The sequence below is a fragment of the Actinomadura sp. 9N215 genome, from assembly GCF_044326345.1.
Taxonomy (GTDB): Bacteria; Actinomycetota; Actinomycetes; order Streptosporangiales; family Streptosporangiaceae; genus Spirillospora.
The window spans coordinates 110,196-311,575 of sequence record NZ_JBIRBA010000007.1 but is presented as its reverse complement, the minus strand read 5'-3'; the positions used below and the strand labels follow the sequence as shown (position 1 = coordinate 311,575).

199 protein-coding genes, 1 tRNA gene and 1 pseudogene (1 of these 201 only partly in view) are annotated in these 201,380 nt (G+C 70.7%); 121 read left to right on the top strand and 80 right to left on the bottom strand.

Going from position 1 to position 201,380, the window contains the following annotated elements; all coding sequences use genetic code 11:
* On the bottom strand, positions 1 to 139 hold a 139-nt coding region (locus ACH34T_RS15270), incomplete at its 3' end, for a transposase (RefSeq protein ID WP_395992756.1).
* A gap of 136 nt (positions 140 to 275) precedes the next feature.
* Here ACH34T_RS15270 and ACH34T_RS15265 point away from each other — a divergent pair.
* The 3 genes from ACH34T_RS15265 (at position 276) to ACH34T_RS15255 (ending at position 2,035) form a co-directional block, all read left to right on the top strand.
* Positions 276 to 518: a hypothetical protein gene (locus ACH34T_RS15265; RefSeq protein ID WP_395992746.1), complete on the top strand. Its 243-nt coding sequence runs from the start codon at positions 276 to 278 to the stop codon at positions 516 to 518.
* A gap of 462 nt (positions 519 to 980) precedes the next feature.
* Positions 981 to 1,517, top strand: a complete 537-nt coding sequence (locus ACH34T_RS15260) for a hypothetical protein (RefSeq protein ID WP_395992745.1) — start codon at positions 981 to 983, stop codon at positions 1,515 to 1,517.
* Positions 1,518 to 1,852: 335 nt separating this feature from the next.
* Positions 1,853 to 2,035, top strand: coding sequence for a hypothetical protein (locus tag ACH34T_RS15255; protein ID WP_395992744.1), 183 nt, complete (start codon positions 1,853 to 1,855; stop codon positions 2,033 to 2,035).
* A 327-nt stretch (positions 2,036 to 2,362) separates the two neighbouring features.
* On the opposite strand, the gene ACH34T_RS15250 is transcribed toward ACH34T_RS15255, so the two are convergent.
* A complete protein-coding gene (locus ACH34T_RS15250) occupies positions 2,363 to 3,640 on the bottom strand; it encodes an ABC transporter permease (protein WP_395992743.1) in 1,278 nt (425 codons plus the stop codon).
* Entirely contained in the window at positions 3,633 to 4,196 is a 564-nt protein-coding gene (locus ACH34T_RS15245) for an ABC transporter ATP-binding protein (protein ID WP_395992742.1), read from the bottom strand. The genes ACH34T_RS15250 and ACH34T_RS15245 overlap by 8 nt, the downstream gene beginning before the upstream one ends.
* Here ACH34T_RS15245 and ACH34T_RS15240 point away from each other — a divergent pair.
* The 3 genes and pseudogenes from ACH34T_RS15240 to ACH34T_RS15230 all read left to right on the top strand — a co-directional run.
* Positions 4,195 to 4,410: pseudogene (locus ACH34T_RS15240) on the top strand (site-specific integrase); the annotation flags it as partial. The gene ACH34T_RS15245 and the pseudogene ACH34T_RS15240 sit on opposite strands and share 2 nt — an antisense overlap.
* Before the next feature lie 48 nt (positions 4,411 to 4,458).
* Complete coding sequence (locus ACH34T_RS15235; protein ID WP_395992757.1) at positions 4,459 to 4,971, top strand: hypothetical protein; 513 nt, start codon at positions 4,459 to 4,461, stop codon at positions 4,969 to 4,971.
* A 733-nt stretch (positions 4,972 to 5,704) separates the two neighbouring features.
* Positions 5,705 to 6,085: a hypothetical protein gene (locus ACH34T_RS15230; RefSeq protein WP_395992741.1), complete on the top strand. Its 381-nt coding sequence runs from the start codon at positions 5,705 to 5,707 to the stop codon at positions 6,083 to 6,085.
* Positions 6,086 to 6,138: 53 nt separating this feature from the next.
* Here the strand turns inward: ACH34T_RS15230 and ACH34T_RS15225 are convergent, their stop codons facing one another.
* Complete coding sequence (locus ACH34T_RS15225) at positions 6,139 to 6,486, bottom strand: hypothetical protein (RefSeq protein WP_395992740.1); 348 nt, start codon at positions 6,484 to 6,486, stop codon at positions 6,139 to 6,141.
* Positions 6,487 to 7,176: 690 nt separating this feature from the next.
* Entirely contained in the window at positions 7,177 to 8,142 is a 966-nt protein-coding gene (locus ACH34T_RS15220) for a hypothetical protein (RefSeq protein ID WP_395992739.1), read from the bottom strand.
* A 180-nt stretch (positions 8,143 to 8,322) separates the two neighbouring features.
* Here ACH34T_RS15220 and ACH34T_RS15215 point away from each other — a divergent pair, with 180 nt between their 5' ends.
* Positions 8,323 to 8,589 carry a hypothetical protein gene (locus ACH34T_RS15215; protein ID WP_395992738.1) on the top strand — a complete coding sequence of 89 codons (267 nt, stop codon included), beginning with the start codon at positions 8,323 to 8,325 and terminating at the stop codon, positions 8,587 to 8,589.
* A 91-nt stretch (positions 8,590 to 8,680) separates the two neighbouring features.
* On the opposite strand, the gene ACH34T_RS15210 is transcribed toward ACH34T_RS15215, so the two are convergent.
* The gene (locus ACH34T_RS15210) at positions 8,681 to 9,247 is read right to left on the bottom strand and encodes a 2Fe-2S iron-sulfur cluster-binding protein (protein ID WP_395992737.1); all 567 of its coding nucleotides are present in this window, start codon (positions 9,245 to 9,247) and stop codon (positions 8,681 to 8,683) included.
* 503 nt (positions 9,248 to 9,750) lie between these two features.
* Between ACH34T_RS15210 and ACH34T_RS15205 the strand changes: the two genes are divergently transcribed.
* From ACH34T_RS15205 to ACH34T_RS15195, 3 genes are all read left to right on the top strand, one after another.
* Positions 9,751 to 9,873, top strand: a complete 123-nt coding sequence (locus ACH34T_RS15205; protein ID WP_395992736.1) for a hypothetical protein — start codon at positions 9,751 to 9,753, stop codon at positions 9,871 to 9,873.
* A 218-nt stretch (positions 9,874 to 10,091) separates the two neighbouring features.
* Positions 10,092 to 10,337, top strand: coding sequence for a hypothetical protein (locus ACH34T_RS15200; RefSeq protein ID WP_395992735.1), 246 nt, complete (start codon positions 10,092 to 10,094; stop codon positions 10,335 to 10,337).
* On the top strand, positions 10,338 to 11,441 hold the full coding sequence (locus ACH34T_RS15195; protein WP_395992734.1) for a tyrosine-type recombinase/integrase: 1,104 nt from the start codon (positions 10,338 to 10,340) through the stop codon (positions 11,439 to 11,441).
* Positions 11,442 to 11,678: 237 nt separating this feature from the next.
* Here the strand turns inward: ACH34T_RS15195 and ACH34T_RS15190 are convergent.
* Both ACH34T_RS15190 and ACH34T_RS15185 read right to left on the bottom strand, forming a co-directional pair.
* Positions 11,679 to 11,754 (bottom strand) — tRNA-Lys (locus ACH34T_RS15190).
* Positions 11,755 to 11,797: 43 nt separating this feature from the next.
* Entirely contained in the window at positions 11,798 to 13,081 is a 1,284-nt protein-coding gene (locus ACH34T_RS15185; protein ID WP_395992733.1) for a cytochrome P450, read from the bottom strand.
* 25 nt (positions 13,082 to 13,106) lie between these two features.
* Between ACH34T_RS15185 and ACH34T_RS15180 the strand changes: the two genes are divergently transcribed.
* Both ACH34T_RS15180 and ACH34T_RS15175 read left to right on the top strand, forming a co-directional pair.
* Positions 13,107 to 13,505 (top strand): PaaI family thioesterase, encoded by a 399-nt coding sequence (locus ACH34T_RS15180; protein WP_395992732.1) that lies wholly within the window; start codon positions 13,107 to 13,109, stop codon positions 13,503 to 13,505.
* Position 13,506: 1 nt separating this feature from the next.
* The gene (locus ACH34T_RS15175; RefSeq protein WP_395992731.1) at positions 13,507 to 14,199 is read left to right on the top strand and encodes a dienelactone hydrolase family protein; all 693 of its coding nucleotides are present in this window, start codon (positions 13,507 to 13,509) and stop codon (positions 14,197 to 14,199) included.
* Here ACH34T_RS15175 and ACH34T_RS15170 read toward each other — a convergent pair.
* Positions 14,156 to 17,065 carry an ATP-binding protein gene (locus tag ACH34T_RS15170; RefSeq protein ID WP_395992730.1) on the bottom strand — a complete coding sequence of 970 codons (2,910 nt, stop codon included), beginning with the start codon at positions 17,063 to 17,065 and terminating at the stop codon, positions 14,156 to 14,158. The two genes, ACH34T_RS15175 and ACH34T_RS15170, sit on opposite strands and share 44 nt — an antisense overlap.
* Positions 17,066 to 17,166: 101 nt before the next feature.
* Between ACH34T_RS15170 and ACH34T_RS15165 the strand changes: the two genes are divergently transcribed.
* From ACH34T_RS15165 to ACH34T_RS15145, 5 genes are all read left to right on the top strand, one after another.
* A complete protein-coding gene (locus ACH34T_RS15165) occupies positions 17,167 to 18,240 on the top strand; it encodes an alkene reductase (protein ID WP_395992729.1) in 1,074 nt (357 codons plus the stop codon).
* Between the two features lie 87 nt (positions 18,241 to 18,327).
* Positions 18,328 to 19,101: an SDR family NAD(P)-dependent oxidoreductase gene (locus ACH34T_RS15160; protein WP_395992728.1), complete on the top strand. Its 774-nt coding sequence runs from the start codon at positions 18,328 to 18,330 to the stop codon at positions 19,099 to 19,101.
* A gap of 8 nt (positions 19,102 to 19,109) precedes the next feature.
* A complete protein-coding gene (locus ACH34T_RS15155; RefSeq protein WP_395992727.1) occupies positions 19,110 to 19,874 on the top strand; it encodes a crotonase/enoyl-CoA hydratase family protein in 765 nt (254 codons plus the stop codon).
* Positions 19,875 to 20,187: 313 nt separating this feature from the next.
* Complete coding sequence (locus ACH34T_RS15150; RefSeq protein WP_395992726.1) at positions 20,188 to 23,049, top strand: AAA family ATPase; 2,862 nt, start codon at positions 20,188 to 20,190, stop codon at positions 23,047 to 23,049.
* Between the two features lie 273 nt (positions 23,050 to 23,322).
* Positions 23,323 to 25,140: a M4 family metallopeptidase gene (locus ACH34T_RS15145; RefSeq protein ID WP_395992725.1), complete on the top strand. Its 1,818-nt coding sequence runs from the start codon at positions 23,323 to 23,325 to the stop codon at positions 25,138 to 25,140.
* A 108-nt stretch (positions 25,141 to 25,248) separates the two neighbouring features.
* Here ACH34T_RS15145 and ACH34T_RS15140 read toward each other — a convergent pair whose 3' ends face one another.
* Positions 25,249 to 27,534 carry a hypothetical protein gene (locus ACH34T_RS15140; protein WP_395992724.1) on the bottom strand — a complete coding sequence of 762 codons (2,286 nt, stop codon included), beginning with the start codon at positions 27,532 to 27,534 and terminating at the stop codon, positions 25,249 to 25,251.
* On the bottom strand, positions 27,534 to 29,378 hold the full coding sequence (locus tag ACH34T_RS15135) for an HSP90 family protein (protein ID WP_395992723.1): 1,845 nt from the start codon (positions 29,376 to 29,378) through the stop codon (positions 27,534 to 27,536). The genes ACH34T_RS15140 and ACH34T_RS15135 overlap by 1 nt, the downstream gene beginning before the upstream one ends.
* Positions 29,379 to 29,463: 85 nt before the next feature.
* On the opposite strand from ACH34T_RS15135, the gene ACH34T_RS15130 reads away from it, so the two are divergent.
* Positions 29,464 to 30,267: an SAM-dependent methyltransferase gene (locus ACH34T_RS15130; RefSeq protein ID WP_395992722.1), complete on the top strand. Its 804-nt coding sequence runs from the start codon at positions 29,464 to 29,466 to the stop codon at positions 30,265 to 30,267.
* 219 nt (positions 30,268 to 30,486) lie between these two features.
* Here ACH34T_RS15130 and ACH34T_RS15125 read toward each other — a convergent pair whose 3' ends face one another.
* Positions 30,487 to 31,065 carry a dihydrofolate reductase family protein gene (locus tag ACH34T_RS15125; RefSeq protein WP_395992721.1) on the bottom strand — a complete coding sequence of 193 codons (579 nt, stop codon included), beginning with the start codon at positions 31,063 to 31,065 and terminating at the stop codon, positions 30,487 to 30,489.
* Positions 31,066 to 31,185: 120 nt separating this feature from the next.
* Between ACH34T_RS15125 and ACH34T_RS15120 the strand changes: the two genes are divergently transcribed.
* Both ACH34T_RS15120 and ACH34T_RS15115 read left to right on the top strand, forming a co-directional pair.
* Positions 31,186 to 32,076, top strand: a complete 891-nt coding sequence (locus ACH34T_RS15120; RefSeq protein WP_395992720.1) for a LysR family transcriptional regulator — start codon at positions 31,186 to 31,188, stop codon at positions 32,074 to 32,076.
* A complete protein-coding gene (locus ACH34T_RS15115; protein ID WP_395992719.1) occupies positions 32,057 to 32,305 on the top strand; it encodes a hypothetical protein in 249 nt (82 codons plus the stop codon). Before ACH34T_RS15120 ends, ACH34T_RS15115 begins: the two co-directional genes overlap by 20 nt.
* Positions 32,306 to 32,381: 76 nt before the next feature.
* Here ACH34T_RS15115 and ACH34T_RS15110 read toward each other — a convergent pair whose 3' ends face one another.
* A complete protein-coding gene (locus ACH34T_RS15110; protein WP_395992718.1) occupies positions 32,382 to 32,750 on the bottom strand; it encodes a nuclear transport factor 2 family protein in 369 nt (122 codons plus the stop codon).
* Positions 32,751 to 32,848: 98 nt separating this feature from the next.
* Here ACH34T_RS15110 and ACH34T_RS15105 point away from each other — a divergent pair, with 98 nt between their 5' ends.
* Complete coding sequence (locus ACH34T_RS15105) at positions 32,849 to 33,352, top strand: winged helix-turn-helix transcriptional regulator (RefSeq protein WP_395992717.1); 504 nt, start codon at positions 32,849 to 32,851, stop codon at positions 33,350 to 33,352.
* Between the two features lie 392 nt (positions 33,353 to 33,744).
* Here the strand turns inward: ACH34T_RS15105 and ACH34T_RS15100 are convergent, their stop codons facing one another.
* Complete coding sequence (locus tag ACH34T_RS15100; protein WP_395992716.1) at positions 33,745 to 34,101, bottom strand: winged helix-turn-helix transcriptional regulator; 357 nt, start codon at positions 34,099 to 34,101, stop codon at positions 33,745 to 33,747.
* 32 nt (positions 34,102 to 34,133) lie between these two features.
* On the opposite strand from ACH34T_RS15100, the gene ACH34T_RS15095 reads away from it, so the two are divergent.
* Positions 34,134 to 35,021: an NAD(P)-dependent oxidoreductase gene (locus ACH34T_RS15095; RefSeq protein ID WP_395992715.1), complete on the top strand. Its 888-nt coding sequence runs from the start codon at positions 34,134 to 34,136 to the stop codon at positions 35,019 to 35,021.
* A gap of 9 nt (positions 35,022 to 35,030) precedes the next feature.
* On the opposite strand, the gene ACH34T_RS15090 is transcribed toward ACH34T_RS15095, so the two are convergent.
* Entirely contained in the window at positions 35,031 to 36,500 is a 1,470-nt protein-coding gene (locus tag ACH34T_RS15090) for an FAD-binding protein (RefSeq protein ID WP_395992714.1), read from the bottom strand.
* Between the two features lie 137 nt (positions 36,501 to 36,637).
* On the opposite strand from ACH34T_RS15090, the gene ACH34T_RS15085 reads away from it, so the two are divergent.
* Positions 36,638 to 37,261, top strand: coding sequence for a TetR/AcrR family transcriptional regulator (locus ACH34T_RS15085; RefSeq protein WP_395992713.1), 624 nt, complete (start codon positions 36,638 to 36,640; stop codon positions 37,259 to 37,261).
* A gap of 79 nt (positions 37,262 to 37,340) precedes the next feature.
* Here the strand turns inward: ACH34T_RS15085 and ACH34T_RS15080 are convergent, their stop codons facing one another.
* The 5 genes from ACH34T_RS15080 to ACH34T_RS15060 all read right to left on the bottom strand — a co-directional run bounded on the left by ACH34T_RS15080 (position 37,341) and on the right by ACH34T_RS15060 (position 39,520).
* Positions 37,341 to 37,574 carry a hypothetical protein gene (locus ACH34T_RS15080; RefSeq protein ID WP_395992712.1) on the bottom strand — a complete coding sequence of 78 codons (234 nt, stop codon included), beginning with the start codon at positions 37,572 to 37,574 and terminating at the stop codon, positions 37,341 to 37,343.
* Positions 37,575 to 37,693: 119 nt separating this feature from the next.
* On the bottom strand, positions 37,694 to 37,906 hold the full coding sequence (locus tag ACH34T_RS15075; protein ID WP_395992711.1) for a hypothetical protein: 213 nt from the start codon (positions 37,904 to 37,906) through the stop codon (positions 37,694 to 37,696).
* A gap of 413 nt (positions 37,907 to 38,319) precedes the next feature.
* Complete coding sequence (locus ACH34T_RS15070) at positions 38,320 to 38,511, bottom strand: DUF397 domain-containing protein (protein WP_395992710.1); 192 nt, start codon at positions 38,509 to 38,511, stop codon at positions 38,320 to 38,322.
* On the bottom strand, positions 38,511 to 38,693 hold the full coding sequence (locus ACH34T_RS15065) for a DUF397 domain-containing protein (protein WP_395992709.1): 183 nt from the start codon (positions 38,691 to 38,693) through the stop codon (positions 38,511 to 38,513). Before ACH34T_RS15065 ends, ACH34T_RS15070 begins: the two co-directional genes overlap by 1 nt.
* Positions 38,690 to 39,520, bottom strand: a complete 831-nt coding sequence (locus tag ACH34T_RS15060; RefSeq protein WP_395992708.1) for a helix-turn-helix domain-containing protein — start codon at positions 39,518 to 39,520, stop codon at positions 38,690 to 38,692. Before ACH34T_RS15060 ends, ACH34T_RS15065 begins: the two co-directional genes overlap by 4 nt.
* Before the next feature lie 111 nt (positions 39,521 to 39,631).
* On the opposite strand from ACH34T_RS15060, the gene ACH34T_RS15055 reads away from it, so the two are divergent.
* Genes ACH34T_RS15055 through ACH34T_RS15045 form a run of 3 tightly spaced genes read left to right on the top strand, consistent with a single transcriptional unit; the run spans position 39,632 to position 40,556 of the window.
* Entirely contained in the window at positions 39,632 to 40,075 is a 444-nt protein-coding gene (locus tag ACH34T_RS15055; protein ID WP_395992707.1) for an ATP-binding protein, read from the top strand.
* Positions 40,072 to 40,212: a hypothetical protein gene (locus ACH34T_RS15050; RefSeq protein ID WP_395992706.1), complete on the top strand. Its 141-nt coding sequence runs from the start codon at positions 40,072 to 40,074 to the stop codon at positions 40,210 to 40,212. Before ACH34T_RS15055 ends, ACH34T_RS15050 begins: the two co-directional genes overlap by 4 nt.
* Positions 40,206 to 40,556 (top strand): hypothetical protein, encoded by a 351-nt coding sequence (locus tag ACH34T_RS15045; RefSeq protein ID WP_395992705.1) that lies wholly within the window; start codon positions 40,206 to 40,208, stop codon positions 40,554 to 40,556. The genes ACH34T_RS15050 and ACH34T_RS15045 overlap by 7 nt, the downstream gene beginning before the upstream one ends.
* 1 nt (position 40,557) lies before the next feature.
* Here the strand turns inward: ACH34T_RS15045 and ACH34T_RS15040 are convergent, their stop codons facing one another.
* The 3 genes from ACH34T_RS15040 to arfB all read right to left on the bottom strand — a co-directional run bounded on the left by ACH34T_RS15040 (position 40,558) and on the right by arfB (position 42,518).
* A complete protein-coding gene (locus ACH34T_RS15040; RefSeq protein WP_395992704.1) occupies positions 40,558 to 41,352 on the bottom strand; it encodes an aminoglycoside phosphotransferase family protein in 795 nt (264 codons plus the stop codon).
* Between the two features lie 58 nt (positions 41,353 to 41,410).
* On the bottom strand, positions 41,411 to 41,935 hold the full coding sequence (locus tag ACH34T_RS15035; RefSeq protein WP_395992755.1) for a Uma2 family endonuclease: 525 nt from the start codon (positions 41,933 to 41,935) through the stop codon (positions 41,411 to 41,413).
* Positions 41,936 to 42,092: 157 nt separating this feature from the next.
* The gene (arfB, locus tag ACH34T_RS15030; RefSeq protein WP_395992703.1) at positions 42,093 to 42,518 is read right to left on the bottom strand and encodes an alternative ribosome rescue aminoacyl-tRNA hydrolase ArfB; all 426 of its coding nucleotides are present in this window, start codon (positions 42,516 to 42,518) and stop codon (positions 42,093 to 42,095) included.
* A gap of 88 nt (positions 42,519 to 42,606) precedes the next feature.
* On the opposite strand from arfB, the gene ACH34T_RS15025 reads away from it, so the two are divergent.
* Entirely contained in the window at positions 42,607 to 43,449 is an 843-nt protein-coding gene (locus ACH34T_RS15025; protein ID WP_395992702.1) for an oxygenase MpaB family protein, read from the top strand.
* Between the two features lie 179 nt (positions 43,450 to 43,628).
* Here ACH34T_RS15025 and ACH34T_RS15020 read toward each other — a convergent pair whose 3' ends face one another.
* The 5 genes from ACH34T_RS15020 to ACH34T_RS15000 all read right to left on the bottom strand — a co-directional run bounded on the left by ACH34T_RS15020 (position 43,629) and on the right by ACH34T_RS15000 (position 49,435).
* Entirely contained in the window at positions 43,629 to 44,492 is an 864-nt protein-coding gene (locus ACH34T_RS15020; protein WP_395992701.1) for a S1C family serine protease, read from the bottom strand.
* 746 nt (positions 44,493 to 45,238) lie between these two features.
* Complete coding sequence (locus ACH34T_RS15015) at positions 45,239 to 46,744, bottom strand: ATP-binding protein (RefSeq protein WP_395992700.1); 1,506 nt, start codon at positions 46,742 to 46,744, stop codon at positions 45,239 to 45,241.
* 80 nt (positions 46,745 to 46,824) lie between these two features.
* The gene (locus ACH34T_RS15010; RefSeq protein ID WP_395992754.1) at positions 46,825 to 47,508 is read right to left on the bottom strand and encodes a response regulator transcription factor; all 684 of its coding nucleotides are present in this window, start codon (positions 47,506 to 47,508) and stop codon (positions 46,825 to 46,827) included.
* Positions 47,509 to 47,725: 217 nt separating this feature from the next.
* Complete coding sequence (def, locus tag ACH34T_RS15005) at positions 47,726 to 48,256, bottom strand: peptide deformylase (protein WP_395992699.1); 531 nt, start codon at positions 48,254 to 48,256, stop codon at positions 47,726 to 47,728.
* 123 nt (positions 48,257 to 48,379) lie between these two features.
* Complete coding sequence (locus tag ACH34T_RS15000; RefSeq protein WP_395992698.1) at positions 48,380 to 49,435, bottom strand: hypothetical protein; 1,056 nt, start codon at positions 49,433 to 49,435, stop codon at positions 48,380 to 48,382.
* Positions 49,436 to 49,676: 241 nt separating this feature from the next.
* Between ACH34T_RS15000 and ACH34T_RS14995 the strand changes: the two genes are divergently transcribed.
* The 5 genes from ACH34T_RS14995 to ACH34T_RS14975 all read left to right on the top strand — a co-directional run bounded on the left by ACH34T_RS14995 (position 49,677) and on the right by ACH34T_RS14975 (position 57,060).
* Positions 49,677 to 50,198 carry a gamma carbonic anhydrase family protein gene (locus tag ACH34T_RS14995; RefSeq protein ID WP_395992697.1) on the top strand — a complete coding sequence of 174 codons (522 nt, stop codon included), beginning with the start codon at positions 49,677 to 49,679 and terminating at the stop codon, positions 50,196 to 50,198.
* Between the two features lie 161 nt (positions 50,199 to 50,359).
* Positions 50,360 to 54,403, top strand: a complete 4,044-nt coding sequence (locus ACH34T_RS14990) for an AAA family ATPase (RefSeq protein ID WP_395992696.1) — start codon at positions 50,360 to 50,362, stop codon at positions 54,401 to 54,403.
* Between the two features lie 219 nt (positions 54,404 to 54,622).
* On the top strand, positions 54,623 to 54,814 hold the full coding sequence (locus ACH34T_RS14985; RefSeq protein ID WP_395978491.1) for a hypothetical protein: 192 nt from the start codon (positions 54,623 to 54,625) through the stop codon (positions 54,812 to 54,814).
* Between the two features lie 411 nt (positions 54,815 to 55,225).
* Positions 55,226 to 55,843 (top strand): DUF47 domain-containing protein, encoded by a 618-nt coding sequence (locus ACH34T_RS14980; RefSeq protein ID WP_395992695.1) that lies wholly within the window; start codon positions 55,226 to 55,228, stop codon positions 55,841 to 55,843.
* A complete protein-coding gene (locus ACH34T_RS14975; protein WP_395992694.1) occupies positions 55,840 to 57,060 on the top strand; it encodes an anion permease in 1,221 nt (406 codons plus the stop codon). The genes ACH34T_RS14980 and ACH34T_RS14975 overlap by 4 nt, the downstream gene beginning before the upstream one ends.
* A 213-nt stretch (positions 57,061 to 57,273) precedes the next feature.
* Here the strand turns inward: ACH34T_RS14975 and ACH34T_RS14970 are convergent, their stop codons facing one another.
* Entirely contained in the window at positions 57,274 to 58,953 is a 1,680-nt protein-coding gene (locus ACH34T_RS14970) for a bifunctional metallophosphatase/5'-nucleotidase (protein ID WP_395992693.1), read from the bottom strand.
* Between the two features lie 106 nt (positions 58,954 to 59,059).
* Here ACH34T_RS14970 and mshD point away from each other — a divergent pair, with 106 nt between their 5' ends.
* The 6 genes from mshD (at position 59,060) to ACH34T_RS14940 (ending at position 64,876) form a co-directional block, all read left to right on the top strand.
* On the top strand, positions 59,060 to 59,944 hold the full coding sequence (gene mshD / locus ACH34T_RS14965) for a mycothiol synthase (RefSeq protein ID WP_395992692.1): 885 nt from the start codon (positions 59,060 to 59,062) through the stop codon (positions 59,942 to 59,944).
* A 260-nt stretch (positions 59,945 to 60,204) separates the two neighbouring features.
* Positions 60,205 to 61,308, top strand: coding sequence for a phosphate ABC transporter substrate-binding protein PstS (gene pstS, locus ACH34T_RS14960; protein WP_395992691.1), 1,104 nt, complete (start codon positions 60,205 to 60,207; stop codon positions 61,306 to 61,308).
* Between the two features lie 92 nt (positions 61,309 to 61,400).
* A complete protein-coding gene (gene pstC / locus ACH34T_RS14955; protein ID WP_395992690.1) occupies positions 61,401 to 62,402 on the top strand; it encodes a phosphate ABC transporter permease subunit PstC in 1,002 nt (333 codons plus the stop codon).
* The gene (pstA, locus tag ACH34T_RS14950; protein WP_395992689.1) at positions 62,399 to 63,304 is read left to right on the top strand and encodes a phosphate ABC transporter permease PstA; all 906 of its coding nucleotides are present in this window, start codon (positions 62,399 to 62,401) and stop codon (positions 63,302 to 63,304) included. Before pstC ends, pstA begins: the two co-directional genes overlap by 4 nt.
* A 24-nt stretch (positions 63,305 to 63,328) precedes the next feature.
* Positions 63,329 to 64,105: a phosphate ABC transporter ATP-binding protein PstB gene (pstB, locus tag ACH34T_RS14945; RefSeq protein ID WP_395992688.1), complete on the top strand. Its 777-nt coding sequence runs from the start codon at positions 63,329 to 63,331 to the stop codon at positions 64,103 to 64,105.
* 222 nt (positions 64,106 to 64,327) lie between these two features.
* On the top strand, positions 64,328 to 64,876 hold the full coding sequence (locus ACH34T_RS14940; RefSeq protein ID WP_395992687.1) for an RICIN domain-containing protein: 549 nt from the start codon (positions 64,328 to 64,330) through the stop codon (positions 64,874 to 64,876).
* A gap of 107 nt (positions 64,877 to 64,983) precedes the next feature.
* Here the strand turns inward: ACH34T_RS14940 and ACH34T_RS14935 are convergent, their stop codons facing one another.
* Positions 64,984 to 65,697, bottom strand: coding sequence for a winged-helix domain-containing protein (locus ACH34T_RS14935; protein WP_395992686.1), 714 nt, complete (start codon positions 65,695 to 65,697; stop codon positions 64,984 to 64,986).
* A gap of 224 nt (positions 65,698 to 65,921) precedes the next feature.
* Entirely contained in the window at positions 65,922 to 66,182 is a 261-nt protein-coding gene (locus ACH34T_RS14930) for a MoaD/ThiS family protein (protein WP_395992753.1), read from the bottom strand.
* Positions 66,183 to 66,497: 315 nt separating this feature from the next.
* Between ACH34T_RS14930 and ACH34T_RS14925 the strand changes: the two genes are divergently transcribed.
* From ACH34T_RS14925 to ACH34T_RS14885, 9 genes are all read left to right on the top strand, one after another.
* Entirely contained in the window at positions 66,498 to 67,205 is a 708-nt protein-coding gene (locus ACH34T_RS14925; protein WP_395992685.1) for a DUF2993 domain-containing protein, read from the top strand.
* 72 nt (positions 67,206 to 67,277) lie between these two features.
* Positions 67,278 to 67,766 carry a sigma-70 family RNA polymerase sigma factor gene (locus ACH34T_RS14920; RefSeq protein ID WP_395978858.1) on the top strand — a complete coding sequence of 163 codons (489 nt, stop codon included), beginning with the start codon at positions 67,278 to 67,280 and terminating at the stop codon, positions 67,764 to 67,766.
* On the top strand, positions 67,763 to 68,515 hold the full coding sequence (locus ACH34T_RS14915; RefSeq protein WP_395992684.1) for an anti-sigma factor family protein: 753 nt from the start codon (positions 67,763 to 67,765) through the stop codon (positions 68,513 to 68,515). The genes ACH34T_RS14920 and ACH34T_RS14915 overlap by 4 nt, the downstream gene beginning before the upstream one ends.
* Before the next feature lie 73 nt (positions 68,516 to 68,588).
* The gene (locus tag ACH34T_RS14910; protein WP_395992683.1) at positions 68,589 to 69,059 is read left to right on the top strand and encodes a thioredoxin family protein; all 471 of its coding nucleotides are present in this window, start codon (positions 68,589 to 68,591) and stop codon (positions 69,057 to 69,059) included.
* A 117-nt stretch (positions 69,060 to 69,176) separates the two neighbouring features.
* Positions 69,177 to 69,290, top strand: coding sequence for a putative leader peptide (locus ACH34T_RS14905; protein WP_395992682.1), 114 nt, complete (start codon positions 69,177 to 69,179; stop codon positions 69,288 to 69,290).
* 77 nt (positions 69,291 to 69,367) lie between these two features.
* Positions 69,368 to 69,805, top strand: coding sequence for a DUF4395 domain-containing protein (locus ACH34T_RS14900; RefSeq protein WP_395992681.1), 438 nt, complete (start codon positions 69,368 to 69,370; stop codon positions 69,803 to 69,805).
* Positions 69,802 to 70,641 carry a sulfurtransferase gene (locus ACH34T_RS14895; RefSeq protein ID WP_395992680.1) on the top strand — a complete coding sequence of 280 codons (840 nt, stop codon included), beginning with the start codon at positions 69,802 to 69,804 and terminating at the stop codon, positions 70,639 to 70,641. The genes ACH34T_RS14900 and ACH34T_RS14895 overlap by 4 nt, the downstream gene beginning before the upstream one ends.
* A gap of 35 nt (positions 70,642 to 70,676) precedes the next feature.
* On the top strand, positions 70,677 to 70,991 hold the full coding sequence (locus ACH34T_RS14890; protein ID WP_395992679.1) for a DUF1416 domain-containing protein: 315 nt from the start codon (positions 70,677 to 70,679) through the stop codon (positions 70,989 to 70,991).
* A gap of 236 nt (positions 70,992 to 71,227) precedes the next feature.
* Entirely contained in the window at positions 71,228 to 72,532 is a 1,305-nt protein-coding gene (locus ACH34T_RS14885; RefSeq protein WP_395992678.1) for a hypothetical protein, read from the top strand.
* Here ACH34T_RS14885 and ACH34T_RS14880 read toward each other — a convergent pair.
* The 4 genes from ACH34T_RS14880 to ACH34T_RS14865 all read right to left on the bottom strand — a co-directional run bounded on the left by ACH34T_RS14880 (position 72,417) and on the right by ACH34T_RS14865 (position 75,752).
* A complete protein-coding gene (locus ACH34T_RS14880) occupies positions 72,417 to 73,028 on the bottom strand; it encodes a hypothetical protein (RefSeq protein WP_395992677.1) in 612 nt (203 codons plus the stop codon). The genes ACH34T_RS14885 and ACH34T_RS14880 overlap by 116 nt on opposite strands.
* A complete protein-coding gene (locus ACH34T_RS14875; RefSeq protein WP_395992676.1) occupies positions 73,025 to 73,630 on the bottom strand; it encodes a hypothetical protein in 606 nt (201 codons plus the stop codon). Before ACH34T_RS14875 ends, ACH34T_RS14880 begins: the two co-directional genes overlap by 4 nt.
* Entirely contained in the window at positions 73,627 to 74,436 is an 810-nt protein-coding gene (locus ACH34T_RS14870) for a hypothetical protein (protein WP_395992675.1), read from the bottom strand. The genes ACH34T_RS14875 and ACH34T_RS14870 overlap by 4 nt, the downstream gene beginning before the upstream one ends.
* Before the next feature lie 86 nt (positions 74,437 to 74,522).
* Positions 74,523 to 75,752 (bottom strand): S8 family serine peptidase, encoded by a 1,230-nt coding sequence (locus tag ACH34T_RS14865; protein ID WP_395992674.1) that lies wholly within the window; start codon positions 75,750 to 75,752, stop codon positions 74,523 to 74,525.
* 191 nt (positions 75,753 to 75,943) lie between these two features.
* Here ACH34T_RS14865 and ACH34T_RS14860 point away from each other — a divergent pair, with 191 nt between their 5' ends.
* The 11 genes from ACH34T_RS14860 (at position 75,944) to ACH34T_RS14810 (ending at position 84,989) form a co-directional block, all read left to right on the top strand.
* Positions 75,944 to 76,243 (top strand): hypothetical protein, encoded by a 300-nt coding sequence (locus ACH34T_RS14860; protein ID WP_395992673.1) that lies wholly within the window; start codon positions 75,944 to 75,946, stop codon positions 76,241 to 76,243.
* A gap of 20 nt (positions 76,244 to 76,263) precedes the next feature.
* Positions 76,264 to 77,544, top strand: coding sequence for a hypothetical protein (locus tag ACH34T_RS14855; RefSeq protein ID WP_395992672.1), 1,281 nt, complete (start codon positions 76,264 to 76,266; stop codon positions 77,542 to 77,544).
* A 121-nt stretch (positions 77,545 to 77,665) separates the two neighbouring features.
* The gene (locus ACH34T_RS14850; protein WP_395992671.1) at positions 77,666 to 77,968 is read left to right on the top strand and encodes a hypothetical protein; all 303 of its coding nucleotides are present in this window, start codon (positions 77,666 to 77,668) and stop codon (positions 77,966 to 77,968) included.
* Between the two features lie 53 nt (positions 77,969 to 78,021).
* Positions 78,022 to 79,392: a hypothetical protein gene (locus ACH34T_RS14845; protein WP_395992670.1), complete on the top strand. Its 1,371-nt coding sequence runs from the start codon at positions 78,022 to 78,024 to the stop codon at positions 79,390 to 79,392.
* A complete protein-coding gene (locus ACH34T_RS14840) occupies positions 79,392 to 80,267 on the top strand; it encodes a hypothetical protein (protein WP_395992669.1) in 876 nt (291 codons plus the stop codon). The genes ACH34T_RS14845 and ACH34T_RS14840 overlap by 1 nt, the downstream gene beginning before the upstream one ends.
* 77 nt (positions 80,268 to 80,344) lie before the next feature.
* The gene (locus tag ACH34T_RS14835; RefSeq protein WP_395992668.1) at positions 80,345 to 80,626 is read left to right on the top strand and encodes a hypothetical protein; all 282 of its coding nucleotides are present in this window, start codon (positions 80,345 to 80,347) and stop codon (positions 80,624 to 80,626) included.
* A 798-nt stretch (positions 80,627 to 81,424) separates the two neighbouring features.
* Positions 81,425 to 81,646, top strand: coding sequence for a hypothetical protein (locus tag ACH34T_RS14830; RefSeq protein WP_395992667.1), 222 nt, complete (start codon positions 81,425 to 81,427; stop codon positions 81,644 to 81,646).
* A 251-nt stretch (positions 81,647 to 81,897) separates the two neighbouring features.
* Positions 81,898 to 82,395: a hypothetical protein gene (locus ACH34T_RS14825; RefSeq protein WP_395992666.1), complete on the top strand. Its 498-nt coding sequence runs from the start codon at positions 81,898 to 81,900 to the stop codon at positions 82,393 to 82,395.
* Between the two features lie 211 nt (positions 82,396 to 82,606).
* Positions 82,607 to 82,915 (top strand): hypothetical protein, encoded by a 309-nt coding sequence (locus tag ACH34T_RS14820; RefSeq protein ID WP_395992665.1) that lies wholly within the window; start codon positions 82,607 to 82,609, stop codon positions 82,913 to 82,915.
* A 34-nt stretch (positions 82,916 to 82,949) separates the two neighbouring features.
* Positions 82,950 to 84,245: a hypothetical protein gene (locus tag ACH34T_RS14815; protein WP_395992664.1), complete on the top strand. Its 1,296-nt coding sequence runs from the start codon at positions 82,950 to 82,952 to the stop codon at positions 84,243 to 84,245.
* A 63-nt stretch (positions 84,246 to 84,308) separates the two neighbouring features.
* Positions 84,309 to 84,989, top strand: coding sequence for a hypothetical protein (locus tag ACH34T_RS14810; RefSeq protein ID WP_395992663.1), 681 nt, complete (start codon positions 84,309 to 84,311; stop codon positions 84,987 to 84,989).
* A gap of 92 nt (positions 84,990 to 85,081) precedes the next feature.
* Here ACH34T_RS14810 and ACH34T_RS14805 read toward each other — a convergent pair whose 3' ends face one another.
* Complete coding sequence (locus ACH34T_RS14805; protein ID WP_395992662.1) at positions 85,082 to 85,564, bottom strand: YbaB/EbfC family nucleoid-associated protein; 483 nt, start codon at positions 85,562 to 85,564, stop codon at positions 85,082 to 85,084.
* Between the two features lie 9 nt (positions 85,565 to 85,573).
* On the bottom strand, positions 85,574 to 89,527 hold the full coding sequence (gene eccCa, locus ACH34T_RS14800; protein ID WP_395992661.1) for a type VII secretion protein EccCa: 3,954 nt from the start codon (positions 89,525 to 89,527) through the stop codon (positions 85,574 to 85,576).
* Between the two features lie 417 nt (positions 89,528 to 89,944).
* On the opposite strand from eccCa, the gene eccD reads away from it, so the two are divergent.
* The 15 genes from eccD to ACH34T_RS14725 all read left to right on the top strand — a co-directional run bounded on the left by eccD (position 89,945) and on the right by ACH34T_RS14725 (position 105,640).
* Entirely contained in the window at positions 89,945 to 91,357 is a 1,413-nt protein-coding gene (eccD, locus tag ACH34T_RS14795; RefSeq protein WP_395992660.1) for a type VII secretion integral membrane protein EccD, read from the top strand.
* 13 nt (positions 91,358 to 91,370) lie between these two features.
* Positions 91,371 to 92,810: a type VII secretion protein EccB gene (gene eccB / locus ACH34T_RS14790; protein WP_395992659.1), complete on the top strand. Its 1,440-nt coding sequence runs from the start codon at positions 91,371 to 91,373 to the stop codon at positions 92,808 to 92,810.
* A gap of 105 nt (positions 92,811 to 92,915) precedes the next feature.
* Entirely contained in the window at positions 92,916 to 93,206 is a 291-nt protein-coding gene (locus ACH34T_RS14785; protein ID WP_395992658.1) for a WXG100 family type VII secretion target, read from the top strand.
* Positions 93,207 to 93,430: 224 nt separating this feature from the next.
* Entirely contained in the window at positions 93,431 to 93,745 is a 315-nt protein-coding gene (locus ACH34T_RS14780) for a WXG100 family type VII secretion target (protein ID WP_395992653.1), read from the top strand.
* Positions 93,746 to 93,782: 37 nt separating this feature from the next.
* Entirely contained in the window at positions 93,783 to 94,073 is a 291-nt protein-coding gene (locus tag ACH34T_RS14775) for a WXG100 family type VII secretion target (RefSeq protein ID WP_395992652.1), read from the top strand.
* A gap of 128 nt (positions 94,074 to 94,201) precedes the next feature.
* Positions 94,202 to 94,579 carry a hypothetical protein gene (locus ACH34T_RS14770; protein ID WP_395992657.1) on the top strand — a complete coding sequence of 126 codons (378 nt, stop codon included), beginning with the start codon at positions 94,202 to 94,204 and terminating at the stop codon, positions 94,577 to 94,579.
* A 29-nt stretch (positions 94,580 to 94,608) separates the two neighbouring features.
* Positions 94,609 to 95,832 carry a WXG100 family type VII secretion target gene (locus ACH34T_RS14765; protein ID WP_395992656.1) on the top strand — a complete coding sequence of 408 codons (1,224 nt, stop codon included), beginning with the start codon at positions 94,609 to 94,611 and terminating at the stop codon, positions 95,830 to 95,832.
* A gap of 103 nt (positions 95,833 to 95,935) precedes the next feature.
* The gene (locus ACH34T_RS14760; RefSeq protein WP_395992655.1) at positions 95,936 to 97,330 is read left to right on the top strand and encodes a S8 family serine peptidase; all 1,395 of its coding nucleotides are present in this window, start codon (positions 95,936 to 95,938) and stop codon (positions 97,328 to 97,330) included.
* A gap of 100 nt (positions 97,331 to 97,430) precedes the next feature.
* A complete protein-coding gene (locus ACH34T_RS14755; protein WP_395992654.1) occupies positions 97,431 to 97,817 on the top strand; it encodes a hypothetical protein in 387 nt (128 codons plus the stop codon).
* Between the two features lie 1,750 nt (positions 97,818 to 99,567).
* The gene (locus ACH34T_RS14750; RefSeq protein ID WP_395992653.1) at positions 99,568 to 99,882 is read left to right on the top strand and encodes a WXG100 family type VII secretion target; all 315 of its coding nucleotides are present in this window, start codon (positions 99,568 to 99,570) and stop codon (positions 99,880 to 99,882) included.
* A gap of 37 nt (positions 99,883 to 99,919) precedes the next feature.
* Positions 99,920 to 100,210, top strand: a complete 291-nt coding sequence (locus tag ACH34T_RS14745) for a WXG100 family type VII secretion target (RefSeq protein ID WP_395992652.1) — start codon at positions 99,920 to 99,922, stop codon at positions 100,208 to 100,210.
* Between the two features lie 127 nt (positions 100,211 to 100,337).
* Positions 100,338 to 100,712: a hypothetical protein gene (locus tag ACH34T_RS14740; protein ID WP_395992651.1), complete on the top strand. Its 375-nt coding sequence runs from the start codon at positions 100,338 to 100,340 to the stop codon at positions 100,710 to 100,712.
* An 82-nt stretch (positions 100,713 to 100,794) separates the two neighbouring features.
* The gene (locus ACH34T_RS14735) at positions 100,795 to 101,907 is read left to right on the top strand and encodes a WXG100 family type VII secretion target (protein ID WP_395992650.1); all 1,113 of its coding nucleotides are present in this window, start codon (positions 100,795 to 100,797) and stop codon (positions 101,905 to 101,907) included.
* Positions 101,908 to 102,011: 104 nt separating this feature from the next.
* Positions 102,012 to 103,370, top strand: coding sequence for a S8 family serine peptidase (locus ACH34T_RS14730; RefSeq protein ID WP_395992649.1), 1,359 nt, complete (start codon positions 102,012 to 102,014; stop codon positions 103,368 to 103,370).
* A gap of 626 nt (positions 103,371 to 103,996) precedes the next feature.
* The gene (locus ACH34T_RS14725; RefSeq protein WP_395992648.1) at positions 103,997 to 105,640 is read left to right on the top strand and encodes a MinD/ParA family protein; all 1,644 of its coding nucleotides are present in this window, start codon (positions 103,997 to 103,999) and stop codon (positions 105,638 to 105,640) included.
* Positions 105,641 to 105,886: 246 nt separating this feature from the next.
* On the opposite strand, the gene ACH34T_RS14720 is transcribed toward ACH34T_RS14725, so the two are convergent.
* Positions 105,887 to 106,693 (bottom strand): hypothetical protein, encoded by an 807-nt coding sequence (locus ACH34T_RS14720; RefSeq protein ID WP_395992647.1) that lies wholly within the window; start codon positions 106,691 to 106,693, stop codon positions 105,887 to 105,889.
* Between the two features lie 248 nt (positions 106,694 to 106,941).
* On the opposite strand from ACH34T_RS14720, the gene ACH34T_RS14715 reads away from it, so the two are divergent.
* On the top strand, positions 106,942 to 107,406 hold the full coding sequence (locus ACH34T_RS14715) for a hypothetical protein (RefSeq protein ID WP_395992646.1): 465 nt from the start codon (positions 106,942 to 106,944) through the stop codon (positions 107,404 to 107,406).
* A 142-nt stretch (positions 107,407 to 107,548) separates the two neighbouring features.
* On the opposite strand, the gene ACH34T_RS14710 is transcribed toward ACH34T_RS14715, so the two are convergent.
* Together ACH34T_RS14710 and ACH34T_RS14705 are read right to left on the bottom strand one after the other, a co-directional pair.
* Entirely contained in the window at positions 107,549 to 108,976 is a 1,428-nt protein-coding gene (locus tag ACH34T_RS14710; RefSeq protein WP_395992645.1) for a DUF1266 domain-containing protein, read from the bottom strand.
* Between the two features lie 124 nt (positions 108,977 to 109,100).
* Positions 109,101 to 110,042, bottom strand: coding sequence for a DUF6177 family protein (locus ACH34T_RS14705; RefSeq protein ID WP_395992644.1), 942 nt, complete (start codon positions 110,040 to 110,042; stop codon positions 109,101 to 109,103).
* A 128-nt stretch (positions 110,043 to 110,170) separates the two neighbouring features.
* On the opposite strand from ACH34T_RS14705, the gene ACH34T_RS14700 reads away from it, so the two are divergent.
* A complete protein-coding gene (locus ACH34T_RS14700; protein ID WP_395992643.1) occupies positions 110,171 to 111,652 on the top strand; it encodes an LCP family protein in 1,482 nt (493 codons plus the stop codon).
* A gap of 316 nt (positions 111,653 to 111,968) precedes the next feature.
* Positions 111,969 to 112,991, top strand: coding sequence for a glycosyltransferase (locus ACH34T_RS14695; RefSeq protein ID WP_395992642.1), 1,023 nt, complete (start codon positions 111,969 to 111,971; stop codon positions 112,989 to 112,991).
* A 101-nt stretch (positions 112,992 to 113,092) separates the two neighbouring features.
* On the opposite strand, the gene ACH34T_RS14690 is transcribed toward ACH34T_RS14695, so the two are convergent.
* On the bottom strand, positions 113,093 to 116,314 hold the full coding sequence (locus ACH34T_RS14690; RefSeq protein WP_395992641.1) for a hypothetical protein: 3,222 nt from the start codon (positions 116,312 to 116,314) through the stop codon (positions 113,093 to 113,095).
* A gap of 92 nt (positions 116,315 to 116,406) precedes the next feature.
* Positions 116,407 to 117,912 carry a sulfatase gene (locus ACH34T_RS14685; protein WP_395992640.1) on the bottom strand — a complete coding sequence of 502 codons (1,506 nt, stop codon included), beginning with the start codon at positions 117,910 to 117,912 and terminating at the stop codon, positions 116,407 to 116,409.
* Positions 117,913 to 118,047: 135 nt separating this feature from the next.
* Between ACH34T_RS14685 and ACH34T_RS14680 the strand changes: the two genes are divergently transcribed.
* Positions 118,048 to 119,559: a family 43 glycosylhydrolase gene (locus tag ACH34T_RS14680; RefSeq protein WP_395992639.1), complete on the top strand. Its 1,512-nt coding sequence runs from the start codon at positions 118,048 to 118,050 to the stop codon at positions 119,557 to 119,559.
* Here the strand turns inward: ACH34T_RS14680 and ACH34T_RS14675 are convergent.
* Genes ACH34T_RS14675 through ACH34T_RS14660 form a run of 4 tightly spaced genes read right to left on the bottom strand, consistent with a single transcriptional unit; the run spans position 119,541 to position 124,730 of the window.
* Positions 119,541 to 121,139, bottom strand: a complete 1,599-nt coding sequence (locus tag ACH34T_RS14675) for a glycosyltransferase family 39 protein (RefSeq protein WP_395992638.1) — start codon at positions 121,137 to 121,139, stop codon at positions 119,541 to 119,543. The two genes, ACH34T_RS14680 and ACH34T_RS14675, sit on opposite strands and share 19 nt — an antisense overlap.
* Positions 121,139 to 122,179, bottom strand: a complete 1,041-nt coding sequence (locus ACH34T_RS14670; protein ID WP_395992637.1) for a glycosyltransferase — start codon at positions 122,177 to 122,179, stop codon at positions 121,139 to 121,141. The genes ACH34T_RS14675 and ACH34T_RS14670 overlap by 1 nt, the downstream gene beginning before the upstream one ends.
* Positions 122,176 to 123,366, bottom strand: coding sequence for a hypothetical protein (locus tag ACH34T_RS14665; protein WP_395992636.1), 1,191 nt, complete (start codon positions 123,364 to 123,366; stop codon positions 122,176 to 122,178). Before ACH34T_RS14665 ends, ACH34T_RS14670 begins: the two co-directional genes overlap by 4 nt.
* A gap of 8 nt (positions 123,367 to 123,374) precedes the next feature.
* Positions 123,375 to 124,730: a hypothetical protein gene (locus tag ACH34T_RS14660; protein ID WP_395992635.1), complete on the bottom strand. Its 1,356-nt coding sequence runs from the start codon at positions 124,728 to 124,730 to the stop codon at positions 123,375 to 123,377.
* 139 nt (positions 124,731 to 124,869) lie between these two features.
* On the opposite strand from ACH34T_RS14660, the gene glf reads away from it, so the two are divergent.
* From glf to ACH34T_RS14630, 6 genes are all read left to right on the top strand, one after another.
* Positions 124,870 to 126,066: a UDP-galactopyranose mutase gene (gene glf, locus ACH34T_RS14655; RefSeq protein ID WP_395992634.1), complete on the top strand. Its 1,197-nt coding sequence runs from the start codon at positions 124,870 to 124,872 to the stop codon at positions 126,064 to 126,066.
* Positions 126,063 to 128,087 (top strand): glycosyltransferase, encoded by a 2,025-nt coding sequence (locus ACH34T_RS14650; RefSeq protein WP_395992633.1) that lies wholly within the window; start codon positions 126,063 to 126,065, stop codon positions 128,085 to 128,087. Before glf ends, ACH34T_RS14650 begins: the two co-directional genes overlap by 4 nt.
* Positions 128,088 to 128,106: 19 nt before the next feature.
* Positions 128,107 to 129,003 (top strand): ABC transporter permease, encoded by an 897-nt coding sequence (locus ACH34T_RS14645; protein WP_395992632.1) that lies wholly within the window; start codon positions 128,107 to 128,109, stop codon positions 129,001 to 129,003.
* Positions 129,004 to 129,006: 3 nt separating this feature from the next.
* Entirely contained in the window at positions 129,007 to 129,837 is an 831-nt protein-coding gene (locus tag ACH34T_RS14640; RefSeq protein ID WP_395992631.1) for an ABC transporter ATP-binding protein, read from the top strand.
* A gap of 244 nt (positions 129,838 to 130,081) precedes the next feature.
* A complete protein-coding gene (locus tag ACH34T_RS14635; RefSeq protein WP_395992752.1) occupies positions 130,082 to 132,184 on the top strand; it encodes a hypothetical protein in 2,103 nt (700 codons plus the stop codon).
* A 43-nt stretch (positions 132,185 to 132,227) separates the two neighbouring features.
* On the top strand, positions 132,228 to 135,305 hold the full coding sequence (locus tag ACH34T_RS14630) for an ATP-binding protein (protein ID WP_395992630.1): 3,078 nt from the start codon (positions 132,228 to 132,230) through the stop codon (positions 135,303 to 135,305).
* A gap of 31 nt (positions 135,306 to 135,336) precedes the next feature.
* On the opposite strand, the gene ACH34T_RS14625 is transcribed toward ACH34T_RS14630, so the two are convergent.
* The gene (locus ACH34T_RS14625) at positions 135,337 to 136,305 is read right to left on the bottom strand and encodes a hypothetical protein (protein WP_395992629.1); all 969 of its coding nucleotides are present in this window, start codon (positions 136,303 to 136,305) and stop codon (positions 135,337 to 135,339) included.
* A 144-nt stretch (positions 136,306 to 136,449) separates the two neighbouring features.
* On the bottom strand, positions 136,450 to 138,177 hold the full coding sequence (locus tag ACH34T_RS14620) for a hypothetical protein (RefSeq protein WP_395992628.1): 1,728 nt from the start codon (positions 138,175 to 138,177) through the stop codon (positions 136,450 to 136,452).
* Between the two features lie 354 nt (positions 138,178 to 138,531).
* On the opposite strand from ACH34T_RS14620, the gene ACH34T_RS14615 reads away from it, so the two are divergent.
* Both ACH34T_RS14615 and ACH34T_RS14610 read left to right on the top strand, forming a co-directional pair.
* Entirely contained in the window at positions 138,532 to 139,782 is a 1,251-nt protein-coding gene (locus ACH34T_RS14615) for a MurT ligase domain-containing protein (RefSeq protein ID WP_395992627.1), read from the top strand.
* Positions 139,772 to 140,485 carry a type 1 glutamine amidotransferase gene (locus tag ACH34T_RS14610; protein ID WP_395992626.1) on the top strand — a complete coding sequence of 238 codons (714 nt, stop codon included), beginning with the start codon at positions 139,772 to 139,774 and terminating at the stop codon, positions 140,483 to 140,485. The genes ACH34T_RS14615 and ACH34T_RS14610 overlap by 11 nt, the downstream gene beginning before the upstream one ends.
* Positions 140,486 to 140,520: 35 nt before the next feature.
* Here the strand turns inward: ACH34T_RS14610 and ACH34T_RS14605 are convergent, their stop codons facing one another.
* Positions 140,521 to 141,576: a Gfo/Idh/MocA family protein gene (locus ACH34T_RS14605; RefSeq protein ID WP_395992625.1), complete on the bottom strand. Its 1,056-nt coding sequence runs from the start codon at positions 141,574 to 141,576 to the stop codon at positions 140,521 to 140,523.
* Between the two features lie 137 nt (positions 141,577 to 141,713).
* On the opposite strand from ACH34T_RS14605, the gene ACH34T_RS14600 reads away from it, so the two are divergent.
* On the top strand, positions 141,714 to 142,208 hold the full coding sequence (locus ACH34T_RS14600; RefSeq protein WP_395992624.1) for a pyridoxamine 5'-phosphate oxidase: 495 nt from the start codon (positions 141,714 to 141,716) through the stop codon (positions 142,206 to 142,208).
* Between the two features lie 36 nt (positions 142,209 to 142,244).
* On the opposite strand, the gene ACH34T_RS14595 is transcribed toward ACH34T_RS14600, so the two are convergent.
* Complete coding sequence (locus ACH34T_RS14595) at positions 142,245 to 142,535, bottom strand: hypothetical protein (protein ID WP_395992623.1); 291 nt, start codon at positions 142,533 to 142,535, stop codon at positions 142,245 to 142,247.
* Between the two features lie 288 nt (positions 142,536 to 142,823).
* Between ACH34T_RS14595 and ACH34T_RS14590 the strand changes: the two genes are divergently transcribed.
* From ACH34T_RS14590 to ACH34T_RS14580, 3 genes are all read left to right on the top strand, one after another.
* A complete protein-coding gene (locus tag ACH34T_RS14590; protein ID WP_395992622.1) occupies positions 142,824 to 143,105 on the top strand; it encodes a DUF485 domain-containing protein in 282 nt (93 codons plus the stop codon).
* The gene (locus ACH34T_RS14585; RefSeq protein ID WP_395992621.1) at positions 143,102 to 144,637 is read left to right on the top strand and encodes a cation acetate symporter; all 1,536 of its coding nucleotides are present in this window, start codon (positions 143,102 to 143,104) and stop codon (positions 144,635 to 144,637) included. Before ACH34T_RS14590 ends, ACH34T_RS14585 begins: the two co-directional genes overlap by 4 nt.
* Positions 144,638 to 144,741: 104 nt before the next feature.
* Positions 144,742 to 145,083 carry a VOC family protein gene (locus tag ACH34T_RS14580; RefSeq protein ID WP_395992620.1) on the top strand — a complete coding sequence of 114 codons (342 nt, stop codon included), beginning with the start codon at positions 144,742 to 144,744 and terminating at the stop codon, positions 145,081 to 145,083.
* Between the two features lies 1 nt (position 145,084).
* On the opposite strand, the gene ACH34T_RS14575 is transcribed toward ACH34T_RS14580, so the two are convergent.
* Positions 145,085 to 146,440, bottom strand: a complete 1,356-nt coding sequence (locus tag ACH34T_RS14575; RefSeq protein WP_395992619.1) for a flavin-dependent oxidoreductase — start codon at positions 146,438 to 146,440, stop codon at positions 145,085 to 145,087.
* A 300-nt stretch (positions 146,441 to 146,740) separates the two neighbouring features.
* Here ACH34T_RS14575 and ACH34T_RS14570 point away from each other — a divergent pair, with 300 nt between their 5' ends.
* The 5 genes from ACH34T_RS14570 to ACH34T_RS14550 all read left to right on the top strand — a co-directional run bounded on the left by ACH34T_RS14570 (position 146,741) and on the right by ACH34T_RS14550 (position 152,296).
* Positions 146,741 to 147,331 carry a snapalysin family zinc-dependent metalloprotease gene (locus ACH34T_RS14570; RefSeq protein WP_395992618.1) on the top strand — a complete coding sequence of 197 codons (591 nt, stop codon included), beginning with the start codon at positions 146,741 to 146,743 and terminating at the stop codon, positions 147,329 to 147,331.
* A 98-nt stretch (positions 147,332 to 147,429) separates the two neighbouring features.
* Entirely contained in the window at positions 147,430 to 148,278 is an 849-nt protein-coding gene (locus tag ACH34T_RS14565; RefSeq protein WP_395992617.1) for a helix-turn-helix domain-containing protein, read from the top strand.
* A 10-nt stretch (positions 148,279 to 148,288) separates the two neighbouring features.
* Positions 148,289 to 149,008 (top strand): SDR family oxidoreductase, encoded by a 720-nt coding sequence (locus ACH34T_RS14560; protein ID WP_395992616.1) that lies wholly within the window; start codon positions 148,289 to 148,291, stop codon positions 149,006 to 149,008.
* Between the two features lie 113 nt (positions 149,009 to 149,121).
* Positions 149,122 to 150,006: an RNA polymerase sigma factor SigJ gene (sigJ, locus tag ACH34T_RS14555; protein WP_395992615.1), complete on the top strand. Its 885-nt coding sequence runs from the start codon at positions 149,122 to 149,124 to the stop codon at positions 150,004 to 150,006.
* Between the two features lie 118 nt (positions 150,007 to 150,124).
* Positions 150,125 to 152,296: an MMPL family transporter gene (locus ACH34T_RS14550; protein ID WP_395992614.1), complete on the top strand. Its 2,172-nt coding sequence runs from the start codon at positions 150,125 to 150,127 to the stop codon at positions 152,294 to 152,296.
* A gap of 30 nt (positions 152,297 to 152,326) precedes the next feature.
* Here ACH34T_RS14550 and ACH34T_RS14545 read toward each other — a convergent pair whose 3' ends face one another.
* Both ACH34T_RS14545 and ACH34T_RS14540 read right to left on the bottom strand, forming a co-directional pair.
* Positions 152,327 to 153,346: a TerC family protein gene (locus ACH34T_RS14545; RefSeq protein ID WP_395992613.1), complete on the bottom strand. Its 1,020-nt coding sequence runs from the start codon at positions 153,344 to 153,346 to the stop codon at positions 152,327 to 152,329.
* A gap of 734 nt (positions 153,347 to 154,080) precedes the next feature.
* On the bottom strand, positions 154,081 to 154,443 hold the full coding sequence (locus ACH34T_RS14540; protein ID WP_395992612.1) for a DsrE family protein: 363 nt from the start codon (positions 154,441 to 154,443) through the stop codon (positions 154,081 to 154,083).
* Positions 154,444 to 154,645: 202 nt separating this feature from the next.
* Here ACH34T_RS14540 and ACH34T_RS14535 point away from each other — a divergent pair, with 202 nt between their 5' ends.
* The 4 genes from ACH34T_RS14535 (at position 154,646) to ACH34T_RS14520 (ending at position 157,604) form a co-directional block, all read left to right on the top strand.
* Positions 154,646 to 155,131, top strand: coding sequence for an FABP family protein (locus tag ACH34T_RS14535; protein ID WP_395992611.1), 486 nt, complete (start codon positions 154,646 to 154,648; stop codon positions 155,129 to 155,131).
* A gap of 364 nt (positions 155,132 to 155,495) precedes the next feature.
* Positions 155,496 to 155,912, top strand: a complete 417-nt coding sequence (locus tag ACH34T_RS14530; protein ID WP_395992610.1) for a Fur family transcriptional regulator — start codon at positions 155,496 to 155,498, stop codon at positions 155,910 to 155,912.
* A 10-nt stretch (positions 155,913 to 155,922) separates the two neighbouring features.
* A complete protein-coding gene (locus tag ACH34T_RS14525; RefSeq protein WP_395992609.1) occupies positions 155,923 to 157,035 on the top strand; it encodes a YgfZ/GcvT domain-containing protein in 1,113 nt (370 codons plus the stop codon).
* Positions 157,036 to 157,115: 80 nt separating this feature from the next.
* A complete protein-coding gene (locus tag ACH34T_RS14520) occupies positions 157,116 to 157,604 on the top strand; it encodes a hypothetical protein (RefSeq protein WP_395992608.1) in 489 nt (162 codons plus the stop codon).
* Positions 157,605 to 157,652: 48 nt separating this feature from the next.
* Here ACH34T_RS14520 and dtd read toward each other — a convergent pair whose 3' ends face one another.
* Positions 157,653 to 158,078, bottom strand: a complete 426-nt coding sequence (gene dtd / locus ACH34T_RS14515) for a D-aminoacyl-tRNA deacylase (RefSeq protein ID WP_395992607.1) — start codon at positions 158,076 to 158,078, stop codon at positions 157,653 to 157,655.
* Between the two features lie 19 nt (positions 158,079 to 158,097).
* Between dtd and ACH34T_RS14510 the strand changes: the two genes are divergently transcribed.
* Positions 158,098 to 158,925 (top strand): 3-keto-5-aminohexanoate cleavage protein, encoded by an 828-nt coding sequence (locus ACH34T_RS14510; protein ID WP_395992606.1) that lies wholly within the window; start codon positions 158,098 to 158,100, stop codon positions 158,923 to 158,925.
* Between the two features lie 21 nt (positions 158,926 to 158,946).
* Here ACH34T_RS14510 and ACH34T_RS14505 read toward each other — a convergent pair whose 3' ends face one another.
* Together ACH34T_RS14505 and ACH34T_RS14500 are read right to left on the bottom strand one after the other, a co-directional pair.
* Complete coding sequence (locus ACH34T_RS14505) at positions 158,947 to 159,600, bottom strand: response regulator (RefSeq protein ID WP_395992605.1); 654 nt, start codon at positions 159,598 to 159,600, stop codon at positions 158,947 to 158,949.
* A gap of 16 nt (positions 159,601 to 159,616) precedes the next feature.
* A complete protein-coding gene (locus ACH34T_RS14500; protein WP_395992604.1) occupies positions 159,617 to 160,741 on the bottom strand; it encodes a histidine kinase in 1,125 nt (374 codons plus the stop codon).
* A gap of 138 nt (positions 160,742 to 160,879) precedes the next feature.
* Between ACH34T_RS14500 and ACH34T_RS14495 the strand changes: the two genes are divergently transcribed.
* Positions 160,880 to 162,391 carry an alpha/beta hydrolase gene (locus tag ACH34T_RS14495; protein WP_395992603.1) on the top strand — a complete coding sequence of 504 codons (1,512 nt, stop codon included), beginning with the start codon at positions 160,880 to 160,882 and terminating at the stop codon, positions 162,389 to 162,391.
* Between the two features lie 42 nt (positions 162,392 to 162,433).
* Here the strand turns inward: ACH34T_RS14495 and ACH34T_RS14490 are convergent, their stop codons facing one another.
* Genes ACH34T_RS14490 through ACH34T_RS14480 form a run of 3 tightly spaced genes read right to left on the bottom strand, consistent with a single transcriptional unit; the run spans position 162,434 to position 163,271 of the window.
* Complete coding sequence (locus ACH34T_RS14490; RefSeq protein WP_395992602.1) at positions 162,434 to 162,670, bottom strand: helix-turn-helix domain-containing protein; 237 nt, start codon at positions 162,668 to 162,670, stop codon at positions 162,434 to 162,436.
* Positions 162,667 to 162,897: a hypothetical protein gene (locus ACH34T_RS14485; RefSeq protein ID WP_395992601.1), complete on the bottom strand. Its 231-nt coding sequence runs from the start codon at positions 162,895 to 162,897 to the stop codon at positions 162,667 to 162,669. Before ACH34T_RS14485 ends, ACH34T_RS14490 begins: the two co-directional genes overlap by 4 nt.
* Entirely contained in the window at positions 162,894 to 163,271 is a 378-nt protein-coding gene (locus ACH34T_RS14480) for an ATP-binding protein (RefSeq protein WP_395992600.1), read from the bottom strand. The genes ACH34T_RS14485 and ACH34T_RS14480 overlap by 4 nt, the downstream gene beginning before the upstream one ends.
* A gap of 142 nt (positions 163,272 to 163,413) precedes the next feature.
* Here ACH34T_RS14480 and ACH34T_RS14475 point away from each other — a divergent pair, with 142 nt between their 5' ends.
* The 4 genes from ACH34T_RS14475 to ACH34T_RS14460 all read left to right on the top strand — a co-directional run bounded on the left by ACH34T_RS14475 (position 163,414) and on the right by ACH34T_RS14460 (position 168,446).
* On the top strand, positions 163,414 to 164,241 hold the full coding sequence (locus ACH34T_RS14475; RefSeq protein WP_395992599.1) for a Scr1 family TA system antitoxin-like transcriptional regulator: 828 nt from the start codon (positions 163,414 to 163,416) through the stop codon (positions 164,239 to 164,241).
* The gene (locus ACH34T_RS14470; protein ID WP_395992598.1) at positions 164,229 to 164,423 is read left to right on the top strand and encodes a DUF397 domain-containing protein; all 195 of its coding nucleotides are present in this window, start codon (positions 164,229 to 164,231) and stop codon (positions 164,421 to 164,423) included. The genes ACH34T_RS14475 and ACH34T_RS14470 overlap by 13 nt, the downstream gene beginning before the upstream one ends.
* A gap of 108 nt (positions 164,424 to 164,531) precedes the next feature.
* Positions 164,532 to 164,726: a DUF397 domain-containing protein gene (locus ACH34T_RS14465; protein ID WP_395992597.1), complete on the top strand. Its 195-nt coding sequence runs from the start codon at positions 164,532 to 164,534 to the stop codon at positions 164,724 to 164,726.
* Between the two features lie 258 nt (positions 164,727 to 164,984).
* Positions 164,985 to 168,446 (top strand): hypothetical protein, encoded by a 3,462-nt coding sequence (locus tag ACH34T_RS14460; protein WP_395992596.1) that lies wholly within the window; start codon positions 164,985 to 164,987, stop codon positions 168,444 to 168,446.
* Here ACH34T_RS14460 and ACH34T_RS14455 read toward each other — a convergent pair.
* Entirely contained in the window at positions 168,430 to 169,179 is a 750-nt protein-coding gene (locus tag ACH34T_RS14455; RefSeq protein WP_395992595.1) for an FkbM family methyltransferase, read from the bottom strand. The two genes, ACH34T_RS14460 and ACH34T_RS14455, sit on opposite strands and share 17 nt — an antisense overlap.
* Before the next feature lie 355 nt (positions 169,180 to 169,534).
* On the opposite strand from ACH34T_RS14455, the gene ACH34T_RS14450 reads away from it, so the two are divergent.
* The gene (locus ACH34T_RS14450; protein ID WP_395992594.1) at positions 169,535 to 169,915 is read left to right on the top strand and encodes a ricin-type beta-trefoil lectin domain protein; all 381 of its coding nucleotides are present in this window, start codon (positions 169,535 to 169,537) and stop codon (positions 169,913 to 169,915) included.
* Between the two features lie 152 nt (positions 169,916 to 170,067).
* Here ACH34T_RS14450 and ACH34T_RS14445 read toward each other — a convergent pair whose 3' ends face one another.
* Positions 170,068 to 171,012 carry a helix-turn-helix transcriptional regulator gene (locus ACH34T_RS14445; RefSeq protein WP_395992593.1) on the bottom strand — a complete coding sequence of 315 codons (945 nt, stop codon included), beginning with the start codon at positions 171,010 to 171,012 and terminating at the stop codon, positions 170,068 to 170,070.
* A 326-nt stretch (positions 171,013 to 171,338) separates the two neighbouring features.
* Here ACH34T_RS14445 and ACH34T_RS14440 point away from each other — a divergent pair, with 326 nt between their 5' ends.
* Entirely contained in the window at positions 171,339 to 172,310 is a 972-nt protein-coding gene (locus tag ACH34T_RS14440) for an asparaginase (RefSeq protein ID WP_395992751.1), read from the top strand.
* A 79-nt stretch (positions 172,311 to 172,389) separates the two neighbouring features.
* On the opposite strand, the gene ACH34T_RS14435 is transcribed toward ACH34T_RS14440, so the two are convergent.
* From ACH34T_RS14435 to ACH34T_RS14415, 5 genes are all read right to left on the bottom strand, one after another.
* Positions 172,390 to 172,821, bottom strand: coding sequence for a hypothetical protein (locus ACH34T_RS14435; protein WP_395992592.1), 432 nt, complete (start codon positions 172,819 to 172,821; stop codon positions 172,390 to 172,392).
* A 41-nt stretch (positions 172,822 to 172,862) separates the two neighbouring features.
* Positions 172,863 to 174,152, bottom strand: coding sequence for a CynX/NimT family MFS transporter (locus ACH34T_RS14430; RefSeq protein WP_395992591.1), 1,290 nt, complete (start codon positions 174,150 to 174,152; stop codon positions 172,863 to 172,865).
* The gene (locus ACH34T_RS14425) at positions 174,149 to 174,874 is read right to left on the bottom strand and encodes a FadR/GntR family transcriptional regulator (RefSeq protein WP_395992590.1); all 726 of its coding nucleotides are present in this window, start codon (positions 174,872 to 174,874) and stop codon (positions 174,149 to 174,151) included. Before ACH34T_RS14425 ends, ACH34T_RS14430 begins: the two co-directional genes overlap by 4 nt.
* Positions 174,875 to 175,093: 219 nt before the next feature.
* Positions 175,094 to 175,555, bottom strand: coding sequence for a hypothetical protein (locus ACH34T_RS14420; RefSeq protein WP_395992589.1), 462 nt, complete (start codon positions 175,553 to 175,555; stop codon positions 175,094 to 175,096).
* Between the two features lie 69 nt (positions 175,556 to 175,624).
* Complete coding sequence (locus ACH34T_RS14415; protein ID WP_395992750.1) at positions 175,625 to 177,313, bottom strand: DUF2207 domain-containing protein; 1,689 nt, start codon at positions 177,311 to 177,313, stop codon at positions 175,625 to 175,627.
* 120 nt (positions 177,314 to 177,433) lie between these two features.
* On the opposite strand from ACH34T_RS14415, the gene ACH34T_RS14410 reads away from it, so the two are divergent.
* Positions 177,434 to 178,516: a neutral zinc metallopeptidase gene (locus tag ACH34T_RS14410; RefSeq protein ID WP_395992588.1), complete on the top strand. Its 1,083-nt coding sequence runs from the start codon at positions 177,434 to 177,436 to the stop codon at positions 178,514 to 178,516.
* Between the two features lie 82 nt (positions 178,517 to 178,598).
* On the opposite strand, the gene ACH34T_RS14405 is transcribed toward ACH34T_RS14410, so the two are convergent.
* Positions 178,599 to 180,269, bottom strand: coding sequence for a carboxylesterase/lipase family protein (locus ACH34T_RS14405; RefSeq protein ID WP_395992587.1), 1,671 nt, complete (start codon positions 180,267 to 180,269; stop codon positions 178,599 to 178,601).
* Between the two features lie 124 nt (positions 180,270 to 180,393).
* Here ACH34T_RS14405 and ACH34T_RS14400 point away from each other — a divergent pair, with 124 nt between their 5' ends.
* From ACH34T_RS14400 to ACH34T_RS14375, 6 genes are all read left to right on the top strand, one after another.
* Positions 180,394 to 181,164 carry a TetR/AcrR family transcriptional regulator gene (locus tag ACH34T_RS14400; RefSeq protein ID WP_395992586.1) on the top strand — a complete coding sequence of 257 codons (771 nt, stop codon included), beginning with the start codon at positions 180,394 to 180,396 and terminating at the stop codon, positions 181,162 to 181,164.
* 76 nt (positions 181,165 to 181,240) lie between these two features.
* The gene (locus ACH34T_RS14395; RefSeq protein WP_395992585.1) at positions 181,241 to 181,753 is read left to right on the top strand and encodes a helix-turn-helix domain-containing protein; all 513 of its coding nucleotides are present in this window, start codon (positions 181,241 to 181,243) and stop codon (positions 181,751 to 181,753) included.
* Positions 181,750 to 182,256 carry a hypothetical protein gene (locus ACH34T_RS14390; RefSeq protein ID WP_395992584.1) on the top strand — a complete coding sequence of 169 codons (507 nt, stop codon included), beginning with the start codon at positions 181,750 to 181,752 and terminating at the stop codon, positions 182,254 to 182,256. The genes ACH34T_RS14395 and ACH34T_RS14390 overlap by 4 nt, the downstream gene beginning before the upstream one ends.
* 191 nt (positions 182,257 to 182,447) lie before the next feature.
* Positions 182,448 to 182,807 (top strand): DUF2516 family protein, encoded by a 360-nt coding sequence (locus tag ACH34T_RS14385; protein ID WP_205717850.1) that lies wholly within the window; start codon positions 182,448 to 182,450, stop codon positions 182,805 to 182,807.
* An 11-nt stretch (positions 182,808 to 182,818) separates the two neighbouring features.
* Positions 182,819 to 182,989, top strand: a complete 171-nt coding sequence (locus ACH34T_RS14380) for a hypothetical protein (RefSeq protein ID WP_395992583.1) — start codon at positions 182,819 to 182,821, stop codon at positions 182,987 to 182,989.
* A 36-nt stretch (positions 182,990 to 183,025) separates the two neighbouring features.
* Positions 183,026 to 183,760 (top strand): alanyl-tRNA editing protein, encoded by a 735-nt coding sequence (locus ACH34T_RS14375; protein ID WP_395992582.1) that lies wholly within the window; start codon positions 183,026 to 183,028, stop codon positions 183,758 to 183,760.
* Here ACH34T_RS14375 and ACH34T_RS14370 read toward each other — a convergent pair.
* Positions 183,744 to 184,046: a hypothetical protein gene (locus ACH34T_RS14370; protein WP_395992581.1), complete on the bottom strand. Its 303-nt coding sequence runs from the start codon at positions 184,044 to 184,046 to the stop codon at positions 183,744 to 183,746. The genes ACH34T_RS14375 and ACH34T_RS14370 overlap by 17 nt on opposite strands.
* Positions 184,047 to 184,105: 59 nt before the next feature.
* Between ACH34T_RS14370 and ACH34T_RS14365 the strand changes: the two genes are divergently transcribed.
* Entirely contained in the window at positions 184,106 to 185,212 is a 1,107-nt protein-coding gene (locus ACH34T_RS14365; protein ID WP_395992580.1) for a WD40/YVTN/BNR-like repeat-containing protein, read from the top strand.
* A gap of 17 nt (positions 185,213 to 185,229) precedes the next feature.
* Here ACH34T_RS14365 and ACH34T_RS14360 read toward each other — a convergent pair whose 3' ends face one another.
* The 5 genes from ACH34T_RS14360 to mshA all read right to left on the bottom strand — a co-directional run bounded on the left by ACH34T_RS14360 (position 185,230) and on the right by mshA (position 189,624).
* Positions 185,230 to 186,156, bottom strand: coding sequence for a hypothetical protein (locus ACH34T_RS14360; RefSeq protein ID WP_395992579.1), 927 nt, complete (start codon positions 186,154 to 186,156; stop codon positions 185,230 to 185,232).
* Entirely contained in the window at positions 186,131 to 186,355 is a 225-nt protein-coding gene (locus tag ACH34T_RS14355; RefSeq protein ID WP_395992578.1) for a hypothetical protein, read from the bottom strand. The genes ACH34T_RS14360 and ACH34T_RS14355 overlap by 26 nt, the downstream gene beginning before the upstream one ends.
* A 616-nt stretch (positions 186,356 to 186,971) precedes the next feature.
* Positions 186,972 to 187,769: a phosphoglyceromutase gene (locus ACH34T_RS14350; protein ID WP_395992577.1), complete on the bottom strand. Its 798-nt coding sequence runs from the start codon at positions 187,767 to 187,769 to the stop codon at positions 186,972 to 186,974.
* A 29-nt stretch (positions 187,770 to 187,798) separates the two neighbouring features.
* Positions 187,799 to 188,299, bottom strand: a complete 501-nt coding sequence (locus ACH34T_RS14345; protein ID WP_395992576.1) for a YbjN domain-containing protein — start codon at positions 188,297 to 188,299, stop codon at positions 187,799 to 187,801.
* Entirely contained in the window at positions 188,296 to 189,624 is a 1,329-nt protein-coding gene (gene mshA / locus ACH34T_RS14340; RefSeq protein ID WP_395992575.1) for a D-inositol-3-phosphate glycosyltransferase, read from the bottom strand. Before mshA ends, ACH34T_RS14345 begins: the two co-directional genes overlap by 4 nt.
* 155 nt (positions 189,625 to 189,779) lie before the next feature.
* Here mshA and ACH34T_RS14335 point away from each other — a divergent pair, with 155 nt between their 5' ends.
* Complete coding sequence (locus ACH34T_RS14335; RefSeq protein WP_395992574.1) at positions 189,780 to 190,553, top strand: SDR family NAD(P)-dependent oxidoreductase; 774 nt, start codon at positions 189,780 to 189,782, stop codon at positions 190,551 to 190,553.
* Between the two features lie 3 nt (positions 190,554 to 190,556).
* On the opposite strand, the gene ACH34T_RS14330 is transcribed toward ACH34T_RS14335, so the two are convergent.
* Positions 190,557 to 191,387 carry a class I SAM-dependent methyltransferase gene (locus tag ACH34T_RS14330; protein WP_395992573.1) on the bottom strand — a complete coding sequence of 277 codons (831 nt, stop codon included), beginning with the start codon at positions 191,385 to 191,387 and terminating at the stop codon, positions 190,557 to 190,559.
* A 113-nt stretch (positions 191,388 to 191,500) separates the two neighbouring features.
* Between ACH34T_RS14330 and ACH34T_RS14325 the strand changes: the two genes are divergently transcribed.
* Together ACH34T_RS14325 and ACH34T_RS14320 are read left to right on the top strand one after the other, a co-directional pair.
* Complete coding sequence (locus ACH34T_RS14325) at positions 191,501 to 192,349, top strand: TIGR03084 family metal-binding protein (RefSeq protein WP_395992572.1); 849 nt, start codon at positions 191,501 to 191,503, stop codon at positions 192,347 to 192,349.
* A 104-nt stretch (positions 192,350 to 192,453) separates the two neighbouring features.
* On the top strand, positions 192,454 to 192,921 hold the full coding sequence (locus ACH34T_RS14320; protein ID WP_395992571.1) for a universal stress protein: 468 nt from the start codon (positions 192,454 to 192,456) through the stop codon (positions 192,919 to 192,921).
* A gap of 37 nt (positions 192,922 to 192,958) precedes the next feature.
* Here the strand turns inward: ACH34T_RS14320 and ACH34T_RS14315 are convergent, their stop codons facing one another.
* Positions 192,959 to 193,471, bottom strand: a complete 513-nt coding sequence (locus ACH34T_RS14315; RefSeq protein ID WP_395992570.1) for an O-acetyl-ADP-ribose deacetylase — start codon at positions 193,469 to 193,471, stop codon at positions 192,959 to 192,961.
* Between the two features lie 262 nt (positions 193,472 to 193,733).
* Here ACH34T_RS14315 and ACH34T_RS14310 point away from each other — a divergent pair, with 262 nt between their 5' ends.
* Positions 193,734 to 194,624 (top strand): NAD-dependent epimerase/dehydratase family protein, encoded by an 891-nt coding sequence (locus ACH34T_RS14310; protein ID WP_395992569.1) that lies wholly within the window; start codon positions 193,734 to 193,736, stop codon positions 194,622 to 194,624.
* Between the two features lie 40 nt (positions 194,625 to 194,664).
* On the opposite strand, the gene ACH34T_RS14305 is transcribed toward ACH34T_RS14310, so the two are convergent.
* The gene (locus ACH34T_RS14305; protein ID WP_395992568.1) at positions 194,665 to 195,438 is read right to left on the bottom strand and encodes a dioxygenase; all 774 of its coding nucleotides are present in this window, start codon (positions 195,436 to 195,438) and stop codon (positions 194,665 to 194,667) included.
* A gap of 96 nt (positions 195,439 to 195,534) precedes the next feature.
* Here ACH34T_RS14305 and ACH34T_RS14300 point away from each other — a divergent pair, with 96 nt between their 5' ends.
* Positions 195,535 to 196,023 carry a MarR family winged helix-turn-helix transcriptional regulator gene (locus ACH34T_RS14300; protein WP_395992567.1) on the top strand — a complete coding sequence of 163 codons (489 nt, stop codon included), beginning with the start codon at positions 195,535 to 195,537 and terminating at the stop codon, positions 196,021 to 196,023.
* An 86-nt stretch (positions 196,024 to 196,109) separates the two neighbouring features.
* Here ACH34T_RS14300 and ACH34T_RS14295 read toward each other — a convergent pair whose 3' ends face one another.
* From ACH34T_RS14295 to ACH34T_RS14285, 3 genes are read right to left on the bottom strand one after another with little or no spacing between them, the layout of a single operon-like run.
* Entirely contained in the window at positions 196,110 to 197,216 is a 1,107-nt protein-coding gene (locus ACH34T_RS14295) for a winged helix DNA-binding domain-containing protein (protein WP_395992566.1), read from the bottom strand.
* On the bottom strand, positions 197,206 to 197,844 hold the full coding sequence (locus ACH34T_RS14290) for a TetR/AcrR family transcriptional regulator (RefSeq protein WP_395992565.1): 639 nt from the start codon (positions 197,842 to 197,844) through the stop codon (positions 197,206 to 197,208). Before ACH34T_RS14290 ends, ACH34T_RS14295 begins: the two co-directional genes overlap by 11 nt.
* Before the next feature lie 32 nt (positions 197,845 to 197,876).
* A complete protein-coding gene (locus tag ACH34T_RS14285) occupies positions 197,877 to 198,629 on the bottom strand; it encodes a hypothetical protein (protein ID WP_395992564.1) in 753 nt (250 codons plus the stop codon).
* Positions 198,630 to 198,703: 74 nt separating this feature from the next.
* On the opposite strand from ACH34T_RS14285, the gene ACH34T_RS14280 reads away from it, so the two are divergent.
* Positions 198,704 to 199,585, top strand: a complete 882-nt coding sequence (locus ACH34T_RS14280; protein WP_395992563.1) for a LysR family transcriptional regulator — start codon at positions 198,704 to 198,706, stop codon at positions 199,583 to 199,585.
* Here ACH34T_RS14280 and trpS read toward each other — a convergent pair.
* Positions 199,582 to 200,706, bottom strand: coding sequence for a tryptophan--tRNA ligase (gene trpS, locus ACH34T_RS14275; protein WP_395992562.1), 1,125 nt, complete (start codon positions 200,704 to 200,706; stop codon positions 199,582 to 199,584). The genes ACH34T_RS14280 and trpS overlap by 4 nt on opposite strands.
* 222 nt (positions 200,707 to 200,928) lie before the next feature.
* Here trpS and ACH34T_RS14270 point away from each other — a divergent pair, with 222 nt between their 5' ends.
* A protein-coding gene (locus ACH34T_RS14270) for a MarR family winged helix-turn-helix transcriptional regulator (protein ID WP_395992561.1) crosses the window boundary here: on the top strand, positions 200,929 to 201,380 show its 5' portion. 37 nt of this gene lie beyond the right edge of the window; only the first 452 of its 489 coding nucleotides appear in the window; its start codon is at positions 200,929 to 200,931; its stop codon lies off the right edge, out of view.

The window sequence follows — 201,380 nt, the reverse complement described above, 5'->3', positions numbered from 1 at the left end:
GCAACCGCCACAGAATGCCGTTGACCACCTGCCGGTGATCACGCCACCGACGACCGGGCCCGGCATCCCGCGGCAGCAACGGCTCGATCTGCGCCCAGGCAGCATCGGTCAGCTCGCCTCGCCTCACTACAGCGATCATCCAACCGGACCAGCCCCAAACCCGGGATGACCTTTATCAGACAGGCCCTAGCCCAGGGCTAGTTGCGGGCAAATGCAGCAGCAGGTGGCGGGCGGAGCGGGCCAGCCGGGCCAGGACGTTGACGAGGTAGGCGAGGATGGTGGCGGTGGTGGCTTTGGCGTGGAAGGCCGAGACCAGCGCGCCCGGCGGCGCGCAGCAGGTTGAACGAGATCGCCCACAGCACCAGCCAGGTGGCGTTGGCGTTGAAGTGCCCGGAGGGCAGGTGTGCCAGGGGCCCGGCCCTGCCGTCGGCGATGACCTGCTCGATCACAGCGTGGTGGCGGTGCTGGCCCTCGGCCTGCAGAGCGCGACCTGGACGCCCTCACGGCCGAAGCCGTAGGCTGTTACCGGTGTCCGCGACGTCGCCAGCCTCGGCTCGCCCCCGGAGGACAACCACCGTCCCCCGGTGCTCAGCGCTAGCTCGTCAGCCTTCCCGTTCGCTACAGGTAGTGTGCGGGATGTGCGTGCGCGTCAGCCGTCTGCGACCCCGATGGGGGAACGCACCCACTTTCCACGTCCTGATCCTCCCGCTCCCGCTGGGCGGCCGTCGCTAAAGTCGTTGTTGCCCTCTCGCCTGCATTGCTGGACCACCGTCCGGAGAGGCACCACGACCCTACCCAGCGGTCACAGGTGACCTCCGAGATCAGATCGATTGATAATTCTCAATGATCCTCGGTCCTGACTGCGCTGGTGCGCTTCCTGAGAAGTTGTGACTTCAGGAGAGATACCCTGCGGACGGCGGCCGTCGGAACGCCCAGCGCAGCACCCCGGTCAGCAGGGCCGGACACGATCAGGTGACTTGATGGTGAAAAAGTTCCTGTTCGAGGGGCCGTTGGACGAGGACGATTCACAGATGGCTTGGGAATGGGTCGCGCCTGTCGTCACCGGCCTCACCGGCGCCATTGGAGTGGGCTTCACCTGGCTCGCCGGCGCCCAGAGTCGCGTCCACGCCGAACGCATGGTCGAGCAGAGCCACCTGGCCGAGGAACGGGCACGCCTGTTCGAAGATCGCAGGGACGCCTACTTCGCCCTCCTGCGCTGGATCGACCTGGTGAACAAGCGGGCCGACCATGAGGCGCGGGGCGAGCAGGACAAGGTTCAACAGTTCGACGAGCAGTGGCCCTGGGCCAAGCGCATCGACTGGACGATAGACGTGCTGATCGGGGTCCAGGCATTCGGAAGCGAACGCGTGTCACAACTCTGCGAGGACTGGAACATCGCCTTCGGCACCGGACTCCACGACACCGCCGCCGAACTCCGCGAACAGCTCCGGGCAGTAGTCCGAGACGAGCTCCAGGGCATCGAATCGCAACGTGAGTCCGGCCGGAACCGACGCTAGCCCCGTCTTTGATCCGGACATCAACGAGCCCCTTCAGCACCATGCCGAGACACTGACGCCCGCTCGCATCCGGCCGAATACGACACGGTCGAATACGACAGGTGCCGGTCGTCATCCCGCTCCGCCCTGGGTGTCAGCCCGGTTCCCGACCACGTCGACTCGCAACAGCTCGCCAACCGGCTCGCCGAACTCCTCAACACACCGCCAGACCTCGCCGGGGCGACTTGGACGACCTCACGTGACGAGGTCCCTAACGCCCCCCGCTCAGCGACATCCTCGCCTGGACGGCAGAACCGCGTCTGCCACGCGGCTGGCCCTGGCGCTACGCCCTCATCATGGCCTGGCAGCCCGACCATCCAGAGACCGACTGGACCCCCGCCTCCGACGCCCTTCTTGCCGACCTCGCCTACCCGCTCCACCATGCCTGGCCCTGCCCCTCCGCGCCACCCAGGACCGGCCCCACCGACACCAACGGCGTCATGGTCGGCAACCAAAACGGCGCCTGGGCGTCGATGTAGTGCTGCCGGAACCGCTTCGGACGGCGAGCGGCCTGGTCCCGGGACATTGCGACTGCCCTCCCGCCCACCCGCAACTCTTCGTCGTACTCGCCACCCGATCCAGGGCGTGGGCGAGGCCGCGAAGGGCACGGGCGAGCTCGGGCCGGTGGGCGGGACTGCCGACGACCAGATCCTGGGACAGCAGCCGCAACACCAGCCACTGCCGGGCGTCCGCCGTACCGCATGGTGGTCGTTCCCCGTACAGCCCGTCGATGAGCCGGCTTGCCTGCCGTCGACGAATCCATCGCGGTATGGGCCACCCCGCCAACAGCGCGAGCAGGTCCAGTCTCAGGTCGCCAACGCGGCTACCGGTTCCATTCGCGCCGCCTTGGCGGCCGGATACACGCCAGCCGCCAGGCCAACGGCCAGACCCAGGGGCGGGCCCACCGAAATGATCCATGGCGGGACCGCGGCGACCCAGCCCTTGAGCAGTGCAACGGCGATGCTGATATCCAGGCCGACGATCGTACCCGCCAATCCGCCAAGAAGACCGAGAATTCCGCTCTCCATTAAGAACTGCGAGAGAATCGACCGGCGAGATGCGCCGACCGCCCGGCGCAATCCGATTTCGTGCCGTCGGTCCAGAGCCGATATCAGTGTGGTGTTTCCGATGCCGATGGTCCCGATCAACAGTGAAACCGCAGCCATCATGATGAACAGAGCGCGCGTGTCGGCCTCAACACCGGCGCGTAGGCTCCTGGGGTCTGGAGGTACCTGTGCGACGAGCAGTTCCGGCTCCTCCGGGCTTAAAGCGACCTTGGACTCGATGCCGACTTTCTGGGCCGCACCGAGGCGCGTCTGAATAACTACCCGTGGATCTCCGAACGACATGCGGGCGGTGGGATCCCTCGATACCCACTCGGGCACGATGGCCGCGAGCGGAGCCTGGGATTCAAAATTTGGACTGGTCATCACACCGATGAGCAGATAGGGGCGCCCGGCAATAAACACATTGGTGCGGCCGTCGACGACATCCGGGTCCTTTACATTGAAGCCCAGGTTGCGTGCGGCGATATCGCCGAGCACCACAACGCGGTGATGTTGCTCCTCGTGCGCCGAGTCGAACAGCCGTCCTCGGAGAATATCGACACGCAGTGCCTTCAATGCGCGCGGGTCGGCCGCGAGCACCGGAGTTTCCACGGCCGCCGATGACACACGTTCGTCCATGCGGCTGGCCGGTGGCAGCGGATCCTGTGTGATCGCCGTCACCCCGGCCGCGACGAATCCGTTCAACGTGGAGGCCCGCTGGAGTGCCTCGCTCGCGATGACGGGTGTCCGCAACCCGGTGGCCGGGTCCACCGGCGCCTTGTCCACGTCCGGGAACCCTCCCACCGAGACGGTGGTGGCCTTGAGCGCGTCGAACCTCGACGACACCTGCGTCGCGGCCGACTGAGTGAGTCCCACGGTGGCGACCAGAGTCAGGATTCCGAAGGCGACACCGGCCAGGGTGAGGGAACTCCGAACGGCATGTCCGCGGATGGCCTCGAACGCCTCGGCGACGACATCCCTTCCAAGACCGTGTCGCGGAGGGCGGCTAACTCCCGACCGACGATACCGCTCAAGCATCCTGACTCTGCAGACCGAACGCATTCGACCTGTCTAGTTCCGTCAATTTTCCGTCCCGTACCTGCAGCAGGCGGTCGGCTTTCTTAGCGATATCCACGTCGTGCGGGACCAGGAAAATGGCCAGTCCCGTGCAGGTAAGTTCTCTGAGCATTCTCACGAGTGTGTTGGAGGTGGCCGTATCCAAGTTCCCGCTCGGCTCATCGCACAGTAGTAAAGTGGGTGAGTAGCAGGTCGCGCGGGCGATCGCCACTCTCTGCTTCTCTCCTCCTGACAATGTTCTGGGCATCGCGTGCACTCGATGAGCCAAACCCACTTTGGTCAGGGCCTCGGTGGCCGCCCGACGTCGAGATCGACGCGGTGCCGGCTTATAGATCAAAGGCAAAATGACATTGGAAAGTGCGGTCTTGTGCGCGACGAGATGAAAAGCCTGAAAGACGAAACCAATTTGCTCTGATCGTAGGCGAGTGCGTCTAGCTCCTGGTAGGGCCGTTCTGATTTGGGCGTGCGGCAGAAAGCTCGCCACTGTGCGGTTCGGGCTGGTGTACGAAGCGTGCATGGCGATTACCAAGAGTGCTGGTGGTATCTACCGGCGATGCGGGTGCGTGGATCCGCGGACGGGGAAGGCGTGGGGGGACCACTGCCCGGAGTTGGCGGCTGGCCGACGGCACGGGAGTTGGTATCTGCGGTTGGAGTTGCCGGTCGGTTCTGATGGTCGGCGTCGGCGGATTCGCCGTGGCGGCTTCACCACACGCAAGGCGGCCGCGGAGGCGCTGGCCCAGGTCCGGGCGCCGTCCGGGTCGGGTGGTGGGCTGGTCACGGTGAGCGAGTGGCTGCACCACTGGCTCGCCACCCGAACGGGTGCAGCGTCCACCGTCAGCGGATACGCGAGCCACGTGCGTCTCTACCTGGCCCCCTACCTGGGCATGGTGGTGCTGGCCGAGCTGTCGGTCGCGCATCTGCAGGCGGTGTTCGCGGGCATCGCTCGGGAGCACCAAGCCCGGGCGATGCCGTTGACAGCGGCCACGCTGAACCGGATCCGGGCGACATTGCGCACCGCGCTGAACGCCGCCATTCGCCGAGGGCTGATCGGCGACAATCCCGCGTCCCGGGTCGAGTTGCCGACGGCCCGGCGCCCGCGTGCGGTCGTGTGGACCGCGGAACGCGTGCAGCACTGGCAGCGGACGGGGAGCGTCCGCCGGTTGCGGTGTGGACGGCGGCGCAGACCGCCGAGTTCCTCGACACATCAAAGACCATCGCCTGTACGCCGCCTACCATCTCATCGCGCTGCGCGGGCTGCGGCGCGGAGAAGCGGCAGGACTGCGCTGGTGTGATGTGGACCTGGACCAGGGCGTCGCGGTGATCTCGCAATGGTGAGAGGGTGTTGTACGCGCCGGCCGTTGGCTTAGCGAAGCCGTTCTGACTAGGGCCGGCCTGCGTGAAGTCCGGCTTGGCGACCTCGTTGTGCGGGGGGCCGACGGGCACGGGCTGATCCAAGCCGCCATGCACGGGCCCGGCGACCCTGTCGGCCGCTGGCGAAGACCTGGCGACCAGCATCAGCGCGGCGGCCAGCAGTACACCCAGCAACAGGAACAGCGGGAGCGAAAGACGGACGAGAGATTTCCGCATGAGTACCCATCTCGGAATCGGACCAACTTACTCGACACCCGGTATTCGTCACCCAACGCCGAGCGGATGGGATAGTTCACGGTCAACTTGAGCAGGCCGTCAGCCGCCGCTGGCCCGAAGCGCCACCATCTCACGCCGGCGCGCCCCCTGGTGCACTCCCGCCACGCCACGGTCCGGCACCACGGACTGTAATAGGTGGCATCCGAACGCTTCTGCAGCCCGACCCACCACGTCCGGCCGCACACCGGGCACCGAGCCGACACGCGCCGCGCCCGAACCTTCCGGCCGGTCGGGCCCCGGGCCCACGCCCCAGCGTCGCCAGCTCATCCACCGCGGCGGCGTACACCTCAGCCGCCAGCAACGCCAACCCGCATTTCGCGCACGCCCGCACGTCCTGATCAGCTCCCCAGACCCCCACCTCAGCCAGTCGTTACAGGAGTGACCACGATGATCCCGCCTGGCACGGTCGACTTCTACGCAGCGGCGAGCGCTGCCATTCCGGTTCTACTGCTGACTACGGTCTTCCAGGTGCGCGCCATGGAGACCTACGACGTCCGGGCAAGGATTAGATTCCTTCCGGCCTCTTACGTGTCAAAGCAGGTCTACGTCGCGGCACTGACCGTGGTTGTGTTATCGGCCATGCTGGCGGAGTTGACCGCATTCTGGGCTCTGCTATACGGCCCCGCCCCTGGGGCCGCGGTGATCGTCTCCGGCGCGCTGATCGTCAACCTTGCCGAGCTCACCGGTCGGATTCTGGCTCACATCTTCATGGTCGCCGGCCTGCTCCGACCCGCCGGGGATGATTCGTCCGCAGACTGAGAAGCTCCCCATGGGGAAGTCGTCAGGAACAGCGGAGCACCCTCCTGGGGCAGCTACCGGTCGTTCTGGACCCGACTGTCGCCCTCGTGAGTGGCCGCTGCGGCCTGGTCGATAACCGCGAGCTCATGCGGCTCCGTCTCGCATGAACGCACCGTCCCCGCGCGGGGAGCGGGCCCGTCATCGATCAGCGTGATCGACACCCCGGCAGCCCTCATCCTGGTCCCTAGCACCGCAACCTGATCGTCCGGCATCTCGGTCACGTTCGTCATGAGCTTGACCTCGGACGGAGCGATACCGTCCTGCGCGGCCCCCTCCACCAGCATCCGGACCATCTGGTCCACCTCGATCTCAAAGGGCAGCCCTTCAGGGCGCACCACATACCCGGAACCCGGAATCTGCATAGCTACGCAGCGTAATCACGCTCACGCGTGAGCGCAGACGCTTAAAGTTCTCCGGGCCAAGATCAGAGGTTCGGGAACGGGCACTTAAGAAGTCGTCTACCAGGGCGTTCGCGGATCAGAGGATCGCTCAGTAAAGGATCGGCGGCGGCCCTTGCGTGCGCCAGAGCTGCGGGACGGCGGAAGCCTCGCGTCAGGCAGGTGGGGGCCTTTTCGGGCGGCGGCTCAGGAGCGCGGCGAGGTTGTCGATCGCGGGCCGGGTCCTCGGCCGGCGGCGGACGATGGGCGCCGGGACCATTCAGGGGCTGCCGGATGCGGTGTGGGAGCGGGCGAGCGGCAGCGCGGTTTCGGGCAGCCGGGACGGGGCTGCGACATGTGGTCCTGGGCGCGCGTCGGGCCCCAGTGGTGGGCCGGCATGTTGACGGCGTGAACGCCGAGCACGATCTGTGTCGGTGCCAGACCTTGGTGCGGCTGATTCACGGTCTCGTCGGCCTGACCGATGTCACTGGACCTGCCACTGTGCGCGCTCATCCTTGTCGTCAGCGCAGGTTGCCCGGCGGGCGCTTGCCGATCAGATGAAGGAGATCCGCAGCGGTGCCGGACTGGCCGCCAGGGCCCTCGCCGCCGAAGCGAGATGGGATCGGGCACAGGCCCTTTTCGCTGAAGCTGTCCCCTGGAACCGGTGGGGTGTGGTCAGTGGTTGCAGTAGCCGCATTGGCACGGGGGCTCGTACATTTCTCGTCGGCGGCGTTCGTCGGCGTAGCGGGCGAGGAGATGCTCTGGCAGGTGGTCCTGTATCTGCCACCATCCCAAGGTGAAGCAGTGCTCGCCCTCGGCGTAGACCAGGAATGGGCCGTCCTCGCGTAGTGGCTCGTACCTGTACCAGCGGTCTTTGCGGGCGAGCACTCTGTTTGCGGCGGGCTCGGCGGAGACGCCTTCCAGCAAGTCGTAGACATGGTGGACGTCCGCTGCGGTGATGTCGCGTACGGGAGTGAGCACAAGCGGCCAATGCGCGGGGTCGTCGCAGCCGTCAACGCCCTCGGGCACCGTGGCGGATTCCCCGTTGAGCGCGTGCACGGCCCACTCGTTGATCTCGGTTGCGCGGCGGACCTCGGCCATGGGCAAACCGGCGCGGGCCGCGTGCACGGCCAGCGTCTCTGTCTCGGTGAGACCACCGCGGTCGCGCTCGGCCGACCTGGCGGCTTCGCCGGCCCTGTGCAGCCAGTACGCCGGGTCGCAGGTGTCCGGTACCGGATCGCCGAGGTGGTCGGCGCAGCGGCTTCCGGGGCTGGCGGGCGCCTTGTTGGTGCACGAGGCGTGCCCGCACAGCTCGATGATCCGCTGGGTACCCAGCTCGGGGTCGAAGAGGGTGCATGCCCGGAACACTCGCCTGGGCTTGCCGCCCGTCGCGGTGAAGAACCTTATGCGCTCATCGCGTTTGGCGCGCTCGACCTGGAACGTCCTCACCTCCCAAGCGGAGAGGACATGCCCGGCCATGACGATCGCCAGGGCCGGGAACGGCCGGAAAGGCACGGCGGTGGAATCGTCGAGAGTCGGGATCTCGGTGAACGGACGACGGGTGTCGGCATCGTCGAGGTGACGGAGCGCAAGCGACAGGAGTTCTGCGGCATTGACGTGCGTGCTGTCGGCTTCGGTCATGCACTCTCCGTTCAGACGTATGGCAGCTTGGCCGCAAGCAGGCAAGACCGGAGAATACTCAGTGGACCTCTGGTGAAGGAGCTTTGGGGTGTGAATAGTGTCAGCTGGTACAGACCGCCTAGTGAAATTCTGGGGTGCCCGGCGCCGATCCCGCAGGTTGTCATCAGGACGGAGCATGCGATGGTCGCGTTGCAGCACGTCGTCGCGTTTCCGGAGGGGTGCAGCCTCGGCGTGCGCTTGGCCGTCCGGCGGGGTTCGCTGGACGAGTCGGTGTGGCAGAACCTGCTTGCGGGCCATGCCGGCGGTGATCCCCGCCTTGCACCGGGTGGTGACGACCTGAAATTCACGGTCCGTTGGCCGGATGGTTCCGAGGCCACGAACCTTGACCGCGGCTTTGCGAGGCTGGGTGCGTCCTGTCGCCCCGCCCGAACCTCCGGTGCTCGTTGAGATCGGGAGCGAATCCAGCAGTAATGAAAGGTTCTTTGAGGGTGACCGGTGGCTTTGGCTGTGGCCGCTCCCGCCGCCCAGCGTGTTCGAGTTAATCGTGGAGTGGCAGAGCGTGGGGCTTGTTGCCACAGGCGCAACGTTTGACGGACGTGTTATCGCTCGTGCGGCGGAGCAGGCGCAACCGTATTGGCCTTGACGACGGTTCCCCTCTGGGCCGTGATGCCTTGGCAGCGGCGACGGTTCGCGTCTTCGGCCTCAGGTGTCGTAGTTGATGGTCAGGTGGGGGGTGGGGGTTGATTGGCAGGTGAGGATGTAGCCGGCATCTAGTTCGGCGGGGGTCCAGGGCGTAGTTGCGGCGCATTTCTACGTTGCCTTTTACGAGTTTGGCTCGGCAGGTGCCGCAGACGCCGCCCTTGCAGGCGAAGGGGAGGTCGGGGCGGACGCGTTGGGCCGCCTCCAGGACGGTCGCGTCCTGAGGTTGGGAGAAGGTTGTGGAGCGTCCGTCCAGGATTACCGTGACCTCGCTGGCGAGGCCGGTGGGGGCTGGTTTCTTTCGGTTGGGCTCGGGTGGGATCTCGTCTACGTAGAACAGCTCTTGATGGATGCGGGTGTGTGGGACCTCGAATGCTTGGAGGACGCTGCGGGCGTCTTTGACCATGCCGAAGGGGCCGCATAGCCACCGATAGTCGATGTCGGTGAGGGGAGTAGGCGGGGGTAGTTGACACTTGACCCGGCGTAAGAGGCGTTCATTAATGGGCGCTGTCAATTGCGTCGTTCGGTTGCGCCACGACACTCGGTGTAATCGAAGAAGGGAACGGGGAAAGTGAAAAACGAAGCCTGGGGCTTGGGGTCTCCTGGTGAATGGCTGTGGGGTCCGTGCCGACGCGGTGGGCGTCGGGTCTACCCCGGCCGAGCCGATCAGGTGGGTGTGGCGCGGGTGTTCGCGGCCACGCTGTTCGAGGGGACCGGGCGCGAGGAGGACGTGGCGGTGGTGGTGGCGGAGCTGGCCACCAACGCGGTCCGGCACTCGCGGTCGGGTAAGGAGCGGGGCTGGTTCGGACTGGAGGTGACGCTGGCCGATATCGCCTACATCGCGGTGACCGACCTGGGTGGGGCTGTGTGCCATCGATCCGGTCGGAGATGCCGGGGTGTGAGCCCCGGGTGGGCGGCTATGGCCTGCTCACGGTGTCCAAGCTGGCCTTGAAGATGGGGGTGCACGGCAGCGCAGCGAACGGCTTCACCGTGTGGGCCGACATGAACATTGAGGTGCCCCGGCTTCCGTGATGGGAGGCGAACCAGGAGGCGCTCCTGTCGCCCTAGCCCGAGGCTGTGCTGTCGTGCTCGGTAGGCCAGTCTGTCGCCGTCCGTGATGGTCGATGCATCCACTGCAGACCCACCCTGCCCTTATGAGAAGAGCGAGGAGTGCCGGTGGTGTTTACCGGCGATGCGGCTGCGAGGATCCCGACAGTGGCAGGGCGATAGGCCGCAGGTGCCCGCGGTTGGTGGCCGAGCGCAGCCACGGCAGCTGGTACCTCCGCCTCGAACTGGGAACCGGAACGGACGGTCATCGGCGCCGTGTCCGCCGGGGCGGTTTCCCGACCCGCAAGGCCGCGCTGGAGGCGTTGGTGCGGTTGCGCGGCCCGGCTGGGAGTCCGCTCACGGTGGCCGAGTGGCTGCAGTGGTGGCTGGACAACCACCAGGGCGCGCCGTCCACGGTGGCCGGTTACGCCGATCATGTCCGGCGGTAGGTGAGCCCGTTGCTGGGGCATCTGCTGCTGGCGGAGGTGGCGGTGGCGCATGTGGAGGAGATGTTTCAGGTCATCTCCCGCGAGCATCAGGCCTCGGGCCGGCGGTTGTCGGCCGCGACGTTGGATCGGATCCGCGCGACGCTGCGGGCGGCGTTGAACGCGGCGTTGCGGGCGGGGCTGGTGGAGGAGAACCCGGCGTCGCTGGTGGCGTTGCCTCCGACCCGGCGCCCTCGGGCGGTGGTGTGGATCGCCGCGCGTGTCCAGCACTGGCGCAAGACCGGGGAGCGGCCGGCCGTGGCCGTCTGGACCGCCGCTCAGACAGCCCAATTCCTGGACGCGATCGCCCCGCATCGCCTGTATGCGGCCTACCATCTGATCGCGTTGCGGGGACTGCGGCGCGGTGAGGCGGCAGGCCTGCGCTGGTGCGATGTCGACCTGGACGAGGGCACCGCGGCCATCTGCCGGCAGCTCCAACGACGCGACGGGCGGCTGATGGTGTGCCCGCCCAAGACCGCGCACAGCACCCGCGTGATCGCGCTGGACCGCACCACGATCGCGGCGCTGCGCACGCACCGCTCCCGGCAGCAGGCCGAAGCGGCCCCCTATGGCGAGGGCTATCGCGACAGCGGGTATGTCTTCACCAACCTCAACGGTGACCCGGTCGCCCCGGGCCGGCTCACCCACGTGTTCCAGAAGCTGATCGCCGAGCACGATGTGCCGCCGATCCGGCTGCACGACCTGCGCCACGGCGCCGCCACTCTGGCGCTGGCGGCGGGGGTGCAGCTGAAGGTGGTACAGGAGATGCTGGGGCATTCCAGCATCGTGCTGACCGCCGACACCTACACGTCCGTCCTACCCGAAGTCGCGCACCGCGCAGCCGAGCAGACCGCAACGCACCTGCTGCGCGCCGCGGGCATGGTGCCCGGCACCACCCGACGCCGCGGCCGTGCCCTGGCCCGGCGCCCGCGTCCTACCTGGGGCCACACCCGGACCGGTCTGGTGCGGCGCCGGGCGACCAGTAGGCGTCCCGTATCGGCAGGGCCCCGCCCACGGGCTCGGCCGCCTGGACGCCTCCGCTCGGATGCTGCGGTATCGGCTGCGTGATCGAGAGCCTGCGCTCCTCGCCCTACCCGACGACCTGCGAAAGGACTAACCGCCCACCGATGACGCGCCACCTCGAGTAGGTCGGCGCGGGAATACACCCTTGCCTTCACCAATCGCACGGGATAGATGCGGGCGTTGGCTCGGCTTGTGCGTCCTCTCGGCCCCAGGGTGGCCTCAGCCCGGCCCCAGGCTTGATCGTCCACATGCCCACCAAAGCGCGTTTGCCCTGGTCAGGGGTGGTGGGTTGCGTGGGACTCGAACCCACAACCTACGGATTAAAAGTCCGGAGCTCTGCCAATTGAGCTAGCAACCCGTCCAGTAAGGGTACCGAGATCGTTGGGGGGTTTGCGACGGGGTTACGGGGTGGGGGTCAGACGGACGGGGAGGTGCTTCAGGCCGTTCTGGAAGTTGGAGGCCAGGCGGACGGGGGGTCCGGTGCGGGTGACGCGGTGGGGGAGGAGTTCGCGGAAGACGGCGCGCATCTGGGTGCGGGCGAGGTGGGCGCCCAGGCAGAAGTGGGGGCCGAAGCCGAAGCTGACGTGGTCGTTGGGGGTTCGGGTGATGTCGAAGCGGTCGGGGTCGGGGAAGACGGTCTCGTCGCGGTTGGCTGAGGCGTGGTAGACGACGACCTTGTCGCCGGGGCGGATTTCCTGGTCGCCCAAGGGGGTGGTCTGTGTGGCGGTGCGGCGGAAGTCCATGACGGGGGGCCAGTAGCGGAGCATCTCCTCGATGGCCGAGGGGAGGAGGGACGGGTCGGCGCGGAGGCGGGCCAGTTCGGACGGGTGGTCGAGGAGGGTGAGGAGGCCGCCGGGGATGCCGTTGCGGAGGGTCTCGTTTCCGGCGACGGCGAAGAGGAAGAACATGTTCTCGAACTCTTGGGTGGTGAGGCCGCCGTCCAGCATGCGGGACATGATGTCGCCGGACGGGCGCAGCCGTTTCTCGGCGGCGAGGGCGTGGGCGTAGGCGAACATGTCGGCCAGGGCGGCGTGGGAGCGCGGGTTGATGGGGCGGCCGTCGGGGTGGGTCGGTGTGGTGGGGCGGTGTTGCATGGCTTCGCGGGCCATGGGGGTCATTGAGGCGGGGTCGGAGGAGGCTCCGGCGTATTCGTCGTCCTGGTAGCCGATGACGCGGGACGCCCAGTCGTAGAGGAGGCGGCGGTCGGAGTCGGGGACGCCCATGATGTGGGCGAGCGTCCAGACGGGGAGGTCGGCGGCCAGTTCGACGAAGTCTGTTTCCTCGTTGAGGGCGGAGGCGATGAGGGTCCGGGCTCTGGTGCTGATGGTCTCTTCCAGGGCGCGGACGGCGCGGGGCGTGAAGGCGGCGGCGACGATGCGGCGGAGGCGGGAATGGCCGGGCGGGTCCTGGTTGAGCATCATCGCGCGGACGAACGCGAGGTCCTCGGGCGTGTCGGGGTCGCGGATCTGGGTGGCGCCGAGGTTCGAGGAGAAGAGGTCAGGGGAGCGCAGGACGTGTTTGACGTCGGCGTGCCGGAAGACCGCCCAGTAGCCGGGGCCGGCGGGCCAGGGTCCGACGGCGGGTTCGGGGACCCGGACGACGGGAGAGTGCGCGCGCAGCTTCCTGAACGTGTCGTAGGGGACCCCGGACGCGTAGGTGGCGGGCAGGAAGATCTCCTCGTGCATGCCCTCAGCGTGCATCATGTCGGGTGTGACGGTGAAGCCCGAAGAGATTCTGCGCGACAACTTCGCGCCCTGGGTTCTGGAGCTGGGGCTGGTGCCCGAGGAGGTGGGGGAGGACGGCGCGGTGCTGCGGCTGCCGTGGTCGGAGAGGCTGGCCAGGGAGGGCGGCGCGCTGTCGGGGCAGGCGCTGATGGCGGCGGCGGACACGGCGGTGGTGATCGCGGTGTCGGCGGCGAAGGGCGCGTTCGTGCCGATGACGACGGTGCAGCTCAGCACGTCGTTCCAGCGTCCCGTGGTGGGACGGGACGTGCTGGTGCACGCCAGGCTCTCGAAGCTCGGCCGGACGCTGGCGTTCGCGGAGATCGGCATGACGGCCGATTCCAAGATCGTCGCGCAGGCGAGCGCGGTTTACGCGATCATCGGGTGACATGACGCGAATCGAGAGGGTCGCCGTCCCGGTCGGCGAGTTCGACCTGCATGTGTGGGGGGACGAGGGGCCGGGGGTGCTGCTCGTCCAGGAGGTCTTCGGGGTCGGCGAGTACATGGAGGCGGTCGCCGAGGATCTGGTGTCGCTCGGGTACGTCGTGGCCGCGCCGGACATGTTCTGGCGGATCGAGCCGGGCTGGGCGGTCGTCCACAACGAGGAGGCGCTCCCGAAGGGGATGTCGATGGTCTCCCGGTTCGACTGGGAGAAAGGCGTGGACGACGCGGCGGCGGCGCTGGCGGTCCTGAAAGGGCTGCCGGGTGTGGACAAGGCCGGTGTGCTGGGGTTCTGTTTCGGCGGGACGCTCGCGTACCTGCTGGCCGCCAGGGCCGAGGTCGATTTCCTGGTGTCGTTTTATGGATCGGGCGTGCCGGGCGCGCTGGACCAGATCGATGCCATTCGGGCGCCGTCGCAGTTCCATTTCGGCGGAAGTGACCCGTACATTCCCCGGGAGGACGTCGCCGCAGTGGAACGTGCCGTCGAGGGGCGGGACGGCATGGAGATCCACGTCCAGGAGGACGGCGGGCACGCGTTCCACAACCGGAAGGCGCCGATGTTCTACCAGCCGGAGCCCGCGGAGCGGGCGTGGCGGCTCACCGAGGAATTCCTCGCCCGGACGCTGCCGCGACGTCCCTGACCGTAGGTTCCAGGGCGAGGCGTGACAGTTCCTTGCGGGACGAGATGCCGAGCTTGGGATACGCCTTGTAGAGGTGGTATTCGACTGTCCGCGGGCTGAGGAAGAGCTGTGCGGCTATCTCGCGGCTGCTCGTCCCCGAGGCCGCGAGCCGGACGACTTGCAGCTCCTGCGGGGTGAGACGGTCGAGAAGGTCGGGGGCGGTGGGCGCGGAAGACCCCGACTCCCCGGTGGCGCGGAGTTCGGCGCGCGCGCGTTCCAGCCAGGGTGTGGCGTGGAGGCGGTCGAAGATTTCCATCGCTGAGCGGAGAGGGACGCGCGCGTCTGAGCGGCGTCGTGCGCGTCGCAGCCATTCGCCGTAGAGAAGCTCTGTGCGGGCTCGCTCGAACGGCCGCGTCGACTGGTCGTGTAGCCGGGTTGCTCGTTCGTAGGGTTCTTCGCTGTCCAGGAGTAGGGCTTCGCAGTGCAGCGCGACTGCGAGAGCCCACGGCTGCTTACCTGCCTCGGCCCAGGCGCGGAACCGTTCAAAGGCCGCGCGGGCCAGCTCGGGCTGCCCGGACCGCACCGCCGCCTCGACCTGGTCGGCCGCGGACAGCAGGCTGCCCGTGCTGTACCGGCGGGGGCCGTGGGCGATCTCGTCCAGGCGGCGCAGCGCGTCGTCGTAGCGGCCGAGCCCGAGGTCCAGGAGGGCGAGCGCGCTGTCGGCGAGGCCGCCGTGCGGCGCCGGGGCGTTGGCGATCAGCTCGCGGAGGCGGGCCTCGTCGCCCTCGATCGCCGCGATCCGGGACAGGACGGCGCCGAGGCGTCCCTCCCGGTGGGGGCGCCCGGTGTCGCGGGCCAGGACGATCGCCTCGGCGACGGTGGCCTCCGCGTCCGCGTGCAGCCCGGCCGCGATCTGCGCCTGGGCCAGCGTCTGCAGGACGTTCGGCAGCGCCCCGATCAGGCCGTGCCGGCGGTAGTGCGCGACCTCGGCGGCGGCCAGCTCCAGCGCCGCCTCGTCCGCGCCGATGATCAGCGCCAGCTGCGCGCCCCGCTCGCGATCACCCGCGTCGTGGCCGCCGCCGTTCTCGGCGCTCCGCCTGGGCCCGGGCAGCGCGCCACGACCCGCTCCGCTCGCGCCGCCTGGGCCGTTCGCGCCGCCCGTCCCGCGTGTTCCGCCCGGGCCGTTCGCGCCGCCTGTTCCGCGTGTTTCGTCGACCAGGTCGGCCAGGAGCGGGACGCCTCGCGCAGGGTCGCCGCCGGCCAGGAAGGCGAGGCCCTGGACCGTCCTGTCGCCGGGGAGGGCCTCCGCGGCGCGCAGCACGGCGGGCAGTTCGCCGGACGTCCACCCGTACACCGCGCCGGTCCGCAGCATCGCGGCGCGCGCGCCGGGGGCCGCGTCGGCGGCGTGGTCGACCAGCATGCGCGAGGCGGCGCGCGGGTCGCCGCGCTCGTACTCGACCGCCGCGTGGACGCCGCCGAGCCGCGCCCGCTCGGCGGGGCCGCGGGTGAGCTTCTCCGCCTGGACGGCGAGGTCCTCGGCCTCGTCGAGCCGTCCGGCCTGGAGGGTCAGGGACGCGGCGGCGCCGAGCCGCGCGCCGCGGACGTCCGGGTCGGGCGTCAGGTCGGCCGCCTGCCGGTAGAGCGCCGCCGCCGTCGCGTAGCCCATGCGGTCGCGGGCCCGTTCGGCCGCGTCCCGGAGGTCGGCCGCGACGTCCTCGTCCGGCCCGAGGGCGGCGGACGCGCGGTGCCGCGCGCGGCAGTCCTCGTCGTCGGCCGTCTCGGCGAGCGCCTTGTGGACGGCGATGCGCCGCGCCACGACGGCGCCGTGGTACGCCGCCGCCCGGATCAGCGGGTGCCGGAACACGATGTTGCGCCCGGTGATCTCCACCAGCCGGGCGCGTTCGGCCTCCTCCAGGTCGGCGAGCCCCACCCCGAGGGCGCGGCCGGCGCTCAGCTGGCTCGGCATGTGCCCGCGCCCCTCCGCCGCCGCGATCAGCAGCATCAGCCGCGTGGCGTCGGGCAGCCGGCCGATCTGGTCGCGGAACGAGGCGAGCACCCGGTCGGCGACGGGCAGCGGGTTGGGGCCGTCCGGACGGCAGGTCCCGGTCCCGGACGCGCCCAGCTCCTGCAGGGCGAGGGGGTTGCCCGCCGCCTCCTGGACGACCCGGGCGCGGATGGCCGGCGCCAGGTCCCGGGCCGCGAGGAGCCGTTCGGCGTCGCCGCGCGCCAGGCGTTCGAGGCGCAGCTCGGGCAGGCCCGTGCCGGTGAACGCGTCGTCCCGCGCGGCGAACAGCATCACGATGCCCTCGGCCGCCAGCCGCCGCGCCGCGAACAGCAGCGCCTCGGCGGTCGCGGTGTCGAGCCATTGCGCGTCGTCGACGAGGCACAGCAGCGGGCCGTCGGCGGCCAGCTCGGCGAGGTCGGCGAGCAGGGTGAGGACGGCGAGGCCGGTCGTGAACGGGTCCCGGCCGGACGCCGCGGCGCGGCCGTCGTCCAGCGGTTCGAGGGCGGAGCGCAGCGCGGTGGCCTGCGCGGGCGGGAGGTCGTCCAGCCGGTCCCGGACGGGCCACAGCAGCTGGGTGAGGCCCGCGAACGCGATGCCGGACTCCGCCTCGACCCCCGTCACCCGCAGAACGCGCGCCCGCCCGCCCGCCACCGAAAGCCCCTCGCCCGCCACCGGAAGCCCCTCGCCCGCCACCGACAGCCCCTCGCCCGCCGCCGGATGCGGCGCGGCCGTTGTGGCGAGGCGGGTCGCCTCGGTGAGGAGGGCCGACTTGCCGATGCCCGCCTCGCCGCGCAGGACGAGCGCGCCGCTGCGCCGGTGGTCGCGCGCCTCCGCGAGCAGCGTGGTGATCCGTGCCTGTTCGTCGTTCCGCCCGTAGAGCACGGCTCCAAACTACGGGGCGAACTACCGAATCCCTACGGATTCGCCCCGTAGTCGACGGCTCCTACGTTCGTGACCAGCGATAACGCATCTAGGAGGACGTCATGCGAGAACTGTTCGAACCGCTGTCGGCGGGCCGGCTTGAGCTGTCCAACCGCCTGGTGATGGCGCCGATGACCCGCAGCAGGGCCGTCGAGGACGGCAAGGTGACGGAGCTGACCGTCGAGTACTACCGCCAGCGCGCCACCGCCGGGTTGATCATCACCGAGGGCACGCAGCCCAGCGTCCGCGGCCAGGGGTACATCTGGACGCCGGGACTGCACTCCGATGACCAGGTGAAGGCGTGGCGGCCGGTGACCGACGCGGTGCACGCCGCGGGCGGACGGATCTTCGCGCAGCTGATGCACGCCGGACGTGTCGGCCATCCCGTCCTGTACGCGGACGGCGGGCAGCCGCTCGGGCCGTCCTCCATCGCGTCGGGCGAGCGGCTCTTCACCCCGGACGGGATGCTCGACCACCCCGTGCCCCGCGAGATGACCCTGGACGACATCGCGCAGGCCGTCGACGAGTTCGCCGCCTCGGCGCGCAACGCGATCGACGCCGGGTTCGACGGCGTCGAGCTGCATGGCGCGAACGGCTACCTGATCCAGCAGTTCCTCGCCGACGGCAGCAACGCCCGCACCGACGCGTACGGCGGGACGCCCGGGAACCGCGTCAGGTTCGCCGCCGAGGTCGCCCGGGCGGTCGGCGACGCGATCGGGCCCGAGCGCGTGGGCTTCCGCGTGTCGCCCGGCGGCACGGCGAACGGCGTCAGCGAGAGCGACACTCCCGAGCTGTACTCGGCGCTGGTCGCGTCCCTCGCCCCGCTCGGGCTCGCCTACCTGCACGTCATGGAACTCGGCGGCCGGGACACGACGCGGCGCATCCGCGCCGAATGGCCGGGCACGCTGATCCTGAACCCGCATCCGACCCCCGAGTCCTTCCCGGCGAAGCCCGAGTACGGCGCCGAGGCCCTGCGGGACGGTGTCGCGGACGCCGTCTCGTTCGCCGAGATGTGGCTCGCCAACCCGGACCTGCCCGCCCGCATCCGCGCCGGCGGCCCCTACAACGAGGCGGACCACGCGACGTTCTACGGCGGCGACCACCGCGGCTACACCGACTATCCGACGCTCGACTGACCGGGTGGGGGTGTGCGCGGGAGACACGACGACGTCTGGGTACCATCATCCCGAACCACATTCGGTCCCCGACGTAAGGTGCTGCATATGGACCTGAACGGAGTTTCCGCCGTCGTATCGGGCGGCGCGAGCGGGCTCGGCGAGGCCACCGTCCGCGCGCTGGCCGCCGGAGGCGCCAAGGTGGTCGTCGCCGACCTGAACGAGGACAAGGGCAAGGCGATCGCCGAGGAGGTCGGCGGCGTCTTCGTCAAGACGGACGTGTCGGACGAGGACCAGGTGCAGGCCGCCGTGCAGGCCGCCGTCGACACCGGCGCTCCGCTGCGCGTCATCGTCAACAGCGCGGGCATCGGCTGGGCGTCCCGGACGGTGAGCCGCGACGGCAGCCCGCACGACCTCGCCTCGTACGAGACCGTCATCCGGGTCAACCTGATCGGCACCTTCAACCTGATGCGGATCGGCGCCGCCGCCATCGCCAAGACCGAGCCCGCCGACGCGGACGGCGCCCGCGGCGTGGTGATCAACACGGCGTCCGTTGCGGGGATCGAGGGGCAGACCGGGCAGATCGCGTACTCGGCGTCCAAGGGCGGCATCATCGGGATGACGCTGCCCGCCGCCCGCGACCTCGCCGCGATCGGCGTCCGGGTCAACACGATCTGCCCCGGCATCATCGACACCCCCATCTACGGGCAGGGCGAGGCGGCGGAGGAGTTCAAGGCCAGGCTCGCCGCGCCCGTCCCGTTCCCGAAGCGGATGGGCCGGGCGTCGGAGTTCGCGCACCTCGTCACGGCCCTGATCGAGAACGACTACATGAACGGCGAGACCATCCGCTTCGACGGCGGCATCCGCTTCCAGCCCAAGTGAGGCCCTGAATGTCCGACGCTGTTCGCACTGAAGAAGACGGTGGCGTTCTCGTCATCACCATCAACCGGCCCGAGGCGCGCAACGCGCTGAACGGCGCGGCCGGACGCGGGATCGCCGCCGCCGTGGACGAGCTCGACTCCCGCAAGGACCTGTCCGTCGGCATCCTGACCGGCGCGGGCGGCACGTTCTGCTCCGGCATGGACCTCAAGGCGTTCCTCGCGGGCGAGACCCCGACCGTCGAGGGACGCGGGATGGCCGGCATCACCGAGCGTCCGCCGGAGAAGCCGCTGATCGCCGCCATCGAGGGCTACGCGCTGGCGGGCGGCTGCGAGCTGGCGCTGTCCTGCGACCTGATCGTCGCGGCGCGGGACGCGCAGTTCGGGCTGCCCGAGCCGAAGCGCGGCCTGGTCGCGGCGGCCGGCGGGCTGCTGCGGCTGCCGCGGCGCATCCCGTTCCACATCGCCATGGAGATCGCCCTGACCGGCGACAGGTACCCGGCGGAGCGGATGGCGGAGGTCGGCCTCGTCAACCGGATCACCGAGCCGGGCGGCGCGCTGGCCGCCGCGAAGGAACTGGCCGGGCGGATCGCCGAGAACGCGCCGCTGGCGCTCAAGGCGACGAAGAAGGTGGTCAACGACTCCGGGGACTGGACGTCCGAGGAGATGTGGCGGAAGCAGCAGGAGATCACCCTGCCCGTCTACGTGTCCAAGGACGCGCAGGAGGGCCCGGCGGCCTTCGCCGAGAAGCGCAAGCCGAACTGGACGGGCGAGTAGCGCCCCGCCCCCGCCCCGCGCCGCGCCATGACGCCCGGAACCCACCGGTTCCGGGCGTCATCGCGTCCTCCGGCCGCGCGCGTGGAGGTCGTCTGGCCGCGTGTGCGAGGTCGTCCGGGTGCGCGCCGGACTGGACCTGCTGTTTCGCGAAACCGCGTGGTTCGGGGGTGGGCCACTGTGTGGAACGTGGCCGTTGTGGGTGTCCCTCCCGGTGGTTATTGTCGGTGCGGCGTCCGAATCCTCCGGAAGGGAGCGAGCCATGGACGTCGGTGCCGCGCCGTCGGCAGGTCGGAAGGGAGCACCCCCTTCGCTGGTGGGGCGCTCGGCACTGCTCGCCTCGATGGAGGCCCGGCTCACCGCGAACGGCAGCGTCGTCCTGACGGGGCCGAGCGGCATCGGCAAGACGGCGCTGCTCGAAGCCGTCGGCGCCGCGGCGGCCGCGCGCGGTGAACTCGTCCTGCGGGTCGCCGGGACGGAGACGGAGCGGTGGGTGCCCTGCTCGGGGCTCGCCGAGCTGCTCGACCAGCTGCCCGACACATTGACCGCCGAGCTCCCGCGGGAGCGGCTGACCGGCCTGCCCGCGCCCCACCCGACGACGGCGACGCCCGCGACGCCTGCGACAGCCGCGACGGCGGCGGACGGTGAACCGGCCCTCGGCCGGTCGTTCGCGGACCGTTCCAGCATGGACCACGTCGCCTGCCGGCTGGCCTTCCGCGGGCTGCTCGCCCGGTGCGTGGGGGAACGTCCGGTGCTGCTGCTCGTCGACGACGCCCAATGGGTCGACACGGAGTCGGTCCATGCCGTCCGGTACACGGTGCGGCGCCTGGCGTCCCGCGGTGTGCGCGCCGTCGTCGCCGGACGCTGGCAGGACGGCTTCGCCCCCGGCGACGGAGGCAGCACGCCCTGGACGCCCGCGCCCGACGCCCTGCACCTCCCCGTCCCGCCCCTCGGGCCGGACGAGCTGGCCGAGATGTTCGACAGCTACGGGCTTCCCGTCCGGGTCGTGAACACGCTGCACTCCGACTCGGGCGGCAACCCGTATCTCGCGCTGGCGCTCGGCGGCGCGTTCAGCGACCGCATCCCGCGGCACTGGCGGCCCGCGCCGCTGCCGCAGCGCGTCCAGGCGGTGATCGCCGAGCGGCTGGCGCGGCTGCCGACGCGGGCGCACGAGACGCTGCTGATGGCCGCGCTGGCGATCCGGCCGACCGCCGACCTGCTGTGCCGCGCCGGACGCGGGGAGGCCGCGCGGGACATCAGGCACGCCGCCGTCCTGGGGCTGCTGATCACCGAGGGCGGCGGCATCCGGTTCACGCCGCCCGCGGTCGGCACCGTCCTCGCCGAGTCCGCGGACGCGCGGCATCTGGCGCGGGTGCACCGGGCGCTGGCCGCCGTGGTCCCGGACGCGGCCGGACGCGCCCGCCACCGCGCCCTCGCCGACCCGGGCCCGAACGCCGAGCTCGCGCATTCGCTGGTCACGGCGGCGGAGCAGGCCGTCCGCCAGGGCTCGCACCGGATGGCCGCCGAGCTGTACCGGCTGGCCGCCGACCGGTCACCGGCGGAGCCTGCGGCGGAGCGGCTGGAGTGGCTGGTCGCGGCGGCGGAGACGGGCGCGAACGGCGGGCTGCCCGACCTGGTGCACCGGGCGGCGGAGGCCGTCCTCGCGGCCGACGCGACCCGCGCCCAGCGGGTGCGGGTCAGGCTGGCCCTGCTCGACCTGTCGGGCCAGGGCCTCGCGGAGATGGGCGAGGTGTTCGCCGCCGCGCTGGTGGACGCCGACGGCGACCCTGCGCTGCTCGGCCCGCTGCGCGTGCGGATGGCGATGGGCGCCCTGCTGAACGGCGTGCCCGACCTCGCCGAGCAGGAGGCGGACGGCGCGCTCGCGCACGCGCGGGAGGCGGGCGACACGGCATTGGAGGCCAAGGCCCTGGCCCTGCGCGCGAACATCGCGCTGATCGAAGGACGGGACGACTACGCCGGCGACCTGGAAGCCGCCCTGCGCCTGCCCGAGCCGCCGCTGGACGGCCAGATGCACATGGCGCCCCGCTACATCGCCGCCTACTGCGCCCTCTCCGAGGACCGGCTGACCGAGGCCCGCGCGGAACTGCTGCGGATGCTGGCCCTGGTGGAGCGCGGCTCCGGCGAGGAGGTCGTGCACGTGCTGCGCCACCTGTCCGAGGTGGCCGCCCGGACGGGCCGGTGCCGGGAGGCACTCGACTTCGCCGACCGCGCCATGCGCATCACCGAGCAGGCCGCGCTGAGCCCGGGCCCGGCCTGGTACCAGGGCGCGCTGGCGGAGCTGGCGGGCGGCAGCATCCGCCGTGCCGTGGCGCTCGCGGAGCGGGGGCTGCGGGCGTCCGAGCAGGAGAACGACGTCATCTTCCAGAGCCGGCTGCTGCACGTGCTGGGCGTCGCGCGGATGCGCTCCGGGGACGTCCGCGCCGGGGTCGAGACGCTGTGGCGCATCGACGCGCTCGGCTCCACCCCGGACGAGCAGCGGCGCGGGCTGCGCTCTCCGATGGTGCTGCGCTGGCACGGCGATCTCGCCCAGGGCCTGGTGTCGCTCGGCGAGGTCGAGCGTGCGGAGGAGGTGGTTCGCGCGTCCCGCGCCGCGGTCGGCGACCGGGCCAGGGGCACCGGCGTCACCGGCCGCCTCGACCGGGCGGAGGCGTGCGTCCTCGCCGCGCGCGGCGAACCGGACGACGCCGTCGCGCTCCTGCGGCAGGCGGCGGCCCTCTTCGACCGGCTCGGCCAGCCTCTCGAAGCGGGGCAGTGCCTGCTCGAACAGGCCCGGATCGAGCGCCGCCGCAGGCGCGCCGGGGCCGCCAGGAAGGCGGCGGCCGACGCCTTGGAGATCTTCTCGCGGTGCGGCGCGCGGCCGTGGGCCGAGCAGGCGCGGCACCGTCTCGCGCGCCTGGACATGGGCCTCCAGGACGGTCCCGCCCCGTTCGGCGGGGTGGCGCAGGCGGCGCTGACGGAGGGCGAGCGGCGGATCGCGGTGCTCGTCGGCCAGGGCGCCACCAACCAGCAGGTGGCGAACCGGCTGTTCCTCAGCGTGAAGACCGTCGAGGCGTCCCTCACCCGCATCTACCGGAAGCTGGGCATCCGCTCCCGGTCGCAGCTCGGCTCGCTCCTCGGCGGCGGCCTCGACGGCCCCGGCGCGACCCTGTCCAGGTAGGCCCCGGCGCGACCCTGAACCGCTCCACCCTGCCCCGAATGGGGACCCTCGTCTACCCCTAGGGCATGTAGGGATTCCCCTTGCGCTGGAACCGATGTCCCTACGGATGCGTCCCGCGGCGAACTTTGCGGTGACATGCACACAAATGCATGCGATCGTTCCCGAGTCAACCATTCTCCGGCACTCCGGAGCTCCGCGGGCGCGGCCGCGCCCGCTGGAGCAGCCCCCCTTCGGCCGCTCCCCCCGCAACGGCCGGCAGACAAGGAGCACCGCGTGAGATCCACCACCCCCAGGCGCGCCCGTCGGCGCGTCACCACGAGTACCGCGCTGGTCAGCGTCGCGGCGATCGCGGTACTCGGCATGCAGGCGGTCCCCGCCACCGCCCAGTCCCCCGCCAAGCCCCCCGCCAAGGGCGACCCCGGACAGCTCCCCGCGAAGGTGAGCGCAAAGCAGTACAAGGCGCTCGTCGGCAAGGCCAAGGCGCAGCAGGACGCGACCGCGTCCCAGCTGAAGCTGGGCGGCGACGTCGAGCTGACGGTGAAGAGCGTCCTGAAGAACCAGGACGGCACGACGCACACCCGCTACACGCAGACGTACGGCGGGCTGTCCGTCATCGGCGGCGACATCGTCGTCCACCGTGCCCCGTCCGGCGCCATCACGCGCGTCACCCAGTCGGCGTCCAAGCCGTTGAAGGTGAACACCGCGCCCGCGACGCTGGCGTCCACCAAGCCCGCCACGCCGAAGGCGGACGGCAGCGTGGCGCCGCGCAAGGTCGTCTGGATGGGCGCGGACGGCAACGCCGTCCTGGCCTGGGAGACGGTCTACGGCGGGCTGCAGAAGGACGGCACGCCCAACCGGCTGCACGTCCTCACCGGCGCCGTCACGGGCAAGAAGATCATGGAGTGGCAGGGCGTCCACACGGGCACCGGCCGCAGCATGTACTCCGGGACCGTCCAGCTGGGCACGTCCCAGTCGGGCGGGTCCTACGTCCTACGGGACACCGGACGCGGCAACCACGAGACGACCGACCTCCGCGGCGCCCAGTCGGGCAAGGGCACCCTGTTCACCGACACTGACGACCAGTGGGGCAACGGGGCGGCGAGCGACCGCCAGACCGCCGGCGTGGACGCCGCCTACGGCGCGGGCCAGACCTGGGACTACTACAAGACCGTCTTCGGCCGGTCGGGCATCCGCGGCGACGGCGTCGGCGCGTACTCCCGGGTCCACTACGGCCAGTCGTACGTGAACGCCTTCTGGGAAGACGGCTGCTTCTGCATGACGTACGGCGACGGCCAGGGCAACAGCAACCCGCTGACCGAGCTGGACGTGGCCGGGCACGAGATGACCCACGGCGTCACGTCCAACACGGCCGGGCTGATCTACCAGGGCGAGTCCGGCGGGCTGAACGAGGCCACGTCCGACATCCTGGCCACCGCCATGGAGTTCTGGTCGAACAACCCCGAGGACGTCGGCGACTACCACATCGGCGAGAAGATCGACATCTTCGGCACCGGCGCCCCGCTGCGCTACATGGCGCGCCCGAGCCAGGACGGCAACTCGCTCGACAACTGGCGTCCCGGCGCCGGGAACGTGGACGTCCACTACTCCTCGGGCATCGCGAACCACTTCTTCTACCTGCTGTCCGAGGGCAGCGGGCAGAAGGTCATCAACGGCGTCACCTACAACTCGCCGACGTACGACAACAAGCCCGTGACGGGCATCGGCCGGGACAAGGCCGCGGCGATCTGGTACAAGGCGCTCACCGAGGAGATGCGCCCGACCACCAACTTCGCCGACGCCCGCCGCGGGACCCTCGCCGCGGCCGCCGCGCTCTACGGCGCGAACAGCGCCGAGTGGACCGCGACCGCCAACGCGTGGGCCGGGGTCAACGTCGGCACCCGCGCGCCGGACCCGAACGACCCGCCGGACCCCAACGACCCGCCCGGTGACACCACCTGGGCCGACGGCAAGACGTACAACGCCGGCGACGTCGTAACCTACGAGGGCGTGCAGTACCGCTGCCTCCAGGCGCACACGTCCATGCCGGGCTGGACGCCGCCGAACGTCCCGGCCCTGTGGGAGGCGGTCTGACAGTAGCCATATAGGGACTCCTTGCCGGGGCCGCGGCGCCCGTGCTCTCCCCCGGGCACCGCGGCGTCCCTATATCGGCCCTATCGCCCTATCGCCCTATCGGCCCGTCTATGTCGGCTCTGTCGGTGCGTCGGCGATCGCGTGCAGGCGGCGGGTGTGGAAGCCGGCGCCGGTGAGCTCCTGCCAACGGGTGGCGAAGAAGGTCAGCTCGGTGCGGTAGTCGGCGGCGAGCCTGGCGTAGGTCCAGCCTTCTTCGGCCGGGCAGCAGTCGTGCTCCGGCCACGTCCAGGTCTCGTCCTGGCCGCGGGCCGCGATCAGGCGGCAGGCCAGCACGGCCGCGGCGCACGGGCGGAGCATGTCGAAGGTGAACTCGGTGTCGTCGTAGTAGACGTGGAACATGTCCAGCGTGCCGCGGATCAGCTCCTTGGCGCGGGCGACGTCGCCGGTCCGGGCGCAGAACTCCAGGTGGGCGGCGACCGCCCACGGTCCCTCCGCGTTCGCGAAGGTGCGCTCGTGGATCTCGCGCGCCTTGACGTCCTCGCCCGCACGCAGGTACGGGACGATCAGGCGCTCCTCCCCGTCCCCGCCGGACAGCGCCGGCCCTATCGTCGCGAGCACGTCGGCGTCGAGGCCGAGGTCCAGCCACCAGCCCGTCCGGCGGAGGACGTTCGGCCAGGTGGCGTAGTCGTCGCAGGAGGACGGCAGGGCCTCGAACGCCGCCCAGGCCGCGCGGGCCGCCGCCACGTCGCCGCGGCGGACCTGTAGCTCGGTCTCGTACCAGCGCAGATGGTGCAGGTCATGGGCGCCGGGACGGCAGTGCCGCCCCAGCATGCCGAGCAGGTCGCGGATCTGCGCGGCGTGGACGGTCGCGCGCGTCAGCACGCGGTCCAGGACGTCGGGCGCCGCCGTCCACAGCCGGTCGAGGCGTTCGCCGCCGAGCAGGGACGGGTCCGCGTCGTGCAGGCGGACGATGGCCGTGAACGCCGCGAACAGGTCGGGCCGCATCACCGTGGGCTTGTACGCCAGCAGCTCGTCGAGATAGGCGAACCGGATATCGAGGAGAGCGTCCCGCTCGCCCGTCGCGAACGCGTTCTGCATGAGCCGCTGGAGATGGACGACCCGCTCCGCACGCCGGTCGAACTCGGGCGTCCGGCCGAGTTCCTTACGAAGTTCGTCCGTCGTGGCCGCCGCGAGGTGCGGGGAGAGCCGCGGCTTCACGCGGTGGGCGGGCTCGCTCACCGGGGCGGGGAGTTCGAGGCGGTCGACGAGCGGCTCGGCGTGCAGCCGCTTCATGATCGCCTCGGTGCTGAAGGACGTGCCGTCCAGCTCGTCGAGCTTCATCGCGAACTCCAGCGCCCACCAGCGCTTCTGCCCGCCGAGTTCGGCGTAGGAGCGGAGGGGGGCGGACTCGCAGTCGCATCCGTCCTCCTCGCAGGACCAGGCCCACTCCGCGTCGAGGCCCCGTTCGGCGGCGCGGTTGCACAGCAGCGCGACCGCGGCCGCCGTCCACATCTGCTGGACCGTCGTGACCGTGCCGCCCAGCCGTTCGAGGTTGCGGTGCAGGACGTCGAGCCCGCGCTCCTCGTTGCCGGTGCGGGCGCAGAACTCCAGGTGGGCGGCGATGTCCTCCAGCTTCATGCCGGTCCGCGCGTAGGTGCTCTGATGCGCCGCGACGGCCTCGTCCGTCCGGCCGGTGCGCAGGTACGGCATGAGCAGGCCGTCCACGTACACGTGGCCTTCGCGCGGCGTGATCTGGCCGGTCAGCACGGGCGTGAGGGTCTCGATGGCGCGGTCGTCCCGGCCGAGGCGCTCCCACATCGTGGCGCCCACCTCGGCCACGCCGTCGGGCAGGACGTGCCCGACCGGCATCTCCGCCAGCTGGAACGACCGCCAGAGCCGTTCGACCTCGGCCACGTTCCCGCGGCGCGCCTCGATCTCCATGCGGTAGTGGCCGAGGACGGTGCGGACCTTCGTCCGGGACGGCGGGCACTGGCGTTCGAGCTCGTCGATCAGGCGGTGGACGCGCGCGGCCGGCTCCGGATAAAGGCGGATGAAAATGTCGAGGATGTTGAAGAACTGGTTCCACATCGCGGTGACGTTGTGCTCGGGGAAGGCGTCCGGCTCGTCCCGCCACATCGTGAGGCAGAAGCGGAGCAGGCCGAGCCATTCGCTGAAGATCTCCCGCGTGTCCTTCTTCCACTCCTTGCCGCGCAGCGACCAGCCGTACGCGAGCCGGGCCTCGAAGAGCAGCTCGGTGTCGCCGAGCGCCTCGGCCTCGCCGAGGATGTCCTGCATCGTCCGCCAGTAGGTCTCCTTGCCCTCGCCTTCGTTGTCGTCGGGGTCGAGCTCGTACGCGTCGTCGAGCCTTTCGCGCAGTTCGTCCCTGGTGGCCATCAGGCGCCCGGCGCCTGGTGGATCGCGTGCTCGACGAGGCCGAGGAACGCGCGGTTCACGCTCGCCGCGTCGCCGGGCCGGACTACGCGCTGCCCCGCCAGCAGCGCGTACCCGTACAGCGCCTCGACCGACAGCCGGACGAGCCGCGCGTCCGCCGTCGAGGTGAGGCGGGCGACCAGCGGGTTGCGGTGGTTGAAGACGAGCAGCGGCTTCGGCTGCTCGGCCGCGGCGCCGCCGTCGGCGAACTCCGCCCAGACGTCCCCGGCCTCCTCCAGCTCGGCCCGCAGGTCGGCGGCGCGCCGCGCCTCCCGTCCCTCCAGGTAGAGGACGGGCAGCTCCGCGGGCGAGAAGGACCGCAGCACCGGCTCGCAGCCGTGCGCCGCGACGGCCTCGCGCGCGGCGCCGAGGAACTCCCGCACCGCGAACTCGGCGGCGGGATCGAGCGGGTCGAACCGGGTCGCGAGCTCCGCCTGGTCGAGCCGCCGCACCTCAAGGTCGGGATCGAGCAGGCGCAGCCGCTGCAGGATCTCCATGTGGTACGTGTAGCCGCCGTTGACCAGCGCGAGGCCCTGCGCCGCCGCGATCCCCGCCAGCTGCGCGAACTCGTCGCCCGTGGCCGTCACGTGGACGGTCCGGTGCCGGTGCCGGAACTCGTTGAGCGTGAGCCGTCCCTCGCTGGTCTCGAACTCGATCCACTCGTCCACGATGCGGAGCATCTCGACGTCGTGCAGCGCCAGCGCCATCACGCCCCGGTAATGGACGGTGAGGAACGTCCGGAGCCGCTCGGGATCGGTCGTCGCGAGCCGCACCAGCCAGGCGCGCAGCTGCTCGCCCAGCGCCTTCCTCGTGTCGGCGAGCAGGTCGTCGTCGTAGAGCTGCTCGCGGCTCGCGGTGGGCCGCAGCTCGTCCGCGTTGATCACGCAGCGGACGAAGAACGCCCAGCCGGGCAGCGGCTTCTCCACCCGCTCGCCCATGAGCATCCGCTTCAGGTAGACCTTGTGCGCCTCCGGCTCGCCGGGATGCGACTCGTACGGCAGCACGAACGCGACGCCGTCCAGGCCCGCCTCGGGGACCGCGAGGTCGATCACGTCGAACGGCCGCCGTCCGAGCAGCGCGGCGCCGTGCCGCAGCAGGGACTCCCGCCTTGCGTCCGGGTCGGGATGCGGGGCCCGCCACGGCACCTCGCCGGACGTGATCCGCTCCTCGCCGACGCGCACCTCGTACGGCAGCAGCGAGCCGTAGTGCCGCGCCAGCTCCGTGACGGTGGACGCGCCGAGCCAGTGCTCGAAGTCCCTGCGGGCGTGCAGCGTGACGGTCGTGCCCTGCTCGTCCCGCGCGGGCCCGTCGGACACCGTGTAGTGCCCGTCCGCGTGCCCGTGCCAGTAGACGGTCGCCGCGTCGCCCGGCCCGCGTGTGACCACCTCGATCTCGTCGGCGACGAGGAAGCAGGACAGCAGCCCGATGCCGAACTGCCCGAGGAAGTCGTGCCGGGCGAGCCCGAGCGAGTCGCGCTTGGACGAGCCGCCGATCGTGGCGAGCAGCTCGTGCACCTGCGGCTCGGTCAGGCCGATCCCGTGGTCGTGGATCCGCAACGTCCCGTCCCCGGTCACCTCACCCGGCTCGATCAGAATCCCCCCGGTGACCGCCCTGTCGCGTCCGGCCGCCCCGTCCGCCTGGCCGTGGACGGTGGGCGAGGCGTCCGCCGCGTCCGCCTGGAGGCGGGCGGTGGTCGCGTCGACGGCGTTCTGGAGCAGCTCGCGCACGTACACGCGCGGGCTGCTGTAGAGGTGCCGGCTGAGGAGGTCGACGATTCCCTGGAGGTCAACGTTGAAGCTGTGTCGCACCCGAGCCACCGTAACCGACCCTGATCTTCCGGGCGGACCGCCTCGAAAACGATCACCATCCCGAAACCGGGCTATTCTCTAGCGCATGATCGGCGACGAGGGCGAGACCGCGCCCCAGGGAATCGACGTCACCACGCCGCACATCGCCCGCATCTACGACTACTGGCTCGGCGGCAAGGACAACTACGCCGCCGACCGCGCGGCCGCCGAGCAGGTCATGGCGGCGACGCCAACGATCAAGCCGGGCGTCACGGCGAACCGGGCGTTCCTCAGCCGGGCGGTCCGCCACATGGCGGGGGAGGGCGTCGTCCAGTTCCTCGACATCGGCACCGGCATCCCCACGGCCGACAACACGCACCTGGTCGCGCAGGCCGTGAATCCGGCGAGCCGCGTCGTGTACGTCGACAACGACCCGATCGTCCTCAACCATGCCCGGGCGCTGCTGTCCGGCGTCACCGCGCCCACGGCGTTCATCGACTCCGACCTGCGCGACACCCACCGCATCCTGGACGAGGCCGCCGGGTTGCTCGACTTCGACCGTCCGGTGGGCCTGCTGCTGATCGCGATCCTGCACTGCGTCCCGGACGCCGACGACCCCCGGGGCCTCGTCCGCACCCTGCTGGACGCGCTCGCCCCCGGCAGCTTCCTCGCCATCACCCACCCGGGCATCGACCAGCTCCCCGAGCAGATGGCGGCCGCCGAGAAGGCCCTCACGAAGGCCATGGGCTTCCGGGTCACGTTCCGCACCCACGAGGGCGTCAGCCGCTTCTTCGACGGCCTCGACCTCCTCGACCCCGGCGTCGTCCCCGTCCAGGACTGGCGGCCCGACCCCGACGCGCTGCCGTCCGCCACCACCGGCATGTGGGGCGCGGTGGCCCGCAAACCCTGACGCTCTCCCGCCCGCCACAGCCTGCGCGCGCCCGCGAATCCTGACGTCCGCCCTTCCGCCAGCATGAGACCGGCGACGATGCCGCCCACAATGCTCACCTTGTCGTCGGCCTCGGAATTTGACGCTCGTTGTCCGGAGCCTCGGGGTCGGAGCGGACGGTGAAATCGCCCCACTCCTCGACGACCAGGCGCATCTGCAGGACGCTGCGGGAGGACGCCGTCACCGGAGGGTGGGGCGGTAGACGAGTTCCTGGGTGTGGCCGTCGAGCGTCCGGCTTTCGAGCAGTTCGAGGTCGAAGTCGGCCGCGCCGCCGAGGATCGGGCTGGTCCCCGTCCGTCCGGAGATGGCGGGGAAGATCGTCACCTGCAGGCGGTCGACCAGTCCGGCGGCCATCAGCGCCCGGTTCAGCGACAGGCTGGCCTGCGAGCGCAGCGGCACGTCCGACTCCTTCTTGAGCCGGGTGACAATGTCCACGGCGTCACCGCTGACGATGGTCGCGTCCGGCCAGCCGAGGGTGTCGCGCAACGTGGAGGACACCACCGTCGCCGGCATGCGCATCGTCCGGACGTTCCACTCGTCGAGCGTGTTCGGGTCGATGCCCGAGGTCATGATCTGCGCGGTCTCCCGGAAGGTGGTGGCGCCGAAGACCATCCGCTGCTCGGTGTCGAACTGGGCGGCGCGGTGTTCGAGCAGCTCGGGGCCTTGCTTGCCCCAGTAGCCGCCCCAGTCGGCGCCCTCCACGTAGGAGCCGTAGCCGTCGAGGGTGGAGAAGACGTCCCAGGTGTAGACAGCGGTCATGTCGGTTCCCATCTCGGTCGGCGGCTGGTGGACGTTCAGATGCCGACCAGCTTGTTGCCTAGACGGCGATGAGTCCAATGCATTGTTGTCATGAGACCGATCGCGATTCACCATTGCTGCGTGAACCTCCAGCAGCTGAGATATGTCGTCGCCGTGGCCGAGCTCGGCAACTTCACCCGCGCCTCCGAGCGGTGCTCCGTCGTGCAGTCGGCGTTGAGCCATCAGGTCGCGAAGCTCGAACAGGAGCTGGGCGCCCGGCTCTTCCACCGCACGAGCAGGTCGGTGGCGTTGACGCCGGCGGGCGCGGCCTTCCTCCCGGGAGCGCGCGAGTGCCTCGCCGCCGCGGAGCGGGCGCAGGCCGAGGTCTACGCGGCGACCGGAGAGATCCGCGGCCGGCTCGCCGTCGGCATGATCCCGACGGCGGCGGCCGTCGACGTCCCGGCGGTGCTGCGATCTTTCCACCAGGAACACCCGCAGGTGCGGGTCAGTCTGCTCACCGGCGGCAGCGACGTCCTCGCCGACCAGGTCCGGGGCGGTGCGCTCGACGTCGCGTTCCTGGGCCTGGCCGAGGACGTCGAGCTCCCCCACCTCAACAGCCGGCCGCTCGCCCGCGACCCGCTGGCCGCGCTGCTGGCACCCGGCCACCGGCTCGCCGGCCGCCGCCGCATCCGGCTGGAGGCGATCGCCGCCGAGGAGTTCGTGGACTTCCCCGCCGGCACGACCGGCCGCGTCCAGGCCGACCACGCTTTCCTCACCGCCGGTCTGGAGCGCACGGTCGCCTTCGAGATCACCGACCCCCAGATCATGGCGCGGCTCGTGGCCGAAGGTCTCGGCGTCGCCCTCCTCGCCTCCACCTATGCGGTGCGGCTACCAGGAGTGACCGTCGTCCCCGTGGTGAACACCTCGTACCGCGTCGAACACCTGATCTGGAGCCGCCTCGGACCGACACCGGCAGCGGACGCCTTCATCACCCGCGCGATGCGCCGCGTACATGCAGGCCGTCGAGGATGAGGCCTCCGAACTGCACGCGGCGTGCAAAGCGGTGCTCGCCGCCGGTGAGGAGTTGGTGGCGCGGGCGCGAACGTCCGGCGACATACGCCAGGACGTCACCGCCCCGGACCTGTACGCACTGGTCAACGCGGCGGCATGGGCGGGCGAGCACAGCTCCCCATCCCAGGGCGCCCGGCCACTGGCCTTCGGACTGGACGGATTCCGGACCTCCGCCACCGATCACGAGTGATCGCCCGCCCGGCCTCGGCGGTCGTCGCGAGCGGCAGTCGTTGCGAGCGGATGGTCGTTGCTGGCGGTGGTCGTTGCTAGCGGTGGTCGTTCTCCTTGAGCTCGACGACCCAGGCGCGGCGCTCGGCGATCTTGCCGTCCCGCATGACGAACACCTCGGCCATGGACATGCGCATCGCACCGCCCGCGGCCCGCCGCGCCGTGCCCGTCATCTCCGCCATGACGACGTCGTCCTGCTCGACCATGCGCACGATCTCCAGCTCGGGCGGGTCGATGAACTCGGGCGCGCCGTCGATGGCCTTGTCGTAGGCGTCCTTGCCGGTCAGGCGGAAGGCGCCGAAGACCGTCCACACGATGTCGTCGGTCAGGCAGGACAGGATCTGCTCGTGATCGTTCTTGCGGAAGCCGTCCACATAGGTCTTGACCGTCTCGATGTTGCGCGACATGGCGTTTCCCCCCAGATCCAAGTGCTTGCACCCTGCAAGCGCTCCACACCGTAACGAAAAGTGCAGGTAGAATGCAAGCACTCGACTCGGGAGGTGCGATGACCGGCGGTCCGCGGTCCGGATGCCCCATCAACGCGGCGGTCGAGGTGCTCGGGGACCGCTGGACCCTGCTCGTCCTGCGGGACGTGATACTCGGCGACCGGCGGCACTTCCGGCAGCTCCAGTCGCAGTCGGAGGAGGGCATCGCCTCGAACATCCTGGCCGACCGCCTGCGGAGCCTCGTCGAGGCGGGCCTCCTCACCCGCGACGACGCGGGACGCGGGCAGCGCGCGACCTACAGCCTCACCGAATCGGCCATCCAGCTCGTCCCGATCATCGTGCACCTGGGCGCCTGGGGCTCGCGGCACCGTCCCACCAGCCCGGTCCTGCGCGCGGGCGCGGAGTTCATGGAAGCGGCCGGCCCCGAACTCTGGGACGACCTCATGGCCGAACTACGCGAACGCCATCTCGGCATCCCCCGCCCCGCCACCACCGGCCCCACCGCCACCGAACGCCTGGCCGCCGCCTACGAGACCATCGTCGCCACCCACCAAAACGACTGAGGGCCTGCCCGCCGCCGCCACAGTCCGCCCAGAGGACGTTCCCGGACGGCGGCGCAAGCCCGCCAGGCTCAACCGCCGGGCCTTCGCGTAGTGAAACGTCCCCAGTCGCATTCCGCCATTAGAGTGTGCAATCCCCGCCCGCGTCCATACACGCGAATTTAACCCGCACCCGTTTTCCCTGACTGGCGCCGCCTCCTATCGCGCACCGTCAATCTGCAACACCATTCTGCTCTTTACCCCGCCCACCCGGGAACGGCCCGGTTCCCGGGGAACGCCCGCGGATGGCCACCTTTTTGTGGGTACTTGTCGGCGGGCCTGGCGTGGCCTGAAGCTTGGTGGTGGGCGGCCGAAGGCCGCCGAATCCACACGAGACGGGGGAGGTGGACGGCGCATCAGGAGACCGATCGGGATTCGGCCAGCCGCTCCAGGCGGCGGTGGCCCCAGTCAGAAAGCGGCGCCAGCGCTTCGGAGAGTTCACGGCCGAACGCGGTCAGCGAATACACGGTCTTCAGCGGCCGCACATCGTGCACCTCACGATGGACCAGACCGTCGGCCTCCATCTCCCGGAGTGTCTGAGTCAGCACTTTCTCGCTGAGGCCCGGCACCCGCCGCCGCAACTCGCCGGGGCGGTACGGACGGGATTCCAGAAGCCAGAGCAAAAGCGTCTTCCACTTGCCGTCGATCACGGCGACCGCCGCGGTCACTCCGCAGACGTTCGGGTCCTGGGCACGGCTGCGCGTCATCTCCATCCCCCATTCATCGGTTATCGAGGAGTCGAGGCATGACCTCTGAACATTCTGCCGCCACCGTGACCGTCCTCGGTCTCGGGCCGATGGGCCGGGCCCTGGCCGGCGCGTTCCTGGACGCCGGAATCCCGACCACGGTCTGGAACCGCACCCCGGGCAAGGACCGGGACTTGGCCGCACGGGGCGCGATCAGCGCCCCGGCACCCGAGGACGCGGTCGCCGCGAGCGCGCTGACGGTGGTCTGCGTGGTGGACTACGACGCGGCGGACGCCGTCCTGCGGCGCGACGAGGTCACCCGCGCGCTCAAGGACCGCACGGTCGCCAACCTCACCGCCGACACCCCCGACCGCGCCCGGCAGACCGCGGACTGGGCGGCCGAACACGGCATCGGCTACCTGGACGGCGCCATCATGACGCCGACCACGACCATCGGAACCCCGGACGCCGTGCTCCTCCTCAGCGGCCCCGAGGACCTCTACCGACGTCACCGTCCGGTACTCGACGCGCTCGGCGGCAACCAAACCCACCTCGGCGAGGACATCGGCCGCGCGGCCGCCTACGACGTCGCCCTGCTCGACTTCTTCTGGACCACGATGACGGGCTACGCCCACGCGCTGGCCGTGGCGAGGGCCGAAGGCGTCAGCGCACGGGAACTGGCGCCGTTCGCCAAGGGCATCGGCGCGCTCCTCCCGCCGTTCATCGAGCAGTCGGCGGAGGACGTCGACAACGGGCGATACTCCGGCGAGGACAGCCCGATCACTTCGGCGGCGGCGTCCATGTCCCACATCGTCCACATCTCCGAGACCCACGGCGTCGACGCGGGCGTCATGCGCGCCGCCGAGGGCCTCGCCCGCCGCGTCATCGGACAGGGGCACGGCGAGAACGGCTTCCTCCAGATCACCGAACTCCTGCAGCCCCGCTGACCAGCGCGTTCACCCGTCGGCGCCGCCCTCGGGCAGGGGAGTGGCGGAGAACACACCGTCCGGGTCCACCGCGGATTTGATCGCCAGGAGCCGGGCGGTGTTGGCGCCGTACGCGTGCGCGATCTGCCCGGCGTCGTCCGGGCCGAGCAGGTTGGCGTAGCCGCCCGGAAGCGCATGCGGGGCAAGCGCGGCGGACACAGACTCAGCCCAGCCCAGATGCACCGCGCCGTTGTCCGCGCCGCTGTCCGCGCCGTTGTCCGCGCCGCCGTCCGCGCCGCCGTCCGCGCCGCCGTCCGTGTCGCTGTCCGTGTCGCCGGGCCAGATGGCGATGACCTCCGCCATCAGATGCGGCTCCCGCATCGCGAAGGCCGTGTCGGCGACGGGCACGCAGGCGGCGGCGCCGTGAAAGTGGTGCATTGAAAGCGCCGAAGTGGCCGACGGCAACGCACCACCCGCCTCCACGAGCGCCGCGCCGACCGGAGACGTCAGCCCGGACACCGAACGCGTGCGCATGACGACATGCCGTCCCGGCGGAAACATGGCGTCGCGCCCGGCAACGGCAGTCGCCAACGGCATCGCGTCCAGCTGGACGGCCAGCGGACTGCCCAACCGCGTAAGCGCCCCCAACGGCCCATCGTCGACCCGGCCAAGCTCAGGAGCACCACACCACGTCGGCAACAGCATCACGACCGGGCCGCCGTCCGGACCGGCGGCCACGGCGGTCTGCACGGTCAGCTCGTCCGGGCCGCTGAACAGCATCTCGCGGAGCCCGTCGAACACCTGCCCCGCCTGCGCCCACGGGTAGATCACCACGCCCGTCACCACGGACGGAATCGCGTGCAACCGGATCCGCGCCGACGTCACGACGCCGAAGTTGCCCCCACCACCACGCAGCGCCCAGAAGAGATCAGGTTCGCGCTCGGCGTCGACCTGCACGACCGACCCATCGGCCAGCACCACCTCAGCCCCGACCAGGTTGTCGGCGGCGAGACCCAGACGCCCGGCCAACGGCCCGTACCCGCCCCCCAACGTCAAGCCGACGACACCGACCGTGCCGATGGTCCCGGTCGCGGCGACCAGCCCGAACGGCTCCGCCGCCGCCAGCAGATCGTTCGCCGCGGCCCCGCCGCCCACCTCGGCGCAACGCTGCTCGGCATCGATCCGGACGTCGCTCATCCCGGTCATGTCCAACGTCAGCCCGCCATCGCGCAAGGCACGTCCGGCCCAGTCGTGCCCGCGTCCTCGCACCGACAGCGGCAGCCCGTACTCGCGCGCCGTCCGGACGCCCGCCTGGACGTCACCCGTCCCGCCGCACCGCACCACCACGGCCGGACGACGTGAGACCGCCCCGTTCCACAGCGCAGTCGCCGCCGCGTACTCGGGGCCCTCGGTCACCACCCGCTCAGCGGGGATCAGGCGGCGCAGCGCATCAGCGGCGTCCGCCGCGCCCGGCCGTCCGGATGTGCTCTGCGTCGTCATGCCGACATCCCACTCTCAACGAGGAACCACCGCGGCGAACCACCTACCTGACGGGAAAGCTATTAGCGCACTCATCAGAGTGCAACTCTGATGAATAAATGCCTGGTCCATCCAGTGGGGAGGCTAAGGTCTCTGGCGTGCCTCCGACATCGACCGGTCGCCGCGCCGAGTACGCCGAGCTGACCCGGCAGGCGATCATCACCGCCGCACGGGAGCTGTTCGCCGAGCACGGGTACTTCGCGACGACCATCAACCAGATCGCCGAGCGGGCCAGGGTGGCGCCCGCCACCGTCTACGCCGTGACCGGCGGCAAGCACGGCCTCATCGCGACCCTGGTGGACCAGTGGAGCACCGCCCCGATCATCGCCGAACGCGGCGCCCGCATCTCCGCGGCCCGCGACCCGCGCGACGTCCTCCGGCTCACCGCCGAGGTCGTCCGGGACATGCGCAACCAGTACGGCGACATCATGCACACGGCCCGCAACGTCGCACCGCACGACAAGTCCGTAGCCGAGTCCCTGAACGCGGCCAACACCCGCTACCGCTCAGCCCTGGACGCCGTAGCCGACCACCTCGAAGCCTTGGACGCCCTAGGCGTCGACCTGGCCGCAGCACGCGACATCCTCTGGTTCTACTTCGGCTACACAGGCTTCTCGACCCTCGTCAACGAGAACAACTGGACCTACGACGCCGCCACCACCTGGCTAACCACCCAAACCGCCCACGCCCTGAAACTGAACGCCCCCACCTCACCCCGCTGACTCACCCGCACCCGGTACTCCGCTTGCACGCGCGCAAAAAAGCCCCCGGAGAGCCCCGGGGGCCTCGTGTCAGGGGCTGCTACTCCTCCACACCATCGACCTTGGCGACCAGCCGCGCCAGAACCTTTCTCATCTCCTCCTGGCCAGCCGCCAGCTTGCCGATCTCACCCATGATCAGGTTCACAGCCGAGCCGAGCTCCTGCCGGACCGAGCCGATCTCGCGGTTGAGGTCGTCCTTGGTGACAAGGTTCTTGAGGTCGTCCTTGGTGGCCAGATCGGCGAGGGTGACCTGTTCGAGGGGCTTCGAAGCCATGACGGGCATGGTATCTCCTATGTCTTCCCGGCGCGGTCGCCGGACGGGGGAGTCACATCCTCTCACGAGTCGGCACCCTCCGTGTTCGGTTGATCACTTAGAGGGATCGTGTCGCGGCACTAATCCGGTAGTTCGATGAGCACGGTCACTTCGAGCGGGTTACCGGACGGGACGCGGACGCGCAGTCGGTCGCCGTACGGCAGGGGGCGCAGGTAGATCACCCACGTGTCGTCCGGACGCTGCTCGGCCTCGGCGAGTTCGAGCCGGTCGGGGTCGTACCCGTGCTGGCACGCGGCGGCCTTGGCCAATCCGACGGCCTCCTCCTCCACCAAGGGCGGGTCTCCCGATTCCCCCTGGGGCCTGCCAGTGCGGGCCCGCCACCGGCGAAAGGTGGACCTGAACAGCGCGACGGCTCCGGCATCGGAGCGATTCCCGATCACACCCCCAACCCCGGCCGCGAGCGCGTAGGAGGCCACCGCCACAATGGTCTCCATCATGTCGGCCGGAGCCGCTGGCCCCGCCGCCCCTGTTTCCTCCGCCGGGCCTATGCCAGACGACAGCGGCCCCAAGGGCGCCCCGCAGTTGTCGCAGAACTGATGCTCGTCGACGTTGATCTCAGCGCCGCACATACCACACTGCTGGGGGCTGGTGTGGTCCGCTTTCTCGTGCTGCGCAGAATCCCCGGGGGCACCCATCGGGCGTAGGTCTCCTTCCAATTCCCCTGCCAGTGAAGCGCAAGAGGAAGTCAGAGATCGATTTCGTCTCGTCTGGCGCGGGCCAGAAGGTCGGCGAAGGCCTTGGGGGTGAGGGTGAGTTTGCCGAGGCCGGGGTTCTTGCTGTCGCGGATGCCGATGCCGGAGTTCAGGTCGGCGACCTCGACGCAAGCGCCCTGCTCGGTGCCGCTGTAGCTGGACTTGCGCCATGCCGTACCGCTCATCAGGGGACCTGACGCAGGGCGTGGATGAGGTCGGTGAAGGCTTTGGGGGTGAGGGTGAGGTGGCCGTGGTCGGGGTTCTTGCTGTCGCGGATGCCGACGCCGGGGGTCAGGTCGGCGACCTCGACGCAATCGCCCTGCTCGGGACCGCTGTAGCTGGACTTGCGCCACGCCGGACGGATCATCGCATCTCCTCCATTAGCTTCTGGATCAGCTTGCTGGACGAGCTTTCGTCGAGCGCCTTCGCGCTGATCCGCTCGAACCGTATCCCGTACGTTCTCACGTCGGGAGGAGCTGACACCAAACGTCCTGCTCCTGGGGATTCGGTGTAGGTAACCTCCCCGAAATCGTCGCCGCTCATGAGCTTGAAGGAGCCGCCGAGCCCAGCGTGTGCCCCGGTCTCCCATGTCCTCGGTAGCGCCCTCAGTATGACGTTGTCCCGCTGCGCCTCCTCTAGAAGGCGGGCCAACTGCCCGTACATGATCTCGGGAGAGCCAACTGGCCAGTCCAGGGCGTTCTGGGAGAGCAAGACGGTGAGATGCGGGGGAGTGTCCCGTAGGAGCAAGTCCTGTCGCTGGAGGCGATCCGCGAGGACCTTGTCGGGGTTTGGCTCGATACTCGACCGCAGCAGCGCTTCTGCGTACTCCGGCGTCTGGAGTAGCCCCGGGATGACGTTCGCCTCGTAGATCCTCAGCATCCCCGACTTCTGCTCGATCTTGAGGTGCTGGGCGAACCACTGGGGGTCGTGGCCGATCGAGGCGTACCAGACGAGCAGGTAGAAAAGCCGTCCGGTGTTCCAGAGCTTGTCGAGCGCGATCGCCTGGTTCGCGTCCAGTCGGTTCCGGCCCGATTCGATGCGGGACACCTGGGCCTTACCGACGTTGATGACCCGGCCGAGCGCCTCACCGGACATGCCTCGCTGGATGCGCTGGAACCGCATGTAGTAGGCCGCGAAGTCCCACATGTTGGTCTGCGGCTTGGGGAGCTCCTCGGCTGTGAGTTTTCGGGGCATTGACGCCTCCTTTGTTTCCACTTGTTGCTCTTGCTGATCGTATGCACGACAGAAGGCCAAACCTGAGAGAGCCTGTGACCTCGTTCACAACGAATTGTGGAAGGCGAGGTCATGGCGCTTTTGAAGACGAAAACGGGCGTGTCCCGGCAATTCGTTGCATCTCCGGCCGTTTCGGGGTTGGCTCGGGATCAGGTTTCCGGAGTGCTACGTGAGTGGGAGCTGCAATTCCTCGTGTCGGACGCGGTGCTCGTCATGGGGGAACTCGTGGCGAACGCGGTGAAGGTGTCCGGGAGGGGAGACGCGATCAAGGTGTACGTCGGGCTGCGGGCCGTCGGGGTCGTACTCGGGGTGTGGGACGGGTCCGATGAGCGGCCCGTGGCGCGGAACGTCGAGATCTCGCTGGACACGCTCGACCTCAGCGAGGAGAACTTCGACGACAACGGCGGGCGGGGCCTCGCGATAGTCGAGGCCTTGGCTTGGCGGTGCTGGACCGATCCGACCCCTCCCCACGGCAAGTGGGTGTGCGCGGCGCTCAGGACCGAGGCCCGTCGGTGATCGGGCGTGGCGAACTGGCGGAGATCTTCGGGACGGTGCTCGTGGGCGCGGGCGTCGCCATTGCCTTCGGGTACGTCGCGGCCGTGCTCACCTGGCCGTCCGTCCGGCGGGTCCTGAGGAAGGGCGTGCGGTGGTGATCGGGTCCGTCCAGCGGAGCGTGCTGTGGTGGCGGACGCGGCGGCGGCCGGAAATGGCGATCCGGTATCTGGAGGCGCTGGTCGTCGCGCTTGAGCCGGAGGGTTGGCGGTTCGTCCGCCTCTATCGGATCGAGGAGTTTCCGATTCCCGTGCCGCTGCTCTGGGTGTACGTCCGGCACGTCGGGATCGCGGTGAGCGTGCTCGCCGTCCCGGGAGGGTCGTGGGCCTACTACGAGGCGCACCGGGGCCGGGCGGGATACCTGGCGGTCTGCGGGGACGCCGGGACGGCCGCCGAGGTCGTCGGACGCCAGCTCAAGCGCCGGATGTTCCCGGGCACCTGGTAGGTCAGCGGAGCGCGGTGCGGGTGAGGAGGTCGCGGTGTTCGAGCGTCCACAGTGCGGCGCGGGACTGCCAGGCGAGCGTCCACAGGCCCTCGGTCGACTCCTGGGTGAAGCCCTGGACGCGCGCGTACCAGCCGTTGTCCCTGATCACGAAGTGCAGGATCCGGTCGATGAGGTCGGCGCGGCGGTCGCGGGGGAGTTCGTAGCCGTCCAGGAAGGCCGCGAACCATTCGGCGCGCGTGGCGGCGTCGGGCAGGCCGATCTCTTCGGCGACGTCGTCGTCGAAGAGTTGCGCGCAGTACCAAGCGGTGACGGCGACCTCCTCGATCGGGTCGACCGGCCCCGCGTACTCCCAGCCGATCAGTCCGGTCGGACGGTCGCCGTCGAAGACCACGTGCCATGGAGCGATGTTGCCGTGGCTGACCAGCGCGTCCGCCGTGTCGGTGTGCATGGTCCAGGGCATCCATCGCGCGTCCGGCGGTGGGGAGAAGGTGCGGCTCGCCTGGTGGAGGCTGCGCAGCATGGTGCCGACGTCATGCAGGCTCCGTTCCGGGTCGGGCCACACAGAGCGGGGGTGGATCTCGCCGTCCAGCCAGGTCAGCACCTCGTTGCCCGCGTCGTCGAACCCTGATCCGACCACGCGCGGAGCGGCCGGGAAGCCTTCGTCCTCCAAATGCCGCAGGAACGCCTGGACGGTCGGTGTCCAAGCCTGCGCGGGGTGGGTGACCAGGCTCCCGTCACGACGGGACGGGTTGGTGTGGTTCAGATCTGTGACGCGGTCGTATTCCTGTCCCGGCATGCGCCGAACCTAGGCGCACCCGCCCCAGCCACCAACCGATTTTCCCCAGACTCGCAGCTCAGGCGTCCTCGTAGGGGAGGAAGGCGCTGCTGTCGATGGTGTAGCCACCCGCGTTGACCTGGTCGCCGAACACGTGGTCGTGGCGGGTGCGGTAGCGCGTGCCCTCCGGAGCGGGTCCCGGGTCACTGAAGACCGTCACCGTCGACTTGCGCGGATCGATGATGAGGTAGGTCGGGATGCCCATGGCGGGGTAGTCGGCCGCCTTGTTCTCATAGTCGTTCTCGGGATTGGGGACCGAGACGACTTCAACGACCAAGTCCACGTCTTCCGGCCGAAGGTACGACTGTCCGGGGCGGGTCAGTGCGGCTTCGGGGACGACCACCAGGTCGGGCCTGCGCAATCTGCCTGTGGCGGGATCGTCGATCTCCGGTGTACCGGAATGCGCGACCAGGTCCGGTCCGACTTGGGGGAGCAACTGCCGCAGCAGGCGCGAGATCGCCAGCTCGTGTCGGTTGACCGGACTCATCATGACGTGTATCCCTCGGTCGTCCAGTTCCACGCCGTAGGCGTCCAGTTGCTCCATGATGGCCACGGCCGTAGGACGCAGCCGTTCGTATGCCCTCATATTCCGTCCTTGGCGATGAGCGGATTCCGGAGACGCGACGACCAGATCGGTTCGCCGATGGGTTCCTGTGCGGCCAGCCTAGAGCATGCAGATCTGCTGGTTCGCGTGGTCGAGATCAGTCCCAGCGGGTGGTGCGTTGGCGTTTTACGGCGCTGCGGCGTTTCTTGTTCTCCAGGCGGCGTTCGTTGATGCCCCGGGGGATCTTTTTCGGGATGCGCTTCTTCGGGGGCGGGGCGGTGGCCTCGTCCAGGAGGGTGGCGAGGCGGGTGCGGGCGGCGTCGCGGTTGCGTTGCTGGGAGCGGTACTCCTCGGCGCGGATGGTGAGGACGCCTCGGACCAGGCGGGTGGCGAGGCGTTCCAGCGCGCGGGCCTTGAGATGGTCCGGGAGGGACGGGGAGTTCGCGACGTCGAAGGAGAGCTCGGCGGCGGTGGCGCTGGTGTTGACGTGCTGCCCGCCCGGCCCCGAAGAACGGGAGAAACGCCAGCTCAGCTCGGTCTCCGGGATGGAGACCGAGCCGCGGACGTGGATCTGCTCGGGCATGTCCTCAGTGTCGCAGGGTAGGGCGATCTTGTCGCCCGGGTAAGGCCGGGCTGGCGGCGAATGCAAGTGCTTACTTACACTATCTGCCATGACCGAAGGACTCTTCGAGGACGACGACCTCATCCGCGTCATCTCGCGGGAAGGGGCGCTCATCGCGGCGGGCGGGGCCGCGTCGCTGCTCCAGACCGCGCATCCCAAGGTGGCGCAGGGGGTGTACGACCACAGCTACACCGCCGACGATCCGCTGCGGCGGCTGCGGCACACCATGGGGTGGCTGTACGCGGTCCAGTTCGGGACGCGGGAGGAGGCCGAGGACCTCAGCGCCCTCGTCCGGAAGGGGCATGAGGCCGTCACCGGGCCCGGGTACGAGGCGAACGATCCCGAACTGCAGGTGTGGGTCGCGTCCACCCTGTTCGCGGTGGCGGCGCAGTTCTACCAGGCGCTGTTCCGGCGGACGCTCGACGAGGACGAGCTTGAGGAGTTCTACCAGCAGGCCAAGATCTACGCGACGATCCTGGGCTGCCCCGAGGGGCGGATGCCGGAGACGTATCCGCGGTTCCGCGAGTACTACGCCGACATGGTCCAGAGCTTGGAGATCACCGACGCGTCGCGGGCCATCGCCGAGCAGGTGCTGCATCCGCGGCTGCCGGGCGGGCCGCTGAACGCGCCCGGCCTGATGGCGATCCGGCTGATCACGGCGGGGCTGATGCCGGCGCCGATCCGGGAGCAGTACGGGTGGAAGTGGGACGCGGGACGGAAGCGCCGGTTCCGGCTGCTGGTCGGGACGCTGGCCGTCGTGTATCCGCGGCTTCCGCTGCGCGTCAGGACGCTGCCGCGCGAGTACTACCTGCACACGACCCGGCGGATGCTGGCGAAGGCGAAGCGCCGGCCCTCGGTCACGGTCAGATCCGGCGGCCGCACCGCTGGCTGACCCGCGCGGCGGGACGGGGACGAGGACGGGGTGCGGCCGCGTGACCCTCGTGCACGGGTCACGCGGCCGCTCTCCCTTGCTCGGTCCCTCCCGAGCCCGGCCCGGCCGGAAGGGACCCTGTCCCGGTCCGCCGCCCGTCCGCCCGCTCCCCCCAGAGCCCGGCCGGACGGCGACCCGGGTCAGACCTTGGAACCGGCGACGATCGCGTCGGCGGTCTTCTTGGCGGAGTTGATCGGGATCGCGAATCCGACGCCGATGTTCCCGTTGCCGTTCCCCGCCGTGAGGATCGCGGTGTTGACGCCGATCACCTGCCCGGCCGAGTTCACCAGCGCGCCGCCGGAATTGCCGGGGTTGATGGCGGCGTCGGTCTGGATCGCGTTCTTGATCACGGTCTGCTGCTGCTCGGACAGCTGCCCGCGCAGGCCCGGCGGGAGCTGCGGCTCCTGCTCGCCTTCGCGAACCTCCCGGCCCAGGGCGCTGACGATGCCGGACGTCACCGAGCCGTCGAGCCCGAGCGGGCTGCCGACCGCGAGCACCGTGTCGCCGACGGCGAGTGCTTCGCTGTTCCCGAGCGTCGCGGGCTTCAGCCCCGACACGCCCTGCGCCTTGATCACGGCGACGTCCGCGCCGGAGTCGGACCCGAGGATCTGGGCGGCCGCCGTCCGGCCGTCGGAGAACTTCACCGCCACCTGGCGGGCGCCCGTCACGACGTGCGCGTTGGTGAGGATCACGCCGTCCGAGCGCAGGACCACGCCGGACCCGCCGCTGGTCCCGTTCGGCGTCTGCGCCTGGATCGACACGACGCTGGGCTGGACGGCGGCGGCCACCCGCGCGGTCGTGCCGCCCTTCGCGGACGTCCCCGACACGGCCGTCGGACTGGAGTAGACCGTGCTGTCGTGCGTGAACGCCAGCGCGACGGCCGCCCCCGCGCCGCCCGCCCCGAACGCCAGCGCCAACGCGGCCCCCGCCGCGACCACCTTCTGCCGGGTCGTCCCGAGCAGCGCGGTCCGCCCTGCCCCCGCGCCACCCCCCGGACCCGCCACCCCGCCACCCCCGGGCCCCACCGGCGGGACGCTCCCCGACCCCGCAGGCGATACGAAGCCCGGACCCCCAGGCGGAACACTGCCCGGACCTCCGGGTGCGACGTTCCCCGGGCCTGCGGGCGGGACGTTCCCCGGGCCTGCGGGTGGGACGTTCCCCGAAGCCGCGGGCGGTGCGAAGCCCGGACCCCCAGGCGCGACGCTGCCCGGGCCCCCAGGCGGGACGTTGCCCGGGCCCACGGGCGGGACGTTGCCCGGACTCGCGGGTGGGACGTTGCTCGGGCCCACGGGTGGGACGTTGCCCGGACTCGCGGGCGGGACGTTGTCCGGGCCTGTGGGTGGGACGTTGTACGGGCCTGCGGGTGGGACGTTGCCCGGTGTGGCCTGCCAGGGTGGTGGGGTCCACTGTGGGGTGGGGCCGGGTTGTCCGGGCTCCTGGGGTTGCTGCGGGCGGTCGGCATTCATCTGGTCCCCCTGTCGTCTCGCTCACCTTGAGCGTGCGTGCCGGGGCTGCAGGCTGCCTGGAGCCAACCTGAAAGTGTGCTGAAAGCCGCCGGAAGCAAAACCGCGGCCGAGGGGACGTGCGGCGTAACGTCCCCCCGGCCGCGGTGCTGGTGCGGCGCGCCGTCGAAGGCGCAGGCCGGGCCGTGAGCTGGCCAGGGCGCGGGCTCCCGCTCCCCGTCGAGAACGGGGCGCGCCCTGTACCGCCACTTAAGCGCACTCAGCTGAACATTGCCTGAATGCTTCCCTCAGTCTTCGTCCAGGGCCAGGACGACCCTGAACGTCGCGCCCTCGCCGGGGGTGGAGTCGGCCTCCACCAGGCCGTCGTGGGCGGCGACCAGCGCGGCGACGATGGCGAGGCCGAGGCCCGTGCCGCCGTCCGCGCGAGAGCGGGCCTCGTCGGCGCGGTAGAAGCGTTCGAAGACCCGTTCCGACTGCTCGGGGGAGAGGCCGGGACCCGAGTCCACGACCTCGACGATCACGGCGGGCGCCTTGCGCAGCGTGCCGGGTGAGAGGCGCACCTCGACCGGGGTGCCCTTCGGGGTGTGGGTGATCGCGTTGCCCAGCAGGTTGCCGAGGACCTGGCGCAGGCGCGCCTCGTCCCCCCGCACCTGGTACGCCAGCCCGCCCTCCACCGCCAGTTCGATCTTGCGGTCGGGTGCGAGAACTCTGGCCTCCTGGACAGAGTCGGCGGCGACGGCGAGGAGATCCACCGGGCGCCGCTCGATCGGACGCTGCCGGTCCAGCCGGGCGAGCAGGAGGAGGTCCTCCACGAGCAGGCCCATCCGGGCGGCGGTCTCCTCGATCCGGCCGATCAGGCGGCCGAGCTCCGCGGGGGTGCGGGCCGCGCCCTGCCGGTAGAACTCGGCGAAGCCGCGGATCGCGGTCAGCGGGGTGCGCAGCTCGTGGCTGGCGTCCGCGACGAACCGCCGCATCCGCTCCTCCGACCGGCGCGCCGTCTCCTCCGACGCCCGCGCCGCGGCCTCCGACTCGGCGCGCGCGCCGAACGCCGCCTCGATCTGCGCGAGCATGGTGTTCAGCGACCGGCCGAGCCGTCCCATCTCGGTGCGCGGGTCCGCCTGCGGGACGCGGCGGGACAGGTCCCCGGCCGCGATCGCGCCCGCCGTCTCCTCCACCGCCGACAGCGGGCGCAGGCTCGCCCGGACGACCCAGATCCCGAGGCCGACCAGGACGCCCAGCACCAGCAGCCCCACGATCGCGTCGATCGCCACCAGCCGCCCGACGGTCCGGTCGACCTCCTCCAGGCTGAACGCGAGGATGAGGATGCCGCCCGCGATCGGCGCGGCCAGGATCCGCCACTGCGACCCGCCGGTCCCGCGCACGGTGAACGGCTGGTCGATGTGCTCGCTCATGTCGGCGGGCAGCTTCGGATGCCCGGTCTCGCTCCACGCCGAGTTCTGCCAGACGACGCTGCCGCCGGTGGCCCTGACCTGCGCGTACATCTCGCTCGGGATCCGGACGTTGATCTCCTGCTGGCCGAGCCGCAGCCCCTCGACGACCTGGTCGACCGCCCGTCCGACCGAGCCGCGCAGCTGGTCGTCGGCCCGTCCCACGAGGTACTGCCGCAGGACGGACGCGCCCGCCGCGCCCATCACCGTCATCCCGAGCGTGACGAGGACGAGCATCCCGGCGAGCAGCTTCACGCGCAGCGACGTCCGGCCCCACAGGAGCGCCAGCTGGCGGCGCGGCCAGCGCGGCGGGATCTCGCCCGAGGCCCCCGGCGTGCCCGGCACGCCCGGCACGCCCGACGCGGCAGACCATTGCCCCGGCCCCGGTCCGGGAGCCGCTGCGGACGCCGGGAACCGCGTGGCCATCAGCCCGATCTCGACGGCTCGCGCAGGACGTACCCGACACCGCGCAGCGTGTGGATCAACCGCGGCTCGGCGTTGTCGACCTTGCGGCGCAGCGCCGACACGTACGACTCGACGATGCCCGCGTCGCCGCGGAAGTCGTAGTTCCACACGTGGTCGAGGATCTGCGCCTTCGACACGACCCGTCCCGCGTTGGCCATGAAGTAGCGCAGCAGCTTGAACTCCGTCGGCGACAGCTGGATCGCGCGGCCGCCGCGCCACACCTCGTGGCTGTCCTCGTCGAGCTCGACGTCCGCGAACACCATCCGCGGCGGCGGCTCCGTCATGCCGCCGCGGAACCGCCGCAGCACGGCCCGGATCCGCGCGATGACCTCCTCCAGGCTGAACGGCTTGGTGACGTAGTCGTCCCCGCCGATCGTCAGGCCCTTGACCCGGTCCTGGACGCCGTCCCGCGCGGTCAGGAACAGCACGGGGGTGTGGTCGCCGCCGGACCGCAGCCGCCGCGCGACGTCGAAACCGTCGATGTCGGGCAGCATCACGTCCAGGACGATGAGGTCCGGGCGGTGCCGCCGCGCCGACTGGACCGCGTCGGCCCCGTTGGTGGCGGTGACCACGTCGAACCCGGTGAAGCGCAGGCTTCCGGCGAGGAGCTCCAGGATGTTGGGCTCGTCCTCGACGACGAGCAGCGTCGCCTCCGCCGTCCTGCCGCCGTTCGCGGCCCGGCCGCTGTTCCCCGTCTTGCCGCTGCCGGTCGTCTTGCCGCTGCCGCTCGTCTTGCCGCCGTTCGCCGTCCGATCAACCAATGGCACAGTCCCCCTCCACGCTCATTGCAGAGGTTCCCACCTCAACCTGAACGTCCCCTGAATGTCCGCAGAGGATCGGTCGAGCGCGCCGCGCGCCGTCCTATCCGGTCAGCGAGCGGATGGCGCGCATCGCCTCGCGGCGCGCCTCGCCGGACAGGACGTCGATGTACACGTTGCCCTCCAGGTGCCCGCACTCGTGCTGGAGGCAGCGCGCGAAGTACCCGGTGCCCTCGACGCGGACGGGCCTTCCCTTCATGTCCACGCCCTCGACGACGGCGTGCGCGTAGCGGGCCGTCTCGAAATGCATGCCGGGCACGGACAGGCAGCCCTCCGGCTCGACGAGCAACTCGCCGTCGGCGGTCACGAGCCTCGGGTTGACGACGTGGCCGACGTGCCTGCGCCCGTTGTCGTCCTCGCAGTCGTACACGAACACCCGCAGGCCCACGCCCACCTGGTTGGCGGCCACTCCCGCGCCGTCCTTCTCGTACATGGTGACGAACATGTCGTCGACGAGGCGCTGGAGCGAGGCGTCGAACGTCCGGACCGGGTCGCACTCGGTGCGCAGGACCGGATCGCCGAGCAGCCTGATCGGGCGGGCGGTTCCGTTGCGCGTGTGGGTCCTCTTGCTCACGCCAGGATCTTATAAACGACTGCGTCCGCTCACGACTGTGCCCGCCCAGGGCGACCCTGGGCGGGCACAGCACGGTCTGACCGCGGACGTCCGCGCGCGATTCGCGGGGCGATTCGCGGGCGGTTACAGCTCGATCGGGCCGCGGGGCTGCTGCGGCGGGACGACGGGACCGGGCGGCGGCGGGGTCGGGCCCGCGTCGTCGGCCGGACGTGCCGGCTTGGCCTGCGCGGCCGGCGGCTCCGGGGTGTCGGCGGGCGGCTCGGGCTTCTTCATGGACGGGCCGCCCTGCTGCGCGGACGAGGGCGCAGACGAGGACGAGGGCGCGGACGAGGGCGCCGCCGGTGCGGAAGCGGGCGGGGACGCCGGCTTGGACGCGGCCGGCGCGGGCTTCGCGGGCGACGGGGAGGAGGGCTGCGACGGCTGCTGCTTGCGCGGCGTGGTCTGCCGGACGGCGTCCTCCACCATCTTCTCCAGCGGGCCCGCCTCGTTCTCCGCCGTGAGGAGGCGGTGCAGGGTCTCGCTGATCTCGGTGAGGCGCTGCAGGGCCTGGGTGTGGTTCTTGGTGAGCGACGTCAGCCGCTGCGTCGCGCCCTCGTTGATGACGCTGGCGCGGCGCTCGGACGCGGTGAGGGTGCGCTCGGCCTCCAGCCGCGCGCTGGTCACCGTCTGCTCGGCCTCCTGCTTGGCCCCGCCGAGGACGCTCTCGGACTCCTTCTTGGCGGAGGCGAGCACGTGCTCGGCCTTGTCCTGCGCCTGGGCGAGGTTCTTGTCGGCGTGCGCGCGGGCCTCGTCGATGATCCGCTTGGACTCCTGTTCGGCGTCCTTGCGGATCTCCGTCCCCTTGGCCTCGGCCTCGGCGAGCTTGTCCTGGGCCTCGTCCTCGGCCAGGTTGATGATCTGGCGGAGCCGGTCGCTGAGATCGTCGCCGGTGGGCTTGCGCGCCTCCCGGAGCTCGGCCATCTCGCGGCGGAGCCGCTCGGAGTCGTCATGGGCGCGGGCGAGCCGCGCTTCGAGTTCGCGGTTCTTCTGGACGAAACGGGCGATGTAGTCGTCGACCTGGCGGCGGTTGTAGCCGCGCATGACGATCTCGAACTCGTGCGAGTCTTCTTGGAGGAGGTTCGGCAGGATTTCGGCTTCGTTGCTCATGATGCCTTGGGGGTCGTTGGCGGGGGTGATCACCCCGTCAGGGTCGGTTGCTCTCCTCGGCCGCCGGTCAGCGGGTCCACATGTGGAAACGTCAGGACGACTCTCGTCCGGTCCACCCCATTCGCGCAACCGGAACGCGCTTCTCGCCGCGGTTTCTTCACCTGGTAAGAGCGACAAACTATCCAATCTCGGAAAATTCGCACTATCCGGGGGTGGTGCGGGCGCGCCGGGGTCAGGCCCGGGGCGGGACGGGACGGGTCCTAGCATCGGCGGCATGACGTATCTCGGAACGCTGGGCGAGGACAGGCCGGACATCCACCCCGAGGCGTGGATCGCGCCCGGCGCGGTCGTCGTCGGCCGGGTCACGCTGGGCCGCGCGTCCAGCGTCTGGTACGGATCGGTGCTGCGCGGCGACGACGAGGCGATCGTCGTCGGCGAGGAGTGCGACATCCAGGACCTCAGCTGCCTGCACGCCGACCCCGGCACGCCCGCCGTCCTGGAGGACCGCGTCAGCCTCGGCCACAAGGCCATGGTCCACGGCGCCCACATCGAGACCGGCTCGCTCATCGGCATCGGCGCGATCGTCCTGAACGGCGCCCGGATCGGCGCCGGGACGCTGATCGCCGCCGGCGCGCTGGTGCCGCCCGGCAAGAAGATCCCGTCCGGGGTGCTCGTCACCGGGACGCCCGGCAAGGTCGTCCGGGAGCTGACCGACGACGACCGGCTCGTCCTGACCCACACGCCCGAGGTGTACGCGGAGAAGGCGAAGCGGCACCGCACCGTTGCGTGGCACTGACGTCCCGCCCGTTGGGACTGACGTCCGCCCGGTGGCACTGACGTCCCGGCCCGGTGGGATTGACGTCAAGGTCCGATTGAGACCGTTCTGACCTGCGCGGACGCGGTGAAAGCGCCGGTGAGCGGGACCCCTGCCGTCGGCAGCTGACTACCATGACCATCGTGGTGTGGGGACCGGGCTATGGCAATGCTCCGCCGCCCAGCCCCCCGATGGGGCAGGATCCGTTCGCGGAGGCAGAGCGGGACACGAGGGCGATGGTGGCCGCCGCGTGGTGGCCGTCGGCGCCTCCGCAGCAGCGCCACCACTCCATCGGCGGCCGCATGCTCGTCCTGCCCGACGGGACGTGGTGGCTGTTCGGCGCATGGGCTCGCTGGTACCGGCTGCACCCGTCCGACGGGCAGTGGTACCTGTGTCCGCCGCCCCGGACGCCCGCCGTCCGGATGGCCGCGCGGCCGGCGCAGCAGGGGGGCGTGCAGGTTCCGACGCTGCCGCCGCACGTGATCCCGGCCGGGCCCGACTTCGCCTACGACCCTCCGGCGGGCCTGCCGTTCGTCGGGCACGGGTTCGCGACCGAGCTGACGTCGCGCGTCCGGTCGACCGTCGAGTCCGCCGCGGTCCTGTCCGCGCCCGACTACCCGCACTGGTTGCCGGAGTTCACCGGCGAGACGCCGTCCACGGTGGCCGTCGCGTGGGGCGTGATGCTGTGGTGCTCGTCCGCGCCCGCGTTCGACTCGCGACTGGACGCGCAGATGCTCGACCTGTGGAAGCCCTACCGCGCCAGGCCGCTCCCGCTCGTGGACGGGCCGCGCTGGCTCACCCCGCCCCCGCTGGAGACGCTGGTCGGGCTCTACTCCGAACGCCTGCGGGCCAGCCGGGTGGACGCGGCGGTCGTCGTCCTGCGGACGATGTGGGCCGTCGCCAGCGCGCTGCGCGACGACGTCCGGTTCCAGATCCGGGCGGACGCGCTGCTCGCCATCCTCGGCACCACGCTCGCCAACCCGACCGTCGACTACGGGGCGCTGCCGTACGGCGACCAGGCGATCGTCCAGCAGTGGCTGACGCGGTGCCCGCCGAACCTGGTTCCCTCGCTGAGGAACGAGAGCTCGCCAGGGGACAACTTCCGGCACGCCTTCTACACGCTCAGCGAATTGATAGCCGGGCTCTCGGGCGACCCTTCGGAACCGGCCTACATCGAGCCCCGCCTCGTGGCCGCCGCGTTGCTCGCCGCCGATCTGGACGTCGTTCGCAAGGACATGGTCGGCACCATCGTCCCCTGGCTGGACCCGGAGATCCGCTACACGGTGCAGGCGGTGTCTGAGCAGCAGGGCCATCCGCTGCGGCGGCTGTGGCCGCAGGACATGCGCCTCCCCGAGCCGTTGCGGTCCGCGGCCGGATCGGGTTCCGGCGCTGAGACGTTGCTGGCCGCGATGTACGAGGTCGACCTCGCCTGGTGCCGGCTGGTCGGCATGCCCGCGCGCCCGCGTGGTTTCCCCGTCCCGACCTCGATCATCGCCGGGATCATCGGCCGCAACCGGGCCCGCGCGACGGCCGCCTCCCCGACCGCCACACCGCCGCCCAACCCGGCGCCGCCGCAGCCGACCCCGTTCAGCATGCAGAGCCAGCCCGGAATCGCTCCCGGGACGCCTCCGCATGCGCAGGGTGCGCCGTCCGAGCCAGACCGTCCGTTCGTCCAGCCGCCCGCCCAGCCTGGCTGGGAGAACGCACCCGGGCCCGGCGGGCAGCCGCACGGCCAGATGGCCGCCAACCAGATGGCCGGGCATGGGCAGCAGGCGGCGTTCGCGTCCCCGGACCCCATGATGGGCGGCGCCGTCCCCACCGAGGAGGACAGGGACGAGGCGAGCGCTGCTCCGCCTTACACCGAGCTCGGCTTCCAGCGTCCAGGCGCGATGCCGCCTGTACCGGCCCAGAACCCGGCTCCCATGCAGAGTCCCGCGCCCATGCAGAGCCCTGCGCCGATGCAGAATCCGGCGCCCATGCAGAACCAGATGCAGAGCCCTGCGGCTATGCAGGGTGCTACTCCGCCTCCGCCTTCCGCGTCCGGGCAGCAGCCCGGCGGGTTCTCGCCGCCGGAGGAGGACAAGCAGGACGAGAAGTTCGCGCCGCCGTACACCCATCTTGGCTACCAGCCGTCCGGTGCCGCTCCGCCGCGGCAAGCCCCGCCGTCGCCCCCGCCGTCGCCGTCGCCGAACGTCTCGCAGCCCCCACCGAATCCCGTCGCGCCCCCAGAGCCGCAGCCGCAGTACCAGCAGCAGCCCGCGCCCGCCGCTTTCAACCCGTACGCCACGCGCGTGGAGGATCAGGCGAGTGCGCCGCAGAGTGCGTCGAACCCGGCCGGCCCGGCCGGTCCGCCCGGCACTCGCATCCTGGGGCCCGGCGACCTGGACGACGATCCGGCCCAACCGCCGGCGCCGCCCGTTCCGGGAGCCGGACCGGGGACGAAGGTCATGTCCAAGACGATGGTCGGCGATTTCGACTTCCTGGACGACACCCCGTCGCCTGACCAGCCCGTCCACGAGATCCCGCCACCGAAGGACCGCAGCGAACGCCGCGTCCTGGAGCGCTTCGGGTTCGGCTTCGTGTACGGCGACCATGACGCGAGCGTGCTGCTCGCCGACGTCCGCCAGCAGGTCGAGGAGTGGAACGCGCCCGGGGGAGAGGGCGCCGAGGAGACCCGGGTGGACGGCGCGCCCAGCTCGATCAAGCCGGGCGTGCCCGGCGTGCTGCTGATCGGCGGCCCGCACTCGGGGCAGCGCCGGCTGTCGCGGCTGATCGCGCTGACGCTGGCGAACGCCGGACTCGGCGACGGGTCGATCCGCGCGCACGACGCGGAGGACGTCCGGGACGCGCCCGCCGACCGGATCGGGCAGATCCTCGCCCAGCCGGGACCGGTGGTCCTGTTCGAGCGGCTGGACGTGGCGATCGCCGGCGCGCCCGACCCGGGGGCGCTGGTCGGCGCGGTGCGCCGGGCCCGCCGCGACCCCGTCAACACGACGCCCGTGATCGCGACGTGCGAGCCGCAGGCGTACAAGGGGCTCCTGCGCGACCATCCGAAGCTCGTGCAGACGTTCCGCGTCCACCGGCTGCCCGACTTCAGCGACCTCGACAACCGCATGATGCTGCTGCACCTGCTGGCCGAGGAGCGGCGCGTGACGATCGGCGCGTCCGCGATGGAGGTCGCCCGGGAGGACCTGAACCGCCTCCGCGGTCCTGGCGACCTCGTCAACGCGCGGCTGGTCGAGGCGTACCTGGACCAGGCGGCGCAGCGGAACATGGAGCGCGCGGGCGCGTCCCACGAGCGGCTCGTGCTGACCCCGGACGACCTCGCGGGAGTCGCCGAGGGCATCGAGCCGGCGCTGCGCCCGCCCGGCGACATCGACGGCTACCTGCGGCAGCTCGAACAGCTCACCGGGCTCGACGACGTCAAGGCCGCCGTGCACGAACTGGCCGAGGACGCGGGGCTGGCCGCCGACCGGGCGCGCTACGGGGTGTCCAGCGCCGAGGGCCGGCACCTGATCTTCGTCGGACCGCCCGGGACGGGGAAGACGACCGTCGCGGGCCTCGTCGGCGGCATCTACGCGGCGCTCGGGCTGCTGGCGTCCGGGCACGTGGTGGCGTGCCGTCCCGTCCATCTGGCGGGACGCGACCGGGCCGACACCGAGAACCGGGTCGCGAGCATGGTCGAGCAGGCGCTCGGCGGGGTGCTGCTCATCCAGGAGGCGCACCGGCTCGACCGGAGCCCGCCCGTCGTGGCCGAGCTGCTCCGCCGCATGAACGCGGGCGGCGCCCGGTTCATGGTGGTGTGCTCCAGCCGGGCGGCCGAGATGGAGGGCTTCCTCGCGGGCAACGCGGCGTTCCGGGCCGAGTTCGGCCGGGTCGTGGAGTTCACCGGGATGGGCGACCGCGACATGGTGCGGCTCTTCCAGACCTACGCCGAACGCGACCTCTACGTGCTGGACGAAGAGCTGCGCGTCGAACTGCTGAACCGGTTCGAGCGGCTGCGCGACGACCCGCAGTTCGCCTACGCCCGGACGGTCCGCGCCCTGTTCGAGCAGACGGTGGCGCGGCAGGCGGCCCGGCTGGCGGGCGCCGACGTCAACGCCGCCACGGTGGCCCGGCTGACGGCCCGTGACCTGCCCGAGACGGCGCTGGAGCAGATGCTCGGCGACTTCCGTCCCGGCGGCTGACCGGCGTCCCCGCCTTCGGGACGATTGGGACATATGCATCAGATCGGCGTCACCGGGGAAGGGTAATAAAAGAGTCGCCGGGGGCCGGTGCCTAGATCGTTCTGGTGATCGTCCCCCGGTTCGGCGGGGTCGAGGGTGGCCCTCGAATGGCCCTCTTGGGTCATGTGCCCGTCCGGGCGGGGCGCGTAGCCTCGACCTGGGTGTGGGGAACGAACGGAGGTGGACGCGGTGCGCCAGAACCTCGATTTGCGCGTCCACGACCGTGTTGCGCTGGACGAGATCGAACTCTATGCCGAGATGCTGAGCGCGGTGGCCGCGGCGGAGCGGCCGCTGACCGTCGCGGAAATCGACATGGTGCTCGGGGTACGGTCCGACGAAGCCGGTCGTCGCGAGCTGACGCCACGGGACTGAGACAGGTCCCAAGGGGGGACCTGGGAGGACGTCCTCCCGGGCCGAGAGACAAGAGCAGTCGCACGCACCGAACCGGGGACGCCGATCACGGCGTCCCCGGTTCGTTTTCCCGCCACCCTTCCGCCGCTCTCCCGCCACCCTCCGCCGCCGACACGCTCTGTAACGAATCTCGCTCGCTGTAACGAATCTCACTCGTGATCTTGACCGGGCCCGGCCGGGCCGCCGCGAGGGCCGAAACGGCGGACGTCCCCGCAGATACGGGCCTCGCGGGGGGTATGCACCTCATGATCCGGGGCAATCTTGGAAGTGAGAGGATGGAGGACACCAGCCGAAGCTGGGGCAAAGGTTCTTTTTACGGCTGGTAGCGCCTACGATCCTCTGCGGACTGTTCCGGCACATCAGGAGAACGACGTGCGCTTGCGTCTCACGCCGCGTGAGGACAGCTTCTACGACATGTTCGCCGACTCGGCGAACAACCTGGTCACCGGCGCCAGGCTGCTCGTGGAGCTCATCAGCGACGGTGCCGACCGGGCAGCGATCGCGGAGAAGATGCGCGCCTGCGAGCACGCGGGCGACGAATGCACCCACGCGATCATGCGGCGGCTGAACGAAACGTTCATCACCCCCTTCGACCGCGAGGACATCTACCGGCTGGCCTCGACGATCGACGACGTGATGGACGAGATGGAAGAGGCCGCGGACCTCGTCGACCTCTACAAGATCGAAGAATTCCCGAAGGGCATCGTCCACATGGTGGAGGTGCTGGAGCGCGCGGCGGAGCTGACCGCGGAGGCCATGCCGAGGCTGCGGTCGATGAAGGAGCTCAACGAGTACTGGATCGAGATCAACCGGCTGGAGAACCAGGGCGACAAGGTCTACCGCAAACTGCTCGCGAAGCTGTTCAGCGGCGAGTACGACACCCTCACGGTGCTGAAGCTGAAGCAGGTCATCGACCGGCTGGAGGACGCCGCCGACGCGTTCGAGCACGTCGCGAACACGGTCGAGACCATCGCGGTCAAGGAATCATGAGCGTGCGGGACGAGCCGCAGGGCCCGCGGCCACGCGGCCCCGCCGGCCCCGCCGCCTCCGCTGTGGGCGGACCCGTCGGAGCGACGCTGACCAAGGACGGTTCGGCGGCCGCCGAACCGCCCCTCGGCGAACAGGTCCGCCGCGGCCCGGCCAGGTTCTGGCCCGTCCTGCTGCTCGGGTTCCTCGCGGTGATCCTCGCCGGAGCGCTCGGCCTGCGCTCCGACGCGCAGGCCGCCGTGCTCATCCTCGTCGTCGTCATCGCGCTGCTCTTCGACTACACCAACGGCTTCCACGACGCCGCCAACGCGATCGCCACCTCCGTGTCCACGCGGGCGCTGACGCCTCGCGCGGCGCTGCTGATGGCGGCCGTCATGAACCTGATCGGCGCGCTGCTCGGCGTCGAGGTCGCCAAGACGGTCAGCGAGGTCATCACCCCGCCGACCGGGCTGCACGGCCTCACCGTCGTCGCCGCGGGCGTCCTCGGCGCGATCACGTGGAACCTCATCACCTGGTACTTCGGGCTGCCTTCGTCGTCCTCGCACGCCCTGATCGGCGGGGTCGTCGGCGCCGGGCTCGCGTCGGCGTCCACGGTGAGCTGGAGCACCGTCATCGAGAAGGTCGCCATCCCGATGGTGGTGTCGCCGGTCGTCGGGTTCTGCCTGGCCTACCTGGTGATGGTCGCCATCCTGTGGATCTTCCGCCGCGCCAATCCCGGCCGGATCGCCCGCCGCTTCCGGATCGCGCAGTCGCTGTCCGCGGCGTCGATGGCGCTGGGCCACGGCCTGCAGGACGCGCAGAAGACGATGGGCATCATCGTCCTGGCCCTCGTCACGACCGGCCACTCCGACGGGAAGAGCGTCCCGCTGTGGGTGATCGTCGCCTGCGCGGGCGCCCTGTCCCTCGGCACCTACGCCGGAGGCTGGCGGATCATGCGGACCCTCGGCCGCAAAGTGATCGAGCTGGACCCGCCGAAGGGGTTCGCCGCTGAATCGACCGCCTCCATGATCCTGTACGCGACCGCCTATATATGGCACGCTCCAATTTCCACGACGCACACGATCACGTCGTGCATCATGGGCGTCGGCGCCACCAAACGGCTCTCCGCCGTCCGCTGGGGCGTGGCCGGCAACATCATCGCCGCCTGGGTCCTCACCATGCCGATGGCCGCGTCGGTCGCCGCCGTCGTCTACTTCGTCGTCCACTTCTTCGGAGGATGACTCTGTTGGCCCAGGGGGGCGACCCCCTGGAACCCCCGTCACCGGCCGGCGAACCGTTTCCCGAGCCGCTGGCGCGTCTCGCGAAACGGCCCCCCGGCCGGCGGGTCGTGCGGCCTCCGGCGCGGGGCGCCTCCGGCCGCACGACCCGTGACCCCGGCTGAGGTTCAGACCCACGGATGGCGGGTGTGACTCGTCCAGGGATGTTCTTCGTTCTTACTGGGCGGTGATTCTGTTGAGGGGTGGGGGTGCGATGGTGGGCTGGGCGGTGAAGTAGGCGACGAGGGCGTCCAGGTCGATGGGGCCCAGGACCTGGTCCTTGCCCTCGGTGAAGACGGAGAAGCCGTCGCCGCCGCCCAGGAGGAAGTTGTTCGCGGCGACCTTGTAGGTGGTGGACGGGTCGACCGGTGTCCCGTCGACGGTGATCGAGGAGACGCGGTCGCCTACGGGCTTCGTGCGGTTGATGGTGAAGTGCAGGTTTGCGGAGGGCTGGAGGATCTTCTCGCCCGCCGTCGTCCACTGCTGTTCGAGGAGGGCGTCGAGCTGCGCGCCGGTCAGGGAGACGACGCCCATCACGTTGCTGAACGGCTGGACGGCGAACGCCTCCCCGTAGGTGACGACGCCGTCGCCCTCCGAGCCGCTCGCGGCGTAGGTGAGGTCGGTGCGGACGCCGCCCGGGTTCATCACCGCGACCTGCGCGCCGAGGCCCTTCATCGAGGCGAGCTGCGCGTCGGCGATGACGTCGCCGAGCGCGGTCTCGCCCGCGGGGGACGGGGCGCGGGTGAGATCGGCGGTGATCTTGCCGATGGGCTTGTCGGCGATCTCGGAGACGCGGTCCTTCCACGTCTGGACGAACTTCTCCGTCGCCGGGTCGGGCGCGATGTCGCGGGTGACGACGTGGTTGTCGCCCTTCATGGCGGAGCGGACGATGTCGCCGGTGCGGCGGTTCACCTTCAGGTCGACCTGGGTGATCACGCGTCCGAAGGACGAGCCGGACGAGAACAGCCGCGGGTCGCCGTCCGGGTCCTCGACCGTGCAGACGTACTGCTGGTGGGTGTGCCCGGACAGGACGACGTCGATCTCCGGGTCCGCCGCCTTCGCGATGCGGGACCCGGCGCCGGGCTCGATGCCGCACTCGTCCGGCCGGGAACCCGCCTTGACCTGGTCGCCCTCGTGGACGAGCAGGACCATCGCGCGGACGTGGCGCCGCTTCAGCTCGCGCGCGGCGCTGTTCGCGGCGGCGACCTCGTCGACGAACTCCAGGTCCTTGATGCCCTCCGCGGTGACGATGCTGGGGGTGGTCTTGGTGACGACGCCGATGAAGCCGACCCGGACGCCGTTGACGCGGCGGATCGTCCACGGCTTCATGGCCGGCCTGTGGTGCCGCTTCTTCAGCACGTTCGCCGCGAGGTAGTCGAACTTCGCGCCGCGCCACCGGCCGGCGGGGGAGCAGCCGTCGACGGGGTGGCAGCCGCCGTTCTGGATGCGCAGCAGCTCGTCGTAGCCCTCGTCGAACTCGTGGTTGCCGACCGCGGACGCCGTGACGCCGACGTCCCCGAGGAACTGGACGGACGGCTCGTCGTGGTAGGCGGCGGAGATCAGCGGCGAGGCCCCGATCAGGTCGCCCTGCGCGACGGTGAGGGTGTCGCGGTTCCGCAGCTGCTTGAGGTGGGCCGCGACGTAGGCGGCGCCCCCGGCGGGCACCGTGTTCCCGTTCTCGTCGATGGCCCTGCCGGAGCTTCCGGACGGCGGCTCCAGGTTGCCGTGGAAGTCGTTCAGCGCGAGAAGGCGTACGGACGCGGTCGGCGCGGGACGTGCCGCAGCTGGTTGCGCGGTCAGGCCCACGACCGTCAGCCCCGCCGCGGCGCAGGCCAGGATGGTGCGTCGTCGAGTCATGCTGCGGACGGTAAGTGCGTCCGGCATACGCTTCCCGGCGGCACGATGACGTTTCTGTGACAACTTGATCAGGGCTTTCGGGGCGCGGGCGCATAGGGTGGCGATCATGAGCGAGGTGCGGGTCGCGGAGGTGCTGGCGCTGGTCGAGGCGGCGGCGGACGCCGACGGGGTCGGGCCGCTGTCGGAGCACGCGCTGCTCGCGTTGCGGGGCGGCCGCGGCGGGTCGGCGATCACCGACGGCGGCGTGACCGTGGCGTACGCGCATCTTGACCCGGCGGACGGCGACGAGCCCGCGGCCGGGGAACTGGTCGTCCATCCGGAGCACCGTCGGCGGGGGCACGGGCGTGCGCTGCTCCGCGCGATGCGCGAGGATGCGGACGGTCCGCTGCGGGTCTGGGCGCACGGTGATCTCCCGGCGGCCGCCGCGCTGGCGGGTTCGGAGGGCATGGCGCGGGTCCGGGCGCTGTTCCAGATGCGGCGTCCGGCGTCCGGGCCGTTGCCCGAGGCGAAGCTCGCCGAGGGCGTCACCCTGCGGACCTTCGAGCCAGGACGCGACGAGCAGGCCTGGCTGGACGTGAACGCCCGCGCCTTCGCCGACCACCCCGAGCAGGGCGCCTGGACGATCGAGGACGTCCGCGACCGCGAGGCGGAGGACTGGTTCGACCCGTCCGGCTTCTTCCTCGCCGAGCGCGACGGGCCACAGCCGGAGTCGGGGCGGCTCGCCGGTTTCCACTGGACGAAGGTCCACCCGGGCGGCCTCGGCGAGGTCTACGTCGTCGGCGTCGACCCGGACGCGCAGGGCCTCGGCCTGGGCCGCGCCCTCACGCTGGCCGGCCTGCGGCATCTCCGCGACGTCGGCGTCGACCAGGTCATGCTGTACGTGGACGAATCCAACGTCGCGGCCGTCCGCCTGTACGAGTCGCTCGGCTTCACCCGGTACGCCGTGGACGTCATGTACGCCGCCCCCGCGAACCCGCCCGCGGTGTCCTGAACCGGGCAGTTCTAAACCTCGATTACCGGACCTGGGTGGGTTCTTTGCGCTTGTGAGCTGCGCTGTTAACCCGGCGTACATGGCAAATCGGGGCATTCTTCGCAGTGATGGTCGTCCTCGTTCATTCGACGTTCACCTGTACTGGTACGGCTGGTCACCTCGCCTGCCTAGCGTCGCTTCCGACGGTGACCCCGGCGTCTGAGAGAGCGGACCAGTCCTGGTCCGGGGGATCCGCACGACGAAACCAAGGAGACCCTCCGGTGAAGAACGGTTCCCGACTCGCCGCCCTCGGCGGCGTGGTCGTCGCGGGGGCACTGGCCCTCACCGCCTGCGGGAGCGATGACAATACGACGGCGTCGTCCAGCAAGGCGCCGACCGGCGACATCGACTGCGCGAAGGTCAGCGTCAACGCGGCCGGTTCCAGCGCGCAGAAGAACGCCGTCGAGGAGTGGACGAAGATCTACGCGAGCAAGTGCGCGGGCGCCAACCTCAACTACAACGCCAACGGCTCGGGCGCGGGCATCCAGGCGTTCACGAGCGGTCAGGTCGCGTTCGCCGGCTCGGACTCGGCGCTCAAGCCCGAAGAGGTGCCGACGGCGCAGAAGCGCTGCCAGGGGAACCCGGCGCTGAACCTGCCGATGGTCGTCGGCCCGGTCGCCGTCGTCTACAACCTGCAGGGCGTGGACGGGCTGAAGCTGTCGCCCGACACCATCGCCAGCATCTTCTCCGGCAAGATCAAGAAGTGGAACGACCCGGCCATCGCTAAGGAGAACGAGGGCGCCAAGCTCCCGGCCTCCGACATCAAGCCGGTCTACCGGTCGGACGAGTCCGGCACCACCGACAACTTCACGGACTACCTGAACAAGACCTCGCCGAAGATCTGGACGTGGGAGAAGGCCAAGAAGTGGCCGAACTCCACCGGCCAGGGCGCCCCCAAGTCCGACGGCGTCACGAGCCAGGTGAAGAGCACCGCGGGCGCGATCTCCTACGTCGAGATGTCGTACGCGAAGAACAACCAGCTGCAGACCGCGAGCGTCAAGAACGGCGCCGGCGAGTACGCCCAGCTGTCGCCGGACAGCGCGTCCAAGGCCGTCGCGGGGGCGAAGGTCGTCGGCACCGGCAACGACGTCGCGCTGAAGATCGACTACACGACCAAGGAGCCGGGCGCCTACCCGATCGTCCTGGTCACGTATGAGATCGCGTGCTCGAAGGGGCTGCCGGCCGAGCAGTCCAAGTTCGTCAAGGCGTTCCTGACCTACACCTCCAGCGCGGCCGGTCAGAAGATCCTCACCGACGTCGGTTACGCGCCGCTTCCGCAGAGCGTGCTGACCAAGGTCCAGACGTCCGTGAAGGCCCTGTCCTGACGGCAGACGACGGTACCCGCAGCCCCGCCGCCGATGATCTCGGCGGCGGGGCAGGCGTGGGTCCGGCCGAAGTGATCCAAGGAGGACCCCCAATGAGCAGCGAGAGCGGCGTCGAAGCTCAGTCGGGCGCCGAGACGTCGGCGACCGGCGCCCGGCATCGCGCCACCGGCTCGCGGATGAGCACCGGGAGGGCCGGCGACAGGATCTTCGCCGGGGCGGCCCGCGGCTCCGGGATCATCGTGGTGGCGATCGTCGCCGCGATCGCGGCGTTCCTCGTCTGGAAGGCGATCCCGGCCCTGCAGGACAACGAGGCGAACTTCGCCACCGACGAGGAATGGAACCCGAACGCGATACCGCCGCGGTTCGGCATCGCGCAGCTGGCGTTCGGGACGGTGATGTCGTCGCTGCTGGCGATGCTCATCGCGACGCCGGTGGCGATCGGGATCGCGCTGTTCATCTCGTTCTACTCGCCGCGGCGGCTGGCGTCCGGGCTCGGCTACGTCGTCGACCTGCTCGCCGCCGTTCCCAGCATCGTGTACGGGCTGTGGGGCCTCGCCTTCCTGTCCAAGCACATGGAGGGGATCAGCAAGTTCCTCAACTCGGTGTTCGGCTGGATCCCGCTGCTCGGCGGCGACAGTCCAGGCAAGAACTCCATCTTCACCGCCTCGGTGGTGCTGGCGATCATGATCCTGCCGATCATCTCGTCCATCTCCCGGGAGGTGTTCCTGCAGGTCCCGCAGGCCAATGTGGAGGCCTCGCTGGCGCTCGGCGCCACCCGCTGGGAGATGATCCGGATGTCGGTGCTGCCGTACGGGCGGTCCGGCATGATCGGCGCCTCGATGCTCGGGCTCGGCCGCGCGATGGGCGAGACGATCGCCGTCGCGATGGTGCTGACCTTCGTCCCGGGGATCAACTGGCACGTCCTGGAGAACGGCGGCAGCACGTTCGCGGCGAACATCGCCAACAGCTTCGGTGAGGCGAGCGTGACCGGCCGCGGCGCGCTGATCGCCTCCGGTCTCGTCCTCTTCGTCATCACCCTCGTCGTCAACATGGCCGCACGCGCGGTCGTCGCGCGCCGGAAGGAGTTCGTGTGACCACCGTCTCCACGAGCAAGGGGCGTCCGGGGGCCACGCTCACCTCGGTGTCCGCCGGCCGCCGGATCAAGGACAGGCTCGTCCAGGTCCTGGTCTACCTCGCGTTCGGGCTTGCGCTCATCCCCCTGGTGTCGGTGCTGTGGACCGTCGTCGTGAACGGTGCGAAGCGGTTCGACCTGACGTTCTTCCAGTTCTCCATGAACGCCGTCGGCGGCAGCGACGCGGGCGGCGGCGCCTACCACGCGATCATCGGAACGCTGCAGCAGGTCCTGATCACCAGCCTGATCGCCATCCCGATCGCCGTGCTCACCGCGATCTACCTGGTGGAGTACGCCGGGAACGGCCGGCTCGGCAAGATCATCAGCTTCACCGTGGACGTGATGACCGGCATCCCGTCGATCGTCGCGGGCCTGTTCGTGCTGGCGCTGTGGCTGCTGACCCTCGGGTTCGGATTCTCCGGGCTCGCCGGCGCGCTCGCCCTGACGATCCTGATGATCCCCACCGTCGTGCGGGCCAGCGAGGAGATGCTGAAGCTGGTGCCGAACGAACTGCGGGAGGCGTCCTACGCGCTGGGCGTGCCGCGCTGGCGGACGGTCCTGTTCGTGGTGCTGCCGACCGCGCTCACCGGCATGATCACCGGGATCATGCTGGCGGTGGCGCGGGTGATGGGCGAGACGGCGCCGCTGCTGCTCACGATCTTCTACACCAAGGTGATCAACACCAACGCCCTCGATGGACCGCAGGGTTCGCTGCCCACCTTCATCTGGGACCAGGCGAGAGACCCGAACCAGAACTCGATCGACCGCGCCTGGACGGGTGCGCTCGTGCTGATCCTGATCATCATGCTGCTCAACCTGGTCGCCCGTCTCATCGCGGGCCGGCGCAGGCCCGCAGGCCGCTGACACCCCGATAGGAGCTACCACCCCATGGCCAAGCGGATCGAAGTCTCCGGGCTGCACGCGTACTACGGCGGCATCCACGCCATCGAGGACATCTCGATGACGGTCGAGCCGCGCTCGGTGACGGCGTTCATCGGACCGTCGGGCTGCGGCAAGTCCACGTTCCTGCGCACCCTCAACCGGATGCACGAGGTCATCCCCGGTGCCCGCGTCCAGGGCAAGGTGATGCTGGACGACGAGGACCTGTACGACTCGTCCGTCGACCCCGTCGCCGTCCGCCGCGTCGTCGGCATGGTGTTCCAGCGGCCCAACCCGTTCCCCACCATGTCGATCTACGACAACGTGGCGGCGGGCCTGAAGCTGAACGGCGTGCGCCGCAAGGCCCGGCTGGACGAGATCGTCGAGGAGTCGCTGCGCGGCGCCAACCTGTGGAACGAGGTCCAGGACCGGCTGAGCAAGCCGGGGGCCGGCCTGTCCGGCGGTCAGCAGCAGCGCCTCTGCATCGCGCGCGCCATCGCCGTCCAGCCGCAGGTCCTGCTGATGGACGAGCCGTGCTCCGCGCTCGACCCCATCTCCACCCTCGCCATCGAGGACCTCATCGACAAGCTGAAGACCCAGTACACGATCGTCATCGTCACGCACAACATGCAGCAGGCCGCCCGTGTCAGCGACCGCACGGCCTTCTTCAACATCGCCGGGACGGGCAAGCCGGGCAAGCTCATCGAGATCGACGACACCAGCAAGATCTTCACGAACCCCGAGCAGAAGGCCACCGAGGACTACATCACCGGCCGCTTCGGCTGACCACCCGTTTTCCAGACCCTGTCGCTATTGCACCACGTAATAGCGACGGGTCTTTTTCTTTCTGCCGGTAGCTGTGGCGGAGATATCTCCAAGACGGTCCGGAGACGCGGCGGAGACGCCCCGGAGACGGTCGATGGATACCGTTTTATCGACCATTCACCGACCGGTCGGCATTTCATGTCGACGGCAGGAGGGTAGATGTTCTCCGCTGCATTCAAGAAGATGGCCGTCGGGTCCGCCGTGGCCGGCGTGGCGCTGGCGCTCGCCCCCGCGGGCGGTGCCCACGCCGACCAGGCGCCGCCGTCTGCGCAGTCCCCCGGTGTCGAGGCCGGTCCGAGCGCGACCGTCATGAGGTTCGTCATCCGCGGTAAGAGCCGGTGCATCACGGTTCCCGGGTGGTCCAAACGCCGGGGGACCGCCATCAATCTGTGGGACTGCGGGCGTCCTCAGCCGGGCAATCAGCGATGGGGAATCCGTGGCCCCAAAACGGGCAACTACGTCATGTACCAGATCTACAATTCCCACAACAAGCTGTGCCTGAACGTCGCCGGCGGCTCGAAGGCGAACGGGGCGAAGATCGTCCAATGGCCCTGTAACTGGAAGAACCAGAACAGCAGCTGGGTCTGGATGAAGAGGGCCAAGGGCCAGCTGCTGTTCAACGCCCGCAGCCGCAAGTGCCTGAGCGTCGCGAACGGCAGCACCCGGAACGGCGCGGCCCTGATCCAGTGGACGTGCAACGACCGCAGCCCGAACCAGAAGATCTTCTTCTGATCGTCCGCGGCGACAGATCGCGGGACTCCCCGCCCGGAGACCGGTGCAGGCCCGGGACTCCAGGCGGGGAGGCCCGTCCGGACGGGACTCCCCGCTCAGGTCGCCGCTCAGGTCGCCGCGGAAGCCATCTCCGTGTCGCCGGGACGGTGGTCGGGGACGAAGCGGTATCCGACGTTGCGCACGGTTCCGATCAGGGACTCGTACTCGGCGCCGAGCTTGGCGCGGAGGCGGCGGACGTGGACGTCCACCGTCCGGGTGCCGCCGAAGTAGTCGTAGCCCCAGACCTCCTGCAGCAGCTGGGCGCGGGTGAAGACGCGGCCCGGGTGCTGGGCCAGGTACTTCAGCAGCTCGAACTCCTTGAACGTGAGGTCGAGGACGCGGCCGCGCAGCCGCGCCGTGTAGGTGGCCTCGTCGATCGTGAGGTCGCCGCTGCGGATCTCGCCGGGGGTCTCGTCGGCGTCGGCGTCCGCGGCGGCGCGTCCGACGGCGAGGCGGAGGCGGGCCTCGACCTCGGCGGGCCCGGCGGTCTGGAGCAGCACGTCGTCCACCCCCCATTCGGGGCTGAGCGCGGCGAGGCCGCCTTCGGTCACGACGGCGAACAACGGGCAGTCGAGGCCGGTGGTGCGCAGCAGCCTGCACAGGCTCTTGGCCTGGACCAGGTCGCGGCGGGCGTCCACCAGCAGGACGTCGGCGCGCGGCGCGTCGATCAGCGCGGACGCCTCGGCCGGGGCGACGCGCGTGGAGTGCAGCAGGAGCCCCAGCGCGGGCAGGACCTCGTCGGAGGGCTCCAACGCGTTGGTCAGCAGGAGCAAGCTGCTCACGTGCCGCCTCCCGTCCCCTGAAAAAGACGTAGGACCCAGGCGGCTCACCCTCCAGCCCCGGCGACGGCCGGCGACTCAAGGACGAGGCGGCCACGAGGGCTCTCAGCTGAGCTCCCTGGCCTCGTCGCCCGGATCCCTTCCCCCGAGCATAACCGAGCGCCTCTCGGCGTCCAGGCGACGCCCCCGCCACCGCCCCGGCCGGCGGGTGAGGCCACCGCGTGAGCTCAGCCGCCCGCGAACGGCGGAAGCACCTCCACGACCCCACCCTCCGGCAGGACGACCGACCCGTGTGCACGGCTCCCCACGGGCACCCCGTCCACGAGAAACGAGCTACGCCCGACGACCCGCTCGAACTCGTCGCTCCGCCCCTGTCCGGAGACCGCTGCAGCGATCGCCTCAGCTAGCGTCTCGGCGTCGTACGGCTCCTCAGGCGTCCCCGCCGCCGCCTTCGCCGCCGCCCAGTACCGCATCGTCCCCTTGGCCATGGGTCCATAGTGCATTCCCGGTCTCCTCCAGCCGAGAAGGGACCTCAAATGTGTCAAATGTGGCACTATCGTTGCCCTGTTCATGACGCCGCACGGGCCGGTTCCACCGCGCACCTGCATCAGCCACCGGCCCGGCCACGCACCAACCCGAACAGTCGCGATCGTGTCCGAAGGCAGGTTTCGAGCTTGCGAGAAACCTGATCGCGCAGCGAGCCGCCAGGCGAGCCGGAGCGATGCAGCGATCGCACGCGTTTCTCGACGATGGAGGCCCTCCAGGGCCGAAGGAGGAGAGAAACGCAACAGACAGGGAGAAACATGCGGAAAGTACTGCTGGTACTGCTGATCCTCGTCGCCGTCGGTGTGGTCGCCGCGGACCGCCTCGGCGTGCGGATGGCGGAGGACAAGATCGGCGAGCAGGTGGCGGCGCAGTACAACCTGCAGCAGCAGCCCGATGTCACCATCCACGGGTTCCCGTTCCTGACGCAGGCGCTCGGCGGCGACTACGACCACATCGAGGTGACCATCGACGACTGGACGCAGCAGGGCGTCACCGTCACCGGCGTCAAGGTCGACATGCGGGGCGTGAGCGCGCCGCTGTCGGAGGTCACGCAGGGCAGCGCTGCGAACGTCACCGCGCGCACCGCGACCGCGTCCGCCGTCATCCCGTACGAGGTCGTCAAGAAGAGGGCGCCGAAGGAGGTCAAGCGGATCGGCCCGAAGGGCGACGACCTGGAGGTCGACCTCGAAGGCAGCTACCTCGGCCGTCCGCTGAACAGCACCGCGATCGTGCAGGTCAAGCCGACCGCGCGCGGCATCGCGGTCACGCCCGTGTCGGTGGCGTCGGACGGCGGCCCGCAGATCCCGCTGGCCCTGGTGAGGCAGCAGCTCACCTGGACGGTCCCGGTCGCCGACCTGCCGGTCGGGTCGCGGATCAGCGTGATCGAGCCGACGCCGGACGGGCTGCGCGTCGGCGCCACCGCCGAGAACGTCCGGCTGAACGATCTCCAGCAGCGGGAGAAATGACGCGGGTCCGGTGAACCGGTGCGCAAACGCATACGTGACAGGGGTGTGGGTCCCACCGCGGATGAGGGTTTGCTGCGCGCCCTGTACAGCGAGCACGGAGGTCCGCTCCTCGGCTACGTCCTGCGGCTGACCGGCGGGGACAGGACCCAGGCGGAGGACGTCGTCCAGGAGACGCTGCTGCGCGCCTGGAAGCACCCTGAGGCGCTCGCGGGACGTCCCGTCCGGCCGTGGCTGTTCACGGTCGCGCGGAACCTGGTCGTGGACGCGCACCGCGCCAGGCAGGCGCGTCCGCCGGAGACGGGCATCGACGAGCACGTCATGATGACCGCGTCCGGCTCGGACGACATCGACCGGGCGCTGGAGTCCTGGACGGTCGCGGAGGCGCTGGCCGGGCTGAGCCCGCCGCACCGGGCCGTCCTGGTGGAGACGTACTACAAGGGCCGGTCGGTGGCGGAGGCCGCGAAGACGCTCGGCATACCGCCCGGCACGGTGAAATCCCGGACTTACTATGCGTTGCGGGCGCTCAAACTCGCACTGGAGGAGCGGGGGTTGGCGCCATGAACGGCTGCGTTGACGTGCGCACCTCGCTCGGGGTGTACGTGCTCGGCGCGCTCGACCCCGCCGAGCGGTCCCAGGTGGAGGGCCACCTGGCGGGCTGCCCGGCCTGCCGGGACGAGCTCGCCGGGCTGGCCGGCCTGCCCGCGATGCTCGGGCGGGTCGACGAGGCGCAGCTCGCCCAGCTCGCCGGACCGCCGCCCGAACTCCTGGACGCACTCCTCTCCCGCGCCGCCGAACGGCGCAGGGGACGCCTCCTGCCGCTGCGCCGGCGGACGTCCGGCGGGCCCGACGCCGACGGCCAGGGCGCCCGGCGGCGGGTCGCCCGCTGGACGCCGCTGATCGCCGCCGCCTGCCTGCTGCTGGTCATCGGCGCCCTGTTCGGCGGCTTCGTGTTCCCGTCCGGGACGGACGAGACCGTGTCGCCGCCGCCGTCCGCGTCCCCGACCGCCGACGGAGCGGAGCGGATCGCCGCCGCGAACCCCAAGACCGACATCAAGGGCTACGTGCTGCTCAAGAAGAAGAAGTGGGGCACGGAGGTCGAGCTGCATCTGGCGGGCGTCCCGAAGGGGTCGCACTGCCGGCTGCTGGTGATCGCGCGGGACGGGCGACGGGACGCGCTCGGCAGCTGGTACGTCCCGTACGACAAGGGCTACGGTGAGTACACCGGCTCGACGATGTTCCCGCGCGGGCAGCTGTTCTCGTTCGAGATCGTCGGCCTGGACGGCAAGCCGCTCCTCACCATCCCCGCCTGACCCCGTAGGACGCCCGCGGAAGAACCGCCCGCCCTCCGGGGTTGTCCTTGTCGATGAACGGTGCGTTGAGTCGATGAACGGTGCGTTGATCGCGGTCGCGGTGCTCGCCGCCGCCACGCTGTTCGGCCTGCTGTGGCGGCGCCGCGACGGCGTGCTGCGCGCGCCGCGGCGGCGGGACGGAGGCGACGGCGTGCACGAGGCGAACGACCACCTCCGGCCAGACGCCGCCCAACGAGACGCTCTCCGGCCGGACGACCTCGGCGCCGAGCTCGGCGAGAAGGCCACCCTCCTCCAGTTCTCCAGCGCGTTCTGCGCGCCCTGCCGCGCCACCCGCCGCGTCCTCGGCGAGGTGGCGGAGATGGTGGACGGCGTCGCGCACGTCGAACTGGACGCCGAGGCGCACTTGGACCTCGTCCGCAGGCTGAACGTCGTCCGCACCCCGACCGTCCTCGTCCTGGACGAGGCGGGACGCATCGTCCGCCGCGCGTCCGGGGCCCCACGCAAACCGGACGTCATAGCCGCCCTCGGCGAGGCCATCCCATGACCCCCCAAAGGCCCGTTCTCAGGACCGCGCGGAGGACCATCCCCGTGAGCCATACCGGGATGACCTGGGCTAAGACGAATGTCACTGTCTCGGAAGGCGAGACGGATGTGACAGCTTGTGGATTGTCGGCTTAACATCGTGTCCGTGCGTTACTGGACAGAGCAGACGCTGACGAAGCGCCGCGCGGTTGACTTCTGCCGCGTCGCCGCCTCGCTCTGTCGTATGGCCTGAGGCATCGAGCCCGTCCGCCCCCGAGCACTTCCACTTTCAGCTCGTACGCACGCTTCCACTCCGCCAGGAGCACCCCGATGCAGGTTGACCCGCGTGGGCCGCGCTTCGGTGCGGCGGTCACGACAGCGGTTCTGGTCGCGGTCCTGGTGACAGGAAGCTGGGCATTGCTCGCCGTTCAGGCCGTCGTGTTCGCCGTCGCGACCCTCCTCGGCATCCGGTACGCCCCGTACGGACTGCTGTTCAAAGCGCTCATCCGTCCCCGGCTCGCTCCGCCCAGGGAACTGGAGGACGCCGCCCCGCCCCGTTTCGCGCAGGGTGTCGGTCTCGCGTTCGCCCTGGTCGGGACGGTCGGTTACGCGACGGGGATCACCTGGCTCGGCATCGGTGCCACCGCCTTGGCGCTGGCGGCGGCGTTCCTGAACGCGGTGTTCGGGTTCTGCCTCGGCTGCGAGATGTATCTGCTGTTCCGACGTATCACCGCGAAATTCCGCTCCGAGAGGGAGGTCCCCGTATGAGCCGCTCAGACGTCCTGGTGGACACCGACTGGGTTGAGTCCCACCTGGACGACCCCGGTCTCGTTCTCGTCGAGGTCGACGAGGACGTGTCCGCCTACGACAAGGGCCACATCCGTGGCGCCGTGAAGATCGACTGGAAGACCGAGCTGCAGGACCCGGTCCGCCGCGACTTCGTCGACAAGACCGGGTTCGAGCAGCTGCTGTCCGCGAAGGGCATCGCGAACGACGACCTGGTCATCCTGTACGGCGGCAACAACAACTGGTTCGCCGCGTACGCGTACTGGTACTTCAAGCTGTACGGGCACGACAAGGTCAAGCTGCTCGACGGCGGCCGCAAGAAGTGGGAGCTGGACTCCCGCGAGCTCGTCACCGACGTCCCGTCCCGTCCGAAGACCGACTACACGGCCAAGGAGCAGGACCTGACGATCCGCGCGTTCCGCGACGAGGTCGTGGACGCGATCGGCAGCAAGAACCTGATCGACGTCCGCTCCCCGGACGAGTTCAGCGGCAAGCTGCTCGCCCCCGCGCACCTGCCGCAGGAGCAGTCGCAGCGGGCCGGGCACGTGCCGACCGCCCGCAGCATCCCGTGGTCGAAGGCGGCCAACGACGACGGCACGTTCCGGTCCGACGACGAGCTCCGCGAGCTGTACAGCGAGGCGGGCGTCGACCTGAACAAGGCCACCATCGCGTACTGCCGGATCGGCGAGCGCTCCTCGCACACCTGGTTCGCGCTCCGCGAGCTGCTGGGCCTGCAGGACGTGAAGAACTACGACGGTTCCTGGACCGAGTACGGCTCGCTCGTCGGCGTCCCGATCGAGCTGGGCGCCCCCAAGTAGATAAACCCGGCAGAGTGCACGGAGACGGAGGAGCAATGACCACCACCCAGGGCTGCGCAGCCCCCGAACAGACGGCCCACCTGCCCGCGACCGTCGACCTCAACAACGAGGCCGTCATCCAGGGCACCGTCACCCGTGACGGGACCCCCGTGTCCAGCGCCTACGCCCGCCTGCTCGACTCGACCGGCGAGTTCACCGCCGAGGTCGTCACCGGCGACGAGGGCGTGTTCCGGTTCTTCGCCGCCGACGGCGACTGGACGGTGCGCGTGCTGGCCGCGGGCGGCGTCAGCGTCGACAGCACCGTGACGGCCAAGACCGGCGAGGTCGCCGGCCTCCAGGTCGCCATCTGACCCGAGCCGCCAGGCCCGCGAGCCGCCAGGCCCGAGCGTCACGCCCGAGCCGCCAGGCTTGAGCCGTCAGGCCCGAGCCGCACGGCCCGAGCGCCAAACGCTCAAGCGCCAAGCGCTGAACGACGACGAACCCCGTCGCCCCGCCCAGTCGGGACGGCGGGGTTCGTCGTCTCCGGCGGCGGGCCCGCCGGGTCCGCGTTCACCCGGTTCGCCGCGAATCCTCTACGATCGGCGCGATGTTCGGACTGTCCGCGCGGTCGCCGCTGATACTCCCGCTGGCCACGCTGAGGCTCGCGGGACGGTTCGTCCTGCCGCTCACCCTGTGGTTCACGGTCGGCGAGCTGCTGCGCTACGGCGCCATGTACGGCGGGTACCGGCTCGGCACGATGAAGGGGACGGCGGCGACGGTCGCGCCGATCGCCACCATCGGCCTGCTGGTCGTGATCACCCTGGCGGTCGCGGTGCTGATGGTGCACAGCGTCCGCGAGGGCCTGGACGTCGTGCACGCCAGGGAGGCGGACGGCGACCTGACCCCGTGGGCGGTCGGGAACGAGGAGTCGGTGATCGGCGCGATGGGCCGCGCCGCGCTGCCGTTCGTGATCTTCTATCTGGCGTGGGGGCTGCAGGGCGAGGACGCCCGCGAGTTCGCCGACATGGCCACGGCCCGGGGATTCCAGGAGGGCGGCCTCCAGGGGCAGATCGACGCCCTCGGCATGCTGCTGTCGCTGGAGAAGCACATCGGCCTCGCGATCGGCCTCACCGCGGGGCTGTTCGTGGTGAAGGTCGCGGCGGAATGGTCGCTGGAGGAGCGGCTGCCCCGCGCCATCGGCGCGCTCGTCGCCTTCCTTGAGATCAACTTCGCGCTCTTCGGCATCTTCACCATCGACCACCTGCGCGGCAAGGGCGTCGACTGGTTCACCGGGCGGGAGGCCTGGGCGTGGGTGACGGACGTCGCCGGTCCCGCCCTCGACGTGTGGCCGCCGTTCAAGGACGCGGTCCTCGGCGCGCTGATCTGGCTGGTGATCGCCGGGGTGATCCTCGGCCTGGACGCCGGCGACGAGCAGGTCGTCCTCGGACGGAGCCGGACCGCGCGGCGGCTCGCCGCGGCGGGCGGCGTCGGCCGGACGAACAGCCCCCGCGAGATCCTCACCCGCGGTTTCCGGGAGATGTGGCTGCCCGCCTGGTACGGGCTGCGGCTCGTCCGCCGGTCGGGGATGATGCCGTTCGCGACGTTCTGCCTGCTGTTCGCGGGCCTGGACGTGGCAGAGGAGGCGTCCCGACGGTTCGTCTACGAGCTGATCGGGCCGCACGAGGTGACGTGGTGGATCCAGGCGCTGCCGTTCGTCGGGTACGGGACGGCGGTCGTCTTCGAGGTCCTGCGGGTCTGCCTGCTGGCGGCCGCGTTCAACCTCGTCATGGCGAGGGTCAGTGCTCGAACCGCAGCGAAGGCAGTGGGTCCTTCTCGCCCTTCCGTGCCGTCTTCGGCGCCTGGACCACCAGCTCCAGCGAGTCCGCCTTGGTTCGGGGCACCGTCCCCTTGACGGTGATGAGCATCGCGGCGCCCGCCCGCGGATCACTGTTCCCGTCCCTACTCGCCAAGGCCGACCATTCGCGGCCTTCGTCGTCGACGAGCCGGTAGACGATGCCGTAGGAGCCGACCAGCTTCGCGCTGGCGGCGTCCTTGGGACGGACGGCGACGGCCACGCGAAGGTCGGTCACATCGTTAGATTCGTCCTTCACCAGGGGCCGGGCCTGCTGCCGCCCTACGACCTTCCACTGCGCGCCGATGAGCTCGCCGATCTGCCCTGGCTGGACGCTGGTGACCTTCTCCCGCGGCTTGAGGTTCTTCTGGATGCCGTTCGTCTCGTCCACCCAGTGCAAGACGAGGATGGCCGGAACGGCGCACAGGAGCGCGATCGCCTGGAGGACGCGCCTGTCCAACGGCCGCAGGCGCCCTTCGGGTTCGGGGTCGGGGCCCGGTTCGTGTCCGGGCTCCGGCGGGATGATCGGCTGGGGTCTGGTCTCCGCCGCCGTCATGAGGTGCCCGCCTCGATGTCGTAGCGTTCGGCGGCGCGCCGGATCAGCTCGTCCGCCCGGGCCCCGGTGAGGCCGAGGTCGATGTCGGCGGCGGCGGACAGCTGCGGCAGCAGGCCGCCCGTCCCGACGACCAGGTGCGCCCCTTCCAGGCGCTTCTCCGGCAGCTCGAACACGAACACCGCCGGCGTCCAGATCAGCGGCTGGAACGTCGGCTGCGCCCCGCCGGACACGGAGGACGTCCGCGGGTCCTCCTTGAACGTGTAGCCGCCGGCGGTCTCCAGCTTCGCCGTCCTCAATTCCAGCGGCTCGCGGTGGCTCGTCGCTCGGACTCGGACGACGAGGTAGATCCCGTCCGTGCCGACCGGGGGCGGGTTCCCCAGGCCGAGGCTGGGCGCCAGCGACCTCGCCGCGTCCACCCTCTCGACCCGCACGCTGAAGTCGCGGTTGCGGACCTCCTCGCCGATCGCGCCGCCGCTCCGGATCGGCTCCAGCTCCGCCGCCCTGACCTGGGGCTTCAGCGAATGCATCCACATCGCGCCGGCGAGCAGCGCCGTCCCGCCGATCGCCGCGCCGCCCTTCAGGAGCACCATCCGCACGTTCATCGGGGGCTCACGGTGGGCCGGGGCGTGCGCTTCGTGACGCGCGGCGCGGGACGTCCCGTCGAGGGGCGCGTCGCGCGCGGCCCGGTGCCGAGGGACGGCCGCGGATTCGACCTGATGGACGGCTGCAACCCGCCGCCGACGGACGGCTGCGGCGCCGGGTTCACGCTCAGCGCCGCGACGGCGAGCGTGAGGCGGCCGACGAGCGTTTCGTCCTCACGGTCGACCGACCAGCTGAACGTGCTGTCGGTGAACCCGTGGTCGTACGTCCATTTGCGCAGCCCCACGGTGAGCTTCCGCGGCGCGTCCGACTGGCCGAGCTTCCACATCGCGGACGCCTCGACCGGCAGTTCCGGCTGCGCCACGCTCGTCTCCGCGCCGCCGGCGACGCCCTCGACCCGCTCGGGCTTCACCCATTTCCCGTCCTTCGTCAGCGCGGCGACGCCGTCCGCCAGGCCGCCCGTGTCGAGCGACTCGGTCTCCTTGCCCTGGTTGACGACCCTCATCCGCACGATCAGGAAGGGCTCCTTCTTGCTGCCGAAGTCGCCGGTCTCCAGCCCGATCCGCGCGTCCCGGACGGTGACGGCGAACAGCCCGAGGTCCAGCGATCTCCCGGGCGGCGCGGCCGGCTGCTTCGGCGCCTCCTCGAAACCGCCCGTCACCCACAGCACCGGGACGAGGACGGCCACCGCGCACACGACGCACAACGGCACCACCCAGCGCCGCGCGGACGCGCGCTGAGTCTGTTCGCCGGACGGCTCCCCGGACGGCTCCGTGGGAGGCGGCGGAACCGGTGCGTACGAGTGCATCCGCCCGATGGTAATACTCAGCCACGTTCCCGGGGTGACGGAAACGTCCGGCTATGCCCTGCCTACACCCCTGGGTGTCCTGCCGTTCATGCGCCTGACGGCTCGTCCGGGGCGTCGCCGGTCGACCGGACGTACCCGGGCCGCCACCCGCGGCGCCGTCCGGCCGGGATCAGCAGCCCGCCGGCCGCGACCAGCACGGCGGCGCCGAGCGCCCCGCCCGCGATGCCCAGGGCCACCTTGCGGGTGGTGGGGTCGGGCCGGTCGGCCATGGCGATCCGCACGGGCGGGCCCGCCGCGCCCTGCTGCCCCGGCCCCTGGACGTTCACCGCGGTGATCGCCTCCACCGGGTTGATCATGCCGTGCCCGCTGCCGGCCCCCTTGTTGCCCTCGGCGGTCCCCTCGATCCGCTGCCTGACCTGCGCGGGAGTGAGGTTCGGATGGGCCTCTTCGATCAGCGCGGCGAGGCCGGACACGAACGGGGCCGCGAAGCTCGTGCCCTGCTCAGCGACCGCGTAGTTGCCGTCGGGCGCCGTGGTCACGATGTCCTTGCCCGGCGCGATGACCGAGACGGGCGTCGACGGGTTGGAGAACGCGCTGACCTGGCGGTTCTGGTCGACGGCGCCCACCGAGATCACTCCCGGATAGGCGCTCGGGTACATCAGCCCCGGCATCTTGCCGTTCTTCGGATCGATGTTGCCGGCCGCCGCCACGACGACGATGCCCCTGGCGAGCGCGTTCTCCACGGACTTGCGCAGCCGCGGGTCGTCGCCCAGCGACTGGGTCGACACGTTGATGATGTCGGCGCCGAGGCGCACCGCGGCGTCGATGCCCTTGGCCGCCAGGCCGCTGTCGACGTTCTGCGCCTGCGCCGCGAACTTGATCGGGATGATCTTCGCGTCCGGGGCGACGCCGGCGAACGGGGTGACGCCCTGCTTGGCGGCGATGATGCCGGCCACCCAGGTGCCGTGCCCGAGACAGTCGGCGGCGCCGGTGCCCGTCACGTCGGCGCCCTTGAGGACCTGCCCGGCCAGCTGCTTGTTCGCCGGCGTCACGCCGCTGTCGACCACCGCGACCTTGACGCCGCGGCCGGTGACCCGCTCGTGCGCGGCCCCGAAGTTGAGGAACTGCTGCGCCCACGGCTGCCCGTTCTGGACGAGCTGCTTCTCGGACATGACCCCCGCGGGCGGCTGGCAGTTCTGCGGCGCCTTCGCGGCGGTCCGCGGGGCTTTCGCGGCGGGGGGCGCGGCGTGCGCGACCGGTGCGGCGTACAGGGGTGCCAGACATCCGGCCACCACGGCGACCGCCGTCCATCTCATCCCGGAACTCCTTTCGCTACGCACGACTGTAGAGGACGGAAGGAACGGTATGCCGGGTTCGGTCGGCACCCGGTAGACGGAATACGGCTGCGCATGATGTCCTGTCTCGCGGTATCAATGGCGATACGCTCTGCTGTGCACGAACGAATCACCGGGGAACATCCGCGTAGCGGAACGAGGAAGGCGGCGGCGTGACCGAGGTCTCAATCAATCCAGCGCGGATCGACCAGCACGGCAAAGAGATCACGAGCGAGATACGTCCCGAGCTCGACAAGGCGCGCAGCACCCTCAACGACAAGGGGACGATCGAGGGCGGCGACTTCAGCATCACGGGCACCATGGCGTCCATGGCCTACCCGATGGGTCTGCAGTTCGTCTACGAGGACCTGAACACCCACCTCGAGATGCTCGACGGGTTCGCGAAGAATCTGGCCACCACGGCGAAGAACTACGGCGGCGCCGAGACGGCCAGCAAGATCAAGCAAGTCTGAAGTCAGGGGGGCCCGCCGCGATGAGCGCATTCAATTCCTACGACACCCTCATGGGCACCGCCGACATCGAGGTCGGCATCGCCCAGTTCATTCTTCCCCCGGCCTTCATGATCGGGTTCCAGTTCAAGCTGAGCAAGGGCAACCCGGCCAACCTGGAGAAGGCGAGCCAGGCCTGGGACGAGGCCGCCCAGGCCATCGAGAAGACCAAGACGCTCCTGCAGCAGCGCGCGTCCGCCATCTCGGCCGCCGACTGGACGGCCAAGGACCGTCCGGCCTACGAGCAGAAGGTCGAGGAGTTCGCCGCCCAGCTCGACATCCTGCAGACCTACTGCCAGGCCGTCAGCATCGCGCTGATCTCGTTCGCCTGGGCCCTGATGATCTACGCGATCTTCGCCATCGCGATGGGAACGTTCCTCGCCGCGCTCGCGGCCGTCGCCGCCGCGGCCCTCGCCGGGATCATCACCGCCGGGATCACCGCGACCTGCGAGGCCATCGCCGCGACCTGCCTGACGATCACGCTCGTCGCCACCGGCATCCTCGCGGCCGCCGCGCAGATCGCGGCGATCGTGTTCCAGGGCGGCTCGATGCTCGCCGCGGTCGCCGAGGCGTTCAACGGCAACGACCAGGCGCTGTCCGACTTCATGACCGCGCAGGCCACCGGCTCCGCCACCGCCCTCGCCAACCTCGGCCAGAACGCCATCAACGGCGGCCTCGCCTTCGCCGGCTCGCGTCCGGGCGGCAAGGGCCTGCCGGTCTCCAACGTCGACCTCGACGCCGACCGCAACGCCAACCACACGTGGAACGTCGGCGGCGGCGCGACCGTCAAGACCCCCGGCGGAACCGAGATCACCGGCGGCGGCCACGTCAAGTACGGCGACCACGGCTTCGCCGGCGGCGACCTCTCCGGCGGCGTCAAGACCCCCATCGGCGTCGGCGCCGAAGGCAACGTCGAGTACACCGACGAGGACGGCATCGGCCAGGGCAAGGACGGCAACATCAAGTACGGCGGCAACGTCAGCTACACCACCCCCGGCGGCGTCCCCTCGGCCGGACAGGGCAGCCCGGAGATGCCCATCCCGACCGTCGGCGGCAAGGTCGGCATCGAGGGCGAGCACGATTTCGAGACCGGCGAGGGCAAGGTCACCGGCAGCGGCAGCGGCCAGTTCAACGGCGGCGACGTCGCCAAGGGCACCGGGACCGTCAACTACGACGGCAAGGGTGGCACCCACACGTCCGGCACCGTGGACACACCCGGGGGCACCACCAAGTACGGCGACGAGACCCCGCCGTGGGACAAATAATCCGTTCCATCGCCGTTCGGGATAGGTGACGAAGTCCGGCGCTCGGGTGCGTCCGGCGTGCCCTAGTATGTCCCGGAGCCTGACCAGGAGACCGCGACGCAGCCTGATTGGAGAGGCACTCTTGGCTCCCAATAAGTCCGCAGATCCGCAACGGATCGCGCTGCACGGCAAGGACATCACCGACCGCGTCGTCCCTCGGCTCACGAACGCCGGAAACGCGCTCAACAGCGACGGCACGTTCAACCTCGAAGGCGGTGATTTCAGCATCACCTGCACGGCCGCGTCCACCGCCTATCCGATCGCGGTCCAGTTCGGCTTCGAGGACATCAAACTGCTGATCGACACCGCCCAGGGCTTCGCGAAGAAGATCGACGCTTCGGCGAAGAACTACGCCAAGGCCGAAGAGACCAACACGCTGGCCTGAACCCTTCTCCGCAACAACTCCCGAGTACGACGACGTCATGAGGAGCGGGCAGCATGGCACCACAGAACGGCGGAGGCCCTGGCAGCAGCGGCGGCGGAGGCAATAGCAGCGGCGGCGGTACGGGCGGCGGCGGCACCGGCGGGGGGAACTCGTCGACGGTCGGGAGCCAGGGACGACGCGGCAAGGCCGCCGGCGCCGGTGGCGCTGCGGCGGGCGGAGCGGCGGTGGCCGCACTGACGGGCGGCTCGGCCACCGCCGTCGCCGAACCGCTGATGGACGCGGCGATAGCCATGGTCAGCGCCGCGGTCATCCTGCCGCCCGCGCTGATGATCTCGTTCGAGTTCCGGCTGTCCAAGGGCAAGCCGCAGAGCCTGGAGAAGGCGTCGGCCCAGTGGGGCAAGGCCGCCCAGGAACTGGAGCAGTCGGCGAACGACCTGCGGAGCCTGGTGCAGGGCATCCCCGACCAGGCCTGGAACATGGACGACCGCAAGAGCTACGAGAGCAAGGTCGAGGAGTTCTGCCTCCAGGTCGACGCCCTGCACAACTACTGCATGGCCGTCTCGATCGCCCTCGTCGTCCTGGCGTACGCGCTGCTCGCCTACGCGATCTTCGCGATGGGGATGGCCGTCTACATCGACGTCCTCCTGGTCCTGGCGGTGGCGGCGCTGGCGAGCATCGTCGGCGCCCCCTCGTACGGCGCCATCGTCGCCGCGGCCGGCACGGGCCTGACCATCACCCACGTCGCGACGGGCATCCTCGCCGCCGCCGGCTCGATGGCCGGCATGGCGATGTTCGGCGGCGCCGGGCTCACCACCGCCTACCAGGCGGGCCACGGCAACGAGGGCGCCGGCGCCGCGTTCAAGGAGGCGCTGGTGAACGGGTCCGCCGGGGCGGCGGCCAACCTGGTGCAGAACGCCGCCAACGCCGGCCTGTCCTGGGTCAACCGGTCCGACGGCAGCACGATCAACGGCGGTCTGCCGGGAGGGAAGTCCGCCGGCAGCAAGGGCTCGCCGATCAGCGAGGTCGACCTGGACGCCGACCGCAACATCAACGAGACCTGGACCTACGGCGGCGGCGTCAAGGTCAACACCCCGGCGGGCGAGACCGAGATCGCCGGCAACATCAAGAAGAACGAGCAGGGCTGGGCCGGCGGCGAGGTCGGCGTCAACCAGAAAGTGCACGACCCCACCGGCACCGTCAACGGTACGGCGGGCGGAAAGGTCACCTGGGACGAGAACGAGAACGTCGGCGGCGGCTTCAAGGCCGGCGGCGGCCACACCCCTTCGGGCAGCAAGGCCGAATACGAAGGCGGCTGGGACGGCAAGGGCGAATACTCCGACAAGTACAACGTCAACAGTCCCGCCTTCAACCGCGAGGGGTCCTTCAACAAACAGAAGGACGAGACGCCCCCCTGGGACAAATAATGGCCACCGGGCTTTTCACCAGTGCCGCACTGCGCCTGAACCCCTCGAACCTGTACGAGATCCAGGACGGCTCTTCCGGGACCGTCCTGGCCCGGCTCGTCGAAGTGGCGCGACTTCGTTCACCGCGAGGCAATGTGCTCACCGCCGACCGCGTCCAAACACCCCGCCTCACCTTCGCCGTCACGGCCCCCGACGGCACGACGCTCCTGTACTTCGACCGCGCCGAACATTTGAAACTGAGCCCCGTCGCACCCCAATCGGCTTTCATCGCCCCCGACGGCACGCTCCTGGCCCGAGTGGAATACGACAGCCATTCCACGTTCCAGGGCGGCGGACGAATACTCGGAACCACCGAGCAGGGCATGAACCTCACCCCCGCCGCCCGCCTGCTCGACGCGAACCTCCGGCCCCTCGGCGACCTGATCTGCGAACAGCCGCCCGACCTCGAACGCCCGACGCTCCCCAACGGAATAGACGCCCGCGTCTTCCGCTGGACCACCCCGGACGGTACCCAGCTGGCGGAACGACGAGACGGCGTCCTCTACCTCGACGCCCGGGCCACCGGAGCCTGGCGCCCCGTCATCTTCGCCTCCTACCTCGCACTCGCCTTCGAGTTCCACCTCCCGTTCGGAGACGGCCAAGCCACCGAGTCCGGCCCGGAAATCTACCCCGGCTACGCCGGAATCCACGCCGCCTACAACGAGTACCAGGCCAATTTCATGGCCGAGTACAGAGCCCCGGCCCGCGTTGCATTCGGCCAGAAACAGTTCAGGGCCGGCGTCCAACGAGACCAACTAGACCACCTCCTCAAAATCTTCGGCCCCATCGCCGGCATAGCCGCCGTCATACTCCTCATAATCAAACTCCTCACCTAACCCAACCCCGGCTGCCGTGCGCACGCGACAACCGCAAGCCGGACCATCGCCCTGACCACCGTGGCACGATGCCCAACGTGCCGCCTTTCGTGTATCGGGCCACCAAATACGACCCGGCGGCCCGTGACGCGCAGGGCCACTACGTCGCCAACCAGCACAACGCCAGCGACCACGAGTCGGTCGAGGCCGCCTATCTGGAGGCGGCGACCACGTCCGCCGCCGCTGGCCGCGCCGAACTCCTGGAGGAGAACCCGGTTGAGGGCGTGTCCCGCTGGTATCGGCTCGGCGACGGCGGGATCGATCAGACCCGGGAACGACTCACCCCCCCCGCGCCCGGGTGGCGGTTTGGCCGAATCTGACAGGTGATCCTGCTGCGGTGCTCGCCTAACTGCCCGCCGATCACCTTGCCCGACTGGTCTAGGAAGACCAGGACGGGCAGATCCGCGCGCCCATCACCGACGCGCCCAAACCCAGTCAAGAACACCACCGCGCTGACCTTCCGGCTACCTAACCCTTATGGCGGGACGGCCAGAACTGACCGGAACCGGGGCCGTCAGATCTGGGTGCGTCGGGAGCCCACGTCCCGGTAGAAGCGGCCGCAGGGGTTGATGTGGGCCCAGAACAGCAGGCTAGGGGCGCGGCGGTCCCCGGAGTGAACTTGCGGGCCCAGACGGGTCGCGTTGAGCACGGTGGCGATCGCAGGAATGCCCCCTTGTGGCCAAGCCACACCTTCAGGAGCAACCATCCGACTACGGGTCGATACGACCAGCTTGACGCCACTATGCGACGAACCTGAGACCCACCTGGCTGCCTTGCTGCCCGCCGTGGTTTCAGGATTTGGTCACTCCGTATCTACAGGTCTTGTGACTCAAACAAGCCGACGTGATCAACCCGCCAGCGCTCCAGTGATCCGCTGTGACGATGTCCAGCGCGTATCTCACCGGATCCGCGCCACGTACGAATTGTCGAGCTTGCCCGTAAGGTACAAGTTGCTGATACTCCTTACTGTAAGTGGAGTAGGTTCTGGCCCCTGCACTACGATCCATGACCAAATCACCCCGCTCCAGTTGCTTCCACCTTGACCATGAGAGTTGATGCATCACGGACGGATTGACAGTGATCCGCTCCTCGACGGATGAGGGCCGGACAAGTGGCGGATGCTGCAGTCCAGTGCGATGCGGAACAGCGCGCCTCAAAAGGTGGGACTGCGCATCAAGCAGGAGACGCTGAGTAAGAAAGTCGACTACACCGACTCGAGCGGGAGCCGAATCGCCCTCTTCAATGGAAAATGGCTGGACGTGAACCATCGGCTTCCGGACGTTCTCCGGCTGCTCGTCGTCGCGTCACCCATCGGGTTCGACCTGCTCGATGGTGCCTGACGCCCCGTCAGAAACGGCGCTGGCGGGCGAAGGGGGAATTGAACGACGCCGTCCACTAGAATCATCGCCGTTTCTGCCTGTTGTGAGTGAGGCGAGGTCCCGTGTTCGATCTTCCGATCGTGATGATCAAACAAGTTTCTGATCAGCCGGAATATGAAATAAAGGACGCGAACAAGCAGGTCGTCGGGAGGGCCGTCCGGACGGAGGGCCCACCGCGCCCCGCGGGGATTCGCGCGAGGTTCTCCGAGGCCGTGTCGCCGCCGCCTCCCGGCCGCGTGGTGATTCAGGCCGCCGGGGCGAACGGGGCACCGGCCTTCTCGGTGGTCAGCGATCCCGAACGGCCCATCGAGGTCCTGGACCCGAACGGCGCACTGATCGGGACGTACGAGAGCGACCAGGAAGCGGCGAGGACGGAGGCGCGCCGCGTGACCGCGTCGCCGCTCTCGGGCTTGAAGCGCGCCGTTGGCCTCGGCCATGCCATGCCAAGGGTGTTCTACCTGCTTCGAGACGCCTCCGGCCAGCGGCTGTGCGGCATCTGCTGGGAGCAGAAACAGCAAGGGCGGAAGGGACATAGGTGGGTCCCGACCAACGCCGACTTCACCGACGCCAACGGTGTGCAGATCGCCCGGCTCAACTATCTCCGGGCGACGAAGGCCGAATACACGCTCAAGATCGAGTACCGATTGTCCGAACCACTGCGGACCCTGGTGCTCGCCACCCCTCTGGCCTTCGCACTGGGGAGAAGCTGATCAACTTCCGGAGCCCGATGGGAATGCAGCGCACTGGCGTCCTGCTCAATCCAGCGTGTCATCTCGGGTCCTGCCGTGCGAGGCCGTGATCGGCGTAATGCACGGCGCCTGCGTGGCCGGGAAGATACCCTTGACCTCGGCATTTTCTACTTTTACATGGATTGTGGTGTTCCGGTGGAAGTCAGGTTGGACATTCCCGTACCATGGCGCCATGGGCGATAAGAAGTCCGTCGATGTACAGAAGTTGCAAGATCACAGCAAGGAAGTCAACCTCATCGCCGAGGACAATCTCAAGGCGGCCGCCAAGATACTGAACGCCGGCGGAGTTTTCGACCTTGAAGGCGGCGACTTCAGCGTTACCTGCGCGGCCGCGTCGTCGGCCTATCCGATAGCGGTCCAGTTCGCCTTTGAGGACATCAAGCTAGAGGCACGCACTGCCATCGGCTTCGCCGAACGGATTCGCAAGGCCGCGATGAACTACGGCGAAGCCGACGATGCCAGCAATGTCGGCAAGCGCTGAGCAGAACTCCAGAACCTGATCACGGGAGGCGTACGTGACGCCAAGAGGCGGCGGAAGCGGCGGTGTCGGCGGCGGGGCGAGGAACACCGGCGTCGGGGTCGGAACCGGTGCGGCCGGCGCGGCGGGAGCCGGTGGAATGCTGGGCGCCTCCACGGTGGGGGCCGCCGAAAGCCTCATGTCCGCCGCCACCACCATGGCCATAGGGGCGATGATCTTACCGCCCGCCCTGCTCGTCTCGTTCCAGTTCAAACTGGCCACCGGTAAGCCGCAGAACCTCGAAATGGCCAGCCAGGAGTGGGCCAAGGCGGCGCAGGAGCTTGAGAAGGCGTCGCAGGAGCTCCAGGCCAGAGTCAAGAACATTCCGACGGACTCCTGGACCACGGACGACCGCGCCCTCTACGAGAACACGATTCACGAGTTCTGCCTGGAACTGGACGCGCTGCACAACTACTGCATGGCGGTCTCCTACGCGCTCATCGGGTTGGCGTGGGCGCTGTTCGCGTACGCGGTGTTCGCCATCGGAATGGCGGCCTATCTTGACGCGCTCGCCATCGCGGCGGTTTTCGTGGTCGACTATCCGGCCTGCGTGGCGGCGGCCCAGACCGGGTTGACGATCACTTGGGTCGCGACCGGCATCCTGGCCAATCTCGGCCTGGTCGCCGGGGCCGCGATGGGCGGCGGCACCGTGGTCACCGCCAAGTATCAGGGCGCCCACGGGAACGATGGAGCGGACGCGGCCCTGAAGAAGGCCCTCGTTCAGGGCTCAGCCGGTGCCGCCGCGAACCTCGTGCAGAGTGCGGCCAACGGCGCTCTCGCCTATGTCAACAGGTCGAATGGTGAGGTATTCGATCCGTCCAGGAGGCCCCTGTCGGGCGGACAGCGTGATCCGCGTGTCGCCACCGGCTCCAAGGGATCGCCTCTCGGGGAAATCGATCTGGACGCGGACCGGGGATTCGACGGGACCTGGGACGTCGGCGGTGGCGCCAAAATCGGACTCGGGAATGCTGAGACGGAACTCGCCACGCACCACAAGATTCAAGAAGGCGACTACAAGGGCGGCGACGCCGAGATCAAGGGCAAGTACACCCATGGTCCGGTCGCTGTCAGCGGCGGGCCCAAGGTGGAGTGGGACGACAAGGGCGTCGGAGCCTCCGGAACAGTTGGCGCCGAGAATCCGCAGACCGGCTCGAAGGTCAATTACGAGCACGAAATGAGCACCGAAGGTGAGCACTCCGACAAGGTGACGTCGACCTCACCCGGCGGCAACAAGGAGTGGAACCCCAACCCGAAGAAGGAAGATGAGCCCCCGCCCTGGGACATCTACAAATAGACCCGCGGGCGAACGTCGCCTTTCCAGAGCCACGACCGAAGCATTCATGAAAAGGAGGGTCGGGTGAACGTCGGGTACGAGCCGTGGGAGCCCGAGGTTCTTCAGGCGGCGCATGATGCGCGGAGGAGGGTCGAGGGACGGCGCGCGAGATGGGGATACGGCCTGCTGACCGTGGGCTGGATCGCGCTCGCCGCGGCGGCGGTGAGCGCTTTCGCGCTGGACGTCCCGAAGAACAATGTGGTGACCGCCGCCGCGGTGGCTTGCGGTCTCGGCGGAATCTGCATCGGTGGCGGTTGCTGGGTGGTGCTGGGCAGCGTCAACAAACGGTGGGTGGGCGGCGGCTTTCTGGGAATCGCGCTGACGATGCCGATGACGCTGCTGCTGGTCGCCGCCATGCAGGAAGGGCGCACCGAACATGAGCCCTGCAGGATCGCGTCGGTTTCGGTGGAGACGAGGGACACCTACTACCACCATTACCACTACCAGGCGGCGTGCCCCTCGGGGACGTACGAGATCGTGGAAAGGCCGTCCGGCCGCGGGGCGGAGCCGAGCCGCAAGTATGCGCAGGGTGAATTCGTCAGGGCCAGCCACGACCGCGCCACGGGCACGAGGCGCATCATCGACAGCCCCAATTCGATCCCCGGAAAATCTCTCTTCGCCGGTGGGTTCGCCCTCATGTCAATCCTGACATCGGCCGTTCTCTACCTGCGCCGCCGACACGTTCGCAGCAGCCAGAGCGACTAGGTTCGATCGGCCCGGCGAACGGACGGCCGGACGGCCAAACGCCATTGTGGGCCCGGACGCCATAGCCGTCCGGGCCCACAGTGCGAGTCGTTTCAGCGGGGGCCGTTGGGGGAGCCTGGGCCCTTGTAGTTGTCCATGGCCTCCTTGGCGCGTTGCTGCTGGACGCCCAGTTCGTGGGCGAGGGTGCGCATCTGGCCGGCGAAACCATTGGCGATTTTGTCGAGGGAGGCGAGGGCCTTGGCCGGGTCCATGCCCTTCGACGGGTCGTCCGGCACATTGAACATGGAGGTGCTCGCCTCGCGCGCCTTCTTCTGGAAATCCTGGGCGGCGGCGTTGACCGCGGTGCGGATCTCCTCGCTCAGCTCGGCGGACGAGAGCCGCATCGCGCGGGGGTCGAGGTCCAGCCTGGTCAGGCCGCCCTCCGACCGATACTCGGCGACGACACGGCCGTCGGCCGCCTCGCCGCGGCCGACGGCGGCCTCGATGGCCTCCTTCATCTTGGTGAGGTCGCCCATCTGCTCTTGCATATCGCGCTGGAAGCGCTCGAAGTCGGGTCCGAGGCTGAACTCGGCCATCGAATCCTCCTATTCCTGGTGTGCGGTCTGGATGAGGCGGGTGCCGTGGCGGCGGTTGATGAAATAGCCGCGGCCGACCGGCAGCGCGTGACCCTTGATATTGCCGAGCACGACCCCCTCGTCCTTGTTACCGGACATCAGCAGGCCGGGTGAGCCCATTTCCTTGATGCGCTGCAGGACCGGGTCGTACATGGCGCGTCCGGAGCCGCCGAACGCGCGGGACACGATGACGTGCAGCCCGATGTCGCGGGCCTGCGGGAGCAGCTCGGCCAGCTGCGCGACCGGGTTCGCGGACGTGGCCACCAGGTCGTAGTCGTCGATGATCAGGTAGAGGTCGGCGCCGCTCCACCACGACCGGTCCCGCAGCTGCTCGGGGGTGAGGTCGGCGGGTGGGAGCCGCGCCTGCAGCGCGCCGACGATGTCCTTCACCAGGCCCTGCGCGGCGGCCGAGGACGCCGCGTACCCGATCCGGTGCTCGGTGTCGGCCGCGTCCAGCAGGGCCCGCCGGTAGTCGATGAAGATCAGCCGCGCCTGCGCGGGCGTGTACCGCTCGATGATCCCGCTGGTGATCATCCGCATCAGGTTCGACTTGCCGCACTCGGTGTCGCCGATGACGAGGAAGTGTGACTCGGCCTGGAAGTCCAGGAACACGGGGGACAGGGTGTCCTCGTCGATGCCGATCGGGATCCGCGAACCGCTCTCCTGCGCGCTCGGCATCGAGGAGACCGGGAGCACGGCGGGCAGCATCCGGACCTTGGGCGCGGACGGCCCGTCCCAGTTCCCGGCGATCGCGGCGACCAGCTTCTTGACGCCGTCGGCGAGCGTGGCGTCGTCCGTCTCGCCGTCGATGCGCGGCAGCGCCGTCAGGCAGTGGTGGCCCTCGCGGGTCAGGCCGCGTCCCGGCTTGCCCTCCGGGACGTTCCCCGCCAGCTTCCGGTCGATCTCCGACTCGTACGGGTCGCCGAGCTTCAGCTCCAGCTTCGTCCCAAACAGGTCGCGGACGTTCATCCGGAACTCCGACCACTTGTTCACGGTCGCGACCACGTGGATGCCGTAGCCGAGACCGCGGGCCACCAGGTCCGTGATGACGCCTTCGAGGTTCTCGAAGTCCTGGCGGAGAGTCATCCAGCCGTCCACGACGAGGAACACGTCGCCGTAGCCGTCGCCGGTGATCTCGCCGGACGCGCGCATCCGCCGGTACGTGGGCATCGAGTCGATGCCGCGCTCGGCGAACTCGCGCTCCCGCTGCTCCAGCAGCGCCGTGACCTCGGCGACCGTGCGGCGGACGCGGTCGCCGTCCAGCCGGTTGGCGATGCCGCCGACGTGCGGCATGTCCGCCATGGCCGCGAGCGTCCCGCCGCCGAAGTCGAGGCCGTAGAACTGCACCTGCTGCGGCGTGTGCGTCATCGCGAGGGACGCCATCAGCGTCCGCAGCATCGTGGACTTGCCGGTCTGCGGCGAGCCGGCGATGCCCGCGTTGCCCGCCGCGCTCGACAGGTCGACGTACATCGGGTCGCGGCGCTGGTCGAACGGCTTGTCCACGACGCCGACGATCGCGTGCAGCCGGTTCCGCCACGCCTCGTGCTGCGTCGTCAGGCCGAGGCCCGGGACGACCGCGAGGGACGGGAGCAGCTCGTCCAGCGTGGGCGGCGCGTCCAGCGGCGGCAGCCAGATCGCGTGCGCCGGCGGGCCGTGGTTCTCCAGCTGCCCGACGACCACGTCGAACAGCGACGCCTGCGTCTCCTCCGCCTGGCCCTGCTGCTGGTCCTGCGGGTTCTCGATGACGTGCGGGCGGATGTAGTCCGGGATGTACGGGACGATCTGCCGGACGACCTGCGGCCCGCCCTGCTCCTTCGGCTGCAGGTCCTCGGTGGCGGGACCGGACACGTACGCGGCGCGGAACCGCGTCATCGACTCGGTGCCGAACTTCACGTAACCGTGCCCGGGGGCGGACGGCAGCTCGTAGGCGTCCGGCACGCCCAGCACGACGCGCGACTCCTGCGCGGAGAACGTCCGCAGACCGATCCGGTACGACAGGTGCGTGTCGAGGCCGCGGAGCTTGCCCTCCTCCAGGCGCTGCGACGCCAGCAGGATGTGCACGCCGAGCGACCGGCCCAGCCGTCCGATCATGACGAACAGGTCGGCGAACTCGGGCTTGGCGGACAGCAGCTCGGAGAACTCGTCCAGCACCAGGAACAGCGTCGGCATCGGCTGCAGGTCGGCGCCCTGCTCGCGCGCCTTCTCGTAGTCGCGCAGCGAGGCGTAGTTGCCCTGGGCGCGCAGGTACTCCTGGCGGCGCACCATCTCGCCGTGCAGCGCGTCGTACATGCGGTCGACGAGGGGGAGCTCGTCCTCCAGGTTGGTGATGATCGCGGAGACGTGCCGGAGGTTCTCCATCCCCAGGAACGTCGCGCCGCCCTTGAAGTCGACGAGGACGAAGTTGAGCACCTCGGACGAATGCGTCAGCGCGAGCCCGAGCACCAGCGTCCGCAGCGCCTCGGACTTACCGGAGCCGGTGGCGCCGATGCACAGGCCGTGCGGGCCCATGCCGCCCTGCGCGGACTCCTTGATGTCCAGGTGGACGGGCCGTCCCTCGGTGTCGACGCCGATCGGGACGCGCAGCCGGTTGCGCGGCGCCCGCGGCCGCCACGTCTCGCGCGGGTCGACGCGGAACGGGTTCTCGATGCCGAGCAGCGACGTGACCGTGGTGGCGCCGGACAGGGCGTCCTCCATCGGGCCGGTCGACGCGCTGGCACGCAGCGGGGCGAGCTGGCGGGCCAGCGACTCGGCCTGCTGCAGGGTGATCGAGTCGGGCTTGCCGATGCGGGTGGCGACGTCCTTGCCGGTGCGGTCCTTCTTGAGCTGGGACACGGCCTGCTTGGTGACGCCGAGCCGCAGCATCGTCGCCTCCTGCGTCGGGGCGACCGAGCCGGTCAGGTCGATGATGCAGACGCCCTCGACGCCGTCGGCGGCGAGCTGGGAGTCGTAGGACGCCTGGCCGCCGTCCATGATGACGATGTGGTACGGGAGGTCGTCCTGCGACAGGCCAGGCTGGAACCGGGGACGGTCCTTGACGTCCTGCCCGAACATCGCCTCCAGCGTCGTCATGCTCTCCGCCATGAGCCGCACCGGACCGGCCGCGTCGTGCTCGGACGGATGCAGGTTGTGCGGCAGCCACTTGACCCACTGCCACCACGGCATCCGCTCCCGCGACGCGCACACCGTGATGCGGACGTCGTCGGGGGAGTGGAACGTTGCGATCTGCACGATCAGCGCCCTGACCATCCCGTACACGGCCTCGGGATCACCGGCCGGGACGATCCTCGAGAACGACCGCAGCGACAGGGAGATGGGCAGGTTCGGAACGTTCGCGTGCGTGCGCACGAACCGGCGCAGCGCACCCGCCGTCATGGGTTCGAGGTCCTCGATGGGCTTCGTCTCCGGCGCGATCAGCTGCACCGCGAGCTTCTGCGCGCCGCTGGCCAGCCGCACCTGGATGAAGTCGTCGTCGGACGGGCGCCGCTCCCAAATCCGGGCGCTCATCGCCAGCGACCACAGGGAGCTCGGGTCGGGGCTCGCCCACTCCAGCGCCTCGCGCTGCTGCTTCGCCGCCCGCCGGACCTTCTTCCGGACCTGTCCCAGATAACGCAGATAGTCGCGGCGCTCGTTGTTGAGCTTCACCTTGCGCTCGCCGCTGCCGCGGCCGACCTGGCCGAGCATCATGCCGAACATGGATACGGCGAACATGCCGCCCGCCACGTACTGCAGGGTGCCGCCGCCCCGGCCCGCCATCATGAAGACCATGGCGCCGGAACCCGCCAGCATCGGCAGGTAGGTCAGCACCGCCTGCATGCCCTGGGGGATCAGTTCCGGCAGTTCCGGCGGCGATTCGAGCAGGATCTCCCCTCGCGGCATCGGCGGGGGGTCGCGCCGCTCCCTGCGCCGGACGATGTCGGTGCTCACGCTAGTCGTCCCTTCCGTCGCACACTGTCCTCGCAGCGCGCGGGGTGCGCCGCCGGATCCGCCGGCGTCCTGCTGCATGCCGTATCACGAACACGTGGTCGTGCGATTACTTGAACGATACGAATCGTAGAGGCATCAGATCTGGGGTGCGAGTCACATCGCACCCGTCTGTGAACGCACATGTACACGTCGGATCCATCCAGACATTATGGTTGGCGCCGATCACAACACCATCTAGGTCACCATGAAGCACGAGCATCCACCGGCAACCGGGACGATCCGCATGGCACCATGCAGGTGCCCCGCTCCCCGTCCGAACCACGGACAACGTTCTGGTGCCGGACCCCGCCCGACCCTGTGGACGCGGTCCGTCCACACCGGACTCCGTCCGAACAGCGGAAGATTTGCGAGGAAGTCGTGAGTGCGCTCCCAGGAGCTGACCTGTGCCGGATCACGGTCGTCGGGCCGAGCCGGCGGGTCGACATCGCGCTGCCCGCCGACGCGACCTTCGCCGAGCTCTACCCCACGATGCTGCGTTACGCCGGCCAGAACCTCGCCGACGCCGGTCTGGCGCACGGCGGCTGGGTACTGCAGAAGCTCGACGAGGCCCCGTTCGACCCGGCCAGCACACCGGCGCAGGCCGGTATCCGCGACGGCGATCTGATCTACCTGCGCCCACGGATGGCGCAGATCCCCGACCTCGTGTTCGACGACGTCCCGGACGTCGTCGCGACCGGGGTGAAGGACCGGCCAGGACGCTGGCGGCAGGATTCCACCCGCAGGTTCGCCATCGCCTGGGGCGTGGCGGGACTGGTCGCCGGAGCGCTGGCGATGCTGCTGGCCGGGCCGCCCTGGGTCGGCTCGTCGTGGATCGCTCCCGCCGCCGCGGCGGGCGTGATCGCGCTGCTCCTGCTGATCGCCGCGATCTCGCTGTCGCGCGCGCTCGGCGACGCGGGCGCCGGTGCGGCGCTCGGCTACGCGGCGCTGCCCTACGCGTTCCTCGCCGGGCTGCTCGCTCCGGCGAACAAGGACTCGCTGTTCGACATCGGCGCGCTCCACTTGGTCGCCGGGTTCGGCGCGGTCGTGCTGGCCGCGACCCTGGCCGGGTTCGCCATCGCGGACGGGCTGCCGGTCTTCTACGGGGTCGCGATCGCCGCGCTGCTGGGCACGGCCAACTGCGCCGTCCCGCTGGTGTTCGACATGGACGGCGCCGGAATCGCCGCCATCACCGTCACGGTGGCGCTCGCGCTGACACCGCTGCTGCCCGGCGTCTCGTTCAAGCTGGCGCGTGTTCAACTGCCGCCGGTCCCCGGTAGTGCGGAGGAACTGCGCCGCGACACCCTGATGGTGGACGGGCGCGTCCTCCTGGAACGCACAGCCGTCGCCGACCGGTTCGTCACCGGCGGCGTCTCGGCGATCGGGCTGGCCACGATCGGCGCGATCGTCCCGCTGTCGTTCGACGGCGGATGGGTGAGCCCCGTGATGTGCGTCGTCCTTTCTTTCACCGTCCTGCTGCGGGCGCGGATCTTCCGGGCCAGGGCGCAGAAGCTCTGGCTTCTCATCCCGGGCGTGGCGGGGCTCGCCACGCTCGCCGTGGCCACGGCGCTAGACGCCGACTCGCAGGTTCTGCTGCTCGCCGGTGTGGTGTTGCCGACGCTGATCGTCTCCGCCATCGCGACCGGGGTCGGAATGTGGCTGCCGGGCAACAAGCTGACCCCGTTCTGGGGCCGTGCCGGGGACATCTTGGAAATCCTCTTCGTGGTGGCGCTCGTCCCGCTCGCGCTCGGCGTCGCCGGGGTGTTCGAGTACGTGCGCACCGTGGTGAGCTGACGGGGGAGGCTAGATGCAGACCAAGAGGGATCTGCTTCAGGCGCACCGCCTGATGACCCACCGCGCGTCCCAGGCGCTGATCCTGGCGGAGCCGGACTATCCCGAGGCTCCGCTGCGCAAGATGAACGTCGGCACGTTCGCCGGCATCATGGTCGGGATCCTGGTCGCGGCCGGGTTCGGCATCGTCGGCCTGCTGTTCGGGGGCGGCAACAAGGGGCTGGACCAAAAGGGCATCGTGCTCATGGAGAAGGAGACCGGCGCCCACTACGTCTGGTGCACGCCCAAGGGCTCGCAGAAGGACGTGCTGTGCCCGGTCGCCAACTACGCGTCGGCGAAGCTCGCCGCGTCCCTCGCGGGCGGCGGCAGCGGCGGCGCCCCCGAGCAGAAGTCCGTCTCCGCCAAGTCGCTCTCGGACTACCCGCGCGGCCCGATGATCGGTATTCCGGGTGCGCCGGACTCGGTCCCCGAGGCCAAGCGGCTGGTCGGCGGGCCCTGGTCGGTCTGCGTCCGGCGGAACCAGGAGGGCGGCCCAGGCCAGTCGGTGGTCTCGCTGGTCGGCGGACGGGACGTCGGCGGCGAGCCGCTCGACCCGGCCACCGGCGTCGTCGTCGGCACGGGCGGGAACAACAACTGGCTGATCTGGAAGAACCAGCGGATGCGCCTGGCGCCCGCCGGTCTCACCGTGCTCAGCGCGTCGGCGCCCGCGCAGGTGTCGCCCGGTTTCGTGAACGCGCTGCCGGCCGGACCCGACTTCGCCCCGCCGAAGGTCCCCGGCGCGGGCGGGCGCCCGCAGTTCGCCGGCGCCGCCGGCGTGATCGGCCAGGTCTTCCGCGTCGGGGGCGTCGGCGGCGGCCAGCAGCCGTACGTCCTGATGCCGGACGGGTACGCGCCGATCAGCGCGCTGCAGGCGGCGCTCATCCAGAACTCGGCCTCGTACCGGCTCCCCAAGGACACCCCCCTCGACGGCGCGGCGGTGACCACGCACCGTTCGGCGCAGCGGGTCATCGACGAGCGGCTGCCGCAGTCGCAGATCAAGGTGCGGCCGTACGACGCGAAGGAGTCGCTCTGCGTCGTCTATCCGAACCCGGGGAAGGGCACCAACGACGCCAAGCTCACCATCGGCGGCGGCTCGGATCTGCCGATGCCCGTACGGGCGTCCGGCGGTGGCGTCGACAACGTGGTGCTGCCGCCGGGGAGCGCGGTTCTGGCCGGTGTGCTGCCGGCGACCGGCGCGGTCGAGTCGATCAACACCTACGCCCTCGTCGCCGACGACGGCCGCAGGTACGCGCTCCAGTCCGCGGAGACCGCGAAGGCGCTCGGATACAGCACTTCGGGCGACAAGAGCGACGCGGTCCCCGTTCCCGCGAACCTGCTCAATCTGGTGCCGCAGGGTCCTGCCTTGGACCCGCAGAAGGCACTTGAACCCATTCAATCCGGCGGCACAGGCACATGATCGGCCTGATGTCGAGTAGTGATCAGGATAAAAGGGCAAGTTTCCCAACGTAGCGCAGAATCTTGATACGATCGCCGCGCGTTACGGTCATGACGGAGGGATGCCGTGAGTCAAGCCTTCAGCACGGACTACGCCACGATGCAGCAGGCCCAGGCGATGTTCCAGTCGAAGCATCGGGAGATGGTCGAACTGCTGGACTCGCTTGAGGCCGATCTGCAGAGCGGCCTGGCCAGATGGGAGGACGACGCGCGCGACGCCTACTTCGAGGCCAAGGGCAAGTGGGACCGCGTGGCGCGGCAGCAGGCCGACACCGTCAAGGAGTTCGGCCAGGCGGTGGGGACCGCCCAGCAGAACTACCAGTCAGCCGAGGGGACCAACACTCAGATGTGGGCCTGACGGCCCACGCTCCCATGGTCGGTGAGCTCCGGCGATCACCTTTCACGATGTGGTCCGCCGTAAGCCGTATCGCTGACCAGCACCGTTCCTGCATCGTAATGGCGCTTTACGAGGATGTGCGCTGTGCCCGACGATGGAGTTCAAAGTCGACCGGGTCGACGGTGAACCAACGGGGGCTCGCGTCGCGTCGAACACAGTCGGAACCAAGTCGGGAAGGATGACTGATGAGCAACAAGTCTTCGGTCGACAGAGCGGAAATGGCCCAGGCGGCCCAGCGGGTCGAGGAAGCTGCTCAGGACCTGCGGAAGATTCAGGGTGATCTGGGTCAGGAGCAGGCGCAGCTGCAGGGTCGGTGGATCGGTGAGGCGGGCAGTGCCTTCACCAAGGTGTTCAACGAGTTCAACGGTGAGCTGAGCAAGGTCCTGGAGGTCTTGAACCAGCTGCACGAGAAGCTCGTTCAGGTCAAGATCAACTACGAGGGCAGCGAGCAGCAGCAGACCGAGGCCGTGAACCGGGTCGCGGGTCTGCTCAACGGCTGATCGCCTTCCACGGATCTCGGGACGACACGGAGGAACCATGAGCTTTCAGTCGATGGATTTCGGGGCGATGCAGCAGGCGTTCGCCGCGTTCCAGCAGAAGTCCAATCAGATGAACTCCGAGCTGGATGATCTGGCTCGCAGTGTGGAGAGCAAGCTCGCGCAGTGGGAGGACGGTGCGCGGGAGGCCTACTTTGACGCCAAGCGTCAGTGGGAGGCCTCGGCCGCCGACATCAACCGGATCGTGCAGCAGCTCGGTGCGGTCATCCAGTCCTCGCAGGAGACCGGGCAGGGCACGGTCAAGACCAACGTCGGAATCATCGGCGGCTGACGACGGTCATGCTCCCCGGCCGGCCGCCACAACTCGGGCGGCCGGCCGTGGTGGCCGTCGGACGCGGAACGTTCTGTAGCTGAAGTCAAACACGGGGTAGCGGGTCTCCCGGCCCGCCGGAGGCTCACATGGGTGATCAGAAGAGCGAGATCGACACCGAAGAGGTCAAGAAGATCCTCACGAAGCTCAGGGCGAACTTGGAAGAGTTCGACAAGGGCAAGGGGACTCGGAACGACATCTCGATGCACGGCAACATCACGAACGCGGACCTGGGGCAGTATCCCGCGGTACAGGGTCTGGCCGCCTCGACGCAGACGGCCTACAGCCAGATCAAGTCCCAGTACGACACGTTCATTCAGAGCTACCAGAGCATCATCGACGCGCTGGATCGCATGGTCGGAAACCATGACGAGAAGGAACAGCAGAACGCCGCCGCCGCCAACAGGGCGATGACGAACGATGGCAGTGGCGCCACGCCGACCACCAAGAACACTGGCGCCTACTAACCGGCGGAAACAGGCGGGATCGATATCTCATGGGTAACACGAAGCACGACGAGCCGATTCGCTCGCATTACGAAAGCCCCACCGACTGGGATGGCGGCATCGATGAGATGAACAGGATCCTCGATGCCACCAACGCCCAGCGAGTGATCGACGCGGGCGGCCACTACGAGGCCGCCGGGGCCAAGTTCCAGCAGGCCGTGGGCGTCCTGCGCGCGCAGAAGTCCGCGCTCGCCGGTGTCTGGAAGGGCGAGGACGCGGACGCCACGCTGAAGCAGATGGGCCGCCTTGAGTCGAGCGCGGAAGGCCTTCAGCAGGTTTCGAACACCACCGGCAAGGCATTGTCGGATCACGGCACGAAGCTTGACTGGTATGTGAAGAATCGGCCCGGCAAGGGATTCATCGGCAACATCTCCTATGACGACGCCGGTGTGGTGGCGGCGGGCACCATGGTCGCCGGTCCCGCCGGCGGGATGATCGCACTTGGCGGCAAGAAGCTCGGCGAGGCCTTCGGCCTGATCGACAGCGCCGAGGAAAAGGCCGCTCAGGAGCACATGAAGAAGCTCGGCGAGCGCACCGTCCAGGCCAATACCGCCATGCCCCAGAAGCTCACCACGGACATTCCTGACCTTTCCCGTGACACCGGGGTTCCGCCGCAGAACAAGCTTCCGGGCGGCGGCAGCATCGGCAATCCGGGCGGCGGCGGTGGCGGCGGGAGCATCCCGGGCGGCGGCAGCATTCCCGGCGGTGGCGGCGGCAACCTCCCCGGCGGCGGTGGCGGCGGCAACATCCCGGGCGGTGGCGGCATCCCCGGCGGTGGCGGCAGCATTCCCGGCGGCGGTGGCGGCGGCAGCATCCCGGGTGGCGGCGGCTCCGGGAGCGACCTGGCCGGTCTGCCCCCGGGTGGCGGCGGCGGTGGCGTCGACCCGTTCGGCCGCGGTCCCGGTGGGGGCGGCGGCGGGCTTCCCGGCGGCGGTGGCGGCGGCAGCATTCCCGGCGGTGGCGGCGGCCTGGCCGGCGGCATGCCGGGCGGTATGGCCGGTGCCGGCGCGGGCCGTGGTGCCGGCGCAGGCGGAGGCCGGGGCCTCGGCAAGGCCGGCGGCGCCGGTCGCGGCGGCATGGGCGGCGGCATGCCCATGGGCGGCCGCGGTGGCGGCGGCGGCGAGGACGAGAACGAGCGCACCACCTGGCTCACCGAAGACGAGGACGTGTGGGGCGGAAACGATGACGACACCGCCCCGCCCGTGATTGGCTGATTCCGGCTCGATCACGAGACGACGTAGGAGACGGCGTGAGCGGAACGATTTCTTCGGACCGCTCACGCCGTGTTCCATGTAGTGAGGTTTCGTTGTGCGACGGATGACACGATGGCTCGCCGCGACCGGAGCGGCGTCCGCACTGGTCCTGACCTCCGCGGCACCGGCCGGTGCGGCACCGGCGCCCCGAACCGACCAGTGGTGGTTCTCCGCCTGGGAGATCCAGCAGAAGGTCTGGCCGGTCTCCAAGGGGGACGGCGTCACCGTCGCGGTCATCGACGACGGCGTCAACGGCAAGCTCCCCGACTTCCAGGGGGTCGTCGTCCCCGGAACCAACACCGACACCGGCAGCGGAGACGGCCAGATCGGCCCGACGTCGAGCGTCGAGGACTCGCACGGCACGGGAATGGCCTCGCTGATCGCCAGCCAGGGAACGGCCTCTGGGTTCGTCGGCGTGGCTCCCGGCGCCAAGATCATGCCGATCATCACCAAATTCGGCACCTGGGACAAGGCGATCCGCCACGCGGTCGATAACGGCGCGAAAGTCATCAACATTTCGCAGGGCCTCACCGGTCAATGCAAGCCGGAGAACCAGGCGGCCGTCGCGTACGCCTTGCAACGCGACGTCGTGGTCGTCGCCGCCGCGGGCAACAGCGGTGACGCCGCGAACCGTCCGGAAGAGCCCGCGAGCTGCAACGGCGTCCTCGCGGTCGGGGCCGTCGACAACAAGAAGGTCCCCTGGAACAAGACCCAGCGCCAACCCTACGTCGCCGTGGCCGCCCCGGGCCTGCTGGTCAACACCCTCGGCGCGGACGGCCGCATCATCGACCGACGCGCCGGGACGAGCCAGGCGACGGCGCTGACGTCCGCCGTGGTGGCGCTGATGCGGTCGAAGAACCCGCAGATGCCGGCACGCGAAGTCGTCCAGCGCATCATCAACACGACCAAGGACGCCGGTCCCCCCGGCAAGGACAACTTGACCGGCACCGGGGTCGTCATCCCGGCGGCCGCGCTGACCGCGAACGTCCCGAAGAACGCGCCGAACCCCGTCTTCGCCAAGTTCGACCAATGGCTGGCGGCGAACCCGCAGGCGACGGGGAAGCCGTCCAAGACCGCGGTGCCGAAGTCCGAGGCGACCAAGCAGGCTGACAAGGCTGATCGCAACCTGGTGATCCTGCTGATCGCCGGCGGGGTCGCCGTGGTGGTCATCGGCGCCGTGGTGTTCCTTCTCGCGCGGCGCGGCAAGAAGAAGAGCCCGCCGATGGGACCGGGCGCCGGGCCCATGGGCGGCCCGTCCGGCCCGCCACCGGGCTGGGGCGGCCAAGCACCGCCTCCGCAGGGAGCACCTCCGCAGGGCGGACACCCGGTGCCTCCCCAAGGCGGCCCGTCGAGCCCCCCACCAGGCTGGGGCGGGCAGCCCGGACAGCCCGGGCCGCCTCCCGGAGGGCAGCCCTACATGCCACCGCAAGGGCCGGGAGGTTCGCGCCCCCCGAACTAGCCCGTCACGCTTTCACTTCGCGGCTGCCCGCTCGCCCGCTACCGGACGAGTGGACGGCCGTCCTCTCTGGTGTGCGACCAACTCGACAGGAAGAGCAGTCATGAAGAAGCTCCTGGTAATCCCCGTCACCGCCGCCGCTCTGGCGCTCAGCCTGAGCGCCTGCGGAGGAGACTCGGACGACGCGGGCGGCAGCTCGTCACCGTCGTCCGGCACCAGCGCGCCCGCGTCTCCCGGCGGAGGCGGCACCATCACCGGAAACGGCGGCGGCAGCACCGGCGGCGGCACTGGTTCCGGCGGTGGCACCGGTGGCAGCGAACTCACCCCCGCGCAGAAGCAGTCGCTCACCAAGCTCGTGGAGTGCATGCGCAAGAAGGGCTACGAAATGCCGGAGCCCACCTCGCCCGCCGTCGCACCGAAGAACGTCGAGGGCAAGGACCCCGCCAAGGTCAACAAGGACTCCCAGGACTGCGTCGCCCAGTCCCAGTAACCACCAAGTCCCGCCGCAGCGCCCAAGACGACGCACGCTCAACACGCCTGAGCGAGACGCCCTCCTCAGACCAACATCATCGGCCGTGGCGGCCTCGCCTATCCGCGCGGCCGCCACCACCGAAACCAAGCCCCCCGCCCGCGCATCCACCGCCTGGCCACTCCTAACCAAACCCAGCACCACCACCCCAGATCCGGTACCGAAGCAGCATCTCGCTGGCCCAACGGCCCATGGCCGACCAGAGCACAACTGAGAGCTAGCAACCTCCCACTCTGCAGATCAGCCCTTTGGGTATCGCCCCAACCCCAGAGCCGGGGCGGGACACCCCAGACCAGGCCACTCGCTCCCCCCGCCAGGACCCGGCCAACGCCCGCCCACGCCAGCTGCACCGCCTCAGCCACTTGGCGCGGTGTCAGCCCTGATGGCGGCGAACGGGTCAGTCCGAAAGCACCGGCACCAGACACGTAAGTCGAGCCCCGGGCTATCCGCGGGTGTCACATCGGCAAGCCACGCTGATCAGCGATCCGGCGACGAGGCAGACAACCACCTTCGCTCCCCGGCACCAAAATCGGCAGCCGTCACCACGCAACACTGGCCCAACAGATCATCGACGTGTGGTAACCGCAGTCACAGCACAAATGGCCAAAGCTCATCGAACACCGGCGACGCGGATATGCCACTGCCCGGCACGAGCGTGTGGCGAGCGTGCCGACACAGGCGAGGTCCGTCAGTGGAGGCGGGCACCAGTTCCAGCCCGGACGGTCAGCGGCGATGAGACTTCGACAGTCGTCGCGCCCTCTGCCGTTCGTCCGCCCAAGCGATCACGAGGTCGCGTCCTGATCCATGGGATCAGCACGCCGTCCACGGCGGGTTCGGCCATCGGTCAGACTCACACGCGAAGCCTTGCGAGGCCCGGCCCCGTCAGGCTGGCTCTGGCCAGGAGCTCGACCAGGCGTGACACCGCCAAGGCGGCTGCCAACGATCCAACACTTGCGACGACCGGCAGCACGGTGAAATGGGAATCTGGGACCGGCCAGGTGCGGGCGTGACCGCCAGGTTGGTCGAAGACTCCACGGAGATAGCGCCTCGCACCGGCCACTGGCTGCTGGCCGCTCCAATGCTTGTAGTCCCAGGTCTTCGTCTGCTGGCAGACAGCATGTCTACCTGTATGAAAGCCACTGGCCCGCAACCCATTCCCACTGCCTCCCAAGGCACCACGATCTCGGGCCTTGGTCTACGGCGGGCCGCAAGTGAAACGTCGCCTTTTGGGGCCAATGTTCCCGCGCCTTGCGACGAGTCGCTGTCCCACCTCGGAAGCGATCACTCGCATAGGACGAATGCATGATCAACTTTGCGTGCGTGCGTGATCAGCAGAAAAGGGCATGTTTCCTAATGAAGTAGGGGATCCTGACATGTCTGCCAACGCTACGGTCATGTTCACGTGAAGCAACAGCGACTCTCGTCGACACTGTGATGTGAACGCAGAGGGGGGCCTGATTGTGGAGTTTGGCCAGGTAGCGGGTGCTGCGGGGCGTGCTCGCGCTCTCGGGACGGCAGGCTTCGGCGGTCACCTTTCGTTCAATGTGGACTTCCGTAAACGCCATTGCCAACGATGGACGGCTTCGGACCTCTAATGTCGCTTTACGAGGATGTGCGCTCTGCTTGACGATAAGGTTCAAGTCGGCCGGGTCGATCGGGAACCAGCGGGGGCTCGCATCACGTCCGACAGAAGTCCGGGGAAGGATGACTGATGAGCAACAAGTCTTCGGTCGACAGAGCGGAAATGGCCCAGGCGGCCCAGCGGGTCGAGGAGGCTGCTCAGGACCTGCGGAAGATTCAGGGTGATCTGGGTCAGGAGCAGGCGCAGCTGCAGGGTCGGTGGATCGGTGAGGCGGGCAGTGCCTTCACCAAGGTGTTCAACGAGTTCAACGGTGAGCTGAGCAAGGTCCTGGAGGTCTTGAACCAGCTGCACGAGAAGCTCGTTCAGGTCAAGATCAACTACGAGGGCAGCGAGCAGCAGCAGACCGAGGCCGTGAACCGGGTCGCGGGTCTGCTCAACGGCTGATCGCCTTCCACGGATCTCGGGACGACACGGAGGAACCATGAGCTTTCAGTCGATGGATTTCGGGGCGATGCAGCAGGCGTTCGCCGCGTTCCAGCAGAAGTCCAATCAGATGAACTCCGAGCTGGATGATCTGGCTCGCAGTGTGGAGAGCAAGCTGGCGCAGTGGGAGGACGGTGCGCGGGAGGCCTACTTTGACGCCAAGCGTCAGTGGGAGGCCTCGGCCGCCGACATCAACCGGATCGTGCAGCAGCTCGGTGCGGTCATCCAGTCCTCGCAGGAGACCGGGCAGGGCACGGTCAAGACCAACGTCGGAATCATCGGCGGCTGACGACGACCACGCTCCCCGCCTGGCCGCCGTCCCCATCCGGACACGGCCAGTCGTGGTGATCATCGGCTGGCACTTCTCGGAAAGAACTCAACACGGGAAGCGGGTCTTCCACCCGCCGGAGGCTCACATGGGTGATCAGAAGAGCGAGATCGACACCGAAGAGGTCAAGAAGATCATCAAGGTCTTGAAGGACGAGCGCCAGCTGTTCGAAAGCGGCCCGGGAACTGAATTCGACCTTCAGCAAAACGGCAACATCACCCAGCGGGATCTAGGAATGTATCCGGCTGGGCGAGTTCTGGGGGAGTCGACCAGTCAGGCGTTCGGCCAGATCTCGGCACAGTACAAGCAGTTCCTCGCTAGCTATGACGGGGTGATTGAAGCTCTCGATCGTATGGTCGGGAACCATGACGAGAAGGAGCAGACGAACATCAGTTCCGCTAACGCGGTGACGTCAGGCCAGGGTGCCGCTGCAGATCGAGGCAACACGGGCAAGTTTAAGTAGCGGGGAGTCAAACATGGGTGGAACGCGCCATGACGAGCCTATTCGCTCCAACAGTGATAACGGTCAGGAATGGTCTGGCGACATGGACGCCATGAACCAGCTCTTCGGGGCCACCAACCCGGAAAGGGTGATCAAGGCAGGGGGAGTCTACTCGGGCGTCGCCTACAAATTCTGGCACTTGGCGGGGACCCTCCGGAAGCAGACCGCTGCGTTGGCCGACGTCTGGAAGGGCGACGACGCGGATGCCACCATCAAGCAGCTGCAGAAGCTGCAGAAGGGCGCAGAGAGCATTCAACAGGTTTCCGATCAGACGGGCAAAACCCTCGCGGACCACGGCGAAAAGCTGAAGTGGTACAAGACTCACCAGCCAAAGGAGGGAATGTTCAAGGGACTCACCTGGGATCATGCCGGCGTCGTCACTGGGGGCTCTCTGCTGGGCGGGGTGTCGGGGGGCCTGATCGGGCTTACGAAGGGTGAGGCTCTGGGGATAATCAAAGACAAGGAATCGGAGGCCGCCGTGGAGCATGTAAAGCGCCTGAGCGGCCGTGCTCGCGAGGCCAACACAGCCATGCCCCCGCGCTTCACCATAGAGCTTCCGCAGACGAATGTCTTCGGTCGAATCCCGAAGAGCGGCCCTGGGGGCGGCGGTCTTCCTGGGGGAGGTGGTCTTCCCGGGGGTGGCGGAAGCATCCCAGGTGGCGGCGGCAGTTTCCCTGGGGGCGGCGATGGCGGCGGTATCCCGGGCGCCGGCGGCCTTCCTGGGGGTGGCGGAAGCATCCCAGGTGGCGGCGGGGTCCCGGGTGGCAGCAGTCCTATCGGGAGTGACCTCGCCGGCCTCCCTAGTGGCGGCGGTGGCGGTGGGGGCGATCCGTTCGGGCGCGGTGGCCTCGGCGGTGGCGGCCTCCCTGGCAGCGGGGGAGGTGGCGGCCTACCTGGCGGTGGCGGCGGCGTCGGTGGCCTTCCCGGCGGCATGCCCGGCGCCGGTCTCGGCACCGGCAGGGGTGGTGTAGGCGGAGGCCAAGGGCAAAGCAAGACCGGTTCCGCCGGCCGCGGCGGGATGGGTGGCATGCCCATGGGCGGCCGCGGTGGCGGTAGTGGCGGCGAGGATGATCACGAGCGGACCACCTGGCTAACCGAAGACGAGGACGTGTGGGGCGGAAACGATGATGACGCCGCCCCTCCCGTGATTGGCTGAATCCAAACTCGGTCACGAGACGACGTAGGAGACGGCGCGAGCGGAACGATTTCTTCGGACCGCTCACGCCGGGCTTCATGTAGTGAGGTTGTGCTGTGCGACGGATGACACGACTGCTTGCCGCGATGGCGACCAGTTCAGCCTTGGTCTTGACTACGGCGATGCCTGCCGCTGCGGCGCCGAGAGGCCGGGAGGATCAATGGTGGTTCTCGGCTTGGGCGATCGAGAAGGAGGTGTGGCCGATCAGCAAGGGAGCCGGTGTAACCGTTGCTGTGATCGACAATGGGGTCAACGGAAGCATTCCTGATCTACAAGGTGTCTTGGTCCCCGGCACCGATGTGACATCAAGGGGCGGAGACGGTCAGATAGGCCCCACCACGGACTTGGAAGATTCACACGGTACGGCGATGGCCGGCCTTATAGCCTCGCAGGGGACCGGCACCGGGTACGTCGGTGTTGCTCCTGAAGCGAAGATCATGTCAGTGAATTCAAACTTCTCCGTCTGGGACAAGGCGATTAGATACGCGGCTGATCACGGCGCCAAAGTGATCAGTATTTCACAAGCATTTCCCGCAAGAAGCGGATGTAGTCTTCAAATTCAGCGGGCGGTATCTTATGCACTTCAGCGGGATGCCGTCGTCATTGCAGGTGCAGGCAACAATGGCGAAAAGTTCAATGAACCAATGGAGCCTGCTAACTGCGCCGGCGTTCTTGCGGTCGGGGCGGTGGACAACAAGAAGAGACCTTGGGCGGGCAGTGAGCGGCAACGCTACGTTGCAGTGGCGGCGCCCGGCTACGACGTCAACGCGCTTCGCGCCGATGGCCAAGTAGCCACGGATCTGGTCGGGACGAGTCAGGCGACGGCGCTGACTTCCGCGGTGGCGAGCCTTATCCGGTCGAAGTACCCGCAGATGTCGGCCCGCGAGGTGGTTCAGCGGCTTATCAATACCACTGTGGACGCGGGTCCTCCGGGCAAGGACATTATCACCGGCAATGGAATCGTCATTCCGCACGATGCGTTGACTGCCAAGGTTCCCAAGTCTGCGCCCAATCCGGTATTCGCTGCTTATGACAAGTGGGCGAAGGCCAATCCTGTCGACGCGGGCATTGCGCCGTCGCCGAAGAGACCTATGTCGGCGGCTGAGAAGGCGGCTGACGAGAGTAGTGATCAGGCGGCGCGTAACACCATGTTCCTGATCATCGGTCTGGTTGTGGCCGGGGTGCTCGGTCTGCTGTTCCTCGTCTTCATTGTGGTGAAGAACAGGAAGCAGACGAGAAGAATCGCCGGCATGGGGCCTGTTGGAGGGCCTCAGCAGTATGCTCCTCCGTCTCCTCCAGGAGTCGGTCCGCCGCCAGGGTGGGGTGGGCCGGCGGGGCCTCCTCCTCCGCCTGGGCAGCAGGGTGGGCAGCCGCATATGCCGCCGCAGGGTCCGGGCGGCGCCGGTCCCTATCCTCCGAGGTAGGGTTTTCGCCTTTCCTTCGAGGTAGAGTTCGCAACTTTCTCGCGGTCGATTCTTGGCACATGGGTCGTAATAACCATTTCGACCGTTGGGGGTAATGTTTGTTGTGAAGAGTGCTCTTGTTGTTTCTGGGGCTGTGCTGGCGCTTTCTCTGGGGGTGGGCGGGTGTGGGTTGGAGTCGAAGGGTTTCGCGGGGCGAAGGGCAGTGCGTCGCCTATGAGCGGGGTTGAGAAGAAGCTGTCCGTGCCTGGTGGGCAGGTCGGCAGCATCCAGAGTGATCCGCTGACGCCGAGGCAGCTGAAGATGGCGAACGAGTTCGTGTGCATGCGCGAGCTCGGCTATGACATGTCTGAGCCGTCCGACCCCCGCGTTGAACCTCGCGCCGAGGGACGCCCCGGGGATGAGCAGGCAGGACCTGCTGGAGGTCTGTCCGAAGTTGGTGAAGTGCCACGAGGAGGCGGGCGGGAACGCCATGGCCGGCGGATGAGGTCCGTCGTCCTCCAGTGGTGAAACGTGCAGGTGGCTGAGTGTGGCGAGGTCGGCGAGTGGCGGGGTCTTTTGCGGGGGATGCGGGCGTTCGCGAACAGCTCGTGAACCCCTAGGCTGGCACCAGGATGAAAGGAGGGCGGGTGCCGGACTCGAGCTGGCAGCACTCCGTGTTGCGTGATCTCGGCGTGTCCCAGCGGGGCCTCGCGGCCTTCGGGTCCGCGTCGGCGGTCCTCGCGGACGCCGGTTGGGGGGCCGAGGCGGTCGAGCACAGCGCGCGGCGGCCGTCGCCGCCGCCGGCCGTGCAGGAGCCTCTCGCCGCGCCTCCAGCGCCTCCTGTGGCGCCGCAGCCGGTCCCCGCCGAAGCCGGGCAGCCTCGGCCCTACGACCCCTTCCCGGACCCGCCGCAGCCGGCCCCGGCGGAGGCCGAGCAGCCCCGGTCGTACGACCCGTTTCCCGACGTGCCACAGCCGAACGCGCCCACGCAGGGGTCCGGCCCGATGCCGTCCGTCCCGGAGCGGCCGGGCCTGGATCCGCAGCCGAATCCGGCGGTGCAGCAGCCCGAACCTCAGGCCGCCGAGGCGGACGTTCCGCTGGTCAACGAGGAGTTCAGCTGGGACGCGGCGATCTCCCCGATCGGCGGCTCTGGAGCGCAGGCTCCCGGTATGCCGCAGGCCCCGGGAGTCGGCGGGGACGAGGAGGACGGGCCGGAGCAGGACGCCGCGTCCGCTCGTCCGGGCGCACCGGCGGCTCCTGGCCCGGCCGCGCCCGTCCCTGGCCCGCCTCAACCTCAGCCTCAGCAACAGGCGCATGGTGCGGGGGCTGTGCCGATGGCCAACGAGTTCGTTCGTAAGAATCAGCATGGGGACGCGCTTGTGCGCCGGGTCGGGCGGGGCGTCCGCAAGGCCGTTGGAGCGTCCGGGCAGATCCGGACGCAGGCGGAGATCTCTGATTATCTGCGGCGGCCCGTCGGCGGTTTCCGGCAGATCACGGTGGTCAGCGTCCGCGGCGGCGCGGGGAAGACGACCGTGGCGGCGCTGCTGGCGACGGAGCTGGCGCGGCACCGTCCCGACCGGGTTCTCGCGATGGACGCCGATGCCGAGCTCGGGTCGCTGCCGTTGCGTCTGGGTGTTCGGTCCGAGCTTTCGCTTTTCGACCTCGCCGCGCAGCAGCCGCGCTCGTTCGAGGAGGCCGCGCAGTACCTGCAGCAGACCCGGGAGGGCCTGTGGGTGCTCGCGGCGACGCGGGGCGGGCGGATCACCGGCGAGTTCACGTTCGAGACCTATCAGGCGGCGTTCACCGCGGTGAGCCGGTACATCTCCACGGCGGTGACGGACTGCAGCGCCGGCATCCTCACCGAGCTGCACCGCGGCATTCTTGGGCAGTCCCACAGTGTCGTTCTCGTGACACCGGGCACGGTTGACGGCGCTCTTAGCGCGCGTGGAGCGCTGGAGTGGTTCTCGCAAGGGGTGCAACGGAGCTTGCTGCCCCGGACGGTGATCGCGATGGTGTCGCACGCGCCGCAGGTCGGCGCCGACCTCGCGCGCGCGACGCAGATGCTCACCGCGTGGGGGACGCCGGTCGTCCAGCTCCCGTACGACCGGCAGATCGCGATGGGCGCCGCGGTCGACATGTCCCGGCTTGGCGAGGCCACCCAGGCCGCCGTCAGCCGGATCGCCTACGAGGCCTTCGCGCGGTCCCTGGGCGACATGACGCCGGGGCAGGGCGTGGCTCCGGGGCACGGCGCCGCTCCGGCCCCGGGCACAGGCCCGCGCCGGGGCCGCTGAGACACGACGTCGCGTCCGGACGATCCGGTCTCATGTCGTCTCATGTCGCGTCCAGTCCAGGTGACTCCGGCCTTACGGCGCGTCCGGGTGATTCTGGTCCCATGATTCCGGTCACGCGTTGCGTTGGGCGATTTCGGGCTCCGGGTCATGCGGCCTTGCGGGCGTGATGACCCGGAGAGCGGGCTTCGCTTGCTGGGCGGTCTCTTCCGGAGGGCGTTCTTTCGAGGGGTTAGGCGGGTGGTGTGGTCAGTCTGACCAGATGAGGGTGTTGGTGACCTCGACGCCCAGTTCGCCCGCGGTGGCGAAGACGCTGCCGGTGCGGCCGCCGGTGGAGGCGCCGCTCGACCAGTACGACTGGGCGTAGATCACGTTCGAGCCCCGCGTCCACGAGCGCGTCCAGTAGGCGGGGTCGGCCCGGGGCTGGGGGAGGCCGCTCGCGTCGGACGGGGTGAGCAGCAGCGGCCAGCCCTTGTCGGACGTGACCCGGCTGACGCTGCTCGCCGAGGACGCGCTGGTGAACTTCGCGATCGACACCGAGGTGATGATGGTCCTGGACGGGTTCGCGTAGACGGCCGAGTGCATCACCCCGATGCACGGGTTCGCGCGCAGGACCGTGCGCAGCGTGGTGTTGGCGCGGCTGGTGCACGACGCGGTGCGCGTGCCCGCCCGGGTGAAGGTGTTGCCCTTCGCCGTCCGGATGGTCGGGCCGAGGATCGACGCCGGGTCCGACCCGCCGCCGGTGGACGTCGTGGGCGTGGGCTCCGACGTGTAACCGGGCGAGGACGGCGTGTACGAGGGGTACGTGGGGAACGAGGACGTCCTGCGGGGATCGTCGTCGTCGCTCTCCAGGATCAGGTACGCGCCGACGCCGACCACGGCGATGACGGCGGCCACCCCGATGATCAGCAGCGGGACGAGCGCGCTCCCGCCGCCGCGGCGCGGTGGCAGGGGAGGCGGGAATCCGGGCCCCCCGGGCAGCGGTGGGCCGGGTGGCGCGGGCGGTGGGTAGCCCGGTCCTCCCGGGGGCTGACCAGGCCATTGGGGGGAGTTCATGAACGCTCCGTGCTGATATCCGTGCGGGATGGCGATTTCGGTCGGACCAGAGTAGCGGTCGGGAGTCGGCGATTTCACGGGGGATGGTAGGTATGACAGGGATGCGCCTGCCCGCGGACGGCGGCGGCGCGCGAGGATGTCTCATAGGGTTGCGTTGGAGAGGGGAGGCAGGTGTCCGACTCAAGCCGGCGACCGTCCGCCGCGCACGGCGGCGGCCCGCTCAGTCCGTCCGACGCTGGGGTGACCCGATGAGCAGTGACCTGGTGGCGCTGGTGCGCCGCCGTCCGGATGTGCACGCGGTGGCCGACGGCATGATCGCCATGGGTGAGGCGCTGGAGCTGCGCGGCGGGGAACCCGAGCCGACCCTCGTGTACGACCCCGAGGGCCGGCTGCTCGTCTCGATCGAGGACGCGGTGCAGGTGTCGGCGCAGAGCGAGATCCGGCGGCTGCTCGGCGCCGAATTCGCCGAGCGCGTGACCGCACCCGTGTGGTGGGTGGACGTCCGCGCCGTCGCCGACCTGCCCGACGCGACGCGGATCGCCCGCAAGTTCGCCGACTCCCTGGTGCACTGGGCCGGCGGGACCGTCTACCCGGACGGGACGAGCGAGGCCCCGGCGCGCAGCTGGAGGGCGTCCGATCAGGGCGGCGGCCCCGGCGGCGGGCCCCCAGGACAGGACGGCGCCGCCTACCACGGCGGAGTCATCGGCGGCTGACCCCCGCCACCGTCGCCCGCCGCCTCGAACCGTACGGCCCCCGGAGCCGGGTGCACCTCAACGGTGCGGCGCTTGAATCGGCGTCCGAGCGAGTGGAGCCCCAACCGGTGACCGAACCGAGCGGTGGCGTGGGCTGGGTGGGTCAGGGCCAGTCGCGGGTTAGGTCGAGGTTCCAGGGGATGACGTTCCAGGGGCTGCGGGTCCCGGTGGTGAGGTCTTCGATCAGGTGCTCGTATTCGGCCTGCGTCCTGCCGGCGCCGCCCGACCAGAGCAGCCGGCCCTGTAGGTAGCAGGTGGCCATGTCCTGCCAGGACGAGTAACGCCGCTGGATGTCGATCGCCAGCGGGAGCATCCGTTCCCAGCAGTACTCCTCTGTCAGCCAGCCCACCATGTGGCCCCAGCGGTAGAGCATGAGGGCGCGTCCGTAGTCCCAGATGAGGAGACGTCCTACGTTGGCGCGTAGCGCGGGGTCGGCGAGGGCCTTGAGGCGGTGGAGTTCCTCGGACGCGTGGTTGCGGTCGTTGAAGAGATGGTGGAGGAACTGGGCGAGTTCGGCGCCCTCCTCGCTGACGTCCGCGCCTGGCTCGTCGCGCAGCAGCCGCGGGACGAGTCCGGCGTACGAGCCGCCCTCGTCGCCGTACCGGACGCGTACCAGCTCGATGAGCCGTTCGACGAACGGGGGTTCGAGCTCGTCGCGGGCGATGAGGCCGTCGACCTCTCGTAGCAGCGTCCTGTACTCCTCCTGGGCGGCGGGGGAGCGGGCGGCGAGGTGGGCGTCCTGGGTGAAGCCGGCGCGGTGCCCGTCCTGGACGAGCCAGTTGACGGCGCCGAGGAGCTGTTCGAGGTCGTAGGCGCCCCACGGGTCGTGGAGGAGTTCCTGGGCGGTGCGGCGGTCGGCGGCGGCGGCGTCCGTGCCGGGGGCCGTGCCGAGCCGGTCGAGCCGGAACCCGTTGATCGCGCCGTAGGGGGCGCCGGCCGCGATGATCCAGCGCTGCACGGGGGTGAGGCCGCCGCCGTCCCGCGCCGCGTGCGCGAGGACGCCGGGCAGGTCGGGTGCGGAGATCAGCTCCCACAGCCGCCGCTGGAACTCGTTGGCCTGCCGTTCCTCCTTGTCGAAGAACCCGGCGAGCTTCTTGCGGAGGGATGGGTGCCGCACGTAGAGCCGCCGGAAGAACAGTCCGTTCTTCCACACCAGGTGCTCGGGCCGCAGGTCGCGGAAGGGGATGCGGGTCCGCCGGTGCACCATCGCCTGTTCCGCGAACCGCAGTTCCAGGCCGGACCACAGGCGGCGCGGCGGCGTCCAGCGCAGCAGCAGGGCGAGGCCGAGCGCGCCCGCGCCGGGTGCGAGCAGCCAGCGGGACGCGTCCTGCAGGCCGGTCAGGGAGAGGACGGCGCCGGCGAGCAGCAGCCCGACGCCGCAGCCGCCGAGGACGCGGAACCAGCCTGCCGCCAGGGCGAGGGACCCTTCGATGCGGAGGACGGCCTCGTCGCCGTCGAACTCGAACGATCCTTCGGCGAGTGTCCCCTCGACGGCCCGCTCGAGCGCGTCGAGCTGACCGGCCTGTCCCATGGGCAGGACCGTACATCATCCCTTACGGGGAGATCATCGGCGGTGTGCGGCGTCTGTTGCGGCAGGCCCCGGAATGCGCGCTTTTGACGGTGCTTGGCGCGGTGCGTCCACCGGTCGGGGCGTGTCAGGTGGACTGGAGGTGTTGCATGAGGATGCTGTGCCGCTGCCAGCCGTCGGCGGAGCGTCCGTCGCCGAGCGGGAAGAACGTCAGCGGGGCGCGCGGCGGGCCGACCTGCTGGCCGGGCAGGCCGTTCGGGCCGCCGACGGTCCCGGCGACGGCGAGCGCGACGGGGGCGGGGGCGCCCGTCCAGCGGGGCTCGGTGGTGAGGTCGGCGCGGCCCGGGGTGAGCTGGACGAACAGGGACGCGATCGTCTGGTCGGCGGCGAGCGCGCCGACGAGGGTCGGCAGGTGCTGCAAGGGCGGCGGGTCCTCCGGCATGTAGCCGACGGTGACGGTGCTGACCTCGGCGACGACGCCGCCCGCGCTGGCGGTGAAGTCGCAGATGGCCTGGGCGGGACGGGGTCCGTCGCCGCCGACGATGAGCCGGGCGGTGGAGCGTCCGCGCGCGTATTCGGTGAACCGGTCGGCGCGCCACGGGTGCTCCAGCGGCTCGGAGGCGCCGAGCGCGCCCGGGGGCTTGCCGGTGAGCAGTTGCAGGAGGCGTTCGACGGGGCCGCCGAGGTCGCCTTCGGGACCGTGCCGGGTGCGGTAGACGAGGGTGAGCTGCGAGCCGATCGGCGCGCTGGGACGCGTGGTGAACCCGGGCGCGTAGTCGCGGGCCTCGGGGACGGGCACGAACGTCGCACCGCTCCACTTCAGCGGGCGTCCGCTCAGGCCCTCGTAGTAGCCGTCGCCGTTGCGGACGACCCACTGCGCCTCGTCCCCGGACGCGGCGGTGCGCAGGGGGAGCGAGAGCCGGGAGTCCAGGGGCGTGACGAGCTGCAGGGTGCGGCCGCTCGCGGTGCAGTCGCCGAGAGCGTTGTTCAGCCAGGCGCTCAGCGGCACCAGCGGCCTGTCCTGCAGCACGACCATCGCCTGGTCGGTCAGCGCGTCTACTGTGCTCATCTTCGGAGGAGTCTAGCGACCGGGGCCCGCCCGTGACTGCCTCACCGCCGTCCCGCGACGCGACCGGCGGCGCCCGGCTTTGCCGCAACGGACGTGACTCCTGTCCATTCTGTGCTGAAATGTTACGGATGCAGCGAGCCGCCGGGCCGTCTCCCGCGCACTCCGCGAACTCCACGCAGTCGCCGAACTCGGTGTACTTCGCGGACAGCAGCGCCCCGCCGTCACCGGGACAGCCGGTGCGGGGGCGCCTGTGGCGCGTGCTCGGCTGGCTGTCGATCGCGCTGTCGGTGGTGCTGGTCGGCACCAGCCTCACCGCGTACGGGTTCTGGCGCCGCCTCGACGGCCAGATCGACCGCGAGAACGTGGACGGACGCCTCGGCGACGACCGTCCGGAGAAGCTCAACAACTCGCTCAACATCCTGTTGATGGGGTCGGACAGCCGCAAAGGCGAGAACGCCCGCTACGGCGGCGAGGCCGGGCAGCGGTCCGACACCACGATCCTGCTGCACATCTCGCCCGGCGGCGAGAGCGCCATCGGCATCAGCTTCCCGCGCGACTCGATGGTGCAGATGCCGCCCTGCGAGAAAAAGGACGGTTCAAAGATCCCGGCCCAGTTCGGGATGATCAACGTGGCGTTCTCCAACGGCGGCCCGGCCTGCACCTGGCGCACCATCGAGTCCCTCACCAAGATCCACATCGACCACTACGTCGAGGTGGACTTCGCCGGGTTCAAACGGGTCGTGGACGCGCTCGACGGCGTCGAGATCTGCGTGCCCCGCCGCATCGACGACCCCAAGGCCGAACTGCACCTCAAGGCGGGGCGCCAGGTCGTCCGCGGCGAGCAGGCGCTCGGGTACGTCCGCACCCGGTACGTGCTCGGCGACGGCTCCGACCTCGACCGGATCAAGCGGCAGCAGGCGTTCATGGCGTCCGTGGTCAGGAAGGCCACCGACAAGGGCATGCTCACCGACCCGGGACGCACCTACGCCTTCCTGTCCGCCGCCGCCAAGTCGATCAAGGTGGACGACAAGCTGACGATGACGGAGATGCGGAAGCTCGCGGGCAGCCTGCGCGGCATGAGCGCCGGGAAGGTGCGTTTCGTCACCGTCCCGGTGCAGGCGTATCCGCAGGACAAGAACCGCGTCCAGTTCGCCCAGGCGCTCGCCGAGCCGCTGTTCAGGGCCGTCCGGGAGGACAACGAGCTGCCCGAGCCCGCCCCTCCGGCGCCCGTCGCGGCGCAGAACAAGGCGCGGCCCGTCCCGCCGGAGCAGGTCAGGGTCGGCGTCTACAACGGGACGGGCACGCCGGGCCTGGCGCAGCGCACCGCGGACACGCTCACCGAGCGCGGCTTCAAGGTCGTCAAGGTCGGCACCAGCAAGAAGCGCTTCGCCCGCACCCAGATCCTGTACGGGAAGGGCGCCGAAGGTCAGGCCGCCCGCATGGCGGTCGCGCTGCCCGGACATGAGCCGCGCCCCTGGAAGTCCGCAAAGCCGGGCTACGTCTACCTCGTCATCGGCAAGGACGGCGCCGTCCTCCGCGGCCTGAACGCGGCGGTGCCGAAGGTCGCCGGAGAGATCCGCGCCGACCGCGACATCTGCGCCCGCAACTGAAGCCCACGACTGACGCGAAGCGGCTGCTGTTGTCCGGGGGTCGACCGGTGAGGTGGGGTGGTTGTCCGGACTCGGCCCCGTCCAGGTTTGCCCGGCGGCCCCGGTTGTCGTGGGTCAGCGGTATCTTGGCCCGCGCGTACCAACGCCCCCGCGCACCACCATCAACGCGCGCGAACCACCAGCTCTCGCCAACCGACATCATTGTCAAAGCGTCACATCTAGGACCACCCAACTGAATCCCCCCGACCTCTGCCCCGAGGAGCCGCCCCCCGCACCGGGCTCTACCGGGTGCCTACGCTCCCCTCGGAACGGACGCATGCAGCCCGAGCCCTTCACCCTGTTGATGACCGTCTACGGCGGTGATCGCGAGGATCACGTCAGGGTCGCCTTCCGCAGCGCCGTGCACGATCAGACGCTGCGTCCCGACCAGGTCGTCCTGGTGCGGGACGGCCCGGTCTCCGAAGAACTGTCCGCCTGCCTGGGGGAACTGGTCGCGGGCAGCCCGGTCGAGGTGTCGTTCGTCCAGCTGGAGCACAACCGCGGGCTCGGCCCCGCCCTGGACGCGGGACTGCACGCCGCGCGGCACGACATCGTCGCCCGGATGGACGCCGACGACATCGCCATGCCCCACCGGTTCCAGACGCAGGTGCCGCTGGTGCGCTCGGGCGCCGACCTCGTGGGCGCGGGCCTGCTGGAGTTCGGCGCCGACCCGTCCGACATCGTCGGGCAGCGCATCCCGCCGAGCGACCCCACCGACATCGCGCGCTATTCGCGTCTGCACGACCCGTTCAACCATCCGACGGTCGTCTACCGGCGCAGCGCCGTCGTCGCCGTCGGCGGCTACGGCGACCTGCCGCTGATGGAGGACTACTGGCTCTTCGCGCGGATGATCGCGAACGGCGCGCGGGTGGAGAACATCGCCGAGCCGCTCGTCTACTACCGGGTGGGGGACGGCGCGTACGAGCGCCGCGGCGGCCGCGACCTGCTGCGTTCGGAGCTCCGGCTGCAGCGGGAGATGCTCGGCGAGGGCTTCATCTCCCGTCCGCAGTACTGGCGGAACGTCGTCGTCCGCGGCGGGTACCGGCTCGTCCCGACCCTCATCCGCCGCCCCTTCTACCGCAAGGTCGTCGCCCCCTACGGGGCCCGCCGCAACCGTTCGCGTGAACGTGCCGACGCCGCCGCTTCCGATTCGGCTGCCGCCCCTGCCCCCGCCGCCGCCGTGCCGGCTCCGAGGCAGCATGTCGCACGGCATGCCCGGTCGCCGGTCGAGCAACGCTCCGCTCCTATGGCGCCGCTACCGGCGCCGTCCGAGCCACCCGTGCCGCCGCCAGCCCGCTGATCGGGCGGCGAGAGGCGGGCGTCCCCGGCCGGACGCCGTCACCGGCACCGTGCGCCGTCACCGGCATTATGCGAAGGCGGCGCCGGGCCGGGTGGCATGTGTCAGCTTGAACGTGTCCACAGGACGGGCTGCGTGCTTTCCGTGCCGGTGCTCTGGCCGACGCCGAGCAGCTTGGTTCCCAGTGCCGCGAGGCCGGTGATCTGCTGTTCGCCGTCGCCGGTCAGGCCCTCGCCGCCCGGCTTCTCGGTCGTCCAGTTCGAGCCGTCCGGCGACGTCATCGACACCACGTCGGCCGAACCCGATCCGCCGGTGGCGCCGGTCGCCGCGAAGCCGTTCTCCGTGGCCGTCAGGGCCGTGGCGACGACCTGCTTGCCGCCGCCGGGCGCGGGCACCTCCCGCCACAACTTGCCGCCGTCGGTGGACACGTAGCCGATCCAGGCCGGGCCCTGCGGCGTCGACGCGACCCCGGCGGCCGCCAGCGTGCCGCCCTTGGCGGCGACGTGCGTCAACTGCCCCTGCGTCGCGCCGGCCGGCAGCGGCAGCGCCTTCAGCGCCCAGGCGCGGCCGTCGGACGACGACCACACGGCGGGATGGTCGCCCCTGGCGTCGACGATGGCGCCGGCCGCGGTGAAGCCCGCGGTGCCGCCCGCGACGTCGAGCATCCGGCGGTCCGCCCTCGGCTTGCCCAGCATCGCGTTCGGGTCGGCGCTCGTGCCGCGCCGCCAGGTCTTCAGGTCCGTCGAGAACCATGCGGCGGCAGACGGGCCCTCGGCGCCGACGACGACGTACCCGGCGGGGGCCGAGGCCGCGGCGTTCGTGACGAGCGCGCCCTTCCTGCCGTCCTGGAACGCCTCGGTGGCGTCGGCGCCCTGCCAGGTGGAGCCGTCCTGGGACGTGACGACGAGCGGACGCCTCGGCACGGCCTGGTCGTACCCGACCGCGAGCCAGCCCGCCTTGCCGCCGGCGACGTCGAGCAGCCGCTGCGGCCCGGGCCGGGTGAACGCGGCGCCGAGGCCCTGTGCGGGCTTCCAGGACGAGCCGTCCGCGGACGTCCAGGCCGCGGCGTCACCGGCGGCGCTGCCCACCGCGACCGCGGTGGTTCCGGACGTCCCGACCGCCCGCACCGCATGGTCGGGACGGACCGCGCCGGGGATCTTCGCCGGATCCACGGGGACCGCCCGCCCGGAGCCGTCGTAGACGCTCAGGAGCGGATCCCGGTCACCGCCGCCCGGCTGGTGGCCGACGAGGACCGTGCGGTCCCCGGCCGGCGCGGCGCTCTCGACCTGGAGGCCCGGCTTGCCGGGCGCGGTCCCCGCCGGTTTCCAGGCGTTGCCGTCGGCGCTGTGCGACACCGTCAGGTTCCCGCCGCCGTGGACGAGCGCCGTGTAGCCCTGCTGGTTCCCGAGGATCCGGCCGGTGTAGCTGTAGCCGTTCGTCTCCAGCTTGCCGGCCCCGGTCCACGCCTTCCCGTCCTTGGAGACGAACGCCTGCCCGTAGAAGGCGTCCTTGCCCTTCATCTCGCGGATGGCGAGGAACCCGGCCTCGCCGCCGCCGATGCTCAGGCCGCGGCTCCCCTTGGGCACCGGCACTTCCGAGACGGCCCAGGTGCGGCCGCCGTCCTGGGACTGCCAGACCTTCCGGTACTGCGGCGGCTTCTTGTTGTCGGGCTTGACGAGCGCCTTGAGCAGCACGACGTTGTCGCTGGAGGCGATCTCGGTCAGCGCGTACGACGCCTTGGTGACCTCCAGGCCGATGTCGTCGCCGACCCGGGTCTCCCACTGGCGTCCGTCGGCGGACGACCAGACGGCCGCCTGGGCGTCGCTGAAGTCGCCCTTCCGCGAGTTCATGCCGATGGCGATGAACCCGCTGCCGGTGGCCGCGATCTGGGTCACGCGGTTGCCGGGGCCGAACACCCGTCCGACGGCGTCCGGCTGCGGGGTCCAGGTCTTGCCGTCGGGGCTCGTCCAGACGGCACCGCCGGGCCGGCCGGAGCCGATGGCGATCCAGCCCTGGGACGAGCCGCCCACGGCCCGCGGCACCGCGGTGGCGGCAGGGCCGCCGTCGTCCCGTCCGGCCACCTTCGCGGACGTGAACGTGCCTCCGCCGTCGGTGGACACCAGGAACATGCCGCGGGTGGTCTGCGGGTCGGACTCGCCGCCGACCGCGACCACCGTCGAGCCGGCCGCCGCGACGCCGAGGATCTCCTGGTCGCGGCCGTCGGTCTTGGCGGACCCGGCCACGGGGAACAGGGACGCGGCCAGTTTCGCGCCGTCGCCGCCGCCTTCGTCGTCGCCTTCGAGCAGGCCGGGCACCACGAGCACGCCCGCGGCGGCCAGGCCGGCCACGGCCAGTACAGCGACGCCGATGAGGAGCGGCTTCTTGACGTTTCGGCGGGACCTCGTCGATCCGCCCTGCGTCCGCCACGGCTCCTCGATCGCGGGCGGCGGCGTGATCGGCTGGACGGCGCCCGGCCCCGGCTGCATGGGCTGGCCCGGGTGGCCTCCGCCGGGGATCTGCTGCGCCCACGGGAACTGCTCGGCGGCCGGAGGGCCGGGCGGGGTGCCCGGGATCTCCTGCGCGTAGGGGAACGGCTCGTGCGCGGCGGGTGCGGGGCCGCTCGGGATCTCCTGCGCGTACGGGAACGGCTCGTGGGCCGGAGGGCTCTGTGACGGTGACACCGGAGGCGGAGGGTAGCCGGGCGTGGGTTGCGGAGGAGCCGGTGGCTGCTGCGCCGGGGGCGCGGGAAACGGCTCGGCGCGGGTGGCGTCCGGCATCTCCTGCGCGTACGGGAACGGCGGCGGCGCGGGCGTCTCCACCTGCGTCGCGTCGGGCAGGCCCTGCGGTTCCGGCGTTTCGCGCGGTGCCGGTGGCTCCGGTGGCTCCTGCGTGCCCGGGATCTGCTGCCCGTAGGGGAACGGCGGCGGCGCGGGGATGTCGGTGGACGTCCGGGGCGGGACGTTCGCGGGCGCGGGCCGCCCGCCGGGCGAGATCTGCCGCGTCACGTCCCCTTCGGACGCGTCCTCCTGCGAAGGGGACGTGCTCGGCGGAACCGTGTGCCCTCCCAAGACCACGGTGTGCATGGCCTCGTTGACACCGGAGTCGAACGCTCCGCCCTCGGACGCTCCGCCCTCGGACGCGCCGGAGGACGCGGCCTCGCGTCCCGGCTCGTCCTCCTCCTCGGCGCCGTACTCGGGGAGCAGAGGGGCGGACGCGGCCCGCTGGTCGTCGAGCCACTGCGGTGGCGGCGGCGGTGCCTGAGCCGGCTGCCCGGGTTCGGGACGCTCCACCTCGTGGTCGTCATCCGGCGTTCCGGTAGCAGTCACACCCGCTCTCCCAGCATCAGCTCATGTGCGCGGTCGCCGCGCGTTCGCCCAGTCGTCAGCGATGATAGCGGCGCATAGAGGACGGAATTCCCTCAGCGACTCCGGCCCGCGGAGGTGCAACTGGCGCCGCTGCAGTGCGTCAGCGCGTACAACAGATCGGTGAGGTACCGCCGCCTGTATTCCGGCAGCGTCCCGACCACGTTGTTCAGCTCGTGGGGGTCGCGGGTCCGGTCGTAGTACTCGCGTTCCCCGTCGGCGTACTCGACGTACAGCAGCTCGTCGTTGCGGAGCGCGTTGTAGGTGGTCGGGGCGCCGGGGGCAGAGTCCTGGCGGTCCGGGTCGAGGGGCGACGGCGGCGGCTTGACGTGCTCGATCAGCGCCGTCTTCCGCCAGTCGGACGGTGCGGCGCCGCGCAGGAACGGGACCAGCGACCGTCCGTCCGTCTCGGCGGGCGGGCGCACGCCCGCGAGCTCCAGGAACGTTGGGGCGAGGTCGGTGTTCTGCGCCGGCTGACCGGCCCGGTGACCGGCGGGGACGTGCGGCCCGACGACGACGTACGGGACGCGGACGTCGGTGTCGAAGGCGGTCATCTTGCCCCCGGCCAGCCGATGTTCGCCCAGGTGGAAGCCGTTGTCGGAGCCGAACACCAGATAGGTGTCGCGGTCGAGGCCCTGCTGCTTCAAGGTTGTCCGGATCCGGCCGATCATCTCGTCGACGGCCTGGACCATGCGGACCCGGTCGCGGAAGCCCTCGTCGATCCGGCGGCCCCCCGGGGCGCGGAGCAGGGGATGCGACCGCAGCCAGGACGGCTTGTCGCGGATGTCCGGCTCGTTGAACGACGGCGCGCGCGGCGCCCGGAGGGTCGGGAACGCGGCGGCGTGCCGCGGCGCCGGGACGAACGGCCCGTGCGGCGCGAACGTGGAGATCTCCATGAAGAACGGCTGAGACGATCCGCGGGCCTTCGAGATGAACTCCAGCCCCTTGTTCGCGAGGACGTCGGTCAGATAGTCCTGCGGCCTGTCGCCGTAGTGGACGAGCCGCCCGTTCTCGTTCAGGTTGTAGTTGTACTCGGGGTAGCCGTTGCCCGCGACGTACCACTCGCTCCAGCCGGGCGGGACGTAGGGGCGCGTCCCGCCTTGGGTGTTGTTCGGCTTGTAGCCGTTCATGTACTTGCCGAGCAGCGCGGTGCGGTATCCGGCCTTCTGGAGGAACGGGGCGAACGACGCCTGCTCGCCGCCCTTCGTCCTGAAGACCTCATAGCCGCCGTCGGGCGGGAAGTTGGTGCGCACTCCGGTGTTGTGCGGATATTTCCCGGTGAAGATCGTCGCGCGGGAGGTGCAGCACAGCGAGTCGGCCATGAGGAAGTTGCCGAAGGTGAGCCCGTCCCGCTGCATCCCGAGTACCTGGGGCATGTGCGCGACGAGGTTCCAGGAGAGGTCGTCGGTGAGGACGAACACGATGTTCGGCTTCTTCGCCGCCTTGCTCTCCTTCGGGGAGGCGGCCCGCTTCCCGGGCGGCGGCGGGACGCCGTTGCAGCCGCCGAGGCCGAGCGCGGCGACCAGGCAGAACACGGCCGCGAGCCGCCGTCGTCGGATCAACGTCCGTCTCTCCTTCGGGATGCGAGTGCTGATCAAGCGTAACGAGCGCGGGGGCGTTTCGCGCATGAGGCACGGTTTCCCGGCACTTCTCCGGTTCGCCGATGCGTGTGGGTTGTTGGCATGATTCGCGGTGCTATGAGGACGAGGACGGGCGGGGACCCGGGGCCGCTCGCGCCGGTGTTGCCGCTGGTCGCGGGGGCCGCGATCAGCCTGCTGGTGGCTTTGATCGTCGGGCTCGCGGTCTCGTGGGGGCCGCTGCCCGGCGGGTCCGGCGCGCGGCAATCGCCGGGCGCGTCGGAGGAGCGGCCGGACGGGCGGCCCGAGGGGCGCTCGGAGGGCGAGGGGCCGCCGCTGCCGAGCCCGGCGGGCACCCCGGCGCCGATCGACCCGCCGGGCTACTCGCCCGTGACGCCGGTGATCGACGGCTCGTTCGCCGACCCGACCGTGATCAAGGTCGGGGACCGGTACTTCGCGTACGGCACCAACAACGCGTCCGCGACGATGCCGGTCGCGACGGCGCCGTCCCCGACCGGGCCGTGGAAGGTGTCGCCCGGCGACGGCCTCGCCCGGCTCCCCGCCTGGGCGGACGAGGGACGGACGTGGGCGCCCGAGGTCGTCCCGCCCCGCGCCGGATCCGGCTCGTACGTGCTGTACTTCTCGGCGCGCCGCAGGGGCGGCGACGAGCAGTGCATCGGCGTCGCGACGTCGTCCTCGCCGGCCGGTCCGTTCGTCCCGGTGGAGGGCCGTCCGCTGGTGTGCCCGCTGAACCTGGGCGGCGCCATCGACCCGGCGTCCTACATCGAGGCGGACGGCACCCGCTACCTGCTCTACAAGAGCGACGCCCGGAAGACGGCGGCGATCTACCTGGTCAGGCTCGCGCCGGACGGCCTGGCCCTCGCCGGCCCGGCCAAGCTGATCATGGCGCGGCGCGCGGACGAGCCCGTGCTGGTCGAGGCGCCCGACCTCGTCCGGCGGGGCGGCGGGTACGTGCTGCTGTACTCGTCCGGCTGGTACTTCGAGCCGAACTACCAGACCCGCTACGCCGTGGCGCCGTCGATCGAGGGGCCGTACCGGAAGGCCGCCGCGCCGCTCCAGTCCACCGGCGCGTACCGGACGAGGGTCGAGGGGCCGGGCAGCGCGGACGTCCTCAGCGACGAGAACGGCGACTACCTGGTCTTCCACGGCATCCTCGGCTACCACGGCGGGTCGCGGGTGACGCGCGGCATGTACGTCGCGCGGCTCGGGTGGGACGGCGCGCGTCCCGCCGTCCGCGGCGTCCCCGCCCGGTTCGAGGCGGAGCGGGGGCGGCTGAACGGCTGCGTGTCCGCGCTGGGCAGGCGGAACGCGTCCGGCGGCAGGTCCGTGGGCCCGTTCGTCCAGGACGGCTGCCGGGTGGACGTGCCCGTGTTCGCGCCGTCCGCCGGGCGGTACTCGGTCGCGACGCGGTACGCCGCCCCGCCCGGAAGCGGCTCCACCCTCGAACTGTGGGTGAACCGGACCGCCACGACGTCGCTGCGGCTGCCCGCCACGGCGCGCGGCGGCTGGGCGTCCGCGACGGCGGACCTGGACCTCGCCGCCGGATGGAACACCCTCAGCCTCCAGCGGCTGGACGGCCAGGGCGAGATCGACTACCTCGAACTGCGGTAGGGGGCCGTCCGCTCGTACAGGGTCAGCCGTCCGCCCTTGTACTTCCAGAACCCCGCCATCCGCCACGGGCCCATCGCCTGGATCACCTGCTCGCGCCGCTGGACCCACGGGGCGTGCGCAGGGCCGAGCGACCTGCTGCCCATCACCCACACGCGGGTCGCCCGGCGGAGCGGGGGCCGCAGTTCGCGGGGAAGCTTGTCGCGGCCCTTCAGGTTGGCGGCGGCGACCGGGTCCACGCCCTGGTTGATGTCGCGCAGGCGGGCGAACGCGTCCGGGTAGGCGGCGGCGTCCCAGCGCACCACTCCGGCGAGGTAGACGATGACGTCGCCGTCGCGGCCGTGCGTCCTGACGATCTCCGCCGGCGCGCGCAGGTCGTCCGGCCTGCTGTCCTGCCGCCTGGCCGCCGCGTGCTCCGGGACGGACGGGACGGCCAGCACCACCAGCGCCGCGACCAGGAGCGCTCCACCGATGGCCGGACGTCCCAGGGAGGCGAGGCGCGCCAGCCCCGCACCGGTCAGCAGCGCCAGTGCGGGCAGGCAGAACACCACGTACCGGTACATGAACATCGGCTCGGCCACGACCGACACGATCAGCAGCAGCGCGGGCGGCAGCACGAGCCACGGCAGAGCCACGGCCGTCAACGAGCCCCGCGACGCCGTCTCCCGCGACGCCGTCTCCCGCGATGCCGTCTCGTGCGGGGACGCGGCTGCGGCCGTGCCGCGGGATGACCAGCCCGCGGCCGCGCCCGCGATGGCCAGCGCGAACACCGGCACGACGAGCCACTTGCCGCCGGCCAGGAACTGCATGAGCGTCCACACCGTCCGCAAGCGCGGCTCGGGCAGCCACTCCACCTGGAACTTCTGGTCCTGCGCCGCCAGCGCGAACGGCACCAGCGCCGCCCCCGCGACACCCGTGCCGACCAGCCAGCGGAGCCACGTCCTGGCGGGCAGCGGACGCGCCACGAGCAGCGTGACGGCGTGCGCGGGCACGAGGCAGACCGCATCGAGATTCAGCAGCCCGAGAATCACGATCGACACGGCGTAGCCGCTGAACCAGCGCCAGGGGTGCCGTCCGCCCTCCTGCATGCCCCGCAGGAGCAGGTAGGTCGCGAGCACGGCGACCGCGGCCACCATCGCGTACGACCGCGCCTCCTGGGCGAATCTGATGACCGGCACGGAGCCGCCGTACATCAGACCCGCCAGCAGCCCCGCCACCGGCCCGGCGAACCGGCGGCCGATGACCGCGACGCCCGCTGCCGCCGCCGCTGCCGCCAGCGCGCTCGGCAGCCGCAGCGCCAGCTCACCGGTGCCGAACACGACCACCCATGGCCGCAGCACCAGGTAGTACAGGGCGTGGACGAGGTCCAGGTGCTCGAAGACCCGCAGCATCTCCCCGGCCGGGCGCCCGGTCATGGTGACCGTGGCGGCCTCGTCCAGCCAGAACGACGGGCCCCGGATGCCCGTCAGCGCGATGGCGAGCGTGACGACGGCGGGGACGAACGGCATCACAGGCCCGGCGCGCCACCACGCGCGGCGGGCGGTATCCGCGTCCTCTTCCGGGCGGTTGGCCGTGCCGACCATCACGGCGCACCGATGTCGGGACGCCGCCGCACCTCGGCCTCGCGCCGCACCTCGGCGTCGCGCCGCACCTCGGCGTCGCGCTGCACTCCGGCCTCGCGCAGCAGCGCGTCCGTGGGCCTCGGGCGGCTGAACAGGCCCTCCTTGAGCCCGCGTGCCATGGCGCGGCGCAGGACCGTCCGGTCGGAGGACGCGGCGAACGTCCGCGCCCACCGCCTGAGCGTCGACCCCGCGTACAGAACGCGTTCCTGCGGCGCCAGCCCGCGGCTCCCGGTGAACAGCCAGATCTTGTTGCGGACCTCGTAGAAGAACCGGTCGCCGGGGTCGGCGTCCGTCCCGCCGAACTCCTTCGTCTTGTGCACCACGACGCTGTCCGGGCAGAGCAGGCCGCGGCGGCCGCGCAGCAGCCGGGTCGTGAACTCGAAGTCGTCGTTCCACAGGAAGTAGTCGGCGACCGGCAGCCCGCGCTCGCGGACGGCGGCCGCGTCCACGAGCACGGACACGAACGACGCCGACCGGATCGGCACGCATCCCGCCGCCCGCGCCGCCGTCCGCTCCCCGGACGAGGCACGCGGCTTGGCGCGCGGCGTGTTCATCGGATGGTCGCGGCCGTCCGTCCAGACGACGCGGCTGGCCAGCAGCGTGGGCCGTCCACCGGCCGCAGGGTCGGCGCCGGCGGCGCGTTCGCGGGCGGCGAGCAATTCCCGTAGCGCGGCGGGCTCGGGGACGGTGTCGTCGTCCAGCAGCCAAAGCAGCTCGGGGGCGGCTGCCAGCGCGTGCGCGATCCCGGCGCTGAACCCGCCGGCGCCGCCGATGTTGCGGGGGAGCTCCAGCAGGTCGACGTCCGGGAACCGTTCCCCGACCATCGCGGCGGTGCCGTCCTGGGACGCGTTGTCGACCACGATGACGCGGTCGGGGCGGCGGCGCTGGCCGTCCAGGGCCGTCAGCGCCTCGGCCAGCAGCTCGCGCCGGTTGAACGTGACGACGACCGCCGTGACGGACGCCTCCGCTAAGGCGTTCCCCGCCGGGCGCTCAGGGCTCATGATCCGCGTCTGCCGGTGGCGCGGCGGGCGACCCGTTGCAGCCCCGTCGACGGCGCCGCGGCGGTCTTCAGCAGCTGGTCCAGGTTCTCCTGGATGTCGCCGAGCCGGCCGTGCAGGTGCGCGAGCCCGATCCGGTCGCGCTTCGTGTTCAGCTGTTCCAGCAGGTGCGCGGCGACGCCGATCGCCGCCGCCGCGACCTCGTCCTCCGGGACGTCGCCGGGCAGCATGGTCTCCGCCGGGGCCCGGAACTCGGCCAGTTCGCCCAGGTCGCCGGCCACCCCGTACCCGGACGCGCGCAACGCGCCGGCGATCTCCCGGCTGCGTTCCGCCGCCCACGCGGCGTGCCGGGCGGGCAGGCCCATGGGCACGCGGCCGGTTCCCTCGGTGCCCGCGGTCAGCCCGTGCCCGACGAGATGGTGGCGGACCATGCGCTCGTAGTCGCCGCCCAGCGCCGGGCCGAGCCGGCCGTTCAGCCGGCGCAACACCTCAGCCTCGATGGCCGACAGCGGCGGCTCCTCCGCGACGTCCCCGACGTCGCACGCCGCCGCGTCGATGCCGGTCACGGCGCAGAACCGGGACCACAGGACGCCGGGATCCGCGCCGGACGCCGGCAGCGTCAGCACGTGAAGCCGCTCCCGCGGGACGGCGGACTCCCAGACGCCCAGCACGCGCACCGGGTCGTGCAGGCCCCAGAACATCTCCCCGTACGGCTTCGGCGCGTCGATGCCGAGCGCGACCAGATCGTCCACGAAGCGCTCGAACGTGATGGTGTGGCTGTGCCGGATCTGTTCCTGCCAGTCGCGGACGAGCTGCCACCCGAGATGGCGCGTCGCGAACACGACGTGCACCTCGGCGGGCCGCAGGGACTCCACGGCGCGCCGCACCTGCCCCTCGTCGGCGCCGCCCAGCAGGCCCTGGGAGATGACCGCCGTGGGCCCGTCCCAGTCGCGGACGCCTCGCGCCAGCGCCTCCCACGCACCGTCCCAGGCGGGGTCACGGTGGCCGCCCCAGCTCATCTCCCGCAGGTCCATGACCGCCGCGAAATGCTGCATGCGGCTGGCGAGCGGGTAGCGGACGCCGCTGTCGCCGAGGCGGCGCCGGTTGTTCCACAGCACCTCCTGCAGGAGCGCGTCCCCGGCGGTCGGGGCCCCGACGTGCAGGTAGACGCGCTTCACCCGGTCTCCCATCGCGCCGGTCACCTCCCCTTCGTGTCGGCGTCGGATCGCTCGGCCCCAGGCCGAGCAGTTCCGGATCGAGCGGTTTCGGATCGGGCGGCGAGGCCGTGGAGCCGCCAGTAGGCGCCGCGCAACTGCTGGACGGCCGGGTAGCGCTCGCCCGCCTTGCGGACGGCCCGGCGCGCGAGCGGCACGGACGCCGCCGTCAGCGCGCCGGTCAGCTCGCGCAGCTCCTCCGCACGCGAGGCCAGCATGTCCAGCAGGTCGGCGTCCGGGATCTCGGGCTCCACGATCCGGGCGGCGCGGTCCTCCTCGTCCCGGAGGCGGGTGAGCAGCGCGGTGATCGCCTCCATGCCCACGTCCGCGACGTCGGCCCAGCACGGCTCGTCGGGGTCGGGCGCCGCTCCCGGACCGGCCCCGGGGATCAGCTCGTCGAGGTCGCCGACGACGCGGTAGCGGGCGGCGCGCAGCCCCTCGACCGTCTCGGCGGCCCGTTCGGACGCCCACGGCAGGTGCTCGGCGGGCAGCGTCATCTTCACCGCCGACGGCCGTGCGGCCAGGACCTCCTGGGCGAGGAACAGCTTGACCTCTTCGTTGTAGAGGTGCCAGTCCAGTCTTCCGGCGCCGACCATCCGGTTGAGCCGCAGCAGGTACTGGGTCTCGGCGAGGCCCAGGGACGGGTTGTCGAACGGGGCGGCGAGGTCGTAGTCGTCCGGGACGAGCCCGGCCGCCGCGCAGAACCGCCGCCACAGCAGGTCGCGGGGCGCGCCGGGACGGGGCAGCGTCACGACCCGCACCCGCTCGGGCGGCAGGTTCTCCGCCCACCGCTCCAGCACGTAGACGGGGTCCTGCAGCGCCCAGAACAGCCGCGAGAGCTCGAAGTCGAGCCAGTTCGGGCGCTTGAGCTGGTTCACGAACTCGGCGAAGGAGACGTCGTACCGGTTCTTGACGTCCTCCTGCCAGTGCGCGGGGATCTGCCGGGCGAGGTCCCGGGCCGTGAAGAGCACGTGAACGTCGGCGAAATCGAGGTCGGCCATGGCCCGGCGCACGGTCTTCCGCCACGCGGGGGCGAACAGCTCCTGGGAGACGATCACCGTGCCGGGCCAGCCGCGGATCTCGTCCACCAGGCGCGGCCACGCGCCCGGGACCTCCGGGTCGGACGCGCCGGGGAAGAACGTGCGCCGCAGGTCGAAGGCTGCCCGGACGTGCGCCGCGGCGTCCGCGCCCGGGAAGAGGACGCCGTGCTCGCGCAGCCGGTCCCGGTTGTGCCACAGGACGTTCTGCAGGTACGTCGTCCCGCTCTTGGCCGCGCCGACGTGCAGGAAGACCTGCGGGCGGGAGCGCGGCTCCGCGCTCGTGGAACTGGGGGAGACCACCGCGAACCTGGGTTCCTGCCTCGATACCGGTCAGATCGCGGGTATCTTAGCTCCAATCCTTACCCGTGAACCCGCTGCCGGCGTCCCCGCGGCGGGGCCCAACGCACACTCCCCGCACCGGAGATGAGCGCTCCCCGACATGAATGTTGATCTCGTCGTGGCCGGCAGCGGCCTGTTCGGACTGACCGTCGCCGAACGATGCGCGGCCGACCTGGGGCTCCGCGTGCTGGTCGTGGACCGGCGCGGCCACATCGGAGGCAACGCCTACAGCGAGGACGAGCCGGAGACCGGCATCGAGATCCACCGCTACGGCGCGCACCTGTTCCACACGTCCAACGAGCGGGTGTGGGAGTACGTCAACCGCTTCACCGCCTTCACCGGCTACCGGCACCACGTGTACTCCCGGTACCGCGACCGGATCTACCCGATGCCGATCAACCTCGGCACCATCTGCGAGTACTTCGGCCGTGCGTTCAGCCCCGACGAGGCGCGTGCGCTGATCGCGGAGCAGGCCGCCGAGGTCACCGACCCGGCGAACCTGGAGGAGAAGGCGATCTCGCTGGTCGGACGCCCGCTGTACGAGGCGTTCATCCGCGGCTACACCGCGAAGCAGTGGCAGACCGACCCGCGTGACCTGCCCGCCGAGGTCATCACCCGGCTGCCCGTCAGGTACACGTTCGACAACCGCTACTTCGGCGACACCTACGAGGGCCTCCCGGTCGGCGGGTACACGCCCTGGCTGGAGCGGATGGCCGACCATCCGAACATCGAGGTGCGGCTCGGCACCGACTTCTTCGACCTGCGCGACGACGCCGTCGGCAACGTCCCGGTCGTCTACACCGGCCCGCTCGACCGTTACTTCGACCACGCCGAGGGCGACCTCGGCTGGCGCACTCTGGACTTCGAGCTGGAGGTCAAGGACACCGGCGACTTCCAGGGCACACCGGTGATGAACTACGCCGACGAAGACGTCCCCTACACGCGGATCCACGAGTTCCGGCACTTCCACCCCGAACGCCGCGACCGGTATCCCGCCGACCGGACCGTCATCATGCGGGAGTACTCGCGGTTCGCCGCGCGCGGCGACGAGCCGTACTACCCGATCAACACCCCGGCCGACCGGGAGCGGCTGCGCGCCTACCGCAAGCTGGCCGCCGCCGAGGACGGCGTCCTGTTCGGCGGGCGGCTCGGCACCTACCAGTACCTCGACATGCACATGGCCATCGCCAGCGCGCTGAGCATGGTCGACAACCGGCTGCGTCCCCATTTCGCCGACGGTTCGCGTCTCGACAGCGGTCTCAACGGTGGTCTCAACAGCGGAGGTGTGGACGAGTGACCGACCAGCGTCACCACGACGAGGCCCCAGCCGAGGGGCAGGACGCCGCCGGACGCGACCTGCGCGTCCTGCAGCGCGTGATACTCCCCGCTGACCGCGACCTCGACATCCTCAAGCTGTACGTGGAGGGCGAGATCGGCCGCGGCGCGGAGGCCCTGGCGGAGGAGACCGCGGTGGAGACCGCGCCCGGCCTCGTCGAGGCGGGCGCCCGCGTCGACGACGTCGGCCGCCGCACCGTCGTCGTCCCGGTCGGCAGCCGCGTGTCGTTCGCGACGTACTTCAACGCCTTCCCCGCCGCGTACTGGCGCCGCTGGACGCACGTGGAGGAGACCGTCCTGCGGATCCGGCTCCGCGGCCACGGGACCGTCATCGTCTACCGCTCCAGCGCCAAGGGGCACGCGCACCGGGTCGCGTCGGTGACGGTCGACTCCGAGTCCGCCGTGAGCCGTTCGTTCACCCTCCCCCTGAAGCCGTTCCTCGACGGCGGCTGGTACTGGTTCGACGTCGTCGCGGGCGAACGCACCGCCGTGCTCGAACGGGCGGAATGGTGCGCCGGGGTCGAGCGGGTGCGGCAGGGCACGGCGAGCATCGGCATCACGACGTTCAACCGTCCGGCGTTCTGCGTCGACCAGCTCATCGCGCTCGGCGCGGCGCCCGAGGTGCTCGACGTCGTCGACGAGATCCTCGTCATCGACCAGGGCACCGACCGCATCGAGGACCACCCCGCTTTCGCGGCGGCCCGGGACGGGCTCGGCGGCCGGCTCCGCGTCATCGACCAGGGCAACCTCGGCGGCTCCGGCGGCTTCGCCAGGGCGATGGACGAGACCGTCCAGGCCGGCCGCAGCGACTACGTGATGCTTCTCGACGACGACGTGGTCACCGAGAGCGAGGGCATCCTCCGCGCGGTCGCGTTCGCCGACCACGCGAAGACGCCCACCATCGTCGGCGGGCACATGTTCAACCTGTTCGTCCGGTCGCAGCTGCACGCCTTCGCCGAGACGATCCAGCGTTACCGCTGGTGGTGGGGCCCGGCGCCGCACACGTTCGCGGAGCACGACTTCGCCGAGGAGGGCGGCACGCTGCGGGACACCCCGTGGCTGCACCGGCGCGTCGACTCCGACTACAACGGCTGGTGGATGTGCCTGATCCCGGTGGAGACCATCGGCAAGATCGGGCTGTCCATGCCGATGTTCATCAAGTGGGACGACGCGGAGTACGGCGTCCGCGCGCAGGAGGCGGGATTCCCGACCGTGTCGCTGCCCGGGGTGGCGGCCTGGCACGTCCCGTGGCAGGACAAGGACGACGGCATCGACTGGCAGGCCTACTTCCACTGGCGCAACCGGCTGGTCACCGCGCTGCTGCACTCCCCGTACGAGCGCGGCGGGAACCTGCTCAAGGAGTGCTTCATCATCTCGGTGAAGCACGCGCTGGCCATGCAGTACTCCACTGCGGAGCTCATCGCCATGGCGCTGCGGGACGTCCTGGCCGGGCCCGGGCACATGCACGCCGGGATGGTGACGAAGGCGCGGGAAGTCCGCGAGCTGCGGGCCGGGTTCCCGGACGCGCGGGCCGGCGAGGACATCGAGGCGTTCCCCGGCGTCCGGCGCGGCAGGCCGCCGAAGCGTGGCCGCAACCCCGCCCCGCCCAAGGGCCGTTCGAAGGTCATCCAGACGGCGTTGAGCGGCGCCCTCCGCCATCTCGGCCCGGTCGACGAGGACGCGCTGCGCAACCCGCAGGCGATCGTCCCGCACATCGACCGGCACTGGGGGATGCTGTCGAAGTTCGACAGCGCGCTCGTCTCGTCCGCGGACGGCACGAAGGTGACGTGGTACCAGCGCGACCCGAAGCGCTTCCGGTCCATCATGAAGCGCAGCGGGCTGCTGCACGCCAGGTTCACCCGCGAGTGGGACGACCTCGCCGCGCGCTACCGCTCCGCCGCGGCGGAGCTGGCCTCCCCGGAGGCATGGCGCGAGACGTTCGACGCCGCCGGCTCGGCGACCGGACGAGGACCCGGCGAATGAGCGGACGGACGAGCCGCGAGTGAGCGGACGCACAGGCGGCACCCCGGCCCTGGCGAGCGGCGGGGACGTCCTTCCCCCGCTCGTCGCGCCGGGCGAGGGCGGCGGACTGCGGCATGTCGTCAAGGATCGCTACCTGCTGCGGCGGCTGGTGCGCCGGGAGCTGAAGGCCCGCTACAAGGGGTCGCTGCTCGGCCTCGGCTGGTCGTACGTGCGTCCGGCCGTGCACTTTTCCGTCTACTACTTCGTGGTCGGCGTCTTCCTGGGGATGGACCGCCACGTCGAGCATTTCCCGATCTACTTGTTCTCCGGGATGGTGCTGGTGAACTTGTTCACCGAGACCGTCCACGCGTGCACCCGCTCGGTCACCGGCAACGCCGCGCTGATCAAGAAGGTGTTCCTGCCGCGCGAGCTGTTCCCGGCCGCGTCGCTGCTGGTGTCGCTGGTGCATTTCCTGCCGGGGTTCGGGATCGTGCTGGCGGGCGCGCTGGCGTACGGCTGGCGTCCGTCGCCCGCCGCCCTGGCCGCGGCCGTGTTCGGGTTCGCGGTCGTCGCCGTCCTCGGGCTCGGGCTCGGGCTGCTGTGCGCCGCGGTGAACGTGTTCTTCCGCGACCTGGAGCAGGTCGTGGACATCATGATCGTCGTCATCACCTGGTCGGTGCCGATGATCTACCCGTGGACGCACGTCCGCGACGAGGCGCCGGGCTGGGTGCTGGAGGCGTACCTGGCGAACCCGCTGGTGTCGGCGGTCAGCCTGTTCCAGCGCGCCTTCTGGTACCCGGGGACGGGCGGCGACTTCGCGTTCCCCCCGCACCTGTACGCGCGCGCCGCGATCTCGCTCGCCCTGGCGGGGCTGGTGTTCGCGGTGGGGAGCGCGGTCTTCGCCCGCGCCCAGCAGCGATTCGCCCAGGAGCTGTAGGACGTGACCGACTCCCGGCCCCCCGAACCCGCCGCCCTGACCCCGGAGCCCAACGCCCGGCCCGCCGCCCACGCCCCCGAATCCATCGTGATCGACTCGGTGAGCAAGCGGTTCACCCTCCGGCACGCCCGCTCCATCAGGGAGATGACGATCCGCGCGCTGCGCGGGCAGCCGCTGTCGGAGAGGTTCAACGCGCTGGAGGACGTGACCCTGACGATCCGGCGGGGCGAGACGGTCGCGCTGATGGGCCTGAACGGCTCCGGCAAGAGCACCCTGCTCAAGCTGATCTCCGGGGTCATGCGCCCGGACTCCGGCTCGGTGGCGGTGCGCGGCCGGATCGCCGGGCTGATCGACGTCGGCGCCGGACTGCATCCCGACCTCACGGGACGCGAGAACGTGTACCTGAACGCGGCGATCCTCGGCATGTCGGAGGCGGAGATCACGCGGAAGTTCGACGCGATCGTCGAGTTCTCCGGGGTGGAGCGGTTCCTGGACAACCAGGTGCGGTTCTACTCGTCCGGCATGTTCATGCGCCTGGCGTTCTCCATCGCCGCGCACACCGAGCCGGACGTCTTCCTCGTCGACGAGGTGCTGGCCGTCGGCGATCCGCCGTTCCGGGAGAAATGCCTGCGCCGCATCCGGGAACTGCGCGGGGAGGGGCGCACGATGGTGATCGTCGCGCATGACATCCCGATGCTCACCCGGCTGTGCGACCGCGGTGTGACGCTCCGGCAGGGCCGGGTGGTCTTCGACGGGGACCCGGCGGAGGCGGGCCGGCTGTGGCGGCAGGACCGGCAGGCGCGGCACGCGGACCTGCGCACCGGCAAGGCCTGAGCAGAATATGGCCGGATGTGGACATAGGGTCGGCGAGGGTTGTCCGATCTTTCCCGCAGGTTGGCGTGGTGACCGAATTGGCGGAGGGAGTCGGGCATCTGGGGGCCTGTTCCATTGAATGAGACGCGGGGACGCGGCAAGCTCTTTACCCTGTGCTGTGTAGACCGACGTAGGAAATCAACCCGGCCACCCCCAGGCGTTCCACTCATTCCCGCGACTCCAGGGGTCTCTCGACGTGACGGAGATGGCGAGCGAGTCCGCGATGGCGCGACTCACACAGCCCGACCGCGTCTATGTGGGCTGGCGCTACGCGCAGGTGCACCCCGACCCGGGGCCGCCTCCCGGGCGTCCTGAGCAGCCCGGACGGACGCCTGTCCCGGCTCCGGCGCGGCGTCCTGGCGAGCACATGGCGGCGAGCCCGCTGCGGATCGCGTTCGGCGGGACGCTCGTCTTCGTCGTCCTGTTCCTGCTGTGCGGCGCCGTCGGCGTGATCCCGTGGACGTTCGCCGCTGTCGCGCTGCTGGCCTTCACGATCATCCTGGGCATCACCGGCGGCGCGCTGTGGCGGGACGAACGGACCGTCCGGGAGCGGATCGCGCGCGAGCGGGACGTGGAGGAGCGCGAGCGGGCCGTCCGTGAACGCGAACTCGACGCGGCCGAGAAGGCGTACGCGAAGGCCAGGTCGGACTGGGAGCGCCGCAGGTCCGCCTACGAGGGGCAGCGCGAGTGGTATCCGGTCGCCGTCCCGCCCGGCGTCGACAGGGTGGACGTCGTCGGCGGCACGCTCGCCGGATGGTCCGCGGCCGTCACGACGATGGGCGCGGCCCGGCTGGCGGTCGGGGCCCGGCTCACCGTCATCGACCTGTCCGAGGGCGCGGTCGCGCACGACCTGCTGCGGCTGGCCGCCGACCGCGGCGACGACCCCCTCGTCTGGGTGCTCCCCAGCGACCTGCCGCGCCTGGACGTCACCCGCGGCCTGAACCCCGAAGCGCTCGCCGACGTGCTGTCGCTGGTCGTCGGCGCGGGCGAGGAGGAGGGCGGCACCCGCGACCTGTCGTTCGACAACTCGATCCTGGAACGCATCATCGACGTCCTCGGCCCGGACGCGACCATCCCGCGGATCACGGCGGCGCTGCGCGTCCTGGCCCAGGTCGGCGACCCCCGTGACGACCTGCGCAAGGGCCTGCTCACCGACGATCAGCTGGAGCGGATCGCGACGCTGTTCGGCCGCGACGCCACCGACCGGATCGTCGTCCGCCGCGCCTGGGCCCTGGAGGCGCAGCTGCGCAAGCTGGAGAAGCTCGCCACCGAACCCGTGCGGCTGCCGCCGTCCCGCCTGCACGTGGTCTCGATGGACAGGCGCGCGGGCGTCCTGACCAACCGGATCCTCGGGACGTACGTCACGACCGCGCTCACCCACCGGATCAGGGAGGCCCCGCCCGGCGGCCGCTGGGACCACACGCTGTTCCTCTGCGGCGCCGAGAAGCTGCGCGGCGACGTCCTGGACCGCCTCATCGACGCCTGCGAGGCCACCGGGACGGGGCTCGTCCTGCTGTACCGGTCGATCCCGGGCCACGTCCGGGAGCGGCTCGGACGCCGCGGCCACGCCGCCGTCGGCTTCATGCGGCTGGGCAACCCGGAGGACGCCCGCGTCGCCGCCGAGCACATCGGCGCCGGTCAGCCGCTCCTCGTCGCCGAGATCACCGATTCGGCGGGCGAGACGCTGTTCGACGTCGCGGGCGAGACCTACGCCAGCACGGTCGCGTTCGCCCGCCCGAGCGGCGACGGCCTCACCGACCCGGTCTGGTCGCCGCTGCCCGCCCCCGCCGCCGACGACTCGGCCCTCGTCGAGGGCATCAGCTCCGCGACGGCCTGGGGCCGCACCGTCGCCGGCCGCGACGACCGCGACACCAACGGCAAACAGCGCTTCCGCGAGCTGATGGTCGAGCCGCCCCAGCTCCAGGAACTCCCCCCGACCGCGATGGTCTTCACCCATTCGGGCACGACGGGCCGCCGCATCCTCCTCGTCGACGCCAACCCCGGCATCATCACCCTGCCGACCGCCCACTCGATGGAGTTCGAGGAATACCTCCGCGAACAGGAGACCCACGCCCGGGTCGACGACGCCGCTCCCGCCGAGGCCGCGGCCCCGTCCCCGGCTCCCGCCCCGGTCCCCGAGCCGGCGCCGACGCCGGCGACGCGGGACGTCCCCACGCCGCGCCTCCTCCAGCCGTCCCGCGCCCGCCACGCCCTTCCGCGCGGCGCCGCGGCCCCGCGTCCCGTCCGGATCGTCCCGCCCCTGAAGCCCAACGGCCGCCACAAGGCCGACCCTCCGTCCTCTTCCTGAATGCGCATTGGCGCGAGGGCGGGGGAGGGGAAAGGATGCTGGGGTGACGCCGTCCGCTGGTTCGCCGCCTCCTGGAACGCCGCCCTACCGAAGGGGGCCGGGCGCGCCGCCGGGGTCCCCGCCGCTGCGGATGCGGGGCGCCGCGGAGGCGGGGGACGAGTTCGTCCTGCCGGGGCCGTGGTACCGGATTCAGGCCATTCCGGTGCCGCAGCGGGAGGCGTCCGCCGAGTGGGACTTCGTCAGCGTGCTGCCCGCGGCGTTGTCGGCGGCGCGGCTGGGGCGGCCGTTCGTCGTCGGGTGGTTGTCGGCGGGCGGCGGGGCGCCGCTTGAGCTGATCACCAACGCGGGCCCGATCAGTGGGGTGGGAGACGGGCTGCTGTTCCCGAGCGGCGCGCGGGGAGTGCCGATCGGCGACGGATGGCTGCGGCAGGCCGAGCGGATGGCGTGGACGCGCTGTCCCGGCAGGCTGGCCCCGCAGGTCGGACGGGCCGACGCCGGCCCCGGGCTGTTCGAGGCGACGCTCGTCACGCTGATGGAGCGGCCGTTCGGCTGGTTCGTGGTCGCCGACCCGTGCGACGAGCGGCTGATCGACACCGAGATGCGGGAGTTGCATCACGAACTGCGGATGCTGCGCCGCGGCGAGGACGAGCAGGCCAGGCTGGCCGTCGCGCGCGCCGATCAGCGGCTCGCGGAGCTGGACGCGTTCCGCGAAGCGGGGCTGTGGCAGGTCAGGGTCGTCGCCGGGGCCGCGACGCAGGCGGAACTGGGGCAGATCGCGCCGGTGCTCGTCGGGTCGATGGAGCTCGGGCACCACCCCTACCGGCTGCGGTCGGGGCAGGGCGGCGGGTCGTTCGCCGGTTCGCTGCGGCCCGGCGCGGAGGCCGCTCCGGCGCGTTCGGTCGTCGAGCCGGACGAGCGGTTCCCGTTCGTCGCGACCGCCGGCACGCTCGCCGCGCTGGCCGGTCTGCCGCGCCGCGAGGTCCCCGGGCTGCGAGTGCTGGACGCCGGGTACTTCGACGTCACGTCCGAGACCGACGGGCTGCCGTCCGCGCCGGAGGAGGCGCAGATCGAGCTCGGCGCGATCCTGGACGGCCAGGACCGGCAGGTCGGACGGCTCACCGTGCCGCGCTCGACGATCAACCGGCACGTCTTCGTGACGGGCGCCACGGGCGCGGGCAAGTCGCAGACCGTCCGGCATCTGCTGGAGCAGCTGACCCGCGCGGGCATCCCGTGGCTGGCGATCGAGCCCGCGAAGTCGGAGTACGCGGCGATGGCGGGACGCATCGAGGACCTCGGCGGACCGGTCACGGTCGTGAACCCGTCCGATCCGGGGTCGGTGCCGCTGTCGGTGAACCCGCTCGCGCCCGAGCCCGGCTACCCGGTGCAGGCGCACATCGACATGGTCCGCGCGCTGTTCCAGGCCGCGTTCGACGCCGAGGAGCCGTTCCCGCAGATCATGGCGCAGGCGCTGCAGCGCGTGTACGAGAACAACGGGTGGGACGTGGTGACGGGCGGGGGCGTGCCAGGGTCGCTGATCGAACCGGCCGTCCCGACGCTGGAGCAGCTGCAGAACGCGGCGCTCCAGGTCATCTCGGACGTCGGTTACGGGCGCGAGCTGATGGCCGACGTGCAGGGCTTCGTCGACGTGCGGCTGCGTTCGCTGCGCATCGGCTCGGCGGGACGGTTCTTCGAGGGCGGCCACCCGGCCGACATCGGCGGGATGCTCCGCGACAACATCGTCCTCGCCATCGAGGACGTCGCCAACGACGAGGACAAGGCGTTCCTCATGGGGACGCTCATCATCCGGATCGTTGAACATCTGCGCATGCGGGAGCGGGGACGCGACCGCGCGGACTCCTCGTGGGAGGACGCCCCTCCGCGCACCCCGAAACGGGCGGGCGGCCCGGCGCTGCGGCACGTCATCGTGATCGAGGAGGCGCACCGGCTGCTCCGCAACCGCGGCCCGGAACGCACCAGCTCGCACGCCGTCGAGCTGTTCGCCGGGATGCTCGCCGAGATCCGCGCGTACGGCGAGGGCATCATCGTCGCCGAGCAGATCCCGACCAAGCTCGTCCCGGACGTCATCAAGAACACGGCGCTGAAGGTCGTGCACCGGCTGCCCGCGTTCGACGACCGGCACCAGGTCGGCGCGGCGATGAACCTGGACGACGACCAGTCCCGCGAGGTCGTGTCGCTGCGCCCCGGCGTCGCCGCCGTGTTCGCGGACGGGATGGACCGTCCGCTGCGGGTCCGCGTCCCGCTCGGCGAGGGCCGCGAGGCGGAGCTGCCGGGCCCGCCGCCGCCCGTGGACGGCCGCCGCTCCGCCGCCTGCGGCTGCGAATGCCGCTCAGGACGGGCCTGCACGCTGTACGAACTCCGCGAGGCCGACCTCGTCGCCGGGCATCCCGACTGGGCGTGGCTGCGGCTGTGGGCGGACACGCTCGTGCTCGCGCATGTGGTGAACCGCCCGATGCCGTCCGTTCCGCTTGAGCTGGGACGCGCGTGGTCGCGGCTGGTTCCACGGCTGCGTGAGTGCGCGCTCGCGACCGTCCTGGAGGGTGCGGTGTCGCGGCGGTCGCGGGCGCTGCGGACCGCGTACCCGCCGTCCGAGCTGACCGCCGCCGTCGCGAAGGTCGCCGGGCAGCTCCTCGGCGGCGGCGCGGCCGGCACGGCGCCCGGCCCGAACTGGGTCGTCCCGCAGGTCAGATGGCTGCACGAGCTCGACCGCCTCTTCCCGTACGGCGGCGCCGCCCCCGACAAGCACGCCCCCGCCCCGCCGCTCGACTACCAGCTGCCCGGCCTGAAGCAGCCGCCGGACCCGAAGCTCGGCCACCGCCTCCGCGCGCTGCGCCGCCACCCGCTGTCGATGGAGCTCGAACGCAACCGTCCCATCGCCCTCACCGCGCTGTACGGCGACGATGACCAGGCGGGCTTCTACCAGGACCTGTCCGTCGTCGCGATCGGCGTCGACGAGGACGAGCAGATCGAGCTCGTCGCCGGGACGATGCGCGTCACCGAATGGCTGGAACCCGTCCTGAGCTGGTTCGACCGCTTCGTCGCCCCGTTCGAGGACCCGTCCACCGGGCTGCCCTTCCTCACCCAGCCCGCAGACGGCGAGTGACGCCGCGTTTCGGGTCGGGTGGTGCCGCGTTTCAGATGTCGTTGGCGGTGCGGGCGGGGAGCCCGGCTTGCTGGGCGATCGGCGTCCAGTAACCGATGAACTCGCTCTTGGCGTCGCTGGCCCGCTGGTTGACGTCCACGACCTCGCCGTCGGACGGGCAGCCCGGCGCGCCGTCGAGGTAGCGCTGGTTCGACTCGGAGGACGCCTCAAGCGCGCGGACGAGCGCGTCCTTCATCTGGGTGCCGTTCTCCAGCGCGGTCACGTCCAGGGCGCGGGCCTTCTCCAACTGCGAGCGGCGGGCGTCCAGGACGCGTTGCAGGCCGCTCCGCTCGCAGCCGCCGACCACCACCGTGCCGAGGTCGGACCGTGTCGTGCCCATCTCGGCCAGCAGCGCGTCGACCGCCTTGGCCTGCGCGTCGAGGTCGCCGCCCGACGCCTCGCTCTCCGGGACGACGTCCTGGCTCTGCTGCGCGGACGGCCCGCCGCCTCGGGGATCGGCGGACTTGCCCGACCCGCTCGGCCAGAACACGATCCCGAGCGCCAGCCCGAGCAGAAGGACGACGCCCGCCGCGGCCAGGAAGTACGGGACCCTGCTCTTCTTCGGCGGCGCGGGCGGCTGCCAGATCGCGGGCTCGGACCATGGCTCGGGCGAGAGCTGCGTCGTCTCCTCGCCCCCCGGCGGCATCGGCGTCGTGTAGTCGGACGGCGGCGCCGGGACGGTGTAGCCGGGCGATGGCGCCGGAGAGGTGTAGCCGGGCGGGGACGCCGGGGTCGTGTAGTCGTCGGGTCGTGGTGGCTCGGGAGTCGTCTCCCACAGGACGGGGCCCTGCGGCGCCGCCGTCCACGGAGGCGTCGACGGTGCGTCGGGGGACGTCGCGTCACCGCCCGGCGGTGCGTCGGGGGATGTCGTGTCATCGCTCGGAGGCGCGGCGGCGTCGAGGGGCGTGCCGCCGGGAGGCGAGCCGTCGAGCGGCGCGTTGCAGCGCGTGCATCGGGGCAACGCCGGCGTGGTATCGCTTCCGCAGCCCGGACACCGCATGAGAGGGCCCCCTACCCGGTCAGGTTCAGACGCTGCCAAGATACTGGCGCCGTCACCGGGCGGGAACCGTCCGTACGAAGGTCGCAACCCGGTCGTGACCGGCCGTCACACCCTCCGCCAGCTCCGCTGCGGCTGGCCGGTCTTCTGGGCGACCGGATTCCACAGGACGACGAACCGCTTCTTCGCCGACGTCGCCCGCCTCTCGATGGCCGCGCGTCCGGGCACCTGCGCGGCGCTCGGACGGGGCTTGCCGCGGCAGCCGCTCTGGTTCTGCTGCGCCCACCGCAGCAGGACTTGGTCGACCTGCAGCGACGCCGTCAGCGCCTGCGTCAGCGAGCTGCGGAGCTGCTCGCCTTTCGCCAGCTTGTCGACCTGGAGGTCTCTGGTGCGGTTCAGCTGGTTCTGGCGCTGCTGCGCGACCGTCTGGAATCCCTGGATGGCCTGCGGCAGCGTCTTGCACTTCCCGGCCCTGCCGAGCGCCCCGGCGAGCACGCGCCGCGTGCCGACGCTGTCGTTTAGCACCGCGTTCATCGCCGCGGCCTGCTCCTTCGTCGCCGCCGGGATCGGGTTCTTCTCCGCGACCTGCTTGTTGGACGGCGACGGGTCGGGCCCGGTGTTCGCGGACGGATCGTCCCCGGACGGCCACGCCACGAACACGATGGACCCGACCGCGATCGTGACCAGCGCCGCGACGGCGGCGATGAGCGGCTTGCTCGGCCCGCCGCCGCCCGGACGCCCGTCCCCGTGCCCCGGCTGGTAGCCGCCGTACGCGGGGTCGCCCGGCCCGGCCGGTCCGGGCTGCGCCATCGGCCCCATGGGCATGCCGCCTTGACCCATGCCGACCTGGCCCATGGGGGGCGTGCCCATGGGAGGTGGGCCCATGGGGAGGCCGGGGTCCATCCGCGTCTGGTCGGGGTTGGCGCCGAAGCCCATCGGTGTTGGCTGCGCGCCGGGCATGCCGGGATTCATCGGGCCCGGGCCGGGCGCGTACTGCGTCGCGTCGGCGTCCATCATGGTGGGCGGCGTCGCGGGCTGCTGGCCGCCGACGACCTGGGTCGCGTCCGCATCCGCGGCGTCGGGCTTGCGCGGCTGCGCGAACCACGAGTCGGGGACGATCGACTCCGTGCGCTCGGGCAGCGGCTCCAGCCCGAACGCGCTGGGCGCGGGGTCAGCCGGACCTGCCGCGGGCAGCGCGGGCTGCGCACCCGACCACATGGGCGGCGCGGGTGCGCTGAACCCGCCGGACGGGTCGTCGTCCTCGTCGGGGTTGAACGTCCAGGCCGCGGTGTCCTCGGGGTCGACGGGCGGCAGCGGCGTCGACCCATGCTGCGCGGGCGGCTGCTGCGCGGGTGGCGCTGGCGGCTCGACCGAGAGCTGGAGCGGAGGCTGCGCGGCCGCCGGGGGTTCGGGCGCCGTCTGCGACGGCGACTGCCGCATCGGCTCCGACAGCGGCACCGGCGGTGCCTGCGATGACAGCGGCGACGGCGATGCCTGCGACGGCGGTGCCTGCGATGACAGCGGCGAGGGCGGTGCCTGCGGCGGCATGGCCAGGTCCGGCGTCACGGGAGGCTGTTCGCTCGGGGCCCAGGACGGCGTCGGCGGCGGCACCATCATCGTCCGTTCCCCGAACACGTCGGCCGTCCCGGCGGCGGGGGAAGCCGGGGGAGCCGCGGGTGGTGCGGACAGCGGGACCATCGGTCCGGTGTGGGGGGTGTGCGGGGGCGGGCCTCCGCTGGCGACGGGACCGACGGAGTACACGTCGATCGGCGCCTCACAGTGCGAACACTTGCCGAGCGTCCCGGGCGTGTCATTACCGCACGTCGGACACTGCATCGCTCAGACCTCGCCTTATAGCCGCTTTGCCCACGCTTGCGATCGGACCCGCCGTCCCGGCGGGCGACGCCTCCCCGCGAACCAGCAGGGCTCCCGACAAAAGTAGTGGGTGACGCCGTTCTCGGACGCGTGGTTGGGAATCTGGCACACCGCCGTCGGAGGACGCACCGAATCACGACATGTCGGTACTGGTCAAGATTGTCCGAGTTGGTTTACCCGGCCGCCCTGTGATGATGGTCACATGATGCCGGGCCGCGATCCGGGAGTCCCGGAACCCCGTCCGGCGAGCCCTGAGCGGTACGCAGCGGCTAGGCTCGGAGCGGTTTTCCGGCGTATCCAGAGAAGACGGAGTCCATGAGCGATCTTCCGCTGCGTTCGCAGCTGGCCGTCGCGCTCGGTCGTACGGCCGCCAAGATGTCCCGAATGGCGGGCCGCGGGGACGGCTCGGTGATCGGCGGGAAGGTCGGTCTCCGCCTTGACCCGGAGCTGCTCACCAGGCTCGCCAAGGACCGCAAGCTCGTCCTCGTCAGCGCCACCAACGGCAAGACGACGACGACCCGGCTGATCACCTCGGCGATGACGCCGCTCGGGGAGGTCGCCACCAACGCGTTCGGCGCGAACATGCCGACCGGCCACGTGTCCGCGCTCGCGTCCGCGCCGACGGCCCGCTACGGCGTGCTGGAGTGCGACGAGAAGTACGTCCCGATGGTCCTGCGGGAGACGGGCGCGAACATCGTCGCGCTGATGAACCTCAGCCGCGACCAGATGGACCGTGCCGCCGAGATCTGGCTGCTCGCCGGCAAATGGCGCCGCGCGCTCGAGGCGTCCCCGCAGAGCCACGTCATCGCGAACTGCGACGACCCGCTCGTCACGTGGGGCGCGTCCACCGCGAAGAGCGTCACGTGGGTCGCCGCCGGCCAGCACTGGCGTGAGGACTCCTGGTGCTGTCCCGAATGCGGCGGCCCCCTCGACCGGCAGGACACCGACGAGGACAGCGACTGGGCCTGCCGCCAGTGCCACTTCCGCCGTCCCCGCCCCGACTGGACGTTGCAGGGCGAGCTCGTCACCGCGCCGGACGGCCGGACGTTCGGCCTCACCGGCCTGTCCCTGCCCGGCCGCGCGAACCGCTCCAACGCCCTGATCGCGCTCGCGGTCGTCGCGCAGTTCGGCGTCCCGCCCGAGCAGGCGCTGCCGCTGCTGTCGCAGGTCACGTCGGTCGCGGGCCGCTACACCACGGTCGAGCACGAGGGCCGCTCGATCCGGCTGCTGCTGTCGAAGAACCCGGCCGGCTGGCTGGAGGCGTTCGACGTCCTGCAGCCCGCGCCCGGCCCGGTCGCGCTGTCGATCAACGCGCAGGGCCCGGACGGGCGCGACACGTCCTGGCTCTGGGACGTCGACTACCGCATCCTGCGGGGACGTCCCGTCTGGGTCACCGGCGAGCGCCGCATCGACCTCGCCGCCCGGCTGGAGGCCGCCGAGGTCTCGTTCACCGTCGTGGACGACATCGACCAGGCGGTCATGGCCGTCCCGCAGGGGCATCTCGACGTGATCGCCAACTACACCGCCTTCCAGTCCATCCGAACGAGGTACGGCCGTGTCGTCTGACCGCATCAAGATCGTCTGGATCTACCCCGACCTGCTCAGCACGTACGGCGACCAGGGGAACACGATCGTCCTGGAGCGCCGCGCGGCCCTGCGCGGCATCCCGACGCAGACGGTCAACCTCCGCTCGGACGAGCCCGTCCCCGCCGACGGCGACATCTACCTCCTCGGCGGCGGCGAGGACCGTCCGCAGATCCTCGCGGCGCAGCGCCTCGCGGGCGACGGCGGCCTCGCGCGGGCAGTCCAGTCGGGCGCGGTCGTGTTCGCCGTCTGCGCCGGGTACCAGCTCCTCGGCCACGAGTTCGGCGGCGAGGAGGGCCAGCCCGTCGCGGGCCTCGGCATCCTCGACATCCGCTCGGGACGCGGCGAGCAGCGCGCGGTCGGCGAGATCGTCGGCGATGTCGCGGGCGAGCTGAACGTGCCGCGCATCACCGGCTTCGAGAACCACCAGGGCGTCACGCATCTCGGCCAGAACGCCCGGCCGTTCGCGAAGGTCGTGCACGGCATCGGCAACGGGGACGGCTTCGAGGGGGCGTACAGCGGGCGCGTCCTCGGCACCTACATGCACGGTCCGGCGCTCGTCCGGAACCCGGGCCTCGCCGACCTGCTCCTGCGCTGGGCGGTCGGCCACGACCTCCAGCCCCTGGACGACTCCTGGGCCGGCCGCCTCCGCGAAGAACGCCTCAACGCCGTCGCGAACGCCTGACCCGACCGCCTAGTGCGGGCGGCCGGTCTGGGTGGCTACGGGGTGCGGACGTCGGGTACCGGGACGGGGCGTGAGCCGAGGCTGAGCGATTCGGCTCCGGCCACTCCGACCAGCGACGCCGCCACCGCCGGGCGGACGGGGATCAGCGGCGGCTCGCCCCGCTCCACCGTCGCCCGGAAACCTCGGAGCACCAGCACTGTGCCCTCGGCGCCGGGCTCGACCGTCTCCCCGTGGAGGGAGAGCGGGGGCGGCGTGCGCTCCTCTTCGTGGGGCGTGCCGTCCGTCCTGGTCCAGCCCTCCGCCCTGACCCGGACGGACCAGGACCGTTCCGCCGGTCCCCGGACCGACTCCGCCAGGGCCCGCGTCCCGCGCGCCGACACCCAGCTCCAATGGCTGCCGGGCTCCCCCTGGAGGAATCCGTGGCGCGTGATGGCGAGCGCCCCGCTGGACAGCCTGACCACCAGGACGGCCGCCGTTCGCCGGTCGGTCTCGTCCACGAGGTGGGCCGACACCTCCACGGGCCACGCGCCGGTCAGTGCCAGCACGGGCGAGATCGTGTGCGTGCAGTAGGCGGTCGCCGGGATGCGTCCGCGCCAGTGCGCGGGGTCGCCGATCAGCGCGTCGATGGCGCCGGGCGACATTCCGTGCAGGTAGTCGGCCTCGACCAGGGTGATCCCGCCCAGTTCGCCGTCGTCGGCGGCCTGGCGTATCAGGCGCACATGGGGGTGGAAGGCGTAGTTCTCGGCGAAGGAGTAGGTCGCGGAGGACCGTTCCACGGCCGCGATCAGCCGTCGCCCCTCCTGTTCGTCCTTGCAGGCGGCCGTCTCGGACAGCACGTGGACGCCGCGTTCCAGGAACGCGATCGCGAGCGGGGCGTGCTCGTCGAAGTCGTTGGCCAGGACGACCCCGTCCAGGCGATGATCCAGCAGGTCGCGCCATTCTGTGGTCAGGATGGCGCCGGGCAGTTCGGTGCTGGCCTCGTCGTGGCGCGCGGGGTCGCGGTCGCAGGCCGCGACGACGTCCATGCCGAGGCGGCGGCACCAGGTCGCCAGGTACAGCCCCATCTTCAGTCCCACCACGCCGATACGCATTCCTGCACCTTCGCGCAGCGGCGTTCAGCTGGGCAAACGACTTTCCGGGAGCATCACCGGCGACCCGGCGACGATTCGGCGATGAATTCGCGCCGGCACGCGAGTCATCCCCTTCGCACCGAGTTAAGGAGATGCTCATGGACTTTCCGCAGGGTGACGTGCGCCTGCTCCAGACCGACATCGCGCAGCGCCTGCTGCACTCGACCATCCCGGCGCGCCTCGCCTACACCGCGGTCGACGGGACGCCGCGCGTGATGGCGTCCTGGTTCACCTGGACGGGCGACGAACTGGTGATGGCGACGTACGTCCACTGCCCGCCGCTGGGCATGCTGAGTCCGGCGCGCCGCCTGAGGGCGCTGCGCGAACGTCCGGACGTCGCCGTCACGATCGACACCGAGCCGCAGCCTCCGGAGGTCCTGCTCCTGCGCGGCCGCGTGTCGATCACCGAGGTGGACGGGATGGTGCCCGAGCAGGCGCAGTCGGCCCGCCGCTACCTGGGCGAGGAAGGCGGCGCGGGCTATGTCGCCGCGGGCGAGCACCCCGAGACGCGCATGGCCCGCATCGCCCTGCGCCCCACGTGGGTCGGCGTCCTGGACTTCCAGACTCGGCTGCCCGCCATCATCACCGCCTGAACCGCGGACGACGCGCGGACCGCGCCCGGGACCCGGTCAGCCTTGCCGCTGCCAGGCGGCGAGGCCCTTCCGCATGTCGTCCGCGTTCATCACCGGCTGGATCTCGATCTTCGCGCCCAGCTCCTGGAAGAGCGGCTCAGCGATGGTCGGCAGCATCGAGCTGTCCTGCATGTCGAAGACCAGGGTGCAGGAGCGCTCGCCTTCGCTGGGGCCGAAATAGGCGGCCTCGGGCTTGAGCTGCGCCATCAGCGACTCCATGACCTCCGGCAGCCTCCCGCTGGTCAGTGCTTCGTTCGCGATCCCGATGTCCAGACGCGCCCTGAGCATCACCCTCATCGCACTGCCCCCCCGTGCGCCCGGGCCGGCGCGGCCCCGTCCGCGCTCGCTGGGACCCGGCGCTTTCGCGGTCAGTCCTGCCCCCGTGCACGGGGCGAAACATCGCGGGGGGCACGGCGCGGGATGGACGGAGTTGTAGCAGCTCAGACACGTTCCGATGCCGCCGCTGTGTAATGTCTGCCGCACACACCGCGACCAAAGGGGTTCCTCTACGACTTCGTATATGTTCTTATATACGGAGCTCTCAGCAAGGCGCGCTTATCGAGGAGGCGCTTCCGGATGCCCCGTACCCCCGAACCCCCGCCGAGCGGACCCGACCTCGCCCGCCACGACGCCATGATCCAACGGCACAAGAGGGTCGTGCTCGGCGCCGCGGCCACCACCTTCGTCATTTTCATGGCGTTCCCGATCCTCACCTCGTTCACCGGCGCCCTCGACGGCGTCGCGGACGGGATAGGAGCCGGTTACGCCGCCGGTCTCGCCGTGATCCTGCTGCCCCTGCTCGCCGCGGTCGCCTACCGCAGGTGGACGTCCCGCATCGAGGACGGGGGACCGCGGTGAACGGCACGGCGGTCTCCGTCGTCGCCGCGCTGATCGCGGTGACGCTGGCCCTGACGACCTACGCGTCCCGGCGGAACAAGAGCACCGAGGAGCACTACGTCGCCGGCGGACGGATCGGCGGCTGGCAGAACGGGCTCGCCCTCGCCGGCGACCAGCTCTCCGCCGCGTCCTTCCTCGGCATCACCGGCGCGGTGGCGCTGACCGGCTTCGACGGCTTCTACCTCGCCGTCGGCGTCCCCGCCGCCTACCTGCTGATGCTGCTCGTGATCGCCGAGCCGCTGCGCAACCTCGGCCGGTACACCCTCGCCGACGCCGTCGCGGCCCGCTTCGACGGCCGCGGCCTGCGCGCCTCGATGGCGGTGGCGAGCCTGGCGATCAGCGTCATCTACATGGTGATCCAGTTCGTCGGGGCGGGGCTGCTCGCCCAGCTCCTGCTCGGCGTGGACTTCCCGGTCGCGGTGATCGTCATCGGCGCGCTGATGACCGTCTACACCATCCTCGGCGGGATGGTCGGGACCACGTACATCCAGGTCTTCAAGGCCGCCGTGCTGATCGTCACGGCGCTGGCCCTGCTGGTGCTCGTGACGGCCGACTACGGCGGCAACCCGATCGGGCCGATGCGGGACGCGGCCGACCGCTTCGGCGACGGCGTGATCGCGCCGCACCAGGGCGGCCTCACCGCGTCGCTCGACACGGTGTCGCTGACGATGGGCATGGTGCTCGGCATGATGGGGCTGCCGCACGTCATGGTGCGGTTCCTGACCGTCAGGGACGGCCGCGCCGCCCGCGACTCCGCCCAGGTCGCGATGTGGATCTTCGGCGGGTTCTTCCTCGCGCTGCCGATCTTCGGGTACGCGGCCCTCAACGAGGTCGGCAAGGCCGCCATCGTCGCCGACAACAAGGCCGGCAACCTCGCCGCGCCCCGCCTCGCCGAGGCCATCGGCGGCAACCTGCTCTTCTCCATCGTCGCGGCGGTCGTGATGGTGACGATCCTGGCGGTGCTCGCGGGCCTGGCGATCGCCACGTCCGGCGCGATCGCCCACGACCTCTACACCGTCGCGTTCAAGCGCGGGCAGGTCTCGCCCCAGCGGCAACTCCTGGTCGGACGGTTCGCCGGGGCGAGCATCGCCGTCCTCGCCATCCTGATCGCGCTGTGGGCCAAGACGCTCAACATCGCGTTCCTCGGGAACCTGGCGTTCGCCGTCGCGGCGAGCACGACGATGCCGGTCCTGGTCCTGACGATCTACTGGCGGCGCTTCAACCGGACCGGCGCCGTCGCGGGCCTGATCGGCGGGCTGGTGGCGTCCGTCGGGCTGGTGCTGGTCGGCCCGGACGTGATGGGCGACTCGCACCTGTTCCCGCTGACCGTCCCGGCGCTGGTGTCGGTGCCGTTCGGGTTCCTGTGCGCCTGGACGGGCAGCCTCGCCGCCCGGGGCAACGCCGACGCGGCGGGCCACCCGTACGACGAACTGGCCAGACGCGCGTTCCCGGTCGGCGGACGGAGCCGTCCCGTCAGCGAGGCCCCCGCCTGACCGCACCGGCCGTCAGCACGACGTGACCACACCTGCCGTCGGCAGGACGTGGACGCACCGGCGGGCGGCAGGACGTGTTCGCGGCGGGTTCGTATGATCGCGAAATGAGCGTCGATCTGTTCGCGGGGATCCCGGTGGCCGACCATCCGGCGGCCTTGGCCTGGTACGAACGGCTGCTGGGGTCCCCGCCGACGTTCGTCGCGAGCGACACCGAGGTCGTGTGGGAACTCGCGGAGCACCGGTCGCTTGCCGTCGAGCACCGGCCCGAGCACGCCGGACACGCCGTCGTCACGGTCTTCGTCGGCGACTTCGACGCGCGCGTCGCGGGCATCGCCGGCCGGGGACTCGAACCGGCCGAGCGGGTGACCTACTCCAACGGCGTCCGCAAGGCGATCTACCGCGACCCGGACGGTAACGAGATCGGGTTCGGCGGCGCGCCCGCCTGAGTCATTCGGACGCGTCCGGCGCGGTGGTCGGGGTGGCGTCGGGCGGGGCGGTGGGGCGGTTCACCTGCTCCCTGGACCCTCCGGACGCCTGGGCGTAGCCGCTGACGATCGCCTCAAGCGTCGCCGGGTCGATCACGTCCTCCAGCCGGGTGAATCCGTCCGGGGCGCGGCGCTCGACCTCGTCGATCACGTTCTCCGGGCCGCCGGTCCGGTTGCGCAGCACCACCTCGCTGGTGATCGGCAGGCGCTCGTCCTGGTAGGCCAGCAGCGCGGCCGCGGGGTCGGCGGGGGACCGGGCCAGGTGCTCGCTGAGACTGACGGCGTCCATGATGGCCTGACCTGCGCCGTTGGAACCCATGGGGTACATCGGGTGGGCCGCGTCGCCGAGCAGGGTCACGCGTCCTCGCGTCCAGTGGGGCAGCGGGTCGCGGTCGCACATCGGGAGCTCGTAGCAGTCGCGGGTGGCCTTGACGAGCGCGGCGTGGTCGACGAGCGACGTGTGGAAAGGGGCGACCCGCGAGTCGAGGTCGGACGCGTCGACGCGGCGAGACCAGTCCTGGCGCTGCGGCGGCGGGTCTCCCGGCTCGCCGGTCTTCAGGCAGATCGCCCAGTTGGTGAGCCGCGTGCCCGGCCGCTCTCCCGGCGCGATCGGGTAGAGGACGAGCTTGGCCTCCGTCCCGCCGGCGATCATCTGCGAGGCGCCGGTGCCGTACTCGGGCCAGTCGGTCGCTCCACGCCACATCATCACGCCGTTCCAGCGGGGCGGCCCCTCGTCCGGAAAGAGGATCGACCGGACCGTCGAGTGGATCCCGTCGGCGGCCACCAGCACATCGCCCTCCGCCGAGGCGCGCGGCTCGTCCCCGCGTCCCGCGGAGTCGGCGCGGCGGCCGGTGGAGTCGGCGCTGCGATCCGTGGGGTCGGCGTGGCGGTCTGTGAAGTGGGCGCGGACGCGGTCCGCGTCCTGCTCGAATCCGACGAGCCGGTGCCCGGTCCGCACCGCGTCCGGGCCGAGCCGCTCGCGCACCGCCCGCAGCAGCACGCCCTGGAGCCGGCCGCGATGCAGGCTGATCTGCGGATAGTCGAACCCCGCGTGCCGCCCGCAGGGCCTGCGCATGATCTCCTGGCCCCGCCGGTGGGTGTAGATCAGCTCGCGTGTCAGGATCCCGGCGTCCGCCAGCCGGTCGAGCAGCCCCACCTCGGCCAGCTCCTTCACCGCGTTGGGCAGCGTGTTGATCCCGACGCCCAGCTCGCGGATCTGCTCGCTCTGCTCGTAGATCTCGCAGTCGACGCCCCGGTGGTGCAGCCGCAACGCCGTGATCAGCCCACCGATGCCCGCGCCCACGATGACGACCTTCATGGCTCTCCCGCATGATCGAAGCCGTGTGATCACTTGACGGATTCTCCGAGTGTGCCACCGCGGCGGTCATGGGGGTACTCCGGCCACCGCGTGCTTGATCATCTTCGGTGACGCACTTCGGCTCCATCACACAAATATTCCGCCGTCGCACGGCAAGAAATGCCCATTCTGATAATGGTATGGGTATTTGATATGTGCATTGCCGGGCTTTATGCGGCTACGCTCCATCAGGTCGACGTCGCAAAACGCCGGCGGAACGGGGGCAACCGGTTCAATACAGCCTACGGGAAGGAGCCGGAGTTGTTCCCAACCAGATTCATCGTCGCTGTTCTCGGCGGCATTGTCGCGCTCGTACTGGTCGGTGCTCCCAGCGCTGCCGCCACCACGTCCGCCACCGCCACCGCCCCGCAACGGACCGCGGTGCAGACGATCTACTACGACGCGAGCAGAGCCGCCGAACTCAGCCCCCTGGTCGACCAGGCGGCCGAGATCTGGAACACCCGCGTCACGAGCGTCCAGCTGGCCAAGGGGCCGGCCGGGATCACCGTGACCACCGCCCAGAACGGATCCGCCCCCGGGACGGCCAGCTGCGTCGGCTGCACCCGCGGGCAGATCTACTTCTACCGCAACCAGATCCAGTCGTCCGGCGCGGCTCCGCTGCGCGTGATCGTCCACGAGTTCGGCCACATCCTCAGCCTCCAGCACCCGCCGGACATCGGGAACTGCGACAAGGTCATGGCCGGTGGACGGTGTGAGAACCCCAACCCGAGCGCCGAGGAGGCCGCGGCGGTCCAGCGCTTCTGGGCCCGTACCTGGCGTCCCGCCAAGCCCGGCCCCCACCCCGCCGACGAGAGCGAGATCTTCGGAGCGCCCGCACTGGTGACCAGGTAACCCGCCACACCCCCTGGATGCACGGACCGGGGCCGGGGCCGCGAGTCGGCCCCGGCCCCGCCGCGTCATGCCACGGGTGCGGTGGGGAGAATGGCGGAATGGGGCACGTGCATTCCGTTCTGGTGCGGGTGGGGGCCGACCGGTGCGCGGCGACGGCTCGCCTGGCCGCGCCATGGCTGCGTCCATATGTCGCGGGGTACGGGGCCTTTCGTACCGGGACGACGGCCGACGCGGCGCAGCGGAGGGTGCTGCCACTGAATCTGGTGACGCTCATCGTCGATTTCGACGGATGCGGATCGCTGGCCTTCGGGCCACGGGGAACGCCGGAAGTGCGCGAGGGCGCGTGCTGGCTGAGCGGTGTCACGATCGGGCTGACGCCCGCCGGGGCGCGCGGGCTCCTCGGCGTCCCGATGCGCGTCCTGACGGGGACGGCCGTCGACCTGGACGGCCTGCTCGGACGCCGCGCCGACGAACTGGCGGAGCGGCTGGTCGCGGCGCCGGGCTGGGATGCGAGGTTCGCCGTCCTCGACGACCTCCTCACCCGGTGGCTACGCCCCGACCTGCCCCCTGACCAGCGCCGCGACCAGCCGCCGGACGACGCGACGGTGCGCGGATGGTGGCGGCTCCAGGAGACGGCGGGCCGGATCAGGATCGGACGCCTGGCCGCTGAACTGGGCGTCAGCCGCAGGCGGCTGGAAAGCGGCTTTCAGCGGGAGATCGGGCTGACCCCGAAGACGGTGGCGCGCGTCGCGCGTTTCCAGCGTGCGGCGCAGGTGCTCGGCACTCCAGCGAGTACGCCCGGCATTCTGATGGGCGCGTTCGCGGCGGCGGCCGCCTGCGGGTTCGCGGACCAGCCGCATTTCAACCGCGAAGTGCGCGCGATGGCCGGGATCACGCCGGGGGAACTGCGCGCATTTCTTCAATACGCGGATCAGCTCAGCGACTAACGTCTGGGCCATGACGCTCGACGGAAAGAGCGCCCTGGTGACGGGCGGTTCACGCGGCATAGGGACGGCCATCGTCCGGCGGCTCGCCCGGGACGGAGCGCGGGTCGTCTTCAGTTACCGGGAGAACAAGGACGCCGCCGACGCGCTGGCACGCGAGGTCTCCGGCACGATCCCCGTCCGCGCCGACCAAGCGGATCTGGCGAGCCTGGACGCATTGTTCGAGCACGTCCAGGAAGGGCTCGACATTCTCGTCAACAACGCCGCCATCAACCCGCCCACCGCCATTCGTGACATCACCCAGGAAATGTTCGACCGGGTGATGACGGTGAACGCGAAGTTCCCGCTGCTGGCGATGCGCCGGGCGGAGCCGCTGCTGCGCGACGGCGGACGCGTCGTCAACGTCTCGACGCTGAACACCGTCCTGCCGGTGCCGGGGCTGGCGCTGTACTCGGCGAGCAAGGCCGCGCTGGAGCAGTTCACCGCGGTCGCCGCCCGCGAGTTCGGCGCGCGGAACATCACGGTCAACACCGTCTCGCCGGGCGCGACGGATACCGAGCTGCTGCGCGAGACGAACCCGCCGGAGGCCCTGGAGCAGACCACGGCGTTCACGGCGCTGGGCCGTCTGGGCACGCCCGAGGACATCGCCGACGTCGTCGCGTTCCTCGCCGGGCCGGACGGACGCTGGATCACGGGCCAGAACATCCGTGCCACGGGCGGTTTCGTCCTCTAGCCGGGTGCCTGGGTCGGCCCCGTTCCGACGGGGAGATGTCACGTTATCGAGGGCTATGTCGTCCTTGGCGTATGAGAGTGGCAGCTGGTACGGGGGCCGGGGAAGGCGCGGACGTGAACGAGCTCGCGCGCGTCTTCGAGATGGAGCGGGCACGGCTGGTGCGCGTCGCGTACGCGACGCTCGGATCGCTGGCCGAGGCCGAGGACTGCGTCCAGGAGGCGTGGCTGCGACTGCGCGGCCTGGACGACCCGGGGGAGATCCGCGACCTACAAGCCTGGCTCGTCCGGACGGTCGGGCGGCTGGCCCTGGACGCGCTCGGCAGCGCGCGGGCCCGCCGGGAACGGTACGTCGGGACCTGGCTGCCCGAACCCCTGGTCGGGGACGCCACGCCCGCCGCCGACCCAGCCGACCGGGTGACGATGGACGAGCAGGTCAGCATGGCCATGCTGGTCGTCATGGAGAGCCTGTCGCCCGCCGAGCGCACGGCGTTCCTCCTGCACGACGTGTTCGGAGTGCCGTTCGAGGAGGTCGCGGAGGTCGTCGGACGGTCGACGGTCGCGGTGCGGCAACTCGCGTCGCGGGCGCGGCGGCACGTTGCGGAGGGACGCCCGCGCTTCCCGCCCACGCCCGACGAGCAGCGGGCGCTGGTCACGGCGTTCCTGTCGGCCTGCAAGAACGGTGACCTCGACGGCCTGATGGAACTGCTGGCTCCGGAGGTCGTCCTCCGCGGCGACGGCGGCGGCAAGGTCGGCACGGTGCCGCGCATCATGCGCGGCGCGGACGAGGTGGCGGCGGCACTGCTGGCCTTCAGCGGCGCCGCGCCTCGCGCCGACCTGCGGGTGACCACGGTCAACGGAGCGCCGGGGGTCCTCGCGCGCGGGGTCGATGGCCACCTGTCCGTGGCGGCGATCACCGTCGACGGCGGACGGATCGTCGCGGTGGACGTCATCCGCAACCCCGACAAGCTCACCACCGTCCAGGAGCCCGGCACCGACTGACCACCCCGCCCGCACAGATCGTCCAGGCGGCGTCGGCGTCGGCGGCGTCGGCGCCCCTTCGGCGCTGCCGCACGACCACAGTCAACTACTGAGAGTAATCAATCATGAGGAAGATGTCATGACACTGACGGAGGAAACGCCGACCGAGGCGGTGCGTCCGCCGGAGGGGGTCTTCGCCCGCGTCGCCGGGTTCGCCCATCGGCGGCGATGGCTCGTCCTGGTGCTGTGGGTCGCGGTCCTCGCCGGGGTCTGGGGCGCCGCGACGGTGGCCGGGGACGACTACCGCAACGACTACTCGCTCCCCGGCACCGAGTCCCAGGAGGCCGCCGACCTGCTGACCGAGCACGGTCTCGGCCGCGCGGGCGACACGATGCAGATCGTCCTGAGCAGCGAGGCCGGGCTGAACGCCCCGGCCACCAGGCAGCGGGTCGAGACCATGCTGGACGAGGTCGCCGCGCTCCCGAAGGTCGATCAGGTGCGCAGCCCGTACGCCGACCCGTCCGCCATCGCGCCCGGCGGCAGGATCGGGTACGCGACGGCGGTGCTGGACATACCGTCCAAGCAGATGACCAAGCCCGACAGCGAGCTGATCTACGAGACGGCGGCGAAGGCGGGGCGCGACGGGCTCCAGGTCGAGCTGGGCGGCGAGGCGGCGCGGCTGCTCGCCCAGGGCGAGGGCGGGACGGCCGAGGGCATCGGGCTGCTCGCCGCGATGGTCATCCTGGTCCTGATGTTCGGCACGTTCATCGCCGCCGGGCTGCCGATCATCACCGCGGTGTTCGCGGTCGGGTCGACGCTCGGCACGATCGTCCTGGCGTCGCACGTGTTCACGATCGCCGACTGGACGCCGTACGTGATGATCCTCGTCGGGCTCGGCGTCGGCATCGACTACGCGCTGCTCGTCTTCGCCCGGTACCGCGGCGAGCTGGTGAAGGGCACGCCGCCGGGACGGGCGGCCGTAGCGGCGCTGGACGTCGCGGGCCGGACGGTGTTCTTCGCGGGCTGCACGGTGATCCTCGCCCTGCTCGGCCTGGTGGCGCTCGGGCTCGGATCGCTGCAGGGCATGGCGCTGTCGGTGGCGCTGACGGTGCTGGTGACGATGCTCGCGTCCCTCACCCTGCTGCCCGCGCTGCTCGGCGTGTTCGGGAAGCGGTTCGCGCGCCAGTTCACCGAACGGGCCGCGCGCCGCGCCGCCAAGGGGAAGGCGGACGAGGGCGCGATCTGGCGGCGCGTCGGCGGTGTGGTGCAGCGCCGTCCGCTGGTGGCGCTGCTCGTGGGGGGCGTGCTGCTCGGGGCGCTCGCCGTCCCGGCGCTCGGCATGCGGTTCGGGTTCGCGGACGCCGGCAACGACCCGCGCGGCACGACCAGCCGCGAAGCCTACGACCTGCTGTCCCAAGGGTTCGGACCCGGATTCAACGGGCCGCTGCTGCTGGTGGTGCAGGGCGGCGAGGGCGGCCCGGCGAAGGCGGGCGCCGCGGTCACGGACGCGCTCCGGGACGTCGAGGGCGTCAAGGCCGCGGGCGCACCGGTCGCCGCCCAGGACGGACGGATCGCCACCATGCTCGTCTTCCCCGCCTCGTCCCCGCAGGCGGAGGACACGACCGAGCTCGTCTCGACGCTCCGCGGCGACGTCCTGCCCGGGGTGTCGGCGCGGACCGGCGCGGACGTGCTCGTCGGCGGGGCCACCGCCGCCGCCGAGGACTACTCGGCGAAGGTCGCGGACCGGATGCCGCTGTTCATGGCGATCGTCGTCGGGCTGTCGGTCGTCCTGCTGATGGCGGTGTTCCGCTCCGTGCTGATCCCGCTGAAGGCGGCGCTGCTGAACCTGCTGAGCATCGGCGCGGCGCTCGGCGCGATGACGCTGGTGTTCCAGGACGGCCGGTTCGGCGTCGAGTCGGCCCCGATCGAGGCGTACCTGCCGGTGATGGTGTTCGCGGTGGTGTTCGGGCTGTCCATGGACTACGAGATCTTCCTCGTGTCCCGGATGCGAGAGGAATGGCTGCGGACCGGGGACGCGGCCCACGCCGTCCGCGAGGGGCTGGCCCACACCGGCTCGGTGATCACCGCGGCCGGCGCCATCATGGTCGTCGTCTTCGGCGCGTTCATGCTCAGCCCCGAGCGGCTGCTGCAGCAGACCGGCTTCGGGATGGCGGTGGCCGTCTTCGTCGACGCCGTGATCATCCGCTGCCTGATCGTGCCGGCGGCGATGCGGCTGCTCGGCCGGCACGCCTGGTGGTTCCCGCGCCCGCTGGCCCGCCTGCTCCCCGAGGTCCAGGTGGAAAAGGCCTGACGACCGGCGAGGCGGCCCGCCGCCCGTGGATCAGCGGGTGGCGGGCTCGTCCTCGCGCGGCTCCTTCTCGCGGCGCTTGCGGAGCGAGCCGGGACGGGCCCTCTCCTCCGGATGGTGATGGACGCGCACCAGGCTCGCCGCCGTCGTGAACAGCAGGATCACCAGGATCACCCCGAGCGACAGCGGCGTCGGGATCTCCGGAACCGACTCGGTGACGTCCTCGTGCAGGAACTGCAAGATCAGCTTGACCCCGATGAACGCCAGGATCACCGACAGCCCGATCGACAGGTAGACGAGCCGCTCCAGCAGCCCCTCGATGAGGAAGTACAGGGCGCGCAGCCCGAGGAGGGCGAACGCGTTGGCGGTGAAGACGAGGAACGGGTCCTTCGTCACGCCGAACACGGCGGGGATGGAGTCGAGCGCGAACAGGACGTCCGTGCTGCCGATCGCCACGAACACGAGCAGGAGCGGCGTCACCACGCGGCGGCCGTCCTCGTGCGCGATCATCCGCCCGCCGTGGAAGTCCGTGCTCACCGGGAAGAGCTTGCGGGCGCGGCGGACGAAGAAGGTGTCCTCGACGTCCGGCTCCTCGTTGCGGTGCCGGATGAGCTGGACCGCCGTCCAGATCAGGATCAGCCCGAAGATCAGGAAGGTGAACGAGAACAGGTTGATCGCCGCGGCGCCGATCGCGATGAGCACGGCCCGCAGGATGAGCGCCGCCGCGATCCCGAACAGCAGCGTCTTCTGCTGGTACTTCGCGGGGACGGCGAACCGCCCCATAATGATCACGAAGACGAACAGGTTGTCGACCGACAGGCTCTTCTCGACGATCCAGCCGGAGAAGTACTCGGTGCCCGCCGTCGACCCGGACAGGGCCCACACGACGAGGCCGAACACGATCGCGACGGTGATGTAGAACACCGACCAGAACGTGGCCTCCCTGAGCCCGACCGCGTGCGGCCGCCGGACGGCGACGAGCAGGTCGAAGACGAACAGCGCGATGATCAGGGCGATCGTCGCGCCCCAGGCCCACGCGGGTATGTCGACCATCCGGCGGCTCCACCTCGCTACGGGGCGTCGGCTGTCCTATCTCGGTCCTGCTGTCCTATATCCGTTCTGCAGCATTTATACCGTCGCCCCTCGTCCGGGCACTCACGCGGATCTGAGTATCCGCGCCGATGCGCCCGATGCCCGCGGACGGTCAGGCTGCGGGCATGAACACGTCCCGATGGCTTCCCCCCGCGCTCCTGGCCAAGGCCGCCCTGGCCGCCCTCCTCGCCCTCGCCGTCGCCTTCCCCGAATGGGACCGGTTCGCGGACAAGGCGATGGGCGCCCGCGTGGCCGCCTACCCCGCCGCGGTCATGCTCGTCACCCTGATCTGGGCGCTGCGCGGCCGCGGCAGGCCGTTCCCCTGGGACATCGACCTCCTGGTGACCGCGCCTTTCCTCATCGACGTCGCGGGCAACGCCGCCGACCTGTACGACACGGTGGGACGGTTCGACGACGCCTGCCACTTCGCGAACTGGGCCCTGCTCTGCGCCGCCGCAGGCCTGGCCCTCCGCCGTTGGGGCGGCCTCCGCTCCTGGACGCTCGCGCTGTGCTGCGCCGGGATCGGCGCGGTCGCGGCCATCGGCTGGGAGTTCGCGGAGTACGGGCTCTTCATCCTGGACACCCCCGAGGCGGGCACGGCCTACCAGGACACGATCGGCGACCTCATGCTCGGCCTCACCGGCGCCGTGCTGGCGGGCCTGGCACTCGCGGCCGCCACCGTCCGCGGCGACGGGTCAGTAGACGAGGGCCTGGACGTCGTCCCTGGTGATCTCCTCGACGAACGTCGGCGCCCCGGCGATGCGGACACCGGGAAGGACGTCGTCCGGGCCGATGTCGCGGCGGGCGGCGCACTGCGTGCAGAGGGTGACACGCCCGGCGGTGAGGATCACGGACAGCAGGTCGTCCAGGGGAGTGGCGTGCGGCAGTGAGAACTCGGCGGCCCGTTCCGGCAGCGCGAACCACGCGGACTCGCCGGTCAGCCAGAGGGACACCGGCACGCCGCTGGCGGCGGCCGCGGCGGCCACGGTGAACGCCTGGTTGCAGCGCTCGGGGGCGTCCGCGCCCGCCGTCACCTTGATCACCAGTGGTCTCGCCATAGACGCACTCTAGCCCGGCGGGCGCGCGTAGCATCCTGCGGTATGGGTGGGATGGTGAACGCGGGGATCCTCGTCGTCTTCCTGGGGCTCGCGGCGGTCTCCGCCGTCCTCCTGGTGATCCGCCTCGGACGGCTCAAGTAGCGCGTCCCGGCACGGCGTCCGAGACCCTGTCGCGCGGCCGCCGCCGCTACGCTCGGTCCTCATGGATCCTGAGCTGCATCCGGACCTCGAACCGCTGAAGTTCCTCCTCGGCACCTGGGAGGGCGCCGGCGTCGGCGGCTATCCCACGATCGAGTCGTTCAACTTCGGGCAGGAGCTGTCCTTCACCCACATCGGGAAGCCCTTTCTCAGCTACGCGAGCCGGACCTGGCTGATCGAGGAGGACGGCACGCTCGGGCGCCCGCTGGCCACGGAGACGGGCTACTGGCGGCCGCGTCCCGACAACCAGGTCGAGGTGACGCTGGCCCACCCGACGGGCATCGTCGAGATCTACGTCGGCACCGTCGCGTTCAGCCGGGTGGAGCTGCGGACGGACGTCGTCGCGCGCACCGAGTCGGCCAAGGAGGTCACCGGCGGCCACCGGCTGTACGGCATGATCGGCGAGGATCTCGGCTGGGCGTACGACATGGCGGCGATGGGCCAGAAGCTTCAGTCCCACCTGTCGGCGCAGCTCAAGCGCGTCGCCTGAGCGGTTCTGGTGGGTGGGCGGCTGGAGGGGCGCCTGACATGAGCGATCCCCGGACCTTCCCGCATGGGCGGGGCGACGGACAGGACGGGTCCATCGGTCCGGGGACCGGGTAACTGCCTGGGATTCGCCGGTCACCGTCGCGACCGGTTGCCACCGCCGGGGGCGGCGGCGCCGAGGCGGAACGGCGACTAGCGGACAGTCACCTCGCGAGTCCTACAAGCAACCATTGTTTAGGACCACCTCCTTTCGCGCGTACCCCGCACGTTATGTGAGCCCCGCGCGGCGAGGCAAGCGGGTTTTCCCCGGACTGAAACCACCCGGGCTCCGCCGCCGCAACACCGGCGGCGGGATCTAGACTCGGGTCATGGTCGAGTCGTGGCAGGAGGAGTTGCGGGCGAAGGGGTACCGGGTCACCCCCCAGCGCCAGCTGGTCCTTGAGGCGGTCACCAACCTGGAGCACGCGACCCCCGAGGAGATCTGCACCGAGGTGCAGCGCACCGCCCGCGGCGTGAACATCTCCACCGTGTACCGGACGCTGGAGCTGCTCGAAGAGCTCGGGCTGGTCAAGCACGCGCATCTCGGGCACGGACCGCCGAACTACCATGTGGCGGCGGAGGCCGAGCACATCCATCTGGTGTGCCGCGGCTGCCACACCGTGCAGGACGTCGACCCGCGCGCGGCCTCCGGGCTGGCGGACGGCCTCCAGCGCGACTTCGGATTCGAGACGGACGTGCACCACCTCACGGTCTACGGGCGGTGCAAGGACTGCCGCGCGACATAACCTGGGTTGCATGGAGAGCCCGCTGCTGCAGTCGTCCGGTGCCGTACCCGCCGACGCGCCCGACCAGGAGGTCGCCGCGCACTATGGAGAGCCCGCGCAGGAGCAACGCGCCCTGGCGTCCGGGACGGCGTTCGTCGACCGGGGCAACCGCGGCGTCGTCCGGGTCTCCGGGCCCGACCGGCTGAGCTGGCTGCACAGCCTCCTCAGCCAGCACCTGGACGGGTTGAAGCCGTTCGAGCCGACCGAGGCGCTGCTGCTCGGCCCCAACGGCCACATCGAGCACCACCTCTTCCTGATCGACGACGGCGAGGCCGTCTGGGCCCACGTGGAGCCCGGTACGGCTCCCGCACTCGTGGAGTTCCTCGACCGGATGCGCTTCATGCTCCGCGTCGAAGTCGCCGACGTGTCGGCCGAATACACCGTCCTCACCGTCCCGGAAACCCCCGCCACACCGGCCGACGCCGCCGCACCGGGCAACGCCGCCGCACCGGGCAACGTCGCCGCACCGGCCGACGCCGCCGCACCGGGCGACGCGGCCGTTCCGGGCGACGCGGCCGCACCGGGCGGTCTCGCCTGGCCGGACGTCGCCGGAACCGTCACCCGGATCGTCCCGCGAGCCGACGTCCCGGGGCCGCTCACCGAAGGCCTGCGGCCTGCGGGGATCTGGGCGTACGAGGCCCTCCGGATCGCCGAGCACCGCCCCCGGCTCGGCCTCGACACCGATCACCGGACGATCCCGCACGAGGCCGGTTACGTGGAGACGGCCGTCCATCTGAACAAGGGCTGCTACCGGGGGCAGGAGACGGTCGCGCGCGTCCACAACCTCGGCCGTCCGCCGCGCCGCCTGGTCTTCCTGCACCTGGACGGAAGCGTCGACCGCCTACCCGCGCCCGGCGCCCCCGTCGACCTCCCGGACGGGGGCAGGACGGTTGGGTTCGTCGGCTCGTCGGCCCGGCACCATGAGCTGGGCCCGATCGCGTTGGCGCTGGTCAAGCGGAACGTCCCGGTGGACGCCGAGCTTCTGGCGGACGGCGTGGCGGCCGCGCAGGAGGTCGTCGTGTCGCCGGAGACCGGTGCGAACGCGCAGATCGATCTTCGTCGACGGCCCGTGAAACACGGGTAGAACATCCACCCCTGGGGCAAGATCGTACGACATAGACGATTTCTGACCGGCCGTGGCCCGGGGAAGGCGGATTCCTACCGATGGTCGCGAACCTGGGGAAAGAGGAGCCTCCGGCGGCCAGAAGGGGGGCCCGCCGCCTTCCGCGCAGGGAGTCGGCGCTGCTGTGGTGGGCCCTCTTCGCCGCGATCGCGGGCGCCGCCTGGTGGTCATGGTCATGGCGCGTCGCGCTGCTCGGACTCCTGACCTGGTGCCTGTACGAGTTCCTCCTCGTCCCGACCCTGTGCCGGGTACTGAAGCGGCAGGGCCACCCCTGCGCGGAACGCGTCCGCGGACGGCTGTTCGCCTGCGGCCCGAGCCACCAGCACCTGAAGAACGACGCGCTCTGGCGCCTGATAGGCCTGCGCAACCCGTTCCAGAGGGACGCCGAAGACACCGACCCCGAAACCGGCGGCGTCGTCCACTCCCCCTACCTGCGCGGACGCCTCACCCGCCCCGACCGCGCCCTGATCCTCCTGGCCGCCCTGGGCACGATCGTCACCCTGATAGGCACGATCTACAGCTTCGGTTAACCAGGCGCGCCACAATCTCGGCTGACCAGCCACCACAGTCCCGGGCTGTCAGACGTCCACGACCAGCGTGATCGGCCCGTCATTCACCAGGGCGACCTTCATGTCCGCACCGAACCGGCCCGTCTCGACCTTGGCGCCGAGGGCCCTCAACTCGTGGACGACCGCGTCCACCAGGGGCTCGGCGACCGGCCCGGGCGCCGCAGCCGTCCAGGTCGGCCGACGCCCCTTCCTCGCATCGCCATAGAGGGTGAACTGGCTCACAACAAGCAATGGGGCGTTAACGTCGGAGCACGATTTCTCGTCCTGCAAGATCCGCAGCCCCCACAGCTTCGCCGCCAGCCTGCGGGCCTTCCCGGGATCATCGTCATGCGTCACACCGATGAGGACCAGCAGCCCCGGCCCCTCGATCTCTCCGACGACCCGTCCGTCCACCGACACGCTGGCCTGACTCACCCTCTGGACTACCGCACGCATGAGCATGCATTCTGCCGCCATGGGAGCAAAGACGCTCATCACGGTGGCGCCGACGGGGGCGGAGTCCGCGAAGGCGGACGTTCCGGCCCTGCCCGTCACCCTGGATGAACTGGTCCAGACGGCCAAGGAGTGCGAGGCGGCCGGTGCGGCCGTGATCCACGTGCACATCCGCGACGACGACGCGCGGCCCACGCTCGACCCGTCCCGTCTCCGGGACACCGTGACGGCGCTGCGGGAGGGCACGGGCCTGATCGTCCAGCTGTCCACCGGCGGCGCGGTCACCGACCCGTACGAAGACCGTCTCCGCGTCCTGGACGCCGAGCCCGACATGTGCTCGCTCACCTGCGGGACGGTCAACTTCGGCGCCGACGTCTTCATGAACCCGTGGCCGTTCATGGTGGAGCTCTACCAGCGCACCCAGGCGCTGGAGATCGTCCCGGAGTTCGAGCTGTTCGACCTGGGCCACGTCGCCGCCCTGCACCGCCTCCTGGACAAGCACGGGCTCCCGTACGGCGGTCACGTCCACTGCGACCTGGTCATGGGTGTGCCAGGCGGCATGCCGGGCGACGCCCGCACCCTCGTCGCCGCCGTCGAGGCCCTCCCACCCGGCGCGACCTGGTCGGCCACCGGCATAGGCCGCACGACGATCCCCGTCCTCCTCGCAGCCCTCTCAGCAGGCGGCCACCTACGAGTAGGCATGGAAGACACGGTCACCTTCGCCAAAGGCCAACCGGTCAAAGCAAACGCCCAACTAGTGGAACGCGCCGCCCAAGCCGCCCACCTGGCCCAACGCCCGCCCATGCCCCCGGCCGAAGCCCGCGCCCTGCTCCACACCAAACCCCGCTGACCAGAGGTCATCGGGCGCGCCTCACGCGCCGGACGCGCCGTCAAGGTAGGCGAGCACCGCCCGCACGCGCCGGTGGCCGGAGTCGTCCGGCGCCAGGCCGAGCTTGGCGAAGATGTTGCCGATGTGCTTGTGGACGGCGTTGTCGGAGATCCGCATCCGCTCGGCGATGGTGGCGTTGTCGTGGCCCTGCGCCATGAGGGCGAGCGACTCCCGCTCCCGGGACGTGAGGGTGTCCAGCGGATCGCCGGGACGGCGCGCGAGGAGCTGGGCGACCACCTCGGGGTCCATGGCGGTGCCGCCGGACGCGACGCGGCGCAGGGCGTCCACGAACTCGGCCACCCGGCCGACGCGGTCCTTGAGCAGGTAGCCGATGCCGCCGCGACCGTCCGACAGCAGCTCCCCGGCGTACTCGCGCTCGACGTACTGCGACAGCACCAGGATCGGCAGCGCGCCGTGCTCGCGGCGGGCCCGCAGCGCCGCGTGGATTCCCTCGTCGCGGAACGACGGCGGCAGGCGCACGTCGACGATCGCGATGTCGGGACGGTGCTCGGCGACGGCGTCGAGGAACGCCTCGCCGTCGCCGACGACCGCCACGACGTCGAAGCCCTTCGACGCCAGCAGCAGTTCCAGGCCGCTGGACAGCAGCACGTTGTCCTCGGCGATCACGACCCGCACGGGCCCTCCTGAACGATCACTGTGCGCACGGAAACCGGACGGCGAGCGTGGTGGGCCCGCCCGGCGGGCTGTCGAGGCGGACGGAACCGTCCAGTGCGGCGACCCGCCGCCGCATCCCGGCGATCCCGGTGCCGCGCGCCTCGTCGGCGCCGCCCCGCCCGTCGTCGGCGACCTCGATGGACAGCACGTCCCCGGCGCGCTCGACCCGGAGGTCCGCGCGCGTGGCGGCGGCGTGCCTGGACACGTTCGTCAGCGCCTCGGCGATCACGTAGTAGGCCACCGCCTCAGCGGCCGCGGGGAGCGTCCCGAGGTCGCCGAGCCCGATCCGTACCGGCACGCTCGACCGCGCGGCCAGCGCCGTCAGCGCCCCGTCGAGCCCGCGGTCGGCGAGGATCGGCGGGTAGATCGTCTGGAGCACCGCGCGGAGCTCGGCCATCGCCTCCTCCGCCGTGTCGTGCGCCTGCTCGATCAGCGTCGCCACCGTGTCCGGGTCGTCGGCGAGCGACTCCCGGGCGATGCCCAGCTGCATGGCGATGGACACCAGGCGCGCCTGCGTCCCGTCGTGCAGGTCGCGTTCGATCCGCTGTAGCTCCGTGCCGTGGGCGTCCACGACGCCGACCCGGCTCTTGGTCAGCACGTCGACCCGCTCGGTGAGCAGCTCACGGGCCGACGGCGCGAGCACCGCCAGGCACAGCCGCGCATGGAGCCGGGCCAGCACCGGAAGCACCCACCAGGCCGCCGCCCCGAGGACGACGATCTGCACAGAGCCCACGCCCAGCGCGGTCGCCCAATCGCCCACATGGACATCGATGAACAGGGTGGGACGCTCGTCCGCGGAAAATGCCCACCACAACGGCATCGCCACCGCGGCGACCACGATGTTGCCCAGGCACAGCAGGGCGGCCAGCCCGAGCGGGAGTCCGACGGCGATGTGCGCGAACGTCCAGGCGAGAACGCGCCGCCGGGTCGGGGGCTCGTCGGCCGGAACGCCGAGCAGCCTGTAGGCCCGCTGGCGGTGCCAGTCCGCCCAGCCCCGCGCCGCCGCCGGTGCGAGCAGCACCGGCAGCGCGAGCACGGTGGCCACGGCGGTTGCCAGCGTGCCCAGCAGATAGGCCGAGCCAGAGAACGCCCGGTCGCGCATTCGCACCTCCTTGCGACGTCGGTATGGACCTGATTATCAGTCGCCGATTCGCGCTCAGGCACTACAGCGGGCTGTAGCAACGCGTGTGCGGTCAGCTGTATTCCAGCCGGACCTGCGGCCGAATTAGCGTCCCCGACCATGAAATCGACATTCGCACGGACCCGTGGACTTCTGGTCCCTGTCCTTGCCTTGATCGCCCTGTCCTCAGCCCTTGCGCCCCTCGCCAAGGCCGACGGCGGCCCGCCTCCACCGCTCGACTGGAAGCCCTGCGCCCAGGGCCCGGACGACGCCGACGGCAAGGCGCTCGACCAGGCAGGCGCGCGGTGTGCGGAACTCACCGTCCCGCTCGACCACTCCAGGCCCGGCGGCCGCAAAATCAAACTCGCGCTCTCCCGCCTCCCCGCCACGGACCGCGCCCATCGCGTCGGCACCCTGGTCCTCAACAGCGGCGGCCCCGGCGAGCCCACCCTCGCCATGCCCCTGGAGACGCGCGCGGCCATGAAGGACGTCGCCGCCCGGTACGACATCATCGGCCTGGACCCGCGCTTCGTCGGACGCAGCACACCGCTCGACTGCGGCTGGCCCATCGGCATGTGGCTCCGCTCGGCCGGAGCGACCCGCGCCCGCTTCGATCACCAGGTCGCGGTGCAGCGCGACCTGGCCGGACGCTGCGCCCGCCGCCACGCCGACGTGCTCCCGTACATCAACACGCGCGACACGGCCCGCGACATCGACCTCGTGCGCCGCGCCCTCGGGGAGCGCCGGATCTCCTACCTCGGCTACTCCTACGGCGCCTACCTGGGCGCGGTCTACACCCAGATGTTCCCCGGACGCACCGACCGCGTCGCCCTGGACAGCGCAGGCGACCCGGACAAGTGGGGCCCCAGAGCACTACAGGGCACCGAAGACGAAGCGGACCGCGCGCTGCGCGGCTGGGCGGCCTGGGCCGCCGAACGCCACAGCACCTACGGCCTCGGCGCCACTCGCGCCCGCGTACTCGCCACCGTGAACACGATCGTCGCCGCCGCAGCCCACCGCCCGCTACGCGTCGGACCGTACGAGGTGGACGACCAGGCGGTCCCGTACATCCTCTCCACCGGCTCCGGGAACGACCGCCCGGCGTCCCGCGCGGAGTTCGCCTCCACCGTCCGGACCCTGAACGAGGCCGCCCACGGCCGCCCCGCCGACCCCGGCCCCGAACTCGACGGGCTGCTGACCTTCGTCCTGACCCCGTCCGGCTCCCCGCTCGCCAGCCCGAGCGTCGCGATCACCTGCGGCGACCGCGCCGCGCCACGCGACTCCGAAACCTACTGGGACGACATCCAGCGCAGCCGCGCCCGCCACCCGCTCTTCGGCCCCCTCAAGCAGAACATCTGGCCCTGCGCCTTCTGGCCGAACCCGCCACGCGAACATCCCACCCGCGTCGGCAACGCCTCTCCCGCGCTGATCGTGTCCGCCACCGGCGATCCCGCCACCACCTACGAGGGCAGCAAGGCCATGCACCGCGCACTGACCGGCTCCCGCCTCCTCACCCTGCGCAACACGATCGCCCACGGAATCTACGGCGAATACGGCAACCCCTGCGTGGACGCCAAGGTCAACGCCTACCTCGCCACCGGCGCCCTCCCCACCGCAAACCCAACTTGCTGACCCAAGGCAGGGCGGTACCCAAGTGATCGGGTACCGCCCTGCTCAGACGCTGGGCGGGACGACGGCAGGAGCAAGGCTGTCGGGGTTCTTGAGGAAGTGTTCGACCTGCTGAAGGCTGTACCTCCGGTGCCCGCCAAGCGTGCGGACGAAGGCGAGCCGTCCTTCACCGGCCCACTTCGCCACGGTGGCCGGGCTGACCCGGAACATCTCGGCGACGTCCGTGGGGGTCAGAAGCTGGCCGGGGCTGAAGTCCCAGCCGTGGAGATGCGTCTTGATCACTGGGGGGTTTCCTTCTGGTTGAACGCCACCACGGTGGCGAGCGAGGGGAGCGGGAACGGGGCTTCCACATCGCGCGACCCGAGCCTGAGCCGGGCATTCTCGACGCGTCCAGTCGCGCGGCTGCGTTCGCCGTCCGGCACCAGCCGGGGCATGCGGAGCCAGGGCTCGTACACGCGCAGGACGGCGACCTGGTACCAGGTGTCCACCGTGAGCTCGTCGGGGCTCATGGGCACGTCCACTCCGCGTAGACGATCTTGCCGCCCGTCTCCACGTGGCGCGCCCCCCACCGAAAGGCGAGCAGGCTCATCATCAGGAGGCCCCAGCCACCGTCCCCGGCCGCCTCCTCGCCGCCCTGCGTGGGCAGCGTCTGATCGCCGTCCCAGACCTCCACGACGTACAGACGCTCCATCGATTGGCTATCCATCCGCGAGTAAGCGTCCACCCGGATCTTCTCGGACTTGGCGTGCCGAATCGCGTTCGTCGCCAACTCCGACGCGACCAAACGAACATCGTCGATGTCGACCGGCCAACTCTCCGCGATCTCGACAATATGATCACGGGCCTTCTTGGCACTGGCCTTCTCACGGGGGAGAATGATCATTCGGCCCACCCCGTCCCTTCCCGCCGACCTGCTGATTCGCTGTTCACAGCGTGGAGGCACGGGACTACGCTTGACGATACGGAGCACGACCACAGCAGAATGACAAGACCTCAGCCCCCCGTGTACCGAGGTGTATCTGCACATGGCCAACAACCGCATGACGCCGCGCACTTTCCTTGCTAAGCAGATCCGCCGCCTACGCGTATCGGCGATTGATCCCGAAACCCGCAAGGAGATGACCCCGGCGGGGTTGGCCAAACTGGTCTATAGAAGCGAATCCCTCGTCAAAGCATGGGAAACCGGACGCCGCGTCCCGCAGCCCGACGACCTACGACGGCTGGACGAGATCTTCGACACGAAAGGCCTGCTGGAGGAGATCGGGAAGGACCTCGTCAAGGACGAGCGCGCACCGGAATACATGGACAAGTGGCGCGAGATCGAGGAGCATGCGACATCGCTTCGCTCACATCATCCGCTCCTCGTCCCTGGTTTGCTTCAAACGCCGGAGTATGCCCGCGCGGTCATCAAATCGTCTGGAAGGAAGGTCGATGACGTAGAGAAGCAGGTCCAGAAGAGGATGGATCGGCAGGAGATTCTGGCTCCTGAGAACGACACGGTGGTCGTCGTGGTCATAGACGAAGGCGCTCTTTATCGGCCGATCGGTGGTCCTAAGACCATGCATGATCAGCTTCTCAAGTTGCTAGCGATGGCCGAATGGCCGAACGTGTGGATCAAGATCGTTCCCTCAACGGTGGGAGAGTATGCCGGATTAGCAGGAAACTTCCACATCGCTGTCATGGACGGTCGGGGATTCGCTTGGGTGGACGATGCCTTCAGTGGCGACGTCCTCGAACACCCTGAAAGTGTCGCCACAATGGAGCGCGTCTGGGAAGCGCTCCGCGATAAGGCGCTACCAACTGAGCAGTCAATCGAGCTTATAGCAAAGGCAGTAGAGCGATGGAAAATGTGAAGTGGAAGAAATCATCCTACAGTGGCAACGGCGGTCCAGATTGCGTCGAGTTGGCCAAGGTGTCGTTCGCCATTGGCGCACGTGACAGCAAGAGTCCTGACGGTCCGCACCACACATTCAGCGTCGCCGCGATGACGGCACTGTTTGTGGACATCCGGCGCGGCCGGTACGACTTGCCCTGATCTGCGGAAATGTGAATGTCCCGGGGGCGCCTGGTCCCGGGACATTGCTTAGCAGTTCCTCGTCAATGCTTCCGAAACTAGACGGGCCGATAAAAAGGTGGCAGTGCGATGGCAGATGCAAAATGGAGGAAGTCGTCGTATAGCGGCAACGGCGGGGCGGATTGCGTCGAGCTGGCCAAGCTGACTCGCGGCGTTGGCGCACGCGATAGCAAGGACCCGGAAGGCCTGCACCACACATTCAGCGTCGCCGCGATGTCGGCATTGTTCGCGGACATCCGGTGTGGTCGGTACGACCTGCCCTGACGTCCGACAACGCGAGTAGGCCAGGGCTCAGGCTCTTGACCGTCCGGACGCCGTCCGCGTCCCTGCGGGTTTGACGCCGAACCTGGCGACGGGACTCGCATGCTCGTCAATTTCTCAGCGCGGACGTCGAATCGAAACTGACGACGGCGGGCGACGCTCATCACGCGCGCGAGCATTGGTTCCGCGCACGCTTTGGGCAACGGTTGAGCACTGGCCTAGGCGTTGTCATGACCGAGGGGGATGTGATCGGGTATCGGGGTGGACGTCGACCAGTTCTTCAGCTATGGGCCGCGCGCTCCATTCGAAGTACAACATGTCTTCACAGACCGGGAAGTCCAGATCAGGGCCTTTCGGGACCGGTTCGCCCAACTGGCCGAACGGTCGTGGACCGTTGCGGAACTGCTCGACTTCCAGCGGCCGGCGTCCAACCTGATCGCCGTGTCCGGTGAGGGCGGGATTGGTAAGTCCACGCTGGCCCGGCACGTCGCGCAACTGGCGGTGGCCGGTGAATTGGACGGCCTGCCACGACGCGGAGCGCACGCGGTACTGGACTTCGCCGACCCTGCCAACTCCAGCTTTGAAGCCGTCTTACTGCGGGTACGTGCCGCGCTCGCGCCGCTGGCGAGGTCGTGGCCCGCTTTCGATGTGGCGCTGGCCGTCTACTGGCAGCGCAAGCATCCAGGCGAATCGCTGACGGCGTTCCTGCGGAAGGGAAACGCGGCGGAATCGCTCGGCGTCGCCGACCAGGTTGGCGACGCTGTCGACCAACTCCTCGGCGGTTTCGGCGCGCTGTCGGTGGCGTACCGGGCGCTGAACATGCTCGGTCGTACCGCGACGCAGAAAACACGGTTGAAACGGCTGCGGGCCGACCTGCCCGCGCTCGACCCGATCCTCGGTGAGCAGGACCCGGATCGGATGCTCGGGTACATGCCGGTGCTGCTGGCCGCCGACCTGGAACGAGCGCGCAGCAAGCATCCCGCGCTGGCGCTGTGCGTGCTGGACACTCTGGAGAACGTCCAGCGGCTGCCCGCCGAGCGCGGCGGCCTGGAGGACCTGGTGTCGCGGCTGGTGTATCTGATGCCGAACGTGGTGTTCGTCGCGGCCGGACGGCTCGCGCTGCGATGGCATGATCCGGCCAGGGCGGTCGCGCTGACCTACGGCGGCGAGCGCCGCTGGCCGGGCCTGGCCGACGGCGACCAGCTCGGCCTCGGCGGGTTCGACGCTGCATCGGCCGAGGCGTATCTGACGGAGCGGCTCACGGTGGACGGTACGCCCGCGATCGGGCCTGAGATCCGGAAACGGATCATCGCGGGATCGGCCGGGTCACCGCTCTATCTCGATCTGTCGGCCGGGTTGTTCGGGCAGTACCTGGCGCGGGGTGAGGCGCCACCCGCCGATGCATTCGGGCTCGGGTTCCCCGAGCTGGTGCTGCGGACGATGCGAGACCTGTCCGCACCCGACCGTGACCTGCTACGGGCCGCGGCGCTGCTGGAGGCATTCGACGAAGACGTCCTACATGCAGTGCTGCCACAGTTGCGGCTCCGGCAGATCGAGCGGTTTCTGCAACGTCCGTTCGTCCGGCGGGACGAGACGGTGTGGCCGCCGTACCGGCTGCACGAGAACCTGCGCCGCAGCGTCATCGAATGCGACGCCGGCACCGACGACGGCTGGACACAGTCCGAACGGATCCGCAACGCCGAGCGGGCGATCGAGCATCTGATCCGCGCCGCGCTGGCGGTCTGGGACGACGACGCCGACCATCCGCTTCCCTTGGGCGTGCGCAGCAGGCGGTGCGTGGCGGCGTTCCTGCTCGTCCTGCGCGCGGCGGACGAACATCAGCTGGCGCCGGAGTCCGTCGGCGACGTCGCTTACAGCCTCACTGTGCTCGGACACTGGCAGGTGCTGGTCTCCCTGCCGGAGCTGCCCAGCTCGCCGGAACTGGCTCGGCTGACCGAGGTCGCGCGGCTGACGGCACGCGGAGACGTCAATGCCGAGGACCGTTACCGGGCGCTGCGCGAGCTGATCGGTGAACCCGACGGTCCGTACGCCGACTACTACCGGCACGAGCTGGCGAGCCGCGCGCACATCATCGGGCGGGTCGAGGAGGCCGCCGAGCACCTGTCCGGTATCGAGCCCGCGTCGCTGATCGGCGCGAGCGGGCGGTTCGGCCTGGCCGACAACGCGCTGCGCCGTAGCGACTACCGGTCCGTCGCGCGGCTGATGGATGGCGCATCGCAGGCCGGGCCAGACCAGGTGCGGGCCGCCGACCTGCTCGGCCACACCCACTTGCAGAACGCCCGGTTCGCCGAAGCGGCCGGGTACTTCGAGTCGACCTTGGAGGCGGCGCGCGAAGCCAATGCCCCATTGTGGGAGGCGCGCGCTCTGCGGCACCTGCTGCTGGCCCTGATGTGGTACGACCCGGACCGTACGCTGTCACTGCTCAGCCGAGCCCGCGACCTGAACCACTCCGTCGGTGAGGCGATCGGGCTCGCCCAGTGCGACATGGCCGAGGCGATGGCGCGGGCACTTCGCGGCGAACGCCGCGCTGCGACCGGGCTGCTGGAGGCGGCGGCACGCCGGTTCGGCGAACTCGGGGCCTCCCGTGAACTGCTGCCCGTCGAGGCATTGCAAGTCCTGTTGGACGCCTCCGGTGGCCAGATGACGCAGGCCGCACGCATCGCACAGAGCCTGAGCGAAGACTGCTTGCCCGTGTGGGCGCCGGTGACCCTGGCGTGGGCCGGGCTGGACGCCGACTTCAACTCCATCGAGCGGCTGGACGATCCCGACTCCGCGCGGTGCCGCTGGTCTGACGCCCTGACCCGTCTGCGGGTGCGAATCTGCGGGCGTCTGGACGCCGGTGACCTTCGGGCGCTGATCCCGACCGGCCGGTTGCCCGACCCTCTCGTGGAGGCTGCGGTCCAGGCCGCGCTCACCAGTCCCGCGTTCGACGGTCCGCGCGATCTGCCCGCCGCGCTGGCGACGCTCGGCGCTGAGGGTGTCGTGCCGGGTTTGCGGACGGTGGCGAAGGTGCGTCGGCGCCTGCACGAGCGGCTGGAGACCGTCCGCAACTTCGAGGAACTGCGCGCCACGACAGGCGTTCGAGCGCCACGGCTCCTGGATGCGGGAACGGCTCAGCAGGTGTGGTGGGCCGTCCTGGAACGCCTCCCCGGCGCGCACGCGGACCGCCCGACACCCGCACGGCAGCGGGAACTGGGTCAGCAGCTTCGGCTCTGGCACTCCCGGCCGCCCGGCGACGGCCTGAGGTTGGACGCTCCCGGCGCGCTGGGCGTCTTCCTGGGCTGGGCACGCTCCGCCGCCCCGGACGCCTACCCCACCATCGCCGAAAACGTCAGCGCCGCCTGTGAGGGGCTCCCCATGACCGCGATCCATGGCGACGTCGCGGTCTGTCACAACGCGCTGTTCGACGGCGACACCCTCACCGGGCTACTCGACCCGGGGGCGACCGAGTCCGGACCGCCGATGCTCGACCTCGCCTGGGCCCTGGCCGTCGACATGCCGCGCGGCGCAGATCCCGACCCGCTCGTCGATGGCTACGGCCAGGACGCCGTCGATCAGGACGCCCTCGCGGCGCTGCTGCCGCTGATGATGCTGCGCCGCCTCATCGACACCCCGGTCCTCGGCCTCGCCGACAGCGACGGAGCGTGGATCACGCGATGGCTACGCGATCACCGGCCCGACCTGCTCACTCTGGCGCAATAAGCCCGGCCCGGCGGGCGCACGCGTACGGAATGTAGTTATCCAGCACATTGGCGGGCACGGCAAGCCGCTCACGCAGGTCAGGCTCGTTGTCGCGCGCGTAGAAGCGGTTAAGGCCGTCGAATAGCGCCAACCGGTACCCGGCCTTGAGGACGTGGGGCTCCCACTCCTGGTGGCTCGGCCGGGACGTCAGCGGAACGGTCGCCTCGACCACGATCACCCGCGGCCGCCACGCCCGCAGGTCGGCCGACCCCAGCACGGCGGCCTCGGCCCCTTCCACGTCGACCTTCAGCAGGTCGAAGCCCGGCTTCGCATGCGCGCCAAGGATCGTCTCCAAGGTGACGACTTCGACGCGCAGTTCCTCATGGCGCCACCCGTCCGCGAGATGCCGCTCCAGGACATCCCTGCGCAAGGTGCTGAGACCACCGCCACCTGTCTTCCCCCGCCCTGGGACGACCCGGAAGAACGTCGCGGTGCCCGGTCTATCTCCCACGGCCACGCACAGGTTGACGTCACCCGGCCGGGCCCGCTGAAGACGTGCGTGGCGCTCGGGCAACGGCTCGATGTTGACCCCCTGCCAGCCCAGGCCGTCCACCAAATTCTTGGTCAGCGAGCCACTGACGGGCTCACCTGCACCGACGTCCACGAAGAACCCGTCCCGCTGACCGGCGAAGGCGCGCATCAGCACGACGTCCTCCGCGTTGCCCGCATACGCGATCAAGTCATAACCACCCACACGCGCCAACCTACGCCTGATTGGAAAGGCAAGAATTCCCCGGGCAACGCGCCCGGGGAATTGTGTGAAGCGGCTGCGTACTCGTCGGTTCGCGGTGGTCGGCAGGGTAACAGTGATTGGGCGGGGGTGGATCCCCTTAAGTTTGGGGATTGGTGGAGCGGTCCTTCCGGACCACGATGTGGTCACGTAGTTCGACGACCATCACTCCGCCCGAGGGAAAAGCATGAAAATGGCGAATCGTGTGTTAGCCCCGAGGTTGGCGCTGCTCTTTGCAACGCCGGCGCTGTTCATTGCCGGCGCCGGTACGGCGTCGGCGCAACCTGCGACGACCGCTGACGCCAAAGCGACGCAGGCAGTGCGGCACTTCGAGAACGTGCGTTTCCAGAAGTGTCTGGACGCGGACACCAACACCGGCGGCGACGGCGGCAAGGTCCAGCTGTGGACCTGTGGCCCCTGGAACCAGCAGGAGTGGGACGTCTGGCCGGACGGCCACCTCTACAACATGCGTTTCCAGAAGTGCCTGGACGCCGACACCAACACCGGCGGCGACGGCGGCAAGGTCCAGCTGTGGACCTGTGGCCCCTGGAACCAGCAGTACTGGACCCTCCGCGCGGACGGCTCGGTGTACAACGAGCGTTTCCAGCGGTGCTTGGACGCCGACACCAACACCGGTGGTGACGGCGGCAAGGTCCAGCTGTGGCGCTGCGGCCCCTGGAACCAGCAATGGTGGCGGTGACCAGACGGGCGCGCTAACCGGATCGGGAAGGCGATCGACGCCCGTTCCGGAACCGTCTAGTCCGCATCGCCGCAAGTGCAGCGACGATCCCGTGCCCGTCTTTCGGAGGCGGGCACGGGGCGCTGCGCGAGGCTCGATACCGGCCTGCTCGGTCAGCCGGCGATGGCGGCGAGGAGTTCGTCGCGGCCGCCGGCTCCGGTCTTGCGGCGGATCTCTTTGAGGTGGTCGTTGACGGTGTACACCGAGAGGCCGAGGCTGCGGGCGACCTGCTTGGGTGACCGCGCGTCGCGCAGGTGGGTGAGGATCTGGCGTTCGCGGGGGGTGATCTTGTACCAGTCGCAGAACGAGGGGAACAGTTGCTCGCCGCTGGCGGCCTGGATGACGATCGCCGCATCGTCGGTGTCGTCGTCCAGCGGCTCGGCCTGGAAGGCGATCCACCGGCCGTAGCTGGCGGCCGGGCCCACGGCCAGCGGCGAGGCCGCCGTGCGCCGATCGCGGGCGTGCCGGCGCGCCTTCACCGCCAGTCCGGCCATGAACGGCTCGGTGATCCAGTCCGGGTTGGGCTGCCGGGCTCGCAGCAGTTCGAGCCAGGTGCGCGCCTGTGGCGTGGACGTCCGGATCACGTGGTCGGCGCCGACGATGAGCACCCCCGCGGGCAGTGCCGGACCGCCCGGTGTCAGCGGGCCCGCCGTGACGTATCCGCGCAGGGCCGCCAGGAGCGCGGGCGTCAACCGTGCGACCCGGCGTACGTCCTGGTCATCGAACGTCCGACCGCCCTGGGCGCGCAGCAGGCCCAACGACCCCCAGAGGCCGTGGGCGTCGCGTAACAGAAGCCGTAACTCGCAACCCACCCCGTGGGATGCGAGCAGACGCCGCATCATCTGGTCGCGCCGCCCACCGCCGGTGCCGGCCCCCAGAACGCCCGCCGGTATCCGCCGCCGGGCCAGATCGTCCGGCGACAACGGATCCGCGCCCGCGAAGAAGTTGCGCAGCCACATATGGCCGAGGCCGGGATCGATCCCCTGCCAGAAACTGAACGACCCCACCTTCGTCGACGGGCTGGAACCCACCAGCCGCACCGCGTCGTGCGCGACCACGGGAGCCACCGCTCGTGAGATCACATCGCCCAGCTCAGCCGGTCCTGCTCCCTCCCGCACCTGCGCACACAGGTCTCGCGCCAGCCGGGCCACACCGGCTAGATCCAGGCTCCTGGCCATGGCACCCCCACTGCTCCCGGAATGAACGAACACCGATCCAGGATCCGCGCCGCGGTGAACTCGTGGTATCCGTGCAATCACGGACTCCCCGCCTCGCACCGCTCCAATTTCGACCACCAATTCCGGGTGGGTGGGGGCTGCTTTTGGGAAACAGGGACACAAGGGGGCTATGCGGCTGTGTGTGAGGAAAGGGGACCCTGGTGGAGATGAATCCTGTGCTGGTCGAGGTGGAGCGGTCCGGGTTCGTGGAGTCGCGGCATCGGGGCGCGGCGGTCGGGGTCGCCGCCGACGGGACGGTCGTCGTGCGCGCGGGGGAGCCCGAAGCGCCGATCTTCCCGCGTTCGGCGAACAAGCCGATGCAGGCCGTCGCGATGCTGCGCGCCGGGCTCGACCTGGACGGCGAACTGCTCGCGCTGGCCGCCGGGAGCCACTCGGGGGAGGACTTCCATGTCGAAGGGGTGGAGAAGATCCTCGCCGGGGCCGGGCTCGTGGCCGACGACCTGCGCTGTCCCGCGGCCTGGCCGCTGGACCCCGAGACGCAGCAGGACGTCGCGCGGTCCGGCGGCGGGGCGTCGCGGGTGCGGATGAACTGCTCCGGAAAGCATGCCGCGATGCTCGCCACCTGCGTCGCGGCCGGGTGGCCCACCGCGTCCTATCTGGACGTCGATCATCCGCTGCAGGTCGCCGTCCGGGAGATCGTTGAGGAGCTGGCCGGTGAGCCGGTCGCCGCGGTCGGTGTCGACGGGTGCGGGGCGCCGTTGTTCGCCGTGTCCGCGGCCGGGGTCGCTCGGGCGTTCCGTGCGCTCGTCCTGGCCGGGCCGGGGACGCGGGAACGGCGCGTCGCGGACGCGATGCGGACCCACCCGCAGTGGACGTCCGGCACGCGGCGCGAGGAGCGGCGGCTGATGGACGCCGTCCCCGGCCTGCTGGTCAAGTGCGGCGCGGAGGGCGTCGACGCGTTCGCCCTGCCCGACGGCCGCGCGGGTGCCGTCAAGATCGACGACGGCGCGATGCGAGCACGGACGCCCGTCACCGTCGCGCTGCTGCGCGCCCTCGACGTCGACCAGGGCGTGCCGGATCTGGACGCCGCGGCGCTGGACGAGCTGTCGACGGTCGAAGTGCGCGGGGGCGACGGCGTCGTCGGCGCCATCCGTCCGCTCCCGGACGTCTTCACCTGACGAACGGCCGCAACCCGTGGCGAACGGCCGCAACCCGGGGCCACCGGTACTTGACGAACGGCCGCCCCGGGGCCGCCGGTCAGGCGCTGTTCTTGGGTTCCTTGTCCTTGGCGGCTTCGTCCTTGAGCTCCTCGAACTCCGCCTTGAAGATCGTCTGCTCGTAGAGGACGCCGTCGGGCCACGGGGTCTTCGGCTCGCGGCCGGGCTGGGGGTTGTCGCGGCGGAACTCCTCCCACTGCGACTCCCTGCTCGGCGGGTAGCTGTGCGAGAACATGCCGGGACGGTAGGTGTACGTGCCGCCCTGCTCCATCCCGCGATGGTTGTGCTGGTCGTTCCTGCGCTCCGGGTGGATCTTCCGGGACGACGCCAGCACCGTCATGGAGAGCCGGGCCACCAGCCCCACAACGGCGACGACCGGGATGATCCACGCCCACCAGAGGGGGCCGCGGGGAGCCGTTTCCGCCAGCGTGGGGTCGGCCAGCGCGGGGTCGGCCAGGATCGTGGCGAGCATGTCGGACCACCTCCCGGTGGTGAATCGGCCTGGGCACGGGGTCAATTAGGGATGTGTCCGCTAATTTCCGCGTTAACCCCCTTAGGGGCCGGTTCGGTCGCCTGTGGAGGGGCGGGTTCGCCGATGGAGCGGTTGCGTCCCGCCGCCAGGCCGGGCAGCGTCATGACGGCGCAGACGAGCAGCACGGCGGCGATCGGAACGGTCCAGCCGTTCGTGGCGTCGTGCAGCGCGCCGATCGCGAGCGGGCCCAGCGCCGCGATGACGTAGCCGACGCCCTGCGCCATCCCGGACAGCTGCGCCGCGACCTGCGCGTCGTGGGCCCGCAGCCCGATGAACGACAGCGCGGACGCGAACCCGAGGCCCTGCCCCAGCCCGAGGACGACCGCCCACACCCACACCGTCCCGATCGGCGCCCAGACGGTCCCGATGAAGCCCGCCATCGTCAGCACGACCGTGCCGATCACCAGCGGACGCTGGTCGCGGGCCCGCGCGGCGATCACCGGGACGGCCAGCGACCCGGCCGCCTGGACCGCCGCCGTGAGGGCCAGGACGTATCCGGCCGCGGCCTCGTCCATCCCGCGGTCCTGGCAGATCGTGGGGAGCCAGCCGAGGACGACGTACGCCATCAGCGACTGCATCCCCATGAACACCGTGACCTGCCACGCCAGCCTGGACCGCCACACCCGCGCCGCCACCCCGCCCGCGGGCGCCGCGGGCGGGGCGGAACGCGCGGCGTGCGCGGCCCGGCGCGCCCTCGGCACCCAGATCAGCGCCGCGAGCGCCGCCGGGATCGCCAGCAGGCCGAGCGGCAGCCGCCACGAGGCGTCGAACGCGTCCTCGACCGGCACGGCCAGGCCGGACGTGACGGACGCCCCGCCCGACACGGCGAGCGTGTACACGGCCGTCACCGTCGTGATCCGGGTCGGATGGTCCCGCTTGATGATCGCGGGCATCGCGATGTTGCCGACGCTGATCGCGATCCCGGCGACCAGCGAGCCGGCGAACAGCGGGAACGGCGCGTCCAGCAGCCGCAGCACCAGCCCGGCGACGAGCAGCGCCATCGCGGTGACCAGCAGTGTCTCGCTGCGCGGCGGGCGCCGCAGGAACGGCGCGACGAGCCCGTACGAGCCGAAGACGACCAGCGGCAGCGTGGTCAGCGCGCCCGCCGCCGTCCCGGACAGGCCGAACTCGCCCCTGATCTCGGTCAGGACGGGCCCCACGGTGGCGATCGCCGGACGGAGGTTGACCGCCACGAAGACGATCATCAGCAGGGCGCCGGCGGTCTGGGCCCGGCGGGTCTTCGCCCTCCGACGGAGTTGCGCCGCCGTCACCGCCCCGCTCCGGCCTCGGACTTCTCCGCCGCGGCCGCCTCTTCGCGGGCGGCCAGGGACTCCAGGACGGCCAGGGTCGGCTCCACCACCGCGGCCGCCGCCGACGCCGCGGCCTGCGGGTCGCCCGCCGCGATCGCGTCCAGGACGGCGCGGTGGGCCGCGGGACCGGCCTCGGGAACCTCGCGGTCCAGCCTGATGGCGCGCATCGACTCGTGGAGCCGGTCGATGAAGAAGCGCATCGCCTCGATCAGCAGGGGATTGCCGGAGGCCTCCGCGACGCCGAGGTGGAACGCGGCGTCGGCGGCGCCGAACTCGTCCGCCTCGGTGGCCTCGTCGCGGGCGCGGAGCAGCTCTTCGAGACGCGCCAGGTCGGCGCCGGTGCGGCGGCGCGCCGCGAGCCGGGCCGCCTGGACGTCGTAGGCGAGTTGCAGCTCGAAGGTGTCCCGGATGGACGCGCGGGCCAACCGGCGCAGCAGCGCACGCGGGTTGGCCGTGCTGCGGACGTACGTCCCGTCCCCGCGCCGCACCTCGAGCACGCCGACGTGCGTCAGCGCCCGGATCGCCTCCCGGACGGCCGGACGGCTCACGCCGAGCCGCGCGGCCAGTTCCAGCTCGGCGGGGATGCGCCGGCCGACCGGCCAGGACCCGTCGCTGATCTGGGCCTGGAGCTGATCGAGCACGGCGTCGACGGTCGACCCGCCGGGCACGGGACTCAAAACCACCGAAATCTCCTAAAACTCACAAAGCTCCCAAGTAAGACGTCAGACATCTTACTTGGAGGTACCCGGTCAATCTCCGGCGGCCCCCGGACCCGCGGTGATCGTCGGGAGGGGTCTCGACGATCACCGCGGGCGCGGGCAACGCCCGCCGGACGGGGTGTGGGGCGTGGGAACCGGATCCGGCGGGCGTCGCGTCCTTGCGTGTGCGCTGGTCAGCGGCGGTCAGTGGAGCTTCGGCGGGCGGAACCTCCGGGAGCGTCTCTTCCTCTTCGACACGGAGCGCCGCTTCGGATGCGGGGGCTGCTCGTGCGGGGGCTGCCGCTCGTGCGGGGGTTGCTCGTGCGGGGGCTGCCGTTCGTGCGGGGGCTGCTGCTCGTCCGCGCGTGCGGCCTCGACGTGGGCGATGACCTCCTGCCGGGTCACGGACGGGGCCGGGTCGCGCCGGGTCCGCTGGGACGGGCTGCCCGCGATGACCCCGCCCTGGACGGGCCCGCGATGCGGCAGCCCGGACGCCCTGCCCCCGGGACGGTGCGGCGGCCGCCGCGACGCCATCAGCGTCACCGCGACCCAGAGGATCACCGCAAGGAAGATGACCGCCGGCCCGATGGCCATGAAGTACGCGTCCCCGAGGCGGGTGGAGGAGTCGGCGAGGGCGGAACCCGCGAGGACGGGGCTGGCGAGCATGAGGAACACCTCCTCGCCCCAGCCCCTACCCGGCGACAGATCCTTAACCGTCCGGCGGGATCGTGAGGGTCAGAGGCCGCGGGACTGGGAGATGGAACCGGAGGTGGCGAGGGTGAAGACGCGCATCGACTCGGCGAACTTCGACAGGTCCCATTCGGCCGGGCCCTCGTACCAGTAGAGGTTGTCGGCGCCCTCGGCGCGCTCGCCCGCGTCCTTGACCGTCTCGGCCCACTTCGGGACGGCGTCGAACACGACCGCGTACGGCAGGAACCGCGAGAACAGCGCGATCCGCTGCTGGGAGGCCGTCATGTCGCCGTCCGGGATGGCGCCGCGCTCCAGGAACGCGCGGAAGCCGATGGTGTGCGCGAGGACCGTGGCGCCGCGCGCCGTCTTCGCGGGCATGTACTGCCCGCCGTACGCGAGCGCCGCGCCCGCGATGATCAGCGCGAGCCCGGCGAGCGCCCATTCGGTGGTGAGCGCGAGCGCGACGGTCCCGGCGACGCCGAGCACGGTGATCAGGATGCCCGCGACCGTCCACCGCGACCGGACGGTGTCGGGCCGCCGCGCGAACCAGCCCTGCTTCACCACGTCGTCGTACATCGCCGACCTGACCTGGGCGAGCTTCGTCGCGAACGTCCCGCCGAGCTGCGACAGCTTGACCGAGTCGCGGCCGGTGCCGTCGGGGGCGGTGAGCAGCGCGTCCAGCAGGATCCGCTCGTACGGCAGCAGGTCGACGATGGGACGGCCCAGGCGGCGCAGCGTCCAGTCGAGGCGGCCCGACCTGGCCCTGTCCTCCTCCTCGATCAGCAGGTAGCCGCGGACGGCGAGGTCCACGATCGTCGCGGTCACGTCGATCACGTCGGCCTGCTCGTCGATCAGCGTGCCGATCTGGCCGGGACGCACCCCGTCCGGCGGCTCGAACTCCGTCCCGGCGACCGGCGCGTGATCGCCCTCGGCGGCCTTCTTCACGACGACCCGGGCGTCGCGCCCGCGCAGCAGGTACAGCGCCGCGAGGCCGCCGCCGAGCAGCACCAGCAGCCCGACGAGCGCGCCGCCGGTGACGGCGTTGACGGAGAACGCGGTCGCGATCGTGTGGCGCCGCTCGTAGAGGGCGCGGCCGCCGGTCGTCCCCGCCGGGAGGCCCGCGACGACCGTGACGTACTCGCCGGGCAGCATCCCCTGCTGCGCATAGACGCCCTGCGTGTGCGTGTGGTTCGTGTAGTACTGCGTGCAGCCGATCGTGCTGCCGATCGGCCCGGTGAAGCAGTTGACGTTGCGGATGGCGGCGCCGCCGTCCACGATCGCGCGGGCGTCGTCCACCGGCACCTTCCAGCCGCCGATCACCGGCCAGCGCAGTTCCTCGGCCGCCCCCATCGGCGTGATCGCGCCGCGCACGTCGTACTCCAGGACGACCGTGCGGTTGCCGGTCAGCCGCTGTCCGCCGGTCACCTCGATGGTCGTCCTGGTGCCCTTGCCGGACGAGCCGACCTTGGCGGGCCCGCCGTCGGGGCTGCTCGCCCGCAGGTTCTCGATCTTGTAGACGCGGTCCTCGGTGAGGCTCTCGTGGCTGCGCGTCGGGAACGTCCGGGTGAAGCCCTTCCCTCCGGCGAACTGGTAGAGGATCGTCTCCTTCACCCGGGTCACACCGCGCTGACCAGGGGTGAGGACGGCCTCGTCCTTCAGGACCCGCTCCGCCGCGGCGATCCCGCCCCGCGCCGGGTCCGCCGCCGAGGCGGAAGCGCAGGTCAACGCCGACATAACGGCCGTTGCCGACAGAGCACCCGACAACACCGCAACCACCGGCCGCAACCGGAACATCGCCGCAAGAGCAGACATGGCCGCAAATGGTATCGGCAATGCATGCGATGATTCCCTCCTATGGCAGGTCAGTACCCCCCGCCGCCTCCGCCGCGGCCCCCGGCGCAGCCGTACGGACAACCCGGCTACGGCCATGGTCCGTCCGGGCATGGGGCGCCTGGGTACGGGCCGCCGCCCGGCTACGGGCCGCCCGGGCCGCCCTATCCGCCTGGGCCGCCGCGTCCGCCCGGGCCGTACGGGCAGCCGCAGTACCGGTACGTTCCGATGCGTCCCCGGCCCCGCCGCACCGCCGGCGGGACGATCGCGGGCATCTTCGGCGGCCTCACCGCGATGGTCGTCCTCGGGATCCTCGGGCTCACCCTCTTCGCCGGGCAGGACGGCATGTCCGGCACCCGGTCCACCACCTCGTCCGGCGGCGGGACGTCCCCGCGCGAGAAGGCCACCGACAGCAGGCTCTACAAGACGGGCGTGCTGACACCGGTGAACTGCACGCTGCCCCGCATCCAGCCGAACGCCGCATCCATGCGCCAGTTCATGAACGTGCTGAGCGACTGCCTGGACGCCACCTGGACGAAGCAGTTCGCGAAGGCCGGGATGCCGTTCGACAAGCCCGACCGCGTGTTCTGGCTCGAGCCGGGACGCAGCCCCTGCGGCACCTACCCGGCGCCGGGCGCGTCCGCGTTCTACTGCCCGGCCAACAACACGATGTACGTGGGGCTGCGGCACGTCGTCGAGACGTCGGGCGGCGAGTCGCTGTCCAACTACGCCGTGTTCGCGCGGGTCATCGCCCACGAGTACGGGCACCACGTCCAGGACCGCGCCGGGATCCTGCTCTACGCCGACCGGCAGATGGAGTCCGGCAGCACCGGCACCCGCAACGAGGCGAGCCGCCGCATCGAGTTGCAGGCGCAGTGCTTCGCCGGCGCGTTCCTCGGCTCGGAACGCGCCACGCTGCCGATGACGCGGGAGCAGTACACCGCGATGATCATCGACCTGCGCGGCCGCGGCGAGGACCGGCTGCCCCCGGACGAACGCGACCACGGCTCGGGACGCCACTACGCGGGCTGGGTCGTCACGGGCTTCGACGGCCGCCGCCTCACCGTCTGCAACACCTGGACGGCCCCGTCCTCCAAGGTCAGCTAGCCGCGCCTACCGGACCGCCGCCGATCGCGACGGCAAGTTCCACCCATGTGACTCGCCACGCTAACGCCAGGGGCTGCGCGGGTCACGAATCGATGGTCTTCCAGAAGGCGCACTGGTGTTCCGCGCTGCGGTCGGTCTGGCCGATCGTGGTGGTTGCGAGTGATTGCACCCAACCGTCGTCCTGGAAGGGCATCCAGCGGGGTTGTCCGCTGCTGTTGGGGTTTCCGGCGGCGGCGAACCGGGTCCAGTAGCTGATCATGGTCGTGGAGAGCTGTCGCTGGGCAGGCGTCTGCGGGCCGGGGAGTTGCTCGTCGTCGAACAGGTACTGCAGTTCGGCTCCGTGGAACGCGCCGGTGGGGAAGTTGGGTTTGGGCAGGGTGCTGAACCACGGCGCCGTCTCGTCCGCGAACTCGTAGGCGTAGACCGCGGTGTGCGCGGCGAGTGCGCGGTCCCGGTCCTGGGCGGGGCATCCCCAGGCCCAGTCGGTCACGACCGCGGACAGTGCCTCGCCTGCGGAGTGGAACTTGGCGACCGGATACCGGGCCAGAACTCGCCGCAGGTCGGCCGGGCTGAACAAGGCGGCGAGTTGCTCGCGATAGCTGTCCGGAGTGGTGACCTCTCCGGTGGCGATCTCGATCGCCGCAGTGAACAGGTGGTGTTCGTCCCGAGTGGTTCCCTGCATGACAGGGACACGGTTGAAGCGACCGGTCGCGAAGGCGCGCTCTGGGCTGAGCGGCAGGAAACCCCCACCGAAGGTGGGACCTGACCCGAGACCGACGTCGGACCACTTGAGCAGTTCGCTGGGGGACTTGTCGCGCAGGCAGGATGCCGCGGTCGCCGGGTTGGTGCAGCCGAGTTCGGGTTCGGCCGCAATCTTCAGACCGTGCTTCTGACGGTCGGCGCGGGGCAGCGGGAACCAGGTCGGAGGCCCCGGCGACCACTTGTCACCGGTGCACTCCGCGCTCTGCACGATCGCCCGATGGAACAGCCCCGCCGATGTCGGCGCGGCGAGTTGGGCGCAGACGCTGGTCCCACCCGCGGACTCGCCGAAGATCGTGACGTTGCCGGGGTCGCCGCCGAACGCCGCGGCGTTGCGCTGCACCCAGCGCAGTGCGGCCTGCTGGTCTTCGAGACCGAAGTTCCCGGACAGGTTCCGGGCCTTGCCGTGGTCGAGTGCCGGGTGGGCCAGGAATCCGAAGATTCCGAGCCGGTAGTTCGGGCTGACCACGATCACGTCGCCGTCGGCGGCCAGCCGCCGCGCGCCGTACAGGCTGGCGGCTCCGTTGATGAACCCGTTGCCGTGGAACCACACCATCACCGGCAGTTTGCGTTTCCCGGTGCCGCGCGGCGTGGTGACGTTGAGGAACAAGCAGTCCTCGTCCGTGCTGGGCTCATCAATCAGCCCGCGGGCCTGGGCGCAGCGGTTGCCGGGCTTGGTGGCGTCTCGCACTCCCTTCCACGGTTTGGCCCGTTGCGGCGAGGCCCAGCGCAGGTCGCCCTCCGGTGGCGCGGCGTACGGGATCCCCTGGAACACCCTGGAAGTCGAATCGACCCTGCCGCGGACAGCGCCGGCATCGGTCCGGACCACGGTAGAGGCGGCAGGGCCGTTGCCGCCGCGATCCGGTGACAGCGCGTCGGCCGCCCCTCCGCCGACGATCGAGCTCGAGAGCGACGCCGCGGTCAGCAGCACCACCACACTGCCGAGCCGTTGGGTGCGCCGACCCGGCGCGTGGTGTCGATGCAGCAGTTCCATGTCGCGCTCCCTCTGCCGATCATTATTTGTGTGTGGGGCACACTAATTTAGGTGTGAGGCATACACGAAGTCAAGGTAGAGTCGGCCGAACAGGGATCCCCGGTCGAGCGGAGGAGGCCGCCGGATGCCGATCACGGAGGACTTGCCGCCAGGACTGGCCTTGGCGTGGGGCCTCCCCGTCAAGACGACCAAGCTCGGGCGTAAGCCGTCGCAGAGCATCGAGCAGATCGTCGGCGCGGCCCTCGAACTGGCCGATGCGGACGGATTCGGTGCCCTGTCGATGCCCAAGATCGCCCAGCGGCTCGGGCTGACCGCCAACGCGATTTACCGGTATGTGAGGTCCCGGGACGAGTTGCTGGTTCTGGTCGCCGAGGCCGCCTGGGGTACGGCGCCGGACCTGGCGTCCGGGACGGAAGACTGGCGCGATGCGGCGAACGTGTGGACGCGGGCGATGATCGACCGGTGCGACGTCCACCCCTGGCTGTGCGATCTCCCCGTCCGCGGGGCCCCGGTGACGCCGAACCTGCTGGACTGGACAGAGGCGATCCTGAAAGTGCTGACCGGCGCCGGGCTGACCCCCACCGAGGCCTTGAGGTGCGCGTTCGTGCTGGACGGCTATGCGCGTCAGATCGGCGGCATGCGTCGCGACCTGCGGTACAGCACCGCGCCTCCGGTGCAGTCGGACACCGTGACCAGGTTCCTCCTGCCCCGGCTGCACGAACGCGGTCACTCGGTCCTGGCGTCCATGATGGACGGCAACGACTACACCGACGACGTCGACGACGATGACGTGACCTTCGGGCTCGACCGGATCCTGGACGGGATCGGCGTACTGGTCACAGCGAAACGTGCCGCGGAACCAGCTGCGCAGGATCATCGAGGAGCCCGCGAATGAGAACTTCAGGGGACTCACGAGGTATGTGCTAGCTATGCCGCTTGCAATTGCAAGCAGCATGACGCAGGGTGGAGACATGGCTGGTTCGAAGGTCGGCTCGATCGGGGAGTACATCCGGGAACAGCGGACGCGGGCGAAGATCTCGCTGCGTCAGCTCGCGGACGTCTCGGGCATATCCAACCCGTACCTGAGCCAGATCGAGCGCGGCCTGCGCAAGCCGAGCGCCGAGATACTGCAGCAGATCGCGAAGGGGCTGCGGATCTCCGCCGAGGCGCTGTACGTGCAGGCCGGAATCCTTGAGGCCCGCGAGGCCGACACGGATCTGCAGGCCGCCGTCCGCGCCGACGTCCTCCTCACGGAACGGCAGAAGCAGGTTCTGCTCGACATCTACGCGTCGTTCCTCAAGGAGAACGAGGCCGACGGCGTGCCCCCGACGGAGCCCGCCGCACCGGACCAGGCCGCACCGGAGGACCCGGCCGCACCGGACCAGGCCGCATCGGGCCTGGGCGCGCCCGGCCGGGCCGCACCCGGACAAGCCATGTCAGAACCAATCGGACCAGTACTGGACGGAAAGGAAGAGGTCGGATGACGCTGGCCAGCAACCTGCGAGAGAACAAGGCCTTGTACGCCGTGGCCGGCGCGGGCGACTTCGCGGTGGAGAAGCTCCGCGAGATGCCCGAGCAGATGACCAGGTACCAGGGGCGCGCCCGCGAGACGGCGACGAAGTACCAGGGTGAGGTCCGCGAGACCGTCGACCGCTACCGCGGTCAGGTCCGCGACACCATGGAGCGCTACCGCGGGGAGGTCTCCCGGTACCAGGACCGCGTCGACGCCAGGGACCTGCCCGGCGCCGCCGTCGCCTACGCGACGCACGTCGGCACCCGGGCGTTCGAGCTCTTCGACGAGCTCGCCGAGCGCGGCAAGAAGGTCGTCAACCGCGAGGCCGACGAGATCGCCGAGATCACCGACGCGAAGCCGGGCCCGAGGCCGGGCTCGAAGACGGCCCCGAAGCCGCGCGCCGGGCAGACCCGCGCCGCGCAGCCGAAGCGGAGCACGCGGACGCGGTCCGCGGCCAAGAAGAACGGCGCCTGAGCGCGACGTCCGTCAGGGCCCGGCCGGAACACCCGGCCGGGCCCTTTCGTCGTCTTCCGGGACGGTTCCGCGGACACCGGTCGTTCGGCTGCAGGCTCTCCGGTGGACGGCGCGCATAGGGTTGGGGTAGTGAGGCCCCGTGTGCGCGACGAGGAGTCGCCGTCCAAGACGAGCAGGAGCGCTGATCGCCGATGTCGGACTTCAATGTGCTGGACTACTTCTTCTGGCTGCTGTTGATCATCGCGTTCGCGATGGAGGCGTGGGCGCTGATCGACTCGCTGACCGTCCCGGAGAGCGCGTTCAGCGCCGCGGGCAAGTGGCGCAAGAAGATGTGGACGATCGTCCTGATCGTCACGGTGGTGGTCGGCGGGGCCTACGCGGTCGCGCCCGCGGCGCTCGGCGCCAGCCCGATCGCGCTGCTGCTCGGCATCCTCCCGGTCGCCGCGTTCATCGCCGCCGCCGTCTACCTCGCGGACGTCCGCCCGGCGGTCGCCCCGTTCAAGAAGCGCAACGGCGGCAACTCCCACTCCGGCCCCTACGGCCCCTGGTAACCCGTCTGAACATGGACGATGCGACGTTCGCAGACCGGCTCCGCCAGCAGGCCGAGCACGTCCGCAAGGTGCTCGATGAGGGGACGGTGCCCGAGGGCGCCCTCGTCATCCACCGCGACGATCTCGACCGGTGGCGCGACGCCACGCCGGAGGAATGGGCAGCGGGCAGGCTCGAAACCTGAGCGCGGGGCCGTGCGGGTCGTCGTTAGGGTGAGGGCATGGGCACGGAGATCATGGGGCGCACGACACGGTTGGAGCTGGACGATCAAGGGCTGCGGGAATGGGAGGCGGTCGTCCTCGACTCGGGGGCGGACGGGATCGTCCTCGACCGGTCGGCGTTCTACCCGGGCGGTGGCGGGCAGCCGCCGGACCACGGGGTGCTGCTCTGGCAGGGCGTCCAGACCCGGATCGCGGGTGTGCGCAAGGGCGACGACCTGGTCCTGATCCCGGTGGACGACGACCCCGTTCCGCCGGTCGGCACCGTCGTGCAGGGCTTCGTGGAGGACGCCCGACGAACCGCGCTCATGCGGACCCACTCCGGCCTGCACCTGCTCTGCGGCGTGGTCTTCCGCGACTACGGCTGCCTCGTGACGGGCGGCAACATGGAGCCGCTGACCGCCCGTATGGATTTCGACCTGCGTGAGGTCCCGCCCGGGTTCAAGGAGGCCGTCGAGGACGCCTGCAACGCCGAGGTCGAGGCCGACCGGCGCATCGACGTCAGGACGCTGCCGCGCGACGAGGCGTTCGAGATCCCCGACATCATCAGGACGGCGACGAACCTCGTGCCGGCCGACGTGCGGGACGTCCGGATCGTCGACATCGTCGGGCTCGACACGCAGGCCGACGGCGGGACCCATGTGGCGTCCACGAAGCAGGTCGGCCGCATCAGGGTCGTGAAGGTCGAGAACAAGGGCCGCGGCTTCCGCCGCCTCCGCATCAAGATCGAGGACTAGGAGCCGGGCACCGCCCGGCGGGCGCCTCCGCCGGCCGGTGCCCGGCGGTCCAGGCGGACGGCCGCGACAGCGCGTCGACCGAGGTCAGGCCGTGCTCGACGAGGTCCACGGCGCGGTCGAAGGCGGCCCGCATGGAGACCGGGTCGTAGCCCGCGCGGCGGCAGTGCGCGATCACGGCCTGCGTGCCGCCGACCGCGATGCCCGCCGCGGCGACCGCGTCGATCTCCCCGATGCCGGGGCACAGGTCGCGGAGCAGGGCCTCGATCGCCTCCTGCGTGTCCGTCATCCGCTGCAAGCTCCGAATGGGCCTGGACGGCTTGATCATCTTTCGTTAGCTTGCGCGCTATGAAGCCGAAACGGGCACTGGCCCGGAAGCTGTCGCTCACCGGAGCGTGCGCGGCGATGATCGCGGCCGCCCTCGCGGTGCCGGGCACCGCGCACGCGGAGACCACCCAGGGCACGCGCGTCTGGACGGGCGGCCTCGGCTGGCGCCTCACGCCGACCGGCGCCGAGGCCCGGTTTCGCGGTCTCGCCGCGGTCGGCCGGAAGACCGCCTGGCTCGCGGGCAGCGGCGGAACCGTCCTGCGGACGACCGACGGCGGCCGCACCTGGCAGAACGTCGCCCCGCCCGACGCCGCCGGACTCGAATTCCGCGACATCGAGGCGTTCGACGCACAGCGGGCCACCGTGCTGGCCATCGGCGAGGGCGACGCGTCCCGCGTCTACAGCACCGCGGACGGCGGCCGCACCTGGACGCTCGGCTTCAAGAACGACGACCCGAAGGCGTTCTACGACTGCATGACGTTCTTCGACCCCCACCACGGGCTGGCGATGAGCGACCCGGTGGACGGCCGCTTCCGCATCATCTCCACCGACGACGCAGGCCGCAGCTGGCAGGTGCTCCCATCGAAGGCGATGCCGCCTGCCCTGGACGGCGAGTTCGCGTTCGCCGCCAGCGGCCAATGCCTGGTGAGCCACGGGAAACGCGACGTGTGGCTCGCCACCGGAGGAGCGTCCCGCTCGCGGGTCTTCCACTCCCGCGACCGAGGCCGCACCTGGACGGTCGCCGACACCCCGCTCCCGTCCGGCGCGTCCCAGGGCGTGTTCTCGGTGGCGTTCAGCGACTCCCGGCACGGCGTCGCGGTCGGCGGCGACTACCGTCCGGGCGAACCGTCCCCGGACGCCGCCGCCACGACCAGCGACGGCGGCCGCACCTGGCGCCTCGCACGCCGTCCCCCGGCCGAATACCGTTCCGGCGCCGTCTGGCCCGCGCGCCACCTCCCCATCGCGCTGGCCGTGGGCCCGACGGGCAGCGACCTCACCCTCAACTCCGGCCGCACCTGGACGCAGTTCGACAAGGGCAGCTTCGACACCGTCGACTGCACCCCCGACGGCGCCTGCTGGGCCGCCGGCGAAAAGGGCCGCGCCGCCCACCTCACCATCGACCCCTGACGGACACGACACCGGACTCAGGCCAGGACGGAGTCGTGCGGGTCGCGTTCGGTGCCCCGCCGGACCTGGAACACCCCGTCGTCGATTTCCTCGGAATGGTCCTCGATCAGGTCGCGTATGTTCGCGGGCCACGTGGTGGCCCGATTCCACACCGTGCCCGCGAGCGCTTCGAGGTCTATGTCCCGCAAATGTGAAACGTTCATACCGGACAGATTCACTGACTCCGCCCCAAGCGCTGAGGCCGCCGCTCGGACCAGGGCGAAAACACTCTCCGAAGACCAGCCAAGCTTGCCGTCAAGGTCGGTGGCGATGACGCTGGCGACCTCGCGGGGGCAGTGGACGGGGCCGCGTACGGGGTCGATGGCGTTGGCGAGGTTGCGTTCGAGGGCGTGGTAGAGCACGAAGGTGCGGTCGATGGCGCGGGCGGAGTAGAGGTCTTGGGCGAGGTCTTGGGCGAGGCTTCGGGCAAAGTGGAGGTCGGTGGCGCGGCCGAGGTCTCGGGCGATGTTGCGGACGGAGTCGAGGTCGGTGGCGAGGTCAAGGCATTGGGCGGTGGCGCGGGCGCGGGCGACGTATAGGCGGGTGTCGCTGATAGTGATCAGGGCCTGCGTGAGGGTCATGAGATAAGTCAGATGCTTGAGGTTGGGATTGGGGAGGTCTGCGCGGAGCAGCGCAGCACGGAGCTCGAGGATTCCCTCTGGCAGCCGCTTCAGAGTGCGTTGCGTGAGGGTGCGGAGTTCAAGGACGACCAGACCATCGCTGTTGCGTGTCGGTTCCGGCTGTGGGGGATGGGCGTCGTCATCCATGAAGGCCAGTAGGCCGGTCATGGGGTTGATGTGCTCTCGGGTGTGCCGCAATAGGTCGTCGTACGCTTCCCTCAGCAGGCGGTCGAATTCGGGGTCGGTGAGGGCGGCCGGATCATCGTCGTGTTCGTGGTGCGTCATCGGGCCGTCCCTCCTTCCTGCGGTGGCTTGAGGTCAGGTACACGCGCAGCAGTGCGCGGGCCTTGGCGCGGAGGTTGCGGACCTTCTGAGGATCGATGTACAGGTGAGCGGCGATGGCGCTGTCCGGGTGGCCGTCGAGGGTGAAGGCCATCACAGCACGCGCCTGCTCGTCGGGGATGGCATGCAAAGCCTCCAGCACTCGCCCCGATCGCAAGGTCGGCCGGATCGGGTTGAGAGCAGGAGCGGTCGGCGAGGAGGCCTTCTAAGCCCGAGAGGATGGGGGGTTCACGGCGGCGGGTGCCGCCGGGGCGGTCGTGGCGACGCAGCGCGATCGTGCGTATCCAAGCTTCCCGATTTTCGATCTGCTCCCAGGCCCCGGGCTTGTGCGCGGTGTGCCACGCCTCGATGAACGCCTCTTGGGCGGCGTCCTCGGCGGCATGGAGAGTGGCGCTACGAGCGATCATCACGAACCGCACCACCTGCGGGATTTGATCGATGTAGAAGTCCAGGAACGTCTCGCGCACCGCACCGACTCTGCCATCGGGCCCGGGAACCGACCCCAATGAACGCCGCGATTGGTCTGGGACGGCCGGGTGGGGCGGCGGGTCGTCGCGGGTTTCATCGGCGGTCATCGCCGTCCCGCCCGTTCCGGGCACGGCTGTATCCGGCCGCGAAGGGCAGTAGCGCGCTGATTAAGCCGAGCGCCGCCGTCACCAGGTCGATCGCCGTAGCGGCATTCATGGAGTTCCTTCCGCTCACTAGGTGTCATCCACGTAGTGGGCGGGAGCCGCCATGATCGGTAAGGACGGGTGAGGTTACTTCTTGCGGCCCTTCTTGGGGGGCGGGGGCTTGGGGAGTGGCGGGGTGGGGGCGGCGCCCTGGTTTTTGACGGACTCTATGGCGGCCTTGGCGGCGGCCGGGTCGAGGTATTCGCCGCCGCGTTTGAGGGGGGCGAAATCGTCGTCGAGTTCGTAGACGAGGGGGATGCCGGTGGGGATGTTGAGGCCGACGATCTGCTCGTCGGAGATGTCGTCCAGGTGCTTGACGAGGCCGCGGAGGGAGTTGCCGTGCGCGGCGACGAGGACGGTCTTCCCCGCGGCCAGGTCGGGGACGATCGCGTCGTACCAGTAGGGGAGCATGCGGTCGACGACGTCGGCGAGGCATTCCGTCCGGGGGATCAGTTCGGACGGCAGTTCCGCGTAGCGGAGGTCGTTGACCTGGGAGAGGGGGTCGTCGTCCTTGATGGGCGGCGGCGGGGTGTCGTAGGAACGGCGCCAGGTCATGAATTGCCGTTCGCCGAATTCCTCGCGGGTCTGGGCCTTGTTCTTGCCCTGAAGGGCGCCGTAGTGGCGTTCGTTGAGGCGCCAGGAGCGGCGGACGGGGATCCAGAGAAGGTCGGCGACGTCCAAGGCGATATTGGCGGTGCGGATGGCGCGCTTCAGCAGCGAGGTGTGCAGCACGTCGGGGGTGATGTCGGCGTCCAGGAGCAGGTCGCCGCCTTTGGTCGCCTCGCTTTCGCCTTTCGCGGACAGGTCGACGTCCACCCATCCGGTGAACAGTCCTTCCGCGTTCCAGACGCTTTCGCCGTGCCGGAGCAGTACCAGGGTCGCCATGGGACGAGAGCCTAGCGGCATGGCGGTCGTCATCCGCGGTTGGCCGGGTCGGCGAAGGACGCGAAGGCCCGAAGGTTGGCGAGGCTCTCGCCGCGCTTGACGCGCCAGTCCCATTCACGCTGGATGGACGACTTGAACCCGCGTTCCAGGGCTTTGTCGAAGTTCTCGTCGGAGTAGGTGAGGACGCAGCCCAGGAGGCGGTCAATCTCGTCCGGTGAGACTGAGGCGAGGGGGACCCGGCCGACGAGGTGGACGTCGCCGACGTCGTCGAGCGCGAACGCAACCCCGTACATGCGGCCGTTCTTCTCCAGGAGGAAGCGGTAGAAGGCGGCGTGGTTCTCGTCGGGGCGGCGGCAGAAGAACGCCTCCACGTGCAGGCTGTGCTCGCCGACGATCAGCCAGGTCATGGTGGCGAGCTTGTGCTGCCCGGGGAGCTTGACGAAGAACGCGTTCTCGCGCGGCTCGTCGAACTCCAGGTCGGCGGCCCGCAGGGTCCTCCTGATGGTGTCGACCGGGTTCGCGTCGCTCATGCGGTGACCTCGGCGGCGCTGCGGGCGGCCGGGATCGAAAGGGTGCGGATGTCCACGGCTCCGGTATACACGTCCAGGAGGTCGTCGACGGTGGCGTCCCAGCCGAAGGTGTTCGCGTGGCGGACGGCGCCGCGGGCGAGGCGGGCGTGCAGGCCGGGTTCGGCGTGGAGGCGGCGCAGGACGGCGGCGTAGTCGGCCGGGTCGTGCCCGCTGACCAGGACGCCGGAGTCGCCGTCGGCGACGGCGGTGCAGAGGCCGCCCACGCGGGACGCGACGACGGGCGTCCCGCAGGCCTGGGACTCGACGGCGACGAGCCCGAACGACTCGCTGTGGGACGGGACGACGGTGACGTCCGCGGCGCGGTACCAGTCGGCGAGCTCGTCCTGCGGGCTCGGGGGCTCGAACCGCATCACGTCGGAGATGCCGAGCCCGGCGGCGAGGTTCTGCAGGCCCTCGGGACGGCAGAGTCCGGAGCCGCTCGGGCCTCCGACGACGGCGACGACGAGTTCGCGGCGCAGGGACGGGTCGTCGGCGAGCATGCGGGCGACGGCGCGGAGCAGCACGTCGGGGGCCTTGAGCGGCTGGATGCGGCCGACGAACAGCAGCACGTACGCGTCGCGGGGGAGGCCGAGGCGGCGGCGGGCGGGGCCGGTGCGGTGCGGGAGGAGGCCGGTGCTGCGGGCCAGGGACGACTCGGGGTGGAACATCGACAGGTCCACGCCGGGGCTGACGGTCGCGACACGCGATGGGTCGGCGCCGTACAGGTCGATGAGTTCGCGGGCTTCCTTGCCGGTGTTGGCGACGATCCGGTCGGACGACGCCACGACCTGTTCCTCGCCCAGGACGCGTTCGGCCGGTTCGGGTTTGTCGCCGTCCGCGAGGGCCGCGTTCTTCACCTTCGCCATGGTGTGCATGGAGTGGACGAGCGGCACACCCCACCGCTGCTTGGCCGCCCACCCGGCCTGACCGGACAGCCAGTAGTGGGTGTGGAGGAGGTCGTAGTGGCCTGGCTCGTGCGCCGCTTCGGCGCGCAGGACGCCGGACGTGAATCCGCAGAGGTGCCGGGGGAGTTCGGTCTTGTCCAGCTCCTCGAACGGCCCGGCGATGACGTTGCGGACGAGGACGCCCGGGGCCAGCTCGACGACGGGCGGCATCGCGCGGCAGGTGGCGCGGGTGAAGATGTCGACCTCGACGCCCCGGGCGGCGAGGCGTTTCGCCACCTCGACGACGTAGACGTTCATGCCGCCCGCGTCGCCGGTCCCCGGTTGGTCGAGGGGGGAAGTATGAACACTGACCGTCGCAACCCTGCTGATACGACGCGACACCGGACACCACCTCCGGTAGTGCAACCTATCGACCGCGTCACCTGTTCCCCTGACAAGGGTGACAATCGTGACTTCCCACCGCCGTGACTCACCGCCACTACGGGTCTCGCCGCCGGAGTTTGGGACGGGGCGCGGCCACCTGGGAGGCTGGGCCCATGCGTAAGACCGCGGTAGTGACCGGAGCGAGCAGCGGGATCGGAGCGGCCACGGCCAGGCGCCTGGCGGCGGAGGGGTTCAACGTCGTGCTCGCCGCGCGGCGCCGGGACCGCCTGGACGCCGTCGCCAAGGAGATCGCCGAGAGCGTGCCGGGCGCCGGCCCGACGGGTGCCGGGAAGGTCATGCCCGTCACGCTGGACGTGACGTCGCAGGAATCGGTGGACGCCCTCGCGGACGCCGTCTCCGCCTGCCACGTGCTCGTCAACAACGCCGGCGGCGCCCTCGGCCTCGACACCGTGGCGACCGCCGACCTGGACGAGTGGCGGGCGATGTACGACAGCAACGTCCTCGGGCTCGTCCGCGTGACCCAGGCGCTGCTGCCCAAGCTGATCGAGAGCGGCGACGGCCATGTCGTCAACATCACCTCGCTGGCCGGGCACGTCCCGTACGAGGGCGGCGGCGGGTACAACGCGGCCAAGTTCGCCGCCTACGCGGTGAACGACGTGCTGCGCCTCGAACTGGTCGCCGAGCCCGTCCGCGTCACGGAGATCGCGCCGGGGCTGGTGAAGACGGAGGAGTTCTCGCTGGTCCGGTTCCACGGGGACGAGGAGAAGGCCGCCAAGCCGTACGAGGGCGTCCCGGATCCGCTGGTCGCCGACGACGTCGCCGACTGCGTCGCCTGGGCGGTGACCCGTCCGGCGCATGTGAACATCGACCGCATCGACGTGCAGCCGCGCGTCCAGGCCGCGCCGCACAAGCTCCACCGGGAGTAGGGCTCAGCGGGAGGCGGGGGCGACCGCCGTCCAGGGAAGGGTGACCTCGCCGAGGCGCCAGCGGTTTCTGCCGCCGCAGGGCGGACGTGTGACGACGGGATGGGTCCGGGAGAGGAGGGCGACCGCCTCGACCCAGCGGGCGCGCGGGCCGAACGCGGAATGCGGGGCGGCCGTCGCCCAGCACCGGTCGAACGCGGCCAGCAGCGCGTGGACGGGCTCGCCCGGCACGTTCCGGTGGATCAGCGTCTTCGGCAGCCGCTCCGCCAGCTCGGACGGACGTTCCAGCGTCGGCAGATGCGCCGCGAACGTGATCGTCCGCGGGCCCTCGGGGGTGAGCGTCGCCCACACCGCGCGGCGGCCGATCTCGTCGCACGTCCCTTCGACGAGGACGCCGGACGGGTCGAGGCGGGCGGTCAGCTCGTCCCAGGCGCGCCAGGCCGCCGCCTCCTCGTACTGCCGCAGGACGTTGAACGCCCTGATCAGGACGGGTGGGCGCGCGACCGGCAGCTCGAATCCGCCGCGCCGGAACGACAGCCCGTCCAGGGAACCTTCCGAGCCGTCCCGGGCGAGGAGGGCGACCCCGGCGGCGACCCGGTCAGGGTCGATCTCGATGCCGACGACGTCCAGGCGCGGCGAGACCGCGCGGAGCCGGGTGTAGAGCTCGACGGTCGTGACCGGCGACGCGCCGTAGCCGAGGTCGACGGCCAGCGGGCGCGGGCCCGAGCGCAGGGGACGGGTCTGGGTGGCGGCGATCCAGCGGTCCACGCGGCGGAGCCGGTTGGGGGCGGTGGTGCCGCGGGTCGCCTCCCCCCGCGGCCGCTGCTTGGGGGGCACCGGCCAATTGTTCCTCGCGACCCGCCATGCCTCGTCCACCGGCGAACCCTTTTATGGAACGAAATTCTGTTCGGGTCTGTACGGCGGCCGCCGGGACGGGAGATCCTGACAGGATGCCGGACCTGCACAGCCTCCTCGCCGACCTGGCCGCCGAGGGCGACTCCCTCGACGCCCTGGTCGCGCCGCTGCCCGCCGCGCGCTGGGCGGCCGCGACCCCGGCCGAGGGCTGGACGATCGCGCACCAGATCGCCCACCTCGCCTGGACGGACGCGCAGGCCACCGTCGCCGCCACCGACGCCGACGCGTTCGCGAGGCTCCTTGAGCGGGCCATCGCCGACCCCGGCGGGTACGTCGAGGCAGGCGCGCGGGAGGGCGCCGCCGAGGACCCCGCCCGCCTCCTCGCCCGCTGGCGCGACGGACGCCGCCGCATCATCGACGCGCTCACCGTCCTCCAGCCCCCATCCACCACCAATCAATCGACGAGCTCCGCTCGGCCTACCGCTGGCCCTTCCGGGGAGCGGATTCCGTGGTTCGGGCCGCCGATGGGTGCGGCGTCGATGGCGACGGCGCGGCTCATGGAGACGTGGGCGCATGGCGAGGACGTCGCCGACGCCCTCGGCGAGCGCCGCGCGCCCACGCGCCGCCTCCGGCACGTCGCGCACATCGGCGTCCGGACCCGCGACTTCGCGTTCCGCAACCGCGGCCTGGAACCTCCCGCCGACGAGTTCCGCATCGTCCTGGAGGGACCGGACGGCGACACGTGGACGTGGGGCCCGGCGGACGCGCCGCAGTCCGTCACCGGCCCCGCGCTCGACTTCTGCCTGCTCGCGACCCAGCGGCGGCACCGCGACGACCTCGCGCTCACCGCCGCCGGCCCGGACGCCGACCGCTGGCTGGACGTGGCCCAGGCCTTCGCAGGCCCACCCGGCCCCGGCCGCACCCCCACCGCCTCCGCCCGCTGAGCGCCCTGCCCAAGTCCCGACCGTCAGCGCTGGGTGAGCGGATGTAGGGGCCGGATGCGGTCATCGTCACGTTCAGGCGGCTCGAACACGGACATGTCCTCCCCATGACGATTCTCATCGCCTATGACGGGTCCGACGACGCGCGGGCCGCGACCGGCTACGCCGCCCGGCATGTCCGGCCGGAGCCGGCCGTGGTCTTGACGGTGTGGGAGCCGCTGCTGACGCAGCTGAGCTGGACGCCGCTGGCGGCGGCGGCACCGGTGGCCGTCGACCCGGAACCGGGCGAGCGGTTCGAGGAGGAGAAGCAGGCCGAGCGGCTCGCCCGGCAGGGCGCCGACCTCGCCGCCGCGGGCGGGCTGGCGGACGTGACGACCCGCGCGGAACGGGGCGGCGGGCCGGTCTGGCCCGCCATCGTGGACGTCGCCGACGAGCTGGACGCGTCCCTCATCGTCACCGGCTCGCGCGGCCTGGGAGGCGCCCGCTCGTTGATCCTGGGCAGCGTCTCGACCCGTGTCCTTCATCACGCCGGGCGTCCGGTCCTGGTGGTCCCGCCGCCGAAGGGAGAGGACTGACGGGCGGACGCGGCGCGCGGCGGCGGGGCGGCCGGGGTCAGGGCGTGCCGACGGCCCGCTCGAAGGCGGCGTACGCGTCCGAGGTGAACAGGACGAACCGCGCGTCCGTGACGTTGGTCGGCGTGGAGCGGACCGTGCCGACGGCGATACGGGCCGCGTCGTCCATGGGCCAGCCGTAGATGCCCGCCGACACGGCAGGGAAGGCGATCGACTCGACGCCGAGCTCGTCCGCGACCCGCAGCGCCTCCCGGTAGCAGGAGGCGAGCTGGTCGGAGCGGTCGTCGCCGGCCGAGTACACGGGACCGACGGTGTGGATGACCCAGTCGGCGGGCAGCCGTCCGGCGGTCGTCGCTACGGCCTGCCCGGTCGGGAGGCCGCCGCCGTACTGGGCGGCGCGCAGCCTGCGGCAGTCGTCCAGGATCTCCGGGCCGCCCTTGCGGTGGATCGCGCCGTCCACCCCGCCGCCGCCGAGGAGCGAGGAGTTGGCCGCGTTCACGACCGCGCCCACCTTCTGCTCCGTGATGTCGCCCCGGACGAGAGTGATGTTCATGTCCGCCGTTCCTCCGCTGTGGCCGAACCCGTCAGAAGAGAAGAATTCTCCCCCGCGCCGGATGCGAAACGCGTTCGGTTGCTTCCCGGCGGTACGCTCATGGCGGACGGGTTTGCGGGGGCGGTGACGCCCGTCCGTTTTCGTCCGGCCGATGCCGTGGGGGGCGCCCGTACGGGAGGGCCGGGCGTGACCGTCGAAAGAGTGACTGCCTATCCTGCCGTCGAGACGACCACAAAGGCGTGCAAGTCGTGGAGGTACCCCCTTGAAGATTCTCCTCGCCGGAGCGACCGGAGTCGTCGGTCGCCGGCTGATCCCGCTGCTCGTCCAGGCGGGCCACGAGGTCGCAGGGACGACACGCCGATCCGAGCGCGCCGACGGGCTCCGCGTGCTCGGCGCCACGCCGGTCGTCCTGGACGTGCTCGACGCCGCCGCCGTGCGCGCCGCCGTCGCGGCCGAGCGCCCGGACGCGGTGATCCACCAGCTCACCGATCTCAGCGCCGAGGACTTCGCCGCCAACTCGCATCTGCGCATCGAGGGCACCCGGAACCTGGTCGACGCGGCCAGGGAAGCGGACGTCGAGACGATGATCGCGCAGAGCATCGCGTGGCTGTACGTCGCCGGGGACGCCCCGGCCGTCGAGACCGACCCGCTCGACGCGTCGCTGCCGCCTTACGAGGGCGTCGCGGCGCTGGAGGCGGCGGTCGGCGAGATGCCGCGCGGCGTGGTGCTGCGGTACGGCGCCCTGTACGGGCCGGGCACGTGGTACGCGCCGGACGGCGCCATCGCCGAGCGGGTGCGCGCGGGCACGATGCGCCCGGCGCCGTCGTGGACGTCGTTCGTGCACGCCGACGACGCGGCGTCGGCCGCGCTCGCGGCGCTCGAATGGCCCGCGGGCGCCGTCAACGTCGTGGACGACGAGCCCGCGACCACGGCCGACTGGCTGCCGGTCTACAGCGCGGCGATCGGCGCGCCCGACCCGGGCAACGCCGGGAAGCACGCGGCCACGATGGGCCGGCCCGTGTCGAACGCGAAGGCGCTGACTCTCGGGTGGAAGCCGCAGGTCGCCTCGTGGCGCACCGGCTTCTCCCGCAGGGACGGCGCCGCGCGGGCGGCGGACGGCTCGCGCGTGAACGGCGCCGCCCGCACCCGCTGACCCAACGAACCGGTTGCTTCCGGACGGAACGTGACAACCGTCAACCGAACTGGAACGACCGCTTCGCGAGCCCGAACCAGTAGCCGTCGATGACGGATCGCCGTTCCGACGGATCGCCGGTGTGACTTTCCACACCCGCGCCGAGCGCCATGAACAGCGGCGCGAAGTGCTCCGTCCGCGGGTGGGCGATGCGGGCCGCGGGGGCCTTGGCGCGGAAGTCGAGAAGGGCGTCGACGTCGCCGCTCTTCACCGCGTGGTCCGTCCACGCGTCGAACTCCGCCGACCAGGCGGGCGGTGCGGCGTCGGGACCGGACGGCAGCTCGCGCAGGTTGTGCGTCGTGAAACCGCTCCCGACGATGAGGACGCCCTGATCGCGCAGCGGCGCGAGGGCCCGTCCGATCTCGAAGAGCCGCGCGGGCACCAGCGTCGGCATGGACATCTGCAGGACGGGGACGTCGGCGTCCGGATACATCTCCACGAGCGGTACGTAGGCGCCGTGGTCCAGGCCGCGGGTCTCGTCCCGGTGCACGCCGGGGATGAGTCCGCCCACGTCGTCCGCCAGTTCCGGGGCGCCGGGCGCGTCGTAGCGGACGCGGTAGTAGCGCTCCGGGAAGCCCCAGAAGTCGTACAGCAGCGGCGCCCGGCGGGTGGCGCCGACGGTCAGCGGCGCCTCCTCCCAGTGCGCCGACACGATCAGGATCGCCTTCGGTTTCGGCAGGTCCGCGGCCCAGCGGGCGAGTTCGTCCGTCCAGACGAGGTCGTCGGCCAGGGGCGGGGCCCCGTGGCTGAGGTAGAGCACGGGCATCCTGGACATGGTTAGTCCCCCTCTTATTTCACATTTGAACTATAACATCCTGCTAGTTGAATGTTCAAGTCTTGAGGGTTCAATCATCTTGGGTAGAGTGTCGGCATGACGGACTCGCGATGGCTCGACGCCGACGAACAGGAGACCTGGCGCGCCTTCCTGTGGACGTCGCGCCTGCTCAACGAGGCCCTCGACCGCCAGCTCCAGCGCGACTCCGGCCTGCCGCACACCTACTACATGATCTTGGCGATGCTGTCGGAGTCGCCGGGCCGCGCCCGCACCATGACCGAGCTGGCCGAGATCGTCCACTCGTCGCCGAGCCGCCTCTCGCACGCCGTCAACCGGCTGGAGGAGGCGGGCTGGGTACGGCGGACCAAGAACGGCGCCGACCGCCGCACCACCGTCGCCGAACTCACCGACGCGGGCTTCGCCGTCCTCGACGAGGCCGCGCCCGGCCATGTCGCCGAGGTCAGGCGGCACCTGTTCGACCCGCTGACCCGCGAGCAGATGCTGGAGTTCCGCGAGACGCTGCACGCCCTCCTCGGCTCCCTCGACCCGAAGCGGGAGGCCCCCTGCGCCCGCGGCGAAGGCTGACCGCCGGTCGCCGCGCGCGGGCGGGAGCGGAGCCGGGGCGGAGCCGATGCGGGGCGGGGGTGGAGCGGAGCCGGGGGGTGGCGGGGCTAGGCCGGGGTGAACTCCACGCGGTGCGTCTTCGCCTCGGGGTGGGCGGCGGCGAGGAGGCGCAGGCCCTCCTCCTCCAGCGCCGTCCGGTCCGGCCGCGGGACGGGGACGAACGGGTCCAAGCGCAGCACCGCCTCACCGCGCTTCTTCTCGATCTTCCACATGCCGTGGACGAAGCCGTCCACGAGGAACGTCGCCCGGATGATGCCGTTGATCGTGAAGATCCGCCTGCGGTGCTCCTCAGTGACGATGCGGGCCCGGTCGGCATGGGAGAGCAGCAGGTTGTCGAAGTCGGGGACGAACCGTACCGGCGCCGGGGAGTCCGGATCAGGACGCGGCGCGCCGGGCAGGTCGTAGAGCGTCCGGCCGTTCTCGTCCTGGAACGCGACCAGCCCCGGCGTGAGCCGCTCGACGACCTCGCCCAGCCGGGTCAGCCCCGACCACTGCTGGACGTCCTGCACGCTCGCCGGGCCGAACGCGCGCAGGTAGCGCAGCACCAGATCGTCCAGGGACAGGTCGGGCGGGGCGTCGTCGTCCAGCCATGTGTCGAGCGTCGTGTGCCTGGCCATGCCCGACGCGCCCCAGATCCCGCGCGGCGGAACCTGGACGAGCGGCAGCCGCAGCCGGACGGCCCAGCCGAGCAGCGCGGTGTCGCCGTCGGGCCACCGTTCGGCCAGCAGGGTGCGCAGCTCCTTGTCGGTGCGCGGCTCGTCCGCGAGCAGCCGCCGCGCCTCGGCGACGACCGCGTCGAGGTCGACGCCGTCGAGGTCCGCGGCCCTGCTCTTCAGATGGTTGTCCCTGATCGGCTGGGTGAGCGGCCGGAGCGCGCGGGCGTCGCGGGCGCTGACCAGGTGGAGCGTCCCGCGCATGAGGACGATCCGGAGCGCGCGGCGGGCGGTCATCAGCTCGCCGACGTCGCCGAAGTCGAAGTCCGCGAGGCGGCTCCACAGCCCGATGTACGGCGGGTTCGGCGCCTGCGACTGCATGCCGACGAGATGCTCGATCGCGTCCAGCGGAGCCATCGCGTGCCGTTCCAGGAGCAACTGCCGCGCCAGCAGCGCCCGGTTCAGCGCCCGGCGTCCGAGCACCGGGGTGTCATCCGTCATAGCGCCCCCGAAGCTCCTGCCACGTGGGAGGAGGGCCCGGGAGCTCCTCCTCGCCGGTCAGGTGCAGGGCGTCGAGCATGAGCGCCAGGTAGCGGTGCTGGAGCCGGTTCATGCGGTCATCGTCGCCGATCCGGATGGCGTGCAGGTACTCCAGCATCACCGAGATGTCCCCGACCTCGATCTCGGGGCGCAGCGCCCCCGCCTCCTGGGTGCGCTCCAGCAGTCGCTTCGTCGCGAGATGGATCTCCTGTCCCTTGCGGCTCATCTCCTCGGTGACCTCGAAGCTGCCCGCGAGGCGCATGGTGAGCGAGCCGGCGCCGATGTCCAGGCAACGGCGCATGAACCCGGCGAACGCGTCCCAGGGGTCGCCGTCCTGGTCGAGCGCGGTCTCGACCTCGGCGAGGTAGCGGTCCATCCCGTCGTCGGCGAGCTTCTGGAGCAGGTCCTCCTTGCTCTTGTAGCGGCGGTACAGCGCGCTGATCCCCACCCCGGCGTGTTCGGCGACCGCCGAGATCGGCGCGCCCGGGTCGGCGGTGAACACCGCCCGCGCCGCCTCTCTGATCAGCTCGTCGTTGCGTGCCGCCTGCGCTTTGCGCCCGCTCATGGGCGCCGGTGCCGTGGTCTCCATGCCCCCATGTTAAGGGAACGAACAATTCCGTTCTATGGTCGGTTCGTTCGTGTCTCCGCGGCGGCGGTCGCGAACGCTGTGATGACGGGGTGCGGGCGGGTGCCGTCGCCCGCCAGCTCCGGCTGGAAGAGGGTGGCGAAGAAGAACGGGTGGCCGGGCAGCTCGGCGATACGCACCTGGCCCTCGTCGTCGTGGCCCGTGAAGCGCAGGCCGTTCGCCCGGAGCAGGTCTAGGTGGCCGGGGCTCGGACCGAACGCGCAGTTGAACCGCTCGATGCTGCGCGTGGCGCCCATGACCCGCTCGGCGAACGACCCCGCGGTCACGTTCACCTCGGCCTCGTGCCCGGCGAGCGAGCACGCCAGCGGCGTGATCACCGCGTCGCCGCCGAGCCGGACGCGGTCGTTTCGGTCGTGGTCGTCGTGGTCGTCGGCGGGTCCGTCGTACTCCGCGTGGCGGGCCTCTTTCAGGCCGCAGACGTTGCGCGCGAACTCCAGGATCATGTGCTGGAAGCCGCCACACGTCCCGAGGATCGGGATGCCGCTCTCCCTGGCCGACCGGATGGCCGCCACCGCGCCGGCCTCGCTCCGGTACGGGCTGCCGGGCAGCAGCCATACGCCGTCGAAACCGGCCATCCCGTCCTCGGCCTCGTCGGTCGGGATCCAGTACGCCTCGACGAGCAGCCCGTGCCGTTCCCGGACGGCCTCCAGCAGCCGCGGTATCCGGACGTGCGACTGGACGCTCGGTGACCGGTCTCCGACCAGTGCGATGCGCGCGGTGAAGGTCATGCCTCCGATACTGGCCCGGACCCTGCTTAAGCACCAACGATGATTGTCGAGAGTACATAAGGAAGCCTTATCCCATGGATCCGCATCTGCTGCGCACGTTCGTCGCCGTCGTCCGGACGGGGTCGTTCTCGTCCGCCGCGCGGGAGCTCGGCTACACGCAGGCCGCCGTCTCGCAGCAGATCGCGTCGCTGGAGAACGATCTCAAGGTCACCCTGCTGCGCCGCCGCCCGGTCGCGACGACGGAGGCCGGGGCCCGGCTCCTCGAACACGCCGGGCCGATCCTGCTGCGGATCCAGGCGGCGCGGTCGGAGCTCGTCCGGCTGGGCTCGGCGGCGCGGTCGCGGTTGCGGGTCGGGGCGTCGCCGCTGGCCGCCGTCCACATCGCGGGGCCGCTGGCCGAGGCGCGCCGCAGCCATCCCCGGCTGGACGTCGCCGTCCAGGTCCTGCCGCGCGCCGGGATCGCCGCCGCCGTCGCGACGGGCGAACTCGACATCGGCCTCGTCGACGGCGCCGCCGCGCCCAGCGACCCGCTCCGGCTGGACGACGCCGTCCCGATCACGGCGGTCGCGGTGGACGAGCGTCCGCTGGTCGTGCCGCTTCCCGTGTCGCATCCGCTGGCGGCCCGTCCCGGCCTCGACCTGGACGGCCTCGTCGACGCCCTCTGGCTGGACGCCCCGGACGCGGCCGTCCCGCTGCCGTCGCTCCGGCACGTGACGGGTGCGCGGGACGGGTTCCGGCCGTCCTTCGCCTGCGAGGGCGGCGACCCGGCGCTGCTCATCGACCTCGTCAGCGCCGGGCACGGCCTCGCGGCGCTCCCCGCCGGGCTCGCGGCCGGGCATCCCGGGCTGGTGGAGGTGCCCGTCCGCGCGCCGCGGATCGTCCATCGCACCGAGCTCCTCCACCCGCGCACCATCGGGCCCGCGAGCGCGTCGTTCGTCGCCGCGGTCGCGCGCTAGGCGGTCATGGCGGTCCTGACCTCGGTCAGGGTGCGGTCCGCGATGGCGTTGGCGCGCTCGTCGCCCTCGGCGAGGACGCCGCGCAGGTACGCCCGGTCGGCGGCGAGCTCGGCGCGGCGGGCGCGGATCGGGCGGAGGAACTCGTTGACGGAGTCGGTCACGACCTTCTTGAGCGCGGCTGCGCCGCCGTCGCCGATCTCGGCGGCGACGGCGTGCGGGTCGCGGCCCTGGCAGAGCGCCGCGATCTGCACCAGGTTGGAGACCTGAGGACGCGTTCCGGGCTCGTAGGTGATGCGCCGCTCGTCGTCGGTCACCGCGCGCCTGATCAGCCGGGCGGTCTCGTCCGGTCCGGCGGACAGGGCGACGGCGTTGCCGCGGCTCTTGCTCATCTTCTGGCCGTCGGTGCCGAGGAGGCTCGGCGCGGCGGACAGCAGCGCGTCCGGCACGGGGAACACGGGCGCGTAGCGCTCGTTGAAGCGGCGCGCGATCGTCCGGGTGATCTCCTGGTGCGGGAGCTGGTCCTTGCCGACCGGGACGAGGTTCGCCTTGCAGAACAGGATGTCGGCGGCCTGGTGGACGGGATAGGTGAACATCAGCCCGCTGACCGACGCCTGCCGCGACGCCGCGATCTCGTCCTTCACGGTGGGGTTGCGGTTCAGCTCGGCGATCGAGACCAGCGACAGGAACGGCAGCATGAGCTGGTTCAGCGCGGGGACGGCGCTGTGCCGGAAGATCGTCGCCGTGGACGGGTCGATCCCGGCCGCGAGATAGTCGGCGATCAGTCCCTCGACGTGCTCGTCCAGACGGTCGGCGACGTCGCGGTCGGTCAGGACCTGGTAGTCGGCGACCAGCACGAACAGCTCCACGCCCGCGCGCTGGAGCCGCACCCGGCTCGCGAGGGTGCCGAAGTAGTGGCCGAGATGCAGCGGCCCGGTGGGGCGGTCGCCGGTCAGGATCCGGAACGCGCCGGGCTCGGCGGCGATGCGTTCCTCAAGCTCACGGCTCCGGCGTTCGGCGGCGCGCAAGCCGTCGGCGGTGGCGTCTGCGGCGGCGGCAGCGGTAGCGGCGGCCGTGGCGGTGGCGGTGGCGGTGGCGGTGGCGGTGGTTTCCGCGGTTTGCATGGGTCTCTCCTCGATGGGTCCGGCCGTTCCGCCGGACCGCCCGAGTCACCGAGGATGAGAAAGGGCCGTCCGGTGGACGGCCCGATGGCGTGCGTGGGGGTCGGCCGTCCTAGGACGGCCACCAGCCCTGACACACGGTGCGGTACATGGCCCCAAGAATAGCGGACCAGATGCGGGTGCTCGTAGATAATCTAGAACGAAACCATTGGGTAGGCTGGCCGTATGACGTCGATGGCCCCCGCCCGCACCAGCCCTGACCTGTCGTTCCTGCTCGACCGCACCAGCTTCGTGCTGCGCAGCCGCATGACGGCGGCGCTCGCCGAGATCGGGCTGACGCCGCGGATGCACTGCGTCCTCGTGCACGCGCTGGAGGAGGAGCGCACCCAGATCCAGCTGGCCGAGATCGGCGACATGGACAAGACGACCATGGTCGTCACCGTGGACGCCCTGGAGAAGGCAGGGCTCGCGGAGCGGCGCCCGTCGTCCAGGGACCGGCGGGCCCGGGTCATCGCGGTCACCGAGGAGGGCGCCCGGGTCGCGGCGCGCAGCCAGGAGATCGTGGACGGCGTCCACGAGGCGGCCCTCGGCTCCCTCCCGCGCGAAGATCGGGAGGTCCTGCTGCGCGCACTGAACCACCTGGTCAGCGGGCATCTGGCAACTCCGTCCGAGAGCGC

What these genes read in the sequence shown, in the direction of transcription:
- ACH34T_RS15090 (WP_395992714.1), bottom strand. Translation starts at nt 36,500, where the DNA reads ATGACGACGCAGAGCACATCCGGACGGCCGGGCGCGGCGGACGCCGCT.
- ACH34T_RS14615 (WP_395992627.1), top strand. Translation starts at nt 138,532, where the DNA reads ATGAGCGATCTTCCGCTGCGTTCGCAGCTGGCCGTCGCGCTCGGTCGT.
- ACH34T_RS14345 (WP_395992576.1), bottom strand. Translation starts at nt 188,299, where the DNA reads ATGAGCGACGCGAACCCGGTCGACACCATCAGGAGGACCCTGCGGGCC.
- ACH34T_RS14910 (WP_395992683.1), top strand. Translation starts at nt 68,589, where the DNA reads ATGAACGGTGCGTTGATCGCGGTCGCGGTGCTCGCCGCCGCCACGCTG.
- ACH34T_RS15040 (WP_395992704.1), bottom strand. Translation starts at nt 41,352, where the DNA reads ATGCCGGGACAGGAATACGACCGCGTCACAGATCTGAACCACACCAAC.
- ACH34T_RS14390 (WP_395992584.1), top strand. Translation starts at nt 181,750, where the DNA reads ATGACGCTGGCCAGCAACCTGCGAGAGAACAAGGCCTTGTACGCCGTG.
- ACH34T_RS14595 (WP_395992623.1), bottom strand. Translation starts at nt 142,535, where the DNA reads ATGCTCAGGGCGCGTCTGGACATCGGGATCGCGAACGAAGCACTGACC.
- ACH34T_RS14930 (WP_395992753.1), bottom strand. Translation starts at nt 66,182, where the DNA reads ATGGCCAAGGGGACGATGCGGTACTGGGCGGCGGCGAAGGCGGCGGCG.
- ACH34T_RS14750 (WP_395992653.1), top strand. Translation starts at nt 99,568, where the DNA reads ATGAGCAACAAGTCTTCGGTCGACAGAGCGGAAATGGCCCAGGCGGCC.
- ACH34T_RS14940 (WP_395992687.1), top strand. Translation starts at nt 64,328, where the DNA reads ATGGCCGTCGGGTCCGCCGTGGCCGGCGTGGCGCTGGCGCTCGCCCCC.
- ACH34T_RS14510 (WP_395992606.1), top strand. Translation starts at nt 158,098, where the DNA reads ATGGGAGCAAAGACGCTCATCACGGTGGCGCCGACGGGGGCGGAGTCC.
- ACH34T_RS15140 (WP_395992724.1), bottom strand. Translation starts at nt 27,534, where the DNA reads ATGGCCACCAGGGACGAACTGCGCGAAAGGCTCGACGACGCGTACGAG.
- ACH34T_RS14870 (WP_395992675.1), bottom strand. Translation starts at nt 74,436, where the DNA reads ATGCACTCGTACGCACCGGTTCCGCCGCCTCCCACGGAGCCGTCCGGG.
- ACH34T_RS14890 (WP_395992679.1), top strand. Translation starts at nt 70,677, where the DNA reads ATGACCACCACCCAGGGCTGCGCAGCCCCCGAACAGACGGCCCACCTG.
- ACH34T_RS14500 (WP_395992604.1), bottom strand. Translation starts at nt 160,741, where the DNA reads ATGCGCGACCGGGCGTTCTCTGGCTCGGCCTATCTGCTGGGCACGCTG.
- ACH34T_RS14670 (WP_395992637.1), bottom strand. Translation starts at nt 122,179, where the DNA reads ATGAGCCCTGAGCGCCCGGCGGGGAACGCCTTAGCGGAGGCGTCCGTC.
- ACH34T_RS15110 (WP_395992718.1), bottom strand. Translation starts at nt 32,750, where the DNA reads ATGTCGCGCAACATCGAGACGGTCAAGACCTATGTGGACGGCTTCCGC.
- ACH34T_RS15095 (WP_395992715.1), top strand. Translation starts at nt 34,134, where the DNA reads ATGACCTCTGAACATTCTGCCGCCACCGTGACCGTCCTCGGTCTCGGG.
- ACH34T_RS14925 (WP_395992685.1), top strand. Translation starts at nt 66,498, where the DNA reads ATGCGGAAAGTACTGCTGGTACTGCTGATCCTCGTCGCCGTCGGTGTG.
- ACH34T_RS14840 (WP_395992669.1), top strand. Translation starts at nt 79,392, where the DNA reads ATGGCCACCGGGCTTTTCACCAGTGCCGCACTGCGCCTGAACCCCTCG.
- ACH34T_RS14900 (WP_395992681.1), top strand. Translation starts at nt 69,368, where the DNA reads ATGCAGGTTGACCCGCGTGGGCCGCGCTTCGGTGCGGCGGTCACGACA.
- ACH34T_RS15260 (WP_395992745.1), top strand. Translation starts at nt 981, where the DNA reads ATGGTGAAAAAGTTCCTGTTCGAGGGGCCGTTGGACGAGGACGATTCA.
- ACH34T_RS14600 (WP_395992624.1), top strand. Translation starts at nt 141,714, where the DNA reads ATGGACTTTCCGCAGGGTGACGTGCGCCTGCTCCAGACCGACATCGCG.
- mshD (WP_395992692.1), top strand. Translation starts at nt 59,060, where the DNA reads ATGAGCGAGGTGCGGGTCGCGGAGGTGCTGGCGCTGGTCGAGGCGGCG.
- ACH34T_RS14730 (WP_395992649.1), top strand. Translation starts at nt 102,012, where the DNA reads ATGACACGACTGCTTGCCGCGATGGCGACCAGTTCAGCCTTGGTCTTG.
- ACH34T_RS14855 (WP_395992672.1), top strand. Translation starts at nt 76,264, where the DNA reads ATGAGCGCATTCAATTCCTACGACACCCTCATGGGCACCGCCGACATC.
- ACH34T_RS14770 (WP_395992657.1), top strand. Translation starts at nt 94,202, where the DNA reads ATGGGTGATCAGAAGAGCGAGATCGACACCGAAGAGGTCAAGAAGATC.
- ACH34T_RS15265 (WP_395992746.1), top strand. Translation starts at nt 276, where the DNA reads ATGGTGGCGGTGGTGGCTTTGGCGTGGAAGGCCGAGACCAGCGCGCCC.
- ACH34T_RS14895 (WP_395992680.1), top strand. Translation starts at nt 69,802, where the DNA reads ATGAGCCGCTCAGACGTCCTGGTGGACACCGACTGGGTTGAGTCCCAC.
- ACH34T_RS14720 (WP_395992647.1), bottom strand. Translation starts at nt 106,693, where the DNA reads ATGAACTCCCCCCAATGGCCTGGTCAGCCCCCGGGAGGACCGGGCTAC.
- ACH34T_RS14620 (WP_395992628.1), bottom strand. Translation starts at nt 138,177, where the DNA reads ATGCAGTGTCCGACGTGCGGTAATGACACGCCCGGGACGCTCGGCAAG.
- ACH34T_RS14680 (WP_395992639.1), top strand. Translation starts at nt 118,048, where the DNA reads ATGAGGACGAGGACGGGCGGGGACCCGGGGCCGCTCGCGCCGGTGTTG.
- ACH34T_RS14665 (WP_395992636.1), bottom strand. Translation starts at nt 123,366, where the DNA reads ATGGGAGACCGGGTGAAGCGCGTCTACCTGCACGTCGGGGCCCCGACC.
- ACH34T_RS14915 (WP_395992684.1), top strand. Translation starts at nt 67,763, where the DNA reads ATGAACGGCTGCGTTGACGTGCGCACCTCGCTCGGGGTGTACGTGCTC.
- trpS (WP_395992562.1), bottom strand. Translation starts at nt 200,706, where the DNA reads ATGCAAACCGCGGAAACCACCGCCACCGCCACCGCCACCGCCACCGCC.
- ACH34T_RS15245 (WP_395992742.1), bottom strand. Translation starts at nt 4,196, where the DNA reads ATGCACGCTTCGTACACCAGCCCGAACCGCACAGTGGCGAGCTTTCTG.
- ACH34T_RS14880 (WP_395992677.1), bottom strand. Translation starts at nt 73,028, where the DNA reads ATGACGGCGGCGGAGACCAGACCCCAGCCGATCATCCCGCCGGAGCCC.
- ACH34T_RS14435 (WP_395992592.1), bottom strand. Translation starts at nt 172,821, where the DNA reads ATGCTCGCCACGATCCTGGCCGACCCCGCGCTGGCCGACCCCACGCTG.
- ACH34T_RS14830 (WP_395992667.1), top strand. Translation starts at nt 81,425, where the DNA reads ATGCTGCAGTCCAGTGCGATGCGGAACAGCGCGCCTCAAAAGGTGGGA.
- ACH34T_RS14575 (WP_395992619.1), bottom strand. Translation starts at nt 146,440, where the DNA reads ATGAAGGTCGTCATCGTGGGCGCGGGCATCGGTGGGCTGATCACGGCG.
- ACH34T_RS14295 (WP_395992566.1), bottom strand. Translation starts at nt 197,216, where the DNA reads ATGACGGATGACACCCCGGTGCTCGGACGCCGGGCGCTGAACCGGGCG.
- ACH34T_RS14695 (WP_395992642.1), top strand. Translation starts at nt 111,969, where the DNA reads ATGCAGCCCGAGCCCTTCACCCTGTTGATGACCGTCTACGGCGGTGAT.
- ACH34T_RS14300 (WP_395992567.1), top strand. Translation starts at nt 195,535, where the DNA reads ATGACGGACTCGCGATGGCTCGACGCCGACGAACAGGAGACCTGGCGC.
- ACH34T_RS15250 (WP_395992743.1), bottom strand. Translation starts at nt 3,640, where the DNA reads ATGCTTGAGCGGTATCGTCGGTCGGGAGTTAGCCGCCCTCCGCGACAC.
- ACH34T_RS14765 (WP_395992656.1), top strand. Translation starts at nt 94,609, where the DNA reads ATGGGTAACACGAAGCACGACGAGCCGATTCGCTCGCATTACGAAAGC.
- glf (WP_395992634.1), top strand. Translation starts at nt 124,870, where the DNA reads ATGAATGTTGATCTCGTCGTGGCCGGCAGCGGCCTGTTCGGACTGACC.
- ACH34T_RS14885 (WP_395992678.1), top strand. Translation starts at nt 71,228, where the DNA reads ATGTTCGGACTGTCCGCGCGGTCGCCGCTGATACTCCCGCTGGCCACG.
- ACH34T_RS14520 (WP_395992608.1), top strand. Translation starts at nt 157,116, where the DNA reads ATGGTCGCGAACCTGGGGAAAGAGGAGCCTCCGGCGGCCAGAAGGGGG.
- ACH34T_RS14635 (WP_395992752.1), top strand. Translation starts at nt 130,082, where the DNA reads ATGGCGAGCGAGTCCGCGATGGCGCGACTCACACAGCCCGACCGCGTC.
- ACH34T_RS14405 (WP_395992587.1), bottom strand. Translation starts at nt 180,269, where the DNA reads ATGGAACTGCTGCATCGACACCACGCGCCGGGTCGGCGCACCCAACGG.
- ACH34T_RS15100 (WP_395992716.1), bottom strand. Translation starts at nt 34,101, where the DNA reads ATGGAGATGACGCGCAGCCGTGCCCAGGACCCGAACGTCTGCGGAGTG.
- ACH34T_RS14845 (WP_395992670.1), top strand. Translation starts at nt 78,022, where the DNA reads ATGGCACCACAGAACGGCGGAGGCCCTGGCAGCAGCGGCGGCGGAGGC.
- ACH34T_RS14540 (WP_395992612.1), bottom strand. Translation starts at nt 154,443, where the DNA reads ATGGCGAGACCACTGGTGATCAAGGTGACGGCGGGCGCGGACGCCCCC.
- ACH34T_RS14705 (WP_395992644.1), bottom strand. Translation starts at nt 110,042, where the DNA reads ATGAGCACAGTAGACGCGCTGACCGACCAGGCGATGGTCGTGCTGCAG.
- ACH34T_RS15065 (WP_395992709.1), bottom strand. Translation starts at nt 38,693, where the DNA reads ATGATCCGTCCGGCGTGGCGCAAGTCCAGCTACAGCGGTCCCGAGCAG.
- ACH34T_RS14410 (WP_395992588.1), top strand. Translation starts at nt 177,434, where the DNA reads ATGGCAGGTCAGTACCCCCCGCCGCCTCCGCCGCGGCCCCCGGCGCAG.
- ACH34T_RS14565 (WP_395992617.1), top strand. Translation starts at nt 147,430, where the DNA reads ATGGGGCACGTGCATTCCGTTCTGGTGCGGGTGGGGGCCGACCGGTGC.
- ACH34T_RS15130 (WP_395992722.1), top strand. Translation starts at nt 29,464, where the DNA reads ATGATCGGCGACGAGGGCGAGACCGCGCCCCAGGGAATCGACGTCACC.
- ACH34T_RS14745 (WP_395992652.1), top strand. Translation starts at nt 99,920, where the DNA reads ATGAGCTTTCAGTCGATGGATTTCGGGGCGATGCAGCAGGCGTTCGCC.
- ACH34T_RS15070 (WP_395992710.1), bottom strand. Translation starts at nt 38,511, where the DNA reads ATGAGCGGTACGGCATGGCGCAAGTCCAGCTACAGCGGCACCGAGCAG.
- ACH34T_RS14740 (WP_395992651.1), top strand. Translation starts at nt 100,338, where the DNA reads ATGGGTGATCAGAAGAGCGAGATCGACACCGAAGAGGTCAAGAAGATC.
- ACH34T_RS14335 (WP_395992574.1), top strand. Translation starts at nt 189,780, where the DNA reads ATGCGTAAGACCGCGGTAGTGACCGGAGCGAGCAGCGGGATCGGAGCG.
- ACH34T_RS14280 (WP_395992563.1), top strand. Translation starts at nt 198,704, where the DNA reads ATGGATCCGCATCTGCTGCGCACGTTCGTCGCCGTCGTCCGGACGGGG.
- pstC (WP_395992690.1), top strand. Translation starts at nt 61,401, where the DNA reads ATGAGCAGCGAGAGCGGCGTCGAAGCTCAGTCGGGCGCCGAGACGTCG.
- ACH34T_RS14755 (WP_395992654.1), top strand. Translation starts at nt 97,431, where the DNA reads ATGAAGAAGCTCCTGGTAATCCCCGTCACCGCCGCCGCTCTGGCGCTC.
- ACH34T_RS14975 (WP_395992694.1), top strand. Translation starts at nt 55,840, where the DNA reads ATGAGCGTGCGGGACGAGCCGCAGGGCCCGCGGCCACGCGGCCCCGCC.
- ACH34T_RS14760 (WP_395992655.1), top strand. Translation starts at nt 95,936, where the DNA reads ATGACACGATGGCTCGCCGCGACCGGAGCGGCGTCCGCACTGGTCCTG.
- ACH34T_RS14290 (WP_395992565.1), bottom strand. Translation starts at nt 197,844, where the DNA reads ATGGAGACCACGGCACCGGCGCCCATGAGCGGGCGCAAAGCGCAGGCG.
- ACH34T_RS14360 (WP_395992579.1), bottom strand. Translation starts at nt 186,156, where the DNA reads ATGACGCACCACGAACACGACGATGATCCGGCCGCCCTCACCGACCCC.
- ACH34T_RS15225 (WP_395992740.1), bottom strand. Translation starts at nt 6,486, where the DNA reads ATGCAGATTCCGGGTTCCGGGTATGTGGTGCGCCCTGAAGGGCTGCCC.
- ACH34T_RS15125 (WP_395992721.1), bottom strand. Translation starts at nt 31,065, where the DNA reads ATGACCGCTGTCTACACCTGGGACGTCTTCTCCACCCTCGACGGCTAC.
- dtd (WP_395992607.1), bottom strand. Translation starts at nt 158,078, where the DNA reads ATGCGTGCGGTAGTCCAGAGGGTGAGTCAGGCCAGCGTGTCGGTGGAC.
- ACH34T_RS14375 (WP_395992582.1), top strand. Translation starts at nt 183,026, where the DNA reads ATGGGCACGGAGATCATGGGGCGCACGACACGGTTGGAGCTGGACGAT.
- ACH34T_RS14395 (WP_395992585.1), top strand. Translation starts at nt 181,241, where the DNA reads ATGGCTGGTTCGAAGGTCGGCTCGATCGGGGAGTACATCCGGGAACAG.
- ACH34T_RS15215 (WP_395992738.1), top strand. Translation starts at nt 8,323, where the DNA reads ATGGTCGCGTTGCAGCACGTCGTCGCGTTTCCGGAGGGGTGCAGCCTC.
- arfB (WP_395992703.1), bottom strand. Translation starts at nt 42,518, where the DNA reads ATGCCCGAGCAGATCCACGTCCGCGGCTCGGTCTCCATCCCGGAGACC.
- ACH34T_RS14320 (WP_395992571.1), top strand. Translation starts at nt 192,454, where the DNA reads ATGACGATTCTCATCGCCTATGACGGGTCCGACGACGCGCGGGCCGCG.
- ACH34T_RS15060 (WP_395992708.1), bottom strand. Translation starts at nt 39,520, where the DNA reads ATGCCCCGAAAACTCACAGCCGAGGAGCTCCCCAAGCCGCAGACCAAC.
- ACH34T_RS14305 (WP_395992568.1), bottom strand. Translation starts at nt 195,438, where the DNA reads ATGTCCAGGATGCCCGTGCTCTACCTCAGCCACGGGGCCCCGCCCCTG.
- ACH34T_RS14465 (WP_395992597.1), top strand. Translation starts at nt 164,532, where the DNA reads ATGGCAGATGCAAAATGGAGGAAGTCGTCGTATAGCGGCAACGGCGGG.
- ACH34T_RS14285 (WP_395992564.1), bottom strand. Translation starts at nt 198,629, where the DNA reads ATGACCTTCACCGCGCGCATCGCACTGGTCGGAGACCGGTCACCGAGC.
- ACH34T_RS14470 (WP_395992598.1), top strand. Translation starts at nt 164,229, where the DNA reads ATGGAAAATGTGAAGTGGAAGAAATCATCCTACAGTGGCAACGGCGGT.
- ACH34T_RS15035 (WP_395992755.1), bottom strand. Translation starts at nt 41,935, where the DNA reads ATGGAGCAACTGGACGCCTACGGCGTGGAACTGGACGACCGAGGGATA.
- ACH34T_RS14995 (WP_395992697.1), top strand. Translation starts at nt 49,677, where the DNA reads ATGACGTATCTCGGAACGCTGGGCGAGGACAGGCCGGACATCCACCCC.
- ACH34T_RS14485 (WP_395992601.1), bottom strand. Translation starts at nt 162,897, where the DNA reads ATGAGCCCCGACGAGCTCACGGTGGACACCTGGTACCAGGTCGCCGTC.
- ACH34T_RS14605 (WP_395992625.1), bottom strand. Translation starts at nt 141,576, where the DNA reads ATGCGTATCGGCGTGGTGGGACTGAAGATGGGGCTGTACCTGGCGACC.
- ACH34T_RS15105 (WP_395992717.1), top strand. Translation starts at nt 32,849, where the DNA reads ATGACCGGCGGTCCGCGGTCCGGATGCCCCATCAACGCGGCGGTCGAG.
- ACH34T_RS14590 (WP_395992622.1), top strand. Translation starts at nt 142,824, where the DNA reads ATGCCCCGTACCCCCGAACCCCCGCCGAGCGGACCCGACCTCGCCCGC.
- ACH34T_RS15175 (WP_395992731.1), top strand. Translation starts at nt 13,507, where the DNA reads ATGACGCGAATCGAGAGGGTCGCCGTCCCGGTCGGCGAGTTCGACCTG.
- ACH34T_RS14315 (WP_395992570.1), bottom strand. Translation starts at nt 193,471, where the DNA reads ATGAACATCACTCTCGTCCGGGGCGACATCACGGAGCAGAAGGTGGGC.
- ACH34T_RS14780 (WP_395992653.1), top strand. Translation starts at nt 93,431, where the DNA reads ATGAGCAACAAGTCTTCGGTCGACAGAGCGGAAATGGCCCAGGCGGCC.
- ACH34T_RS14820 (WP_395992665.1), top strand. Translation starts at nt 82,607, where the DNA reads ATGGGCGATAAGAAGTCCGTCGATGTACAGAAGTTGCAAGATCACAGC.
- ACH34T_RS14735 (WP_395992650.1), top strand. Translation starts at nt 100,795, where the DNA reads ATGGACGCCATGAACCAGCTCTTCGGGGCCACCAACCCGGAAAGGGTG.
- ACH34T_RS14560 (WP_395992616.1), top strand. Translation starts at nt 148,289, where the DNA reads ATGACGCTCGACGGAAAGAGCGCCCTGGTGACGGGCGGTTCACGCGGC.
- ACH34T_RS15155 (WP_395992727.1), top strand. Translation starts at nt 19,110, where the DNA reads ATGTCCGACGCTGTTCGCACTGAAGAAGACGGTGGCGTTCTCGTCATC.
- ACH34T_RS14535 (WP_395992611.1), top strand. Translation starts at nt 154,646, where the DNA reads ATGGATCCTGAGCTGCATCCGGACCTCGAACCGCTGAAGTTCCTCCTC.
- ACH34T_RS14380 (WP_395992583.1), top strand. Translation starts at nt 182,819, where the DNA reads ATGGACGATGCGACGTTCGCAGACCGGCTCCGCCAGCAGGCCGAGCAC.
- ACH34T_RS14865 (WP_395992674.1), bottom strand. Translation starts at nt 75,752, where the DNA reads ATGAGATGGACGGCGGTCGCCGTGGTGGCCGGATGTCTGGCACCCCTG.
- ACH34T_RS14700 (WP_395992643.1), top strand. Translation starts at nt 110,171, where the DNA reads ATGCAGCGAGCCGCCGGGCCGTCTCCCGCGCACTCCGCGAACTCCACG.
- ACH34T_RS14440 (WP_395992751.1), top strand. Translation starts at nt 171,339, where the DNA reads ATGAATCCTGTGCTGGTCGAGGTGGAGCGGTCCGGGTTCGTGGAGTCG.
- ACH34T_RS14550 (WP_395992614.1), top strand. Translation starts at nt 150,125, where the DNA reads ATGACACTGACGGAGGAAACGCCGACCGAGGCGGTGCGTCCGCCGGAG.
- ACH34T_RS15115 (WP_395992719.1), top strand. Translation starts at nt 32,057, where the DNA reads ATGCAGGCCGTCGAGGATGAGGCCTCCGAACTGCACGCGGCGTGCAAA.
- ACH34T_RS14875 (WP_395992676.1), bottom strand. Translation starts at nt 73,630, where the DNA reads ATGAACGTGCGGATGGTGCTCCTGAAGGGCGGCGCGGCGATCGGCGGG.
- ACH34T_RS15160 (WP_395992728.1), top strand. Translation starts at nt 18,328, where the DNA reads ATGGACCTGAACGGAGTTTCCGCCGTCGTATCGGGCGGCGCGAGCGGG.
- ACH34T_RS15185 (WP_395992733.1), bottom strand. Translation starts at nt 13,081, where the DNA reads ATGCACGAGGAGATCTTCCTGCCCGCCACCTACGCGTCCGGGGTCCCC.
- ACH34T_RS14370 (WP_395992581.1), bottom strand. Translation starts at nt 184,046, where the DNA reads ATGACGGACACGCAGGAGGCGATCGAGGCCCTGCTCCGCGACCTGTGC.
- ACH34T_RS14365 (WP_395992580.1), top strand. Translation starts at nt 184,106, where the DNA reads ATGAAGCCGAAACGGGCACTGGCCCGGAAGCTGTCGCTCACCGGAGCG.
- ACH34T_RS14530 (WP_395992610.1), top strand. Translation starts at nt 155,496, where the DNA reads ATGGTCGAGTCGTGGCAGGAGGAGTTGCGGGCGAAGGGGTACCGGGTC.
- ACH34T_RS15220 (WP_395992739.1), bottom strand. Translation starts at nt 8,142, where the DNA reads ATGACCGAAGCCGACAGCACGCACGTCAATGCCGCAGAACTCCTGTCG.
- ACH34T_RS14580 (WP_395992620.1), top strand. Translation starts at nt 144,742, where the DNA reads ATGAGCGTCGATCTGTTCGCGGGGATCCCGGTGGCCGACCATCCGGCG.
- ACH34T_RS14495 (WP_395992603.1), top strand. Translation starts at nt 160,880, where the DNA reads ATGAAATCGACATTCGCACGGACCCGTGGACTTCTGGTCCCTGTCCTT.
- ACH34T_RS14475 (WP_395992599.1), top strand. Translation starts at nt 163,414, where the DNA reads ATGGCCAACAACCGCATGACGCCGCGCACTTTCCTTGCTAAGCAGATC.
- ACH34T_RS14545 (WP_395992613.1), bottom strand. Translation starts at nt 153,346, where the DNA reads ATGGTCGACATACCCGCGTGGGCCTGGGGCGCGACGATCGCCCTGATC.
- ACH34T_RS14350 (WP_395992577.1), bottom strand. Translation starts at nt 187,769, where the DNA reads ATGGCGACCCTGGTACTGCTCCGGCACGGCGAAAGCGTCTGGAACGCG.
- ACH34T_RS15055 (WP_395992707.1), top strand. Translation starts at nt 39,632, where the DNA reads ATGGCGCTTTTGAAGACGAAAACGGGCGTGTCCCGGCAATTCGTTGCA.
- ACH34T_RS14775 (WP_395992652.1), top strand. Translation starts at nt 93,783, where the DNA reads ATGAGCTTTCAGTCGATGGATTTCGGGGCGATGCAGCAGGCGTTCGCC.
- ACH34T_RS14970 (WP_395992693.1), bottom strand. Translation starts at nt 58,953, where the DNA reads ATGACTCGACGACGCACCATCCTGGCCTGCGCCGCGGCGGGGCTGACG.
- ACH34T_RS15210 (WP_395992737.1), bottom strand. Translation starts at nt 9,247, where the DNA reads ATGGTCAAAGACGCCCGCAGCGTCCTCCAAGCATTCGAGGTCCCACAC.
- eccB (WP_395992659.1), top strand. Translation starts at nt 91,371, where the DNA reads ATGCAGACCAAGAGGGATCTGCTTCAGGCGCACCGCCTGATGACCCAC.
- ACH34T_RS14325 (WP_395992572.1), top strand. Translation starts at nt 191,501, where the DNA reads ATGCCGGACCTGCACAGCCTCCTCGCCGACCTGGCCGCCGAGGGCGAC.
- ACH34T_RS14420 (WP_395992589.1), bottom strand. Translation starts at nt 175,555, where the DNA reads ATGCTCGCCAGCCCCGTCCTCGCGGGTTCCGCCCTCGCCGACTCCTCC.
- ACH34T_RS14675 (WP_395992638.1), bottom strand. Translation starts at nt 121,139, where the DNA reads ATGGTCGGCACGGCCAACCGCCCGGAAGAGGACGCGGATACCGCCCGC.
- ACH34T_RS14480 (WP_395992600.1), bottom strand. Translation starts at nt 163,271, where the DNA reads ATGATCATTCTCCCCCGTGAGAAGGCCAGTGCCAAGAAGGCCCGTGAT.
- pstB (WP_395992688.1), top strand. Translation starts at nt 63,329, where the DNA reads ATGGCCAAGCGGATCGAAGTCTCCGGGCTGCACGCGTACTACGGCGGC.
- ACH34T_RS14805 (WP_395992662.1), bottom strand. Translation starts at nt 85,564, where the DNA reads ATGGCCGAGTTCAGCCTCGGACCCGACTTCGAGCGCTTCCAGCGCGAT.
- ACH34T_RS15080 (WP_395992712.1), bottom strand. Translation starts at nt 37,574, where the DNA reads ATGGCTTCGAAGCCCCTCGAACAGGTCACCCTCGCCGATCTGGCCACC.
- ACH34T_RS14415 (WP_395992750.1), bottom strand. Translation starts at nt 177,313, where the DNA reads ATGTCGGCGTTGACCTGCGCTTCCGCCTCGGCGGCGGACCCGGCGCGG.
- ACH34T_RS14525 (WP_395992609.1), top strand. Translation starts at nt 155,923, where the DNA reads ATGGAGAGCCCGCTGCTGCAGTCGTCCGGTGCCGTACCCGCCGACGCG.
- ACH34T_RS14400 (WP_395992586.1), top strand. Translation starts at nt 180,394, where the DNA reads ATGCCGATCACGGAGGACTTGCCGCCAGGACTGGCCTTGGCGTGGGGC.
- ACH34T_RS15025 (WP_395992702.1), top strand. Translation starts at nt 42,607, where the DNA reads ATGACCGAAGGACTCTTCGAGGACGACGACCTCATCCGCGTCATCTCG.
- ACH34T_RS15255 (WP_395992744.1), top strand. Translation starts at nt 1,853, where the DNA reads ATGGCCTGGCAGCCCGACCATCCAGAGACCGACTGGACCCCCGCCTCC.
- ACH34T_RS14715 (WP_395992646.1), top strand. Translation starts at nt 106,942, where the DNA reads ATGAGCAGTGACCTGGTGGCGCTGGTGCGCCGCCGTCCGGATGTGCAC.
- ACH34T_RS14710 (WP_395992645.1), bottom strand. Translation starts at nt 108,976, where the DNA reads ATGGGACAGGCCGGTCAGCTCGACGCGCTCGAGCGGGCCGTCGAGGGG.
- ACH34T_RS14385 (WP_205717850.1), top strand. Translation starts at nt 182,448, where the DNA reads ATGTCGGACTTCAATGTGCTGGACTACTTCTTCTGGCTGCTGTTGATC.
- ACH34T_RS15165 (WP_395992729.1), top strand. Translation starts at nt 17,167, where the DNA reads ATGCGAGAACTGTTCGAACCGCTGTCGGCGGGCCGGCTTGAGCTGTCC.